Raw genomic sequence first — 181,878 nt, forward strand, 5'->3', positions numbered from 1 at the left:
GGCTCTTTGTCAACTGTAGCGGGTTGAAGAAAAGCTAAGTTCGGGAAAGGACAAAATTCGTCCTTTCTTTTTTGATGTTCAGAGCGATAAAAATCCGTTTTTTGAAGTTTTCAAAGTTCCGAAAACCAAAAGCATTGCGCTTGATAAGTTTGATGAGATTATTAGTGGCTTCTAATTTGGTGTTAGAATAGGATAGTTGAAGAGCGTTGACAATTTTCTCTTTGTTCTTTAGAAAGGTTTTAAAGACAGTCTGAAAAAGAGGATGAATCTGCTTTAGATTGTCCTCAATGAGTTCGAAAAACTTGTCAGGCTCCTTATTCTGAAAGTGAAAAAGTAAGAGCTGATAGAGCTTATAGTGATATTTCAAATCTTCTGAATAGCTCAACAGCTTGTCTAGGATTTCTTTATTGATTAAGTGCATACGAAAAGTAGGGCGATAAAATCTCTTATCGCTCAGCAGTTTACGGCTATCCTGTTGAATGAGCTTCTAGTAATGCTTGATAGCCTTGTATTCATGAGATTTTCGCTCAAACTGATTCATGATTTGGACATGCAAACGACTCATAGCACGACTTAAGTGTTGGAGTAAAACAGTCCAGTGGACTGTTTTAGCCTGAGTTCAGAAATATAATAACGAAGGGTGAAAACGATCCAGAATGATTTTAGCGTTTGGAAAAAGTTGTCTAGCTAAGTCATAATAAGGACTAAACATATCCATAGTAATGATTTTCACCTGACAACGAACGGATCTATCGTAGCGCAGAAAGTGATTTCGAATGATAGCTTGTGTTCTTCCTTCAAGAACAGTGATGATATTGAGCTTATCAAAATCTTTCGCAATGAAACTCATCTTCATCTCCCGATTGAAACAGTCGCTCCCCTGACTGTTTCAACGTCCCAAGACATAATCTTTGGTAGACGAGAAAAATCATGCTCAAAGTGAAAGTCATTGAGCTTGCGAATGACAGTTGAAGTTGAGATGGAAAGTTGATGGGTAATGTCGGTCATAGAAGTCTTTTCAATCAACTTTTGAGCAATCTTTTGATTGATGATACGAGGGATTTGGTGATTCTTCTTGACGAGAGAAGTTTCAGCGACCATCATTTTTGAACACTGATAGCACTTGAAACGACGCTTTTTCAGGAGAATTCTAGTCGTTTCAAGGTAAGGAGCCTTAGAAGTTTTTTGAAAGTCATATTTCTTCATTTGCTTTCTGCAATCAGGACAAGATGGGGCGTCGTAGTCCAGTTTAGCGATGATTTCCTTGTGAGTATCCTTATTGATGATATCTAGAATCTGGATATTAGGGTCTTTAATATCGAGTAGTTTTGTGATAAAATGTAATGGTTCCATATGATTCTTTCTAATAAGTTATTTAGTCGTTTTTCATTATAGGTCATATGGGACTTTTTTTCTACAATAAATAGGCTCCATGATATCCATAGGGGATTTGCCCACTACAAATATTATAGAGCCATAAGTTATCCCCCTCTTAGTTTACAAGAGGGGGATTTTATTATTACCAGCTCGTTAGGGATATTTCTCCGCTATTCAGCCAGATAGTATGTTTATCTTTAAGTTCGACTTTAAGTTGACCGGCGTTTGAGATTTCTTTTGCAAGGCCTTTTTTCTCTTTTCCATCTAGCTGGAAGGTGACTTCTTTTCCAAGAACTAAAGATCTCTCTTTATAGATATAAAGTAGCTCATCTGGATCAGTCTTGTAGAAACAAGTCCATATTTCGCTAATCAACTCATTGCGACTAATTGGGGTAGGTAGTGTGAATAAACTTCCTGCTTTTTCGTTTAAATCGTCTGGGAAATTTGTAATAGAAAAATTTATTCCAAGTCCGATAATGACATCTGTCACTAAACCTGTTTCAACGGACGTCATAGCTTCGGTAAGGATACCTGCTATTTTTTTATGTTTAAAGTAGATGTCATTTACCCATTTGATATCTACTTCAATCAAGGTCAGATTTTTAATCGCTTTGTAAACTGCACCAGCTACAAGGAGAGTATAGGAAGGAAGTTTTTCATAGGGAAGATTTGGTTGAATATGCAAGGACATATAAATTCCCCCTTGAGAAGGTGAGTAGTAAGGACGCTGAAAGCGTCCACGCCCTGCTGTCTGACATGTGGAAAGATAGAGGGTGTTTCCCTTGTTTCCATCCTCAATACCTTTTTTTGCATCTGTTTGTGTTGATTTGGTTTCAGGTTTGTAGAGAATGGTTAAGTTGGTTTTTTCTTGAATCAAATCAGGCAATATCAAATCACCTTGAATAAGCTTGTATCCTCTATTTTTGATACTGTCAATTTCTAAGCCTTCTAATTGAAGGCGTTGGATTGCTTTCCATATGGATGTCCGACTTAGATTCAGTTCTTCGCCAATTTTTTCCCCACTGACATAGTCGTTTTCTCTGGCTAGTATTTGGTAGACTAGTTGGTGTGATTTCATACTTTCTTTCCTTTTTACTGTCGTTCAATAGTAGATATTTTCGCCTTTCTTATATTCTACCATAGCTTTTCCTTTTTTAGAAAGTTTACTTCTTTTTCTCTAACAATTATTGGACTGGAATATCTCCGAATATAGTAGAGTATACTTTCATTCTCCCCTAAAAGTTTTTTATTTTGGTAGCGTGTTCATTGTTCCCAAATGACGGAAAAAATGGTAGAATATAAAGATAGTTTAGCATTTATCTTCTGGAGAAATCCAGAACAGAAAGGATCCGTTTTGAAATCAATTGGATTACTGGATAAGATAAGAGGGCTTTCGAAAAAAGATTTCTTTTTGTATTTGATGATCATAAGTATCTTTTTACCTTTTTATTTGTTCTTAGCCCTCTTTGCTTTATATTTGATAGGTTTACTTGTTACTGGGGAGATGAAGGGAATTATCAAAGGATTAGCCAAACATCCTGTACTTCTCTTTTTTATTGCCTACAGTAGTATCATCTCTATCGTCGCTAAGAACTGGCTTGGATTGGTTGCATCTTTACTGATGTTTCTCTTCCTCATTTTCTTTAGTTTCTACCAGAAACGTCTGACACATGCTTTCTTTCGACTGATACTGCAGACAATCTTGTTTGGTAGTGTGCTCTCTGCGGCTTTTGCTACTTTGGAGCATTTCCAAATTGTAAAGAAATTTAACTATGCCTTTCTTTCGCCCAATATGCAGGTATGGCATCAGAATCGGGCAGAAGTGACCTTTTTTAATCCTAATTACTATGGAATTATTTGTTGTTTCTGTATCATGATTGCCTTCTATCTCTTTACAACGACCAAGTTGAATTGGTTGAAGGTATTCTGTGTGATTGCAGGCTTTGTTAATCTCTTTGGATTGAACTTTACTCAAAATCGAACTGCCTTTCCTGCTATTATCGCTGGAGCCATCATTTATCTCTTTACAACCATTAAAAACTGGAAGGCCTTTTGGCTTAGTATCGGGGTCTTTGCGATTGGCTTGAGTTTCCTTTTTTCTAGTGATTTGGGAGTTCGGATGGGGACTTTAGATTCCTCTATGGAAGAACGCATTTCTATCTGGGATGCTGGGATGGCCTTGTTTAAGCAAAATCCTTTTTGGGGGGAGGGGCCATTGACCTATATGCACTCTTATCCTCGGATAAATGCTCCTTATCATGAACATGCTCACAGCCTTTATATTGATACGATTCTGAGTTACGGAATTGTGGGAACCATTTTATTAGCTTTGTCTTCTGTTGCTCCTGTTCGTTTGATGATGGATATGAGTCAGGAGTCGGGGAAACGTCCAATTATCGGTCTTTATCTATCTTTCCTTACAGTGGTTGCTGTGCATGGAATCTTTGACTTGGCCCTTTTCTGGATTCAGTCAGGTTTCATTTTCTTGTTAGTTATGTGCAGTATTCCATTGGAGCGTCGAACCTTGGTATCAGACATGACGGATTAAGTTTATAAGATTGAAATCTTCTACCTTGAGTAGGAGATTTTTTACTGAGAAAAATTAGTTCTAAATCGAAATAGTTGACAATTGGAATAATAAGTATTATAATGTTTTTTATTCGTATCGATATAGAAATAAATTGGAGGTTTCATGAAATATTGTCATTTGGTAGCCCATCATATTCGTTTGTTGAATGGGCGGCTTTTTCAAAAGTTACTGAGACAAGACCCTGACTCTCTTTATCGGAGTGAGCAGGGAAAGATTTTAGCGGTTTTATGGAATAGTAAGACGGGCTGTGCAACTGCGACAGATATTGCGCTTGCGACTGGGCTTGCTAATAATACGTTGACGACTATGATAAAAAAGTTAGAGGAGCAAAATCTTATAACTGTCAGTCCGTGTGGAGAAGATAAGCGTAAGAAGTATTTAGTTTTAACAGAGTTGGGCAAGTCCCAGAAAGAAGTTGGGCAACGTGTCAGTCAGAGATTGGATACTATCTGTTACAAAGGATTTTCAGAGGAAGAAATTCGTCAGTTTGAAGGTTTTCAAGAAAGAATTTTGGCTAATCTGAAAGAGCAGGAAAATGAGGTTTAGAATGGGGTAAATTAGTTATTAAAAGTTTGGTAACTTGACAAACCGAGGAAAATTTTAAATTGAGGACAAAGAATGATTGAATACAAAAATGTAGCGCTACGCTACACAGAAAAAGATGTTTTGAGAGATGTCAATTTACGCATTGAGAATGGCGAGTTTATGGTTTTAGTTGGGCCTTCTGGGTCAGGTAAGACAACCATGATTAAGATGATTAACCGCCTTTTAGAGCCAACTGATGGAAATATTTACATGGATGGCAAGCGCATCAAAGACTATGACGAGCGGGAACTTCGTCTTTCTACTGGTTATGTTTTACAGGCCATTGCTCTGTTTCCCAATCTAACAGTGGCAGAAAATATTGCTCTCATTCCTGAGATGAAAGGCTGGACTAAGGAAGAAATAGCGACGAAAACAGAAGAGCTTTTGGCTAAGGTTGGTTTACCGGTAGCTGAGTATGGGCACCGTTTACCTAATGAATTATCTGGTGGAGAACAGCAACGGGTTGGTATTGTTCGTGCCATGATTGGTCAGCCTAAGATTCTCCTCATGGATGAGCCTTTTTCAGCCTTGGATGCTATTTCGAGAAAACAGCTACAGGTTCTGACGAAAGAATTGCATAAAGAATTTGGGATGACAACGATTTTTGTGACCCATGATACGGATGAAGCTTTGAAATTGGCAGACCGTATTGCTGTTTTGCAGGATGGAGAGATTCGTCAGGTGGCGAATCCTGAGACGATTTTAAAGGCTCCTGCAACAGACTTTGTAGCAGACTTGTTTGGAGGTAGTGTTCATGACTAATTTGATATCAACTTTTCAGAATCGTTTTGGTGATTGGGTAACAGCTCTATCTCAACATTTGCAGTTGTCACTTTTGACCTTATTACTAGCTATTTTGCTTGCTATTCCCTTGGCTGTTTATCTTCGCTATCATGAGAAGTTGGCGGACTGGGTCTTGCAGATTGCAGGAATTTTCCAGACCATACCGTCACTGGCCTTGTTGGGGCTCTTTATTCCTTTGATGGGAATTGGAACCTTGCCTGCTTTGACTGCTCTGGTGATTTATGCAATTTTTCCGATTTTGCAAAATACCATCACTGGGCTAAAGGGAATTGATCCAAGTCTACAAGAGGCTGGGATTGCCTTTGGGATGACCAGGTGGGAGCGTCTCAAGAAGTTTGAAATTCCACTTGCCATGCCTGTCATGATGTCTGGGATTCGGACGGCAGCGGTCTTGATTATCGGTACGGCGACCTTGGCAGCCTTGATTGGGGCTGGTGGACTGGGTTCCTTTATCCTTTTGGGAATTGACCGCAATAATACCAGTCTGATTTTGATTGGGGCCCTTTCTTCTGCAGTGCTTGCCATTGCCTTTAACTTCCTACTAAAAGTGATGGAAAAAGCAAAATTGCGGACGATTTTCTCTGGTTTTGCCTTGGTGACCATATTGCTCGGTCTGTCTTATAGTCCAGCTCTCTTAGCTCAAAAAGAGAAAGAAAACTTGGTGATTGCTGGAAAATTGGGACCGGAACCCGAAATTTTGGCCAATATGTATAAGTTGCTGATTGAAGAAAATACCAGTATGACTGCGACTGTTAAACCGAATTTTGGGAAAACAAGCTTCCTCTATGAAGCTCTGAAAAAAGGGGATATTGACATCTATCCTGAATTTACCGGTACGGTGACTGAAAGTTTGCTTCAGCCATCACCGAAAGTGAGTCATGAGCCAGATCAGGTTTATCAAGTGGCGCGTGATGGCATTGCCAAACAGGATCATCTGGCCTATCTCAAACCTATGTCTTATCAAAATACCTACGCTGTAGCTGTTCCGAAAAAGATTGCTCAAGAATATGGCTTGAAGACCATTTCGGACTTGAAAAAAGTGGAAGGGCAGTTGAAGGCCGGCTTTACTCTCGAATTTAATGACCGTGAAGATGGAAATAAGGGCTTGCAATCAATGTATGGTCTCAATCTCAATGTAGCGACCATGGAACCAGCTCTTCGCTATCAGGCAATTCAGTCAGGCGATATTCAAATTACGGATGCCTATTCGACGGATGCAGAGTTGGCGCGCTATGATTTACAGGTCTTGGAAGATGACAAGCAACTCTTCCCCCCTTATCAAGGGGCACCACTGATGAAAGAAGATCTTCTCAAGAAACATCCAGAGTTGGAAACAGTTCTTAATAAATTGGCTGGTAAGATTACAGAAAGCCAGATGAGCCAGCTCAACTACCAAGTCGGTGTTGAAGGCAAGCCAGCAGAACAAGTAGCCAAGGAATTTCTGCAAGAACAAGGTTTGTTGAAGAAATAACTTGAAAATGCTGAACTCAACTTCTTAAACGACTATATAGAAGAATGCTCAGATAATTTTATCTGGGCTTTTTTGATGTTAGAGTTATTAAATGTCATTAAAAATGGAAAGGAAGAGAAAATTTTCAGGATTTTCTAAAATTTTACTGTAAATACACTTGACTATTCAGAGAATAGGTGTATAATGTGTTGTGAACTACTTAACAAATAAAGATTTCCAGCTCATGTCGACTAAGGATGGAAATCTTATGTATAGACAGTTCAGTAGATATATAATAGAGCGTTGCGTCCGAAAGTCTATCCAGACACGGCTCTTTAAAAACAAAAGGAGAAAATATGACGACTTATTTGCAAAAGAAAATTGAGAATATCAAAACAACCCTTGGTGAAATGTCAGGTGGTTACCGTCGTATGGTTGCGACTATGGCTGATTTGGGGTTTTCAGGAACTATGAAGGCTATCTGGGATGATCTCTTTGCCCATCGTAGTTTTGCCCAGTGGCTTTACCTGCTGGTTTTAGGAAGTTTTCCAATCTGGTTGGAGTTGATTTACGAACACCGCATTGTTGACTGGATTGGGATGATTTGTAGCTTGACTGGGATTATCTGTGTCATCTTTGTATCGGAAGGTCGAGCAAGTAATTATCTTTTTGGCTTGATTAACTCGGTTATTTACCTTATTTTGGCCCTACAAAAAGGCTTTTATGGTGAGGTGCTAACGACACTCTACTTCACGATCATGCAGCCAATTGGACTTCTAGTGTGGATCTACCAAGCACAGTTCAAGAAAGAAAAGCAGGAGTTTGTCGCGCGTAAACTAGACGGCAAGGGTTGGACAAAGTATCTTTCCATTAGTGTTCTTTGGTGGTTGGTATTTGGGTTCATTTATCAGTCTATCGGAGCCAATCGTCCTTATCGCGATTCCATTACCGATGCGACCAATGGGGTAGGGCAAATCCTCATGACAGCTGTTTACCGTGAACAATGGATATTCTGGGCAGCTACCAATGTCTTTTCTATCTATCTCTGGTGGGGAGAAAGCCTGCAAATCCAAGGGAAATACCTAATTTATCTCATCAATAGTCTAGTTGGTTGGTATCAGTGGAGCAAGGCCGCAAAGAGTGCTTAAAAAGTAAAAAAGGATCAGATGATCCTTTTTTGTGTTAGAGCAAAATGAATAATACCGTAATGACAATAGCACTCGTTATACGAACGATGTGGTGAGATATATGTTGACTTTCTTTCTGCTGGCCGTTCCAGTAGGCACCATAGCAGATGATACTCGAGCCCACAATCCATAGAAGAATGGTTGCCAGTGGGACGAAGTAAAAGATAGCTAGAGCCAGAGAGGTGAGGCAACTGCCGACCAAGATGCACGTGTTTCCCAGACTGTAGTTCTTTTGTTTCATGGCTGAAAAAGCAGCAGCAAGGTGAAGCAATGAGAAGGCGAGAGCTAGTACGATTGTTAGTATTCCTAGAATCATCGAAGTTAACATAGTCGGTTCCTTTCTGAGTTACAGGCTTAGTTATCAAGTGGAGTTGTAGAGGTCATCTCTATTACATCAAGGTAAAATCTCACTACTTGCTCTTCGGTATAAGATTTTCCTTGTTTTAGCCACCAAGTTAGGGTCTCGATAAAGTTCGTCACAACAAAATGCTGAAGGTAAGAGGCCGGAATGTTTGGATAGGCCGCTTGCAAGTCATCCGCCACCATGGGATAGACGTGGTGTTCAAGTTCCTTGTGTAGTTGGCGGAGAAAGTAGTCATTTTTTGAAAAAAGAAGACTGGTGACATGGTCCTGGTTTTTTTGAAAATGTAAAAAGATATGTGCGAGGTAGTCTTCTGTAGTTAAGTGTTCTTCCCTTTCAAAGAGATGGTGAAAGAGGTAGCGACAGAGCTCATCTAAAAGCAGTTCCTTGCTCTCGTAGTGACAGTAAAAGGTCGAGCGGCCAACATCTGCCAAGTCAATGATATCTTGGACAGTAGTAGCATCATAGCCTTTGACGTTCAAAACTTGTAAAAAAGCTTGATAGATGGCTTTTTTTGTCTTGTTGACTCGACGGTCTCTTTTTAGCATACAGACACTTGAGACAGACTGTTCAGAACTGAATAAGACTGACAGTTTGCTTCTATCCTTTCTTTGGATTTTATTAGATAATACAAATGAAAGAAGTATGTATATACCCATTATACCAAAGGAGGGAGAGAAATGAGCTCTAAAACATCAATCTGGTTAGCTTTTTTCTTAAATTTAAGCTATGCTATTGTTGAGTTTATCGCAGGAGGGATCTTTGGTTCGAGTGCTGTTCTTGCTGATTCTGTTCATGACTTGGGAGATGCTATAGCCATTGGCATATCAGCCCTTTTAGAAACAATCTCAAACCGAGAAGAAGACGGGCAGTACACCTTGGGTTACAAGCGTTTTAGTCTTTTAGGGGCCATCCTAACGGCTGTGATTCTTATGATAGGGTCTGTCCTAGTGATATTGGAAAATATCACAAAGATAGTTCACCCTCAACCTGTCAATGAGGAAGGCGTCCTCTGGCTAGGAATCATTGCAGTAAATATCAATGTGCTAGCTAGTCTAGTAGTTCGTAAGGGAAAGACAAAGAACGAGTCAATTCTGAGTCTGCATTTTTTGGAAGATACTCTTGGTTGGTTGGCTGTCATTCTAATGGCGATTATCCTCCGATTTACAGATTGGTATATCCTTGATCCGCTCTTATCTCTTGTCATTTCCATCTTCATTCTAACAAAAGTCATACCCCGCTTTTGGAGCGCACTCAAGATTTTCTTGGATGCTGTGCCAGAAGGGGTAGATATCAAACAAGTGAAGAATGACTTGGAGCAATTGGACCATGTGGTCAGTGTTAATCAGCTCAATCTCTGGACTATGGATGGTTTGGAAAAAAATGCCATTGTTCATGTTTGCCTAGAAGAGATTGAACATATAGAGTATTGTAAAGAATCCATTCGTAATTTACTCAAAGATTATGAGTTTCAAAATGTCACCATTGAAGTTGATGCAAACCTAGCAAGTCACCAAACCCATAAGCGAAAAATTGAGGAGCTGGAAGCCAGTCAAAGTCATGAACATCATCATTCATAAGAAGTCGATTTTCCATTTGTTGATTATTTCTGATGAATTGTAAATGTAACATCTTTACTCCATTATGAAATTGTGATAGACTACCTATATCACTGAAAGGAGATAGGCGATGTTACAGCTACAACACATTTCAAAAATCTATCATACGGGCGATCAAGAGTTCCACGCGCTAAAGGATATTTCGATTTGCTTCCGTGAGAATGAGTTTGTCTCCATTCTCGGGCAATCGGGTTCTGGGAAAACCACCCTATTAAATATCATCGGGGGACTCGACCAATACACATCTGGTGATTTACTCATCCAAGGAAAATCAACAAAGCAATTTAAATACCGCGATTGGGATAGCTACAGAAACCACACCATCGGTTTCGTCTTTCAGTCTTATAATCTCATCGGGCACCAAACTGCACTCTCTAACGTAGAAATTGCAATGACTCTTTCGGGTGTTTCAAAAGCAGAACGTAAGAAACGTGCTATCGAAGTGCTCGAACGCGTAGGCCTAAAAGACCATTTATATAAGAAACCAAGTCAAATGTCTGGGGGACAAATGCAACGAATCGCGATTGCGCGTGCTCTTGTTAATGATCCCAAAGTCGTTTTAGCTGACGAACCGACAGGAGCGCTCGATTCTGAGACTTCTGTTCAAATCATGGATTTATTAAAAGACATCGCCAAGGAACGTTTGGTTATCATGGTGACGCATAACCCAGAGCTGGCACAGAAGTACTCCACACGTATCGTACAAGTATTAGATGGAAACATCTTGAGCGACTCAAACCCATGCGAACCAACAGAGGAGACAAAGCAAGTCAACATCCAGTTCACGAAGACGAAGATGAGCTTTATAACCGCCCTTGTACTTTCCTTTAATAACCTATTGACGAAGAAAGGTCGTACCTTACTAACAGCTTTTGCGGGTTCTATTGGGATTATCGGAATTGCTCTTATCTTAGCCCTTTCCAATGGTGTGAGTGATTACGTTAAAAAGGTGCAGGAAGATACTCTCGTCTCTCTTCCACTGACGATTAGCGAGCAGAACCAGAGCAACTTGTTGGCGACCTCTCCAGATTTGAGCGAGAAGCCTTACAAGGATAATCATGAGCTCGGTATCAATACGATTTTAACGAATTTATTGAAAAAACAAATCGGAAAGAACGACCTAGCTTCCTTCAAGACTTACTTGGAGGAACATGCTTCGAAGGTCGAATCTCTCACAAAAGACATTCGTTACCGATACAATTTACAACCGTTTATCTATGCAAGTGATACTTCCAACGGACCCAAAAGTATTCTGCCTTCAACCTTAGCTGATGAAGTAGAAACAGCGAATCAAACGATGAAGGGATACTTACAAAACCTCAACTACTGGAGTGAACTTTCTAGTGATTCTTCAATGCTAGAAAGCAAGTACGACGTGTTGGAAGGACGCTTCCCACAAGATAAGTCCGAGATCGTCCTTATCGTAGATGAAAACAATCAAATTAGCGACTTGTTGCTCTATAGTTTGCGTATCAAAGATCCCAGTGAATTGAACGATACGAAGAAGCTCGACGAACTCTCTTCTCAAACGTATCAATATAGTGACTTTATCGGAAAAACTTTCAAAGCAGTTGTCAATACAAACCGTTTTGTGAAAGAAAATAACTTATGGGTCAATAAGATTGCAGATGCTTCTTATATGAAAACTCAAATCGAGAATGGGCTCGAACTTAAAATTGTGGGTGTCCTTCGCCAAAAAGACGGCACAAGTTCAAGCGTGAATGCTCCTTCAGGAGGAATCGCCTACACAAGCACCCTTATTGATTACACTTCCGAACACATTCAAAATAGTGATATCGTTAAGGAACAGGAAGCCAATCAAAATCTAAATGTATTTACGGGTAAAGACTTTGCCAAAGATCCTAAACCATTCAGTTCGGAGAATTTAACCGAAGAAGAAAAAATCCAGTTGGCCAAAATGACGCCTGAAGAACAATCTCAGTATGTCCAACAATATAACGACAACTCGGCTTCAACTTACGAGGAAAACCTCGCAAAAATGGGTGTCATCAACAAATCCAAACCAGCTGCCATTGAGCTCTACACCTCTTCGTTCCAACAAAAACAAGACTTAAAAGAATTCATAAACGCCTATAACACGGCGAAAAAAGAAGCTGGAGAAGACGATAAGGTACTCGCTTATTCCGATGATATCCAAACTATCATGTCTTCAATTACGACATTGGTTGGCGTAGTGACAACTGTGCTCGTTGGCTTTGTGGCCATCTCACTCATTGTATCTTCTATAATGATTTCGATTATCACGTACATTTCAGTTCTCGAACGTACAAAAGAAATCGGAATCCTACGTGCAATGGGGGCTTCGAAGAAAGATATTCGTCGTATTTTCACTGCTGAAACAGCCATCGAAGGATTCATCTCTGGGGTGTTCGGTATCGCGGTTACTCTCCTTGCGACATTTCCAATCAATGCGATTGTTGCTAAAATGACAAATGTGGGAAATGTAGCGCAATTACCAATAGAAGTAGCTCTAATCCTTATCGGTATTTCGATTGTCCTCACCATGTTAGCCGGTCTAATCCCTTCACGCATCGCCGCCAAGAAAGACCCAGTCGAATCGCTTCGTAGCGAATAACAACTAAACCCCAAAAAGGTGGATAAAGGCCTACTTATTTATCCACCTTTTTCTATTGGCTGGAAGCTATTAAAAATGTAATCGAAAAATCTCTCCTTATAAAACTTAAATTTCGAGAAGAAAAGACTATATTGGACTAAACCAGTGCCTTATCGCCGTTAATAATGATTGATACGATCGAAAGCTTGACAAAAAGTGTATAATAAAAGTGAGAAACTAATAGAAAAGGAGTGATTCTATGAAGAAAACAGTTTATACAAAAGCTGGTCAGGTTGGTCTTGTTGAAGTGGAGCATCCGCAAATCATTGAGGCAGACGATGCCATTATTCGGATCGTTCGGACTTGTGTCTGTGGCTCTGATCTGTGGAGTTATCGCAATCCGGATATTGAAGCAGGGCATCAGAATAGCGGGCACGAAGCGATTGGTATCGTTGAGGCAATTGGTGATGCAGTGACGACCGTTAAACCTGGCGATTTTGTCATTGCCCCTTTCACACATGGTTGTGGTCAGTGTGATGCCTGTCGTGCTGGTTTTGATGGTTCGTGTGATAATCATCCTGGTAACAACTGGTCAGGTGGTGTCCAGGCTGAGTATATCCGTTTCCACTATGCCAACTGGGCACTGGTTAAAATCCCTGGACAACCTTCTGACTATACAGAAGGCATGCTAAAGTCCCTCTTGACTCTTGCAGATGTTATGCCGACGGGCTATCATGCGGCGCGTGTTGCAAATGTTCAAAAAGGGGATAAGGTTGTGGTCATTGGTGATGGGGCTGTTGGTCAATGTGCTGTTATCGCAGCTAAAATGCGTGGAGCATCGCAAATTATCCTTATGAGTCGTCATGAAGATCGTCAAAAGATGGCTCTGGAGTCGGGTGCGATAGCTGTTGTATCTGAGCGAGGTCAAGAAGGTATTGCTAAGGTGCGTGAAATCCTCGGTGGTGGAGCAGATGCAGCACTTGAATGTGTTGGAACAGAAGCAGCGGTTGATCAAGCGCTTGGTGTTCTCCATAATGGAGGGCGCATGGGATTTGTTGGTGTACCGCACTATGAAAATCGAGCCATTGGCTCAACCTTTGGTCAAAATACAATAATCGGTGGTGGCCCAGCTTCTGTCACAACATACGATAAGCAATTCTTACTAAAAGCCGTCCTTGATGGCGACATTAATCCAGGTCGCGTCTTTACCTCAAGTTATAAATTGGAAGACATTGACCAAGCCTATAAAGATATGGATGAACGTAAGACGATTAAGGCAATGATTGTGATTGATTAAAAAGAAAATCCTAATGGAGATTTGAGAATCTCTATTAGGATTTTTGACTTTATTATATTAGTTGAGTTATGGCAGAGTACTTTCTCTCAGAGTCAGTCTAGTTCCCAGCATAGTTAGGCTAGGAATTTTCCGACCATGAAGAACTTCCTTGTTAAGAATATCCATACCTGCTCGGCCCATCTCCTCAGTATAGACTGTGATGCTAGATAGGGGAGGATAGACCTGCTTGGTCAGGCTAGTATCGTTAAAGGAAATGAGACTGACACGGTCTGGCAGGCTGATTCCAGCTTCTTGGAGGGCACGGAGGGCACCGATGGCTAAACTATCGCTGGCTGCGAAAAATGCTGGGGGGAGTTGATCACCCAACTTGTGAATAGCCTCCTTCATCAAGTCATAGCCAGACTGGGCAGTAAAGCTACCTTGAAAGACCAGTTTATCATGGTAGATGCCTTTTGATAGAGAGTAGTTTTTAAAATGTTCTAGGCGTTTATCCTGGATGATTTCTTCTTGGTCGGTTGTTTCTTCAAGGCCGGTGAGAACTCCGATACGATCTAGCCCTTGACTGAGGAAGTGGTCTACAACTTGTTTTACAGCAGTATAAAAGTCAGTAATAATACAGGTATGACCTAGTGAGAGGGTATCGCTGTCTATAAAGACTAGGGGTTTTTGGTATTCTTCAAAGGCAGAAATCTGTGCTCGACTGAACTTTCCAATACAGAGAATCCCAATCACTTCCTCGCTCAGAGTAAAAGGATGGTCGTTAAAATAGCGCAAGATATCATAGTCCAACTCTTGGGCTCTTTTTTCAATACCGAGACGAATTTGGTAGTAGTAGAGGTCGTCCAGTTCCCCCTGCTCGCTGACCCATTGGATAATGGCAATCTTTTGCTTGGGTTTGTGGGATTCGCCTGTCTTGAGGTGCTTGGTATAGCCTAGCTCTTCAGCGACAGTTAAAATACGGTGTCTGGTTTCTTCTGTAACAGATAGACTCTGGTCGCGATTGAGGACACGAGATACGGTCGCGATAGAGACAGAGGCTAGCTGTGCAATGTCTTTTAAGGTAGCCATAAATCCTCCTCCTTTTAGGTTAGTATATCATATTTTTCTTCTTTTTACCGATTGTTTAGTAAAACTTTAGTAAAAAGGATTGACCTTGGGAAATCCCTTGGATACAATAGAAGAAAACGATTACACGTTAAGATGAGTTAACGGACAGTCAAAGGAGAATTCATATGACACAACATCTTACTGCTGAAGCCCTTCGTAAAGATTTTCTTGCTGTTTTTGGTCAAGAAGCAGACCAAACTTTCTTTTCACCAGGCCGTATCAATTTGATTGGTGAACACACGGACTATAATGGCGGTCACGTTTTTCCTGCTGCAATTTCCTTGGGAACTTATGGGGCGGCTCGCAAACGTGACGACCAAGTCTTGCGTTTCTATTCAGCCAACTTTGAAGATAAGGGCATTATCGAAGTGCCTCTTGCGGACCTCAAGTTTGAAAAAGAGCACAACTGGACCAACTATCCAAAAGGGGTTCTCCATTTCTTGCAAGAAGCTGGGCACGTGATTGACAAAGGTTTTGATTTTTATGTTTATGGGAATATCCCAAATGGAGCTGGCCTGTCTTCATCAGCATCCTTGGAACTCTTGACAGGGGTCGTGGCTGAGCATCTCTTTGACCTAAAACTAGACCGTTTGGATTTGGTTAAAATCGGAAAACAAACAGAAAACAACTTTATCGGAGTCAACTCTGGTATCATGGATCAGTTTGCTATCGGTATGGGTGCAGACCAACGTGCTATTTACCTAGATACCAACACTCTAGAATACGACTTGGTGCCACTTGATTTAAAAGACAATGTCGTTGTTATTATGAATACCAATAAACGCCGTGAACTGGCGGACTCTAAATACAATGAACGCCGTGCTGAGTGTGAAAAAGCAGTGGAAGAATTGCAAGTTGCCTTGGATATTCAGACCTTGGGTGAACTAGACGAGTGGGCCTTTGATCAATACAGCTACCTTATCAAAGACGAAAATCGTTTGAAACGGGCTCGTCATGCTGTGCTTGAAAACCAACGCACCCTTAAAGCTCAAGCAGCCCTTCAAGCAGGTGATTTGGAAACATTTGGTCGTTTGATGAATGCTTCTCACGTTTCTCTGGAGCATGACTACGAAGTAACTGGTTTGGAATTGGATACCCTTGTTCACACAGCTTGGACTCAAGAAGGTGTTCTCGGTGCTCGTATGACAGGGGCAGGTTTTGGTGGCTGTGCCATTGCCTTGGTACAAAAAGACACTGTTGAGGCCTTTAAAGAAGCTGTAGGCAAACATTACGAAGAAGTAGTTGGATACGCTCCAAGCTTCTATATCGCTGAAGTTGCAGGTGGCACTCGCGTCCTTGACTAGTCAAAAGGAGGCTCTATAGTGACCTTAGTAGATAAATTTGTAACACATATTATTTCTGAAAGTTCATTTGAAGAAATGGATCGCATCTACCTGACCAATCGTGTCTTGGCACGAGTGGGTGACGGTGTTTTGGAAGTTGAGACCAATCTGGATAAAGTGATTGACCTCAAGGACCAGCTGGTTGAGGAAGCCGTTCGATTAGAGACGATTGAGGATAGTCAGACTGCGCGTGAGATTATCGGTGCTGAACTGATGGACTTAGTAACCCCTTGTCCGAGTCAGGTCAATCGTGACTTTTGGACAACCTATACCCATTCACCAGAGCAGGCGATTGCGGACTTCTATCAACTCAGTCAGAAAAATGACTACATCAAACTCAAGGCCATTGCTAAAAATATTGCTTATCGTGTACCGTCTGATTACGGAGAACTTGAGATCACAATTAATCTCTCTAAGCCTGAAAAGGATCCTAAGGAGATTGCGGCAGCCAAGTTGGTGCAAGCTAGCAATTATCCTCAGTGTCAGCTTTGTTTAGAGAATGAAGGCTACCATGGTCGGGTCAACCACCCAGCTCGCAGCAACCACCGCATTATCCGTTTTGAAATGGCGGGTCAAGAATGGGGCTTCCAGTATTCGCCCTATGCTTACTTTAATGAGCACTGTATTTTCTTAGACGGCCAGCATCGTCCTATGGCGATTAGTCGGCAGAGCTTTGAGCGTTTGTTGGCTATTGTAGACCAGTTTCCAGGCTATTTTGCAGGCTCAAATGCCGACCTACCGATTGTGGGGGGTTCTATTCTAACCCATGACCACTATCAGGGAGGACGTCATGTCTTTCCTATGGAATTGGCTCCTCTGCAAAAGACCTTCCGATTTGCTGGTTTTGAACAGGTCAAGGCTGGGATTGTCAAGTGGCCTATGTCAGTGTTGCGTTTGACTTCGGATTCTAAAGAGGATTTGATCAACTTGGCTGACAAGATTTTGCAGGAATGGCGTCAGTATTCAGATCCTGCAGTGCAGATTTTAGCAGAGACAGACGGGACACCACATCACACTATCACACCGATTGCGCGTACGCGTGATGGACAGTTTGAGTTGGACTTGGTCTTGCGGGACAATCAAACATCGCTAGAACATCCTGATGGCATCTATCATCCCCACAAGGATGTCCAACATATCAAGAAGGAAAATATCGGCTTGATTGAGGTCATGGGCTTGGCTATCCTGCCACCACGTCTAAAAGAAGAAGTGGAGGAAGTCGCTAACTACCTAGTGGGAGAAGATGTCTCAGTTGCCGCTTATCATCAGGAATGGGCAGACCAACTCAAAGTCCAGCATCCAGATCTAACGGATAAAGAAAAAGCCCTTGAAATCGTTAAGGACTCTGTGGGTGCTATCTTTGCTCGTGTACTTGAGGATGCAGGAGTCTACAAGCAAACGGAACAGGGACAAGCAGCCTTTATGCGCTTTGTAGAGCAGGTCGGAATTTTGCCAGACTAGGAGCTTTCTCCTTGCACAGTCCTATAAAAAGTAGTATCATAGTGTCGTTTGAAATATCAGGAGGAAACGATGAAAGATTTTCATTTTGACGCTATATCTGCCTTTGAAAATTACGAAATAGAAAAAATGAGAGATGGTCACGTTGTGGTGACGACTAAAGTAGTGAACTCGTCGCTCAACTACTATGGTAATGCCCATGGTGGCTATCTCTTTACCCTTTGTGACCAGATCAGTGGTTTGGTGGTTATCTCGCTAGGACTTGATGGAGTGACACTACAATCTTCTATCAACTACCTCAAAGCAGGAAAACTCGACGATGTGCTAACCATTAAAGGAGAATGTGTCCATCAAGGTCGCACAACATGTGTAGTAGATGTCGATATCACCAATCAAGATGGTAGAAATGTCTGTAAGGCAACCTTTACCATGTTTGTCACAGGCCAACGGTCAAATGAGAGACAGGTAAGGATATAGAGATAAATGAGTAGGACAAATATAGCCTACTCATTTTAGTTTATGAGATATGTTAGAAGGAAATATAAAAGAGAGTGATGAAATACAAAGGTAATAGGTACCTATATGTGGTATACTAGTTATGGTAGATTTTAATTACTTATATTGAGTGGATTCTCATATTAGTGAGGAATTTTTAAATGGAATTACAATTTAATTTAGAATTAGTAGAAACTTATAAAAGTAATAGCCAAAAGGCACGTATCTTAACGGAGGATTGGGTTTATCGTCAGTCTTATTGCCCTAATTGTGGGAACAGTTCCTTAAATCATTTTAAAAATAATCGGCCTGTAGCAGATTTTTACTGTAATCATTGTAGTGAGGAGTTTGAACTAAAGAGCAAAAAAGGAAATTTTTCAACAACAATCAATGATGGTGCTTATGCAACAATGATGGAGCGTGTGCAGGCAGATAATAATCCTAATTTCTTTTTTTTAACTTACACAAAAAATTTTGAGGTAAATAATTTTCTTGTCCTTCCGAAGCAATTTGTTACACCGAAATCTATTATTCAAAGAAAACCACTTGCACCAACTGCCAGACGCGCTGGTTGGATTGGTTGTAACATAGATTTATCGCAAGTACCTTCTAAAGGAAGAATATTTCTTGTGCAAAATGGACAAGTTAGAGATCCAGAAAAAGTTACAAAAGAATTTAAGCAAAGTTTATTTTTAAGGAAAAACTCTTTTTCAGCAAGAGGTTGGACAATAGAAATTCTAAATTGTATAGATAAGATAGAGGGTTCAGAATTTACTCTTGAAGATATGTATCGTTTTGAAAGTGACCTAAAAAATATTTTTGTTAAGAACAATCATATCAAAGAAAAAATTAGGCAACAGCTTCAAATATTAAGAGACAAAGAAATAATAGAATTTAAAGGTAGAGGAAAGTATCGGAAATTATGAAAAAGAAACAACTTATTGCACCAGAAGAGGTGTATGATTTCTTAAAAGTCATCTGGTTTGATTATGAAACAGAGAGTAATTATGAAAACTTAAGTTTAATGGTCTACACTTTATCAGACCCTGATTGTGTGAGGTGGTTATCTGAAAATATGGAGTTTGGTAATGAGGAACAACTTTCTTTATTGAATAAAAAATATAGATGGGAAGATGGGGATGAATTACCAGAGTGGCTAGAAAGCCCAAAACATAGATTATTGCTAATAAGTGAGTTATTGGAGAGAAACTTAAGATGAAAAAGTATACTATAGAAATTATTGAAACTCTAACCCGTTTAGTGAGTATAGAAGCTGAAGATGAGTATGAAGCGGAACGTATTGTAAGAGAAAAGTATAAGAATGGTGAAATAGTTCTTGATGCAGATGATTTTCAGGACTATGACACTAGTATATATGAGTAGATGTTTTTATTTTGTCACACAAAAAAGAGGCTCACACCTCTTTTTCTTATTTCTTCTTCCTGTTTAGTACTGCATTGAGGACAATGGCCAGTAGGCTGGCTACGACAATTCCGTTTGAGAAGAACATTTGGAATGCTGTCGGCATGCTGACAAAGAGATTACTATTGTTGAGTCCGACACCTGCAGCAATGGATACAGCTGCGATAAGGAAGTTGTGTTCATTGTTAGCAAAGTCAACGCGAGCGAGGATTTGCATCCCTTGAAGGGAAACAAAACCAAACATCACCAGCATGGCACCTCCAAGGACAGGGCTTGGAATGATTTGGGCGAGGGCTCCAAACTTAGGAAGGAGTCCAAGGAGGACGAGGAAACTAGCCGCGTAGTAGATTGGCAGACGAGTCTTGATACCTGATAATTTAACCAAACCAACGTTTTGTGAAAATCCTGTGTAAGGGAAGGTGTTAAAGATTCCTCCGAGAAGTACGGCCAGACCTTCTGCACGATAACCGTTGCGTAGGCGCGTGCTGTCGATTGGGTCATTGGTAATATCAGACAAGGCCAGGTAAACACCAGTGGACTCAACCATAGACACCGTTGCAATGATACACATCATGACAATAGAGGAGATTTCAAAGGTTGGCACCCCAAAGTAGAGGGGAGTTGGGACATGGACTAGTGGTGCTGCCGCAACAGGGGAGAAATCAACCAAGCCCATGGTAGCAGCAATGGCAGTCCCAACGACCAACCCAATCAAAATGGAGATGGACTTGATAAATCCTTTAGTAAAGATGTTAATCAAGAGGATAATTAGAACAGTGATAGCTGCAAGTAAGAGACTTTGACCAGTTGGCTCTGGAACATTATTTCCCATATTTCCAATAGCGACAGGAATCAGGGTCAATCCAATCGTGGTAATGACAGAGCCTGTTACGATAGATGGGAAGAGATTGGCAACTTTTGAGAAAATGCCTGAAATCAGAACCACATAAATCCCTGATGCGATAAGGGCACCAAACATAGCACCGCTACCGTGACTCTGCCCAATCATAATCAAAGGAGCGACGGATTGGAAGGCAACTCCGAGAACGACTGGTAGTCCAATCCCAAAGTATTTGTTGAGTTGGAGTTGGAGGAAGGTGGCCACCCCACACATGAAGATATCTGTGGAGATTAGGTAGGTCAACTGCTCAGCTGAATAGCCAAGAGCTGTCGCAATCATGATAGGAACTAGGATAGAACCTGAGTACATGGCTAATAAGTGTTGCAAGCCAAGAACGGCTGCTTGCGAGTGTTTTTCTTGTTTTTGCATTAGAGATCTGCCTCCTTAAATACGACCTGACCGTTTTCAAAACGTTCCAAACGAGCGAGTGATAGAACTGGATAGCCAGCTTTTTCAAGCAAATCACGACCATCCTGGAAAGATTTTTCAATCACGATACCAATCGCTTCAACTTTTGCTCCGGCTTGTTCGATGATTTGGATCAAGCCTTTGGCAGCTTGTCCATTTGCTAGGAAATCATCGATAATCAAGACCTTGTCCTCTGGTGAGAGGAATTTTCCAGCGATGGAAACGGTGCTGGTCACCTGCTTGGTAAAGGAGTAGACTTGGGCAGTTAAGATACCTTCGTTCATGGTGATGTTTTTAGCTTTCTTGGCGAAAATCATAGGGACATCTAAGGCTTCGGCAGTAAAAATGGCCGGGGCAATACCTGAAGCTTCAATGGTTACGACCTTGGTAATGCCAGCAGAAGCGAATTTGTCCGCAAATACCTTACCAATCTCTCGCATCAAGCTAAAGTCAACTTGGTGGGTTAAAAAGGAATCCACCTTGAGGATGTTGTCCCCCAAGATATGCCCATCCTCGAAGATGCGCTCTTCTAATAATTTCATAAGACCTCCTAAAGTCTAAAAGATGCTTCATTTGCTTGTTTAGAGTTTCTAGCAAGAAATAGAAAAAGGACCTACTTAATCCCCTAAGTAAGTCCCCAAAATAGGTATGGCCAAAACCATACCTTCAGCTGACATACTCATTGTTAGGTGTTCCGGCACCTTGTAGAAACGTCGTGCCAATTCACGACATAAACAAGTAAAATGATATTCAATTTTAAATAGGCTGCTGCCAATGTTTTTATTTTACACCAATTAGCTTTATAAATCAAATATTTTGTTAGCAAATAGACCATAAAAGCGAACGAATAAAAGGCTGCAATGCTAGATAGTATTGTAGCCTTTTATTTTTCTATTCGCTAAATCTTAAAAAATAGCCATCTGGATCCAAGACTGCAAATTCGTGAGGATAGATGTAGTGATCCCCAACACGAAATGTTCTCTTAGTCAAAGGACGATAAATAGGATAGTTGGCCTCTATTACTTTTTGATAAAGTTGTGGGACATCCTTTATACCAAAGGATAGGTTGATACCACGCCCGAAAGGATAGGTTAGTTGGGCTAATTCTTCTGTGCTGCCTTCTTCTAGCATAAGTTGGCAGTCTTCAAGCGAGAGGAAGAGAAATTTCTCCTCTGGACGCTCGTATTCGACAGAAAATCCCAGCAAATCGCAGTAGAAGTGGCGTGACTTTTCGAGGTCAGATACTACAAATTCAGGAATGACAGCTTGATAGTCCATTAGCTTTCTCCTTAGAGTTCAATTTCCAATACAATCGGCGTATGGTCTTGACGCGCACCCGAGTCAATCATGTCGGACTTGGTCACCTTGTCAGCCACGCGGTTGCTAGTCAGCCAGTAGTCGATTCTCCAGCCTGTATTGTTGATTTTAGAAGTCTTACTGCGTTGTGCCCACCAAGTGTAACGTTCAGGCACATCACCGTGAATGTGGCGGAAGGTGTCTGTAAATCCAGTTGCCAAGAGGTTGGTAAAGCCAGCACGTTCCTCGTCTGTAAATCCAGGTGAACGGCGGTTGCTGGCAGGGTTTGCAAGGTCGATTTCCTTGTGGGCTACATTGTAGTCACCCGTTGCAAGGACTGGTTTTTGTTCATCCAGTGATGCCAAGTATTCGGCGTATTTGACATCCCAGACTTGGCGTTCTTCCAAGCGTTTCAAACCATCGCCAGCGTTTGGAGTGTAAACTTGCGTTACGAAAAATGCATCAAATTCCAAGGTGATGATACGACCTTCCAAGTCCATGGTAGACGGGGCACCAATCTCTGGGAAGCTGATAGTCGGTGTGAGTTCTTTTTTATAGAGGAACATAGTTCCGGCATATCCTTTGCGGGCAGGTTCCTGGGAAGAACGCCATGTGTTTTCGTAGCCTGGGAAGAGCTCTTCTAAAATTTCCAGATGTTTTTTTGTAGGACCCTTGGCAGAAAGTTTGGTTTCTTGGATAGCGATAATATCGGCATTTTCAGCTACCAAAGTTTGGAGAACTTCCTGTGACAGTTTGGCGCGAGCAGAATCGCTCGTTAGGGCTGCATTGAGGGAATCAATATTCCATGAGATAAGTTTCATAAAGTTACCTTTTTCATTGAGATTATAGACTATATTATACCAAAAAAAGCTCTATTTCCCCAACGTATGGTTTGAAAAATCACCTTATTTCGTTTATAATGAAGGGTGATTTTATGAAAAGGAGTGAAAATAAATGAAGTTTTATTCTTATGACTATGTTCTAAGCCAAATCAGTCAGCAAAATGGCATTATGATTGGTTTTGGAATTGTCTTATTAGCTGTTACGGGATTTTTTGCTTTTAAAGCCTATCGAGATAAAAAGGGGACTAAGTTTCGGGAATTGGTCATGATTTTGGCCTTGACCTTGGTGGCCATGCTTTTGGTGACAATCTCAAAATACCAGACCAATCAAGCCTCTAACAACCAATTTCAAACTTCCCTTCATTTCATAGAGGTTGTTTCCAAAGACTTGGGGGTGGATAAATCAGAAGTTTATGTCAATACTTCTGCAGCCACTGATGGAGCACTTATCAAGGTAGGTTCAAATTTCTATCGTGCCATGAACGGGAGCCAACCAGACAAGTATCTTTTAGAGAAATTAGAATTGCATCAAACAGACGCTATTGAATTGGTGGAGGTAAACAAATGACACTCAATTATATGGAAATTTTAATCAAACTGGCCCTGGGTCTTTTCTCTCTTGTTTTTGTTATTAATGTGACAGGAAAGGGGAATCTAGCACCTAACTCTGCTATAGACCAAATTCAGAACTATGTTCTTGGTGGTATCATCGGTGGGGTGATTTACAATAGTTCAATCAGTATTCTGCAGTACGCAGTGATTTTGATGATGTGGACGATTTTGGTCTTGACCCTCAAGTGGCTCAATAACAATGTTCGTTTTGTCAAACGCTTGATTGATGGAAAACCAACTCTCCTTATCAAAAATGGGCAGATTGACCCAGAAGCCTGTCGTTCAGTTGGTTTGTCTGCAGCAGAAGTTGCTCTCAAACTTCGTAGCCAAGGGATTTTCCAGATGAAACAGGTCAAATGCGCTGTGCAGGAGCAAAATGGCCAACTCATCGTGGTCCAAATAGGAGATGAAAATCCTAAGTATCCAGTTGTGACTGACGGTGTGATCCAAGTCGATGTCTTGGAGTCGATTGGTCGTAACGAAGAATGGCTGCTTGATAATCTCAGCAAACAAGGACATGACAATGTAGCCAATATCTTTATCGCTGAGTATGACAAGGGTGTCGTCTCAGTCGTAACTTATGAATAAGAAAAACCTGGGGTCTTGTACTCTTCAAAAATCAAATTCAAACTGCATCAACGTCGCCTTGCCGTATGTAGGTTACTGACTTCGTCAGTTCTATCTACAACCTCAAAGCAGTGCTTTGAGCAGCCTGCGGCTAGTTTCCTAGTTTGCTCTTTGATTTTCATTGAGTCTTGGCCTCAGGTTTCCATTTGCAATCAGAAAGGGATTTTATGTCCATTATTCAAAAACTCTGGTGGTTTTTCAAGTTAGAAAAACGCCGTTATCTAGTCGGGATTGTGGCTTTGGTCTTGGTTTCCGTCCTCAATCTCATTCCCCCCATGGTCATGGGACGGGTAATTGACGCCATAACGTCGGGGCAATTAACCCAGCAGGATCTCCTTCTAAATCTATTTTATCTACTGCTGGCAGCCTTTGGGATGTACTATCTGCGCTATGTTTGGCGCATGTATATCCTCGGGACATCCTATCGTCTGGGGCAGATTATGCGGTCTCGATTGTTTGAGCATTTTACTAAAATGTCGCCAGCCTTTTATCAAACCTATCGGACAGGGGACCTGATGGCACACGCCACCAATGATATCAATGCCCTAACTCGTCTCGCAGGTGGCGGAGTCATGTCAGCAGTGGATGCTTCCATCACGGCTCTGGTGACTTTGCTGACCATGCTCTTTAGCATCTCATGGCAAATGACCTTGGTTGCCATTCTTCCCTTGCCTTTCATGGCTTATGCGACCAGTCGTCTAGGGAGAAAGACCCACAAGGCCTTTGGCGAATCTCAAGCTGCCTTTTCTGAACTCAATAACAAGGTACAGGAGTCGGTATCAGGTATCAAGGTGACCAAGTCTTTCGGTTATCAGGCGGATGAGTTGAAGTCCTTTCAAGCGGTCAATGAATTGACCTTCCAAAAGAATCTCCAAACCATGAAATACGATAGTCTCTTTGACCCCATGGTTCTCTTGTTTGTTGGTTCGTCCTATGTTTTAACTCTCTTGGTCGGCTCTTTGATGGTTCAGAAAGGGCAAATCACGGTTGGGAATCTGGTCACCTTTATCAGCTACTTGGATATGCTAGTTTGGCCTCTTATGGCCATTGGTTTCCTCTTTAATATCACTCAGCGAGGCAAGGTTTCTTACCAACGGATTGAGGAACTTTTATCTCAGGAATCACCTGTAAAAGACCCTGAGTTTCCTCTGGACGGTATTGAAAATGGACGTTTGGAGTACGCTATTGACAGCTTTGCCTTTGAAAATGAGGAGACACTGACGGATATTCACTTCAGTTTGGAAAAAGGGCAAACCCTGGGCTTGGTCGGACAGACAGGTTCTGGGAAGACGTCCTTGATCAAACTGCTCCTACGTGAGTACGATGTGGACAAGGGAACCATTTACCTAAACGGACACGATATTCGCGACTACCGTCTGACAGACCTTCGCAGTCTCATGGGCTATGTCCCTCAGGACCAGTTCCTCTTTGCAACCTCTATCTTAGACAATATCCGCTTTGGCAATCCTAACTTGCCCCTTTCAATGGTTGAGGAAGCGACTAAGCTAGCCCAAGTTTATCAAGATATTGTAGCCATGCCTCAGGGATTTGATACCCTGATCGGTGAAAAGGGGGTCAGTCTTTCTGGTGGTCAAAAGCAGCGTCTGGCTATGAGTCGGGCAATGATTTTAGACCCTGATATCTTGATTTTAGATGATTCCTTGTCCGCCGTAGATGCCAAGACAGAGTATGCTATTATCGACAATCTTAAGGAAACGCGTAAGGACAAGACAACCATCATCACAGCCCATCGCCTCAGCGCAGTTGTCCATGCAGATCTGATCTTGGTTCTGCAAAATGGCCAAATTATCGAACGGGGCAGACACGAAGACTTGTTAGCCCTGGATGGCTGGTATGCCCAAACCTACCAGTCTCAGCAGTTGGAAATGAAAGGAGAAGAAGATGCAGAATAAGCGTGAACAGTGGGCTGTGCTGAAACGCTTGCTGTCCTATCTCAAACCATATGGTCTTTTAACCTTTTTAGCCCTGACCTTTCTCCTAGCAACTACGGTCATTAAAAGTGTGATTCCTTTGGTTGCTTCCCACTTTATCGACCAGTATCTCAGTAATCTCAATCAACTCGCTGTGACCGTTTTGCTGGTCTACTATGGTCTCTACATCCTACAAACTGTAGTTCAGTATGTTGGCAATCTTCTCTTTGCGCGCGTGTCTTACAGTATTGTTAGGGATATTCGTCGCGATGCCTTTGCCAATATGGAAAAGTTGGGTATGTCTTATTTTGACAAGACGCCAGCAGGCTCCATCGTCTCTCGTTTGACCAATGATACTGAGACCATCAGCGATATGTTTTCAGGGATTTTATCTAGCTTTATCTCAGCAGTTTTCATCTTTCTGACAACTCTTTATACAATGTTGGTATTGGATTTTCGTTTGACAGCATTAGTATTGCTCTTTCTCCCCTTGATTTTCCTTTTGGTCAATCTTTATCGGAAAAAATCAGTGAAAATCATTGAGAAAACCAGAAGTCTCTTGTCAGATATTAATAGCAAGTTGGCCGAAAACATCGAAGGAATCAGAATAATCCAGGCCTTTAATCAAGAGAAGCGCCTACAGGCAGAATTTGATGAAATCAACCAAGAACACTTGGTCTATGCCAACCGTTCTGTAGCCTTGGATGCTCTCTTTTTGCGCCCTGCCATGAGTTTACTGAAACTCATAGGCTACGCCGTTTTGATGGCTTACTTTGGCTATCGTGGACTTTATCTGGGAATAACGGCAGGAACCATGTATGCCTTTATTCAGTACATCAACCGCCTCTTTGATCCCCTGATTGAGGTGACGCAAAACTTTTCAACCCTGCAAACTTCTATGGTTTCTGCAGGTCGTGTCTTTGCCCTAATAGACGAGAGGACCTATGAGCCTCTTCAAGAAAATGGACAGACCGAGATCAAAGAAGGCAATATCCGTTTTGAACATGTATGTTTCTCTTATGATGGCAAACATTCGATTCTGGATGACATTTCCTTCTCCGTTAATAAGGGTGAAACCATTGCATTTGTAGGCCATACAGGTTCAGGGAAATCTTCGATTATTAATGTCCTCATGCGCTTTTATGAATTTCAATCAGGGCGAGTTCTCTTGGACGGTGTAGATATCAGGAACTATAGCCAGGAAGAGCTAAGAAAAAATATCGGTCTGGTCTTGCAAGATCCCTTCCTCTATCATGGGACTATTAAGTCCAATATCGCCATGTACCAAGACATTAGTGATGAGCAGGTCCAGGCTGCTGCAGCCTTCGTGGATGCAGATTCCTTTATTCAAGAACTTCCTCAGGGATATGACGCCCCTGTTTCTGAGCGTGGCTCCAGTTTTTCAACAGGTCAGCGTCAGCTTCTTGCCTTTGCCAGAACAGTCGCCAGTCAGCCTAAAATTCTGATTTTGGATGAAGCGACAGCCAATATTGACTCTGAAACAGAAAGTTTGGTTCAAGCTTCTCTGGCTAAGATGAGACAGGGACGGACAACCATTGCTATCGCTCACCGCCTTTCGACCATCCAAGACGCCAACTGTATCTATGTTTTGGACAAGGGGCACATCATCGAGAGCGGAACCCATGAGGAACTCTTGGCTCTGGGAGGAACCTATCACAAGATGTATAGTTTGCAGGCGGGTGCTATGTCTTAATATTCTTTGAAAATCTATTCAAGCCATGTCAGCTTTATCTGCAATCTCAAAGCTGTACTTTGATTTTCATTGAGTGTAAGAAGGAAATCCTTCAAATTACAGATTTCTTTCACCGCCTTTTCCATTTTGTGGTATAATGAAAAATGTTGACAAATAGTATAATAAAAACAAAGGAGAAACAGCATGCTGAAATGGGAAGACTTGCCCGTGGAAATGAAATCAAGCGAGGTTGAGTCTTACTACCAGCTTGTCTCTAAAAGGAAGGGTTCGCTGATTTTCAAGCGTTGTTTGGACTGGGTTCTAGCCGTAGTTTTGCTGATTCTGACCTCTCCCATCTTTCTCATCTTGAGCATTTGGATCAAGTTGGACAGCAAGGGACCAGTGATTTACAAGCAAGAGCGCGTGACCCAGTACAATCGACCTTTCAAGATTTGGAAGTTCCGTACCATGGTGACGGATGCGGATAAAAAAGGAAGTCTGGTGACTTCTGCTAACGATAGCCGCATCACCAAGGTTGGCAATTTTATCCGCCGTGTCCGTTTGGACGAACTGCCTCAGCTGGTCAATGTCCTTAAAGGCGAAATGTCCTTTGTCGGTACACGACCTGAAGTGCCACGCTACACAGAGCAGTATAGCCCTGAAATGATGGCGACCTTGCTCTTACCCGCAGGGATTACCTCTCCAGCCAGCATCAACTACAAGGATGAGGACACTATCATCAGTCAAATGACCGAAAAAGGCCTGTCAGTTGACCAAGCCTATGTCGAACACGTCCTCCCTGAAAAGATGCGCTATAACCTCGCCTATCTCCGAGAGTTTAGTTTCCTTGGAGACATCAAAATCATGTTTCAAACCGTGTTTGAAGTGCTAAAATAAAGTAGTCATGAGAAAATGAGTACAGATAAAAGGAGCAAATCAATGCCAAATTACAATATTCCATTTTCACCTCCCGATATTACCGAAGCTGAAATTGCTGAAGTAGCGGATACCCTTCGTTCTGGTTGGATCACAACAGGTCCTAAGACAAAAGAACTGGAGCGTCGCTTGTCCCAATACACACAGACACCTAAGACAGTCTGCCTCAACTCTGCGACAGCCGCTCTTGAGTTGATTTTGCGTGTGTTGGAAGTGGGACCTGGGGATGAAGTCATCGTTCCAGCCATGACTTATACAGCTTCATGTAGTGTGATCACTCACGTAGGAGCGACCCCTGTCATGGTGGATATCCAAGCAGATACTTTTGAAATGGACTATGACTTGCTTGAGCAAGCCATCACTGAAAAGACTAAGGTGATTATTCCGGTTGAGCTTGCAGGGATTGTTTGCGACTATGACCGTTTGTTCCAAGTCGTGGAGAAAAAACGTGATCTCTTTACAGCTGCTAGCAAGTGGCAAAAAGCCTTTAACCGTATCGTGATTGTCTCTGATAGTGCCCATGCTTTAGGATCTACTTACAAAGGGCAGCCAGCTGGTTCTATCGCTGACTTTACTTCCTTCTCATTCCACGCCGTTAAAAACTTTACAACTGCTGAGGGAGGAAGTGCCACTTGGAAGGCCAGTCCAGCTATTGACGACGAAGAGATGTATAAGGAATTCCAAATTCTTTCCCTTCATGGTCAAACAAAGGATGCCCTTGCTAAGATGCAACTGGGTTCATGGGAATACGATATCGTTACACCGGCCTACAAGTGCAATATGACGGATATCATGGCTTCGATTGGTTTGGTACAATTGGACCGTTACCCAGCTTTGCTACAACGTCGTAAGGACATCGTGGACCGCTATGATCGTGGTTTTGCGGGTACTCGTATTCACCCACTGGCACACAAGACTGATACTGTCGAATCTTCACGCCACCTCTACATCACCCATGTAGAAGGTGCAAGTCTCGAACAACGCAACCTCATCATCCAAGAATTAGCCAAAGCAGGAATTGCAAGTAATGTACACTATAAACCGCTTCCGCTCTTGACAGCCTATAAGAATCTTGGTTTTGATATGGCAGATTATCCAAGAGCCTATGCCTTCTTTGAAAATGAAATTACGCTTCCTCTTCATACAAAATTAAGCGATGAAGAAGTTGATTACATCGTTCAGACTTTGGTGAGAATTTCCGAAGAAATCCTCGGTTCTGGAAAAAAATCATAAAAAAATCTTGACAAAAAGCGGACAATAGCATATAATATTCTCAACAAATCAGAAAAGTAACTATGTTTGATCTTCAGGGAGCCTGTGGTGATTGTGAACAGGTGGTTGAAAGTAGTGAAAGTGGGCTGATTTTAAAAATGAATTTGAAACAATGAAAATTCGGTGCGCACACCTTACAGTGCAACTTGTTGTTAGACAAGGCAGAGATGTAAAGGGGAATAGTCCCTTTATAATTGAGGTGGCACCGCGTTACCAACGCCCTCACATGGAATAATTTTCTGTGTGTGGGCTTTTTCTTTCGGTCATTTTGTTTATCTTTTATTAGGGCGTTAAGTCGCTTTGATGAACTTGAGTTCTATCTGCAGCTCCTTGCCTACTACTAAAAGCGAACAAAAAGCCGAATTAATATGGAAAGAGGAAAAATTTTATGACAACTAAAGGTTATTTTGGACAATTTGGTGGTAGTTTTGTACCGGAGCCGATTCAGGCTTTGTTGGATGAGTTGGAAGTGACATTTGATAAATACAAGGATGATTCAGAATTTTTGGCAGAATTTCGCCATTACTTGAAGGATTATTCTGGTCGCGAAACACCGCTTTATTTTGCGGAAAGTTTGACAGACCACCTAGGTGGAGCTAAGATTTATCTCAAGCGCGAAGACCTTAATCACCTTGGTTCTCACAAGCTCAACAACGTTTTAGGACAAATCCTTCTTGCCAAACGTATGGGCAAAAAACGAGTGATCGCAGAAACAGGAGCTGGTCAGCACGGTGTTGCGACTGCAGCTGCTGCAGCCAAGTTTGGTATGGCCTGTGATGTCTATATGGGGGCAGAGGATGTTGAGCGTCAACGTCTCAATGTTTTCCGTATGGAGATGATGGGAGCAACTGTTCACGCAGTTGAAACGGGAACGCGAACTCTCAAGGATGCGGTTGATGCAGCCTTTGGAGCATGGATGAATGACCTTGAAGCATTCTACGTTTTGGGATCTGCTGTAGGACCTCATCCTTATCCTACAATTGTTCATGAATTCCAAAAGGTCATCAGTGAGGAATCTCGTCGTCAAATCTTAGAAAAAGAAGGCCGTTTACCAGATTACGTCATTGCCTGTGTAGGTGGTGGTTCCAATGCTATCGGTGCTTTTTCACAGTATGTGGCTGATGAAGAAGTCAAATTGGTTGGGGTCGAAGCTGCTGGTCATGGACTTGACACAGACAAGCATGCAGCCACTATGACAAAAGGCAGTGTCGGAATTGTCGACGGTATGAAGACCTATGCAGTCTTTAAGGAAGATGGAGAGCTGGCCCCAGTTTACTCTATCTCAGCTGGTTTGGACTATCCAGGGGTTGGCCCAGAACACGCCTACTTTAAAGATTCAGGTCGCGTGGAATACGTAGCAGCGACAGACGAAGAAGCTGTTCAAGCCTTGCTTTTACTAAGCAAGACTGAAGGGATTATCCCAGCGATTGAAAGTTCGCACGCCATCGCAGAAGCGGTTAAACGTGCACCGAAACTAAGTAAGGATGAGATTATCATCATCAATGTCTCTGGTCGTGGAGACAAGGACGTAGCTGCTATTGCAGACTACCTAGAAGCTAAAAAATAAAAGATGGAAAAATTACAGTCTTTTCTCTCACAGAGAGCTTGTGGTTGCTGGAAACAAGTAGAGAAAGCTGTAAGGTTGGGTCCATCTGAAACGAGAGAAGAAAACATAATTCTCAAGGGAGTGCCCTTTATCGCACAGCCTGTTATAGGAAAGTTCTGAGACAGGAATGAGAGATAGGAGAAATCCTATAATTGAGGTGGCACCGCGAATTTCGTCCTCACGCAAGTTATTTTGCGTGGGGATTTTTCATACAGTCGCCACGGACTAGAAGTAGAACTGAAAGGGAAATTACAATGGAACGAATCATTCATGGAGATGTCTTATCACCAATCTTGGCTTATATGCGCTTAAAAGGGCAACACAAGGTGATCTTAGAAAGTATTCCGAGAGACAAGGAAACAGCTCGTTTTTCTATCCTAGCTTATAATCCTGTTTTTGAGATTCAGTTTGAAAATGGAGTCCTTTATCAAAATGGTCAAGTGATTGATCGGGATCCTTTGGATTTCCTTTATGAAGTGACTCATAAGAGCCAGCACCATTCAGACCTACCTTTTGGTGGGGGAGCCATTGGTTTTGTTGGTTACGATATGATTTCGCTCTATGAGGAAATCGGTCAAATCCCTGAAGATACCATTGGGACACCAGATATGCATTTCTTTGTCTATGAGAGTTATATGGTCTTTGACCATAAGAAGGAAAAAATCCATGTCATAGAGGATGCTCTCTATAGCGATCGCAGTCAAGAAGACTTGGAAAAAGCCTTGAACCAAGTACTTGAGGAATTACGCATCCCTGCTCCAAATGAATTTGAAGACTTGGATTTATCTCCGCTGAACTTCAAACCGCATATCGCTCCTCAGAAGTTTGAGGAAATGGTGGAAACAGCTCGCGACTTGATTCGTAATGGTGATATGTTCCAATGCGTGCTCAGTCAGCGTTTCTCAGCAGAAGTTACTGGAAATCCATTTGACTTTTACAGAAATCTTCGCGTGACCAATCCATCTAATTACCTTTATTTCTACGATTTTGGAGATTATCAAATTATCGGTGCCAGTCCTGAAAGTTTGGTTTCTGTCAAAAATGGCATCGTAACTACCAATCCGATTGCAGGTACGCGACCAAGAGGGGCTACGGATGAAGAGGACAAAGCTTTGGCAACTGATCTGCTTTCTGATGAGAAGGAAACAGCAGAACATCGGATGTTGGTAGACTTGGGGCGTAACGATATTGGCCGCATCTCTGAAACGGCAAGTGTCCAAGTCACTAAGTATATGGAAGTGGAGCTTTTCCGCTATGTCATGCATTTGACCAGTGTGGTGAAAGGGCGTTTGCTTCCCGAACTCACTGCCATGGATGCCTTGAAAGCTACACTTCCAGCTGGAACAGTTTCAGGAGCACCAAAAATTCGAGCTATGAGACGCATCTATGAACTGGAAACAGAAAAACGTGGCGTATACGCAGGAGCAATCGGCTACTTGTCTGCGACGGGTGATATGGATTTCGCCATTGCCATCAGAACTATGATTCTCAAAAATCAAACAGCCTATGTGCAGGCTGGGGCAGGGATTGTCTATGACTCCATCGCCCAAAACGAATACCAAGAAACCATTAACAAGGCTAAATCTATGACTAGAATTGGAGAACTAAGACCATGATTTTATTGATTGACAACTATGATTCTTTTACCTATAACTTGGCGCAATACATTGGGAATTTTGCAGAAGTGCAGGTCTTGAGAAATGATGATCCCAAGCTGTATGAAGAAGCTGAAAAAGCAGATGGTCTGGTCTTTTCTCCTGGTCCTGGTTGGCCAGTTGATGCTGGAAAGATGGAAGACATGATTCGTGATTTTGCTGGGAAGAAGCCGATTCTAGGGATTTGTTTGGGTCACCAAGCCATCGCAGAAGTCTTTGGTGGGAAGTTAGGTTTGGCTCCAAAGGTCATGCATGGGAAACAGAGCCATATCAGCTTTGAAGCGCCATCTGTTCTCTATCAAGGCATTGAGGATGGTCGTCCAGTCATGCGTTATCACAGCATTTTGATTGAAGAAATGCCAGAAGGCTTTGAAGTGACAGCTCGTTCGACTGATGACCAAGCTATTATGGGAATTCAACACAAAAGCTTGCCGATTTATGGCTTCCAGTACCATCCAGAGAGTATCGGAACGCCAGATGGCTTGTCTTCTATTCGGAATTTTATCGAGAAGGTTGTAAAGTGAGGAAACTAGGATGAAAGAGATTATTGAAAAATTAGCAAAATTTGAAAATTTATCAGGTGTGGAAATGACGGATGTCATTGAGCGTATCGTAACTGGGCGTGTAACCGAAGCGCAGATTGCTTCTCTCCTCTTGGCCCTTAAGATGAAGGGGGAAACACCGGAAGAACGCACAGCCATTGCACAAGTTATGAGAGGGCATGCCCAACATATTCCAACTGAAATCCATGATGCTATGGACAACTGCGGTACAGGTGGGGACAAGTCCTTCAGTTTTAACATCTCAACAACTGCAGCCTTTGTCTTGGCTGGTGGCGGTATTCATATGGCCAAGCACGGTAACCGCTCGATTTCTTCTAAATCTGGTTCTGCAGATGTCCTCGAAGCATTGGGTATCAATCTTGACCTCAAACCAGCTGAACTAGGTAAGGTTTTCGATAAAACTGGAATCGTCTTTCTCTTTGCTAAAAATATGCACCCAGCTATGAAGTACATCATGCCCGCTCGTTTGGAACTAGGAATTCCAACGATCATGAACTTGACTGGTCCACTGATTCACCCAATGGCTTTGGAAACACAGCTTCTTGGTATTAGTCGTCCAGAACTGCTAGAAAGTACAGCTCAGGTATTGAAAAATATGGGTCGCAAACGTGCAGTTGTGGTTGCTGGACCAGAAGGTCTTGATGAAGCTGGCTTGAACGGAACAACCAAGATTGCTCTTCTTGAAAATGGCGAAATCACCTTGTCAAGCTTCACTCCAGAGGATTTGGGGATGGAACGCTACGCTATCGAAGATATCCGTGGTGGCAATGCTCAGGAAAATGCAGAAATTTTGCTCAGCGTTCTTCAAAACCAACCAAGTCCATTCTTGGAAACGACAGTCTTGAATGCTGGTCTTGGTTTCTATGCCAATGGTAAGGTAGCTAGTATCAAGGAAGGAGTTGCCTTGGCTCGTCAAGTCATTGCTAGTGGCAAGGCCCTTGAAAAACTCAGACTGTTACAGGAGTACCAAAAATGAGTCAGGAATTTTTAGCACGAATCTTGGAGCAGAAGGCGCGTGAGGTCAAGCAGATGGAACTGGAGGAAATCCAGCCCCTACGCCAGACCTATCGCCTAGCTGAATTTTTGAAGAATCACCAAGATCGTTTACAGGTAATCGCTGAAGTCAAGAAGGCTAGCCCTAGTCTGGGAGATATCAATCTCGATGTGGATATTGTGCAACAGGCCCAGACTTATGAAGCGAACGGAGCAGTGATGATTTCGGTTTTGACAGATGAGATTTTCTTTAAAGGGCATTTGGATTATCTACGGGAGATTTCCAGTCAAGTAGAGATTCCGACGCTCAACAAGGACTTTATCATCGATGAAAAACAAATCATCCGCGCTCGCAATGCCGGCGCGACAGTTATCTTGCTCATCGTGGCTGCCTTGTCAGAAGAACGCCTCAAGGAACTGTATGACTACGCGACAGAGCTTGGTCTGGAAGTCTTGGTGGAAACTCACAATCTAGCTGAACTAGAGGTAGCCCACAGACTTGGTGCTGAGATTATTGGGGTTAATAACCGCAACTTGACCACCTTTGAAGTCGACTTGCAGACCAGTGTAGACTTGGCCCAGTACTTTAAGGAAGGTCGCTATTACATTTCTGAATCTGCTATTTTCACAGGGCAGGATGCAAAACGAGTAGCACCATACTTTAACGGAATTTTGGTGGGAACAGCTCTCATGCAGGCAGAAGATGTAGCCCAGAGAATCAAGGAGTTGCAGATTGACAAAGGTTAAGATTTGTGGATTGTCGAACAAAGAAGCGGTAGAGACAGCCGTATCAGCAGGGGCAGACTACATCGGTTTTGTCTTCGCACCCAGTAAAAGACAGGTGACCTTGGAAGAGGCTGCTGAGCTGGCAAAGCTTATTCCTGCAGATATAAAAAAGGTTGGTGTATTTGTTTCACCAAGTCGAGCAGAATTGCTAGAAGCGATTGAAAAGGTTGGCTTGGACCTAGTTCAAGTTCACAGTCAGGTGGCGGATGAGTTGTTTGAGGATTTACCTTGTGCCAGCATTCAGGCTGTGCAGGTGGATGGAAATGGTCATGTGCCTAATTCTCAGGCGGATTATCTCCTCTTTGATGCCCCTGTGGCTGGGAGTGGTAAGACCTTTGACTGGGGTCAACTGGATACGTCTGGACTAGCCCAGCCATTTTTCATCGCAGGTGGGCTTAATGAAGACAATGTAGAAGAAGCAATTCAACACTTTACTCCCTATGCAGTAGATGTATCGAGTGGAGTGGAGACAGATGGACAGAAAGATCAGGAAAAGATTAGAAGATTTATAGAGAGGGTAAAGCATGGCATATCAAGAACCAAATAAAGATGGATTTTACGGAAAATTCGGCGGACGTTTCGTCCCAGAAACATTGATGACAGCAGTTTTGGAGTTGGAAAAAGCTTATCGTGAAAGTCAGGCAGACCCAAGCTTCCAAGAGGAATTGAACCAACTTTTGCGCCAGTACGTAGGACGTGAAACTCCCCTTTACTACGCAAAAAACTTGACCCAGCATATCGGCGGAGCCAAGATTTATCTCAAACGGGAAGACCTTAACCATACAGGTGCTCACAAGATTAACAATGCCTTGGGACAAGTTCTTCTGGCTAAACGAATGGGCAAAAAGAAAATTATCGCTGAAACAGGTGCTGGTCAGCACGGTGTGGCAACTGCAACAGCTGCGGCCCTCTTTAACATGGAATGTACCATCTACATGGGTGAGGAAGATGTTAAACGCCAAGCACTTAATGTGTTCCGTATGGAGCTTTTAGGAGCTAAGGTTGAGGCTGTGACAGATGGTTCGCGCGTGCTTAAGGATGCGGTCAATGCAGCCCTTCGTTCTTGGGTAGCGAATATCGATGATACCCACTATATCCTTGGTTCTGCCTTGGGACCTCATCCTTTCCCAGAAATCGTTCGTGACTTCCAAAGTGTCATTGGTCGAGAGGCTAAACAACAGTACCGTGACTTGACAAGTCAAGATTTGCCAGATGCCCTAGTAGCCTGTGTTGGTGGTGGTTCGAATGCCATCGGCCTTTTCCATCCATTTGTGGAAGACGAGTCAGTGGCTATGTATGGAGCTGAAGCAGCAGGACTAGGTGTGGATACGGAGCACCACGCAGCTACCTTGACCAAGGGTCGTCCAGGTGTCCTTCACGGTTCTCTCATGGATGTGCTCCAAGACGCTCATGGTCAAATTCTTGAAGCCTTCTCTATCTCAGCAGGTTTGGACTATCCTGGTATCGGTCCAGAACATTCACACTACCACGATATCAAACGTGCCAGCTATGTTCCTGTGACGGACGAGGAAGCCTTGGAAGGATTCAAACTCTTGTCTCGCGTGGAAGGGATTATCCCAGCCTTGGAATCTAGCCATGCTATCGCCTTTGCGGTGAAATTGGCCAAAGAACTTGGTCCAGACAAGTCTATGATTGTCTGCCTATCCGGTCGTGGGGACAAGGATGTAGTTCAAGTCAAAGACCGCTTGGAAGCAGATGTAGTAAAGAAGGGAGAAGCCCATGCCTAAGACACTAACAGAAAAATTGAACGCTATCAAAGCAACTGGAAAAGGAATTTTTGTTCCTTATATCATGGCTGGAGACCATGAGAAAGGTTTGGATGGTCTCGCTGAAACAATCCACTTTTTAGAAGATTTGGGTGTTTCAGCTATTGAAGTGGGCATTCCCTTTTCAGACCCTGTTGCAGATGGACCTGTGATCGAAGAAGCAGGCTTGCGCAGTCTAGCTCATGGGACTTCTACCCAGGCTTTGGTTGAAACCTTGAAAACTATTCAGACTGAGGTGCCACTGGTCATCATGACCTACTTCAACCCCCTTTTTCAGTACGGTGTGGACAAATTTGTCAAAGATCTGGCAGATACAGCAGTTAAGGGCTTGATCATTCCAGACCTTCCTCATGAGCATGCCAATTTTGTGGAGCCTTATTTGGCAGATACAGACATCGCTTTGATTCCCCTAGTTAGTTTGACGACAGGACTCGAGCGCCAGAAAGAGTTGATCAAGGGAGCAGAAGGCTTTGTCTATGCTGTTGCCATCAATGGGGTGACAGGGAAGTCAGGAAATTACCGTGCAGACTTGGACAAGCACTTGGCACAATTGCATCAAGTAGCCGACATCCCAGTCTTGACAGGTTTTGGTGTGTCTAGCCAGGCCGATGTAGAACGTTTCAATGCGGTGTCAGATGGTGTTATCGTTGGTTCGAAAATTGTAAAAGCTCTCCACCAAGGAGAGCCGATTCAGGACTTTATCAAACAAGCAGTAGCTTACCAAAAATAATCAAACAAGCAGCAAGTAAGAGGAAAGGCACGAAAGGCAGTCTTTCCTTTTTCTTTTGCAGTAGAAAGGCCAGAATGCCCGTCGCAGAAAGCTACGAGAGTACTTTGACAAGTTATTGAAATCAGTTTAGAAGATTTAACATATGTAAAAAAGCCCTCCTAGAGGGCAGAAACTTGTTAATTTTATTTGATAAGTATGAAAGTAATAAAAAGGGTATAAGTTTTTTTTATTGTATTTCATCCATATCAATGATTAAATCATTTCCAAGATTAATTCCGTTAGATGTAAAAATACTTAGCGCATGATTTGCAATGACTTGTGTTGAAACACTATCAACTCCAGCCCCAATGAGGGCTCCTGCAACAGGAATCATTTTCCCTAAATTTACTACTCCTTTTTCTCCGAATTTCGTAACTAATCTGAATCCAACTGCACGATTAATTTTAGTGAGAACTTCTCTAGGTAGTTTTTTTAACATACCATGTATTAATTTCTCAGCAACTACAATTCCAGCTTTCTTGGCAATATCTGCTACAGTAGTTCCTGTAAGTGCCGCATATACAAAGGTCTGAACCTGATCACTTTTTAGGTCATACCCACGCATATAGGCAATGGTTGCGATCATCCTCATTTGAACGAGAATGACAGATGTAATATTTGCAGGAATAGTTACTGGTAGTGTTCAAAAACCTCCGAAACCAGTGACAAAGCCAGAGAGAGCGGCCTTACTGGTTTGAAAAGTAATCATTTTAGAAATGGCAGTATCAATATCATCATATTTAAGATAATCATCTGCTAATTCTTGAATAGTTTTCTGTCCAGGAATTCCATTAATAGTTGTATCGTATGCCCAATCTAGGACTTGCATCATAGAATTTTCATCAATTTTTGGGACATCTAGTTTTGGTAATTCAAAATTGATGTTTGGTAACTCGAATTTCATAATAATTCTCCTTGTTCTGAATATAATTAGTATACACTATTGTGTTTTGATTTACAATATTAATTTACACCAAATAATCAAACAAGCAGCAAGTAAGAGGAAAGGCACGAAAGGAAGTCTTTCCTTTTTCTTTTGCAGGAGAAAGGTCAGGATGCCCGTCGCAGAAGCGAACTGAATCAAGATGAGTAATTCTGTCGCGCTAAAGACGAGAGCACAAGAGGCCAGAAAGAGAAAATCCCCTGCGCCCATGCGGATATCGAAAAAATGAGCCAAGATTCCGAGGGCAAGGAAGAAGACCATGACCAGATTCCAACCAGAGCAGGCCATGAGGATTAGGTGGAAAGTCATCCAGACCAGTAAGGGATATTCCTGATGGCGAAAGTCATAGATGCCCAAGGTCAAGCCAGTAGTGATTAGAATGACTTGCCCCGAGGAAAGAAAGCCCCAATACCAAGACAGAAAGAGGAATCCCAAGCCCAATTCAAATAGGGCATACCAGACAGGATAGCGAACCTTGCAGTAGCGACAGCGAAAGCGATTAACCACCTGCGAAAGGATGGGAATCAAATCTAGCGGACGCAAGCGAGTCTGACAAGAATCGCAGTGACTAGCTGGTCTGATAATGGATTGCTCAGGAAAACGGTCAATGACCAAACCTAGAAAAGAAGCGAGAATGCTCCCGACAAGAAAAAAATAAAGATCAATCATACTTATCTATTCGTAAAAAATAGGAGAAGTAGTATAATAGAGAAACACAGATAAGATGGTGAGGAAAATATGACAATTCGTTTTGAAGAAAATGTGAGCGTAGAAAATGCTCAGCTCGTATGCAAATGGTCCAACTCCCTTGGCAAATCCTTTCAAGAACAATGGATGGGAACAATGATTCCTTTTCACTTAACAATTCAAATCTTGCAAGATTTGGAAGGAATCTTTTCAATCTTTGATGGACAAGAGTTTGTGGGGCTTATCCAGAAAATCAGGCTAGAAGACAGAAATCTTCATATCGGGAGATTTTTTATCAACCCCCAGAAACAGGGGCAAGGCTTAGGTAGCCAGGCTTTAAGGAAATTTGTTAGTTTGGCCTTTGAAAATGAAGACATAGATACTATTTCTCTAAATATCTACGAGGCAAATCAAAGAGCCAAGCACCTCTATCAAAAAGAAGGATTTGAAATCGTTCAGATGGTTGAAGAACCTATACGAAAATACGTTATGAAAAAGGGGAGATAGAAGACGAAGAAGATAGGGAAAGCAGCTTTAAAATCATAAAAAACGCATAATATCAGGTGTTAAAAAACTTGATACTATGCGTTTTATTATAGAGGGATTTACTGGATTTTCTCTACAACTTGAGTTTATATCCAACTTCTCTTTCTACTAACGATTTTTCCAAGCTTGGTAACGGGTGTCGATTAAGAGTTGGGTTAGGCGTCCCATGGTTTCTCTTTCTTCGGGAGTGAGGGATTGAGCTTGGACAAAGAGATGGTGAATGTGTTCAATGACCTTGAAGGAAGAAAGATCGTTGATGGAGGAGATGCATGCATCAAGAATGATTCCGAAAAAGAGGTCGAAGTAGAGTTGCAGTTCCGTATCAGGAACTGTCTCAACCCATTCCTTGAAAGTAGTATCGACTTGCTGGCTGTCACTATTGGTCTCATCCAGTTGGACAAAGTGTTTGTCTGCAACCTGCCAACTAAAGGTGTCGTGCTGGGCAATACCACCTAGGGCAGTGCTTCGAACGACGATTTTTTTATCAGGAATTTCTAGCATCATCCCGATGATAGAACCTTGTGGGACAAATACTTTTGTTCTTTCCATCATGTTTTGATAGCCTGGTGTTTCGGTCAGTTCCTTGTGAAGTCCAGGCGCATCAAAAGTATAGACGCCGACAATGCTTTTTTGTAAGAGTGGGTCGAGTTGACTGGCAGCGTAGACGGCTAGATTGCCCCCTTTTGAATGCCCTGCCAGAATAACCTTTTGGTTAGGATGTTGAGCCAAAAAGTCCTGTAAATACTGAAGGGCATGTTTTTGAGCTGGAATTTCCTTCATATAGGTCATATGGAAATCTTCTTTCCAACCGATGATACTATCATCCGTACCGCGAAAAACAAGCAAGTAGGTATCGAGACTGATACGATAAGTCATAGCTGCAAACTGTTTTTGCAATTCAGGATCAATATCATTGATAAAGTTTGAGAGTTTACAATTTTTAAATCGTTTGTGTTGAGAGAGTTGATCCAACAACTGGAGGCGGTTCTTATTGGTCAGCATAGTCGTTTCTCTAGGGATTTGAGGTGCTAGATCTATGAGACGCTTTGGTTCTTGAGCGGCTACATCATCAAAAGGAAGATAGGTTAATTCAGTCAAAGCAAGGACATCTAACTCGTTCACGGGAAGGTCATAAAAGGAATCGTATGCTACATCATTCAAGTAGTCAAAAATATTGGCCATAAAAGCTCCTTTCTCTATGTTTATCCTACCACATTTACAGAGAATTAGCTAGTAGACTTGTTTAGCCGCTCTACATAATGACCTAGTAGTTAGGGATTGGTTCAGATATACAGAAGACAGATTGCTTTTATTTCAAACCTCTAAAGGAACTTACTTGGATATTTTTGTTATCAATGCCATTTTCCTTTAAAAAATTCTTCATCTCATTTACATCATCAGGCTGACCTGTGACGAGATAGCTGGCTTGATTGCCGTATTCATCAATAGCACGTTTTAAAAATGCTTGACTTTGAGAAAATTCATCGTTAGTTTTATAAGTAAAATTCGATGTTTTTTGAGCCAGTTCCTTCATCTCATTATCGAAAATAGTAACTCCTTTGTCCAAATGGTTGAGAATAATTGGAGCTTTTCCAGCCCATTCTTTGATAAGGGGACGTAAAGCAGAAATTCCAACATCAGATGCAAAGCAAACTAGTGGCTGATTCATATCTTTAACGGTCAAAGAGGAATCCAGCCAACTCATCTCAATCTCACTTCCGGCAGGTAAATGTGTCAAGGTTTCCTTAAAGTGGCTACCACTATTATGCGTTAAAATGAGGATTTCATCTTCATCAGGTGTGGAGGCAATAGTTAGCCATCGACTGGTCTGCTCACCCTTAGCTTCGTTTTTCCTAGAAGCGGACGACGTATCAGGGAGTGTAAACTTAGCATAAGCCCCCGCTTTCCAGGTTTGATGACTCGGCTTTGTGATATGAATTAAATACAAATCTCCGGTAGGGTTTTCGATGGATTTTATCGATAATGTCTGACTTCGTCCAAGATAGGCGATGGTACCCCAAGTTATAAGGGCTAGTAATCCAAGTGTTGAAAGAATGATAATAAACATTTTTTTACCTCTTTTCATTTTTTTATGACTCCTATTCTTAATCATTGAATGAACTATAATTAAATTCATTCATAAATTTCCAAAAAATAAAGAAAACCATTTTCTTTATTTTAGAACTCCTTTTATGAAGTTGGTTGCAAGTATTTCGACAGTTTTGCCTATATCTGGAAAATCTTTTTCCGTGATATGCATATCCATGTAGTAAAATAGGTTATAAACTTGTAAAATCTCTTGAATCTTTTCTGGAGAATACCCTTCAGCCTGCATACGATTTGTAAAAGTTTTAACTAGAAATTGATGAAATGGATTTGCGACTTTGCCTTCTTCTGAGGAATAGTAGCTATGCAACTCATCTGCTATGGCAGGATTGTACCATTCTGCAAGGATTTTATTGGAAGAAACGAGTGCTCTGGACTGAGCAAAGAGTTGACTAATAAGATCAATCATATCAATTTCCCAATCCAGTTCTTCGATCATAGCTTGGCGAACACGGTTGTTTTCATCTATATAGATGTCTAGAAAAATGGCTTCTTTACTCTCGTAATAGTTATAAAAAGAACCGACTGCTACACCAGCTTGCCTAGCAATTTCTGAAATTCCTGTCGCCTTGTAACCTTTTTTCGAAAAAACTTCATAGGCCGCTGTCTTTAAAGCTTGTTTTTTGTCCAATCTGATTTAACCTCCTTTAAGTATGAATGAATAGTTTATTTTGTTCATTCATATTCTAACAAATCCTAGCTGGCTTGTCAATAAGAAGGATAAATGAATTAGTTTAAAGCAATTACATTTATAAACAGAAGAGTTACATGAGCTTACAAGGCATTTACTTTGATGAGATTGCTTATTTTAAATCTATTCCTTAAGTAAAAGAAACACTGACTAAACGAGTACAAAAAGGGAAAATATAGGATAAGGCTGGAACTATAGTTAAAAATAAGGTATGATATCAATGGGATTATTCTCTATTTAGCTTTCGCTTCCTAATCTGGATTTGAACAATAGATAGCCGAATAGTTGAGATACTAATCCATAAATTTTTTTATTAAGGCATTTGATATTTTGAACAAGAGTAAAGGAGGAGCGCATGCACAAGATTTTACTGGTAGAAGATGACCAAGTCATTCGGCAACAAGTTGGGAAATTGCTCTCTGAGTGGGGCTTTGAGGTCGTTTTGGTAGAAGACTTTATGGAAGTATTGAGCTTATTTGTCCAGTCGGAACCTCATTTGGTCCTCATGGATATTGGTCTGCCTCTTTTTAATGGCTATCACTGGTGCCAGGAGATTCGCAAGATTTCCAAGGTACCTATCATGTTTCTGTCTTCGAGAGATCAGGCTATGGATATTGTCATGGCGATCAATATGGGAGCGGATGACTTTGTAACTAAGCCATTTGATCAGCAGGTCCTCCTTGCCAAGGTTCAGGGCTTATTGCGTCGTTCCTATGAGTTTGGGCGGGATAAGAGTTTGCTGGAGTATGCAGGTGTCATTCTCAATACCAAGTCTATGGACCTGCACTATCAGGGTGAAGTCCTGAGCTTAACCAAGAATGAATTTCAAATTTTGCGGGTTTTGTTTGAACATGCGGGTAATATCGTGGCGCGTGATGACCTGATGCGGGAACTCTGGAATAGCGACTTTTTCATCGATGACAATACCCTGTCTGTTAATGTGGCTCGTTTGCGCAAAAAGTTGGAGGAGCAAGGCTTGGCAGGCTTTATCGAAACCAAGAAAGGGATAGGATACGGACTGAAACATGCTTGATTGGAAACCATTTTTTCTAGCCTATCTGCGCTCTCGTAGTCGCATCTTTGTCTATATTTTTTCGTTGGGTTTTCTTGTTCTTCTCTTTCAGTTTCTGTTTGCTAGTCTAGGATCTTATTTTCTTTACTTTTTCCTGCTCAGTAGTTTTTTGACCTTTTTATTTTTGGCTTGGGATATGTTTGCAGAAGCTCGGACTTACCGACAGGAAGTTCTCTATGCTGAGAGAGATCCCAAGTCTCCTCTGGAATGTGCGCTGGCAGAAAAACTCGAAGAGCGAGAGTCTGAATTGTATCAAAAGAAGTCGGAAGCCCAAAGCAAACTGACGGATTTGCTTGATTACTATACCTTGTGGGTTCACCAGATTAAGACCCCCATTGCGGCGAGTCGTCTCTTGGTAGCAGAAGTCTCTGATCGGGAGGTCAAACAGCAGCTGGAACAGGAAATTTTCAAGATTGACTCCTATACCAACCTGGTCTTACAGTACTTGCGTTTAGAGAGTTTTCATGATGACTTGGTCTTTGAACAGGTCAAAGTGGAGGACTTGGTCAAGGAAATGGTTCGTAAGTACGCACTTTTCTTTATCCAGAAGGGGTTGACGGTCAATCTACATGATCTCGACAAAACCATCGTGACCGATAAGAAATGGTTGTTGGTCGTCATTGAACAAATTCTTTCAAACAGCCTCAAGTACACCAAGGAAGGTGGGCTCGAGATTTATATGGAGGGCCAGGAGCTCTGTATCAAGGATACGGGAATCGGGATTAAAAACAGCGATGTCCTCCGAGTCTTTGAACGTGGCTTTTCAGGCTACAATGGCCGTCTGACCCAGCAGTCGTCTGGTCTCGGCCTCTACCTATCCAAGAAAATTTCTGAAGAACTTGGCCATCAAATTCGTATCGAGTCTGAGGTTGGAAAAGGAACGACAGTCAGAATTAAGTTTGCCGATATGAATCTGAGAATTGAGTGAGCACAATAGATAAGAGCCCAGGATAAAACAACTGGGCTTTTTTATCTTTAACTGTGTATCCTAGTACACTATTTGCTTGGGCGTTTCCGGTTAAAAAATAAAAATCAACCAGACTTTGTGAAAGGTCATCTACAAAATCAAGCTATTCTTTTAACATCAGACTATAATTATCTAGTCGCATCCAATCTTCAATCCTTCCTAAGAACTGGGTTCAACATCAAAATGCAGAAATTACTAGTGAACTCGCTGGTGGGATGGATGGACTGTATGCGAAGAGGGACAGTTGAAACTAGCTGATGATTATCCAGACTGTCTTAATAAATCGATATTGCGTTTTGAAGTTTAGGCTAGTCTTGTTTACGGCTCTATTCGAGCAAGTACCAGTGAGCAAATCAATGAGATTTTTGGTGCGTTCTTCTTTATCGGTATCTTTCTATTTATTATTTTTATGGTTGGTGCAGTATTAATTATCCACTATAAACAAATCTCTGAGGGATATGAAGACCACGAACGCTTTATCATCTTGAAAAAGGTAGGTCCTGATCAAAAGCAGATCAAGCAAACCATTAACAAGCAAATCTTGACCGTTTTCTTTCTTCCTGTAATTTTTGCCTTCCTCCATTTGGCCTTTTCTTATCATATGCTTAGTTTGATTCTCAAGGTCATTGAAGTAGTAGATGCGACCATGATGTTAACAATAATCTTATCTACCTGTTAAATTGATAGATTTCTTCAGAGAAAGACTGTAAAATTTTTGATATAATGTTAAGGATAGACTGACGGATGCTTAAAAGATAATTTTCAAAAGAATAACAGGTGAGAATTAAAAATATGTAAGATTGGACAGAAGTCTCTCTATCATCATCCATGCAGAAACAAGATTATATGAAATAAAAGGAGTAACCAATGACCGGAAATTATTCAACGCGTGAATTCCGCGAGAAACTATATGATGACCTTCATGTTCGATTAAGAGATACAGTGATTTTGATGTGTGCGATTTTTATTGCCTCTATAGGTCTAAATATGAATTCAACTGCTGTCATTATTGGAGCCATGCTGATTTCCCCTCTTATGACATCGATTGTTGGACTCGGATTTGGTTTAGCTATTTTTGATACGCGTTTAATCAAGCAATCTTTAGAGGTTTTATTTACTCAAGTATTGGTCAGCTTGCTTGTTTCGACTCTGTATTTCTGGATTTCTCCCTTATCTTATGCAAGTAGCGAATTGATTGCACGAACCTCTCCAACCATTTGGGATGTTCTCATTGCTATTGCTGGTGGGATAGCAGGTGTAATTGGGTCAAGGAAAAAAGAAGCAAACAATATCGTGCCAGGAGTAGCCATTGCAACAGCTCTGATGCCACCTATCTGTACTGCAGGATATGGTTTAGCTAACGGAAATGTACGATTTTTATTTGGGGCTCTCTATCTTTTCTTGATCAACTGTGCCTTTATCATGCTAGCCAACATTATTGGAACAAGAATTTTGATGAGAAAATCTCCCTTAAGTTCATTTAAAGAGCTAAACATTAAAATGAAAATTGGCTTGATATCCTTGATTGTATTATTGGTTCTTCCAGCCAGCTATTCAGCAGTCACTCTGACGATGGATCAAGCACGAAAAGAAGGGATCAAACAGTTTGTAGGAAAAGAGTTCGCCAATCATACGGTCATTAATCAAGTCTATAAGTCAAGGGACAATGAATTAGTCTTGACGGTTGTTGGAGATCCGATTTCAGAAGAAGAATTAGAAAGGATCCACCAAAAACAAGCCTCTTACGGTATTCAATCTGTTCAATTAAAAGTCAATCAAGTCCATAATTCGATAAAATTAGATAGTGAGATGACCAAGGAATTTTATGAAAACATTAACAAGTATATCGATCAAAAACTCTCTGAAAAAGATTCACAAAACGATCTCGTAAAAGAAAATGAAGCAGACAAGGATTGAGGACAATGAACTGAATCGGTTTTTACGCCGTGTTTTTCTTGTATCTTCCTCTTTCTTACTTATAGCAGGTTGTTTTTGCTTGAATAAGAAATAAATTAGAAGTTCTATCATCTAAGAAAAATGATGAAAAAAATCATTTAACTAATGGTGTGAACGTTTAGTGTTTATCAGCTCCATTCTCTGTAATTTTGGGGGTAAAATCCACACCATTTAGATAAAATTAGTTGAATTTGATTGGAAAAACGCTTTTATAAAAGCGGAGAAAAGTCTTGATATTACGCTGTTTTTAGTCCAACTGAAATTCATACTTTCCAAACCAGGCTTGAAAAAAGCTCGTAAAGCATCACAATTTAGTAAACGTTAAAACTTATTTAAACTTATTGAAAGCATTTCGTATCAAAAATACGGGATGCTTTTTCTGTTCACCCCAAATTTTTGTAACTAGGTGATACTTGAAATTAATACAAATTTGGTTGTTTTTGATAAATCTAAGCAACACTAAATGATGAAGTGAAAGGGGATGAATCTTTGATAGTAGTCATTTATTGTGAAATATGATATATTTATTAATTAGATGGATGAATACTTCTAGAGTTAAATATAGCATAATAGGGACAGACTTTTTGGTTTATTTTTGTTTGTAGTCGGATTATGAAAGAATATCCAATATTATGCGATAAGATAGAATGTTACAAAAAAGAAAGGGGATGCAATCCGATGAAGAAAGACAGATTAATTGTATTGACAGATGCTGTTCTAGCAATTATTATGACCATCTTGATTTTAGAGTTAGAAAAACCAACAACACCAAGTCTTGAAGCTTTTTGGGATTTACGGCAAAATTTCTTTGCTTGTTTTCTTTCCTTTTTCTGGTTGGGATCGTTATGGATGGCACTAAACACATTATGGGAAAAGGTTGAGAAAATTTCCTCAGAAATTATTTGGTGGAATTTGTTTCTACTCTTGGAGCGGCAGGAGTTCTCTTTGGAGAATTTCATGCCATCCAAGATACCAGTCTGAATGATGTGGTGGACCGGATCTATATAAATGTCAAGGATTTACCGTTTCAGTCCTTGGGAGCTTTAGCTAATATCCTGTCTGATGTTAAGAAGGGACTGATTCAAGACAGTCATATCTGGTCTTTCTTCCAGTCATTTTTCAAACAATATCAGTTGATAATCAGCTTAAATCAGATCTATCAGTTTGTCTATCTTTCTCTGATGGAGATCATGTCCTATCTTCACTTTGATTATTGGAAAAAACGGCTCGGTCAGGAGCTAGTATGAATAAGGAGAACAAATGAGACGTTTAAAAATGTTATGGCATATTATACAGGTTACGGGTTTTACTCGGTTTGCTCTGAGTTTTGTGACCTTTGTTTTTGGGTCAGGAGGCGTGCTTTTCCTAGTTGAACCTGCTATCACAAATTACGGAGACGGTCTTTGGTATGCTTTTGTGACTTCGACGACTGTCGGCTACGGGGATCTCCTAGCTGTGACCTTGATTGGAAGGATTACCAGTGTCTTCTTGACGATTTATGGGCTCATATTTTTTGGCTGTTTATCAGCTGTTATTATTAATTATTATACCGATTTAAATAAGGAAAGAGGAGAGGACAAATGACTGCCAATTATTCAACACGGGAATACCGTGAGAAATTATACGATGACCTTCATGTTCGATTGAGAGATACAGCGATTTTGATGTGTGCAATTTTTATTGCCTCTATCGGTCTAAATATGAATTCAACAGCTGTTATTATTGGAGCCATGCTGATTTCCCCTCTTATGACATCGATTGTTGGACTCGGATTTGGTTTAGCTATTTTTGATACGCGTTTAATCAAGCAATCTTTAGAGGTTTTATTTACTCAAGTATTGGTCAGCTTGCTTGTTTCGACTCTGTATTTCTGGATTTCTCCCTTGTCTTATGCAAGTAGCGAGTTGATCGCACGAACCTCTCCAACCATTTGGGATGTTCTCATTGCTATTGCTGGTGGGATTGCTGGTGTGATCGGTTCAAGGAAAAAAGAAGCAAACAATATCGTGCCAGGAGTAGCCATTGCTACAGCTTTGATGCCGCCTATCTGTACTGCTGGCTATGGTTTAGCTAATGGGAATGTACGATTTTTATTGGGGGCTCTCTATCTTTTCTTGATCAACTGTGTCTTTATCATGCTAGCCAACATTGTTGGAACAAGAATTTTGATGAGAAAATCTCCTTTAACTTCATTTAAAGAGCTGAGCATTAAAATGAGAATTGGCTTGATTTCTTTGATTGTATTGTTGATTCTTCCAGCTAGCTATTCGGCAGTTACTCTGACAATAGAACAAGCGCGCAAAGAAGGGATCAAACAGTTTGTAGGAAAAGAGTTCGCCAATTATACGGTTATTAATCAAGTCTACAAGTCAAGTAACAATGAATTGGTCTTGACGGTTGTTGGAGATCCGATTTCAGAAGAAGAATTAGAAACACTCCACCAAAAACAAGCCTCTTACGGTATTCAATCTGTTCAATTGAAAGTGAATCAAGTTCAGAACTCGCCAACATTAGATAGTGAAGCGACCAAGGAATTTTATGAAAACATTGACAAGTATATTGATCAAAAACTCTCTGAAAAAGATTCACAAAACGATCTCGTAAAAGAAAATGAAGCAGACAAGGATTGAGGATATTGAACTTATCTAACTCATGGAAGCAAATGTTGGGAGGATATCCTATATCCAACAGTTAGTGGATAGAAAGGATTGTTGATGAGGATACCATTTGTGGTGGTTTGACCAATCACGACTAGCTCAGGTTAAATAAAATATAAAAAAGCAACAACTATTTCAGTTGTTGCTTTTTCTTACTGAAAAATGTTTCTCAGACAGTGATCGTTTTATTTCTCAACGCGTGATTTGTTGGCAATATCAGTAAGGATAGCTTGAACAAAGTCATCAACTGAGACAGTTTGTGTTTCTTTTTGGCCGTAGCGACGAACATTGACTGTTCCGTCTTCCATTTCCTTGTCCCCAACGATCAATTGGTAAGGAATCTTGCTGGTTTGAGAAGCACGGATCTTGAACTGCATTTTTTCATTGCGCTCATCTACATCTGCACGGACACCACGGTCACGGAGCTTCTTAGCTACTTCCCAAGCGTAGTCCACATGTTTCTCGTTAGAAACTGGGATGAGAGTTACTTGGTGTGGGGCAAGCCATGTTGGGAAGGCACCCTTGTAGTTCTCAATCAAGATAGCTGTGAAGCGTTCCATGGTTGAAATAACTCCACGGTGGATCATAACTGGACGGTGTTCTTCCCCGTCAGCTCCGATGTATTTGAGGTCGAAGCGTTCTGGAAGCAAGAAGTCAAGCTGGATAGTAGAAAGGGTTTCTTCTTTTCCAAGGGCTGTCTTAACTTGGATATCCAATTTTGGTCCGTAGAAGGCTGCTTCACCTTCAGCTTCAAAGTAGTCCACGCCCATTTCATCAAGTGCTGCACGAAGCATGGTTTGGGCATTTTCCCACATCTCATCGTTGTCAAAGTACTTGTGAGTATCTTGAGGGTCACGAAGAGAGAGACGGAAGCGGTATTCAGTCAAGTTGAAGTCTTCATAAACATCGATAATCAACTGAAGGGCACGTTGGAATTCTTCTTGGATTTGTTCTGGAGTAACAAAGAGGTGACCGTCGTTGAGTGACATCTCACGCACACGTTGAAGACCTGTGAGGGCACCAGATTTCTCGTAGCGGTGCATCATACCGATTTCAGCGATACGGATTGGCAATTCGCGGTATGAGTGAACATGGTGTTTGAAGACTTGGATGTGGTGTGGGCAGTTCATTGGACGAAGGACAAATTCTTCTCCGTCCCCCATGTCCATGGTTGGGAACATGTCTTCTTGGTAATGATCCCAGTGACCAGAAGTCTTGTAGAGTTCAACAGACGCAAGTGGTGGAGTGTAAACGTGTTGGTAGCCAGAAGCCAACTCTTTGTCGACGATGTAGCGTTCCAATTCACGACGTATAGTCGCACCATTTGGCAACCAGAATGGAAGTCCTTGTCCGACTTCTTGAGAAATCATGAAGAGGTCAAGCTCTTTACCAAGTTTACGGTGGTCACGTTCTTTGGCTTCTTCACGCATTTGAAGATAGTTCTTCAAGTCTTTCTTGTCAAACCAAGCTGTACCGTAGATACGTTGCATCATCGCGTTGTCGCTATTTCCACGCCAGTAAGCACCTGCTACATGAAGAAGGTGGAAGATTTGGATACGGCCTGTTGATGGGACGTGAGGTCCACGGCAAAGGTCCACGTATTCCCCCTGACGGTAGATAGTCAAACCGCCTTCGTCCTCAGAGTGTTCTTCGATCAATTCCAACTTGTAAGGGTCGTTTTTGAAGATTTCGCGTGCCTCGTCTTTCGTCACTTCTTCACGGATTGATGGGAAGTTTTCTTTAACGATTTTTTTCATTTCTTCTTCGATACGAGGAAGGTCTTCGTTGGAGATTTGACCAGCAGTATTGTCTGTATCGTAGTAGAAGCCATCTTCGATAGCTGGACCAACACCCAAGTGAATATCTGGGAAAAGGCGACGAGCTGCTTGGGCAAACAAGTGAGCAGCTGAGTGACGCAAGATTGGAAGGGCATCTTCGTGATCAGGTGTCACGATTTCGATGCTTCCATCTTCAGTGATAGCACGAGTCGTATCGATGAGTTTGCCGTTGAATTTACCAGCCAAGGCTTTTTTAGCTAGGGAATTGCTGATAGATTGGGCAATTTCAAAAGTAGTAACGCCAGATTCGAATTCACGAACAGCGCCATCTGGGAAAGTAATCTTAATCATGGTTTTCTCCTTAAATATTTATTCTATTTTTGTTGGACAATTTTAAGAGCCGAGCAACTTCTTCCGCAGTCTGATTTTCTGATTGACTACCATCTGTTACGAGGCTAGGATAGCCTAATTTCGTCGCTTCCTTACGAACTATTTGGGCAAAAAGAATGTCTCGTTGCATCCAGTTTTCAAAAGCTTGTTCAGGATTGGTTGTACCCTCTACGACATAAGGAACCCATTCTCTCTGTCTATAATGCTTTTTTTGAAAATCAGCTGTCGGAGTCAAACATAGATAGGAAGACACTGGACATTCAAGCTCCTTTACCAAGTGAGGCAAAAGTCCTGCCCCCTCCACCAAGAGAGGTCTATCTTGATTTTTTATCAAGTAAGATTTCACATAAGGAAAAATCTCTTCATAAAAGCGCCATTCTTCATCTGCCATCTCTTCTGGATTTCTCATCCAGATTTGTTCTGGACTTCTATCCTGTCTAAGAAGGCAAATTGGCTGTGAGTCTGCACTTGCTTGACTCATCATCTCATCTACCAAATCATCCAGTTTGATATGAATCAGCTGATACTGTCTAGCAAGAAGTGAAGAAATTGTTGACTTTCCACTACAAGGCGATCCGCCAATCATATAAAGCATCATTCTTCCTCCTTCTGACAAAATAAAAACGACATCCTCTAAAGGACGTCGCAACGTGGTTCCACCTTCATTTATGTTCCTCAAAAAAGAGGGACACCTCTGATTGGCTCTAACGTGGCCACCGTTTTATGTTTTCATAAAAGTCAGTAGAGTAGTATCAGTTTAGGCTCTCTATGCGTTTCCAGCAACCACGCACTCTCTAGTAGAAAGGGACTAAGTGACTTGTCTCTATGCATTATTATAGCATGATTGCGAGAATTTTCAAGGATTTTGTGAAAGTTTTTTGCTTTTTCCTTGCTGGAGCATGTATTTAATACCCGAACCTGAAGCCATACCAAGTAGGGCAAAGAGTTCATAAGCTAGGAAATAAACGAGAATGAATTCATTGAAAGTGATGATGGTAAAGCAATAGAGAAGAGCAATACCGAGCAACCACCACAGTGAGAATTGGAAACGGTAGCTATAAAGAAGGGACACGATGAAGGTTGCCAAAGGTGAAAAGAGGATGATGTTATAAATGTAAAGCCCTTTCAGCGTATAAGAATCAGATATCAGCAGCAAAAGCAACTCATAGAGGGGCCAGTAAAAGAAGAATATGACAAGGCAGTATGGGATATACTTAAGATATTTCCGCATGGCAATAGTCCTCCAATCTGCAAAAATAGAGAGATGTTGAAGACCACATGATCCTAAATGAAGGGGAACTCTCTACCTATATTATAGCACGATTTGCAAACCCTTACAAGGTGCTATGGTAGGCAGAAATAATAAGCTTTATGAATTTTTTTGTTATAATACTAGCATAAGAAGTAAGAAAATTGAGGGGAAAGAATGACGAAAATAGCAGTTCTTTCAGACATACATGGGAACACGACTGCCTTGGAAACTGTACTGGCTGATGCTAAAGTGGCAAAGGTGGATGAGTACTGGCTTTTGGGAGATGTTCTTATGCCGGGAACAGGACGTAGAAGGATTTTGAACCTCTTGGCTGATTTGCCCATCACAGTAAGAGTTCTGGGTAATTGGGAGAATAGTCTCTGGCGTGGTTTGCATCGCAAGCTAGATCTAACAAAAGCTAGTCATCGCTATCTCCTACGCCAATGCCAGTATATCTTAGAAGAGATTAGCCCTGAAGAAATCGAAGACCTCCACAATCAACCTATGCAAGTTCATCGTCAGTTTGGTGATTTGACGGTGGGAATCACTCACCATCTCCCTGATAAAAACTGGGGTAGAGAGTTGATTCATACGGGAAAACAAGAAGATTTTGATAGATTGGTGACGGAACCGTATGCCTCTATCGCAGTATATGGGCATATCCACCAACAGTTGCTTCGTTATGGAAGTGACGGACAGTTGATCCTCAATCCAGGATCGATTGGGCAACCCTTCTTTTTAGATGCGAGGTTGCGTAAGGACCTACGTGCCCAGTATATGATCTTAGAGTTTGATGAGACAGGTTTGGCTGATGTTGATTTTCGTCGAGTGGATTATGATGTAGAGGCTGAGTTGCAGCTGGCTAAGGATTTAAAGCTTCCTTATTTTCAGGTCTATTATGAAAGTTTGGTAAATGGGATTCACCACACCCATAATCAGGAACTTCTGTATGAAATTGCCCAAGAACAAGGGCATGATGCCGAGTTGGATGCATGGTTGGATAGTGGTAATGATTGACATTACAACGTAAAAGGGTATAATGAGTATCAGATAGGATGTGAAAGGAGAAGAAGATGCAAATTTCAAGTCGATTTACGATTGCAACGCATATGTTGATTATCATCGCTCTAGAAGGGAAGAAAACAAAAGTTACCAGTGATTTTTTGGCTGCTAGTGTTGGGGTCAATCCAGTTATTATCCGTAAAACCTTGTCCCAACTCAAAAATGCAGAGCTGATATCGGTTGCGCGTGGAACGGGCGGTACCGAGATTATCAAAGATCTAAATGAGATCACGCTTTTAGACGTCTATCAAGCGGTAGAATGCCTTGGAAAAACTGGTCAATTGTTTAGTTTCCATGAAAATCCGAACCCAAGTTGTCCAATTGGATCGAATATCCATGCGGTCTTAGATCAAAAACTACTAGATATCCAAGAGGCAATGGAAAACCAACTTGGTCAGACGAGTCTGGCTCAGGTTGTGGCAGATGCAGAAGCAAGAATAGTAAAATAAGAGGGCTAGGCTCCTCTTTTTCTATTGCCACAATTATGGTACAATGTAGTCATCAAAGGAGAAGATTATGTACTTTATTACAGGTTTTTTTGTCCTACTTTTTCTGATTTCATTTTTTAGGGACAATCGCAGTCTCTGGAATCCGGCTCTTTTACTTTTGTCTCTGCTTTTTTCTTACCTGTCTATTGCCAATTTTTTTTACGAGGCTGGGCAAGAAGAATTGCACATGATTTTCTTTGCAGTGATTTTTCTCTTGCTTCCATTTTTAGTTTTTCTAAGTGGCTTTTTCCTTATTCATAACGGATTTGTGTTGTTGAAGAAAGAGGGGAAATCCAAGGCAAATTATTTGTCTCTGGGACTAGGGTGTGTGATTCTGTTCTTTTTTGTAATCATGGTGATTCGAGTGAGCGATACCAAGAGCTTGTTCTACACCAATCATCTAGTGAATATCATCTTTTTCTTTTTGATTTATTCGTATTTGATTTTTGGTTTTGCCTTTGCAGGATTTCTACTATATTCTATCTTGTATCTCTTCATTCCTAAGAAAAAACATTATGATTTTATCATCATTCATGGGGCTGGTTTGTTGGATGGAGAAAGGGTGAGTCCTTTGCTCAAGCGTAGGATTGACAAGGCTGTTGAGGCTTACCACAATTCAAATAATCCAGATGTCAAATTGATCGCTAGTGGTGGCCAAGGTGGGGATGAGAAGATTTCCGAAGCTCAGGCAATTTGTAATTATTTGCTGGAAGAGACGGATGTTCCGAGAGAAGCGATTCTCCTAGAGGAAGACTCAACGACAACCTATGAGAATCTTCTCTTCTCAAAAGAAATGGGAGAGAGGCTGGTGACCAGTCCACGTTTTCTCTTTGTGACCAATGATTACCATGTTTTTCGTACCAGTACCTATGCTCGCCGTATTGGGATGAAGGGAGATGGTCTTGGTTGCCGTACAGCCGCCTACTATATCCCATCGGCCTTTATCAGAGAATATATTGCTCTATGTGTGAAGATGAGATGGCTTTTTATCGCCTTCTACGTTTTATTGATTTTAGCTCTGATTTTCTCTTATAGAGGTATTTTGTGGTAATATGTGAACTCATCGGTGGATGATTTTTGCAAAATTCATATTGTAATAATTGTTAGATTCTCTAAAAAAATTACAGTAGCTTGAGAAAAAATAGAAGTTCCATTAGTAGCAACAATAGTAGAACGGGTCAGGAGATTGTAGGTGAGATTTTGGAATAGCTTGGTGGTTACTCGTCAATCAAGTGGACAATTTCTAACCTAGTTACAGATTTTCAGAGAGGGTCAAAAATAAGCAACTGCATATGAGTAGACTAGATTTTTACAGTCAACGACAAAAAATGTGAACCAGCAACAGAGGTTCACATTTTCTTTTGGGTCTATGGCAAAATGGTTTTTAGTTGGTTCAGAATGGTTTGTAAGGTTACGACCGCTTGTTCTTCTTGTTGCGGTTGATAGAGTAGTTGGAAATAGTCGCGAATAGTTTCTTCAAATTGCTTAGGGAGGAGAGTACAATGGGCCTTTGCGTACTCTAGCATTCGTTTTTCACCAGGATGGGTTTGCTCATTGAGCGCAAACAACAAGTCAAAGTAGGAAGCAAAAAATTCACTCGTACGATGATTCATACTGAGAAGATCATGGCGTTTGATAGCTTTTTTAATTTGGTGAGAGAAGGCGGGCATGGCCTGATCCAGCAAAAGGAGCTGTTTTTCGATGATATGTTTTTTGAGTTCTTGAGGGTAGGGAATCTGGTAGGCTCTTTGAAGAGAGGTATAGCGCCCATTTGGGTCGTATAGAATCTTGCTGTGGAGTAGATTGTGCCACATGCAAGTTGTATAAGCATTTTGAGCTTTGTGTTGAAAAACAGTTGTGTTCAATTCTTGTTCAAAAGAATCCAGCGAACGATAAATCAACTCGATTTCGATTCCGTTGTTTAGTATACAGTCATCCTCTAACTCCCAAAACTGGTTTCCAATTTCCATATAGGAGCAGTACTTACTCAAAATATTTTGTCGAATTGCCTCATCGATGGGAGAGTTGAGATAGATGTAGACATCATAATCAGAATTTTGATCATAGGCTTGTCCTGCACGTGAACCACCTAGAGCGATGGCTTCAACTTGTTTCAGTTGAGAGAATTCTTTGTAAAGTTCTTGGATCATGACTCTTCTCCTAGCTTTATGGTTTTAAAGTCATTTTACCAAAAAGTAAAACGTTTGCATAGTATTGAGTTACTCTTTTTCATTTGTAGCAAAAAATGTGAACCCTTTTTTGAGTTCACACTTCTTTTTATTCTGCTGCTTGTTGCCAACGTTTGGCAAGCATGCGGGATAGACTTGAAATTGCTAGGTTAAAGCTGAAGTAGATGAGAGCAATCAGGATATAAAGACTGAAGACCTGCTCTGGTTCGAAATAACGGCCCATGAGAATTTGACTAGCGCCAAAGAGTTCTTGTAGGGCGATAACAGAGTAGAGAAGACTGGTATCCTTGATCACTGTCACAAACTGAGAAATGATGGCTGGCAACATTTTACGGATTGCTTGTGGGAGAATGATGTAGTAGAGGATTTGGGCTGAAGTGAATCCTTGTGACATTCCTGCTTCGTACTGCCCCTTGTCCACAGCATTAAGACCACCTCGGATAATCTCAGCTAGGGCTGCTGAGGTAAAAAGGGTAAAGGCAGTGATTCCTGCTGGTGTGGACTTCATCTTAAACACCAAAAAGATGGTGAAAATCCAGAGAAGGTTGGGAACGTTACGTACAAACTCAATATAAATGCTAGAGATGATCCGCAAGACAGGATTTTTCCCATTTCTCATGACGGCTAGAACTGTACCGATGATGGTAGAGAGGACAATGGCAATCAGAGAAATATAGAGGGTCAAGCCAAATCCTTTAAAGATAAAGGCTAGGTTATCTGGGGTCAAAACTTCTAAAATAGATTCCATAGTAACCTCCTAAAGTGAATAGGCTTTTTTATTGGCTTGCTCCATCTTGCGACCAAACTGGGCAACAGGGAAGCATAGGGCAAAGTAGAGAAGAGCAGCACCTAAAAAGGCTGGGATATAATTTCCGTTGAGAGCTGACCAAGACTTGGTCACAAACATCAAGTCTACTCCAGAGATGATCGCAACCGTTGAAGTATTCTTGATAAGGTTAACGATTTGGTTGGTCAATGGAGGGAGAATGATACGGAAGGCCTGAGGCAAGATAATTAAGCGCATGGCACTGATATAGGTGAAACCTTGCGATAAGGCGGCCTCCATCTGACCACTAGGAATAGACTGAATCCCTGAACGAATAACCTCAGCGATATAAGCGCCGTGATAGAGTCCCACGCAGAGAACAGCTGTCCAATAAATCGGAATCATGATGGTGTGGTCACTGATAAGAGGCAAACCATAGAAAACGATGACAAACTGCACCAAGAGGGGAGTGTTTTGGTAAAATTCGACAAAGATACGAGCCAAAATTCTTAAAATTTGATGTTTGCTAGTTGATAGGACTCCAAAGATGATTCCTAAGACCATAGCTAGGATAAAGGATCCAATTGCTAGGGCAAGAGTGAAGAGGAAACCGTTGAAAAATTGTCCAAAATCCTGAAAATAGGCTGTCCAAGATGATAAATCTGTCATGGGGTATCCTCCTTAATCTGCAGTATGGCTAGAGGGTTTGAGCTTGTAACGGTCATAAAGTTTTTGCAAACTGCCATCTTTGCTCCATTTTGTAACCAAGCTATCAAGATAGTCGTTGAGCTCAGTATTTGATTTCTTGGTGACGATACCGTAGTCAGATGGCTTGAAACTATCATCTAGCAGCTCTGTTCGTTTACTGGTGTAGCCAGACAGGATAGAGCGGTCCACGGAAAAGGCATCAATACGGTGAGCGTGAAGGGAAGTAATCAATTCTGGATAGGAACCCAGTTCTACAAACTTAAATTTCAGACCTTTCTTTTTACCTAGTTCGGTAATCAAACGTTGGGTAATGGAACCTTGGGCAACTCCGATCGTTTTACCATTTAGGTCCTCAATGCTTTTGATGTTGGCAGACTTATTGACCAAAAAACCAGAAGCATCCGTGTAGTAGGGACTGGTGAAGTTGTAGAGTTTTTTACGTTCGTCTGTGATGGTGAAGGTAGCGATATCCATGTCGACCTGCCCATTGTCTAGAAGGGGACCACGGGTTTGGGCGGTGACAGGCACATAGCGAATCTTGACCTTGAGTTCGTCCGCAATCATCTTGGCAAGGTCAGTTTCGATACCAGAATAAGTCCCAGTCCTGGGATCCTTGTAGCCAAAATTGGGAACGTCTTGTTTCACACCGACAACCAGCTCGCCTCTTTTTTGAATGTCTGCCACACTAGTATCAGCCTGAACTGGTTTGGCAGTAGAAAGGCTGAAAAGGCTAATCAATAACGCTGATAAAAAGAATTTCTTTTTCATAGGCGCCTCCTTATTTGACTTTGTCACTTTCATGGTTGATGATTTTGCTGAGGAATTGTTGGGCACGAGGTTCGCTTGGATTGTCGAAAAAGTCGTCGACATCTGTCGTATCTACTAAAACTTCTCCGTCAGCCATAAAGATGATGCGGTCAGCAACCTCTCGGGCAAAGCCCATTTCGTGGGTAACGATGATCATGTTCATCCCGTCTTGAGCCAATTTTTGCATAACTGCCAGAACATCTCCAATGGTTTCAGGGTCGAGGGCAGATGTTGGCTCATCAAAGAGGAGGAGCTCTGGATGCATGGCGAGTCCGCGCGCGATGGCAATCCGTTGTTTTTGTCCACCAGATAGCATGGCTGGGTAAGAATCTTTTTTGTCCCACATATTTACAAATTCTAGATATTTTTTGGCTGTTTTTTCAGCTTCTTTTTTATCAATTCCTAGAACTTTTATGGGCGCTAGTGTCACATTTTCTAACACTGTTTTGTGTGGATAGAGGTTGAAATGTTGGAAAACCATGCCAACTTCCTTACGAAGAGGAACTAAATCCTTCTGACTTGCACCTGCTACTTGGTGTCCATTGACTAGGAGACTTCCTTTGTCAACAGCTTCTAAACCATTGATCGTACGGATAAGGGTTGATTTTCCAGAACCTGAAGGTCCAAGCAGGACAACGACTTGCCCTTTTTCAAAACGGAGATTGATGTCGCGGAGTGCGTGGTAGTCTCCGTAATATTTTTCGACGTTTTTAAATTCTACTAAAGCCATGAGAGATCTCCTTTGTGTTAGATTTTATAACATGATTTTACACCAAAAAAATTGTCTTGTCAAATCATATCTGAAAAAATTCACTAAAATGTTATAAAAAAGCAATCTGAATAGAGAAAATGCCTAAATCATGTTATAATGAAACGATAGAATTCTTAGAAAGAGTGGATGTTTTTTTGATAACTCCTACTTATGAATGGCAGTTTGCCCCGCAGGTTGAAGATGCGGATTTTACAAAGATAGCCAAGAAGGCTGGACTGGGTCCTGAGGTGGCTCGATTATTATTTGAAAGAGGGATTCAAGATGAAGAAAGTCTAAAGAAGTTTTTAGAACCTTCTTTAGAGGACTTACATGACCCCTATCTGCTCCATGATATGGACAAGGCAGTGGAACGGATTCGTCAGGCCATTGAAGAAGGGGAGAATATCCTCGTTTACGGTGACTATGATGCGGATGGCATGACTTCAGCTTCGATTGTGAAGGAAAGTTTGGAACAACTTGGCGCCGAGTGCCGTGTTTACCTGCCAAATCGTTTTACCGATGGCTATGGTCCCAATGCCAGTGTCTATAAATACTTTATCGAGCAAGAGGGAATTTCCTTGATTGTGACAGTGGATAATGGGGTTGCAGGTCACGAGGCCATTGAACTGGCCCAGTCTATGGGAGTGGATGTCATTGTGACCGACCACCATTCTATGCCGGAAACCCTTCCCGATGCCTATGCGATTGTTCACCCTGAGCATCCAGATGCGGATTATCCCTTCAAACAGTTAGCTGGTTGTGGAGTGGCTTTCAAGCTAGCTTGCGCTCTTTTAGAAGAAGTGCAAGTAGAATTGCTTGATTTGGTCGCTATCGGAACCATTGCCGATATGGTGAGCTTGACAGATGAAAACCGTATCATGGTTCAATATGGTCTGGAAATGCTGGGGCATACTCAGCGTATTGGTCTACAAGAAATGCTAGATATGGCTGGGATTGCTACGAACGAAGTGACAGAAGAGACGGTTGGATTTCAGATTGCCCCTCGTTTAAATGCTTTAGGCCGCTTGGACGATCCCAATCCTGCCATTGATTTGCTGACTGGGTTTGACGATGAGGAAGCACATGAGATTGCCCTCATGATTCATCAGAAAAACGAAGAGCGTAAGGAAATTGTACAATCTATCTATGAAGAAGCTAAGACCATGGTGGATCCTGAGAAGAAGGTCCAGGTTTTGGCCAAGGAAGGCTGGAATCCTGGCGTTCTGGGTATCGTTGCTGGTCGTTTGTTGGAAGAACTAGGGCAGACAGTTATCGTTCTTAATATAGAAGATGGTCGTGCCAAGGGTAGCGCTCGTAGTGTGGAAGCAGTCGATATTTTTGAAGCTCTGGATCCCCATCGAGATCTCTTCATCGCATTCGGTGGCCATGCTGGTGCAGCAGGAATGACGCTAGAAGTTGAGAAACTCTCAGATTTATCTCAGGTTTTGGAAGACTATGTCCGTGAAAAAGGTGCAGATGCTAGTGGTAAGAATAAGTTAAATCTAGATGAAGAGTTGGATTTGGAGACTCTTAGTTTAGAAACGGTTAAAAGTTTTGAACGCTTGGCACCTTTTGGAATGGACAATCAGAAACCTGTCTTTTATATCAAGGATTTTCATGTCGAAAGTGCCCGTACTATGGGAGCAGGCAATGCCCACCTCAAACTAAAAATTTCCAAGGGTGAGGCGAGTTTTGAAGTGGTGGCCTTTGGACAAGGTAGATGGGCGACAGAATTTTCTCAAACCAAAAACTTAGAATTAGCAGTCACCTTGTCTGTCAATCAATGGAATGGCCAAACTGCCCTCCAGTTGATGATGGTGGATGCGCGTGTGGAAGGTGTTCAACTCTTTAACATTCGTGGGAAGAATGCAGTCTTGCCAGAGGGAATTCCAGTCTTGGATTTCTCTGGAGAGGTGCCAGATTTAGCGACTAGTGAAGCGGTTGTTGTGAAAACCATTCCCGAGGATATTACTCTGCTGAAGGCCATTTTTCAGAAACAACATTTCTCTGCTGTCTATTTCAAAAATGACATTGACAAGGCCTACTATCTAACAGGTTATGGGACCAGAGAGCAGTTTGCAAAATTGTACAAGACTATTTACCAGTTCCCAGAGTTTGATATTCGCTACAAGCTTAAGGATTTGGCGACTTATCTCAATATCCAACAAATCTTACTTGTCAAGATGATCCAAGTATTTGAAGAGCTAGGTTTTGTGACGATCAAAGATGGTGTCATGACAGTCAATAAAGAAGCGCCGAAAAGGGAAATTGCTGAAAGTCAGATTTACCAAAATCTCAAACAAACTGTAAAAATTCAAGAAATCATGGCGCTGGGTACCGTGCAAGAAATTTATGACTTTTTAATGGCAGAAAACTAGAAGATAGGAAAGAGTTGGGCAACCAGCTCTTTTTTGAAAACAAATCTTCGTTTTGAAAATAATCAAAAAAATGGTATAATGGTAGGAAAAGATTCGGCTGAAAGTTTTAGAACTTTTAGAATTAAGAGGGTAAATCTACCCTATAATCAAGATAAATGAAGTTTCGGAGGAAAAATGAGTAATATCAGTTTAACAACACTAGGTGGTGTACGTGAAAATGGGAAAAATATGTACATCGCTGAAATCGATGGATCTATTTTTGTTTTGGATGCAGGGCTTAAATACCCTGAAAATGAACAACTAGGGGTTGACGTCGTCATTCCAAATATGGACTATCTTTTTGAAAATAGCGACCGTATCGCTGGGGTCTTCTTGACCCACGGGCATGCGGATGCCATTGGTGCTCTGCCTTACCTTTTGGCAGAGGCCAAGGTGCCTGTGTTTGGCTCTGAGTTGACCATTGAGTTGGCGAAACTCTTTGTTAAAGGAAATGATGCGGTTAAGAAATTCAATGACTTCCATATCATTGATGAGGATACGGAGATTGATTTTGGAGGGACTGTGGTTTCCTTCTTCCGTACGACTCACTCTATCCCAGAAAGTTTGGGAGTTGTCTTGAAAACAAGTGAAGGTAGCATCGTTTATACAGGTGACTTCAAGTTTGACCAGACGGCTAGCGAATCCTATGCGACGGATTTTGCTCGTTTGGCAGAGATTGGTCGTGATGGTGTCTTGGCGCTCCTCAGTGATTCTGCGAATGCAGATAGCAATATCCAGGTGGCAAGCGAGAGTGAAGTTGGAGATGAAATTACCCAGACCATTGCAGACTGGGAAGGTCGTATTATCGTTGCAGCAGTTGCCAGCAACCTTTCTCGTATCCAGCAGGTTTTTGATGCTGCTGCGGATACAGGTCGCCGAGTTGTTTTGACTGGATTTGATATTGAAAATATCGTCCGCACAGCGATTCGTCTTAAAAAATTGTCTCTAGCCAACGAAAGTCTCTTGATCAAACCCAAAGAAATGTCTCGCTTTGAAGACCATGAGTTGATCATTCTTGAGACTGGTCGTATGGGTGAGCCTATCAATGGACTTCGTAAGATGTCGATCGGCCGCCACCGTTATGTGGAAATCAAGGATGGTGACCTAGTTTATATCGTAACGACTCCATCTATCGCCAAAGAAGCTGTCATGGCGCGTGTGGAAAATATGATATACCAAGCTGGTGGTGTGGTAAAACTCATTACCCAAAGCTTGCGAGTATCAGGACACGGGAATGCGCGTGATTTGCAGTTAATGATTAATCTCTTGCAACCCAAGTATCTCTTCCCAATCCAAGGGGAGTACCGTGAATTGGATGCACATGCCAAGGCTGCCATGGCGGTTGGAATGTTGCCAGAGCGCATTTTTATCCCTAAAAAGGGAACCACTATGTCCTACGAACACGGGGACTTTGTCCCTGCTGGCGGAGTTTCCGCAGGTGATGTTTTGATTGACGGAAATGCCATCGGAGATGTTGGAAATGTTGTTCTTCGTGACCGTAAGGTTTTGTCAGAGGATGGGATTTTTATCGTGGCTATCACTGTCAACCGTCGTGAGAAGAAAATTGTGGCTAAGGCTCGCGTTCATACGCGTGGATTTGTTTATCTCAAGAAGAGCCGTGATATTCTCCGTGAAAGTTCTGAATTGATTAACCAAACGGTAGAAGAATATCTTCAAGGTGATGATTTTGACTGGGCAGATCTCAAAGGCAAGGTTCGTGATAATTTGACCAAGTACCTCTTTGATCAAACCAAGCGTCGCCCAGCAATCTTGCCTGTCGTGATGGAAGCTAAATAATAAGCAGTATACCTACAGAAAAAGTCGAAATTCGGCTTTTTCTTATAGAATAGTATAAAGGAGACAACCATGGCAGTTATGAATATCGAGTATTACTCTGAAGTTTTGGATATGGAGTGGGGCGTTACTGTGCTCTATCCAGATGCTAGTCGGGTAACTGAACCAGATTGTAAAGATATTCCTGTCCTTTATCTTTTGCACGGAATGTCCGGAAATCAGAATAGCTGGCTCAAGCGGACCAATGTCGAGCGCTTGTTGCGGGGAACCAATCTCATTGTTATCATGCCCAATACAAATAATGGCTGGTACACAGATACTCAGTATGGCTATAACTACTATACAGCTCTAGCAGAAGAGTTGCCTCAGGTTATGAAACGCTTCTTCCCCAATATGACTAGCAAGCGTGAAAAGACCTTCATTGCAGGTCTCTCTATGGGTGGCTATGGTTCCTTCAAGCTAGCTCTCGCAACCGATCGTTTTTCACATGCTGCTAGTTTTTCTGGTGCACTCAGTTTCCAAGAATTTTCTCCTGAAAGTCAGGATTTGGGCTCTCTTGCATACTGGCGAGGAGTGTTTGGAGAAATCAAAGACTGGACAGCTAGCCCTCATTCGCTTGAAAGTATCGCTGCGAAATCGGATAAAAAGACCAAACTATGGGCTTGGTGTGGGGAGCAAGACTATCTATACTCTGCCAATAATCTCGCAGTGAAAAACCTCAAAAAACTTGGTTTTGAAGTGACCTATAGTCACAGTCCAGGCAAGCACGAGTGGTACTACTGGGAAAAACAATTGGAGCGTTTTTTGGCTACTCTACCAATTGACTTTGTCTTGGAAGAACGTTTATCTTAGTTTTAGGTTTCTTTCAGCTTTCTTCAGTAAAATAGAGAATCTATCTTGAACAAGGAGAATGTGATTTCAAGATAGGTTCTTATTTTTATGAAAGGTGGAGCGTCATGTTCTGGATTATTCGATTATTCTTCCGATTTCTTTTGGGAATTTGGCGTCTCTTCTGGCGTCTAGTTTGGACTGTTGTTATTCTACTTCTCATTGCTTTTGGAGTGGTTTGGTATCTGTCTGGTGATTTTTATTCTGCGGTCAATCAGGTTGAAAAAATGAGTAAGATTGGTCAAGGTGGCTGGAATCAGTGGAAGGAGACGGGAACGCTGGAGGTCTTGTCTCAGACAGACAGTCACCAACATGCAGAAGGCAAGTGGGCTCAGGCCTCAGCTCGCATCTATATTGAGCCTCAAATGGATGAGACCTTCCAAGGTGCCTATGCAGAAGCCATAAAAAACTGGAATCAAACGGGCGCCTTTACCTTTGAGGTGGTCGCGGATTCTAGCCAAGCAGATATTGTGGCAAGTGAAATGAACGATGGATCGACAGCTGTAGCTGGTCAAGCCGAGAGTCAAACCAATCTGTTGACCAATCAATTTATATCTGTAACGGTTCGTCTGAATCATTATTATCTATCCAATCCAAGTTATGGTTATTCTTATGAACGGATTGTGCACACAGCGGAGCACGAGTTGGGACATGCTATCGGATTGGATCATACCAACGAGACTTCTGTTATGCAGCCGGCAGGCTCCTACTATGGGATTCAGCCCCAGGATGTGAAGGCGGTTCAAGAACTCTACACCAGTAGCGACTAGATGAAGTCGGTGCAATCCGAAAAGAAATCAAAGCTCCTCTATCAAGCGGTTGGTGGGGCTTTTTGTTCGTCCTGTTACGGCCTTTTTGCTATAATGGAACTATGAACAACTTGATCAAATCAAAACTAGAGCTCTTGCCGACCAGCCCTGGTTGCTACATTCATAAAGATAAAAACGGCACCATTATCTATGTAGGAAAGGCTAAAAATCTGCGCAACCGTGTGCGCTCCTATTTCCGTGGCAGTCATGATACCAAGACAGAGGCTCTGGTGTCTGAGATTGTGGATTTTGAATTTATCGTTACTGAGTCCAATATTGAGGCACTTCTCCTAGAAATCAACCTCATCAAGGAAAACAAGCCTAAATACAATATCATGCTCAAGGATGATAAGTCTTATCCATTTATAAAAATCACCAATGAGCGCTATCCACGGCTTATCATCACTCGTCAGGTCAAAAAGGATGGCGGACTTTACTTTGGTCCTTATCCAGATGTCGGTGCGGCCAATGAAATCAAGCGACTACTGGATCGGATTTTCCCTTTTCGTAAGTGTACCAATCCGCCGTCTAAGGTCTGTTTTTATTACCACATCGGTCAATGTATGGCCCACACTATCTGTAAGAAGGATGAGGCCTATTTCAAGTCCATGGCTCAGGAGGTTTCTGACTTTTTAAAAGGACAGGATGACAAAATCATCGATGACCTCAAGAGTAAAATGGCAGTGGCAGCACAAAATATGGAGTTTGAACGCGCGGCGGAATACCGTGACCTGATTCAGGCCATTGGAACACTTCGGACCAAGCAACGGGTTATGGCCAAGGACCTCCAAAACCGTGATGTCTTTGGCTACTATGTGGACAAGGGCTGGATGTGTGTGCAGGTTTTCTTTGTCCGTCAGGGCAAACTCATCGAGCGAGACGTCAATCTCTTCCCCTACTACAATGATCCGGACGAAGACTTCTTGACCTATGTGGGACAATTCTATCAAGAAAGATCCCATCTAGTCCCCAATGAAGTATTGATTCCGCAGGATATTGACCAAGAAGCTGTCAAGGTCTTGGTGGATACCAAGATTGTCAAACCCCAGCGTGGAGAGAAAAAACAGCTGGTCAATCTAGCCATCAAAAATGCCCGTGTTAGTCTGGAGCAGAAGTTCAATCTGCTAGAAAAATCTGTCGAAAAAACACAAGGAGCTATTGAAAATCTAGGGCGCTTGCTTCAAATACCAATTCCGGTTCGCATTGAGTCCTTCGATAACTCCAATATCATGGGAACCAGTCCTGTTTCGGCCATGGTGGTCTTTGTCAATGGTAAACCGAGTAAGAAGGATTACCGTAAGTACAAGATAAAAACGGTTGTGGGTCCAGATGACTACGCCAGCATGCGAGAGGTCATTCGCAGGCGTTATGGTCGAGTTCAACGTGATGGTTTAACCCCGCCAGATTTGATTGTGATTGATGGAGGACAAGGTCAAGTCAATATTGCCAAGCAAGTCATCCAAGAGGAGCTGGGCTTGGATATTCCCATTGCAGGTCTGCAAAAGAATGACAAGCACCAAACCCATGAATTGCTCTTTGGAGATCCGCTGGAGGTGGTGGAGCTGTCACGGAATTCTCAGGAATTTTTCCTCCTCCAACGCATTCAAGATGAGGTGCACCGCTTTGCCATCACTTTCCACCGTCAACTGCGCTCCAAAAACTCCTTTTCTTCGCAATTGGATGGGATTGACGGTCTAGGACCTAAACGCAAGCAGAATCTCATGAAACATTTCAAGTCTTTGACTAAAATCAAGGAAGCCAGTGTGGATGAGATTGTCGAAGTTGGGGTGCCAAGAGCTGTCGCAGATGCTGTGCAGAGGAAGTTGAACCCGCAGGAAGAAGTGGAGTTGGCTCAAGTGGCAGAACCAGTAAAAAAATTAGAATAAGTAGCTAGATAGAAAGTAGAAGATATGATTAGGATTGAGATTGACAGAGATATACTCCTTTTTTTACGATATGCTTACTTTGGGAATTCAAAAGATTTATTTTTAGCTGCAACTACTCGAGCCTATCTGGATTTTAATCGAACCTTGCGCTTTCATGGCATGCCAGATGAACAGCGCTTGGAGATGAGAAAGCAGGCTTCAAAGTGTATCAAAGAAGCAATTTTAAATCTATTGGACCGGGACAAATTGTGTCAAACTGATTTTGATAGTTGGCATCATAGGACTTGTGATACTGTTATAGACTGCTATCGCTCAAATGGGATTCAATTCACTTATGGTCATGCTCAAAAGTGGATTAATATGACTTTCAAGTATCTCTATATGCTTGAGGTTGTACCCCTAGACTCCGTTTTTCCTTTTTTACACGTACCGATAGATAACATCGTGTTAGAGAGGGCTAAAAAACAGTTAAAAATCTCAATACCTTCTCAATCATGGAGTAGTTGGGGAGATTACGCCTTTTATCTTCAATATCAAGAACATTTGAGGCAAAGAATAGGCAAGGAAGCTCCTCTTCGTTGGGAGTTTCACAATTGGCTAGATGAAATAGAAAAAGGAAAACCATCATGAACCATAAAATCGCAATTTTATCAGATATTCATGGCAATGCAACGGCACTAGAAGCAGTGATTGCAGATGCTAAAACTCAAGGAGCCAGTGAATATTGGCTTCTGGGAGATATTTTTCTACCTGGTCCAGGTGCAAATGACTTGGTCGCTCTGTTAAAGGAACTTCCTATCACTGCAAGTGTTCGAGGCAATTGGGATGATTGTGTCCTTGAGGCTTTAGATGGGCAATATGGCTTGGAAGACCCACAGGAAGTCCAGCTCATGCGATTGACCCAGTTTTTGATGGAGCGAATGGATCCTGAAACGATTGACTGGCTACGAAGCTTACCTTTGCTAGAAAAGAAAGAAGTTGAGGGGCTGCGCTTTTCTCTTTCTCATAATTTGCCTGAAAAAAACTATGGTGGGGATCTGTCTGTTGGGAATGATACAGAGAAATTTGACCAACTCCTAGATGAGGAAACGGACGTGGCAATCTATGGTCATGTCCACAAGCAGTTGCTTCGTTATGGAAGTCAAGGGCAACAAATCATCAATCCAGGTACGATTGGCATGCCCTATTTTGATTGGGAAAAGTTAAAAAATCACCGTGCCCAGTATGCTGTGATAGAAGTGGAAAATGGGGAATTGGTAAATATTCTATTCCGAAAAGTTTCCTATGATTATGAAGCAGAGTTAGAATTGGCCAAGTCCAAGGGGCTTCCTTTTATCGAAATGTATGAAGAACTACGTCGAGATGACAACTATCGGGGGCACAATCTGGAACTCTTAGCTAGTTTAATTGAAAAGCATGGGTATGTGGAGGATGTGAAGAAATTTTTGGAGACTATAAAGTCAGAATATAAGGTAGACTAGTTTCTTTAAATCCCTGAAAATTAGTTGGAACTGGATGAGGGGTTCCCTGATTTAAAAGATGGACTTCGTTTGGTTACTCATCCTTGTTCCAATTTCTTTCTATGAAAAATCTCTGTAAGCTCTTTCAAAATATGGTAGAATGGATGCAGTAGAATTAGAAAAGGAAATCGTAAGTGAACTATGCTAAACTTGAATTCAATGCACAAGACCATAGTGGCTATTGGTCCTATATTATAAGGTAATTAAGACCAAGTTGCTTTATAGAATGATATAAGGAGGTGTGTTAATGAATAAGCGTAAAAAATGGGGTATTATTGCTTTAGTAATCTGTATTATAGGAGGAGTTATAATGTTTAGTTTGAATCATCCAAAAGAAAAAACATTGGAAGAGAAAATGAGAATCGAACAGGATAGGGTAGCAAAGTTTTTAGTTAGTAACTATGATTTAGCTGATGGACAAAAGATTGAGAGAGTGAAGTTTGTTGAATTTCAAAAAAATGAAAGCACCGGGAGTTGGAGGATTACTGCTAAAGTAAATAATCAATATGATATATCTGTCAAAATAGATTCTTTAAATGAGAATGGGAAAATAAGAAGTTCTAATTATTCACCAACAGAATTCATAAAGAGAGAACACAAAGAAGAAGCTGGGTATGATATAGCAGTAAAAATTATCTACTTAGAGGAGAGATAACTATATGGTTACAGAAGAAGATTATAGATATATAGTAGATGATGTTTACGATGTTGACACTGGTAAGGTGAGTAATCCTATTCAGGAGGGACGATTAGTTGCAAACGATCGGTTTAAAGTAATCTCTAAACCCATAGATAACACCTCCAACGGTATGCAGGCGATGGCAGTTGCTCCTGTGGATAAAAATGGGAATGTGGATTATAGCCATGTAGTGATTGCCTATGCAGGGACGAATAAAGATGACATAAAGGATCTTGGTACGGATGTACAGTCTTTATGGCTTGGGAGGGAAAAACTACAGTCTCGTTCAGGACTAAATTCTGCGAAGTAGTAGATTCTCAGTTTGTGACGGTGCTGGATTACGCTAATGTTAATTAAAATAGCTGTTTATGTTATACTATAAGGTAACTGGGGCTAGTTGCTTTATAGAATGATATAAGGAGGTGTGTTAATGAATAAGCGTAAAAAATGGGGTATTATTGCTTTAGTAATTTGTGTAATAGGAGGAATCGTGATGTTTAGTTTAAATCATCAAAAAGAAAAAACATTGGAAGAAAAAATGAGAATCGAACAGGATAGGATGGTATTGTATTTAGTTAATCATTATGAGGGAATCAATGAAATAGAATTTAATGATATAGAAAATAATGCTACAACAGGTTCAAGAACTGCGTTATTAACTCTAAATAAAGAACTTGAAATGGAAATTACTTTCTTTAAATTTAACGATAAAACTGACAATTATGTAATTAGTTGGAATAAAAGATTAAATTTACAAGAAAAAAATGAAATCACTAATCAACAAACAATAGATAATATTAAAGTGAAATATTGGAGCAAGTGATGAAAATAACAGATAAAAATTATAATGATATTGTTGATGGAGTTTATAATGTTGATGCAGGAAAAGTAAAACGACCTTGGAGAGACGATAAGATTTTTAAATCAAATGGACAAACTTTTCGAGTTCTTAGTGCAAAAGACAACACCTCCAACGGTATGCAGGCGATGGCGGTTGCTCCTGTGGATAAAAATGGGAATGTGGATTATAGCCATGTAGTGATTGCCTATGCTGGGACGAATAAAGATGATCGACTTGACATCCAAACAGATATCCAATCAATAGGATTTGGTGATAGACAGGTGTTGTCGGATTTGAAAACAAAGACATTTAGAAAATCTCAATTTCAAACGGCTCTGAGTTTTGCGGAAGAAATCGAAAAAACTTATCCCTCTGCTAAAATTACAACTGCGGGGCATTCGCTTGGAGAGTCACTGGCTATGTATGTCGCTTTAAAGCGAGGTTATGCCAATGTTGGGTATAACGGGCCAGATATTCATAACTTGATTTCGAAAGAAGAAATCAAGTACATGCAAGAACATCCAGAACAATTTCGCAATTTCCGTCATAAGTATGATGTTATTGGCAATATTACGGGAAATACGACTCAAACAGCTATATTTCCCTACATCTACCCTGCAAAAGATAACTGGGGTGACAAGTTAGAATATCATAACTTGTCCCAGTGGCGATTTGATGAGAATGGCCAGCTAGTTGATTTGGATGGAAAACGTGTCACAAATCTCAAAGTAACGGCATTAGCAGAAGCAACAGCGGGTATGTACCGCTACCAAAAAATTAAAAGCTACCTCTCGGCAGATGGTTTGTCAAGTAGGGAAGAGATATACTTGGATAGCTTGCAGGGAATGGCTCTAGGGGAAGGAATGGCTAATGCGGCTCGAGCTGGTGCAGACGACGTCAAGCACCTTCAAGAAGAGGTGGTGTCAAAAGCACAAGAACTATGGAATCAGCTTGACTTTAGTAGTTTCCGATACCTGAGTTATGATGAAGTTCTATCGACTTTTGCGTCTGCGGGTGTGACTCAGGATACGATTGTCGGTTCAGTTAAGCAAGATTTTGAGCAAATGAATCAAAAGGCTGAAAAACTAGCCACAGAGTTTGATACCCTTAACCAACAGATTATCCAAGTCATTGAGAGTAAACTGGCCACAGATAAGGAATTGGCAGGAGAATTTAGAAAATGGAACAGTCGGATTTAGTCTTCCAAAAGTTAAAAGCAAAAGAAAAAGAGCATTATGATTTGGAAGATGAGTATCTAAAGCGGAAAGCAACTTTTACGAATCAATATAACGAACTCTATGAACGTCGAGACCGCCTTGCCCGAATCATTGAAGACGAAGCTAGCAAAATGGATGTCTTTCTTCAAAAGGGACAACACAGTTACCAAGATGGAGAACAGTTTTATAGGAGTTTGCAACAATTGATGGAGGATTCTCAGTTTGCGTGTAGGCGTAGAGAAGATGAATTGCAGTACCATGAAGAGATGTTAGATAGAGATTATCGTAAAAAGCAAGATGAGTTAGAACAGACAATCGGAGATTTAAGGAGGTCATATGCTCGCACCATTAAATGAATATTACACAGATGAAGAATATGAATTTGCTTTACGTCAGATGTATCGCATGATGGAGAGGAATAGAATCTATACAATGGCGACAGTAATCTTAAAGGAAAAAAATTCTTTGCAAACCAACTATAAAGAAAAAGTGAGAGAAAGTGCGGAGGAGACAAAAGTCGCTATTGGGAAAATAAAATCACAGATGGATACGGCCATAAAAGGTCAGGTAAAGAAAAAGTTGGAAGAAGTGACAACGGAGAAGCTATCTCAGTATGATTCCATTTGCTAATTTTATGGTGAGTGATATAGAATAATTATTACAAACTGCACAGAGCAGTTTGTTTTGCTCTTGCTTTTCCTATGAAAAATCTCTGCAAGCTCTTTCAAAATATGGTAGAATGGATGCAGTAGAATTAGAAAAGGAAATCGATTATGAAATTTCTTGAATTAAATAAAAAACGTCATGCGACTAAGCATTTTACTGATAAACCGGTAGATCCCAAAGATGTGCGTACGGCTATCGAAATCGCAACCTTGGCCCCAAGTGCCCACAACAGCCAGCCATGGAAGTTTGTGGTTGTTCGTGAGAAAAATGCTGAATTGGCAAAATTGGCTTATGGTTCGAACTTTGAACAGGTATCATCAGCGCCTGTAACCATTGCCTTGTTTACAGACACAGATTTGGCTAAACGTGCTCGTAAGATTGCCCGAGTTGGCGGCGCTAATAACTTTTCTGAAGAGCAACTTCAATATTTTATGAAGAATCTGCCTGCTGAATTTGCACGTTACAGTGAACAGCAAGTTAGTGACTACTTGGCCCTTAATGTGGGACTAGTAGCCATGAACTTAGTTCTTGCTTTGACTGACCAGGGAATCGGTTCTAACATTATTCTTGGATTTGACAAATCAAAAGCCAACGAAGTTTTGGACATTGAAGACCGATTCCGCCCAGAACTCTTGATTACAGTGGGTTACACAGACGAAAAATTGGAACCAAGCTACCGCTTGCCAGTGGATGAAATCATCGAGAAAAGATAGAAGGAAGAAAAAATGACAGCAATTGATTTTACAGCAGAAGTAGAAAAACGCAAAGAAGAGCTCTTGGCTGACTTGTTTAGCCTTTTGGAAATCAACTCAGAACGTGATGACAGCAAAGTAGATGCGCAGCATCCATTTGGACCTGGTCCAGTAAAAGCCTTGGAAAAATTCCTTGAAATCGCAGACCGCGATGGCTATCCAACTAAAAATGTTGATAACTACGCAGGACATTTTGAGTTTGGTGAAGGAGAAGAAGTTTTCGGAATCTTTGCCCATATGGACGTGGTGCCAGCTGGTAGCGGTTGGGAAACGGACCCTTATACACCAACTATCAAAGACGGTCGCCTTTATGCGCGTGGAGCTTCAGACGACAAGGGACCTACAACAGCTTGTTACTATGGCTTGAAAATCATCAAAGAATTGGGACTTCCAACTTCTAAGAAAGTTCGTTTCATCGTCGGAACAGACGAAGAATCAGGTTGGGCAGACATGGACTACTACTTTGAACATGTAGGACTTGCGAAACCAGACTTCGGTTTCTCTCCAGACGCTGAATTCCCTATCATCAATGGTGAAAAAGGGAACATCACGGAATATCTTCACTTTGCAGGTGAAAATACAGGTGCAGCCCGTCTTCACAGCTTCAGAGGTGGATTGCGTGAAAACATGGTACCTGAATCAGCAACAGCAGTCGTTTCAGGCGACCTGGCTGACTTGCAAGCTAAACTAGATACCTTTGTTGCAGAATACAAACTCAGAGGAGAAATTCAAGAAGATGCTGGCAAATACAAGGTCACCATCATTGGTAAATCAGCCCATGGTGCTATGCCTGCATCAGGTGTCAATGGTGCGACCTATCTTGCCCTTTTCCTCAGCCAGTTTGACTTTGCAGGACCTGCAAAAGACTACCTTAACATCGCTGGTAAGATTCTCTTGAACGACCATGAGGGTACAAATCTCAAGGTTGCTCATGTAGATGAAAAGATGGGTGCCCTTTCTATGAATGCCGGTGTCTTCCGCTTTGATGAAACAAGTGCTGACAATACCATTGCCCTCAACTTCCGTTATCCAAAAGGAACAAGTCCAGAGCAAATCCAGTCAGTTCTTGAAAACTTACCAGTTGCTTCTGTTAGCCTTTCTGAACACGGTCATACCCCTCACTATGTACCAATGGAAGATCCACTCGTTCAAACCTTGTTGAATGTTTATGAAAAACAAACTGGTCTCCAAGGTCACGAGCAAGTCATCGGTGGTGGTACCTTTGGTCGCTTGCTGGAACGTGGAGTTGCCTACGGTGCCATGTTCCCAGACTCTATTGACACCATGCACCAAGCTAATGAATTTATCGCCTTGGACGATCTCTTCCGAGCAGCAGCAATCTATGCAGAAGCTATTTATGAATTGATCAAATAAAACGATAGAAGTCTGAGATTGTATGCTTGGACTTCTTTTTGGAGGGAAAACAGATGTCTCAAATCGAAAGAATCAAGCAAGCCATTATGGCGGATCCGCAAAATACCAGCTATACAGAACGTGGAATCGAACCTCTCTTTGCGGCGCCAAAAACTGCCCGCATCAATATTGTCGGTCAGGCTCCTGGGCTTAAAACGCAAGAAGCTGGGATTTATTGGAAGGATAAGAGTGGCGATCGCTTGCGTGAGTGGCTAGGTGTGGATGAAGACACCTTTTACAATTCGGGCTTGTTTGCAGTTATTCCCATAGACTTTTATTTCCCAGGACATGGAAAATCGGGCGACCTTCCCCCCCGTAAAGGCTTTGCCGAAAAATGGCACCCACAACTCCTCAAGGAATGTCCAAATATTGAATTGACCCTTTTGATTGGACAATATGCCCAGGCCTATTATCTTCATGAGAAGGTTAGTGGCAAGGTAACAGAGCGGGTAAAACGCTACAAAGACTATCTACCAGAATTTTTCCCTCTGGTGCACCCCTCACCACGAAATCAAATCTGGATGGCTAAGAATCCTTGGTTTGAGTCAGAAGTGGTGCCAGATTTGAAAAAAAGAATTCAAAAGATTCTTGGAGAAACAAAATGAAAGAAATTACTTTTAACGATTTTTACCAGCTTTATCAAAATGAGCAACTTTCTCTAGTGGACGTGAGAGAAGTAGAAGAGTTCGAGACGCTTCATTTAGAAGGTGCTCAGAACCTACCACTTAGTCAATTGACTGATATCTATGAAAAGTTGGACAAGGACCAGTTGCATTATGCCATTTGTAAATCTGGGATGAGATCAGCTCGTGCTTGTCAATTTCTAGAGGAACAGGGATACAAGATCATTAATGTGCAAGGTGGAATGACAGCATTTGAAGAACTTTAAACCTATATGGTGATAGATCCTGACCTTCCCTTGCTCGGTTCCATCTGAGTGAGGGATTTTGTTTTTAGATAATTCTTATTTTTTAAAATATTGAAAACATTCAATGATTAATTTTGGATACTTTTTTCAAAGTTTTAATCATGGTATACTAGGTCAGTATTTTATAAATATGAAGGAGATTTTTATGGCTAAAAAAGGTGCCCTAACAGGCTTGCTCCTGTTTGGAATATTTTTTGGTGCGGGGAACTTGATTTTTCCACCTTCTCTAGGTGCCCTATCTGGAGAACAGTTTCTTCCTGCCATTGCAGGTTTTGTATTTTCGGGTGTCGGGATCGCTGTCCTAACGCTCATCATCGGTACGCTCAATCCCAAAGGATACATTCATGAGATTTCTAAGAAAATCTCACCTTGGTTTGCGACGCTTTATCTTGCAGTCCTCTATCTATCGATTGGCCCATTCTTTGCTATCCCACGTACAGCAACAACAGCTTATGAGGTCGGCATCAGCCCCCTCTTGTCTGAAGCAAATAAAGGTCTAGGATTGATTATCTTTACTGTGTTGTATTTTGCAGCAGCCTATCTGATTTCACTCAATCCATCAAAAATTTTGGATCGTATCGGACGTATCTTGACACCAGTTTTTGCTTTGTTGATCGTTATCTTAGTTGTACTAGGTGCCTTTAAATATGGTGGAACAAGCCCTCAAGTGGCTTCAGAAGCCTATCAAACCTCTGCTTTTGGAACAGGTTTCCTAGAAGGCTATAACACCTTGGATGCCCTTGCCTCAGTGGCCTTCAGTGTGATTGCCGTTCAAACCTTGAAACAACTTGGATTCTCAAGTAAGAAAGAATACATTTCAACTATTTGGGTTGTTGGTATTGTGGTAGCTCTTGCATTTAGCGCTCTCTATATTGGTCTAGGATTCCTTGGAAATCACTTCCCAGTACCAGCAGAAGCGATGAAGGGTGGAACACCAGGCGTTTATATCTTGTCGCAAGCAACTCAGGAAATCTTTGGTTCAACAGCTCAACTCTTCCTTGCTGTTATGGTAACTGTCACCTGCTTCACAACGACAGTTGGCTTAATTGTTTCAACAGCTGAGTTCTTTAATGGACGTTTCCCACAAATCAGCTACAAGGTCTATGCAACTGCCTTTACCTTGATTGGTTTTGCTATTGCAAATCTTGGTCTGGATGCAATCATCAAGTACTCAGTTCCGGTACTGGTAATCTTGTACCCAATCACCATCGCCATTGTGATGATCGTGATTGTTAACAAGTTTGTCGCCCTATCAAAACCGGGCATGCAGCTAACCATTGGGCTTGTTACAGCGATTGCTCTTGCAAGCGTCCTTGGAAGTTCCTTTAAGATTGAATTTCTAGAAAATCTGGTTAATGCCCTTCCGTTGGCGTCAGCCTCTCTTCCATGGCTAGTGCCAGCTATTATCGGAATCTTGCTTTCACTGGTTCTACCAAACAAACAAGAGAGTGATGTTTTTGAGATGGAATAAAAAAATTCTTGGTCAACGACCAAGAATTTTTTGTATGAGAACGGGGCATTAATTGGTTTGTTCGGTATAACCAGCCTCTTTAAGCATTTTTTTCGAAGCAGCAAAGCTAACACGGTTTCCAATACCAGAATATTCGTTTGGCATTGCTTTTTTCAGCTCGTCCAGACTTGCGACAGTCATGTCAACTTCGATGTTTTGGATAACTTTTTCGTCTTGGATTACGACTTTTTGTGTTACCCCTTTGATTCCTTCATAACCTTTATAAGTGTCGTCAACAATTTCCTTAATACCTTCTGCGGTATTATTTAGTTTTTCAGGGTCAAATACATTATGAACAGTTTGTTTTACAACGTCATCCCCCTTTACAGTATAAGTCAAGGTAGAAGTGATTCCAGGTTTGCTATTGTGGACAAATGTGTGGGTAGTTGTCTCATCTTTCTTTTTAGATGATTGTTGGCTACTTTGTTTGGTCTCGCTTGATTGAGTTGTTGTGTCTTCTTTGGTACTGCTGTTAGCAGGTGTTGATGCTTGTTTGGAACATCCGAGTAGGAGAACAAGAGAAGCCACTAGGACTAGTGAAGTTTTAACATAAGTTTTCATAGAATTTCCTTTCATAATCAAATTATTTTGTATTATAACATGATTCTACTACAAAATCAACTAGACCTCCCCTCTCATCTGACCTGACATGACAATGAACAGAAACTAGTCTGGCGATTAGAGTTTTGTATCTATTTATGGGATTGAGAGGGAGCTTTTGGATTCATCGGTTAGGGATATAGTAAAATACCCCAAGAGTTAGAGCTGTGTCTAACTTTTGGGGTGGTCCTACACTAGTCTATATGAAATTTTAGGGGATTAGTTCGTCTTTTCAGTGAATCCCATTTTCTCTAGTGCTTTTTTAGAGTTTGAGAAACTGACACGATTGCCGATACCAGAATATTCTTCAGGAAGTGCTTTTCTAAGTTCGCTAATGCTTGCAACTGAGAAATCAACTTCTAGATCTTGAACAACTTTTCCATCTTTGATTTCAATGGTTTGTTTAACACCTTTGAGTCCATTATAACCTTTGTACTTTTCTTCAATAAAACTCTTGACATCTTCTGGAGTTGCACCAAGGATTTCAGGATCTGCAACATTCTGAGCGGTTTGCTTGGTAACATTGTCGCCTTCTACAGTATAAACCAAGGTAGAAGTGATTCCAGGATTGCTTTTGTTGACAAAAGTATGTGTCTTGGCTGTTTCTTTCTTCTCAGAAGATTGTTCAGTGCTTTGCTTAGTCTCGCTTGACTGAGCAGTTTTATCTTCCTTGGCACTGTTACTAGTAGGTGCTGATACTTGTTTAGAGCATCCGAGCAGGAGGACAAGTGAAGCCACAAGGGCTAGTGATACTTTAAAGTATGATTTCATATTTTTTACTTTCCTTTCATAATCAAAGTATTCGTATTATAACATGGATCGATAGTGAAAGCAACTAAACACAGTTTTTCTCCTTTTGATAAGGAGTCTGACTAGAAAAATGTTATAATGGTAGGAAAGAGGTGAAGAAATGAATCAGACTATAAACTATATCAAAGAACTAACCGCTATTGCATCCCCAACGGGTTTTACTCGTGAGATTTCAGACTACCTAGTCCATACTTTAGAAGAGCTTGGTTACAAGCCTGTTCGCACAGCTAAGGGTGGTGTCAATGTAACAATCAAAGGTCAAAATGACGAACAACATCGCTATGTAACTGCCCATGTAGACACACTTGGAGCCATTGTGCGTGCAGTCAAGCTAGATGGTCGTCTCAAATTGGACCGTATCGGTGGTTTTCCTTGGAACATGATTGAAGGTGAGAATTGTACCGTTCATGTGGCTAGTACAGGTAAAACGGTATCTGGAACGATCCTCATCCACCAGACATCTTGCCATGTCTACAAAGATGCAGGAACTGCAGAACGTACGCAGGACAATATGGAAGTTCGTTTGGATGAAAAAGTGACCAATGAAAAAGAAACCCGCGCCTTGGGCATTGAAGTTGGTGACTTCATCAGCTTTGATCCGCGAACAGTTGTGACGGAAACTGGTTTTATCAAGTCTCGCCACTTGGATGACAAGGTCAGCGCAGCAATTTTGCTCAATCTCCTTCGAGTTTATAAAGAAGAAGGAATTGACTTGCCAGTAACAACCCATTTTGCTTTTTCAGTCTTTGAAGAAGTGGGACACGGTGCTAACTCCAATATTCCTGCTCAAGTAGTGGAGTATCTAGCTGTAGATATGGGTGCAATGGGGGATGACCAGCAGACGGATGAGTACACAGTGTCTATCTGTGTCAAGGACGCTTCAGGTCCTTATCACTTTGAATTCCGTCAACATTTGGTAGCCTTGGCTAAAGAGCAAGATATTCCATTTAAGCTGGATATCTATCCATTTTACGGTTCGGATGCTTCAGCAGCTATGTCAGCAGGTGCAGAGGTCAAGCACGCCCTCCTTGGAGCTGGTATCGAGTCCAGTCATTCTTATGAGCGCACCCATATCGATTCAGTAGTAGCGACTGAGCGTATGGTTGATGCCTATCTCAAGAGCGCATTGGTAGACTAATATGTGCTTGATTTGTCAAAGAATTGAATGGATCAAGGCAGGGAAAAATCCCTACTTTGTCAAAGAACTAGAAACAGGCTATGTGGTTATTGGAGACCACCAATACTTTAAGGGCTATACCTTATTTTTAGCAAAAGAGCATATCACAGAACTCCATCATATGGAGAATCCTGTAAAACTTCACTTTTTAGAGGAAATGAGTTTGGTCCAAGAAGCAGTCGCCAAAGCATTTAAGGCTGAAAAGATGAATATTGAACTTCTAGGAAATGGCGATGCCCACGCTCACTGGCACCTATTTCCAAGGCGGTCAGGTGATATGAAAGGTCACGGACTTAATGGCCGTGGCCCAGTCTGGTGGGTGCCCTGGGAAGAAATGGCAGCAGAAGATTGCCAAGTACAATCCCCAGAGCTGGAAGAGATGATTAAAGCCTTATCCCAAGAATTGGAGAAGCATTTAGCCTAAGAGAAAGGAAGAAAGAAGTGAAAAAAAGATATGTCATTTTATCGGGTTTACTAGCATTGACCCTTGCAGCTTGTTCTCAAGAAAAACCTAAAAATGAAGAAAATACTCAAAAAACAGAACAAACTAGTCAACCTGAAGGAACTGTAGGGAGCAAATCTCAATCTTCTAGTCAGAAAAAGGCACAAGTTGTTAATAAGGGAGACTACTATAGTATTCAAGGGAAATACGATGAAATCGTCGTAGCTAATAAGCACTATCCTTTGTCAAAAGACTATAATCCAGGAGAAAATCCAACAGCAAAAGCGGAGTTACTCAAGCTAATCGCAGCCATGCAGGCCGAGGGCTACCCAATCAGTGACCACTACAGTGGTTTTAGAAGTTATGAAACTCAAACCAAACTTTATCAAGACTATGTCAATCAAGACGGTAAGGAAGCAGCAGATCGCTACTCAGCTCGACCAGGTTATAGTGAACACCAAACGGGTCTTGCTTTTGATTTGATTGGGACTAACGGAGAATTAGTAACAGAGGAGAAGGCGGCTCAGTGGCTCTTGGATCATGCGGCTGACTATGGCTTTGTCGTTCGCTATCTCAAAGGCAAGGAAAAAGAGACTGGCTACATGGCAGAAGAATGGCATCTCCGCTACGTTGGAAAAGAAGCCAAAGAAATTGCTGCAAGTGGTCTCAGTTTGGAAGAGTACTATGGCTTTGAAGGCGGAGATTACGTCGATTAAAAACGAAAGTTTTCTCTTGCATTTTTAGATAAATAGTGTATAATGGAAAGGTATGTGTAAAGCATACTTGTGGGAGGTAAAAATCTCTAATTACCGCCAAAACCACAAAGGAGGATTTAAAAATGGCTAAAAAAGTCGAAAAACTTGTAAAATTGCAAATCCCTGCTGGTAAAGCTACACCAGCTCCACCAGTTGGACCTGCTCTTGGTCAAGCTGGTATCAACATCATGGGATTCACAAAAGAGTTCAACGCTCGTACAGCTGACCAAGCTGGTATGATCATTCCAGTTGTTATCTCAGTATACGAAGACAAATCATTTACTTTCGTTACAAAAACACCACCAGCTGCTGTTCTTTTGAAAAAAGCTGCGGGTGTTGAAAAAGGATCAGGTACACCTAACAAAACTAAAGTTGCTACAGTTACTCGTGCACAAGTACAAGAAATTGCAGAAACTAAGATGCCAGATTTGAACGCAGCAAACATTGAGTCTGCAATGCGTATGATCGAAGGTACTGCTCGTTCTATGGGATTCACTGTTGTTGACTAATCAATAACACCCCCAATATAACCCGCAAGACTTCATCATTTCGAGAAGTGACGTGGGAGATGAAAATCGATTGAACCACTTACAAGGAGAATAGAAAATGGCTAAAAAAAGCAAACAACTTCGTGCTGCACTTGAGAAAATCGACAGCACAAAAGCGTACAGCGTAGAAGAAGCTGTAGCACTTGCAAAAGAAACTAACTTTGCAAAATTTGACGCAACTGTAGAAGTTGCTTACAACTTGAACATCGACGTTAAAAAAGCTGACCAACAAATCCGTGGCGCAATGGTATTGCCAAACGGTACTGGTAAAACTTCACGCGTTCTTGTTTTCGCACGTGGTGCAAAAGCTGAAGAAGCAAAAGCTGCTGGTGCAGACTTCGTTGGTGAAGATGACCTTGTTGCGAAAATCAACGACGGTTGGTTGGACTTCGACGTAGTTATCGCTACACCTGACATGATGGCTCTTGTTGGACGTCTTGGACGTGTCCTTGGACCACGTAACTTGATGCCAAACCCTAAAACTGGTACTGTAACAATGGATGTTGCTAAAGCAGTTGAAGAGTCTAAAGGTGGTAAAATTACTTACCGTGCTGACCGTGCAGGTAACGTTCAAGCAATCATCGGTAAAGTATCATTTGAAGCTGAAAAATTGGTTGAAAACTTTAAAGCATTCAACGAAACAATCCAAAAAGCAAAACCAGCTACAGCTAAAGGAACTTACGTAACAAACTTGACAATCACAACTACTCAAGGTGTTGGTATCAAGGTTGACGTAAACTCACTTTAATTAACAGATTTTTAAAAACGAGTACCAATGTGCTCGTTTTTTTGATGATAAGTTCACTCCAGGGGAAATAAGTCCATTAGTAGCCTGATGGAGCAAGAGAATAGTGCTTTTCCTCTTCTTCTTTCACAGAAAATATGGTATAATAGAGAGTAAAAAACTTTGAAAGAAAGAAAAAGATGAATTTAAAAGATTATATCGCAACGATTGAAAATTATCCCAAGGAAGGCATCACCTTCCGTGATATCAGCCCTTTGATGGCAGATGGAAATGCTTATAGCTATGCTGTTCGTGAAATCGTTCAGTATGCAACGGACAAGAAAATCGACATGATTGTGGGGCCAGAGGCTCGCGGATTTATTGTTGGCTGTCCGGTTGCTTTTGAGTTGGGAATTGGCTTTGCACCTGTTCGTAAACCAGGGAAATTGCCACGTGAAGTCATTTCTGCTGACTATGAAAAAGAGTACGGTATTGATACCTTGACCATGCACGCGGATGCCATTAAACCAGGTCAACGCGTTCTCATTGTAGACGACCTCTTGGCGACAGGTGGAACCGTCAAGGCAACCATTGAAATGATTGAAAGACTTGGTGGAGTTGTAGCAGGTTGTGCTTTCTTGATTGAACTTGATGAGCTTAAAGGCCGTGAAAAAATCGGTAACTACGATTACAAGGTACTTATGCATTATTAATGAAAAACAGTCCTTGGGGCTGTTTTCTCTTCATCTGCTATATAAACAAACTATAGCTAGTTAGAGAAAAACTATAATTGAAAACTATATCTTCTTGCAGTATAATAAAAGGACTAAGTGTTTGAGATTTGACTTCAAACACATTCAATTATTTCTAAAAGAGTACAGTTAGGAGAAGGTTATGCCGATTAGAATTGATAAAAAATTGCCAGCTGTTGAGATTTTACGGACAGAGAATATCTTTGTCATGGATGATCAACGTGCGGCCCACCAAGATATCCGTCCCTTGAAAATTTTGATTTTAAACCTCATGCCTCAAAAGATGGTAACAGAAACGCAACTCTTACGGCATTTGGCTAATACCCCTTTGCAATTGGATATTGATTTCTTATATATGGAAACACATCGTTCCAAGACGACTCGTGCAGAGCATATGGAGACTTTTTATAAAACTTTTCCTGAAGTCAAGGACGAGTATTTTGATGGGATGATTATCACAGGGGCTCCGATTGAGCATTTACCATTTGAGGAAGTGGACTATTGGGAGGAATTCAGTCAGGTGCTTGAGTGGTCCAAGACCCATGTCTATTCGACCCTTCATATCTGCTGGGGTGCCCAAGCAGGTCTTTATGCTCGCTATGGAGTTGATAAACACCAGATGGAGCAGAAATTGTCAGGCATTTACCCGCAGGATACCTTGAAAGAGGGCCATCTTCTCTTTCGTGGTTTTGATGATAGCTATGTAGCTCCCCATTCTCGTTATACAGAAATCTATAAGGAAGAGATATTAGGAAAAACCAATCTGGAAATCCTCTCTGAGGGAGAACAAGTCGGCGTTTCTATTTTAGCCAGTCGGGATCTTCGTGAGATTTATAGTTTTGGTCATTTAGAATATGACCGTGATACTCTAGCAAAAGAGTATTTTCGTGATTGTGAGGCAGGACTTAATCCTCACATTCCAGAAAATTACTTCAAAAATGATGATGTGAATGAGAAACCGTGTCTTTGTTGGTCTTCATCAGCTGCCCTCTTTTTCAGTAATTGGGTTAACTATGCTGTTTATCAGGAAACCCCCTTTGACTGGAAAAAGGTAGAGGATGACGCAGCTTCATTTGGATATTTATAAGAGGAATTATGACATATTTTGACGCTTTTAAATCAGGGAACTTGGTTTTACCAAGTGCCCTGCTCTTGCATTTTAAGGAACTCTTTCCTTCTAGTGATGATTTTCTCGTCTGGCAATTTTTTTATCTGCAAAATACATCTGCTTTGGATGAGCTATCGCCAAGCCAAATTGCAGAAACTATTGGAAAAGAACTTGCAGATGTCAACCAATCCATTTCAAACTTGACTGAAAATGGGCTACTACAATATCGAACGATTGAACTAAATGGGGAAATCGAGCTTATTTTTGATGCTAGTTTGGCCTTTGAACGCTTGGATAACTTGTTGGACAGCCAGACTCCAGCTGCAACTACCCCAAATCCACAAAATCAATTGAAGGATCTGGTTGAGACGTTTCAGCAGGAATTAGGACGCTTGCTAACGCCGTTTGAAATCGAAGATCTTTCCAAGACTGTCAAAGAAGACGGGATCAAGGCAGATTTGATTAAAGAAGCACTTCGAGAAGCCGTTCTAAATGGCAAACCAAATTGGAAGTACATTCAGGCGATTCTCCGGAATTGGCGCCATGAAGGTATCCAATCTGTAGCACAGGTGGAGGCTAAACGAGCTGAGAGAGAAGCGAACAATCCTAAACAAGTTCAAGCTTCGGCTGATTTTCTCGAGGCCATGAATTTGTGGCAAGATTAGTCGCTTGAAAAGTCTTGAAAATTAGAGTAAGGTTTGCAAGCTCCTTATAAATATGATAAAATAATAGAAAATAAAATGAAAAAAGAGGTATGTGAAATGTCACGTAAACCATTTATCGCTGGTAACTGGAAAATGAACAAAAATCCAGAAGAAGCAAAAGCATTCGTTGAAGCCGTTGCCTCAAAACTTCCTTCATCAGACCTTGTTGAAGCAGGTATCGCAGCTCCAGCTCTTGATTTGACAACTGTGCTTGCTGCTGCAAAAGGTTCAAACCTTAAAGTTGCTGCTCAAAACTGCTACTTTGAAAATGCAGGTGCTTTCACTGGTGAAACAAGCCCACAAGTTTTGAAAGAAATCGGTACAGACTACGTTGTTATCGGTCATTCAGAACGCCGTGACTACTTCCATGAAACTGACGAAGACATCAACAAAAAAGCAAAAGCAATCTTTGCAAATGGTATGCTTCCAATCATCTGTTGTGGTGAGTCACTTGAAACTTACGAAGCTGGTAAAGCGGCTGAATTCGTAGGTGCTCAAGTATCTGCTGCTCTTGCAGGATTAACTGCTGAGCAAGTTGCTGCATCAGTTATCGCTTATGAGCCAATCTGGGCTATCGGTACTGGTAAATCAGCTTCACAAGACGACGCACAAAAAATGTGTAAAGTTGTACGTGACGTTGTAGCGGCTGACTTTGGTCAAGAAGTTGCGGACAAAGTTCGTGTTCAATACGGTGGTTCAGTTAAACCTGAAAACGTTGCTTCATACATGGCTTGCCCAGACGTTGACGGTGCCCTTGTTGGTGGTGCGTCACTTGAAGCTGAAAGCTTCTTGGCCTTGCTTGACTTTGTAAAATAATCTAGGTTTTTCCAGACAGACAGTCAAAAGTACTAGGTGACTTTGACTGCCTGTCTTATTTTTACTTGGAGCATTCTTATGAAAAGGAATTTTTTCAGATTAGGAAAGTTCCTTAGGGAAGGAAAGGCGTGCAGAAGCGCGCTCTTTTCTGTATTAAAAAGTTATGAAAGGAGGAGTTATGCTCTATATTTGGTCTTATTTGAAAAAATATCCCAAGTGGTTATTCTTGGATTTCTTTGGCGCTATTTTCTTTGTTATCGTCAATCTTGGACTGCCAACAGTTCTGGCTCGGATGATTGATGAAGGTGTGAATAAAGGGAATGAATATCAATTGTATGTTTGGGCCGCTATTATGCTGGTGATTATCCTATGTGGAACCTTAGGGCGTATAGTCTTGGCCTACGCAGCTAGTAAGCTGACGACCAATATGGTCAAGGATATGAGGGATGATCTCTATGCCAAATTACAAGAGTATTCTCATCATGAATATGAAAAGATAGGAGTATCTTCACTGGTTACTCGTATCACCAGTGATGCCTTTGTTCTCATGCAGTTTGCAGAACAGACCTTAAAACTGGGTGTCATTACTCCCATGATGATGTTGTCTAGTATTTTAATGATCTTTTTGACCAGCCCGTCATTAGCTTGGATAGTAGCTTTTGCAGTACCTTTCTTGGCTGTGGTGGTTATTTATGTGGCTGTCAAGACTCGCCCTTTGTCAGAGAAACAGCAGGCTACCTTAGACAAGATCAATCAATACGCTAGAGAAAATCTGATGGGGCTCCGTGTCATTCGTGCCTTTGCCCGTGAGGAGTTTCAAGAGGAACGCTTTGCAGGGCAAAATGCGGTCTATGCAGCTAATTCCAATCGTCTGTTTAAACTAACTGGCTTGACAGAACCCTTGTTTGTTCAGATTATTATTGCCATGATTGTGGCTATTGTCTGGTTTGCTCTGGATCCTATCAAACAAGGTTCTCTTCAAATTGGGGATCTGGTGGCCTTTATCGAATATAGTTTCCACGCCCTCTTGTCCTTCCTTTTTTTATCTAGCCTCTTTACCATGTACCCTCGTACAGCGGTTTCGAGTGAGCGCTTGAAAGAAGTCATGGAGATGCCGATTTCTATTGATCCAAATGAAGGAGGTATCAGAGAAACTGAAACTCACGGCTATTTGGAATTTGAAAATGTCACCTTTGCTTATCCAGGGGAGACGGAAAGTCCTGTTTTGCACAATATTTCGTTCTGTGCCAAACCGGGTGAAACCATTGCCTTTATCGGTTCGACCGGATCTGGTAAGTCCTCTCTTGTGCAATTGATTCCCCGTTTTTACGATGTTACCCTTGGGAAAATCAAAGTTGATGGTGTCGATGTGAGGGATTATCGACTTAAGTCTCTTCGTCAAAAGATTGGTTTTATTCCACAGAAGGCTTTACTCTTTACAGGAACCATCGCTGAGAATATTCGCTATGGGAAAGAAGACGCTAGTTCTGCAGACTTAAATCAGGCGGCAGATGTGGCGCAAGCTAGAGATTTTATTGAAAGTCGAGAAGAAGGATTTGCGACTCATCTAGCTGAAGGCGGAAGCAACCTTTCTGGGGGACAGAAACAGCGCCTTTCAATTGCCAGAGCGGTTATAAAGAATCCTGATATCTATATTTTTGATGATTCTTTCTCAGCCTTGGATTATCGCACAGATGCCATTCTACGCCGTCGTCTCAAGGAAGTCACTCAAAATGCAACAGTCTTAATCGTTGCTCAACGTGTCGGGACCATTATGGACGCGGACCAGATTATCGTTCTTGATAAGGGAGAAATCGTAGGTCGCGGTCGACATGAGGAATTGATGAAGACAAATGACATCTATCGTGAAATTGCTGAGTCGCAGTTGAAAAATGCATCTCTAACAGAAGAATAGGAGGAAACATGAAAACACAATCTAGTTTGGCTCGTTTGTGGAGCTATTTAAAAGCCTACCGTTTTTCTGTCTTTTTTGCAGTCTTTCTAAAAGTTTTAAGTGTGGTCATGAGTGTCTTGGAGCCTTTTGTCTTGGGGCTGGCCATTACGGAGTTGACAAAAAACATTTTAGATATGGCTAAGGGCCTTTCAGGTGCTGGTATCAATACTGGCTACATCGGAACTGTTTTAATCATTTATCTCTTTAGAGGTCTCTTGTATGAACTTGGTTCTTATTATTCCAACTATTTCATGACCAATGCGGTACAGTCCATGACCCAAGATCTGCGAAATGAAATGACTGAAAAGATCAATCGTATCCCTGTGTCTTTCTTTGACAAACACCAGTTTGGTGATTTATTGGGACGCTTTACCAGTGATGTTGAGACAGTTTCCAATGCCCTTCAGCAGTCTTTTCTTCAAATTGTAAATGCCCTTTTGACGATTGTCCTCGTCATGGGAATGGTATTATACTTAAACTTTCAGCTGGCTATAGTGGTGATTCTATCCATTCCAGTGACCTATTTTGGTGCAAGAAGTATCCTGAAACGTTCTCAGCCTTATTTTAAAGAGCAGGCGGCTATTTTAGGACGGATGAATGGCTACGTGCAGGAAAATCTCACAGGTTTTAATGTCTTGAAACTCTACGGTCGTGAGGAATCTTCTCATAAAGAATTTTCTGAGATTACGGACGACCTCCAACGTGTTGGCTTTAAAGCCAGCTTTATCTCTGGACTCATGATGCCAGTTCTCCATGCCGTATCAGACTTGACCTATCTGATCGTTGCAGTTCTTGGTGGTTTGCAGGTTATTGCGGGCCGTTTGACAGTGGGGAATATGCAGGCCTTTGTTCAGTATGTTTGGCAGGTCAGCCAGCCTATCCAAAACATCACTCAACTTGCGGGTCAAATGCAAAGTGCCAAGTCTTCGCTCGATCGTATCTTCGATATCTTGGATGAGACAGAGGAAGTCGAGGGAGAAGAACTCGAAATCCTTGAACCCTTAACAGGTCAGGTAACTTTTAAGCAGGTTGATTTTCAGTATGTCGAAAATAAGCCATTGATTCGAAACTTTAATCTAGAAGTTCAACCAGGAGAGATGGTAGCGATTGTAGGTCCGACTGGAGCTGGTAAAACAACCCTGATTAATCTACTCATGCGTTTTTACGATGTTACAGCAGGTGCAATCTTGGTTGACGGCCAGGATATTCGTCAGTTGTCACGACAAGACTACCGCCGGCAGTTTGGGATGGTCTTGCAGGATGCTTGGCTTTATGAAGGGACTATCAAAGAAAATCTACGTTTTGGAAATCTTGACGCCAGTGATGAGGAAATAATAGAAGCTGCCAAAGCAGCAAATGTAGACCACTTTATTCGAACTCTTCCTGGTGGTTACAATATGGAGATGAACCAAGAGTCCAGCAATATTTCCCTCGGGCAAAAGCAACTCTTGACCATCGCGCGTGCTCTCCTAGCCAATCCTAAAATTCTCATTCTGGATGAAGCAACTTCCTCTGTTGACACCCGTTTGGAACTCTTGATTCAAAAAGCCATGAAACGGTTGATGAAGGGGAGAACCAGCTTTGTCATCGCCCATCGTCTCTCGACCATTCAAGAAGCGGATAAGATTCTCGTTCTTAAAGATGGACAGATTATTGAGCAGGGAAATCATGAAAGCTTGCTCCAAGAAAAAGGCTTCTATTACGACCTTTATCAAAGTCAATTTTCGAGTAAATCCGATCAAGTCAGCTAATAAAATAAGGCTAGATTTTTCTTAAATTATCAGTCTATTGCAACTTTTCTCAGATAGTACACTTTCCTTGCTATCGTTTTATGATAGTAGTATACTTATACTATAACCACTAATAAGAAGGTTATAAAAAATGAAAAGAGGTAAGAAATATGGTTGAATTGAAAAAAGAAGCAGTAAAAGACGTAACAACATTATCTAAAGCAGCGCCAGTAGCATTGGCTAAAACAAAGGAAGTATTGAACCAAGCAGTAGCGGACTTGTATGTGGCTCACATCGCCCTTCACCAAGTTCACTGGTATATGCGTGGCCGTGGCTTCCTCGTTTGGCATCCAAAAATGGATGAATACATGGACAGTCTTGATGGCTATCTTGACGAAATTAGCGAACGTTTGATTACCCTTGGTGGCAAACCTTACTCAACTTTGACAGAGTTCCTTCAACACAGTGAAATCGAAGAAGAAGAAGGAGAATTCCGTAACGTTGAAGAAAGCTTGGAACGTGTTCTAGCTATTTATCGCTACCTCATCACTCTTTTCCAAAAAGCTTTGGATGTAACTGACGAAGAAGGCGATGATGTTACAAACGATATCTTTGTTGGGGCTAAGGCTGAACTTGAGAAAACAGTTTGGATGCTTACAGCAGAACTTGGACAAGCTCCTGGTTTGTAAGATATAGTTGCTACCCCTTTTATCATGAGGTGCTTGATAAGTGCCCATGACCAATCATCTTTTAAAAGTCATGTAACTGTAAAAAGGTGCATGACTTTTTTTGTCTGCTGGACTTCGGACACATTGTCAAAAGTAGGATTTTACGGTATAATAGTTGCTGTTCAATAATATATGAATTTCAAAGATAATTGATAGTTTAAGGAGGACCTATGAACAACTTACCAAATTGCCCAAAATGTAATTCAGAATATGTCTACGAAGACGGAAGTCTTTTGGTCTGCCCAGAGTGTGCCTATGAATGGAACCCTGCAGAAGTTGCAGAAGTAGAAGAAGGTGTTGTTGCTATCGATGCCAATGGAAATAAATTGGCTGACGGCGATACTGTAACCCTTATCAAGGACTTGAAAGTAAAAGGGGCGCCAAAGGACTTGAAACAAGGAACTCGTGTCAAAAATATCCGTATCGTAGAAGGTGACCACAACATCGATTGTAAGATTGATGGTTTTGGAGCTATGAAACTTAAGTCAGAATTTGTTAAGAAAATCTAGCCATGAAACTGAATTATAAATTTATCTTTTATAGTCGTGTGCTCTTGTTCTTAGCGGCATTTACAGGAGTTTATTTGGAGATTACCAAGCACGGTGGCTTTGGTATGCTCCTGTACTACACAGTATTGTCCAATCTTTTGGTAACGATTTTCACTGGCTATCTACTCCGTGTGATGAGCCGTTCAGGTGAAAATTGGCAAAGTCCAACCCTACTTCGTCTCAAGGGTGGCGTTACCATGAGTATCATGATTACTTGTGTGATTTATCATTTTATGCTTGCTCCGATAGCGACAGACTTTTATCGTGTGGAGAATTTCCTTTGCCACTATATCGTTCCACTCTGGTTTTTAGCCGATACCCTCTTCTTTGATAAGCAAGGTCAATACAAGATCTGGGATCCAGTCTTGTGGACCATCTTGCCCTTGGTTTACATGCTTTTTGCCCTTTTTAATGGCTTAGTATTGAAACTACCGGTACCAAATTCCAAGGTTAGTCCTTTCCCTTATTTCTTTTTAGATGTGGCAAAAGGTTGGGACGTGGTTATTAAATGGTGTTTAATTATCTTTGTGGCCTATATGGTTGCAGGATTTATCTTCTACCTAATCAAGCAAATCAAGCGGAAATAGTCTTCCTGTAAAGGAAACTAGGACGGAGTCCCTATGTTAGTTGGGCTCCTTCTTTTCTTGCCATATCCTATAAAAAAAGATATGATAGTGAGAGAAAAAAACAGAAAGAGAATCCATGAAACAATATTTAGAACGGGCTAGCATTCTAGCCCTCTCCCTCGTTTTGATTACTTCCTTTTCCATCTCGAGTGCTCTACCAGCTATGTTTGACTACTATCAGGGCTATCCCAAAGAACAAATTGAGCTTCTCGTTAGCCTTCCTTCTTTTGGAATTATGATCATGCTGGTCTTAAATGGGGTTTTGGAGCGTTTGTTGCCTGAACGCCTTCAGATTAGTCTAGGGCTTCTCATCCTCTCTATCGGTGGAACAGCTCCCTTCTGGTATCAGGATTACAACTTTGTCTTTGCGATGCGGATTTTATTTGGCTTGGGCGTTGGAATGATCAATGCCAAGGCCATTTCCATCATCAGTGAACGCTATCATGGAAAGACACGGATTCAGATGCTGGGGCTCCGCGGATCAGCAGAAGTTGTCGGGGCGTCGATTTTGACTCTAGTGGTTGGTCAACTCTTATCCTTGGGATGGACAGTGACTTTCTTGGCTTATAGCGCTGGATTTTTAGTTTTGATCCTTTATTTGCTCTTTGTCCCTTATGGGAAAGAAAAAAAAGAAGTCAAGAAAAGAGAGGCCGAAACGACTCGTTTGACAGGACAGATGAAAGGCTTAATTTTTCTATTGGCTGTCGAAGCAGCTGTTGTTGTCTGCACTAATACAGCTATCACCATTCGTATTCCAAGCTTGATGGTGGAAAGAGGGTTAGGGGATGCCCAGTTATCGAGTTTGGTTTTAAGTATCATGCAGTTGATTGGTATCTTGGCTGGTGTGAGTTTTTCTTTCTTTATCTCTCTTTTTAAAGAAAGGTTGCTCCTGTGGTCAGGTATTGCCTTTGGATTGGGGCAGATTGTAATTGCCTTGTCTCCGTCATTAGGTGTGATGATTGTTGGAAGTATTGTGGCAGGCTTTTCTTACAGTGTGGCCTTGACTACTGTCTTTCAGCTTCTTTCTGAAAGAATCCCAGCCAAACTCCTTAATCAGGCAACATCTTTTGCGGTGCTAGGATGTAGCTTTGGGGCCTTTACCACACCTTTCATTCTTGGAGCGATTGGTTTAGTCACTCAAAACGGTATGTTGGTCTTCACCATTCTAGGATGTTGGTTGATTGTAACCTCTATCTTTGTTATGTATGCACTTCAAAAGAGAGCTTAGGATGGTTTCCTAAGTTTTTCTTTTTAGGGATTGTACCCAGACAATACTTGTTTTAGGACCTTGTTTACAGACTACTTTCTTGATAAAATAGAAGCTATGACAAGATATAAAGCAATCATTTCCTATGATGGTTATGCCTTTGCTGGTTTTCAGCGCCAGCCTCATGCGCGTAGTGTTCAGGAAGAAATCGAAAAAACCTTAACGAGACTCAATAAAGGACAGGCAATCACTGTTCACGGTGCGGGTAGGACAGATAGTGGGGTTCATGCTCTGGGACAGGTCATTCATTTTGACCTGCCCTATCAGATGGATGAGGAAAAACTCCGTTTTGCTCTGGATACCCAATCTCCGGAAGATATCGACGTAATCTCGATGGAGCTTGTGGCGGATGATTTTCACTGTCGTTACGCCAAGCATAGCAAGACCTATGAGTTTATCGTGGATAGAGGACGTCCCAAAAATCCTATGCGCCGTCACTATGCCACTCACTTTCCTTATCCGCTCGATGTGGAACGGATGCAGACGGCAATCAAAAGGCTAGAAGGAACCCATGATTTCACTGGTTTTACAGCCTCTGGGACTAGTGTGGAGGATAAGGTTCGCACCATCACAGAAGCGAGTCTTAGGGTGGATGATACAGGCCAGTTTTTGACCTTTACCTTTTCTGGAAATGGTTTTCTTTACAAACAGATTCGCAATATGGTGGGGACTCTTCTCAAAATCGGCAACAACCGCATGCCAGTTGAGCAGATTGACCTCATCTTGGAGAAAAAGGACAGGCAACTTGCTGGTCCCACTGCAGCACCGAATGGCTTGTATTTGAAGGAGATTCGTTATGAAGAATAATCGTATTTTAGCACTTTCTGGAAATGATATTTTTAGTGGTGGTGGTTTGTCAGCTGATTTGGCGACCTATACCTTGAATGGTTTGCATGGTTTTGTAGCGGTGACTTGCTTGACAGCCTTGACAGAAAAGGGATTTGAAGTCTTTCCGACGGACGATACTATTTTTCAACATGAGTTGGATAGTTTGCGTGACGTGGACTTTGCAGGGATTAAGATTGGTCTTCTCCCTACTGTCAGTGTGGCTGAGAAGACACTGGACTTTATCAAGCAACGTCCGAGAGTGCCTGTGGTATTGGACCCCGTTTTGGTCTGCAAGGAGACGCATGATGTGGCAGTCAGCCAACTCTGTCAAGAGTTGATTCGCTTTTTCCCTCATGTCAGTGTGATCACGCCTAATCTCCCAGAAGCAGAATTGCTAGCAGATCAAGAGATTAAAACCTTGGAAGATATGAAGACAGCAGCGCAGAAATTGCATGACTTGGGAGCGCCAGCAGTCATTATCAAGGGAGGCAATCGTCTCAGTCAGGATAAGGCAGTAGATGTCTTTTATGATGGACAAAATTTTACGATCCTAGAAAATTCCGTTGTCCAGGAGCAAAATGCTGGTGCAGGTTGTACCTTTGCCTCAAGCATTGCCAGTCACTTGGTAAAAGGGGATGAACTATTAGCAGCAGTGGAAAGTTCTAAAGCTTTCGTTTACCGTGCTATTGCACAAGCAGATCAATATGGAGTAAGACAATATGAAGCAAACAAAAACAACTAAAATCGCCCTAGTATCTATCTTAACAGCCCTATCCGTAGCTTTAGGTTATGTGGTGAAAATCCCAACAGCTACTGGAATCCTCACTTTTTTGGATGCTGGAATTTTCTTTACCGCCTTTTATTTTGGGCGCCGTGAAGGAGCCATCGTTGGAGGTCTAGGAGGTTTTATCATTGACCTTATTTCAGGTTATCCTCACTGGATGATCTTCAGCTTGATTTTCCATGGTTCACAGGGCTATTTTGCAGGTTTTAAAGGCAAATGGCAATGGTTAGGCCTTGTCTTGGCTACTATCGTCATGGTAGCTGGTTATGCCTTCGCTACTGCTTGGATGAAGGGATGGGGTATAGCTCTGGCAGATGTTCCTCACAATTTATTGCAGAATTTTGTTGGAATGTTTGCAGGATTTCTTCTCTATCAAAGTATTAAAAAGATAAAATAAAAAAGTCAGCTCAAATAGCTGACTTTTTGATTGTCTATAAGTTTAATAAAAATAAAGCAAATCTTTGCTGGTGCTGGTAAAGAGGTCAAATCCATCTTTAGTGACAACACCGCAGTCTTCGATACGAACACCGACTTTACCAGGGATATAAATACCTGGTTCAACAGAGAAGCACATGCCTTCTTCGATGACCATGTCGTTCCCTTCCATGATAGAAGGGAATTCGTGAACATCCATACCGATACCGTGCCCGAGACGGTGGTTGAAGTACTCACCGTAGCCAGCTTTTTCGATGACTTCACGGGCGGCGCGGTCCACTTCGTGAGCAGTTACACCTGGCTTGATAAAGTCAAGAGCCGCTTGTTGGGCTTCAAGGGTCAAGTTGTAAATATCTTTCTTGAATTGGTCTGGTTTACCGACAGCGACTGTACGAGTCATGTCAGAAGCGTAGCCATTAACCATAACACCGAGGTCAAAGAGGAGAAGGGCATCCTTTTCGACTTTGTTTGCTCCAGGGATACCGTGTGGATTTGCAGCGTTATCACCAGTCAAGACCATGGTATCAAAGCTCATTTCATAGCCTTCACGCTTCATGGCAAAGTCGATTTGTGCGATGATATCTGTCTCAGTCTTATCAAGAGAAATATTGTCAAAACCAACATTAACAGCCTTGTCCGCATAGAGGCCTGCAACCATCATTTTTTGCACTTCATCAGCTGATTTGATGAGGCGCATGCGTTGGATGCGAGGAGTGAGGTTTTCAAACTCAGCGGCTTCAAAGACCGTTTTCAAACCATGGTATTTAGTCAAGATGAGATTGTCAAACTCAACTGCTACACGTTTGAAATCAAGTTGTGGAAGAGCATTCTGGATTTTCTTCCATGGATTTTCAGAGTCCACATAGCCTACAACCGGGAAGGAAACAGTGCTGCTTGCACGCTCAACCTCAAGGGCTGGAACGAAGAGGAGAGGTTCCTGGTCTGCTAGGACAAAAAGGAACATTTGGCGTTCATGGGGATCACTGTAAAAGCCAGTGAGGTAATTGATAGTGACGGGGTCAGATACGACAGCGACGTCTAGTTTTTCTGATTCAAGATATGTTAGGATTTGTTGTAATTTAGACATATGCTACCTTCTTTCTACCCCTCTATTTTGGCAAAAAATGAGAGAAAATGCAAGGGAGAAGGGTAAAAGAAAAGACAAAAAGAACTCCGACGAGATAGGGGAGTTCTTTGGTCTAGTTTTCTTTAGTTTAAGAAAAGTCAGCCTTGCTTTTGACGTCACTGTATTCTTCGGCAATTTCTTGGCTGAGAATGTCCTCATAGGCAGGGAGTTGAATATCCTGACCGTATTTTTTCTTGAGAGCAGTAGTGACTAGGCGATAAGCCAGATTGGCATTGCGAGAGAGGATAGGTCCGTGGAAATAAGAGCCGAAGACATTCTTGTAATGAACCCCTTCACCGACTTTTTCTTCGTTGTTTCCATTTCCATAGACAACCAGTCCCAGTGGTTTTTGGTCATCTGAGAGGAAGGTACGGCCCTGGTGATTCTCAAATCCATAGTAGGTTTCATCGAATTCGTCATTATGAATCTTAATATCACCGATAAAGCGGTTATTGGTCTGGTTGAGCGTGTAGTGGCCCATGACACCTAGACCTTCGATGCGCTTGCCTGAAGCTTCAACATAATATTGTCCCAATAGTTGAAAACCACCGCAGATGGCTAGAACAACACCATCGTTTTGGATGTAGTTGTCAATGCTCTCTTTTTTAGCAGGAAGATCGCCAGCGATAATACTTTGTTCAAAGTCTTGACCCCCACCGAAAAAGGCGATATCGTAGTGGTTTTCATCAAAGTCATCATGGAGAGAAACGATGTCAACTGTTACATGAGCTCCGAGTTTCTCAGCCACATACTTGAGCATAAGGATGTTTCCATTGTCTCCATAGGTATTCATGAGGTTTCCATAGAGGTGGGCGATGTTAAGCTGATAAGGGTAGTTGCCAGCTTTTGAGGAAAGTGAAGTATAAACCATTAGTTCATCTCCTTTCTAACAATCTGACGACTAGCCAGCAGTTCGCGGAATTCCAGCATAGCCGTATAGGTAGCTAGGATATAGGCATGCTTGCAGTCTTGGTTTTCAATGGTTTTGAGAACTTGCTCCAGATTGCTTGTCTCAGTGATTTTATCAGCTGGGTAGCCGGTCACCCGAAGACGACGTGCGATTTCAGAATGACGAACACCTCCCGCGTTGATTTCAGGAATATCCATGTCGGTGATTTGTTCAAAGTCCGCATCCCAGATCCAGCTAGTGTCAATTCCATCTGCATAGTTGGCATTGAGGAGGACAGATAGGCTAAATGGATAAGGGGCTAGTTTGATCATTTCGATAGCTTGGGTCGCACCGACTGGATTCTTAATCAAGACGAGAGTACATTCCTTATCACCGATATGGAAGGTTTCCTGGCGTCCAAAGACAGCACGGCTCTTATAAAATCCTTGCTTGATGAGTTGTGAATCAGCCCCGAGGAAACGGGCGATGGCAACCGCAGCTAGCGCATTGTAGATGTTGTAAAGTCCACCGATTTGGATGCCGTATTCTTGTCCGTCAATGACAAAGCGAGAGCGATTGTTGGTCAACTCAACCAAGTCTGTCAGACGGTAGTCCAATTCAGGACGTTTGCAACCACAATTTTCACAGATATAGGCACCCAAATTGGCATAGGTATTGTGCTCATATTTGAGGATACCTTGGCAGTCAGGACAGAGGATTCCTTCGGTATTGTAGTGAGCCAGTTGAGCTGGTCCTTTTTCCAAGTCAAAACCAAAATACTGGACAGGATTTGGAATGGCTGGCTTGTAGAAAAGCGGACTGTCCCCGTTAAGAAGTACAGTTGCAGTAGGTACCTTGCGGATGGCATCCAAAATCATGTTATAAGTTGTGTAAATCTCACCGTAGCGGTCCATCTGGTCACGGAAAATATTAGTGATGACAAAAAGGCTAGGATGGATGTAGTCACAGATACGAGAAAGACTGGCCTCATCAATTTCTAGAACAGCGATGTTCTTTCCAGTTTTAGAGGATTTGGCAGTCAAGAAGGTTGTCGTAATCCCTGTGATCATGTTGGCGCCACTAGGATTGGTCAGAACCTGACCATAGATCTCTTTTAAAATACCAACAGTGAGGGCAGTTGTCAGGGTTTTACCATTGGTTCCAGTGACCACGACAATCTCGTAGTTCTTAGCTAGATTTTGTAAAATATCTTTATCAAATTGAAGGGCCAGTTTTCCAGGGAGCGTACTTCCACGACCAAGACGGCTCAAGATGAAGTGAGATGAACGCCCAGCTAGGAGGCCCAAAGTAGTTTTTAATTTCATGTTTCTATTATATCATAAAAGAGGGAAAAGACAGATTTGAGATTTCGCAGAAACAAAAACAGCCCGATGAGGGCTGTTGGTTAACAAATCAGTCTCAACTTAGATAGCAAACAAGTCATTCAAGTTCTCAGCCAAGGTTGGGTGAGTGAAGATCTGTTTTGTGAAGTAAGTGTAAGGAATCTTGTTGTCCATAGCAACAGTGATGATGTTGATAATTTCTTGAGAACCTTCTGAGAAGATAGTTGCACCAAGAATTTCTTTGGTTTCAGTATTAACAACAGCTTTGAAAGCTCCGCGAAGGTCGCCATTTACATGACCACGAGGCATCGCAGCAACAGGGATTTCCTTCACAGCGTATGGAAGTTTCAAATCAGCTGCTTGACTTTCCGTCAAGCCAACTTGAGAAAGAGCTGGTGTGATGAACATGGTGTTTGGTACATTGAGCCGGTCTTCGAGTGTGTAGCTGCCATCTCCAGCAAGGTAACTATAGACAACACGGAAGTCATCAAGTGAGATGTAGGTAAATTGAGGTCCACCGTTGACATCCCCAACTGCAAAGACACCAGGAACGTTTGTTTGACAATGTTTGTCGACCTTGATAGCACCACGCTCTGTTAGTTCAATATCTGTGTTTTCAAGTTGAAGTGGTTCTACGTTTGGCTTACGTCCAGTTGCGTAGAGAAGGGCGTCGAAACGGTAGGTTTCGTTTTCGGTTACGACAAGGACTTGGTCACCGTCGTTTTTGATTTCAGTAGTATGGATATTTTGAAGTAATTCAATGCCGTCTTCTTCCATGTATTGTTTAGCAAGAGCTGCGATGGAAGGTTCTGCACGAGGTAGGAAAGTATCCAAGGCATCTAGGACGGTGACTTTGCTGCCGAGTTTGTTGTATAGGCCTGCAAATTCAAGACCGATATTTCCGCCACCAAGGACACCAAGTTTTTCAGGCAATTTGTCCAAGTTTTGGATACCTGTTGAGTCAAAGACGTTTTTGCTTGTAGCAAGTCCAGGGATTGGCAAAACATTTGAAACTGCCCCAGTGTTGATAACGATAGTTTCTGCAGTCAGTTCTTTCTTTTCATCACCAGCTTGGATTTCGATGACTTTATTTGAAAGGAAGTGAGCTTCCGCATCAAAGATATCCACGCCTGTACCAGCAACAGTCGCATAGTTTTTACCGTTGAGGCGACTAGTGATGGTATTTTTGGTAGCAATGACTTCTTCAAAAGACAAGTCTTTCTCAGCAGCAACCAGCAAAGTCTTAGTTGGGATACATCCGATGTTGATACAAGTTCCACCGTACATAGCTTTGCTACGTTCAACCAGGGCAACTTTTTTGCCAGCTGAAGCCAATTTACCAGCTAGTGTCTTCCCAGCTTTACCAAATCCAATAACGATTAAATCATATGTTAACATTTATAGTCCTCCTATTCGATTTTCATTCTAGCATAAGAAAACACTTTTTGCACAAATCTGCTACGGGAAAGACAGAAAAAGATAAAAACGCTTTCCAGACAAAAAACTAGTAATTTTTTGACAAGCTTGATAAACTAAAATCCTATCTATTTTTATATAAAATAGAATAAATGTTCGAAAATAGGAGGTTTTATGAAATCGAATCGTTATATTATTGCCTTTGCTGGGGTCATTTTACACTTAATGCTGGGTTCGACTTATGCTTGGAGTGTTTATCGCAACCCTATTATTGAAAAAACGGGATGGGATCAGGCTTCTGTTGCCTTTGCCTTTAGTCTAGCAATCTTTTGTTTGGGATTATCGGCTGCATTTATGGGGCGTTTGGTAGAAAAATTTGGTCCGAGAGTCATGGGGAGTATATCTGCTTTTCTATACGCAGGTGGAAATATCTTAACAGGATTTGCAATAGACCGTCAGGAGCTGTGGTTGTTGTATCTCGCTTATGGCATTTTAGGTGGGCTTGGTTTGGGAGCAGGCTATATTACCCCTGTGTCAACGATTATAAAATGGTTTCCTGATAAACGTGGTCTCGCAACAGGTTTAGCGATTATGGGATTTGGTTTTGCTTCTTTATTGACTAGTCCCATAGCGCAACATCTCATCGCAGGGGTAGGGCTTGTAGAAACTTTTTATATTTTAGGAGCAAGTTACTTTATTATCATGCTCCTAGCTTCACAATTCATTAGGCGTCCAAAGGAGCAAGAACTTGCAATCCTATCTGCTTCAGGGAAAGAAAAAACAGCCTCTCTGACGCAAGGAATGACTGCAAATCAGGCTTTAAAAAGCAATCGGTTTTATATACTTTGGATTATTTTCTTTATCAACATAGCTTGTGGATTAGGTTTAATTTCAGCGGCATCGCCAATGGCACAGGAGATGGCTGGCTTGTCTACAAGTCATGCAGCAGTAATGGTGGGCGTTTTAGGGATTTTCAATGGGTTTGGTCGTTTGCTCTGGGCGAGTTTATCTGACTATATCGGGCGTCCTCTAACCTTTAGTATATTACTGCTTGTCAATCTTTTCTTTTCTCTCTCACTTTGGCTCTTTACAGATTCCGTTTTATTTGTAGTCGCTATGTCTATTTTGATGACTTGCTATGGAGCTGGTTTTTCATTGATTCCGGCTTATCTCAGTGATATTTTTGGAACCAAGGAATTGGCTGCTCTGCATGGTTATATTTTAACAGCTTGGGCAATGGCAGGTTTAGCAGGACCTATTTTATTAGCAGAGACCTATAAAATGGCTCATTCTTACACACAAACCTTGTTCGTTTTTCTCATTTTATATAGTATAGCCTTGGCTTTGTCTTATTATTTAGGTCGTTCAATCAAAAAGGAAAGTCAAAAAGCGTTTACATGATTTTCTAGAGAAATTGGGCTATCTTTTGCCCTGGTCTTGTGTTATACTAGATAAGTTGCAAAGAAACTCGTACTTTTCTTTCGTGGAAAAGAAGCAACACGGTATCTCGTTTTTTAAGAAGATACGTCATGAAAAGAAAAGTATATACTAAGCCCTATAGGATGGCTTCGCACCATCTTTAGAAAGAAGAAAAACGTGAAATTTAATGAATTTAACTTGTCTGCTGATTTGCTAGCAGAGATTGAAAAAGCTGGATTTGTAGAAGCAAGTCCTATCCAAGAGCAAACTATTCCTTTGGCTCTTGAGGGAAAAGACGTTATCGGTCAAGCTCAGACTGGTACAGGGAAAACTGCAGCCTTTGGCTTGCCAACCCTTGAAAAAATCCGTACAGAAGAAGCGACCATCCAAGCCTTGGTCATCGCTCCAACTCGTGAACTCGCTGTTCAAAGTCAAGAAGAACTCTTCCGCTTTGGTCGTAGCAAGGGAGTGAAAGTTCGCTCAGTTTACGGTGGTTCAAGCATCGAGAAACAAATCAAGGCCCTTAAATCTGGTGCCCATATCGTGGTAGGAACACCAGGCCGTCTCTTAGACTTGATCAAACGCAAGGCTTTGAAATTGCACGATATTGAAACCCTCATCCTTGATGAAGCAGACGAAATGCTCAACATGGGCTTCCTTGAAGATATCGAAGCTATTATCTCGCGTGTCCCTGAAAGTCGTCAAACCTTGCTCTTTTCAGCAACCATGCCAGATGCTATCAAACGTATCGGTGTTCAGTTTATGAAAGAGCCTGAGCATGTGAAGATTGCTGCTAAGGAATTGACAACAGAACTGGTGGACCAGTACTATATCCGTGTCAAGGAACAAGAAAAATTTGATACGATGACCCGTCTCATGGATGTGGAACAACCAGAACTCGCTATCGTGTTTGGTCGTACCAAACGCCGTGTGGATGAATTGACTCGTGGACTTAAAATCCGTGGCTTCCGTGCCGAAGGTATTCATGGTGATTTGGACCAAAACAAACGTCTTCGTGTCCTCCGTGATTTTAAAAATGGAAATCTTGATGTTCTAGTTGCGACAGACGTAGCGGCGCGTGGTTTGGATATCTCAGGTGTGACCCATGTCTACAACTACGATATTCCACAAGATCCTGAAAGTTATGTTCACCGTATCGGTCGTACAGGTCGTGCTGGTAAGTCAGGTCAGTCCATTACCTTTGTTTCTCCAAATGAAATGGGTTATCTCCAAATCATCGAAAACTTGACCAAGAAACGTATGAAAGGCTTGAAACCAGCGACAGCAGAAGAAGCCTTCCAAGCTAAAAAGCAAGTGGCGCTCAAGAAAATTGAACGAGACTTCGCAGACGAAGCAATCCGTGGGAACTTTGAGAAGTTTGCTAAAGATGCTCGTAAGTTGGCTGCTGAATTTAGTCCTGAAGAATTGGCTATGTATATCTTGAGTCTGACTGTCCAAGATCCTGACAGTCTTCCGGAAGTTGAGATTGCACGTGAAAAACCACTACCATTTAAACCATCAGGTAATGGCTTCGGTGGAAAAGCTAAGGGAGGTCGTGGAGGCCGTCGTGGGGAGGATCGTCGAGACCGTGATCGCCGTGGCAATGGTCGTCGTGATGAGTTCAAGAAAGGTAGTCGTGGGAACGATCGTTTTGATAAAGACAGACGTTACCGAAATAAAGACAATAAAAAACCTCGCAACACTTCAAGCGAAAAGAAAACAGGCTTTGTTATTCGTAACAAGGGAGATAAATAGGAAAAAGCGATTCACAATGTGAATCGCTTTTATATATAAGGAGACCAAGGGGAAAAGAAGATGGATAATAGTAAAGGAAAGGTGAGATGGGAAGGGATCCTTAATTCATCTTCTTATAATGTTATAATATCAAAAAAATGAAGTCTTGTCAATGAAAAATAATGATTTTTTCTAAAATATTTTTGCTTTTAAAAATTGCAATTCAATAAGCAATTTTCAGATAATTATTGAAATTTTAGGTTCTTTATGTTATAATGGTAGCGATTAAATGCGAGGTGAAAAATGGCACATTTATTAGAAAAGACAAGAAAAATTACATCAATTTTAAAACGCTCTGAAGAGCAAATGCAGGATGAACTTCCATACAATGCCATTACACGTCAACTAGCAGACATTATTGATTGCAATGCCTGTATTGTCAATAGCAAGGGACGACTTTTGGGCTATTTTATGCGCTATAAAACCAATACCGATCGCGTAGAGCAGTTTTTCCAAACCAAGACGTTTCCAGATGACTATGTACAAGGGGCAAACATGATCTACGACACGGAAGCCAATCTTCCTGTTGAACATGATTTGACCATTTTCCCTGTTGAGAGCCGTGCGGACTTTCCAGATGGTTTGACAACCATTGCTCCCATTCATGTATCAGGGATTCGCCTAGGTTCCTTGATTATTTGGCGTAATGATAAGAAATTTGAAGATGAGGATTTGATTCTCGTTGAGATTGCGAGCACGGTGGTAGGGATTCAACTTCTGAACTTCCAACGTGAAGAAGATGAGAAAAATATTCGTCGTCGTACGGCTGTTACCATGGCGGTCAATACCCTCTCCTATTCAGAACTTCGTGCCGTATCAGCTATTTTAGCTGAGTTGGATGGAAATGAAGGACAATTGACTGCATCTGTCATTGCTGACCGCATCGGAATCACGCGCTCAGTAATCGTCAATGCTCTCCGTAAGCTAGAGTCAGCAGGAATTATTGAGAGCCGCTCGCTCGGAATGAAGGGGACTTATCTCAAAGTTCTAATTGGTGATATTTTTGAGGAAGTGAAAAAGAGGGACTACTAATGGCAAAGGCTTTAATCTCGATTGACTATACAGAGGATTTCGTAGCAGACAACGGAAAGCTAACTGCTGGAGCACCTGCTCAAGCAATATCAGAGGCAATCAATCAGGTGACCAGACTGGCTTTTGATCGTGGAGACTATGTTTTCTTCACCATTGATGCTCATGAGGAAGGGGATGATTTTCATCCTGAGAGTAAACTCTTTCCACCGCACAACATCATTGGGACTAGTGGCCGTAACCTCTATGGCCCCCTAGCTGATTTCTATGCGGAAAATAAGGACGATAGTCGCGTCTTTTGGATGGACAAGCGTCACTATTCAGCATTTTCAGGAACGGACCTCGATATTCGCTTGCGAGAACGTCGGGTCGATACCGTCATCTTAACTGGTGTTTTGACGGATATTTGCGTTCTTCATACTGCTATTGATGCCTATAATCTAGGTTATAAAATCGAGGTTGTCAAGCCTGCGGTTGCTTCTATCTGGCCAGAAAATCATCAGTTTGCTCTTGGGCATTTTAAGAACACTCTGGGAGCCAAATTATTGGATGAAAATCTTGATGAAATTAAAGAATGATTCCCTTGGAAAAATGAAAAAAATCTGAAAAAAGTGTTGACAAAGATTTTGAAAGTTGATATACTAGTAAAGTAATCGACGCGGGGATGGCGGAATTGGCAGACGCGCAGGACTAAGGATCCTGTGACCGCTTTAGGTCGTGAGGGTTCAAGTCCCTCTCTCCGCATAGGGTAAGAGTTAGCTTTGGCTAGCTCTTTTTGTTTTTCTAAAGAAGACTAGAGAAGGCATTTTGGATATCGAAAGCTATCGGCATCAAGAACTATCAATTATAGAATGGAGTCGATTTTTGATTGGTAAAACGTGTTCTAATATGAGGAAAGTTAGCTCTTGCTAGCTTTCTTCATTTTTTCAACAGATAAATCAAAAATTTTTTTCGATTTCATAAACATTTCATATTTGGATTTTATAATAGTCTTACAAATATGGAGGTGACAAATGAATCCAATCCAAAGAGCTTGGGCTTATGTCAGCAGAAAACGACTGAGAAGTTTTATTTTATTTCTGATTTTATTGGTCCTATTGGCCGGAATTTCAGCCTGTTTGACTCTGATGAAGTCCAACAAAACAGTAGAAACGAATCTTTACAAATCTCTCAATACCTCTTTTTCTATTAAGAAGATAGAGAACGGTCAGACCTTCAAGTTATCGGACCTAGCATCCGTTAGCAAGATTAAGGGACTGGAAAATGTCTCTCCTGAACTCGAGACGGTCGTAAAATTAAAAGACAAGGAAGCGGTGAGTGGTGAGCAGAGTGTAGAACGCGATGATTTGTCAGCTGAGGACAAGAATTTAGTGAGCTTAACAGCTCTTGAGGATTCATCTAGGGATGTTACCTTCACCAGCTCGGCTTTCAATCTGAAAGAAGGACGACACCTTCAAAAAGGGGATGCAAAGAAAATCCTCATCCACGAAGAGTTGGCTAAGAAGAACGGTCTTTCGCTTCATGACAAGATTGGCTTGGATGCTGGACAGTCCGAAGCTGGAAAAGGGCAAACAGTAGAGTTTGAGATTGTCGGTATCTTTTCTGGTAAAAAACAAGAGAAGTTCACAGGCTTGTCTTCTGACTTCAGTGAAAACCAAGTTTTTACAGACTATGAAAGTAGCCAAACCCTTTTGGGAAATAGTGAACCTCAAGTCAGTGCAGCGCGCTTCTATGTAGAAAATCCTAAGGAAATGGACGGACTCATGAAGCAGGTGGAAAACTTGGCCTTGGAAAGTCAAGGCTACCAAGTTGAGAAGGAAAACAAGGCCTTTGAACAAATCAAAGACTCAGTTGCCACCTTCCAAACCTTCCTAACCATCTTCCTTTATGGGATGTTGATAGCTGGAGCTGGAGCCTTAATTTTGGTCTTGTCTCTCTGGTTGAGAGAAAGGGTCTACGAAGTGGGGATTTTACTGGCACTTGGAAAAGGCAAGAGCTCGATCTTTCTACAGTTCTGTTTAGAGGTAATGTTGGTATCTCTTGGAGCTTTGCTTCCATCCTTTATCGCTGGAAATGCCATTACATCCTATCTACTCCAAACTGTACTAGCCAGTGGAGATCAGGCAAGCTTACAGGACACGCTGGCCAAAGCAAGCGGTCTATCAACCAGTCTCCTATCCTTTGCAGAATCCTATGTTTTTCTGCTCCTGATTGGTTGCTTATCAGTAGCCCTTTGTTTCGTATTCTTATTTAGAAAATCGCCTAAGGAAATTTTATCATCTATTAGTTAAGAAGGAGAAATTATGACTTTATTACAATTACAAGATGTTACCTACCGTTATAAGAACACTGCTGAAGCAGTTTTATATCAGATCAAGTATAATTTTGAACCCGGAAAATTTTATAGTATCATTGGTGAGTCAGGAGCAGGAAAATCCACTCTCTTGTCTCTCTTAGCTGGTCTAGATAGTCCTGTCGAAGGTTCGATTCTTTTCCAAGGAGAGGACATTCGGAATAAGGGATATTCTTATCATCGCATGCACCATATTTCTCTGGTCTTTCAAAATTATAACTTGATAGATTATCTTTCTCCACTGGAAAATATCCGCTTGGTCAACAAAAAGGCCAGCAAGGATACACTTCTTGAGCTTGGTTTGGATGAAAGTCAGATCAAGCGGAATGTTCTCCAGTTATCAGGTGGTCAACAACAGCGTGTTGCCATCGCTCGCAGTTTGGTCTCAGAAGCTCCAGTTATTCTAGCTGATGAGCCAACAGGAAATCTGGATCCTAAGACTGCTGGAGATATTATCGAACTGCTCAAATCACTTGCCGAGAAAACAGGTAAATGTGTAATCGTCGTTACGCACAGCAAAGAAGTGGCACAAGCGTCAGATATTACACTTGAGTTGAAGGACAAGAAACTGACTGAAACTCGCAATACTAGTAAATAATATAAGCTTGTTTTGATAGAATTATAAAATCAAATCTAGAAAGGGAACCTATGTTACACAACGCATTTGCCTATGTTACAAGGAAGTTTTTCAAATCGATTGTTATCTTCCTGATTATTCTCCTCATGGCGAGCTTGAGCTTGGTCGGCTTGTCGATCAAGGGAGCTACTGCCAAGGCTTCTCAGGAGACATTTAAAAATATCACCAACAGCTTCTCTATGCAAATCAATCGTCGCGTCAACCAAGGAACGCCTCGTGGTGCTGGAAATATCAAGGGTGAAGACATCAAAAAAATCACCGAAAACAAGGCCATCGAGTCTTATGTTAAACGCATCAACGCCATTGGAGATTTGACTGGATATGAACTCATCGAAACGCCAGAAACCAAGAAAAACCTCACTGCTGATCGTGCCAAACGTTTTGGAAGTAGTTTGATGATTACAGGCGTCAATGACTCCTCAAAAGAAGATAAGTTTGTCTCTGGTTCTTATAAACTGGTCGAAGGAGAGCACTTAACCAACGACGACAAGGATAAGATCCTCATGCACAAGGACTTGGCAGCCAAGCACGGCTGGAAGGTAGGGGACAAGGTTAAACTGGACTCCAACATCTACGATGCAGATAATGAAAAAGGTGCCAAGGAAACAGTCGAAGTGACAATCAAGGGTCTCTTTGATGGTCACAATAAGTCGGCAGTTACCTACTCACAAGAGCTTTACGAAAACACAGCTATCACAGACATCCATACTGCTGCAAAACTTTATGGATACACAGAAGACACAGCCATTTATGGGGACGCAACCTTCTTTGTAACAGCAGACAAGAACTTGGATGATGTTATGAAAGAGTTGAATGGAATCAGTGGTATCAACTGGAAGAGCTACACACTTGTGAAGAGCTCCTCTAACTACCCAGCTCTAGAGCAATCCATCTCTGGTATGTACAAGATGGCCAACCTCCTCTTCTGGGGTAGCTTGAGCTTCTCAGTTCTTCTCCTTACCCTCTTGCTCAGTCTTTGGATTAATGCCCGTCGCAAGGAAGTGGGAATTCTCCTCTCTATCGGCCTCAAGCAGGCAAGTATCTTGGGTCAATTTATCACAGAATCCATCTTAATTGCCATCCCTGCTCTCATTTCTGCTTACTTCCTAGCTAACTATACAGCTCGTGCAATCGGAAACACCGTCCTTGCCAATGTCACTTCAGGTGTTGCCAAGCAAGCCAGCAAGGCGGCTCAAGCCTCTAACCTTGGTGGTGGTGCAGAAGTAGATGGCTTTAGCAAGACCTTGTCGAGCCTAGACATTTCCATTCAGACATCAGACTTTATCATCGTCTTTGTTCTTGCTTTAGTTCTAGTGGTTCTCGTTATGGCGCTTGCTTCAAGCAATCTCCTTAGAAAACAACCAAAAGAGCTCTTGCTGGATAGCGAATAAAAAACTTGCTACCTATTCTCCCCTAAATGGGGTATAATATAGGTAGCATTTTTATCTGTTTTGTCTTGATAAGGCCTCTTCCTTTCAGGATGAAACTGAGATAATTTACAAGAAATTTAAAGGAATGTGAAAGATTTTTCTATGAAAATTTTAATAGTCGAAGATGAAGAGATGATCCGTGAGGGGATCAGTGACTATTTGACAGATTGTGGTTATGAAACCATTCAGGCTGCGGACGGCGAGGAAGCCCTAGAACAATTTTCCAACTATGAAGTAGCCTTAGTTTTACTGGATATCCAGATGCCCAAGCTCAATGGTTTAGAAGTCCTAGCTGAGATTCGCAAAACCAGCCAAGTCCCTGTCTTGATGCTGACTGCCTTTCAGGATGAGGAATACAAGATGAGTGCCTTTGCTTCGCTAGCTGATGGCTATCTGGAAAAACCCTTCTCCCTCTCCCTTTTAAAAGTAAGGGTGGACGCGATTTTCAAGCGCTACTACGATACAGGACGAATCTTCTCCTATAAGGATACCAAGGTGGACTTTGAGAGCTATAGTGCAAGCCTCGCAGGCCAAGAAGTGGCCATCAATGCCAAAGAGTTGGAAATTCTGGACTATCTGGTGAAAAATGAGGGACGGGCCCTGACTCGTTCTCAGATAATCGATGCTGTCTGGAAGGTGACAGATGAGGTGCCTTTTGACCGTGTCATTGATGTTTATATCAAGGAATTGCGGAAAAAGCTAGACTTGGATTGTATCCTCACTGTGCGCAATGTTGGTTATAAATTGGAGCGAAAATGAAACGAACAGGTTTATTTACAAAGATATTTATCTATACCTTCTCGATTTTTAGTGTTCTGGTTATTTGTCTTCATTTAGCTATTTATTTTCTCTTTCCCTCTACTTATCTGAGCCATCGTCAGGAAACCATTGGTCAGAAAGCGACAGCCATTGCTCAGTCCCTAGAGGGAAAGGATAAGCAGAGTATCGAGCAAGTGTTAGACTTGTATTCTCAGACTAGTGATATCAAAGGGGCCGTCAAGGGAGAGATGACCGAGGACAAGTTAGAAGTCAAGAACAACCTTCCTCTGGACACAGACCGCCAGACCACCTCTCTCTTTATCGAGGAGCGTGAGGTGAAAACGCAAGATGGTAGCACCATGACTCTTCAATTTCTAGCTTCCATGGACTTGCAAAAGGAAGCAGAGCAAATCAGCCTCCAGTTTCTTCCCTATACCTTGCTGGCATCCTTTCTGATTTCCCTCTTGGTAGCTTATATCTACGCTCGAACTATTGTTGCCCCGATTTTGGAAATCAAGCGGGTGACCCGTCGAATGATGGAACTAGATGCTCAAGTGCGTTTGCGCGTGGATTCTAAGGATGAGATTGGTGATCTAAAGGAACAAATCAATAGTCTCTACCAGCATCTTTTGACTGTTATTGCGGACTTGCATGAGAAGAATGAAGCCATTCTCCAGCTTGAGAAGATGAAGGTTGAGTTCTTACGAGGTGCCTCTCATGAATTGAAAACCCCTCTGGCTAGTCTCAAAATCCTAATCGAAAATATGAAGGAAAATATTGGTCGTTACAAGGATAGAGACCACTATCTGGGAGTAGCCTTGGGGATTGTGGACGACCTCAGTCACCACGTTCTTCAGATACTTTCTCTCTCTTCTGTTCAGGAATTGAGAGAGGAGAAGGAAGAAATTGACCTACTCCAGATGACACAAGACTTGGTTGACGATTATACTCTACTTGCTAAGGAAAGAGAGCTTCGGATAGAGAATAGCTTGACCCATCAGCAGGCTTACATAAATCCATCTGTGATGAAACTGATCCTATCTAATCTCATCAGTAATGCTATCAAGCACTCCATTTCAGGTGGCTTGGTTCGTATCGGAGAGAGAGAAGGGGAACTCTTTATCGAGAATAGCTGTAGTCCTGAAGAACAAGAAAAACTGGCCCAGTCTTTTTCTGGCAATGCTAGTCGCAAGGCTAAGGGTTCAGGAATGGGGCTCTTTGTGGTCAAAAGTTTATTAGAACATGAGAAATTACCTTATCATTTTGAGATGAAAGATGATCGTTTGACCTTCTTCATGTCTTATCCTAAAGTCACACAAGACTAAGGGAAAGAAAGGGTTTACATTGATTAAGTTGGAAGAAATTCAATCTAAAGTATGGGAAAAACTAGCTTTTTTTATCAAAAAGTGATAAAATGAACAATGTAAATGGGATGTCCCAAAAAATATATAGGAGGCCTGACAAATGGCAATCGTTTCAGCAGAAAAATTTGTCCAAGCAGCTCGTGACAACGGTTATGCAGTTGGTGGATTTAACACAAACAACCTTGAGTGGACTCAAGCTATCTTGCGTGCAGCAGAAGCTAAAAAAGCTCCAGTTTTGATCCAAACTTCAATGGGTGCTGCTAAATACATGGGTGGTTACAAAGTTGCTCGCAACTTGATCGCTAACCTTGTTGAGTCAATGGGTATCACTGTACCAGTAGCTATCCATCTTGACCACGGTCACTACGAAGATGCACTTGAGTGTATCGAAGTTGGTTACACTTCAATCATGTTTGACGGTTCACACCTTCCAGTTGAAGAAAACCTTAAATTGGCTAAAGACGTTGTTGAAAAAGCACACGCTAAAGGTATCTCAGTAGAAGCTGAAGTTGGTACTATCGGTGGTGAAGAAGACGGTATCATCGGTAAAGGTGAATTGGCTCCAATCGAAGACGCTAAAGCAATGGTTGCAACTGGTATTGACTTCTTGGCAGCTGGTATCGGTAACATCCACGGTCCTTACCCAGCAAACTGGGAAGGTCTTGACCTTGACCACTTGAAGAAATTGACAGAAGCTCTTCCAGGCTTCCCAATCGTATTGCACGGTGGTTCAGGTATTCCTGATGACCAAATCCAAGCAGCTATCAAACTTGGTGTTGCGAAAGTTAACGTTAACACTGAATGCCAAATCGCATTCGCTAACGCAACTCGTAAATTTGCTCGTGACTACGAAGCAAACGAAGCAGAATACGACAAGAAAAAACTCTTCGACCCACGTAAATTCTTGGCTGACGGTGTAAAAGCTATCCAAGCATCAGTTGAAGAACGTATCGACGTATTCGGTTCAGAAGGTAAAGCATAATCTAGCTGAACAATACAGATGAAACCTGCCCATTGGGTGGGTTTTTTGTGTTTTCTTTTATAGAGAATATACTTAAGACCACTATATCCAAAGTTGCTAAATTAATGTAATTATTCTAAGACTACCCTTGGCGAACGAATATAATAACTTTACGCCTGTTTTCAAAGGAAATCACTGTCTTTCCCAAAGTAAATTGGAACATCTAATTTTTTAGGAATGCTGAGTAGCTAAATGAATGATAGAACTTTCAAAAAAATTAATAGTTTAAAGCACTTAGCACCTGTTTATATTGATGAAACGGGAGTCGATACTTATTTTTATCGAGAATACGATCGCTCATTAAAAGATCAGTTAATAGGAGGTGAAGTGTATGGAAGAAGGTATCAGAGGATTTCTTTGGTTGTAGGTCTAACAAATAGTGAGTTAATCGCTCCAATGACTTACGATGAGACGATGACGAGCGACTTTTTGAAGCTTGGTTTCAGAAGTTTCTCCTACCAATATTAAATACACCATTAGTTATTATTATGGATAATGCAAGATTCCATAGAATGGTTAAGCTAGAGCTCTTATGTGAAGAGTTTGGGCATAAAATTTTACCTCTTCCTCCCTACTCACCTGAGTACAATCCTATTGAGAAAACATGGGCTTATATCGCAAAGCACCTCAAAAAGGTATTACCAAGTTGTAATACCTTTTTTCGAGGCTCTTTTGTCTTGTTCTTGTTTCAATTGACTATAGTATTCACCATCTAAAGAATTACTTGATTGGTTAGAACAGGCAATTAATAAAATTGGAGATAGAGACACTAAAAATAATGTGGCAAATTCTTACATTTGCTTACTTCATTTCTATTATATCAAAGCAATTTTACAAGTTTAAGACAGGTAGTGCTGACAATCATTTTACTTTTTCAGGGAATATCCCTTTCTATGAAATAAAAGCCTAATCTGTTCTTGGAAAATTCACAGACCTATTGCTTTACTATGCTATCTTTAATTACACGAGACTCATTATACCTATTTATTCTTTCTCCATTAATTAATTCTAATTTTTTACTCTTTTGAATTGCTGATAACAATTTTTCCTATGGTTCGACCGGTTTCTAGAAGCCTGTGAGCCTCTTTAATGTTTATTGAATTCATTGGAGATAATCTTTTTGTAACCGTCGTTTTTAGCTCTCCATTATCAATCATATCTGCAATTTGATTAAGAATATAATGTTGACTAATCAAATCTTCTGTTTGCCACATTGATTTTGCAAACATAAATTCCCATGAAAAACTAACTGCTTTAGACTGTAGTGCAGACAAATTGACTTTTTCTTTAGTTTCGTCAATAGAACAGATTTTTCCTTGAGGTTTAATAGCTTTTACCATAAAATCCCAATGCTTTTCAGTATTATTTAAACAGAAAATGTAATCAACTGTTGAGAATCCAATTTCATTAAGCTCTTTATCCATATCTTCAAAATGATTAATTACAAATTCAGCTCCATGCTCCAAAACCCACTTTTTACTTTCATCTCTGGAAGCAGTTCCAATAACAGTTAACCCTACATTATGAGCTAACTGACAAGCTATTGATCCTACTCCACCACTTGCTCCGATGGTTAATATACTCTTAGCATAATTTTTGCTTTTATCAAATGGGATTTTTAATTTTTCAAATAAACCCTCATATGCTGTTAAGGAAGTTAAGGGTAAGGCCGCAGAATCTTCAAAAGATAAAGTATTTGGTTTTTTCCCAACAATACGCTCATCTACAAGTTGATATTCAGCATAGGACCCCGATTTTGTTAAATCTCCCGCATAGAATACCTCATCGCCAACAGAAAACAACTCGCAATCTTCCCCTACCTCTGAGACAATTCCGGAAGCATCCCATCCTAAGATTCTCGGGGATTCTTCGACTTTACTTTTTGGAGATCTAACTTTATAATCTACTGGATTTACTGAAATCGCTTTAACCTCAACAAGTAAGTTCTTTCCTTTAGCAAAAGGTTTATCTAACTCAACGTCTTCAAAACTTCTCTTATCATCAATAGGTAAATATCTGTATAATCCGACCCCTTTCATAGTTGCCATAGTTCAATTTCCTTTCCTTATTTTATTTGGTATAATGTTAATTATAGACAAATACTGCAAAATAACAATATTGAAGTTTTTGTAACTAGTGATATTTTAGTAACTTAAGATAGAAAGATGGGTAGATTATGGTAAGAAAAATTTATGATTGTGCTAATGGATGTCCAGTAGAAACCACTCTCCAAGTAATTTCTGGCAAATGGAAATGCGTAATATTATTTCACTTATTAAATAATGAAATTTGTCGATTTGGCGAATTAGAAAAATTAATGCCCGGTTGTTCTAGAAGGATGTTAGCGTTGCAACTTAAAGAATTGGAGTTGGACAAAATTATTCGTAAAGATATTTACTCTATCATGCCTCCGATAACAGAGTATACACTAACTGAACTTGGAAGAACTTTAGAACCAATAGTAGTTGAAATGAATAGATGGGGAAATAAATATAATCAAATTTTATTTAAAAATGGTAACGAGCTTCCTGTTGATAAATAATCATATTAAATTATAAATAATTAAGTATGATATATCTTTTATCTATCCATAGATAAAGTATTATTAGATATCAAGCCAATAAACTTGTCAAAAGGAGTCTGAGTTAGTAAGAAAAAATAAGCACATCCTTCTGCAATTTTATGGTATTAGAGTGTTACTATATCCCATTTTAGAGAGGTCGAATTATGGCAATTGCTCCTTTTAAAAATTACGATTATGAATTAGTTTTATCTGATTTAATTGCAGATATATATTATTCAACTATCAGTATGGGAAGTAGGATAATATTACTCAGAAAATTGACAGAGTTATTAGCTCGCAAATTTTTGGATTTGGGAGCAGGAGAACCCATGAATCTGGGAGATATAACTACTCATGAAAAAAATGAAAAGTTTAAAGTAACAGAAAGGTATAAAAAGGTAGATAAACGACTAGTCAAGGATTTTGAAAAAACTATAGATAGGTTAAGAAAATTAGGCAATAAATACACTCATACAGCAAATATATCGGATGCTAATGTAGATGAATTGAGTATAGCCGAAGACTCCATTTGGGATTTATTTTCTTATTTATTTGTACAATATTTTTTGAAATATGGTCTGAATTTAAAAACAGACAAAAATATCTTGACATTGTTCTCTGTTTTACCTCCTGAAATTAGATATCGAACTTTGAAAAAAATAATTGATATCATAGGGTATGATAATATTCAACTTCTAGACAAGTTTCTTTTGTCTATCGTTAAGGCTAGAGGGATTGATGAAGCTAGATTTTGGCTATATAATAATAGTAAATTTCTTCAAAATGTAATTTATCCTTCAGAATCTGAAATTATCGAATATGAGGAGAATTTTTCTCAGAATGTTTTACCTCTTAAGCTAAGAAATCATTCTAATTGTTATAGTCTATTAGTATCTGTTCTGAATAACACTGATGTCCAATTGTCATCACATGGTTTTTATAGAGATTTCGAAGAAGCTGTAGTCGAATATAGAAAGCATGATTTAGATCTTTATTTATCTAGCACTGAAGAACAAAAGGTATTTAAAGATCTTATAAAATTCTGTTTTATAGGAAGAGTTCCAGTTTGTTAGTAGGATTCATATTCACTGCAGAAAAAGCTTATTCAATATTCTCCAAATTTCTGCTGTCTATACTAGGATTTATGGCAAATTCAACCTAAGATTTTGTCCCCCATTTTGCCACACTTTTTAAGAACTAAAGGGAAGGATGAAGTATCTTTCCTATATGGTGTGGGTGGATAAATGTCTAAATATAGCACTTCTCAGTGTAATATGAACCATGGTAACTAAATAGTTTATGTTCAGAAGGTAAAGCTTAATCTAGCTTAACCAAACAAAACAGAAACCTGCCCATTGGGTGGGTTTTTGTGTGTTTTAGGGAAACGATTAAACCAGATTTTTTGATTAAAAGTATTAATTTAAGAGAGAAATCTCTAATTTCATAATCGATAGGCAAACGCTTGCATTCTAGTTTTTATTGGACTATAATAGGTTGGTATAAAGTCTTCTGTAGTAATAATATGGAGAAGGTGTAGAAAGTAAGGATTTAGAATATTTGTAGTCAAAAATACAATGTTGCTATTCTTTGCGATAGGGAGAGATTTATGGCAATGATAGAAGTGGAACATCTTCAGAAAAATTTTGTGAAGACAGTGAAGGAACCTGGTTTGAAGGGGGCTTTGCGCTCCTTTATTCATCCCGAAAAGCAGACCTTTGAAGCGGTCAAGGATTTGACCTTTGAGGTACCAAAGGGACAGATTCTAGGCTTTATAGGGGCCAATGGTGCTGGGAAGTCGACAACCATCAAAATGCTGACAGGAATTTTGAAACCGACATCTGGTTTTTGTCGGATTAATGGCAAGATTCCGCAGGATAATCGCCAAGATTATGTCAAGGATATTGGAGTCGTTTTCGGACAACGTACCCAGCTATGGTGGGATTTGGCACTGCAAGAGACCTACACGGTTTTGAAGGAGATTTACGATGTGCCAGACTCGCTTTTCCATAAGCGTATGGACTTTTTGAATGAAGTTTTGGATTTGAAGGAATTTATCAAGGATCCTGTGCGGACTCTTTCATTGGGTCAACGGATGCGGGCGGATATTGCGGCTTCCTTGCTTCACAATCCCAAAGTTCTCTTTTTAGATGAGCCGACTATTGGTTTGGATGTGTCGGTCAAGGACAACATTCGTCGGGCCATTACCCAGATTAATCAGGAGGAAGAGACAACTATTCTCTTGACCACTCACGACTTGAGCGATATTGAGCAACTCTGTGATCGGATTTTTATGATTGACAAGGGGCAGGAGATTTTTGACGGGACGGTGAGCCAGCTCAAGGAGACCTTTGGCAAGATGAAGACTCTCTCCTTCGATCTGACGCCAGGTCAAAGTCATCTCGTCTCTCATTATGAAGGCTTACCTGATATATCCATTGATAGACAAGGAAATACTCTCAATATTGAATTCGATAGTTCCCGCTACCAGTCGGCCGATATTATCAAGCAAACCTTATCTGATTTTGAGGTCCGTGATTTGAAGATGGTAGATACGGATATTGAAGATATTATCCGTCGCTTCTATCGAAAGGAGCTCTAAGATGGTCAAATTGTGGAGACGTTATAAACCCTTTATCAATGCAGGGATTCAGGAGTTGATTAGCTATCGAGTCAACTTTATTCTTTATCGGATTGGCGATGTCATGGGTGCTTTTGTGGCTTTTTATCTATGGAAGGCTGTCTTTGATTCCTCCCAGGAGCCTTTGATTCAGGGCTTCAGTATGGCAGATATCACCCTCTACATCATCATGAGTTTTGTGACTAATCTTCTGACTAGGTCGGATTCTTCCTTTATGATTGGTGATGAGGTCAAGGATGGTTCCATTATCATGCGCTTGTTGCGACCAGTGCATTTTGCGGCTTCGTACCTCTTTACGGAGCTTGGTTCCAAGTGGTTGATTTTTATCTCTGTTGGACTGCCATTTTTAAGTGTCATTGTTTTGATGAAAATCTTATCTGGGCAAGGGATTGTAGAAGTACTGGGATTAACGATTCTATATCTTTTTAGCTTAACTCTGGCTTATCTGATTAACTTTTTCTTTAATATCTGCTTTGGATTTTCAGCCTTTGTATTTAAAAATCTTTGGGGTTCCAACCTACTTAAGACTTCCATAGTGGCCTTTATGTCTGGGAGTTTGATTCCTTTGGCTTTTTTTCCAAAGGTCATTTCAGATATTCTGTCCTTCTTACCTTTCTCGTCTTTGATTTACACTCCGGTCATGATTATCGTTGGGAAATACGATGCCAGCCAGATTCTTCAGGCGCTTTTGCTCCAGTTTTTCTGGCTCTTAGTGATGGTGGGCTTGTCTCAGTTGATTTGGAAACGAGTCCAGTCATTTATCACCATTCAGGGAGGTTAGTATGAAAAAATATCAACGCATGCATCTGATTTTTATCAGACAGTACATCAAGCAAATCATGGAATACAAGGTAGATTTTGTGGTTGGTGTGTTGGGAGTCTTTCTGACTCAAGGCCTGAACCTCTTGTTTCTCAATGTCATCTTTCAACACATCCCCTCGCTAGAAGGTTGGACCTTTCAAGAGATTGCCTTTATCTATGGATTTTCTTTAATTCCAAAGGGATTAGATCATCTCTTTTTTGACAATCTCTGGGCTTTAGGTCAACGACTAGTTCGAAAAGGGGAGTTTGACAAGTATCTGACTCGTCCTATCAATCCTCTCTTTCACATCCTCGTTGAGACCTTTCAGATTGATGCCTTGGGTGAACTTTTGGTCGGTGGAATTTTACTAGCGACAACGGCGACTAGCATTGCTTGGACTCTTCCAAAATTCCTGATTTTTCTAGTTTGTATTCCTTTTGCGACCTTGATTTACACTTCTTTAAAAATCGCGACAGCCAGCATCGCTTTTTGGACCAAGCAGTCAGGTGCCATGATTTACATTTTCTATATGTTTAATGACTTTGCTAAGTACCCGATTTCCATTTACAATTCCCTTCTTCGTTGGTTGATTAGCTTTATCGTACCTTTCGCCTTTACAGCCTACTATCCTGCCAGCTATTTCTTGCAGGACAAAGACGGGCTCTTTAACATTGGTGGTTTGATTCTGATTTCCCTTGCCTTCTTTGTCATTTCTTTGAAACTCTGGGATAGGGGATTAGATGCATACGAAAGTGCAGGTTCGTAAGAGCTAAAATAGAATGAGAGTTAAAAATTAAATATGTTAAAAACAACCGTTGAAAATTATAGCGGTTGTTTTTGCATGTTAATTGATGCATGAATTATATCCATTCCCCTTTTTGCGATTTTGGTAGTTATTCAAGTTGATTGATAATATTTTTGATGGCACGAATGAGTTTATACTGTACCCAGTTAACTATAAAATCTATTGACTAGATTTTTTGTTAACATGGATTAAAAAAAAAATTAACCAGTGTTAATTTTTCTTGACTTAAAATTTTTTAATTGATATACTATTTTTCAGAGAGCTAACAATTATATATAAATGTACTACTCTATCCCACTAGATAATACGTCATAAAACTTTTTATAACAAAGGCTAGCAAGGTTAAAGTATTCTATCTATTGGGTTTAAAATAAAAAATGAAGGAATTATAATGAAAAAAAGTACGGTATTGTCATTAACTACTGCTGCAGTTATTTTAGCAGCATATGCTCCCAATGAGGTAATTTTAGCAGATACACCTAGTTCTGAAGATGCTTTAAGAATTTCTGATAAAGAAAAAGTAGTAGCAGATAAAGAAACAAAAAACAATGAACAATCTGAAGATATTCATAATGTTATAGAAACTTCAAAGGATACTGAGGAGAAGAAGACAACAGTTATTGAGGAAAAAGAAGTTGTTAGTAGAAAGTCTGAGATAGACAAAAAAACTAGTAACGAAGGAGCAAGTATCAAAGAAGACTCCAATCAATCCAAAGGAAATGATACGGACTCATTTGTAAATAAAGATACAGAAAATCCGAAAAAAGAAGATAATAAAGTTGTCTATATTGCTGAATTTAAAGATAAGGAATCTGGAGAAAAAGTAATTAAGGAACTATCCAATCTGAAGGATACAAAAGTTTTATATACCTATAATACGATTTTTAATGGCACCGCCATTGAAACAACTCCAGATAATTTGGACAAAATTAAACAAATAGAAGGTGTTTCGTCGGTTGAAAGGTCACAAAAAGTCCAACCAATGATGAATCATGCCAGAAAGGAAATTGGAGTTGAGGAAGCTATTGATTACCTAAAGTCTATCAATGCTCCATTTGGGAAAAATTTTGATGGTAGAGGTATGGTTATTTCAAATATCGATACTGGAACAGATTATAGGCATAAGGCTATGAGAATCGATGATGATGCCAAAGACTCAATGAAATTTAAAAAAGATGACTTAAAAGGCACTGATAAAAATTATTGGTTGAGTGATAAAATCCCTCATGCGTTCAATTATTATAATGGTGGTAAAATCACTGTAGAAAAATATGATGATGGAAGGGATTATTTTGACCCACATGGGATGCATATTGCAGGTATTCTTGCTGGAAATGATACTGAAAAAGACATCAAGAACTTTAATGGCATAGATGGAATTGCGCCTAATGCACAAATTTTCTCTTATAAAATGTACTCTGACGCAGGATCTGGGTTTGCGGGTGATGAAACAATGTTTCATGCTATTGAAGATTCGATTAAGCACAATGTTGATGTTGTTTCGGTATCATCTGGCTTTACGGGAACAGGTCTTGTAGGCGAGAAATATTGGGAGGCTATTAGAGCATTAAGAAAAGCTGGAATCCCAATGGTTGTTGCTACAGGTAACTTTGCGACTTCTGCTTCAAGTTCTTCTTGGGATTTAGTAGCAAATAATAATCTGAAAATGACAGATACTGGAAATGTAACACGAACTGCCGCACATGAAGATGCAATAGCCGTTGCTTCTGCTAAAAATCAAACCATTGAGTTTGATAAGGTTAACATTGGAGGACAAAGTTTTAAATACAGAAATATAGGGGCTTTTTTCGATAAAAATAAAATCCTAACAAATGAGAATGGCTCAAAAACTCCAAATAAATTAAAATTTGTATATATAGGCAAAGGTCAAGATCAGGATTTGATAGGCTTGGATCTTAAGGGCAAAATTGCAGTAATGGATAGAATTTATACCAAGGATTTAAAAGATGCTTTTAAAAGAGCAACGGATAAAGGCGCACGTGCCATTATGGTTGTAAATACTGTAAATTACTACAATAGAGATAATTGGACAGACCTTCCAGCTATGGGATATGAAGCGGATGAAGGAACTACTAGTCAAGTATTTTCAATTTCAGGAGATGATGGTGTAAAATTATGGAACATGATTAACCCTGATAAAAAAACTGAAGTCAAAAGAAATAATAAGGAAGATTTTAAAGATAACTTAGAACAATACTATCCAATTGATATGGAAAGCTATAATTCTAATAAACCGAATGTAGGTGATGAAAAAGAAATTGACTTTAAATTTGCACCTGACACAGACAAAGAACTTTATAAAGAAGATATCATCGTTCCAGCAGGGTCTACATCTTGGGGGCCAAGAACAGATTTGCTTTTAAAACCGGATGTTTCAGCACCTGGTAAAAATATTAAATCCACTCTAAATGTTATTAATGGTAAATCCACTTATGGTTATATGTCAGGAACTAGCATGGCAACTCCAATCGTAGCAGCATCTACTGTTTTGATTAGGCCAAAATTAAAGGAATTGCTTGAAAGACCTGTCTTGAAAAATCTTAAGGGAGATGACAAAATAGACCTTACAAGTCTTACAAAAATAGCCCTACAAAATACTGCAAGACCGATGATGGATGCAACCTCTTGGAAAGAAAAGAGTCAATACTTTGCATCACCTAGACAGCAGGGAGCGGGGCTAATTAATGTTGCCAACGCTTTGAGAAATGAAGTTGTAGCAACTTTCAAAAATACAGATTCTAAAGGTTTGGTAAATTCATATGGTTCCATTTCTCTTAAAGAAATAAAAGGTGATAAAAAATACTTTACAATCAAGCTTCACAATACCTCAAATAGACCTTTAACATTTAAAGTTTCTGCATCAACTGTAACTACAGATGCTCTAACTGATAGGCTAAAACTCGATGAAACATATAAAGATGAAAAATCTCCGGACGGGAAGCAAATTGTTCCAGAAATTCACCCAGAAAAAGTCAAAGGAGCAAATATCACATTTGAGCATGACACTTTTACTATAGGTCCAAATTCCAGCTTTGATTTAAATGCAGTTATAAATGTTGGGGAAGCAAAAAATAAAAATAAATTTGTAGAATCATTTATTCATTTTGAATCAGTGGAAGAAATGGAAGCTCTAAACTCCAACGGGAAGAAAATAAACTTCCAACCTTCTTTATCGATGCCTCTAATGGGATTTGCTGGGAATTGGAACCACGAACCAATCCTTGATAAATGGGCTTGGGAAGAAGGATCAAAATCAAAAGCAATGGAAGCTTATGATGATGACGGTAAACCAAAAATTCCAGGTACCTTAAATAAGGGAATTGGTGGAGAACATGGCATCGATAAGTTTAATCCAGCTGGAGTTATACAAAATAGAAAAGATAAAAATACAACATCCCTAGATCAAAATCCAGAATTATTTGCTTTCAATAACGAAGGGATAAATGCACCATCAACGAGTGGATCAAAAATTGCGAAAGTCTATCCTTTAGATTCAAATGGGAATCCTCAAGATGCTCAACTTGAGAGAGGATTAACGCCTTCTCCACTTGTATTAAGAAGTGCAGAAGAAGGGGTGATTTCAATAGTAAATACGAATAAAGAGGGAGAAAATCAAAAAGACTTAAAAGTCATTTCGAGAGAACACTTTATTAAAGGAATTTTAAACTCTAAAAGAAATGATGCAAAGGGCATTAAATCATCTAAACTAAAAGTTTGGGGTGACTTGAAATGGGATGGACTCATTTATAACCCGAGAGGTAGAGAAGAAAATGCCCCAGAAAGTAATGACAAAAAAGATCCTGCTACTAAGATACGAGGACAATTTGAACCGATTGCGGAAGGCCAATATTTCTATAAATTTAAATATAGATTAACCAAGGATTACCCTTGGCAGGTTTCCTATATTCCTGTAAAAATTGATAACACCTCTCCACAGATTGTTTCAATTGATTTTTCAACCCCTGAAAAAATTAAGTTAATTACAAAGGATACTTATCACAAGGTCAAAGAGCAATATAAGAATGAAACGCTATTTGCGAGAGATCAAAAAGAACATCCTGAAAAATTTGACGAGATTGCCAATGAAGTTTGGTATGCTGGCGCCGCTCTTGTTAATGAAGATGGAGAGGTTGAGAAAAATCTTGAAGTAACTTATGCAGGTGAGGGTCAAGGAAGAAATAGGAAACTTGACAAAGACGGAAATACCATTTATGAAATTAAAGGTGCAGGAGATTTAAGAGGCAAAATCATTGAAGTGATTGCATTAGACGGTTCTAGCAATTTCACAAAGATTCATAGAATTAAATTTGCTGATCATGCAGATCAAAATGGAATGATTTCGTATTATTTAATAGATCCTGATCAAGATTCATCTAAATACCAAAAGCTTGGAGAAATTCCTGAATCTAAATTTAAGAATTTAAAAAACGTTAAAGATGATAGTCTTAAAAAAGATACAACCGAGGTAGAACATCATCATCAAGAAAATGAAGAGGCTACCGAAGAAAAATCCAGCTTGACTATTCATAAAACTATTTCAACAATTAGAGATTTTGAAAGTAAAGACTTAAAGAAACTCATTAAAAAGAAATATAGAGAAGTTGATGACTTTACAAGTGAAACTGGTAAGAGAATAGAGGAATACGATTATAAATACGATGATAAGGGAAATATCATTGCTTATGATGATGGTAGTGCCTTAGAATATGAAACTGAAAAACTTGATGAAATCAAATCAAAAATTTATGGCATTCTAAACCCATCTAAAGATGGACACTTTGAAATTCTTGGAAAGATAAGTAATGTTTCTAAAAATGCCAAGGTATATTATGGAAATAACTATAAATCGATAGAAATCAAAACGACCAAGTATGATTCCCACTCAAAAACGATGACATTTGATTTATACGCAAATATTAATGATATTGTGGATGGATTAGCTTTTGCAGGAGATATGAGATTCTTTGTTAAAGATGATGGTCGGATAAAAGCTGAAACTAAAATTAGAATGCCTGAAAAAATTAAAGAAACTAAATCAGAATATCCGTATGCATCAAGTTATGGGAATGTAATAGAATTAGGAGAAGGAGATCTTTCAAAAAACAAACCAAACAATTTAACGGACATAGAATCTGGTAAAATCTATTCTGATTCAGAAAAACAACAATATCTGTTAAAGGATAACATCATTCTAAGAAAAGGCTTTGCACTAAAAGTGACTACCTATAATCCTGGAAAAACGGATATGTTAGAAGGGAATGGAGTCTATAACAAGGAAGATATAGCAAAAATCAAAAAGGCCAATCCTAATCTAAGAGTCTTATCAGAAAAAATAATTTATGCTGATAGTAGAAATGTTGAAGATGGAAGAAGTACTCAATCAGTATTAATGTCGGCTTTGGACGGCTTTAACATTGTAAGATATCAAGTGTTTACATTTAAAATGAACGATAAAGGAGAAGCAATCGATAACGATGGCAATCTTGTAACAGATCCTTCTAAACTGGTATTATTTGGTAAGGATGGTAAAGAGTACACAGGAGAGGATAAGTCCAATGTAGAAGCTATAAAAGAAGATGGCTCTACGTTATTTATTGATGCAAAACCAGTAAATCTTTCAATGGACAAGAACTACTTTAATCCATCTAAAACTAATAAAATTTATGTACGAAATCCAGAATTCTATTTAAGGGGTAAGATTTCTGATAAGGGTGGTTTTAACTGGGAGTTGAGAGTTAATGAATCGGTTGTAGATAATTATTTAATCTACGGAGATTTACACATTGATAACACTAGAGATTTTAGCATTAAGCTTAATGTTAAAGACGGCGACATCATGGACTGGGGAATGAAAGACTATAAAGCAAACGGATTTCCAGATAAGGTAACAGATATGGATGGAAATGTTTATCTTCAAACTGGCTATAGCGATTTGAATGCTAAAGCGGTTGGAGTACACTATCAATTTTTATATGATAATGTTAAACCAGAAGTAAACATTGATCCTAAGGGAAATACTAGTATTGAATATGCTGATGGAAAATCTGTAGTCTTTAACATCAATGATAAAAGAAATAATGGATTCGATGGTGAGATTCAAAACAAACATATTTATGTAAATGGAAAAGAATACAAATCATTTGATGATATTAAACAACTAACAGATAAGACACTAAACATTAAGATTGTTGTAAAAGATTTTGCAAGAAATACAACTGTAAAAGAATTCATTTTAAACAAAGATACGGGAGAGGTGAGCGAACTAAAACCTCAGATGGTAACTGTGACCATTAAAAATGGAAAAGAAATGAGTTCTAAGATAGTATCGGAAGAAGATTTCATTTTACCTGTCTATAAGGGGGAATTAGAAAAAGGCTATCAATTTGATGGCTGGGAAATTTCTGGTGTCGAAGGGAAAAAAGACGTTGGCTATGTTCTTAATCTATCAAAAGATACCCTTATAAAACCTGTATTCAAGAAAATAGAGGAGAAAAAGGAGGAGGAAAATAAACCTACTTTTGATGTATCGAAAAAGAAAGAAAAAACACAATCTGATTCAACTAATGATGTCAACAGTATTGTTTCTGATGAAAATGATAAAAACTTTGAAATTAACAAGAAAGTTTATCTAAATGAAAAAGGGAACTTAACTAATAAAAATACCAACATCAATAGTAAATCAACTATTAACAATCCTAATGAGTTGCCAAAAACCGGAACAGCAAGCGGAGCCCAGACACTATTAGCTGCCGGAATAATGTTTATAGTAGGAGCTTTTCTTGGATTGAAGAAAAAAAATAAAGATTAAGACAAAAGCTATAGAAAAAATGGTTTATGTACTGAGATTAGATAGTGAGGTGATGACATAGTTTTGTGAAAATATTGATTTATAAATATATTATTTAGATTTCTATGAAAATGGGAGATTTTAAAGAGATATATATAAAAGCCTTGTCTCCGGACAGGCTTTTTCTAATAGTGATGAAAATCTCTTGACATCTATTTTCAGAGTGCTATACTAAAAGAGTAATCGCCGATTTAGCTCAGTTGGTAGAGCAACGCACTCGTAACGCGTAGGTCACAGGTTCGATCCCTGCAATCGGCAGAATGAAGAAGCCCTAATGGGTTTCTTTTTTGTAAACACAGAAAAGGTAAAATATTTGAGATGGCTTCTGTTTAAAAAACATATCCTCGGCTTATTTAAAATATAAATACAAACTGTGATTTATATTTTGTGGTATAATGTATTGTAATAAATACTTGTTTTGATACTAATCTAGAGATGTTTTTATAGTTAATTATTCTAGAAATTTTTGTTTAGATTTTCTAAAAATTATAAAAAATCATGGATAGTAACGAATGAAGTCTCGTAAGCTTGCCTGAATATAAATCAAAAAGGAGAAAATTATGAATAAGAAAGAACGGGAAAAACAATTTGAAGAGGTCAATGGACCTGAGCGGTCTGAATCAAAGTCGGCTCCAAATATAAAAATCTATATTGGCATAGCACTTGCTGCTTCAGTCACTCTCATTTTGATATGTATTTTTTCATATTCTCTGATCGGAAAGAAAGAGTCAAATCAAGCATCGTCTTCAGTTTCAACTACAGAGACAACAAGTCAAGCGTCTACAAGCCAAGGAAAAACGGATGAGACTGATAAGGATAAACAAGAGGAAATTCAAAAACTCAAGAATCAACTGGCTGATTTGGACACCAAGATTACTGAAGCAGAAGCACTTGTTAGCAAGCTAAAGAAAGAAACTGCCGTTCCAAAACTAGATATTGAAGCAATCAAAAACAATGATTTGTCTAGTTTAGAAGGCACTTGGCGTAGTCAATCTGGCAATGAATACATTATTACGAATTCTGGAGAAGTAGATGCGACTTGGTTTACAAATGATCAAAAGTACGAATCTGTAGTTGGATTAAAGGTATCAAAAGGTCAAGATAGTCGTAACCCTGAGACAGCGTCTATCAGTGCATGGGTAAAAGATTCTGTTGCTGGAGGATTTGTAGTAGTTGCTGTTCCAAGTGGAGTTGTTATGCAACCTGGTGATGATGGAAAGATTACGGATAAAAGTAATCATGCTGAGGAAAGACTTTTTTCTGGACAACAATATGAAGCGATGTTAATGAAACCAGAAGATGTTTACTATCGTGTGAAACCAGATACCAGTAAACTTGAGGAAGAAGAAAAGAATTTAGCTCAACTGCAAGCTGATCGTGAAGCAATCAAATCTTCTCTAGAATCTAAGAAAAAGAAAAACTAGTTTAGAATCAAACTTTAGATTCACTTAGTTCAGAAATGTTCTTGTACTTGGTAAAATCAAGAAGCTCAAATGAGCTTCTTTTCTTTTATCATCACTATTCAACCACTTAGACCGAGATATAGACCAGATAGGCAAAAGAGCTTGTTCTTGAAAAATTCCTCTGCTATAATGATTCATGTAAGGGATGTGAGGGGTCAGTATCAGACAACTCAAGTCAATAAAAAAAGAAAATGGAGACAAAAAATGAAAAAATTATTGGGACTTGTATTTTTAGTAGCAGCAGCGCTAGTATTGTATTTCGGATCTGTTGGATGGCCAAGTTTGGATGTCAACCTCTGGTCACTGATTCCAGTGGGATTGTTCCTCTATTTCACTCTAGAAAATCTGTTGAAAAAAGACTATAAGGCTAGTCTGATGTGCCTTATCATTGCCTTTATCATTGCAAATGCTATTTTGGATCTTTTGCCAATCTCAAGTGGTTTGGTAATTGGTGCCGGTGTGCTAGCTTGTGTAGGACTTGGCTACCTCTTTCCTGATAAAGATAAAAAAGAAAACAAATAGAAAAGTCTCGAGGTTTCTCGAGACTTTATTGTTATTTACCAGCGTAATATTTTTGGATACCTTTTACAATGCCTGCCACCAGTTTATCTTGGTAGTGGCTATCTCTGATTTGTTGGCTTTCGGTGAAATTATCCATATATCCAAGTTCCAGTAGGACGGCTGGTTTAGCTGTTTCGCGTAGTACGGCATAGCTACTCTCCAACAGGCCAGCATCCTTAGCTCCTGTTTCTGCTAGAAGAGAGGAGTGGATGGCCGCAGCGAGGCGTTTGCTTTCACTCATACGATCTGGGTGATTGTGCCAGTATTTATTAATCTTACTTGGATAATCAGGTTCATCGCTATAGGAGTAGGTTTGTATACCGCTCGCTTTTGAGTAGGTATTACCAGTAGCGTTGAAGTGAATACTGATAAAAATATCAGAGTTGGTCTTATTAACCATACGAGAACGCTCGGTAACAAAATCAACGTCAATATCACTATCACGAGAAGTGAGGACCTTGTAGCCTAGTTCTTCTAACTTAGTACGAAGTTTACGGTAAATCTGCATGTTGAGATCTTTTTCAGCTACATTGTAGTAGAAAGCTCCAGAATCTCTGCCACCATGTCCAGGATCTAGGAAGATGGTTTTGGTATATTGGCCTTTTACAAATCCACCTTCAGCTGAAACTTCAGAAATCCATTGACCGTATTTTTGGAACAAGTGTTCCTTGCCGTCTATCCTATAAGTTCCTGAAACATAATGTCCACTATCGTCCAGATAGTAACGAGCCTTGTAATAGTCGTCGTAAATCCACTCATTCTTGGCCATGTAACCACCAGACTTGAGATAGTAGGCACCGATCCATTCACGAGCCGCATAGGTTCCATCCGCTTTTAGATAGAACCAACTGTTGTAGGCCTTATCAAAGATCCACTCTTTTTCAGCCATGGCTCCACTAGATTTGAGGTAGTAGCTTCCTTTCCATTTATTGGAAAGCATGACACCATTTTGTTCAAAGGCGTACCAAGTTCCTTTTATTTTCTCCCATTTGTCTTGGCTGTATTTCCCATATTCATTAGCGTAATACCAATTTTCATTGATTCTCACCCAAGAGTTTTCCGCCATGGCCCCGCTACTGCCGAGCAGGTAAGCACCAACGGTCGTTTTGCTGAGCATCACGCCGTTTTTGTCAAAATAATACCATGAACCATTAATTTTCTCCCATTTGTCTTGCGAGATTCTGCCAGATGGTGTGACATAATACCAATTTTGGTCAATCTTTACCCAGCCATTCTCCGCCATAGCCCCGCTTTTAGTAAGGAGATAACCATCAACGATTGTCTGACTGAGCATGACACCATCTTTGTCAAAGTAGTACCAAATTCCTCCGATTTTTTTCCATGTTTGTTGGATGATTTTTCCAGACTCACTGGCGTAGTACCATTTACCCTCAAGAGCTACCCAGCCATTTTCTACCATGACTCCGTCTTTATTGAGAACATAGCCATCAAAGATGGTATCACTGAGTTGATTTCTCTCTTGGTCAAAATAGTACCACTTATCTTGAATTTTTTTCCATTTGAGGACAGGTTGATTGTTTTCATAGAAACGCCAGTGTTTGTTTTCCTCCTGCCATCCTTCTTTTTTAGGGGCTTCTTCTTTTGCCTTGTCTTTTGGAAGTGTTGTAGTCTCCTCTTCATTTTTAATTGAAAGATCTTTCTTATCTTCCTTATAGTTGCTTTGCTCGGTGGTAGCAGGAGGATTAGCATTGTTTTCTTCCGCATAGATAGGTGCCTGTGCCAATCCTGCCATTGAAAGGACAACAGCACTTGCCAATATAAACTTTTTCAACGATATTCTCCAATCATTATTTTCTAAGAAATATTATAAAATATGTCTGGCAGTTTATCAATTATCAAACTGAACTTCTTCTAGTAAGTATTCGATAAAGCGTTCGCCCATCTTAGACAGGCTGGTTTTTTCATGCTGGATGTAGACTAGCTCGATAGGATCGTCTATGTCCAGTGGAATGGAAACGATATTGTCTCCGTTGAGGTTGCTGTTCAAAATCCCTGTTGCAATCGTGTATCCGTCCAAACCAATTAAGAGATTAAAGAGGGTGGCACGGTCGCTGACCACGATAGATTTTTTGTGGTATTCCTGCGAGAGAATCTCTTCAGAGAAGTAGAAGGAGTTGTGAGTCCCTTGGTCATAGCTGAGGTAAGGGAAGTTCTCCAAGTCTTCTAGTTTAACCTTATCTTTCTTTGCTAGAGGGTTGGTTTTGCTGACGAAGATATGGGGCTGGGCTGTAAAGAGATGGTGGGCCAAGAGGTGGTTGTCATCCAGCATTTTTGTTAAAACATCACGGTTGTAGCTGTTTAAGAAGAGGACACCGACTTCACTACGGAAGTTCTTGACATCGTCGATAATCTCCCAAGTCCGAGTTTCACGAAGAAAAAGCTCGTATTTTTCCATATCACTTTTCTTGAGCAGGGATACAAAGGCATTGACTACAAAGGCATAGTGCTGAGAGGAAACACTAAAGAGTTCGCGGTGGGCGACAGGATTTTTATAGCGTTCCTCCAGAAGCTGGGTTTGCTCGACAACTTGACGGGCATAGGAAAGAAACTCCATCCCATCACGGGTTAAGGTAATGCCCTTGGGATTGCGGATAAAGATTTCAATGCCCATTTCATTTTCCAAGTCTCGAACGGCATTTGAAAGACTGGGTTGGGTGATAAAGAGTTGCTTGGCTGCTTCATTCATAGAGCCAGTTTCGACGATTTTGATAATATAGTGTAGTTGTTGAATTCTCATGTTTTTATTGTACCACACTTGCGGAAGAATGGACAATGAAGACGAAGAAAATAGGGGGGAAAGAGCCGGTCCAGTATTGAAAAAAAGTCTAAAATCTGTTAGAATGGGAGCTATGAAAACATTCTATGATGTGCAACAATTTCTCAAACAGTTTGGCATTATTGTTTACATGGGGAAGCGCTTGTATGATATTGAACTGATGAAGCTTGAACTCTCTCGAATCTATGATGCCGGTCTGATGGACAAGCTAGATTACCTAGAAGCGGAAGCTGTTCTCCGCAGGGAGCACAAGATAGAATTAGACTACATAGAGAAAAATGGAGATAAGAACTTATGACAATTTGGATTGTTTGGGGAATCGTATTGGCAATGGTGGCATGGATGGGTTATAACTACCTTCGTATTCGTCGTGCGGCTAAGATTGTGGATAATGCAGAATTTGAAGCCTTGATTCGGAAAGGGCAATTGATTGATGTCCGTGAACCAGCAGAATTTCACAGAAAACATATCCTCGGAGCTCGCAATATTCCTTCAAATCAGTTGAAGTCAAGCCTTGCAGCCCTTCGCAAGGATAAACCTGTCCTTCTCTACGAAAACCAACGTGGACAACGAGTGACCAATGCAGCACTTTATCTGAAAAAACAAGGTTTCTCTGAGATTTATATCCTTTCTTATGGATTGGATTCTTGGAACGGGAAGGTCAAGACTAGCTAAGATTCTTTAAAAAACTGTCGAATGATAGATAAAGCTAGTATCTTAAGGTATCATCATTTATAATAAATTTAAGGAGATTTTATAATATGAATTCACAACAAAAGAAAAAACCTTCACTTGTTTTAGGTATCTTATCTATCGTCCTTGGTTTGCTATTTCCAATAGTAGGTCTGATTTTGGGGATCATAGGATTGGTCTTGGCTTTTTCATACCAAAAAGAATCTGGACTAGACTATAAAACAGAAAAAATTCTCAATATCGTAGGACTTGTGGTTTCTGTACTTAACTGGATTGTAACTGTCGCAGTATTTTTTAGAATTGTAGCTGTCGCAGTATTTTTTAGATAAGCAATAAACAAAAAAGCTTTAAATTTAAAGCTTTTTTTCTTTTATCCACTTTTTTCTAAGTATTTTTTAATCATCTCTAATTCTTCTTGGTTTAAGAATCGGTATTGCCCTTCTGCAAGTTCTGAATCTAACGTAAAATCACCGAACTGAACTCGTTTGAGAGAGACCACCTTGACACCGACTGAGAGGAACATCTTTTTGACCTGATGAAATTTTCCTTCTGAGATGGTGATGGAGGCATGGCTCTCTGTTGGGCCTGCGGATAGAATATCTAGTTTTGCAGGTTTACAAGTGGTTCCGTCTAAAAAGACAATCCCCTCTTTGAATGACTGGATATGGTCTGGTGTGAGCAGACCGTTGACCACCACTTGATAGGATTTATCAACATGGTGCTGGGGATGGAGGAGTTGGAATCCTAAAGGTCCATTGTCTGTCAAAAAGAGCAGCCCCGTCGTATCGCGGTCTAATCTGCCGACAGCATAGAGCTGGTCAGACTGGATGTCAGGTGGCAGGAGCTCCATGACGGTTGGTAGGTCCTTATCCTTGCTAGCTGTAACGACTCCGTTTGGCTTATGAAGCATGAGGTAGGTGTGCTCGTATCCTTGAATCTGCCGTCCTTGAAAAACTAGTTTCTGCAATCCAGTGTCGACATTTTGAGCCAGGGAGCTGGCTGGACAATCGTCCACTATGATTTCTTTTTTCAAAAGTGCCTGTTTCATAGCCTTGCGACTGACCTTTTCTTGGGCTAATAATCTATCTAAACGCATACCAGCTTATCTTATCATAAGTCTCTGACTTTGAAAAGAGTTGCCTTGACTAGAAAAGCGAAGTGAAAACATTTACACTTAGCTGAACTGTGATTTTTGAATGAGACTGTGGTATAATTGTTCAGTTAGAAATAAAAATTTAAATATTATAGAGGAAATCATGACAAAATTAAGAGAAGATATCCGTAACGTAGCCATTATTGCCCACGTTGACCACGGGAAAACAACCCTCGTTGATGAATTATTGAAACAATCAGAAACGCTTGATGCACGTACTGAATTGGCAGAGCGCGCTATGGACTCAAACGATATTGAAAAAGAGCGTGGAATTACCATCCTTGCTAAAAATACAGCCGTTGCCTACAACGGAACTCGTATCAATATCATGGACACACCAGGACACGCGGACTTCGGTGGAGAAGTTGAGCGTATCATGAAAATGGTTGACGGTGTTGTCTTGGTCGTAGATGCCTACGAAGGAACCATGCCACAGACTCGTTTCGTATTGAAAAAAGCCTTGGAACAAGACCTTGTCCCAATCGTGGTTGTCAACAAAATCGATAAACCATCAGCTCGCCCAGCAGAAGTAGTGGACGAAGTCTTGGAACTCTTCATCGAGCTTGGCGCAGATGATGACCAGCTTGATTTCCCAGTTGTTTATGCTTCAGCTATCAACGGAACATCCTCCTTGTCAGATGATCCAGCTGATCAAGAAAAAACAATGGCGCCAATCTTTGACACCATCATTGACCATATCCCGGCTCCAGTGGATAACTCAGATGAGCCTTTGCAGTTCCAAGTGTCACTTTTGGACTACAATGACTTCGTAGGTCGTATCGGTATCGGTCGTGTTTTCCGTGGTAGTGTGAAAGTTGGGGACCAAGTTACCCTTTCTAAGCTAGATGGTACAACGAAGAACTTCCGTGTAACAAAACTCTTCGGTTTCTTTGGTTTGGAACGTCGTGAAATCCAAGAAGCCAAAGCAGGTGACTTGATTGCCGTATCCGGTATGGAAGATATCTTTGTTGGTGAAACTATTACTCCGACGGATGCCATTGAACCTCTTCCAATCCTACATATCGATGAACCAACCCTTCAAATGACTTTCTTGGTAAATAATTCACCATTTGCAGGTCGTGAAGGGAAATGGGTGACTTCTCGTAAGGTAGAAGAACGCTTGCAAGCAGAATTGCAAACAGACGTTTCCCTTCGTGTTGACCCAACGGATTCACCAGATAAATGGACGGTTTCAGGGCGTGGAGAATTGCACTTGTCAATCCTGATCGAAACCATGCGACGTGAGGGTTATGAACTTCAAGTATCTCGTCCAGAGGTTATCGTAAAAGAAATTGACGGTGTTAAATGTGAACCATTTGAACGTGTTCAAATCGATACTCCAGAAGAATACCAAGGATCTGTTATCCAAAGCCTTTCTGAACGTAAGGGTGAAATGTTGGATATGATTTCAACTGGTAATGGTCAAACTCGTTTGGTCTTCCTAGTTCCAGCGCGTGGTTTGATCGGATACTCAACTGAGTTCTTATCTATGACTCGTGGTTACGGTATCATGAACCATACCTTTGACCAATACTTGCCACTCATCCCAGGTGAAATTGGTGGACGTCACCGTGGTGCCCTTGTTTCTATCGATGCTGGTAAGGCTACAACTTACTCAATCATGTCTATCGAAGAACGTGGAACCATCTTTGTTAACCCAGGTACTGAGGTTTATGAAGGAATGATCATCGGTGAAAACTCTCGTGAAAACGACTTGACAGTTAACATCACTAAGGCCAAACAAATGACCAACGTTCGTTCAGCTACTAAGGACCAAACAGCGGTTATCAAGACACCTCGTATCTTGACCCTTGAAGAGTCTCTTGAGTTCTTGAATGACGATGAGTACATGGAAGTAACGCCTGAGTCTATCCGTTTGCGTAAGCAAATCCTCAACAAGGCAGAGCGTGAGAAAGCCAACAAAAAGAAAAAATCAGCTGAATAAGAGCTAGAAAGAGATAAAGATGGTCTATTTAATCATAGGGATACTCTTATTACTACTCTATGTTTTTGCGACACCTCAAAGTATCAAAGGAACAGTCAACATCGTTATCTTGGTTTTTGTAGTTGTTGCACTCTTGATTTTGCTGATGTTGTCCATCTTGCAAATCTTCCAATTACCGACAGAATTCTTTGTCACAATCGCTATGCTCTTCCTAGCCTACTTTAGCTTGAGAGACATTACGCTCATGCCTGTAAAAAAGAGCAGAAGAAGATAAATAGAAAGAGAGCTATGGCTCTCTTTTTCTATGCTAGAATGAGAACTAGAGCATTTTCGTTTAGTATTATTTCCATAAAAATGGTAAAATAGTAGGAGTAGAAATGGAGTTTGAGACATGAAAGTAATCGATCAATTTAAAAATAAGAAAGTACTTGTTTTAGGTTTGGCTAAGTCTGGTGAGTCTGCAGCCCGTTTGTTGGACAAGCTGGGTGCCATTGTGACAGTAAATGACGGCAAGCCTTTCGAGGAAAATCCTGCTGCGCAAAGTTTGCTAGAAGAGGGGATCAAGGTTGTTACTGGTGGCCATCCTTTGGAGCTCTTGGATGAAGATTTTGCTCTGATGGTGAAAAATCCAGGGATTCCTTACAGCAATCCTATGATTGAAAAGGCTTTGGCAAAGGGGATTCCGGTTTTGACCGAGGTGGAGTTGGCTTACTTGATCTCAGAAGCACCGATTATCGGCATCACTGGTTCAAATGGGAAAACAACCACAACGACGATGATTGGGGAAGTTTTAACTGCTGCCGGACAACATGGTCTATTGTCAGGGAACATCGGCTATCCTGCTAGTCAAGTGGCTCAAACTGCGACAGCCAAGGACACGCTTGTCATGGAACTTTCTTCTTTCCAACTGATGGGCGTTCAAGAATTCCATCCTGAGATTGCAGTCATTACCAACCTCATGCCAACTCATATCGACTACCATGGTTCTTTTGAGGAATATGTAGCGGCCAAGTGGAATATCCAGAACAAGATGACAGCAGATGATTTTCTTGTTTTGAACTTTAACCAAGACTTGGCAAAAGAATTGGCTACTAAAACACAAGCCACTGTTGTTCCATTTTCAACACTTGAAGAGGTTGATGGAGCTTATTTGGAAGATGGTCAACTCTATTTCCGTGGCGAAGTGGTCATGGCAGCTGATGAAATCGGAGTTCCAGGTAGCCACAATGTGGAGAATGCCCTTGCGACCATTTCTGTTGCCAAGCTTCGTGGTGTAGACAACCAAACCATCAAGGAAACTCTTTCAACCTTTGGTGGTGTCAAACACCGTCTCCAATTTGTGGATGAAATTAAGGGTGTCAAATTCTATAACGATAGCAAATCAACCAATATCTTGGCTACTCAAAAAGCCTTGTCAGGATTTGACAACAGTAAGGTTATCTTAATTGCAGGTGGTTTGGACCGCGGCAATGAGTTTGACGAATTGGTGCCAGATATTACTGGGCTCAAGAAGATGGTCATCCTCGGTCAGTCTGCAGAACGTGTCAAACGGGCAGCGGATAAGGCTGGTGTGGCTTATGTAGATGCGACAGATATTGCTGATGCGACCCGCAAGGCTTATGAGCTAGCGACTCAAGGAGATGTGGTTCTTCTCAGTCCTGCCAATGCTAGCTGGGATATGTATGCTAACTTTGAAGTACGTGGCGACCTCTTTATCGACACAGTAGCGGAGTTAAAGGAATAATATGAAAAAAATTGTCTTTACAGGTGGGGGGACGGTTGGACACGTCACCCTCAACCTTTTGTTAATGCCCAAGTTCATCGAAGACGGCTGGGAAGTTCACTATATTGGTGATAAACACGGAATCGAACACCAAGAAATTCTCAAGTCAGGCTTGAATGTGACCTTCCACTCCATTGCGACTGGGAAATTACGTCGCTATTTCTCTTGGCAAAATATGCTGGATGTCTTCAAAGTTGGTTGGGGAATTGTTCAATCGCTCTTTATCATGTTACGACTGCGTCCACAGGCTCTTTTTTCAAAGGGGGGATTTGTCTCTGTGCCGCCAGTTATCGCTGCGCGTGTGTCTGGAGTACCTGTCTTTATCCACGAATCTGACCTATCCATGGGCTTGGCCAATAAAATTGCCTACAAATTTGCAACCAAGATGTACTCAACTTTTGAGCAGGCTGCTGGTCTTTCAAAAGTCGAGCATGTAGGAGCAGTGACCAAGGTTTCAGACCAAAAAACTTCAGAGCCAGATGAATTGGTGGATATCCAAACCCACTTTAATCCAAAATTGCCAACTGTATTGTTTGTTGGTGGTTCTGCAGGAGCTCGTGTCTTTAACCAATTGGTGACAGACCATAAAAAAGAGCTGACAGAGCGCTACAATATCATTAATCTCACTGGAGACTCTAGCCTCAATGAATTGAGCCAAAATCTCTTTCGTATTGACTATGTGACGGACCTCTATCAACCCTTGATGGAGATGGCAGATGTGGTGGTGACGCGTGGTGGTGCCAACACGATTTTTGAGCTCTTGGCTATGGCTAAACTCCATCTCATTGTACCATTGGGTCGTGAAGCAAGTCGAGGAGACCAGATTGAAAATGCAGCCTACTTTGTTAAGAAAGGTTATGCAGAAGAACTTCAAGAAAGTGACTTGACCTTGGAAAGCTTGGAAGAGAAAATCAGTCACCTGCTTAGTCACAAGGATCAATACCAAGCTAGTATGAGGGCTTCAACTGAGTTGAAATCTCTTGATGATTTTTATGCCCTACTAAGAAAAGACTTATCATAAGGAAAATCAATGTCAAAGGATAAGAAAAAAGAATCAAACCCCAAGAAAGAATTGTCTGAATGGCAGAAACGAAACCAAGAATACCTGAAGAAAAAGGCTGAGGAAGAAGTTGCCCTAGCTGCGGAGAAGGAAAAGGAAAAACAAGCTCGAAAGGAAGCCAACTCGAAGCTATTGGAGGAGGCCAAGAAATCCTCGAGTCAGTCGGACGAGGAAGCTACAAGTCCAAGTAAGGAACCATCAGAAAAAGAAGAAAAACCTCAAAAGGATGACCATAAAGTCAACGAGGAAAAAGAGAAGAAGAAAAAAGAAAAACCAGCCAAGCCTAAAATCGCTCCAGTTCACATTTGGCGAGCTGTGAGTATCTTGGTACCGAGTGTCCTGATTCTCCTTCTCTCAGTCTACCTGTTGACTCCGCTCTCGACCATCAAAAATATCGAAGTTAAGGGAAATAGTAACACCCAGGCGGACGACATTAAACAGGCTTCTGGGATTCAAGACAGCGACTATACCTTAGCCCTGTTGTTGGATAAGGAAAAATATGCTGAGCGAATCAAATCCAACCATTGGATAGAGTCAGCAAAGATTGATTATCAATTTCCAACTAACTTTACGATTGAGGTTAAGGAATTTGATATTGCTGGTTACTATGTGACAGGTGAAGACCACTATCCAATCCTGTCTAGTGGAACAATTGACTCAAGCCCTGTCAACCTTTTGAACCTGCCTGAGACTTATCTGACAGTTACCTTTAACGACGAGCAGCAGGTGAAAGAGCTGATCACGGGATTGTCTACTATCAGTGAGGATATCAAGAGCCAAATCCAGAAAATCGAATTAGCGCCAAGCAAGGCAACAGCAGACCTTTTAAAAATTACCATGCTGGACACAGATGAAATATTGGTTCCCTTGTCAGAGTTAAGTAAAAAATTGCCTTATTATAGCAAAATTAAGCCACAACTAGCAGAACCGAGCTTTATTGATATGGAAGCTGGAATCTATAGTACTAGCCTAGCGGATAAACTTTTGCAAGAAGCTGAGGAAAAAGCTAAAAAAGAGGCACAGGAAGCTGAGAAGAAAAAACAGGAAGAAAAAGAAGCAGAAGAAAAGAAACAACAGCAACAACAATAAAGCCCAGTTTTTACTTGACAAGTTCCTATATAAATAATAGAATAGTAAAAAACCTTTAAAGCAGTCCAGAGAGGCAGCTAAGGTTAGACGGTGAAAGGGAGGAGACTACCCATTTTTCGTGGAACCTTGCTGCTAGCAGGTTCCTTTTTCATAGTCATTTTAAGGAGTTTGGTGGACTGTAAGAAGAATCAAAAGGAGAAATATATGCGTGAGAGTCGTCCAGTCATTGCCCTAGATTTTCCAAGTTTTGAAGAAGCGAAGGAATTCTTAGCCCTTTTTCCAGCAGAAGAAAACCTTTATCTAAAGGTAGGGATGGAGCTCTATTATGCAACGGGTCCTGAGATCGTGTCTTACTTGAAAGGTCTGGGTCATAGTGTCTTTCTGGATCTCAAGCTTCATGACATTCCCAATACAGTCAAGTCAGCTATGAAGGTCTTGTCTCAGCTTGGTGTGGATATGACCAATGTTCATGCTGCTGGTGGTGTGGAGATGATGAAGGCTGCGCGTGAAGGTCTGGGGACACAAGCCAAATTGATCGCTGTGACCCAGCTTACCTCAACGTCGGAAAGTCAGATGCAGGATTTTCAAAATATCCAAACCACTCTGCAAGAGTCTGTGATTCACTATGCCAAGAAGACAGCTGAAGCGGGCTTGGATGGTGTCGTTTGCTCGGCTCAGGAAGTGCAACTCATCAAGCAGGCCACCAATTCAGATTTTATCTGTTTGACACCGGGAATTCGTCCAGCTGGAGCTGCGGTTGGAGACCAAAAACGCGTCATGACGCCAGCGGATGCTTATCAAATCGGTAGTGACTATATCGTAGTGGGACGTCCTATTACCCAAGCTGAGAATCCTGTTGCAGCTTATCATGCTATCAAGGATGAATGGAACCAAGACAGAAATTAAAGAAATAGATTATAAAAATAAAAGGAGAATACTATGACACTTGCTAAAGATATTGCTAGCCACCTCTTGAAAATTCAGGCAGTTTACCTTAAACCAGAAGAGCCTTTTACTTGGGCATCTGGTATCAAATCGCCGATTTATACTGACAACCGTGTGACGCTAGCCTATCCAGAAACTCGTACCTTAATTGAAAATGGCTTTGTGGATGCTATCAAAGAAGCCTTTCCAGAAGTTAAGGTGATTGCAGGAACAGCAACAGCGGGGATTCCTCACGGAGCTATCATTGCTGACAAGATGAACTTGCCTTTTGCCTACATTCGTAGCAAACCAAAAGACCACGGTGCAGGCAACCAAATCGAAGGGCGGGTAGCTCAAGGTCAAAAAATGGTGGTGGTTGAAGACCTTATTTCAACTGGCGGTTCTGTTCTTGAAGCTGTAGCAGCCGCTAAACGAGAAGGAGCAGATGTGCTTGGAGTTGTAGCGATTTTCAGCTACCAATTGCCAAAAGCAGATAAGAACTTTGCGGATGCTGGTGTCAAATTGGTGACACTATCTAACTACAGCGAACTGATCCACCTAGCCCAAGAAGAAGGTTATATCACACCAGAAGGACTCGCTCTCCTAAAACGCTTTAAAGAAGACCAAGAAAATTGGCAAGGATAATTTATAAAAAAGACCAGACAAGTTTGAGCGAGCTTATCTGCCCAACTTTTAAAATGAAGGTCAGACTAAAGAAAAGGTCTCGATTAGTGAATTGATTTCCTCTTTTCTTCATAGTCAATTACAGTAAAACTCCTAGAACGATTGGAATATCCATCTTTCTAGGAGTTTTTTATTATGTATTTAATTGAGGTTTATTTGGAATGATTTTCATTCAAATCAGCTTTTCTTTTTAATTGATAGCCGCAAGAAGGTCGTCAGCTTGTTTGGCAAGTGATGAGGCAGTTGCTTCTTCTAACACTAATTTTCCATCTGCCCAAGCAGAGTCATTGACACGAGCAGCAGTAAAGTCGCCAACGACTTGTGTACGGATAAATGGCAAGAGGTCTTTGTAGATAGCGAAGAGTTGATCGTGACCACCATTAGCAACTGATGATACGGTTACAATCTTATCTTGAAGAGCTGATGGTCCTGAAGGATCTGATAGGTCAAGGGCACGGCTCAGCCAGTCAAGCAAGTTCTTCACTGTTCCAGGGATAGAGAAGTTGTAGACTGGAGAGAAAATCCAAATGGCATCGGCATCAAGGACAGCTTCACGAATAGCGGTTACAGCTGGATGAGTTGGAACTTCAAGATCTTGGTTGAAGAGAGGTACAGCTGAGTAATCAAGATAGCCAACTTCCGCTTTCCCAGCAAGTGCTTTTTCAGCTTCAAGGGCCATTTGGTGGTTAAAAGAATCTTGGCGTAGTGATCCGACGATAAATAGTACTTTTTTAGACATGATGTGTCTCCTGTAGTTAAAATTTAAAGAGCGAACTCCTTTGTTACCATCTATGTTACAACAAATAATACTAATTAGCAATAATTTTGCTCACAAATCTTTAAATTTTTTTAAAATCCGAATCAAGTCTTCCTTTTCTCCATCTTCCAAGATACTAAAAGCATCTACAATAGAGTTAATATGGTCAGGAAGAACCTCTTCAATTTTTCTGCGTCCTGCAGGTGTTAATTTCAGGAAAAATGATCGGCGATCCTTGGGATCACAGGTTCTAGAAATCCACCCATCTCGAACCATATTTCGAATAACAACAGTCATGTTTCCAGAAGTGGCCAGCATTTTTTCAATCAAATCCTGAATGCGCAGTTCCCCTTTGCTATAGAGGGTTTCCAAAACTGAAAATTGAGTGGGTGTTAATCCGTGTTCTTTAGCAGCCTTGGCTTCATAGGGTTTAAAAGTTCGTATGGCCTTATTGAGGACGATAGCTGTTTTTAAGTCTAATTGATTATCGGAAATTTGCTCTTTTAAATATTGTTTCATAAGGATATTTTATCAATAATGAGAGAGAAAAATAAGAACTTATATTTTATAGGATAAGATTCTTAGAATGTTCCTGTCTTCACTTGTAATAAAGGAGGAGAGATGGTAAAATAGACGAGTGAAACTAAGACAGAAAAAAGCAAAAAACAAGCTACTTTTACAGTATGGAATCGGTATTTCTCTGGTATTGCTAGTCATGACCACCTCCTTTCTTTATCTGATATCTCTCAGCATGAAACCCTATCAAGATGCTAGAGTTGAGGGAGAAAAACTAGCCAAGCAGTATGCAGAATTGGAAAAGGCAGATCAGGTTGATTTTTTTAATGGTTCGGAAGCTTATTACAGCGTTCTGGGGCATAATAAAAAGCAAGAGGCCATTGCCGTATTGATTGAAAAGAATGACCACAAGATTTATGTTTATCAGCTAGATAAGGGGATTTCTCAAGACAAGGCAGCGACGATTTCGAGGGAAAAAGGAGTTAGCGACATTGACAAAATCACCTTTGGTCGATATCAAGACAAGCCAATTTGGGAAGTTAAGTCAGGAAATCACTACTATCTAGTCGATTTTGAAACAGGAGCAGTGATCCAATAAGGAGGGCATATGAAACTATCCAAGCGTGTACTAGAAATGGAAGAGAGTGTCACTCTAGCCAGTGATGCAAGAGCTAAAGCATTAAAAGCTCAAGGAAAGGATGTTCTTTTCTTAACCTTGGGACAGCCAGACTTTCATACTCCTGAAAATATTCAGGATGCGGCGGTGGAAGCGATTCGTGATGGTCGAGCTTCCTTCTACACAGTTGCTTCAGGTCTACCAGAGTTAAAAGCGGCGGTTAATACTTACTTTGAACGCTACTATGGCTATTCTGTGGCAGCTAACGAGGTCACATTTGCTACAGGTGCCAAGTTCTCTCTCTATACCTTTTTTATGGCCGTGGTCAATCCAGGTGACGAGGTCATTATCCCTACACCATACTGGGTCAGTTATGGAGACCAAGTCAAGATGGCAGAAGGTGTGCCGGTCTTTGTCCAAGCCAAGGAAGACAATCACTTTAAAGTAACAGTCAAGCAGCTAGAAGCAGCTCGAACAGATAAGACCAAGGTCTTGGTTCTCAATTCGCCATCGAATCCGACTGGTATGATCTACACTCGTGAGGAATTGCTGGCTATCGGAAATTGGGCTGTAGAACACGATGTTCTCATCTTAGCAGATGATATCTATGGTCGCCTAGTTTATAACGGAAATGAATTTGTTCCAATCTCTAGTCTGTCAGAAGCTATTCGCAAGCAAACCATCGTGATAAACGGTGTATCTAAGGCTTATGCCATGACTGGTTGGCGGGTAGGTTATGCGGTGGGAAATCCTGAGATTATCGCTGCTATGAGCAAACTAACAGGTCAAACAACCTCAAACCTGACTGCTGTATCACAATATGCTACCATTGAAGCCCTAACTGGACCACAAGACTCTGTCGAAACCATGCGCCAAGCATTTGAGGAACGATTGAATACCATTTATCCTCTCTTGTGCCAAGTGCCAGGATTTGAAGTTGTCAAGCCCCAAGGAGCTTTCTATCTTTTCCCAAATGTAAAAAAAGCCATGGAGATGAAGGGCTATACCGATGTGACGGACTTTACAACAGCTATTCTTGAGGAAGTCGGTCTTGCCTTGATTACAGGAGCAGGATTTGGGGCGCCAGAAAATGTCCGTCTCAGTTATGCAACAGACTTAGATACATTAAAAGAAGCTATTCGCCGTTTGCATCAATTTATGGAAAAATAAAACTTAGAATCTTCGCCTTTTTAGCGGAGATTTTTTGTATTGAAAATCTCGCGATTTTTCTCTAGTAGAACCTAGCTATCGCAGTCTATTTATGGTAAAATAGTGGGTAATGATGTCTTCGGACAAGTTAAACGAAAAAAGGAAGATAGATTATGACAAAACGTGTAACAATTATCGAAGTAAAAGACTACGTTGGTCAAGAAGTGACCATCGGGGCCTGGGTTGCCAACAAATCAGGAAAAGGAAAAATTGCCTTCTTGCAATTGCGTGATGGAACAGCTTTTTTCCAAGGAGTTGCCTTCAAACCAAACTTTATTGAAAAATTCGGCGAAGAAGTTGGTCTTGAAAAATTTGAAACGATTAAACGTCTGAGCCAAGAGACATCTGTTTATGTGACAGGGATTGTCAAAGAAGATGAGCGTTCTAAGTTTGGCTATGAACTCGATATCACAGACATCGAAGTCATCGGTGAATCTCAAGACTACCCAATCACACCAAAAGAACACGGAACAGACTTCTTGATGGACAACCGTCACTTATGGCTCCGCTCTCGTAAGCAAGTGGCTGTGATGCAAATCCGTAACGCTATCATTTATGCAACTTATGAGTTCTTTGATAAGAACGGCTTCATGAAGTTTGATAGCCCAATTCTTTCAGGAAATGCGGCAGAAGATTCAACAGAGCTCTTTGAAACTGACTACTTTGGGACGCCAGCCTACTTGAGTCAATCAGGTCAGCTTTACCTAGAGGCAGGTGCTATGGCTCTTGGTCGTGTCTTTGACTTTGGTCCAGTATTCCGTGCTGAAAAATCAAAAACGCGCCGTCACTTGACTGAGTTCTGGATGATGGATGCTGAGTACTCCTACTTGACACACGACGAGTCACTTGACTTGCAAGAAGCTTATGTAAAAGCTCTTCTTCAAGGTGTTCTAGATCGTGCGCCTCAAGCTTTGGAAACCTTGGAACGTGATACAGAACTCTTGAAACGCTACATTGCAGAGCCTTTCAAACGCATTACCTACGATCAAGCCATTGACCTCTTGCAAGAGCATGAAAACGATGAAGATGCTGACTACGAGCATTTGGAACATGGAGATGACTTTGGTTCACCACATGAAACATGGATTTCAAACCACTTTGGTGTACCAACCTTCGTTATCAACTACCCAGCAGCTATCAAAGCCTTCTACATGAAACCAGTCCCTGGAAATCCAGAGCGCGTGCTTTGTGCAGACTTGCTGGCACCAGAAGGGTATGGAGAAATCATCGGTGGTTCTATGCGTGAGGAAGACTATGATGCCCTTGTTTCTAAGATGGAAGAACTGAGTATGGATTGTACAGAATACGAATTCTATCTTGACCTTCGTAAATACGGTACTGTACCACACGGTGGATTTGGGATTGGTATCGAGCGTATGGTAACTTTCGCAGCAGGAACTAAACATATCCGCGAAGCTATTCCATTCCCACGTATGTTACATCGTATCAAACCATAAACTAGAAAAAAGAAGATGATTTCATCTTCTTTTTTCACTTTTATCTTGCTATCTATCGGTTTTTCTAGTATAATAGTTAATTGTGAGCAAACCTCACTTACCCCTTGCAAAGTCTTGGGGTCATTAGACCAAAAGGAGGAACATATCAATGGCTAAATACGAAATTCTTTATATCATTCGTCCAAACATTGAAGAAGAAGCGAAAAACGCTTTGGTAGCACGTTTTGACTCTATCTTGACTGACAACGGTGCAACTGTTGTTGAATCAAAAACTTGGGAAAAACGTCGTCTTGCATACGAAATCCAAGATTTCCGTGAAGGACTTTACCACATCGTTAACGTTGAAGCAAACGACGACGCAGCTCTTAAAGAGTTTGACCGTCTTTCAAAAATCAACGCTGACATTCTTCGTCACATGATCGTCAAACTTGACGCGTAAGAAGGTAAATTATGATTAACAATGTTGTACTTGTAGGGCGTATGACACGTGACGCTGAGTTGCGTTATACCCCATCAAATGTAGCAGTTGCGACTTTTACTCTTGCAGTAAACCGTACATTCAAGAGTCAAAATGGCGAACGTGAGGCTGATTTCATCAATGTCGTCATGTGGCGCCAACAGGCTGAAAATCTTGCTAACTGGGCTAAAAAAGGCTCTCTTATCGGGATAACCGGTCGTATCCAAACTCGTAGTTACGATAACCAGCAAGGACAACGTGTCTACGTAACAGAAGTCGTGGCTGATAATTTCCAAATGTTGGAAAGCCGTAGTGTGCGTGAAGGACATACAGGTGGAGCTTATTCTGCACCAACTACTAGTTATACAGCACCTACACAATCAGTACCAGACTTTTCACGTGATGAAAATCCATTTGGAGCAACCAATCCTTTGGATATTTCAGATGATGATTTACCATTCTAATGGACAATTAATACTATAAAGGAGAAAAAACATGGCTCAACAACGTCGTGGCGGATTCAAACGCCGTAAAAAAGTTGATTACATCGCAGCAAACAAAATTGAATATGTTGATTACAAAGATACTGAGCTTCTTAGCCGTTTCGTTTCAGAACGTGGGAAAATTCTTCCTCGTCGTGTAACAGGAACTTCAGCTAAAAACCAACGTAAAGTAACAACAGCTATCAAACGCGCTCGCGTAATGGCTTTGATGCCTTTCGTAAACGAAGATTAAAGAAAAAAAAGACCCCAACGGGTCTTTTTTTCACGAGCTTTGAAATGAGAAGGCGAGTCAGGTCCGAGGGACCTCTTTTTCTGATCCACCCGGGTCTTTTTTCAGATTCGATTGAACCTCTTTTTCAGACTTTTACGGGGTTCTGTTGGACAGAGCTACTTTTGACCTAGTAAGATGCTTTTTTCTTACTAGGTTATTTCTTTTTATTTTTATTATCGTGCTATAATGGTGGGAGAAAGTTTTAAAGGAGCAGCTTATGAAGACGACGTGTTCAATTAGAAAAATGCAAGAATCTGACATTAAAGATCTCTCTCGAGGATTTACTAGCCAAGGTTGGCCAAGTAGAGAGGAGATTTTAACTCGATACTTTAAGGAGCAGGAAAGTGGAGAGAGGGAAGTGTTAATTGCTGACCTTACCAGTGCTGTAGTGGGCTACATTACTATTTTACCTGATGCTAAGCAGGGACCCTTTGCTGGAATGGCTCCAGAACTGTCAGATTTCAATGTCTTTGAAGCCTTTCAAAACCAAGGTATTGGCAATCTCTTGATAGAAGAAGCAGAAAAACGAGTAAAGCTTTTTTCGGACAAAGTGACGTTAGGTGTAGGTTTGCACTCAGGCTATGGAGCTGCCCAGAGATTGTACATCAAGAAAGGCTATATTCCAGATGGTTCAGGCGTTTGGTATCGAAACCAACCTTTGGAAATGAATGCCACTATTCAAAATAATGATGATTTAGTTCTGTATCTATCCAAGAAATTCGAATAAGAGATAGTGAACTTCTTTGAAGATAGGGGATTTCTCTACTTTATGGTATAATGGAAAGAGTGATAAAAAAGAGGTAGAGAGATGGATGCAAAATTAAAATACAAGGCAAAGAAGATTAAAATCGTCTTTTTTGATATTGATGATACCTTGCGTACGTCAAAGACAGGTTTTATTCCAGATACAATTCCCACTGTCTTTAAACAGTTGCGTGAAAAAGGAATTTTAACAGGAATTGCCTCTGGTCGTGGTATTTTCGGTGTTGTTCCAGAGATTCGTGAGCTCAAACCGGACTTTTTTGTAACCCTAAATGGGGCCTATATAGAAGATAAAAAAGGTAAGGTCATTTATCAACATCAGATTGACAAGTCAGATGTTGAGGAGTATATCTCTTGGACTAAGCGAGAGGGAATTGAGTATGGCTTGGTTGGCAGTCATGACGCCAAACTCTCCACGCGAACAGAACTGATCAGTGAGGCGATTGATCCGATTTATCCGAACTTGGGTGTGGATCCTGACTTTCATGAAAAAGCAGATATTTACCAGATGTGGACCTTTGAGGATAAAGGGGCTGATTTGCACCTACCAGATAGTCTCTCAGGTAAACTTCGAATGGTGCGTTGGCATGAACATTCATCAGATATCGTGCCTATTTCAGGTTCAAAAGCAAGTGGTGTAGCCAAGGTGGTGGAACATCTAGGCTTGAAACCAGAGAATGTCATGGTCTTTGGAGATGGGCTCAATGACTTGGAGCTCTTTGATTATGCTGGAATCAGTATTGCCATGGGAGTTTCCCATGATAAAATCAAAGAAAAAGCAGATTATATTACAAAAACAGTAGAAGAAGATGGTGTTTTTGATGCCTTAACTAAGTTTGGTTTAGTAGAAAAAGAATTGCATTTTCCACAAGTAGACATTGAAACAGTAGAAGGTCCGCTAGCGACCATTAAGACAAATCACGGGGACTTACGTATCAAGCTCTTCCCTGAGCAAGCTCCCAAAACAGTAGCTAACTTTATCGCTCTTTCAAAAGATGGTTACTATGATGGCGTCATTTTCCACCGCATCATCAAGGACTTTATGATCCAAGGTGGAGACCCAACTGGTACTGGTATGGGAGGAGAATCTATCTATGGAGATGCTTTTGAAGATGAATTCTCTGAAGAACTTTATAATGTTCGTGGGGCTCTGTCTATGGCCAATGCTGGGCCAAATACCAATGGCAGTCAGTTCTTTATCGTGCAAAACCAACACTTGCCATACTCTAAGAAAGAGATTGCGCGTGGTGGTTGGCCAGAATCAATCGCTGAGATTTATGCAGAGCAAGGCGGAACTCCTCACCTTGACCGTCGTCACACTGTTTTTGGGCAATTGGTCGATGCAGAATCTTTTGCAGTCTTGGATGCCATTGCAGCTGTTGAAACTGGTGCTATGGACAAGCCAGTTGAAGATGTAGTAATTGAAACGATTGAAATTGAGGACTAATATGAAAATTGGTGATAAGCTAAAGGGGCGTATTACAGGAATTCAGCCTTATGGTGCCTTTGTCGAATTAGAGACAGGGGTGATTGGGCTGATCCATATTTCAGAGATTCGGACAGGATTTATCGAAAATATCTATGAAGTTTTGAAAATTGGTGAAGAAGTGCAAGTTCAGGTTGTTGATTTGGACGAATTTTCAGGTAAAGCCAGTCTGTCTATTCGCACGCTGGAGGAAGAAAAACACCAACTGCCAAGACGAAGACGTTTTTCAAATGACCGTATCAAGCACGGTTTTGCTCCACTTAGCAGAATGATGCCTGTCTGGACAAGGGAAGCCCTCAACAATCTGAAAGAGAAAAACTAGTCTATTAGATTTCGTATTTTAAAATCAATATATGGAAGAACAATTATTAAAATCAGGAGAGCGCATCAACCAGCTCTTTTCGACAGATATCAAGATCATTCAAAATAGAGAAGTATTTAGCTATTCGGTGGATAGTGTTCTCTTGTCACGCTTTCCTCGCTTTCCTAAAAATGGCTTAATTGTGGACTTTTGTGCTGGAAATGGTGCAGTTGGACTTTTTGCAAGTAGTCGTACCAAGGCCAAAATTCTCTCTGTGGAGATTCAGGAGCGCTTGGCGGATATGGCTGAGCGTTCAGTTCAATTGAATGGTTTGGAAGAGCAGATGCAGGTTATCTGCGATGATTTGAAAAATATGCCTGCACACATTAAGGGAAGTAAGGTGGATATGATCTTGTGCAATCCGCCTTATTTCAAGGTGGACCCGCATTCCAATCTGAACGAGAGTGAACACTACCTCTTAGCTAGACATGAAATTACAACTAATCTAGAGGAAATCTGTCGAAGTGCTCAGAGTATTCTCAAGTCTAATGGCCGTTTGGCTATGGTTCATCGTCCAGATCGACTTTTGGATATTCTAGACATGCTTCAACGTCACAATTTGGCACCTAAGCGCCTGCAATTTGTCTATCCAAAACGTGAGAAGGAGGCCAATATGCTCTTAATCGAAGCTATCAAGGATGGCTCGACGAGTGGCTTTAAGGTCTTGCCACCTCTCATCGTTCACAATGATGATGGTTCCTATACACCAGAAATTCAAGAGATTTACTATGGATCATAAAGCCTATATGTATGTGGTGGAGTGTCGCGACGGTTCTTACTATACGGGCTATACAACAGATGTGAAGAGGCGCCTTGCCGTTCATAATAGTGGTAAGGGAGCCAAGTATACCCGAGCTCGCTTGCCAGTCAAGCTTATCTATGTAGAGGGTTTTGCCAGTAAGGAAGAAGCCATGTCTGCAGAGGCTCTCCTAAAACGAAAGAAACGTCCACAGAAAGAACGATTTTTATCTGAAAATCAAGAGAAAAATCTAGTTAACGATATTGATGTCTAACGAGGAGTCCTTTGACTCCTCTTACTTTTGTCAAAAGAGGAAAAAAGTGCTAAAATAAGATGAATAAATTTAAAGAGGTATTATCATGTCTAAGATTCTAGTATTTGGTCACCAAAATCCAGACTCAGATGCCATCGGGTCATCTGTAGCCTTTGCCTATCTTGCAAAAGAGGCTTATGGATTGGATACAGAAGCAGTAGCTCTCGGTACTCCAAATGAAGAAACAGCCTTTGTTTTGAACTATTTTGGTGTAGAAGCACCACGCGTCATCACATCTGCTAAAGCAGAAGGTGCAGAACAAGTCATCTTGACTGACCACAATGAATTCCAACAATCAGTGTCAGATATCGCTGAAGTAGAAGTTTACGGAGTTGTGGACCACCACCGTGTGGCTAATTTTGAAACTGCAAGCCCACTTTACATGCGCTTGGAACCAGTTGGATCAGCTTCATCTATCGTTTACCGTATGTTCAAAGAACATGGTGTAGCAGTTCCTAAAGAAATCGCAGGTTTGATGCTTTCAGGTTTGATTTCAGATACCCTTCTTTTGAAATCACCAACAACACACCCATCTGACAAAGTCATTGCTCCTGAATTGGCTGAATTGGCTGGTGTGAACTTGGAAGAGTACGGTCTTGCTATGCTCAAAGCTGGTACTAACTTGGCTAGCAAATCTGCTGAAGAATTGATTGACATTGATGCTAAGACTTTTGAACTCAACGGAAATAAGGTTCGTGTTGCCCAAGTCAATACTGTTGATATTGCTGAAGTCTTGGAACGCCAAGCAGAAATCGAAGCAGCAATGCAAGCGGCTAATACAGCAAACGGCTACTCTGACTTTGTCTTGATGATTACAGACATCGTCAATTCAAACTCAGAAATCCTTGCTCTTGGATCAAACATGGACAAGGTGGAAGCAGCTTTCAACTTCAAACTTGAAAACAACCACGCTTTCCTTCCAGGTGCTGTTTCACGTAAGAAACAAGTGGTGCCTCAGTTGACTGAAAGCTTTAATGGCTAATAACCTGAGTGATAATCGAAACGTGGAAACACTTGTTTTCCATATAGCTAAAGGGGTTTCGGCTCCTTTTTTTCTAGGAGAGAAAGATGTTAGAAAATGGTGATTTGATTTTTGTGAAGGATCTTTCAGATATGGGGCAGGCTATCCAGGCTTCTACTGGGAACTATAGTCATGTAGCCATCTTTTTGGACGGTTTCATCTACCATGCTAGTGGGAAAGCTGGTGTCATTTGTCAAGAACCGGCTGAATTTTTTGAACCAACTCATCTTTACGATCTTTATGTCTATCCAGAGCTGGAAGCTGACTTGGTAAAGGAGAGAGCTAGCAAACATTTGGGTGCACCCTATAATGCCTCTTTTTATCCAGATGGTTCTGGCTTTTATTGCTCCCAGTATATCGCTGAAATCCTCCCGATTTTTAAAACTATTCCCATGAAATTTGGGGACGGGGAGCAGGAGATCAGTGATTTTTGGAGGGAATACTACAGGAAACTCGAACTTCCAGTGCCTCTGAATCAACCAGGGACCAATCCTAGTCAACTAGCAGCATCCCCCCTTTTAGAATGTAAAGAAAGGAATCTTCATGATTCAGATTTTTAATCCATCTCGTTTGACTCGGCAGCCATTTTTTATAGATTTGGTGGACTATCTGGACCAGCATGACGATGTGATTCTACGAGAAATCAAGGCCCAGTTTCCAGATGTGGCAGTTGATAAACTCATGGAAGAGTATATAAAGGCAGGATTGATCCGAAGGGAAAATAAACGCTATTCCCTCAATCTCCCTTTTCTAGAATCAATAGATAGTCTGGTCCTTGACCAAGAAATTTTTGTCAGAGAGGATAGTCCAGTTTATCAAGCCTTGCTGGAGAAAACTTTTGAGACGGAATTGTGCAATCAAACCAATGCTGCCATTTTAGTCGAATCTACAGATTTTGCTAGAGAAAAGATGACCCTGTCTAACTATTTCTACAAGGTCAAGAATCAATATCCTTTGACAGAAAAACAGCAGGAACTCTATGCTATTTTAGGAGATGTTAATCCTGAGTACGCCCTCAAGTATATGACGACTTTTTTACTGAAATTTCTCAAAAAGGACCAGCTCATGCAGAAACGCCGTGATATCTTTGTGGAAAGTTTAGTCGTTTTAGGCTATGTTGTGCAAAACGAAGAAGGGAAGTATGAGTTGATTGTTGATTTCGACAAGGAACGGTTGACTTTCTATTTTCCTTAATTGCTACATTTTGAGCAGATTGTTTGACTTTGCTAAAGAATAAGCATAAACTGAATGTAAGCGATAACGTTTATCGTATTAAAAGCAAAGGAGACAGAGCTATGTCACTTGAAAATAAATTGGATCAAGCAACTGGTGCTATCAAAGAAGGATTTGGTAAAGTTACTGGCGATAGCAAGACAGAAGCAGAAGGCGCTGTAGAAAAAACAGTTGCGAAAGCAAAAGAAGTAGTTGAAGATGCTAAAGGTGCTGTAGAAGGTGCCGTTGAAGGTCTTAAAAATTCATTTAAGAAAGAAGACTAAAAAAATCAAGGGAATGCTTCCCTTGATTTTTTTATAGATAACGTTCTGCGATAGCCGCATCTCCAGGATAATCTTCTTTCTTTCCTTGGACGATCTGGTAGCAATCAGCTCCCTTACCAGCAATAATCACGGCATCGAGTTCTTGATTTGTGATGGCCATAGCTGCCTTGATGGCTTGTTCACGATCGGCAATCTTTTCAACAGGATGACTGATATAGCTACTGATTTCTTCAGCAATGGTCATTGGATCTTCATAGTTGGGGTCATCCGCAGTTAGAAAGACTTGAATTTCAGGATGTTGATCGAGAAGGAGTCCAAAGTCTTTGCGACGACTTTCACCCTTGTTTCCAGTCGAACCGAGAACCAGAGCGATCTTTCCAGTTTGATGGGTTTCAACAACAGAAATCAGTTTTTTCAGACTGTCACCATTGTGAGCATAGTCTATGAAGACCTTGGCTCCATTTTTCTGAGTGAGAACTTCCATACGTCCAGGGACGCGGGTTGCAGCGATCCCTTTTTTGATATCTTCAAGACTGGCACCTAGACGAAGACAGGCAAGTCCTGCAGCAACGGCATTTTCTTGATTGAAGTGACCGATGAGTTGGATATCATAATCACCAGCGAGTTTACCTGTAGCGGAAAAGCTAAAGGCTTTGGAGTTCTCGATTTGGTTACTTGACTGGCTACCATAGAAGTCATGTTCTTGATCTTCCACTTGTTCTTTCAATACAGAAAAGTGGTCCATGTCGCTGTTAATGACAACTGCTCGGCTATTTTTCATCAAGAGACGTTTGTGGTAGAAGTAATCTTCAAAGCTAGGATGCTCAATCGGACCGATATGGTCAGGAGTGATGTTAAGAAAGACACCTACATCAAAGGTCAGACCATAGACTCGATGAACAAGATAGGCTTGGCTAGAGACTTCCATTACAAGATGGGTTCTTCCATTCTTAACAGCCTGAGCCATCATGTCAAAAAGATCGATATTTTCAGGCGTTGAGAAGGAAGATTTAAAGAAGGTCTCGCCATCCAGAGTTGTGTTCATAGTTGACAAGAGGGCTGTTGGGTAGCGTTGAGATAGGATGTGGTAAGCAAAGTAAGCTGCTGTTGTCTTTCCTTTGGTCCCTGTGAAAGCGAGAATTTTGAGTTTTTTTTGTGGATTGCCATAGAATTCCATCGCAATTAAACTCATGGCTTTTTTGATATCGTTCACAACGATGACGGGGATACCGACTTCGTAGTCCTTTTCTGCGACATACCAAGCTAAGCCCTGACTTATAGCGGATAGGAGGTATTCTTTTTTAAAGGCAGCACCTTTTGCAAAAAAAAGAGTGCCTTCTTTTACTTTTCTGCTGTCGTAACTGATGCTATCAAAAACAACCTCACTGTAGTTGTAGTGGTAATGTCCTTGATCAATAATCTCGCGAAAAAGGCCATCTTTCTTGAAAATATCTAATACGGTTTCAATCTTAATCATACTTTCTATTATAAACTTCAAGCCCGAATTTTACAAGTAACAAGGAAAAGTTTATAATGGAAGATAAGGAACTTTTCCTAGTTATCAAAATTGAATGAGGAAGCTATGTCTAACGAAAACAATCACCAGCAAGCCCAGATGTTGCGAGGGACTGCTTGGCTAACAGCTAGTAACTTTATTAGTCGCCTCCTTGGTGCTATCTACATTATTCCCTGGTATATCTGGATGGGGACCTATGCAGCTAAGGCAAACGGACTCTTTACCATGGGGTATAACATTTACGCCTGGTTCTTGCTGATTTCGACAGCGGGTATCCCCGTTGCGGTCGCCAAACAAGTGGCTAAGTACAATACCATGCGAGAAGAAGAGCATAGCTTTGCCTTGATTCGGAGTTTCTTAAGCTTTATGACGGGCTTGGGCTTAGTCTTTGCCTTGGTCTTGTATCTCTTTTCTCCCTGGTTAGCAGATTTGTCAGGTGTGGGGAAAGACCTGATTCCCATCATGCAGAGCTTGGCTTGGGCGGTCTTGATTTTCCCATCTATGAGTGTCATCCGGGGCTTCTTCCAAGGGATGAACAACCTGAAACCTTATGCCATGAGTCAAATCGCTGAGCAGGTGATCCGTGTTATCTGGATGTTGATGGCAACCTTCTTCATTATGAAGATGGGTTCTGGTGACTACTTATCAGCCGTTACCCAATCGACCTTTGCGGCCTTTGTGGGGATGGTGGCAAGTTTTGCAGTTTTGATCTACTTCCTTGCCCAAGAAGGTTTGCTTAAAAGAGTCTTTGAAACACGGGATAAAATCAATAGTAAGCGACTCTTAGTCGATACCATAAAGGAAGCCATTCCCTTTATCCTGACAGGATCAGCCATCCAGCTCTTCCAGATTTTAGACCAGATGACCTTTATCAATAGTATGAAGTGGTTTACCAACTACAGCAATGAAGACTTGGTTGTTATGTTTTCTTATTTCTCTGCCAATCCTAATAAAATTACCATGATTTTAATCTCTGTGGGGGTTTCCATTGGGAGTGTCGGTTTGCCGCTGTTGACGGAAAACTATGTAAAAGGCGACTTACCGGCAGCGGCTCGCCTAGTCCAAGATAGTCTCACCATGCTCTTCTTATTTTTACTGCCGGCAACGGTTGGAGTGGTCATGGTAGGGGAGCCTCTTTACACGGTCTTTTACGGTAAGCCAGATAGTTTGGCCATGGGTTTATTTGTCTTTGCAGTTTTGCAGTCTACTATCCTAGGCTTGTATATGGTCTTGTCTCCTATGCTTCAGGCCATGTTCCGAAACCGCAAGGCAGTTCTTTACTTCATCTATGGTTCCATTGCTAAGATCGTCTTGCAATTGCCAACCATTGCTATTTTCCATAGTTACGGTCCCTTGATTTCAACGACTATCGGTTTGATTATTCCGAATGTCCTGATGTACCGAGACATTTGCCAGGTAACGGGTGCTCGTCGAAAGATAATCTTGAAGCGAACCATTTTGATTACCATCTTGACCCTTGTCATGTTTATCCTAGTTGGCTTCTTGCAGTGGCTACTCGGTTTTGTCTTCCAACCAAGTGGACGTTTCTGGAGTTTCCTTTATGTGGCTCTCATCGGAGGGCTTGGAGGAGGTCTTTATGGTTTGATGAGCCTACGGACACGACTCTTGGACAAGATAATCGGCAAAGCTCAAGCAGACCGACTACGTACACGATTGAAAATATCGTAAAAAGATTTATAAATAAAAGTAATAAATTTAACCTTTCTTTAACAGAAAGGTTTTTATACTACATTTTTCTTAAAAAAAGAGAACTTTTTCTAAAATTAAGAGCAAAAAATATGCTTTTTTAAGTTTTTCTTCAGAAATCACTTGACTAAATAAAACCAAAGCTGTATAATAAGACAAAACTTTTAAACAGGAGGTTCTGGAAATGAAAAAGTCTAAGGCCAAGTATCTGACACTTGCAAGTGTCGTGTTAAGCGCAGGTATCTTACTGAGCGCATGTGGAAATTCAAGTAGCGCTACTAAAACATATAACTATGTTTATTCGAGCGATCCATCTAGTTTGAACTATCTTGCAGAAAACCGTGCAACAACCAATGACATCGTAACCAATTTGGTGGATGGGTTGATGGAAAATGACCAATACGGTAACTATGTTCCATCATTGGCAGAGGATTGGACTGTTTCTCAGGACGGTTTGACCTATACTTACAAATTGCGTAAGGATGCAAAATGGTATACTTATGAGGGTGAAGAATACGCCCCTGTAACGGCCCAAGACTTTGTCACAGGTTTGAAATATGCTGCTGATAAAAAATCTGAAGCCTTGTACCTTGTTCAAGACTCTGTAGCAGGTTTGGATGACTATATCAACGGGAAAACAACAGACTTTTCAACTGTCGGTGTTAAGGCGATTGACGACCAAACAGTTCAGTATACTTTGACACGTCCAGAACCTTATTGGAATTCTAAAACAACTTCAACCATTCTCTTCCCTGTCAATGCAGATTTCTTAAAATCAAAAGGGGATGACTTTGGTAAGGTAGACCCTTCTAGTATTTTGTACAGTGGACCTTTCTTGATGAAATCCTTTGTTTCAAAATCTGTTATCGAATACAAGAAAAATCCGAATTACTGGGATGCTAAAAATGTCTTTGTGGACGATGTGAAATTGACCTACTATGATGGAAGTGACCAAGATGCCCTAGCACGTAACTTTACAGAAGGAGTATACAGCTACGCACGTCTCTATCCAAATAGCTCAAGTTTTGAAGGGATTAAAGAGAAGAATAAAGACAATATCATCTACAGCATGCAAGATGCCACTTCTTTCTACTTGAACTTTAACCTGGATAGAAAATCTTATAATTTCACTTCTAAAACGACTGACATCGAAAAGAAATCTACCCAAGAAGCAGTTCTGAATAAAAACTTCCGCCAAGCTATCAATTTTGCCTATAACCGTACGGCCTATGGGGCACAATCTCAAGGGGAAGACGGAGCAACGAAGATTATTCGTAACCTGGTTGTACCTCCTACATTTGTAAGCATCAACGGAAAAGACTTTGGTGATGTTGTTTCAGAAAAGATGGTTAACTATGGCCAAGAATGGCAAGGAATCAACTTTGCGGATGCGCAAGACCCATACTACAATCCTGACAAGGCTAAAGCTAAGTTTGCGGAAGCTAAGAAAGAACTAGAAGCCAAAGGTGTTCAGTTCCCGATTCACTTGGATAAGACTGTAGAAATGACCAATAAGACAGAAATTCAAGAAATTAGCTCAATGAAGCAATCCATCGAATCTGTTCTTGGAACTGAGAACGTGGTTATCGATATCCAACAGTTGGCAACAGAGGATTATGATAGCTCTGGTTATTTAGCTCAGACAGCAGCCCAGAAGGATTTTGACCTTTACAATGGTGGTTGGAGTGCGGACTACTTGGATCCATCAAGCTATCTTGATATCTTAAATGTCAATAACGGTGGTATGTTGCAAAACCTTGGTCTAGAACCAGGTGAAGTCAATGACAAGGCCAAGGCAGTTGGACTTGATACCTACACTCAAATGTTGGAAGAAGCGAACAAGGAGCAAGATCCAGCAAAACGTTATGAAAAATATGCTGAAGTTCAAGCTTGGCTCGTTGATAGCGCCCTTGCAATTCCAAACGTTTCTAAGGGTGGAACACCTAGCTTGAGAAAGATAGTTCCATTCTCAGCACCATTCTCACAAGCCGGAAATAAGGGTGTCGAATCATACAAGTACCTCAAGTTGCAAGATAAGACTGTAACGACTGATGAGTATGAAAAAGCTAAAGAAAAATGGCTGAAAGAAAAAGAAGAATCCAATAAAAAAGTTCAAGAAGAACTGGCAAAACACGTTAAATAACCGGTCTATTCAACAGGAAAAGCGATAGTTTCTCAAGAAACTATCGCTTTTATATAGTTTGAAACTATAACTAGCTCTTGAAAAGAAGAAAATGAGTTAGTGAAAATAAGTGGTACAATAGTTACTATAGATTTGGAGGTATTGTATGAGTAAAGAACTATACATCAACACAATTTTGGCCCAGGCGGGAATCAAGTCAGATAAGGCAACAGGTGCCTTGGTAACTCCGCTTCATTTTTCAACAACTTATCAGCATCCAGAGTTTGGCCAGTCTACTGGATTTGACTATACCCGTACTAAAAACCCAACTCGGAGTAAGGCGGAGGAAGTCTTGGCTGCGATCGAATCGGCAGACTATGCCCTAGCGACGAGTTCAGGTATGGCTGCGATTGTACTGGCCTTTAGTGTCTTTCCAGTAGGAAGCAAGGTCCTAGCAGTGCGTGACCTTTATGGTGGTTCTTTCCGTTGGTTCAACCAAGTTGAGCAGGAAGGTCGGTTCCATTTTACCTATGCCAATACTGAAGCAGAGTTGATTGCTCAGCTGGAAAATGATGTGGATGTTCTCTATATCGAAACGCCAACCAATCCCTTGATGTTAGAATTTGATATTGCAAAACTTGTAAAAATAGCTCATGCCAAGGGTGCCAAGGTAGTGGTGGACAATACCTTCTACAGCCCAATTTATCAACGACCGATCGAAGATGGTGCAGATATTGTCCTTCATTCGGCTACCAAGTATCTAGCAGGGCATAATGATGTCTTGGCTGGGGTAGTTGTGACTAATAGTTTAGAACTATATGAACAACTGTTCTATAATTTGAATACGACAGGTGCTGTATTGTCGCCGTTTGATAGTTATCAGTTGATTCGTGGTCTTAAGACCTTGTCACTGCGCATGGAGCGTTCGACAGCTAACGCGCGAGAAATAGTAGCTTTTCTAGAAACTTCGCCCGCAGTCAAGAAAGTTCTCTATACTGGACGTGGGGGTATGATTTCCTTTAAAGTAGTGGATGAAACACGCATTCCTCATATTTTAAACAGCCTCAAGGTCTTCTCTTTTGCTGAGAGTTTGGGTGGGGTAGAGAGTCTGATCACCTATCCGACGACGCAGACCCATGCGGATATTCCAGCAGAAGTGCGCCATTCTTATGGATTGACAGATGATCTTTTGCGTTTGTCTATTGGGATTGAGGATGCCAGAGATTTGATTGCGGACTTGCGCCAAGCCTTGGAAGGATAAGACAGATATGGGAAAATATGATTTTACAAGCCTGCCCAATCGTTTTGGGCATCATACCTATAAATGGAAAGAGGCGGAAGCTGATCGAGAAGTTCTACCAGCCTGGATAGCGGATATGGACTTTGTGGTCTTACCTGAGATTCGACAAGCCGTACAAACCTACGCGGATCAGTTGGTCTATGGTTATACTTATGCAAGCGACGCTTTGATTCAGTCGGTTCGGGACTGGGAAGCCAGTCAACACGAGTATCACTTTGACAAGGATGCTCTTGTCTTTATCGAGGGAGTAGTGCCAGCTATTTCAACGGCTATTCAAGCCTTTACAAAAGAAGGTGAGGCTGTTCTGATTAACACACCGGTCTATCCACCTTTTGCTCGCAGTGTCAAACTCAACAATCGCCGATTGATTAGCAACTCTTTGGTGGAAAAGGATGGGCTGTTTGAGATTGACTTTGACCAGCTGGAGAAGGAATTGGTGGAGGAAGATGTGAAACTTTATATCCTCTGCAATCCTCATAATCCTGGTGGTCGTGTTTGGGAAAAGGAAGTGTTAGAAAAGATAGGCCATCTCTGCCAAAAACATGATGTATTGCTGGTTTCGGATGAGATTCACCAAGATTTGGCTCTCTTTGGTCACAAACACCAGTCTTTCAATACCATTGATACAGACTTTAAAGACTTTGCCCTTATCTTGAGCAGTGCGACTAAGACCTTTAATATCGCTGGGACAAAAAATTCCTATGCTGTCATTGAAAATCCTAAACTTCGAGTGGCTTTTCAGAAACGCCAGTTGGCCAATAACCAGCATGAAATCTCAGGCTTGGGTTATTTGGCGACAGAAGCTGCCTACCGTTATGGTAAGGACTGGTTAGGAGAGTTAAAGGAAGTCATCGAGGATCACATTAACTATATAGTGGATGTTTTGGGCAACGAAACCAAGATTAAGGTCATGAAACCGCAAGGTACCTACTTGATCTGGCTTGATTTTTCAGCCTATGACCTAACGGATGACCGCTTGCAAGAGCTTTTGAAGAATGAAGCCAAGGTTATCTTGAACCGAGGTTTGGACTTTGGAGAGGAGGGAACTCTTCATGCCCGCCTCAATGTTGCTATGCCTAAAACACTTTTGGAAGAAGTTTGCCAACGCATCGTGACCACTTTTGATACACTTTAAAATCGAGCCTTCTAGGAGAAAAGTCTTCCTAGAAGGCTATTTTCATAGGGGAAAATGTGGTATAATGAAAAGATAAGATAAAGGGGTAACTATGGCTAAATTGATTCCAGGAAAGTTGCGCATGGAGGGTGTTACTCTCTATGAGACAGGCAACATTGAGATTATCAAGGAAAAAGGAAATCGCCTCTATACTCGTGTGGCGGGAGAAGACTTGCGCTACAGTTTAGAGGATGATCTTGTTTTTTGTGCTTGTGATTTTTTCCAAAAAAGAGGTTACTGTCTTCACCTCGCAGCGCTTGAGCATTATCTGAAGAACGATGAAGAAGGCCAGGTGATTTTACAAGCCTTAGAAAAAGGACATGAAGAGCAAGAAGAGGTCGAAACCAAGGTTAGTTTTGGTGGTAGTTTTTTGGAGCGTATTCAACCTCAGAAGAGAGAGAAAATCTACACTTTGTCGGCTCAAGGCCAGGTAGAAGCTGGAACCAATCGTCTCCTTTGGACTCTCCGAATCGGTTTAGTTGATAGTCAAAAATATTATGTCATTCGTGACATCCCTCTCTTTTTGAAGGTCTTAGTCCTTCGAAAATCATATATGATTGGGAAACACTATGAAAATGACTTGTCTTGGGATGCTTTTGATACAGCTAGTCAAGAAGTTCTTACTTTTTTATGTGGCTTGATTGAGGAGGGACTGAGTCAAGACCTCTTTTTCCCCAATCAAGGTCGTCACCTCTTTTTCCCTCTGACCTTTTTTGAACAGGGAGTGGAGTTGCTGATGAATTTGGAGGATTTTCATTTCGAACATCAGATTACTAGTTATGAAAATCTTCTCTTTCATGATTTAGATCCAGATGCAGAACTGTTCTCTTTTTCCGTGCAGGAGTATCCTGATTATTTTGAGATGGAGATTTCTGAAAGTGAGCGAGTCAACGTATTTTATGGGGGAGCGGTTCTCTTTCATAAGGGGAATCTTTATCTATTAAACCCTAAACAAATCAGCCTACTAAAGGAACTCAAGGAGCTCCCTCAGGAGGAAAGAGGGAGGAAATGCCTCCAATTTGATAACAGTGATCGTGACCGCTTGGCAGCCTGTTTGCCTTTGTTTGGACAGCTGGGCACAGTTTCTGCTCCTGAGCGCTTGCAAATCAGATCCTTTTCACCAATCTTTTACTTTGATAGGGAGGATGACGGTCGCATTCGTTTGGATATCGAGTTTGATTATGGAGATCTTAAGGTGACTAGTCAGCAACAGCTGGAACAATTACCATTTTCAAGCGATGCCGTCTTGGAAAACCAGCTATTTCAAGTCTGTTTAGGAGCTGGTTTTGAGGCTGATTTTCAGTCTTGGAGACAGGCTTTGAAGCCAGAGGCAGTTTATTCTTTCTTTCACCATACGATTCCAGCTTTTGAGAAATTGGGTCAGGTTTTCTTGTCTGATGAAATGAATCAGCTATACAGTGTCCAAGCTCCTCAGGTTCAGATTGAGTCCAAGGGAGGACTGTTGGAGATTCAGTTTGATTTCCAAGGGATTGCCCAAGAAGAGATTGATCAAGCTCTTAAAGCCCTGACCAGCAATCAGGATTTCTATATCAGTTGTTCTGACCAAGTGTACTTTTTTGATGAGGAAACCAAGCAGATTCGTCAAAATTTGCAGGAACTGGGAGTTGAGCTAAAAGATGGTTCTTTTCAAGCTCGAAAATCTCTAGCTTATAGCCTTTCTCAGCTTTTTGAAGGTCGAGACAGGATTTCCTTCTCAGAGGAATTTCAGCACTTAGCTCATGATTTGACTCATCCAGAGGATTTTCCTTTGGGAGATATACAGGTTCAGGCGAGTTTGAGAGACTATCAGGAAAAGGGTGTCCGTTGGCTCCAGATGCTTCATCACTATGGCTTTGGTGGCATCCTAGCCGATGATATGGGACTGGGAAAAACACTGCAAACTATTGCTTTTTTGACCAGTCAGGTGACCGAAGAAAGTCGGGTCTTGATTTTAGCGCCGTCAGGTTTAATCTACAACTGGGCAGATGAATTTAGAAAATTTGCCCCACAGTTGGATTTGGCTGTAGTTCATGGTTTGAAAGCGAATCGAGAAGTGATTCTTTCCGAAAATCATCAAATCTATGTGACCAGCTATGCTAGCTTTCGTCAAGACAGCGAGTTCTATCAAGAGATGTCCTTTGATTTTCTCTTTTTAGATGAGGCCCAGGTCATGAAAAATGCTCAAACAAAGATTGCCCAGACTTTGCGTCAGTTTGTGGTACCAGCAGTCTTTGCCTTGTCAGGTACGCCCATAGAAAACCACCTAGGAGAGTTGTGGTCTATCTTTCAAATTGTACTACCAGGGCTCTTGCCGAATAAGAAAGAGTTTATGAAATTACCAGCTGAACGGGTGGCACAGTTTATCAAGCCCTTCGTCATGAGGCGTAAAAAAGAAGAAGTCCTTACCGAACTGCCTGATTTGATTGAAGTCGTCTATAAAAACGAACTGGAAGACCAGCAGAAGGCCATCTATCTGGCCCAGTTGCAACAGATGCGAGACCGACTAGCCCAAGTGACCGATCAAGAATTCCAGAAAAGTCGCGTAGAAATCTTATCTGGTCTCATGCGATTGCGCCAGATCTGCGATACGCCAGCTCTCTTCATGGACGATTACCAAGGATCCAGTGGTAAATTGGATAGTCTCCGAGATTTATTGCTACAAGTGGCTGCTGGTGGGCATAGGGTCTTGATTTTCTCCCAGTTCAAAGGAATGTTGGAAAAAATCGAGCAAGAACTCCCAGACTTGGGCTTGACTTCTTTCAAAATCACAGGCTCAACTCCTGCTCAAGCCAGACAAGAGATGACTAAGGCCTTTAATCAAGGAGAAAGAGATGCCTTTCTTATCTCTCTGAAAGCAGGTGGTGTCGGTCTTAATCTAACGGGAGCTGATACCGTCATCCTAGTGGATCTCTGGTGGAATCCTGCGGTTGAAGCTCAGGCTATCGGACGTGCCCATCGTATGGGGCAGGAGCAGAAGGTCGAGGTCTATCGCTTGATTACGAAAGGAACCATTGAAGAAAAAATTCAAGAACTTCAAGAACAGAAAAAACATTTGGTTTCCCAAGTTTTAGATGGTACAGAGTCGCGTGCGAGCCTCAGTCTGGCAGAAATTCGTGAAATTTTGGGAATTTCTGAAGCCAGCACTTGAAAAATCAAGACAATACGCTATAATGAAGTGTTGAAAGGAAATACAAAATGAAACAAGATCGATTTCCATTGGTGTCAGATGACGAGATCATGCTGACCGAAATGCCAGTCATGGACTTGTACGATGAGTCAGACTTTATTAGCAATATCAAGGGCGACTACCGCGATAAGAACTATTTGGAATGGTCTCCTATCAATGAGGAAGAAACCGTAGTTTCTCCAGTTGTTAGCACAGAGTCAAAGCCAAGCCCAAAACCTAAAAAAGTTGAAAAAACGTATGCTGAGTTGGCTCGAGAAGAGGCGCGTGCGGATCTAAAAAAGAAACGCTCAGCCAAGTATTTGACTCAGGATGTTAGTCATACCAGACGACACAATGGTTCAACCCTTGTTCGTCAGGGAAATCAACCAACAGCACCATTTCAAAAGGAAAATCCAGGTGAGTTTGCCAAATTTAGCAAAAACTTGAGCCAGTCCCACTATATTTTAGCTGAAGAAGTTGGCCAAGTAACGAATCCAACTCCGAAAACCCAAACGGGAAAAGCTAAAAAGAACAACTATGATTTTCTAAAGAAGAGTCAAATCTATAATAAAAAGAACAAGAAAACAGATCAGGAACGTCAGGTTGCCCAAGAGTTGAATCTGACAAGAATCACTGAATAAGGGAGAAAAGCATGTCAAAGACATATCATTTTATTGGAATTAAAGGATCAGGGATGAGTGCCTTGGCCTTGATGTTGCACCAAATGGGGCATAAGGTTCAAGGGTCAGATGTTGAAAAGTACTACTTTACACAACGTGGTTTAGAGCAGGCAGGGATTGCGATTCTTCCTTTCGATGAAAAGAACCTTCAAGGTGATGTAGAGATTATCGCTGGAAATGCCTTCCGTCCAGATAACAACGTTGAAATCGCCTATGCGGACCAAAATGGTATTAGCTACAAACGTTACCATGAATTCCTAGGTAGCTTTATGCGTGACTTTGTCAGCATGGGGGTGGCAGGAGCACATGGGAAAACTTCAACAACAGGTATGTTGTCACACGTCTTGTCTCACATTACAGACACGAGCTTTTTGATTGGGGATGGAACAGGCCGTGGTTCAGAAAATGCTAAATATTTTGTCTTTGAATCTGACGAATATGAGCGTCATTTCATGCCTTACCACCCAGAATACTCTATCATCACTAACATTGACTTTGACCATCCAGACTACTTTACTAGTCTAGAGGATGTTTTCAACGCCTTTAATGACTATGCTAAACAAATTACCAAAGGTTTATTCGTCTACGGTGAAGATGCTGAGCTGCGTAAGATTACAGCCAATGCTCCGATTTATTATTATGGATTTGAAGCAGAAGGCAATGACTTTGTAGCTAGTGATCTCCTTCGTTCAACAACTGGTTCGACCTTTACAGTTCACTTCCGTGGACAAGAATTGGGTCAATTCCACATTCCAACCTTTGGTCGCCACAATATCATGAATGCGACAGCCGTTATTGGCCTTCTTTACACGGCAGGTTTTGATTTGAACTTGGTGCGTGAACACCTGAAAACATTTGCCGGTGTTAAGCGTCGTTTCACTGAGAAAATCGTTAATGATACGGTAATCATCGATGACTTTGCCCACCATCCAACAGAAATTATCGCGACCTTGGATGCAGCTCGTCAGAAATACCCAAGCAAGGAAATTGTAGCAATCTTCCAACCTCATACCTTTACTAGAACGATTGCTTTGTTGGACGAATTTGCCCATGCTTTGAACCAAGCGGATGCTGTTTACCTAGCGCAAATCTATGGATCAGCTCGTGAAGTGGACCATGGCGATGTTAAGGTAGAAGACCTAGCTAATAAAATCAACAAGAAACACCAGGTTATCACAGTTGAGAATGTATCGCCACTCCTTGACCATGACAATGCTGTTTACGTCTTCATGGGAGCGGGAGACATCCAAACCTATGAGTACTCATTTGAACGTCTCTTGTCTAACTTGACAAGCAACGTCCAATAGGAAAATCAAATGGAAATTCCAATCACTATAAGGCAAGTGACCCTATCAGATTTAGATGAGATTTTGGATATTGAAAAAGCCAAACCTTCATCAGAAGAGGCATTTAGCCGTCAATCCTTAGAAGAGTGTATCCGCAAGTTTGCGGGTACCTTTCTTGTAGCTGGGGATGAAAACCAGCTCGTTGGCTATATTTTAGGAGAGGCTCAGTCTCTTCATCCCAAATGGATAGCAATAAAATCATTGACAATTCATCCTGACCATTGTGGACAAGGGCTAGGAACTCTTCTTATTGCAGCCTTGAAGCAGGTGACAGTCGAACTAGATTACCAAGGTATTTTTTTGCAAAGTCCTGATGAGCTACTATCTTATTTTGGAATGAATGGCTTTGTTGAAGAAGTGACAGAGAGTCATTATGGCAGTGGTTCTGAACGACATCTGATTTGGGCAAATCCTTTTTATCAGGAGGAAATATGAAAATCAGACAAGCAAGATTTTCAGATTTGGACCGAATTTTAGAGATAGAGCTAGAGAACTTCTCCCTTGAAGAAGCCATCCCTCGTTCTGTCTTTGAGGCGCATTTACAAGAAATTCAAACCAGCTTTCTCGTAGCTGAAAAAGAGGGACGTATACTTGGTTACATAGAAGGCCCAGTCGTCCCACACCGCCATCTACAAGATCAGTCCTTTACTGAAGAAGTAGAAGACCATAGTCATCGGTCTGGCGGTTATATCTCCGTTACCTGTCTATCTATTGCCAAGGAAGCGCAAGCTTTGGGTGTGGGTAAGAGATTGCTGACTGCCCTAAAAGAAGTTGCTGTAGAGCAGGAAAGAGAAGGTATCAATTTGACATGCCATGACTATCTGATTCCCTATTATGAGAAACACGGCTTTGTTAATGAAGGGATATCTCAGTCAAATTTTGCAGGTGAGACCTGGTACGATATGGTTTGGGAAAATAAGAAATAAGCATAAGAAAGCCATCTATGGTTGCTTTTCTTTACTTTTTAAGATATAATATTATGGATTATCAACAAGGAGGTTGAACCTTTGAGCGAAAATTCGAGAGAAGAAGAAAAATTAAGTTTTAAAGAACAGATTCTACGTGATTTAGAAAGGGCACGGGAAAGAGAACGGTTAGCTGGAGAAGGAGATGCTACGCCTTTCATTCCCCCTATCGAGAATGATACTCTTTCTACTTTTTCTGATTTGGAAATAGAGGATTCTGCTGAAAATGCGGATGGTGATTCTTTAGCTTCTATAGAGGATGTTCTAAAAAAAGCTCCAACTGTATTGCCACGTAAAGATTCTGAACCAAGTGAAATAGTGGAACCGAAACAGGAAGATTCAGAGCCGGAAGAAGTTGCTCCGACTAGGGTTGAAGCTGTAGAACCTAAAAAAGACGAAAGAGCTTTTAACGAAGTAACGACAAGAATAGCCGTTTCGTATAAGACTGCGGATAAGGTGGAAGCAGTTTCTTCTCTTACGGGAAATGAAGAAACATTCTCATCTGAAGCTACTGATCGACAAACTGATCTTCCAAGCCGTAGTCGTCGTGAAGGAGTAAAGCCAGCTAAGAAAAAGAAGAAATCAAAAGCTAAAGGTTGCTTGCTAACTTTCCTAGTTTTCCTAGTTCTTGTAGCTGTTGGAGGCTACTTTGGTTATGGTTATGTTCAAGAATCCTTGAAACCAGTTGATGCAAGTTCTAAGGACTATGTAACGGTTCAAATCCCAGAAGGTTCAAATGTTCAAGAAATTGGGAGCACTTTGGAAAAATCTGGTTTGGTAAAACATGGACTCATCTTTAGTTTGTACGCCAAGTATAAGAACTATTCTGATTTGAAATCAGGTTATTACAACTTGAAGAAGAGTATGAGTACGGATGAGTTGATTCAAGAATTGCAAAAAGGTGGAACACCTGAACCACAAGAGCCTGTCCTTGCAAGTTTGACTATTCCAGAAGGATATACTTTGGAGCAAATCGCTCAAACAGTAGGGCAACTTCAAGGTGAATTTAAAGAGCCACTTACATCGGAAGCTTTCTTGGCTAAGGTACAAGATGAGACCTTTATCTCACAATTAGTAGCCAAGTATCCTAACTTACTTGGAAGTCTTCCAACAAAAGATAGTGGTGTTCGCTATCGCTTAGAAGGTTACCTTTTCCCAGCAACTTATACCATTAAAAACAGCACAACAGTTGAAAGTTTGATTGATGAAATGGTTGCAGCTATGGATAAGGCGCTATCGCCACATTATACGACTATAAAAGATAAAGGCCTCACAGTAAACGAATTGCTCAGCATTGCTTCTCTTGTAGAAAAAGAGGGGGCTAAAACGGAAGATCGCAAGACCATTGCAGGTGTCTTCTATAACCGATTGAATCTCGGTATGCCACTTCAAAGCAATATTGCTATCCTGTATGCTGAAGGCAAGCTTGGGCAAAAAATTAGCCTAGCTGATGACGCTGCAATTGATACAAATATCGATTCACCATACAATGTCTATACGCACCTTGGCCTCATGCCTGGACCAGTTGATAGTCCAAGTTTGGATGCTATTGAAGCAAGTGTAAACCAGACAAAGAGTGACTACTTGTACTTTGTAGCCAACGTAGAAGATGGTAAAGTATACTTTGCAGCGACCAAAGAAGAACATGATCAAAACGTTGCAGAACACATCAATAGCAAATTAACACAATCAAGTAGTTCAAACTAAAATTATGTGGTTTTCCACATAATTTTGTTTTAAAAACAAATTAAGAAAAGAAAGTTGAGAAAAATGGCAGAAAAAACTTACCCAATGACCCTTGAAGAAAAGGAAAAACTTGAAAAAGAATTAGAAGAATTGAAACTCGTTCGTCGTCCCGAAGTAGTAGAACGTATTAAAATCGCTCGTTCATACGGAGACCTTTCAGAAAATAGTGAGTACGAAGCAGCGAAAGATGAACAAGCTTTTGTTGAAGGACAAATTTCTAGTCTGGAAACAAAGATCCGCTATGCCGAAATCGTCAATAGCGATGCAGTAGCACTGGACGAAGTTGCGATTGGTAAGACTGTAACTATCCAAGAAATCGGGGAAGATGACGAAGAAGTTTACATCATCGTTGGTTCTGCGGGTGCGGATGCTTTCGCTGGTAAGGTTTCAAATGAGAGCCCGATTGGACAAGCCTTGATCGGTAAAAAGACTGGTGATACAGCGACCATTGAGACACCAGTTGGTAGCTATGATGTAAAAATCTTGAAGGTTGAAAAAACAGCTTAATGAGAATAAAAAGGAGTAGGGGAGGCTTTTCACCTCGTTCAACTCCTTTTTGGTTTTTTAGATGAAATGGGGGACTATATGAGTGAATACAAGAAGAAAAATAAGATGGAACGAGGTCTGACCAATCGGCATGTTCAGGTGATGGCCATTGCGGGTACAATCGGTACAGGACTTTTCCTAGGTGCCGGTCGCTCTATCAGCCTTACTGGGCCTTCTATCATCCTGATTTATATGATTACAGGAATCTTTATGTTTTTGATGATGAGGGCTGTTGGAGAGATGCTCTATCAGGATCCAGAACAACATACCTTTATCAACTTTATCACCCGTCATTTGGGGAAAGGCTGGGGTTATTTCTCAGTTTGGTCTTATTGGTTGTCTGTCGTCTTTATCGGTATGGCAGAAATCACTGCGATTTCGCATTATGTTCAGTTTTGGTTTCCTAGCTGGCCTAGTTGGTTGATTCAGATTGTCTTTTTAACGATTTTGGCCTTGGTCAATCTGATTGCGGTTAAGCTCTTTGGAGAAGTCGAGTTTTGGTTTGCAATGGTTAAGATTGTGGCTATTTTGGCTATGATTGCAACGGGAGCCTTTATGGTTTTAACTGGATTTGAGACGCCGCATGGGGCTGCAAGTTTGGCAAATATCAGCGATCAGTTCTCTCTTTTTCCAAACGGAGTCATGAACTTTGTCATGGCCTTTCAAATGGTATTTTTTGCCTATCTGATGATTGAATTTATCGGTGTGACAACTTCTGAAACGAAAAACCCTCGGGAGGTTCTTCCCAAGGCAGTTAAGGAGATTCCTCTCCGAATTGTCTTCTTCTATGGTGGAGCTCTATTAGCCATTATGTCTATCATTCCCTGGAGAGAACTTGCTTCTTCAGATTCTCCATTTGTAACGGTCTTTGAACTGGCAGGTATCAAGTGGGCAGCGGCTCTGATTAACTTTGTCGTTTTGACGTCGGCAGCGTCTGCCCTTAACTCAACTCTCTACTCAACAGGGAGACACTTGTATCAGATAGCCCATGATTCGCCCAATCGCTTCTTAAAGGCCATTAAGGCAGATACTCTTTCTCGTCACAATGTTCCGCAAAATGCCATCATCGCCTCAGCAATTTTAATTGCTCTGGCTGCCTTTATCAATGTGTTGCCGGGTGTTTCGGATGCTTTTGCTTTAATTACGGCATCTTCATCAGGTGTCTATATTGCAATTTATATCTTGATTATGGTGGCTCACCTCAAATACCGCAAGTCACAAGACTTCATGGCTGATGGCTATCTCATGCCTCAGTATCGTTTGTTCAATCCCCTAACGATTCTCTTTTTTGTCTTTGTTTTTGTGACTCTCTTTTTGCAAGAGTCTACTTTCATGGGGGCAGTTGGTTCAGCCATCTGGATTCTTGTTTTTGGGATTTATAGCCAGTGGAAATTTAGGAAATAAAGGTTTTTTATCAACTGAAGTCGGTTAACGAAAGGTCAGATTCAGGAGAGAACCATGGTGGTTCTCTCCTTTTTATATTCAAGGAAATAAGGATTCTAGTAGTTTGTAAGGTTGAAGGTATAGGTTCGTATTTCTTAATAATGTTACAGGGATTTTTCCCAGCAGGATAAATACTAACGACCTGTTATTTGAAGTTACCAGTATGATGATAATGTAATTTTCTAGGGACAGCATTCTCCTCTTACCTTACTATGACCTAGCATAGATATAAGCTACTTTTAGCATAGTCTGCATAGATGTTAGCTTTTTTTGAGGATATGAAAACTCCCCTATCGTTTCTAGTGAGTCGTAGCCTCTTCACTATCCGCTATAAGGGGAGTATATCACTTGGTTTTTCTACGGAAGACATGGGATTCGAACCCACGCACGCTGTTACACGCCTACCGCGTTTCCAACACGGCCTCTTAAGCCTCTTGAGTAATCTTCCAATACTTACTCAAATAGTCTACCATAAAGAATCTTATCTTGCAATAAAAATATTGGAATTGGTAAAAATGATAGTTTTTGAAAGAAAATGATAAAAAATGCTTGACTTTGGTAGAAATTGTGCTAGAATGAATAGTGTAAACGATAACAGGAGGTGATTTGGTGTTAAAAGCAGAGAGAAAACAACTGATTTTAGAGGAGCTAAATCAACATCATGTAGTTTCTCTTGAAAAATTGGTTAGTCTATTAGAAACATCAGAATCAACGGTACGAAGAGATTTGGATGAGTTGGAAGCAGAGAACAAGCTTCGCCGTGTGCATGGTGGAGCAGAATTACCTCACTCCTTGCAGGAAGAAGAAACTATTCAAGAAAAATCTGTCAAAAACCTTCAAGAGAAGAAGCTACTGGCTCAGAAAGCAGCCTCTCTTATTAAGGAACAAGATGTTATCTTTATTGATGCTGGAACGACAACTGCTTTTTTAATCAAGGAATTGGTTAATAAGAATATCACTGTTGTGACCAACTCCATTCACCATGCGGTTCAGCTAGTTGAAAAACAGATTCCAACTGTCATGGTTGGAGGTAGTGTCAAGATGGCGACAGATGCATGTATCGGTGGTGTTGCTCTTAACCAGATTAACCAATTGCACTTTGACCGTGCCTTTATTGGGATGAATGGTGTGGACGATGGTTATTATACGACTCCTGATATGGAGGAGGGAGCCGTTAAGCGTGCTATTTTAGAGAATGCCAAACAAACCTATGTCTTGGTCGATTCGTCAAAAATTGGGCAAACCTGCTTTACCAAGGTAGCACCACTTAAACGCGCTATTGTCCTCACAAGTCAAGGGCATGAGCTCTTGCAGGCTATTAAGAAGAAAACGGAGGTAATAGAAGTATGATTTATACAGTCACACTCAATCCTTCCATTGACTACATCGTTCGTTTAGATAAAGTAGAGATCGGTAGTGTCAATCGAATGGACAGTGATGATAAGTTTGCTGGTGGGAAAGGAATCAATGTCAGTCGTGTTTTGAAGCGCTTGGATATTCCTAATACTGCGACTGGATTTATCGGAGGCTTTACTGGTAAATTTATCACAGATACCCTGGCAAAAGAAGAGATCGAGACACGCTTTGTCCAAGTAGCAGAAGATACGCGCATCAATGTCAAGATTAAAGCAGACCAAGAAACGGAAATCAACGGAACAGGTCCAAATGTCGAACCAGCTCAGTTAGAAGAATTGAAAGCTATCTTATCTAGTCTGACTGCAGATGATACGGTCGTGTTTGCGGGTTCAAGTGCTAAGAATCTAGGCAATGTTATCTATAAGGATTTGATTGCTTTGACACGCCAGACTGGTGCGCAAGTTGTTTGTGACTTTGAAGGTCAGACCTTGATTGATAGTTTGGACTATCAGCCACTTTTGGTTAAACCAAATAATCACGAACTTGGAGCTATCTTTGGAGTGAAACTCGAAAGTTTAGATGAAATCGAGAACTATGCTCGTCAGTTACTGGCCAAGGGAGCTCAAAACGTCATTATCTCCATGGCTGGGGACGGTGCACTTCTTGTCACATCTGAGGGAGCTTACTTCGCTAAACCTATCAAGGGAACAGTCAAAAATTCAGTGGGAGCTGGCGACTCAATGGTTGCTGGATTTACAGGTGAATTTGTCAAATCTAAAGATGCAGTAGAAGCCTTCAAATGGGGAGTAGCTTGTGGAACAGCAACGACCTTCTCGGATGACTTGGCAACAGCGGAATTTATTAAAGAAACATATGAAAAAGTTGAGGTAGAAAAACGATGAAAATTCAAGACTTATTGAGAAAAGATGTCATGTTACTGGATTTGCAGGCAACTGAAAAACCAGCGGCTATCGAAGAAATGATTCATAGCTTGGTAAATCACGGTTATGTGACAGATTTTGAAACCTTTAAAGAAGGAATTTTAGCGCGTGAAGCTCTCACTTCCACTGGTTTGGGTGACGGAATTGCTATGCCTCACAGCAAGAACTCTGCTGTCAAAGAAGCGACCGTTCTTTTTGCTAAGTCAAACAAGGGTGTTGACTATGAGAGTTTGGATGGGCAACCTACCGACCTCTTCTTCATGATTGCGGCTCCAGAAGGTGCCAATGACACCCATTTGGCTGCCTTGGCAGAATTGTCTCAATACTTGATGAGAGACGGTTTTGCTGACAAACTTCGTCAAGCAACGTCAGCTGACCAAGTTATTGAACTTTTTGACCAAGCTTCAGAAAAAACTGAAGAGTCTGTTCAAGCGCCTGCCAATGAAACTGGTGACTTTATCGTAGCTGTTACAGCTTGTACAACAGGTATCGCCCACACTTACATGGCCCAAGAAGCTCTTCAAAAAGTGGCTGCTGAAATGGGTGTTGGGATTAAGGTTGAAACCAACGGTGCTAGCGGTGTTGGGAACCAATTGACAGCAGAAAATATCCGCAAGGCTAAAGCTGTTATCATCGCAGCAGACAAGGCCGTTGAAATGGATCGTTTCGATGGCAAACCATTGATCAATCGTCCAGTTGCTGACGGTATCCGTAAGACAGAAGAATTGATCAACTTGGCTCTTTCAGGAGATGCTGAAGTTTACCGTGCTGCAGACGGAGCGAAAACTGCAACAGCAAGCAATGAAAAACAAAGCCTTGGTGGTGCCTTCTACAAACACTTAATGAGTGGTGTATCTCAAATGTTGCCATTCGTTATCGGTGGTGGTATCATGATTGCCCTTGCCTTCTTGATTGACGGTGCTTTGGGTGTGCCAAATGAAAACCTTGGAAATCTTGGTTCTTACCATGAGCTAGCTTCTATGTTCATGAAAATTGGTGGAGCAGCCTTTGGCTTGATGCTCCCAGTCTTTGCAGGTTATGTTGCCTACTCTATTGCTGAAAAACCAGGTTTGGTTGCAGGTTTCGTGGCTGGTGCTATTGCCAAAGAAGGTTTTGCCTTTGGTAAGATCCCTTATGCCGCAGGTGGTGAAGCAACGTCAACTCTTGCAGGTGTCTCATCTGGTTTCCTAGGTGCCCTTGTTGGTGGATTTATCGCAGGTGCCTTGGTCCTTGCCATCAAGAAATACGTTAAAGTTCCTCGTTCACTTGAAGGTGCTAAATCAATCCTTCTCTTGCCACTTCTTGGAACAATATTGACTGGATTTGTCATGCTAGCTGTTAACATCCCAATGGCAGCAATCAACACTGCTATGAATGATTTCCTTGGCGGTCTTGGAGGCGGGTTCAGCTGTCCTTCTCGGTATCGTCCTTGGTGGAATGATGGCTGTCGACATGGGTGGACCAGTCAATAAAGCGGCTTATGTCTTTGGTACAGGTACGCTTGCAGCGACTGTTTCTTCAGGTGGTTCTGTAGCCATGGCAGCAGTTATGGCTGGAGGAATGGTACCACCGCTTGCAATCTTTGTCGCAACTCTTCTTTTCAAAGATAAATTTACCAAAGAAGAACGCAACTCTGGTTTGACAAACATCATCATGGGCTTGTCATTTATCACTGAGGGAGCAATTCCATTTGGTGCAGCAGATCCAGCTCGTGCGATCCCAAGCTTCATCCTTGGATCAGCAGTAGCAGGCGGACTCGTTGGTCTTGCTGGAATCAAGCTCATGGCGCCACACGGAGGAATCTTCGTCATCGCCCTTACTTCAAATGCTCTTCTTTACCTCGTTTCTGTCTTGGTAGGAGCAATTGTAAGTGGTGTGGTCTATGGTTACCTACGCAAACCACAAGCATAAAACTTAGATAGAAAATGAAAAGATTGGACCGTTTGGTGCAGTCTTTTTCTCTTTCCGAAATGCCTGTGAAATATGGTATAATAGAAGAATGGCAAACAAGAATACAAGTAAAACAAGACGGAGACCGTCTAAAGCAGAACTCGAAAGAAAACAGGCTATTCAGAGGATGTTGATTTCCTTAGGGATTGCCTTATTGTTGATCATTGCAGCCCTCAAGCTCGGTGCGGCGGGTATCACCCTTTATAATCTCATTCGACTGGTGGTCGGAAGTTTGGCCTATGTGGCCATTGGTGCCCTCCTCATTTATCTCTTTCTATTTAAATGGATACGTAAGCAAGAAGGACTTCTGTCAGGATTTCTTTGTATCTTCGCTGGCTTACTCTTAATTTTTGAGGCTTATCTTGTCTGGAAATTTGGCTTGGAGCAGACAGTTCTAAAGGGGACCTTGTCTCAAGTTATGACGGATCTTACTGGTATGCGGGTGACTAGCTTCGCTGGTGGAGGTCTGCTTGGTGTCGGAATTTATATCCCCATAGCCTTTCTTTTTTCAAATATCGGCTCTTACTTTATTGGAGTTCTCTTGATTCTAGTTGGGATTCTCCTAGTTAGTCCTTGGTCTATTTATGATGTTGCAGCCTTTATTGGAGCGCAGTTCAGATCCTTCATGGAAAAACAGGAACAGAGAAAACAGGAACGCTTCATCAAGAGAGAAGAAGAGAAGGCTCGCCAAGAAGCTGAAGAAGCAGCAAGAATTCAGAGAGAACTAGAAGAGCAGGATGCGCTGTCGCTTCCTCCTGTAGATCCTGAAACGGGAGAAATCTTATCAGAGGTGCCAGACTACGATCTTCCACTAATTCCTGAAAAAGAATGGAGTGAACCGGAGATTATCCTCCCTCAAACTGATTTTGACGTTCCAGATGTGGAAGAAGACTTTGAGGATGAAGAGGTGCAGGTTGATTTTTCTGCTAAGGAAGCCCTCGAATACAAGCTACCAAGCTTGCAACTCTTTGCGCCAGATAAACCCAAAGACCAATCCAAGGAAAAGAAGATTGTTCGAGAAAATATCAAAGTCCTAGAAGAAACCTTTGCTAGCTTCGGTATCAAGGTAACGGTTGAACGAGCTGAAATTGGACCATCAGTTACCAAGTATGAAGTCAAGCCAGCAGTCGGTGTACGGGTCAACCGCATTTCCAATCTGGCAGACGACTTAGCGCTGGCTCTGGCGGCCAAGGACGTTCGGATTGAAGCTCCGATCCCTGGAAAATCCCTAGTTGGAATTGAAGTGCCCAACTCTGAGATTGCGACCGTTTCCTTCCGTGAACTCTGGGAACAGTCTCAAACAAAACCAGAAAATCTCCTTGAAATACCTCTAGGTAAGGCTGTCAATGGAACTGCTCGCACCTTTGACCTTTCCAAAATGCCCCACTTACTTGTTGCAGGTTCAACGGGATCAGGGAAGTCAGTCGCAGTTAACGGGATTATCGCTAGCATTCTGATGAAAGCAAGACCAGACCAGGTCAAGTTTATGATGGTGGATCCAAAGATGGTTGAGCTATCGGTTTACAACGACATTCCTCACCTCTTGATCCCAGTTGTGACCAATCCACGCAAGGCTAGCAAGGCTTTGCAAAAGGTTGTAGATGAGATGGAAAATCGTTACGAACTCTTCGCTAAGGTTGGTGTGCGAAATATCGCTGGTTACAATGCCAAGGTCGAAGAATTCAATGCTCAGTCTGAGTACAAACAAGTACCCCTGCCTTTGATTGTCGTCATTGTGGACGAGTTGGCTGATCTTATGATGGTGGCCAGCAAGGAAGTGGAAGATGCCATCATCCGTCTCGGACAGAAGGCACGTGCTGCAGGGATTCACATGATTCTCGCAACGCAGCGCCCATCGGTTGATGTCATCTCTGGTCTTATCAAGGCCAATGTCCCTTCTCGAGTAGCTTTTGCAGTTTCATCGGGAACAGATTCACGAACCATCTTGGATGAAAATGGGGCTGAAAAACTGCTTGGTCGAGGGGACATGCTCTTTAAACCAATCGATGAAAATCACCCAGTCCGTCTGCAAGGGTCCTTTATCTCGGATGATGATGTTGAACGTATCGTAAACTTCATCAAGGCTCAGGCAGATGCGGACTACGATGATAGCTTTGACCCAGGAGAAGTCTCTGAAAATGAAGGAGAATTTTCTGACGGCGAAACTGATGGCGATCCGCTTTTTGAAGAAGCCAAGGCTCTGGTTATCGAAACGCAGAAAGCCAGTGCTTCTATGATTCAGCGTCGTTTGTCGGTTGGATTTAACCGCGCGACTCGTCTCATGGAGGAACTAGAGATGGCAGGTGTCATCGGTCCAGCTGAAGGAACCAAACCACGAAAAGTATTGCAACAATAGAATAAACATGTGTGAAACTTTCTCTTAAAAAGGAACTATTCTAGCTCCATTTTTGAGAGTTAGTTTCATTTTTTATTGCTTTCCCAAACTCTTATTCAGCAGGGGTTGAAACTGGATTTAGAGTTGTCTAATATTTTGATTATACTTTTACTAATTTTACCTATTAAGCTATTGATTTTTTAAGCTGTTTTTGATATATTGAATTGGAATAGAAAATATTTGTTTAGAAAGTAGTGTTTAAAAATGGAGGAGGTTATTTTTTTAGAGAAATATGCAAACGCTTACTTTTTAAACTAGGAGGAACAAAAATTTATGAATAAAGGATCATTTGAAAAACGTTGTAAATATAGTATTCGGAAATTTTCATTAGGTGTTGCTTCTGTTATGATTGGGGCTGCATTCTTTGGGACAAGTACAGTTCTTGCAGATAGCGTGCAGTCTGGCTCTACGGCGAATTTACCAGCGGATTTAGCTACTGCTCTTGCAACAGCAAAAGAGAATGACGGGCGTGATTTTGAAGCGCCTAAGGTGGGAGAAGACCAAGGGTCTCCAGAAGTTACGGATGGACCTAAGACAGAAGAAGAACTATTAGCACTTGAAAAAGAAAAATCAGCTAGTTCAGATAAGTTACCAGAAGGCTTAGAGGGCAAATTAGATAAGGCTGAAGATAAAGGGAAAGAAGTTGACAAGGATCAATTAGCTAAAGATACTGAGAATCTCGTTCCAGAGGATGTAGCTAAAACCAAGAATGGTGAATTAAACTACGGAGCAACTGTCAAAATCAAGACACCATCAGGTGAAGGTAGTGGGATTGTCATTGGCGAAAATCTGGTTTTAACTGTTTCACATAACTTTATAAAAGATGTTCCAGATGGCAATAATCGTAAGGTCGTTGACAATGATAAGGGGGATGGGGATATATATAGCATTTCCTATCCAGGACTACCAGATGTTAAATTTAGTAAAAAAGACATTATTCACTGGGATCGTGAAGGTTTCCTAAAAGGCTACAAGAATGATTTGGCTCTTGTTCGATTGCGAACAGTTCTGGAAAATGCTCCAGCAGAAGTGACTGAAAAACCTGCAGTGAAAAAGGTTGGAGATAAATTGCATGTCTTTGGTTATCCAACTGGAAAATTATCACCAGTGCTCAATACAACTGTTGAATTAGTTGAATCCTACGGTGAGGGCGTAAAAGGGATCGGTTATCAAGGTAGTCATCCAGGCGCTAGTGGTGGTGGTATCTTTGATACAGAAGGCAAACTAGTCGGTGTTCACCAAAATGGTGTAGTTGGAAAACGGAGCGGAGGCATTCTCTTCTCACCAGCTCAACTAAAATGGATCCAAGACCACATACAGGGAATTTCAAGTGTGAAACCAGCCGACTTGGAAGAGAAAGAGAAACCGGCTGAAGAAAAACCAAAAGAGGATAAACCTGCAGCTGCTAAACCTGAAACACCTAAGACAGTGACTCCTGAATGGCAAACGGTAGCGAATAAAGAGCAACAAGGAACAGTCACTATTCGTGAAGAAAAGGGTGTTCGCTACAATCAATTGTCTTCAACGGCCCAAAATGACAATGATGGCAAACCAGCCTTGTTTGAAAAACAAGGATTGACAGTTGACGCTAATGGAAATGCGACGGTTGATTTAACCTTCAAAGATGATTCTGAAAAGGGCAAATCACGCTTTGGTGTCTTCTTGAAATTTAAAGATACCAAGAACAATGTTTTTGTTGGATATGACCAAGGTGGCTGGTTCTGGGAATACAAAACTCCAGGTAATAGCACATGGTATAAAGGCAACCGTGTAGCAGCACCAGAACCGGGTTCTGTAAACCGCCTTTCTATCACTCTCAAGTCAGATGGACAACTCAATGCCAGCAACAATGATGTAAATCTCTTTGACACAGTGACACTACCTGGGGCGGTCAATGAGAATCTTAAAAATGAGAAGAAAATCCTTCTCAAGGCAGGAACTTATAGCAATGACCGAACGGTTGTTAGCGTTAAAACAGACAATCAAGAAGGTGTAAAAGCGGATGATACTCCTGCCCAGAAAGAAACAGGTCCTGCCGTTGACGATAGCAAGGTGACTTATGATACGATCCAGTCTAAGGTTCTCAAGGCAGTGATTGACCAAGCCTTTCCTCGTGTCAAAGAATACACTTTGAATGGCCATACTTTACCAGGACAGGTGCAACAGTTCAACCAAGTCTTTATCAATAACCATCGAATCACCCCTGAAGTCACTTATAAGAAAATCAATGAAACAACAGCAGAGTACGTGATGAAGCTTCGTGATGATGCTCACTTAATCAATGCGGAAATGACAGTACGCTTGCAAGTTGTGGATAATCAATTGCACTTTGATGTGACCAAGATTGTCAACCACAATCAAGTCACTCCAGGTCAAAAGATTGATGACGAAAGAAAATTGCTTTCAACTATTAGTTTCCTTGGTAATGCTTTGGTCTCTGTTTCGAGTGATCAAGCTGGTGCTAAGTTTGATGGGGCAACCATGTCAAACAATACCCATGTCAGCGGGGATGATCATATCGATGTAACCAATCCAATGAAAGATTTGGCTAAGGGTTACATGTATGGATTTGTTTCTACAGATAAGCTTGCTGCAGGTGTTTGGAGTAACTCTCAAAACAGCTACGGTGGTGGTTCGAATGACTGGACTCGTTTGACAGCCTATAAAGAAACAGTTGGAAATGCCAACTATGTCGGAATTCATAGCTCTGAATGGCAATGGGAAAAAGCTTATAAGGGCATTGTCTTCCCAGAATACACCAAGGAACTTCCAAGTGCCAAGGTTGTTATCACCGAAGATGCCAATGCTGACAACAAAGTCGACTGGCAAGATGGTGCCATTGCTTATCGTAGCATCATGAACAACCCTCAAGGTTGGGAAAAAGTTAAGGATATCACAGCTTATCGTATCGCGATGAACTTTGGTTCACAAGCACAAAACCCATTCCTTATGACCTTGGATGGTATCAAGAAAATCAATCTCCATACAGATGGTCTTGGGCAAGGTGTTCTCCTTAAAGGATATGGTAGTGAAGGTCACGACTCTGGTCACTTGAACTATGCTGATATTGGTAAACGTATTGGTGGTGTCGAAGACTTCAAGACCTTGATCGAAAAAGCGAAGAAATATGGAGCTCATCTTGGTATCCACGTTAACGCTTCTGAGACTTATCCTGAGTCTAAATACTTTAATGAAAATATTCTTCGTAAGAATCCAGATGGAAGCTACAGCTACGGATGGAACTGGCTAGACCAAGGTATCAACATTGATGCTGCTTATGACTTGGCGCATGGACGTTTGGCTCGCTGGGAAGACTTGAAGAAAAAACTTGGTGAAGGTCTCGACTTTATCTATGTGGACGTATGGGGCAATGGTCAATCAGGTGATAACGGTGCCTGGGCTACCCACGTTCTTGCTAAAGAAATCAACAAACAAGGCTGGCGTTTTGCGATTGAGTGGGGCCATGGTGGTGAATACGACTCTACCTTCCAACACTGGGCAGCTGACTTGACCTATGGTGGCTACACTAATAAAGGTATCAACAGTGCTATCACCCGCTTTATCCGCAACCACCAAAAAGATTCTTGGGTTGGGGACTACAGAAGTTACGGTGGTGCAGCCAACTACCCACTTCTAGGTGGCTACAGCATGAAAGACTTTGAAGGCTGGCAAGGAAGAAGCGACTACAATGGCTATGTAACCAACTTGTTTGCCCATGATGTCATGACCAAGTACTTCCAACACTTCACTGTAAGTAAATGGGAAAATGGTACACCAGTTACCATGACTGATAACGGTAGTACCTATAAATGGACTCCAGAAATGAAGGTTGAGCTAGTCGATGCAGCAGGTAACAAGGTTGTTGTGACTCGTAAGTCAAACGATGTCAATAGCCCGCAATACCGCGAACGTACAGTAACGCTCAACGGACGTGTCATCCAAGATGGCTCAGCTTACTTGACTCCTTGGAACTGGGATGCAAATGGTAAGAAACTTCCTACTGATAAGGAAAAAATGTACTACTTCAATACGCAGGCCGGTGCAACAACTTGGACCCTTCCAAGCGATTGGGCAAATAGCAAGGTTTACCTTTACAAGCTAACTGACCAAGGTAAGACAGAAGAGCAAGAACTAACCGTAAAAGATGGCAAGATTACCCTAGACCTTCTAGCAAATCAACCATACGTTCTCTACCGTTCAAAACAAACCAATCCTGAAATGTCATGGAGCGAAGGCATGCACATCTACGACCAAGGATTTAACAGTGGAACCTTGAAACACTGGACCATTTCTGGTGATGCTTCTAAGGCAAAAATTGTCAAATCACAAGGCGCAAATGAAATGCTTCGTATCCAAGGTAATAAGAGCAAGGTCAGTCTTACTCAGAAACTGACTGGCTTGAAACCAAATACCAAGTATGCGGTTTATGTTGGTGTCGATAACCGTAGTAATGCTAAGGCAAGTATCACAGTGAATACTGGCGAGAAAGAAGTGACTACTTATACCAATAAGTCACTCGCTCTCAACTATATCAAAGCTTATGCTCATAACAATCGTCGTGAAAATGCTACAGTTGACGATACAAGTTACTTCCAAAATATGTACGCCTTCTTTACAACTGGATCTGATGTATCAAATGTCACTCTGACATTGAGTCGTGAAGCTGGTGATGAAGCAACTTACTTTGATGAAATTCGTACCTTTGAAAACAATTCAAGCATGTACGGAGACAAGCATGATACAGGTAAAGGCACCTTCAAACAAGACTTTGAAAATGTTGCTCAAGGTATCTTCCCATTCGTAGTGGGCGGTGTCGAAGGTGTTGAAGACAACCGCACTCACTTGTCTGAAAAGCATGATCCATATACACAACGTGGTTGGAACGGTAAGAAAGTTGATGATGTTATTGATGGAAATTGGTCACTCAAGACCAATGGACTGGTTAGCCGTCGTAACTTGGTTTACCAAACCATCCCACAAAACTTCCGCTTTGAAGCTGGTAAGACCTACCGTGTAACCTTTGAATACGAAGCAGGTTCTGACAATACCTACGCCTTTGTAGTTGGTAAGGGAGAATTCCAATCTGGTAACCGTGGTACGAAAGCAAGCAACTTGGAAATGCATGAGTTGCCAAATACTTGGACAGATTCTAAGAAAGCCAAGAAGGCAACCTTCCTCGTGACTGGTGCAGAAACAGGCGATACTTGGGTAGGTATCTACTCAACTGGAAATGCAAGCAATACTCGTGGTGATTCTGGTGGAAATGCCAACTTCCGTGGTTATAACGACTTCATGATGGATAATCTTCAAATCGAAGAAATTACCCTAACAGGTAAGATGTTAACAGAAAATGCTCTGAAGAACTACTTGCCAACTGTAGCCATGACCAACTACACCAAAGAGTCTATGGATGCTTTGAAGGAGGCGGTCTTTAACCTTAGTCAGGCCGATGATGATATCAGTGTTGAAGAAGCGCGTGCAGAGATTGCCAAGATTGAAGCCTTGAAGAATGCTTTGGTTCAAAAGAAAACAACCTTGGTAGCAGAAGACTTTGAAAGTCTCAATGCCCCTGCACAAGCTGGTGAAGGCTTAGAAAATGCCTTTGATGGAAATCTATCAAGCTTATGGCATACATCTTGGAGCGGTGGGGATGTTGGAAAACCTGCCACCATGGTCTTGAAAGAACCTACTGAAATCACAGGACTTCGCTATGTTCCACGTGGTTCAGGATCGAATGGTAACTTGCGTGATGTAAAACTGGTTGTCACAGATGAGTCTGGCAAGGAGCATACTTTCACCGTTACGGACTGGCCTGATAACAATAAGCCAAAAGATATTAACTTTGGTAAGACAATCAAGGCTAAGAAAATTGTCCTTACAGGTACCAAGACTTACGGAGATGGTGGCGATAAATACCAATCTGCAGCGGAACTCATCTTTACCCGTCCACAAGTAGCAGAAACACCGCTTGACATGTCTGAATATGAAGCAGCTTTGGCTAAGGCGCAGAAATTAACAGACAAAGACAATCAAGAGGAAGTAGCTAGCGTTAAGGCAAGCATGAAATATGCGATGGATAACCATCTCTTGACGGAAAGAATGGTGAAATACTTTGCAGATTATCTCAATCAATTGAAAGATTCCGCTCCGAAACCAGACGATCCTACAAGTAGCAAGGGTGAAGAGCAACCACCAGTTCTTGAAGTACCTGAATATACAGGCCCACTAGGCACGGCAGGAACAGAAGCACCACCTACAGTGGAACTTCCAGAGTACACAGGTCCACTAGGCACGGCAGGAACAGAAGCGGCTCCTACAGTGGAACTTCCAGAGT

The 181,878-nt window shown here is 41.1% G+C and carries 166 protein-coding genes, 3 tRNA genes, 6 pseudogenes, 1 riboswitch and 2 other annotated features; of the genes and pseudogenes, 138 read left to right on the forward strand and 37 right to left on the reverse strand.

Annotated features, from left to right (window positions below; translation table 11 throughout):
* Positions 1 to 34: 34 nt before the first annotated feature.
* Together B7709_RS02560 and birA are read right to left on the reverse strand one after the other, a co-directional pair.
* Positions 35 to 1,353 (reverse strand): annotated as a pseudogene (locus B7709_RS02560) (ISL3 family transposase).
* Positions 1,354 to 1,519: 166 nt separating this feature from the next.
* Positions 1,520 to 2,455, reverse strand: coding sequence for a bifunctional biotin--[acetyl-CoA-carboxylase] ligase/biotin operon repressor BirA (gene birA / locus B7709_RS02565; RefSeq protein WP_084971425.1), 936 nt, complete (start codon positions 2,453 to 2,455; stop codon positions 1,520 to 1,522).
* Between the two features lie 276 nt (positions 2,456 to 2,731).
* Between birA and B7709_RS02570 the strand changes: the two genes are divergently transcribed.
* The 5 genes from B7709_RS02570 to pnuC all read left to right on the forward strand — a co-directional run bounded on the left by B7709_RS02570 (position 2,732) and on the right by pnuC (position 7,954).
* Positions 2,732 to 3,925, forward strand: a complete 1,194-nt coding sequence (locus tag B7709_RS02570; protein WP_008289123.1) for an O-antigen ligase family protein — start codon at positions 2,732 to 2,734, stop codon at positions 3,923 to 3,925.
* Between the two features lie 144 nt (positions 3,926 to 4,069).
* Entirely contained in the window at positions 4,070 to 4,513 is a 444-nt protein-coding gene (locus B7709_RS02575; RefSeq protein ID WP_000872571.1) for a MarR family winged helix-turn-helix transcriptional regulator, read from the forward strand.
* Positions 4,514 to 4,585: 72 nt separating this feature from the next.
* On the forward strand, positions 4,586 to 5,314 hold the full coding sequence (locus B7709_RS02580; RefSeq protein WP_084971427.1) for an ATP-binding cassette domain-containing protein: 729 nt from the start codon (positions 4,586 to 4,588) through the stop codon (positions 5,312 to 5,314).
* Positions 5,307 to 6,827 carry an ABC transporter permease/substrate-binding protein gene (locus tag B7709_RS02585; RefSeq protein WP_084971429.1) on the forward strand — a complete coding sequence of 507 codons (1,521 nt, stop codon included), beginning with the start codon at positions 5,307 to 5,309 and terminating at the stop codon, positions 6,825 to 6,827. Before B7709_RS02580 ends, B7709_RS02585 begins: the two co-directional genes overlap by 8 nt.
* Before the next feature lie 335 nt (positions 6,828 to 7,162).
* Positions 7,163 to 7,954 carry a nicotinamide riboside transporter PnuC gene (gene pnuC, locus B7709_RS02590; RefSeq protein ID WP_084971431.1) on the forward strand — a complete coding sequence of 264 codons (792 nt, stop codon included), beginning with the start codon at positions 7,163 to 7,165 and terminating at the stop codon, positions 7,952 to 7,954.
* 34 nt (positions 7,955 to 7,988) lie between these two features.
* Here pnuC and B7709_RS02595 read toward each other — a convergent pair whose 3' ends face one another.
* Together B7709_RS02595 and B7709_RS02600 are read right to left on the reverse strand one after the other, a co-directional pair.
* Positions 7,989 to 8,321, reverse strand: coding sequence for a glucuronide permease (locus B7709_RS02595; RefSeq protein ID WP_084971433.1), 333 nt, complete (start codon positions 8,319 to 8,321; stop codon positions 7,989 to 7,991).
* 26 nt (positions 8,322 to 8,347) lie between these two features.
* A complete protein-coding gene (locus tag B7709_RS02600; protein ID WP_084971435.1) occupies positions 8,348 to 8,902 on the reverse strand; it encodes a TetR/AcrR family transcriptional regulator in 555 nt (184 codons plus the stop codon).
* 132 nt (positions 8,903 to 9,034) lie between these two features.
* Here B7709_RS02600 and B7709_RS02605 point away from each other — a divergent pair, with 132 nt between their 5' ends.
* The 3 genes from B7709_RS02605 to B7709_RS02615 all read left to right on the forward strand — a co-directional run bounded on the left by B7709_RS02605 (position 9,035) and on the right by B7709_RS02615 (position 13,845).
* The gene (locus B7709_RS02605) at positions 9,035 to 9,934 is read left to right on the forward strand and encodes a cation diffusion facilitator family transporter (protein WP_084971437.1); all 900 of its coding nucleotides are present in this window, start codon (positions 9,035 to 9,037) and stop codon (positions 9,932 to 9,934) included.
* Between the two features lie 109 nt (positions 9,935 to 10,043).
* Positions 10,044 to 12,569, forward strand: a complete 2,526-nt coding sequence (locus B7709_RS02610; RefSeq protein WP_084971439.1) for an ABC transporter ATP-binding protein/permease — start codon at positions 10,044 to 10,046, stop codon at positions 12,567 to 12,569.
* 238 nt (positions 12,570 to 12,807) lie between these two features.
* Entirely contained in the window at positions 12,808 to 13,845 is a 1,038-nt protein-coding gene (locus B7709_RS02615; RefSeq protein WP_084971441.1) for a zinc-binding dehydrogenase, read from the forward strand.
* 66 nt (positions 13,846 to 13,911) lie between these two features.
* Here the strand turns inward: B7709_RS02615 and galR are convergent, their stop codons facing one another.
* Positions 13,912 to 14,913, reverse strand: a complete 1,002-nt coding sequence (gene galR, locus B7709_RS02620) for a DNA-binding transcriptional regulator GalR (protein ID WP_084971443.1) — start codon at positions 14,911 to 14,913, stop codon at positions 13,912 to 13,914.
* Positions 14,914 to 15,077: 164 nt separating this feature from the next.
* Here galR and B7709_RS02625 point away from each other — a divergent pair, with 164 nt between their 5' ends.
* The 5 genes and pseudogenes from B7709_RS02625 (at position 15,078) to B7709_RS10245 (ending at position 19,631) form a co-directional block, all read left to right on the forward strand.
* The gene (locus tag B7709_RS02625) at positions 15,078 to 16,256 is read left to right on the forward strand and encodes a galactokinase (RefSeq protein WP_084971445.1); all 1,179 of its coding nucleotides are present in this window, start codon (positions 15,078 to 15,080) and stop codon (positions 16,254 to 16,256) included.
* Between the two features lie 18 nt (positions 16,257 to 16,274).
* Positions 16,275 to 17,756 carry a UDP-glucose--hexose-1-phosphate uridylyltransferase gene (locus B7709_RS02630; protein ID WP_084971447.1) on the forward strand — a complete coding sequence of 494 codons (1,482 nt, stop codon included), beginning with the start codon at positions 16,275 to 16,277 and terminating at the stop codon, positions 17,754 to 17,756.
* Between the two features lie 69 nt (positions 17,757 to 17,825).
* On the forward strand, positions 17,826 to 18,230 hold the full coding sequence (locus B7709_RS02635) for a PaaI family thioesterase (RefSeq protein WP_084971449.1): 405 nt from the start codon (positions 17,826 to 17,828) through the stop codon (positions 18,228 to 18,230).
* Positions 18,231 to 18,409: 179 nt separating this feature from the next.
* Positions 18,410 to 19,174, forward strand: coding sequence for a DpnI domain-containing protein (locus B7709_RS02640; protein ID WP_084971451.1), 765 nt, complete (start codon positions 18,410 to 18,412; stop codon positions 19,172 to 19,174).
* A pseudogene (locus tag B7709_RS10245) lies at positions 19,171 to 19,631 on the forward strand (DpnD/PcfM family protein). Before B7709_RS02640 ends, B7709_RS10245 begins: the two are co-directional and overlap by 4 nt.
* 46 nt (positions 19,632 to 19,677) lie before the next feature.
* Here B7709_RS10245 and B7709_RS02655 read toward each other — a convergent pair.
* The 4 genes from B7709_RS02655 to B7709_RS02670 form a co-directional block, all read right to left on the reverse strand.
* Positions 19,678 to 20,940 carry a nucleobase:cation symporter-2 family protein gene (locus B7709_RS02655; protein ID WP_084971457.1) on the reverse strand — a complete coding sequence of 421 codons (1,263 nt, stop codon included), beginning with the start codon at positions 20,938 to 20,940 and terminating at the stop codon, positions 19,678 to 19,680.
* Complete coding sequence (locus B7709_RS02660) at positions 20,940 to 21,521, reverse strand: xanthine phosphoribosyltransferase (protein WP_084971459.1); 582 nt, start codon at positions 21,519 to 21,521, stop codon at positions 20,940 to 20,942. Before B7709_RS02660 ends, B7709_RS02655 begins: the two co-directional genes overlap by 1 nt.
* Before the next feature lie 120 nt (positions 21,522 to 21,641).
* Positions 21,642 to 21,737, reverse strand: a riboswitch (purine riboswitch).
* A gap of 133 nt (positions 21,738 to 21,870) precedes the next feature.
* The gene (locus tag B7709_RS02665; RefSeq protein WP_084971461.1) at positions 21,871 to 22,257 is read right to left on the reverse strand and encodes a bleomycin resistance protein; all 387 of its coding nucleotides are present in this window, start codon (positions 22,255 to 22,257) and stop codon (positions 21,871 to 21,873) included.
* 11 nt (positions 22,258 to 22,268) lie between these two features.
* Positions 22,269 to 23,096 carry an exodeoxyribonuclease III gene (locus B7709_RS02670; protein ID WP_084971463.1) on the reverse strand — a complete coding sequence of 276 codons (828 nt, stop codon included), beginning with the start codon at positions 23,094 to 23,096 and terminating at the stop codon, positions 22,269 to 22,271.
* A gap of 133 nt (positions 23,097 to 23,229) precedes the next feature.
* On the opposite strand from B7709_RS02670, the gene B7709_RS02675 reads away from it, so the two are divergent.
* The 14 genes from B7709_RS02675 (at position 23,230) to trpA (ending at position 38,308) form a co-directional block, all read left to right on the forward strand.
* On the forward strand, positions 23,230 to 23,685 hold the full coding sequence (locus tag B7709_RS02675; protein ID WP_084971465.1) for a DUF3290 family protein: 456 nt from the start codon (positions 23,230 to 23,232) through the stop codon (positions 23,683 to 23,685).
* Positions 23,682 to 24,317 carry a DUF421 domain-containing protein gene (locus tag B7709_RS02680; RefSeq protein ID WP_084971467.1) on the forward strand — a complete coding sequence of 212 codons (636 nt, stop codon included), beginning with the start codon at positions 23,682 to 23,684 and terminating at the stop codon, positions 24,315 to 24,317. The genes B7709_RS02675 and B7709_RS02680 overlap by 4 nt, the downstream gene beginning before the upstream one ends.
* A 206-nt stretch (positions 24,318 to 24,523) precedes the next feature.
* A complete protein-coding gene (locus B7709_RS02685; protein WP_084971469.1) occupies positions 24,524 to 26,269 on the forward strand; it encodes an ABC transporter ATP-binding protein in 1,746 nt (581 codons plus the stop codon).
* Positions 26,259 to 28,001, forward strand: coding sequence for an ABC transporter ATP-binding protein (locus tag B7709_RS02690; protein WP_084971471.1), 1,743 nt, complete (start codon positions 26,259 to 26,261; stop codon positions 27,999 to 28,001). The genes B7709_RS02685 and B7709_RS02690 overlap by 11 nt, the downstream gene beginning before the upstream one ends.
* A gap of 183 nt (positions 28,002 to 28,184) precedes the next feature.
* A complete protein-coding gene (locus tag B7709_RS02695) occupies positions 28,185 to 28,877 on the forward strand; it encodes a sugar transferase (protein ID WP_023943889.1) in 693 nt (230 codons plus the stop codon).
* A 42-nt stretch (positions 28,878 to 28,919) separates the two neighbouring features.
* On the forward strand, positions 28,920 to 30,149 hold the full coding sequence (locus tag B7709_RS02700) for a DegT/DnrJ/EryC1/StrS family aminotransferase (RefSeq protein ID WP_162279146.1): 1,230 nt from the start codon (positions 28,920 to 28,922) through the stop codon (positions 30,147 to 30,149).
* Positions 30,150 to 30,189: 40 nt separating this feature from the next.
* Positions 30,190 to 30,415: a binding site (T-box leader), on the forward strand.
* A 161-nt stretch (positions 30,416 to 30,576) separates the two neighbouring features.
* Positions 30,577 to 31,755, forward strand: a complete 1,179-nt coding sequence (gene trpB / locus B7709_RS02705; RefSeq protein WP_000208452.1) for a tryptophan synthase subunit beta — start codon at positions 30,577 to 30,579, stop codon at positions 31,753 to 31,755.
* Positions 31,752 to 31,977, forward strand: a binding site (T-box leader). (Overlaps the previous gene by 4 nt.)
* 71 nt (positions 31,978 to 32,048) lie before the next feature.
* The gene (gene trpE / locus B7709_RS02710) at positions 32,049 to 33,410 is read left to right on the forward strand and encodes an anthranilate synthase component I (RefSeq protein WP_084971475.1); all 1,362 of its coding nucleotides are present in this window, start codon (positions 32,049 to 32,051) and stop codon (positions 33,408 to 33,410) included.
* Positions 33,407 to 33,973 carry an aminodeoxychorismate/anthranilate synthase component II gene (locus B7709_RS02715; protein ID WP_000601900.1) on the forward strand — a complete coding sequence of 189 codons (567 nt, stop codon included), beginning with the start codon at positions 33,407 to 33,409 and terminating at the stop codon, positions 33,971 to 33,973. The genes trpE and B7709_RS02715 overlap by 4 nt, the downstream gene beginning before the upstream one ends.
* Before the next feature lie 10 nt (positions 33,974 to 33,983).
* The gene (gene trpD, locus B7709_RS02720; RefSeq protein WP_084971477.1) at positions 33,984 to 34,988 is read left to right on the forward strand and encodes an anthranilate phosphoribosyltransferase; all 1,005 of its coding nucleotides are present in this window, start codon (positions 33,984 to 33,986) and stop codon (positions 34,986 to 34,988) included.
* Positions 34,985 to 35,752, forward strand: a complete 768-nt coding sequence (gene trpC, locus B7709_RS02725) for an indole-3-glycerol phosphate synthase TrpC (protein ID WP_084971479.1) — start codon at positions 34,985 to 34,987, stop codon at positions 35,750 to 35,752. Before trpD ends, trpC begins: the two co-directional genes overlap by 4 nt.
* Complete coding sequence (locus B7709_RS02730; protein ID WP_084971481.1) at positions 35,739 to 36,338, forward strand: phosphoribosylanthranilate isomerase; 600 nt, start codon at positions 35,739 to 35,741, stop codon at positions 36,336 to 36,338. Before trpC ends, B7709_RS02730 begins: the two co-directional genes overlap by 14 nt.
* Positions 36,316 to 37,539, forward strand: coding sequence for a tryptophan synthase subunit beta (trpB, locus tag B7709_RS02735; protein WP_084971483.1), 1,224 nt, complete (start codon positions 36,316 to 36,318; stop codon positions 37,537 to 37,539). Before B7709_RS02730 ends, trpB (B7709_RS02735) begins: the two co-directional genes overlap by 23 nt.
* Positions 37,532 to 38,308, forward strand: coding sequence for a tryptophan synthase subunit alpha (gene trpA, locus B7709_RS02740; protein WP_084971485.1), 777 nt, complete (start codon positions 37,532 to 37,534; stop codon positions 38,306 to 38,308). Before trpB (B7709_RS02735) ends, trpA begins: the two co-directional genes overlap by 8 nt.
* Here the strand turns inward: trpA and B7709_RS02745 are convergent.
* The 3 genes and pseudogenes from B7709_RS02745 to B7709_RS02755 all read right to left on the reverse strand — a co-directional run.
* Positions 38,280 to 38,396: pseudogene (locus B7709_RS02745) on the reverse strand (prepilin peptidase); the annotation flags it as partial. The gene trpA and the pseudogene B7709_RS02745 sit on opposite strands and share 29 nt — an antisense overlap.
* Positions 38,397 to 38,534: 138 nt before the next feature.
* Positions 38,535 to 39,251: pseudogene (locus B7709_RS02750) on the reverse strand (EcsC family protein).
* Between the two features lie 51 nt (positions 39,252 to 39,302).
* Positions 39,303 to 39,959, reverse strand: coding sequence for a prepilin peptidase (locus B7709_RS02755; RefSeq protein ID WP_084971487.1), 657 nt, complete (start codon positions 39,957 to 39,959; stop codon positions 39,303 to 39,305).
* 69 nt (positions 39,960 to 40,028) lie between these two features.
* Here B7709_RS02755 and B7709_RS02760 point away from each other — a divergent pair, with 69 nt between their 5' ends.
* On the forward strand, positions 40,029 to 40,484 hold the full coding sequence (locus tag B7709_RS02760) for a GNAT family N-acetyltransferase (protein WP_084971489.1): 456 nt from the start codon (positions 40,029 to 40,031) through the stop codon (positions 40,482 to 40,484).
* 147 nt (positions 40,485 to 40,631) lie between these two features.
* Here B7709_RS02760 and B7709_RS02765 read toward each other — a convergent pair whose 3' ends face one another.
* The 3 genes from B7709_RS02765 to B7709_RS02775 form a co-directional block, all read right to left on the reverse strand.
* The gene (locus tag B7709_RS02765; protein ID WP_084971490.1) at positions 40,632 to 41,705 is read right to left on the reverse strand and encodes a DUF2974 domain-containing protein; all 1,074 of its coding nucleotides are present in this window, start codon (positions 41,703 to 41,705) and stop codon (positions 40,632 to 40,634) included.
* A 127-nt stretch (positions 41,706 to 41,832) separates the two neighbouring features.
* Positions 41,833 to 42,609, reverse strand: a complete 777-nt coding sequence (locus B7709_RS02770) for a ferredoxin reductase domain-containing protein (RefSeq protein WP_084971751.1) — start codon at positions 42,607 to 42,609, stop codon at positions 41,833 to 41,835.
* Between the two features lie 87 nt (positions 42,610 to 42,696).
* A complete protein-coding gene (locus B7709_RS02775; RefSeq protein ID WP_142358128.1) occupies positions 42,697 to 43,266 on the reverse strand; it encodes a TetR/AcrR family transcriptional regulator in 570 nt (189 codons plus the stop codon).
* A gap of 409 nt (positions 43,267 to 43,675) precedes the next feature.
* Here B7709_RS02775 and B7709_RS02780 point away from each other — a divergent pair, with 409 nt between their 5' ends.
* From B7709_RS02780 to B7709_RS02820, 8 genes are all read left to right on the forward strand, one after another.
* Positions 43,676 to 44,353: a response regulator transcription factor gene (locus B7709_RS02780; RefSeq protein ID WP_084971494.1), complete on the forward strand. Its 678-nt coding sequence runs from the start codon at positions 43,676 to 43,678 to the stop codon at positions 44,351 to 44,353.
* Positions 44,346 to 45,320 (forward strand): HAMP domain-containing histidine kinase, encoded by a 975-nt coding sequence (locus B7709_RS02785; RefSeq protein WP_084971497.1) that lies wholly within the window; start codon positions 44,346 to 44,348, stop codon positions 45,318 to 45,320. The genes B7709_RS02780 and B7709_RS02785 overlap by 8 nt, the downstream gene beginning before the upstream one ends.
* A 448-nt stretch (positions 45,321 to 45,768) precedes the next feature.
* A complete protein-coding gene (locus B7709_RS02790; protein WP_239822493.1) occupies positions 45,769 to 46,038 on the forward strand; it encodes an FtsX-like permease family protein in 270 nt (89 codons plus the stop codon).
* A 188-nt stretch (positions 46,039 to 46,226) separates the two neighbouring features.
* Entirely contained in the window at positions 46,227 to 47,276 is a 1,050-nt protein-coding gene (locus tag B7709_RS02795; RefSeq protein ID WP_084971499.1) for a DUF389 domain-containing protein, read from the forward strand.
* A gap of 717 nt (positions 47,277 to 47,993) precedes the next feature.
* Positions 47,994 to 48,296, forward strand: coding sequence for a TMEM175 family protein (locus tag B7709_RS02805; protein WP_004240734.1), 303 nt, complete (start codon positions 47,994 to 47,996; stop codon positions 48,294 to 48,296).
* The gene (locus B7709_RS02810; protein ID WP_000397556.1) at positions 48,221 to 48,562 is read left to right on the forward strand and encodes a hypothetical protein; all 342 of its coding nucleotides are present in this window, start codon (positions 48,221 to 48,223) and stop codon (positions 48,560 to 48,562) included. The genes B7709_RS02805 and B7709_RS02810 overlap by 76 nt, the downstream gene beginning before the upstream one ends.
* Before the next feature lie 13 nt (positions 48,563 to 48,575).
* A complete protein-coding gene (locus tag B7709_RS02815) occupies positions 48,576 to 48,899 on the forward strand; it encodes a potassium channel family protein (protein WP_001253404.1) in 324 nt (107 codons plus the stop codon).
* Entirely contained in the window at positions 48,896 to 49,945 is a 1,050-nt protein-coding gene (locus B7709_RS02820; RefSeq protein WP_084971501.1) for a DUF389 domain-containing protein, read from the forward strand. The genes B7709_RS02815 and B7709_RS02820 overlap by 4 nt, the downstream gene beginning before the upstream one ends.
* A 212-nt stretch (positions 49,946 to 50,157) precedes the next feature.
* Here B7709_RS02820 and thrS read toward each other — a convergent pair whose 3' ends face one another.
* The 3 genes from thrS to B7709_RS02835 form a co-directional block, all read right to left on the reverse strand.
* Positions 50,158 to 52,101, reverse strand: a complete 1,944-nt coding sequence (thrS, locus tag B7709_RS02825; protein WP_084971503.1) for a threonine--tRNA ligase — start codon at positions 52,099 to 52,101, stop codon at positions 50,158 to 50,160.
* A 10-nt stretch (positions 52,102 to 52,111) separates the two neighbouring features.
* On the reverse strand, positions 52,112 to 52,738 hold the full coding sequence (locus tag B7709_RS02830; protein WP_084971505.1) for an adenylate kinase family protein: 627 nt from the start codon (positions 52,736 to 52,738) through the stop codon (positions 52,112 to 52,114).
* A gap of 258 nt (positions 52,739 to 52,996) precedes the next feature.
* Entirely contained in the window at positions 52,997 to 53,371 is a 375-nt protein-coding gene (locus B7709_RS02835; RefSeq protein WP_084971507.1) for a hypothetical protein, read from the reverse strand.
* A 195-nt stretch (positions 53,372 to 53,566) separates the two neighbouring features.
* Between B7709_RS02835 and B7709_RS02840 the strand changes: the two genes are divergently transcribed.
* From B7709_RS02840 to B7709_RS02850, 3 genes are all read left to right on the forward strand, one after another.
* Positions 53,567 to 54,409: a metallophosphoesterase family protein gene (locus B7709_RS02840; protein ID WP_084971509.1), complete on the forward strand. Its 843-nt coding sequence runs from the start codon at positions 53,567 to 53,569 to the stop codon at positions 54,407 to 54,409.
* A gap of 56 nt (positions 54,410 to 54,465) precedes the next feature.
* The gene (locus tag B7709_RS02845) at positions 54,466 to 54,903 is read left to right on the forward strand and encodes an Rrf2 family transcriptional regulator (protein ID WP_084971511.1); all 438 of its coding nucleotides are present in this window, start codon (positions 54,466 to 54,468) and stop codon (positions 54,901 to 54,903) included.
* 67 nt (positions 54,904 to 54,970) lie between these two features.
* Positions 54,971 to 55,993 (forward strand): YdcF family protein, encoded by a 1,023-nt coding sequence (locus tag B7709_RS02850; protein WP_084971513.1) that lies wholly within the window; start codon positions 54,971 to 54,973, stop codon positions 55,991 to 55,993.
* A gap of 316 nt (positions 55,994 to 56,309) precedes the next feature.
* Here B7709_RS02850 and B7709_RS02855 read toward each other — a convergent pair whose 3' ends face one another.
* The 5 genes from B7709_RS02855 to B7709_RS02875 form a co-directional block, all read right to left on the reverse strand.
* Positions 56,310 to 57,092 (reverse strand): DUF4037 domain-containing protein, encoded by a 783-nt coding sequence (locus tag B7709_RS02855; protein WP_084971515.1) that lies wholly within the window; start codon positions 57,090 to 57,092, stop codon positions 56,310 to 56,312.
* 127 nt (positions 57,093 to 57,219) lie between these two features.
* The gene (locus B7709_RS02860; RefSeq protein ID WP_084971517.1) at positions 57,220 to 57,879 is read right to left on the reverse strand and encodes an amino acid ABC transporter permease; all 660 of its coding nucleotides are present in this window, start codon (positions 57,877 to 57,879) and stop codon (positions 57,220 to 57,222) included.
* Between the two features lie 9 nt (positions 57,880 to 57,888).
* The gene (locus B7709_RS02865; protein WP_000131150.1) at positions 57,889 to 58,566 is read right to left on the reverse strand and encodes an amino acid ABC transporter permease; all 678 of its coding nucleotides are present in this window, start codon (positions 58,564 to 58,566) and stop codon (positions 57,889 to 57,891) included.
* A 12-nt stretch (positions 58,567 to 58,578) separates the two neighbouring features.
* Positions 58,579 to 59,373 (reverse strand): transporter substrate-binding domain-containing protein, encoded by a 795-nt coding sequence (locus B7709_RS02870; protein WP_084971519.1) that lies wholly within the window; start codon positions 59,371 to 59,373, stop codon positions 58,579 to 58,581.
* 10 nt (positions 59,374 to 59,383) lie between these two features.
* Positions 59,384 to 60,142 carry an amino acid ABC transporter ATP-binding protein gene (locus tag B7709_RS02875; protein ID WP_084971522.1) on the reverse strand — a complete coding sequence of 253 codons (759 nt, stop codon included), beginning with the start codon at positions 60,140 to 60,142 and terminating at the stop codon, positions 59,384 to 59,386.
* A gap of 176 nt (positions 60,143 to 60,318) precedes the next feature.
* Here B7709_RS02875 and recJ point away from each other — a divergent pair, with 176 nt between their 5' ends.
* The 18 genes from recJ (at position 60,319) to brnQ (ending at position 77,444) form a co-directional block, all read left to right on the forward strand.
* Positions 60,319 to 62,541, forward strand: a complete 2,223-nt coding sequence (gene recJ / locus B7709_RS02880; protein ID WP_162279150.1) for a single-stranded-DNA-specific exonuclease RecJ — start codon at positions 60,319 to 60,321, stop codon at positions 62,539 to 62,541.
* A 174-nt stretch (positions 62,542 to 62,715) separates the two neighbouring features.
* On the forward strand, positions 62,716 to 64,377 hold the full coding sequence (locus B7709_RS02885; protein WP_084971524.1) for a ribonuclease J: 1,662 nt from the start codon (positions 62,716 to 62,718) through the stop codon (positions 64,375 to 64,377).
* Positions 64,378 to 64,446: 69 nt separating this feature from the next.
* Positions 64,447 to 65,226: an alpha/beta hydrolase gene (locus B7709_RS02890; RefSeq protein WP_084971526.1), complete on the forward strand. Its 780-nt coding sequence runs from the start codon at positions 64,447 to 64,449 to the stop codon at positions 65,224 to 65,226.
* 104 nt (positions 65,227 to 65,330) lie between these two features.
* Positions 65,331 to 66,032, forward strand: a complete 702-nt coding sequence (locus B7709_RS02895; protein WP_084971528.1) for a M57 family metalloprotease — start codon at positions 65,331 to 65,333, stop codon at positions 66,030 to 66,032.
* A gap of 101 nt (positions 66,033 to 66,133) precedes the next feature.
* Complete coding sequence (gene uvrC, locus B7709_RS02900; RefSeq protein WP_084971530.1) at positions 66,134 to 67,957, forward strand: excinuclease ABC subunit UvrC; 1,824 nt, start codon at positions 66,134 to 66,136, stop codon at positions 67,955 to 67,957.
* Positions 67,958 to 67,981: 24 nt separating this feature from the next.
* A complete protein-coding gene (locus B7709_RS02905) occupies positions 67,982 to 68,587 on the forward strand; it encodes a hypothetical protein (RefSeq protein WP_084971532.1) in 606 nt (201 codons plus the stop codon).
* Positions 68,584 to 69,438, forward strand: a complete 855-nt coding sequence (locus B7709_RS02910) for a metallophosphoesterase family protein (RefSeq protein ID WP_084971534.1) — start codon at positions 68,584 to 68,586, stop codon at positions 69,436 to 69,438. Before B7709_RS02905 ends, B7709_RS02910 begins: the two co-directional genes overlap by 4 nt.
* 286 nt (positions 69,439 to 69,724) lie before the next feature.
* Positions 69,725 to 70,132 (forward strand): hypothetical protein, encoded by a 408-nt coding sequence (locus B7709_RS02915; protein ID WP_049479165.1) that lies wholly within the window; start codon positions 69,725 to 69,727, stop codon positions 70,130 to 70,132.
* Between the two features lie 4 nt (positions 70,133 to 70,136).
* Positions 70,137 to 70,466 carry a hypothetical protein gene (locus B7709_RS02920; protein WP_053091096.1) on the forward strand — a complete coding sequence of 110 codons (330 nt, stop codon included), beginning with the start codon at positions 70,137 to 70,139 and terminating at the stop codon, positions 70,464 to 70,466.
* Positions 70,467 to 70,586: 120 nt separating this feature from the next.
* Positions 70,587 to 70,979 (forward strand): hypothetical protein, encoded by a 393-nt coding sequence (locus B7709_RS02925; protein WP_001042358.1) that lies wholly within the window; start codon positions 70,587 to 70,589, stop codon positions 70,977 to 70,979.
* On the forward strand, positions 70,979 to 72,196 hold the full coding sequence (locus B7709_RS02930; protein ID WP_000704552.1) for a hypothetical protein: 1,218 nt from the start codon (positions 70,979 to 70,981) through the stop codon (positions 72,194 to 72,196). The genes B7709_RS02925 and B7709_RS02930 overlap by 1 nt, the downstream gene beginning before the upstream one ends.
* Positions 72,178 to 72,570 carry a hypothetical protein gene (locus tag B7709_RS02935; protein ID WP_000438034.1) on the forward strand — a complete coding sequence of 131 codons (393 nt, stop codon included), beginning with the start codon at positions 72,178 to 72,180 and terminating at the stop codon, positions 72,568 to 72,570. Before B7709_RS02930 ends, B7709_RS02935 begins: the two co-directional genes overlap by 19 nt.
* A complete protein-coding gene (locus B7709_RS02940; protein WP_000880830.1) occupies positions 72,551 to 72,844 on the forward strand; it encodes a hypothetical protein in 294 nt (97 codons plus the stop codon). The genes B7709_RS02935 and B7709_RS02940 overlap by 20 nt, the downstream gene beginning before the upstream one ends.
* 143 nt (positions 72,845 to 72,987) lie before the next feature.
* Entirely contained in the window at positions 72,988 to 73,593 is a 606-nt protein-coding gene (locus B7709_RS02945) for a nitroreductase family protein (protein ID WP_049549962.1), read from the forward strand.
* 12 nt (positions 73,594 to 73,605) lie between these two features.
* Positions 73,606 to 75,006, forward strand: coding sequence for a dipeptidase PepV (gene pepV, locus B7709_RS02950; RefSeq protein WP_049549961.1), 1,401 nt, complete (start codon positions 73,606 to 73,608; stop codon positions 75,004 to 75,006).
* Positions 75,007 to 75,059: 53 nt separating this feature from the next.
* Positions 75,060 to 75,650, forward strand: a complete 591-nt coding sequence (locus tag B7709_RS02955; protein WP_049549960.1) for a uracil-DNA glycosylase family protein — start codon at positions 75,060 to 75,062, stop codon at positions 75,648 to 75,650.
* Positions 75,647 to 75,934 (forward strand): rhodanese-like domain-containing protein, encoded by a 288-nt coding sequence (locus B7709_RS02960; protein ID WP_084971536.1) that lies wholly within the window; start codon positions 75,647 to 75,649, stop codon positions 75,932 to 75,934. Before B7709_RS02955 ends, B7709_RS02960 begins: the two co-directional genes overlap by 4 nt.
* A 184-nt stretch (positions 75,935 to 76,118) precedes the next feature.
* The gene (gene brnQ / locus B7709_RS02965; protein ID WP_162279147.1) at positions 76,119 to 77,444 is read left to right on the forward strand and encodes a branched-chain amino acid transport system II carrier protein; all 1,326 of its coding nucleotides are present in this window, start codon (positions 76,119 to 76,121) and stop codon (positions 77,442 to 77,444) included.
* Between the two features lie 48 nt (positions 77,445 to 77,492).
* On the opposite strand, the gene B7709_RS02970 is transcribed toward brnQ, so the two are convergent.
* Both B7709_RS02970 and B7709_RS02975 read right to left on the reverse strand, forming a co-directional pair.
* Positions 77,493 to 78,044: a DUF1307 domain-containing protein gene (locus B7709_RS02970; protein WP_084971538.1), complete on the reverse strand. Its 552-nt coding sequence runs from the start codon at positions 78,042 to 78,044 to the stop codon at positions 77,493 to 77,495.
* 258 nt (positions 78,045 to 78,302) lie between these two features.
* Positions 78,303 to 78,854, reverse strand: a complete 552-nt coding sequence (locus tag B7709_RS02975; RefSeq protein ID WP_084971539.1) for a DUF1307 domain-containing protein — start codon at positions 78,852 to 78,854, stop codon at positions 78,303 to 78,305.
* Between the two features lie 139 nt (positions 78,855 to 78,993).
* Between B7709_RS02975 and B7709_RS02980 the strand changes: the two genes are divergently transcribed.
* The 18 genes from B7709_RS02980 (at position 78,994) to B7709_RS03065 (ending at position 94,781) form a co-directional block, all read left to right on the forward strand.
* Entirely contained in the window at positions 78,994 to 80,031 is a 1,038-nt protein-coding gene (locus B7709_RS02980) for a M42 family metallopeptidase (protein ID WP_084971541.1), read from the forward strand.
* Between the two features lies 1 nt (position 80,032).
* Positions 80,033 to 80,494: an HIT family protein gene (locus B7709_RS02985; RefSeq protein WP_084971543.1), complete on the forward strand. Its 462-nt coding sequence runs from the start codon at positions 80,033 to 80,035 to the stop codon at positions 80,492 to 80,494.
* 17 nt (positions 80,495 to 80,511) lie between these two features.
* Entirely contained in the window at positions 80,512 to 81,228 is a 717-nt protein-coding gene (gene ldcB / locus B7709_RS02990) for an LD-carboxypeptidase LdcB/DacB (protein WP_084971545.1), read from the forward strand.
* Between the two features lie 122 nt (positions 81,229 to 81,350).
* Positions 81,351 to 81,776 (forward strand): 50S ribosomal protein L11, encoded by a 426-nt coding sequence (gene rplK, locus B7709_RS02995; RefSeq protein WP_001085808.1) that lies wholly within the window; start codon positions 81,351 to 81,353, stop codon positions 81,774 to 81,776.
* A gap of 97 nt (positions 81,777 to 81,873) precedes the next feature.
* On the forward strand, positions 81,874 to 82,563 hold the full coding sequence (gene rplA, locus B7709_RS03000; RefSeq protein ID WP_001085675.1) for a 50S ribosomal protein L1: 690 nt from the start codon (positions 81,874 to 81,876) through the stop codon (positions 82,561 to 82,563).
* A gap of 176 nt (positions 82,564 to 82,739) precedes the next feature.
* Positions 82,740 to 83,252 (forward strand): adenine phosphoribosyltransferase, encoded by a 513-nt coding sequence (locus B7709_RS03005; RefSeq protein ID WP_061587700.1) that lies wholly within the window; start codon positions 82,740 to 82,742, stop codon positions 83,250 to 83,252.
* A gap of 181 nt (positions 83,253 to 83,433) precedes the next feature.
* A complete protein-coding gene (metA, locus tag B7709_RS03010) occupies positions 83,434 to 84,378 on the forward strand; it encodes a homoserine O-acetyltransferase MetA (protein ID WP_084971547.1) in 945 nt (314 codons plus the stop codon).
* An 8-nt stretch (positions 84,379 to 84,386) separates the two neighbouring features.
* Complete coding sequence (locus B7709_RS03015; protein ID WP_084971549.1) at positions 84,387 to 85,064, forward strand: DnaD domain-containing protein; 678 nt, start codon at positions 84,387 to 84,389, stop codon at positions 85,062 to 85,064.
* Positions 85,065 to 85,160: 96 nt separating this feature from the next.
* Positions 85,161 to 85,919: a triose-phosphate isomerase gene (tpiA, locus tag B7709_RS03020; protein ID WP_000087893.1), complete on the forward strand. Its 759-nt coding sequence runs from the start codon at positions 85,161 to 85,163 to the stop codon at positions 85,917 to 85,919.
* A 178-nt stretch (positions 85,920 to 86,097) separates the two neighbouring features.
* A complete protein-coding gene (locus B7709_RS03025) occupies positions 86,098 to 87,834 on the forward strand; it encodes an ABC transporter ATP-binding protein (RefSeq protein ID WP_084971551.1) in 1,737 nt (578 codons plus the stop codon).
* A gap of 8 nt (positions 87,835 to 87,842) precedes the next feature.
* Positions 87,843 to 89,624 carry an ABC transporter ATP-binding protein gene (locus B7709_RS03030; protein ID WP_084971553.1) on the forward strand — a complete coding sequence of 594 codons (1,782 nt, stop codon included), beginning with the start codon at positions 87,843 to 87,845 and terminating at the stop codon, positions 89,622 to 89,624.
* Between the two features lie 149 nt (positions 89,625 to 89,773).
* Positions 89,774 to 90,292, forward strand: a complete 519-nt coding sequence (locus tag B7709_RS03035) for a Dps family protein (protein ID WP_084971555.1) — start codon at positions 89,774 to 89,776, stop codon at positions 90,290 to 90,292.
* Between the two features lie 209 nt (positions 90,293 to 90,501).
* Positions 90,502 to 90,840, forward strand: coding sequence for a zinc ribbon domain-containing protein YjdM (locus tag B7709_RS03040; RefSeq protein ID WP_001061600.1), 339 nt, complete (start codon positions 90,502 to 90,504; stop codon positions 90,838 to 90,840).
* A gap of 2 nt (positions 90,841 to 90,842) precedes the next feature.
* Complete coding sequence (locus B7709_RS03045) at positions 90,843 to 91,466, forward strand: Pr6Pr family membrane protein (RefSeq protein ID WP_084971557.1); 624 nt, start codon at positions 90,843 to 90,845, stop codon at positions 91,464 to 91,466.
* A gap of 115 nt (positions 91,467 to 91,581) precedes the next feature.
* Positions 91,582 to 92,733, forward strand: coding sequence for an MFS transporter (locus B7709_RS03050; protein WP_084971559.1), 1,152 nt, complete (start codon positions 91,582 to 91,584; stop codon positions 92,731 to 92,733).
* Between the two features lie 96 nt (positions 92,734 to 92,829).
* Entirely contained in the window at positions 92,830 to 93,579 is a 750-nt protein-coding gene (truA, locus tag B7709_RS03055; RefSeq protein ID WP_084971561.1) for a tRNA pseudouridine(38-40) synthase TruA, read from the forward strand.
* A complete protein-coding gene (locus tag B7709_RS03060) occupies positions 93,569 to 94,342 on the forward strand; it encodes a bifunctional hydroxymethylpyrimidine kinase/phosphomethylpyrimidine kinase (protein ID WP_084971563.1) in 774 nt (257 codons plus the stop codon). The genes truA and B7709_RS03060 overlap by 11 nt, the downstream gene beginning before the upstream one ends.
* Entirely contained in the window at positions 94,320 to 94,781 is a 462-nt protein-coding gene (locus tag B7709_RS03065) for an ECF transporter S component (RefSeq protein ID WP_084971565.1), read from the forward strand. Before B7709_RS03060 ends, B7709_RS03065 begins: the two co-directional genes overlap by 23 nt.
* Before the next feature lie 42 nt (positions 94,782 to 94,823).
* On the opposite strand, the gene B7709_RS03070 is transcribed toward B7709_RS03065, so the two are convergent.
* From B7709_RS03070 to B7709_RS03085, 4 genes are all read right to left on the reverse strand, one after another.
* Positions 94,824 to 95,906: a M24 family metallopeptidase gene (locus tag B7709_RS03070; protein WP_084971566.1), complete on the reverse strand. Its 1,083-nt coding sequence runs from the start codon at positions 95,904 to 95,906 to the stop codon at positions 94,824 to 94,826.
* 127 nt (positions 95,907 to 96,033) lie between these two features.
* Positions 96,034 to 96,816, reverse strand: a complete 783-nt coding sequence (gatD, locus tag B7709_RS03075; RefSeq protein ID WP_084971568.1) for a lipid II isoglutaminyl synthase subunit GatD — start codon at positions 96,814 to 96,816, stop codon at positions 96,034 to 96,036.
* Complete coding sequence (murT, locus tag B7709_RS03080; protein ID WP_084971570.1) at positions 96,816 to 98,159, reverse strand: lipid II isoglutaminyl synthase subunit MurT; 1,344 nt, start codon at positions 98,157 to 98,159, stop codon at positions 96,816 to 96,818. Before murT ends, gatD begins: the two co-directional genes overlap by 1 nt.
* Positions 98,160 to 98,258: 99 nt before the next feature.
* Entirely contained in the window at positions 98,259 to 99,575 is a 1,317-nt protein-coding gene (locus B7709_RS03085) for an FAD-containing oxidoreductase (RefSeq protein WP_084971572.1), read from the reverse strand.
* Between the two features lie 192 nt (positions 99,576 to 99,767).
* Between B7709_RS03085 and B7709_RS03090 the strand changes: the two genes are divergently transcribed.
* The 12 genes and pseudogenes from B7709_RS03090 to B7709_RS03145 form a co-directional block, all read left to right on the forward strand.
* The gene (locus B7709_RS03090) at positions 99,768 to 100,994 is read left to right on the forward strand and encodes an L-lactate MFS transporter (RefSeq protein ID WP_084971574.1); all 1,227 of its coding nucleotides are present in this window, start codon (positions 99,768 to 99,770) and stop codon (positions 100,992 to 100,994) included.
* Between the two features lie 195 nt (positions 100,995 to 101,189).
* Positions 101,190 to 102,767: a DEAD/DEAH box helicase gene (locus B7709_RS03095; protein WP_084971576.1), complete on the forward strand. Its 1,578-nt coding sequence runs from the start codon at positions 101,190 to 101,192 to the stop codon at positions 102,765 to 102,767.
* A 282-nt stretch (positions 102,768 to 103,049) separates the two neighbouring features.
* Positions 103,050 to 103,838 (forward strand): GTP-sensing pleiotropic transcriptional regulator CodY, encoded by a 789-nt coding sequence (gene codY, locus B7709_RS03100; RefSeq protein ID WP_061453377.1) that lies wholly within the window; start codon positions 103,050 to 103,052, stop codon positions 103,836 to 103,838.
* Positions 103,838 to 104,413, forward strand: coding sequence for a cysteine hydrolase family protein (locus tag B7709_RS03105; RefSeq protein WP_084971578.1), 576 nt, complete (start codon positions 103,838 to 103,840; stop codon positions 104,411 to 104,413). The genes codY and B7709_RS03105 overlap by 1 nt, the downstream gene beginning before the upstream one ends.
* Positions 104,414 to 104,493: 80 nt before the next feature.
* Positions 104,494 to 104,579: transfer RNA gene (locus B7709_RS03110), tRNA-Leu, on the forward strand.
* Positions 104,580 to 104,848: 269 nt separating this feature from the next.
* On the forward strand, positions 104,849 to 106,126 hold the full coding sequence (locus B7709_RS03115) for an ABC transporter permease (RefSeq protein WP_084971580.1): 1,278 nt from the start codon (positions 104,849 to 104,851) through the stop codon (positions 106,124 to 106,126).
* Positions 106,127 to 106,138: 12 nt separating this feature from the next.
* A complete protein-coding gene (gene vex2 / locus B7709_RS03120) occupies positions 106,139 to 106,786 on the forward strand; it encodes an ABC transporter ATP-binding subunit Vex2 (RefSeq protein WP_084971582.1) in 648 nt (215 codons plus the stop codon).
* Positions 106,787 to 106,836: 50 nt separating this feature from the next.
* Positions 106,837 to 108,216, forward strand: a complete 1,380-nt coding sequence (vex3, locus tag B7709_RS03125; RefSeq protein ID WP_084971584.1) for an ABC transporter permease subunit Vex3 — start codon at positions 106,837 to 106,839, stop codon at positions 108,214 to 108,216.
* A gap of 141 nt (positions 108,217 to 108,357) precedes the next feature.
* On the forward strand, positions 108,358 to 109,014 hold the full coding sequence (gene vncR / locus B7709_RS03130; RefSeq protein WP_084971586.1) for a response regulator transcription factor VncR: 657 nt from the start codon (positions 108,358 to 108,360) through the stop codon (positions 109,012 to 109,014).
* On the forward strand, positions 109,011 to 110,339 hold the full coding sequence (gene vncS, locus B7709_RS03135; RefSeq protein ID WP_084971588.1) for a sensor histidine kinase VncS: 1,329 nt from the start codon (positions 109,011 to 109,013) through the stop codon (positions 110,337 to 110,339). Before vncR ends, vncS begins: the two co-directional genes overlap by 4 nt.
* Positions 110,340 to 110,478: 139 nt before the next feature.
* Positions 110,479 to 111,360, forward strand: coding sequence for a class II fructose-bisphosphate aldolase (locus tag B7709_RS03140; RefSeq protein ID WP_001018995.1), 882 nt, complete (start codon positions 110,479 to 110,481; stop codon positions 111,358 to 111,360).
* 249 nt (positions 111,361 to 111,609) lie between these two features.
* Positions 111,610 to 112,095, forward strand: a pseudogene (locus B7709_RS03145) (IS630 family transposase); the annotation flags it as partial.
* A 320-nt stretch (positions 112,096 to 112,415) separates the two neighbouring features.
* Here the strand turns inward: B7709_RS03145 and B7709_RS03150 are convergent.
* Positions 112,416 to 113,447, reverse strand: a complete 1,032-nt coding sequence (locus B7709_RS03150) for a zinc-binding alcohol dehydrogenase family protein (RefSeq protein ID WP_084971590.1) — start codon at positions 113,445 to 113,447, stop codon at positions 112,416 to 112,418.
* 128 nt (positions 113,448 to 113,575) lie between these two features.
* On the opposite strand from B7709_RS03150, the gene B7709_RS03155 reads away from it, so the two are divergent.
* The 9 genes from B7709_RS03155 (at position 113,576) to B7709_RS03200 (ending at position 127,060) form a co-directional block, all read left to right on the forward strand.
* Entirely contained in the window at positions 113,576 to 113,941 is a 366-nt protein-coding gene (locus B7709_RS03155) for a winged helix-turn-helix transcriptional regulator (RefSeq protein WP_084971592.1), read from the forward strand.
* 185 nt (positions 113,942 to 114,126) lie between these two features.
* On the forward strand, positions 114,127 to 115,035 hold the full coding sequence (locus B7709_RS03160; protein WP_084971594.1) for a hypothetical protein: 909 nt from the start codon (positions 114,127 to 114,129) through the stop codon (positions 115,033 to 115,035).
* Positions 115,036 to 115,568: 533 nt separating this feature from the next.
* On the forward strand, positions 115,569 to 116,561 hold the full coding sequence (locus tag B7709_RS03170) for an ABC transporter ATP-binding protein (RefSeq protein ID WP_048788771.1): 993 nt from the start codon (positions 115,569 to 115,571) through the stop codon (positions 116,559 to 116,561).
* Position 116,562: 1 nt separating this feature from the next.
* Complete coding sequence (locus tag B7709_RS03175; RefSeq protein WP_084971598.1) at positions 116,563 to 117,381, forward strand: ABC transporter permease; 819 nt, start codon at positions 116,563 to 116,565, stop codon at positions 117,379 to 117,381.
* Between the two features lies 1 nt (position 117,382).
* A complete protein-coding gene (locus B7709_RS03180) occupies positions 117,383 to 118,168 on the forward strand; it encodes an ABC transporter permease (RefSeq protein ID WP_084971601.1) in 786 nt (261 codons plus the stop codon).
* A gap of 430 nt (positions 118,169 to 118,598) precedes the next feature.
* A complete protein-coding gene (locus B7709_RS03185) occupies positions 118,599 to 125,036 on the forward strand; it encodes a S8 family peptidase (RefSeq protein ID WP_084971603.1) in 6,438 nt (2,145 codons plus the stop codon).
* A 224-nt stretch (positions 125,037 to 125,260) separates the two neighbouring features.
* Positions 125,261 to 125,333, forward strand: a tRNA-Thr gene (locus tag B7709_RS03190).
* Positions 125,334 to 125,635: 302 nt separating this feature from the next.
* The gene (locus B7709_RS03195) at positions 125,636 to 126,499 is read left to right on the forward strand and encodes a DUF6287 domain-containing protein (protein ID WP_084971605.1); all 864 of its coding nucleotides are present in this window, start codon (positions 125,636 to 125,638) and stop codon (positions 126,497 to 126,499) included.
* A gap of 243 nt (positions 126,500 to 126,742) precedes the next feature.
* Entirely contained in the window at positions 126,743 to 127,060 is a 318-nt protein-coding gene (locus B7709_RS03200) for a hypothetical protein (protein WP_084971607.1), read from the forward strand.
* A 31-nt stretch (positions 127,061 to 127,091) separates the two neighbouring features.
* Here B7709_RS03200 and B7709_RS03205 read toward each other — a convergent pair whose 3' ends face one another.
* Complete coding sequence (locus B7709_RS03205) at positions 127,092 to 128,891, reverse strand: N-acetylmuramoyl-L-alanine amidase (protein WP_084971609.1); 1,800 nt, start codon at positions 128,889 to 128,891, stop codon at positions 127,092 to 127,094.
* Positions 128,892 to 128,948: 57 nt separating this feature from the next.
* Positions 128,949 to 129,857 carry a LysR family transcriptional regulator gene (locus B7709_RS03210; protein ID WP_001222590.1) on the reverse strand — a complete coding sequence of 303 codons (909 nt, stop codon included), beginning with the start codon at positions 129,855 to 129,857 and terminating at the stop codon, positions 128,949 to 128,951.
* A gap of 103 nt (positions 129,858 to 129,960) precedes the next feature.
* Here B7709_RS03210 and B7709_RS03215 point away from each other — a divergent pair, with 103 nt between their 5' ends.
* The 3 genes from B7709_RS03215 to B7709_RS03225 all read left to right on the forward strand — a co-directional run bounded on the left by B7709_RS03215 (position 129,961) and on the right by B7709_RS03225 (position 130,918).
* Positions 129,961 to 130,194, forward strand: coding sequence for a YqgQ family protein (locus B7709_RS03215; RefSeq protein ID WP_162279152.1), 234 nt, complete (start codon positions 129,961 to 129,963; stop codon positions 130,192 to 130,194).
* Positions 130,191 to 130,571 carry a rhodanese-like domain-containing protein gene (locus B7709_RS03220; protein ID WP_000158123.1) on the forward strand — a complete coding sequence of 127 codons (381 nt, stop codon included), beginning with the start codon at positions 130,191 to 130,193 and terminating at the stop codon, positions 130,569 to 130,571. The genes B7709_RS03215 and B7709_RS03220 overlap by 4 nt, the downstream gene beginning before the upstream one ends.
* Before the next feature lie 86 nt (positions 130,572 to 130,657).
* Entirely contained in the window at positions 130,658 to 130,918 is a 261-nt protein-coding gene (locus B7709_RS03225; protein WP_084971611.1) for a hypothetical protein, read from the forward strand.
* A gap of 41 nt (positions 130,919 to 130,959) precedes the next feature.
* Here B7709_RS03225 and B7709_RS03230 read toward each other — a convergent pair whose 3' ends face one another.
* Positions 130,960 to 131,685 carry a 16S rRNA pseudouridine(516) synthase gene (locus tag B7709_RS03230; protein ID WP_084971613.1) on the reverse strand — a complete coding sequence of 242 codons (726 nt, stop codon included), beginning with the start codon at positions 131,683 to 131,685 and terminating at the stop codon, positions 130,960 to 130,962.
* Between the two features lie 160 nt (positions 131,686 to 131,845).
* On the opposite strand from B7709_RS03230, the gene typA reads away from it, so the two are divergent.
* From typA to pyrE, 7 genes are all read left to right on the forward strand, one after another.
* Positions 131,846 to 133,687: a translational GTPase TypA gene (gene typA / locus B7709_RS03235; protein ID WP_000164126.1), complete on the forward strand. Its 1,842-nt coding sequence runs from the start codon at positions 131,846 to 131,848 to the stop codon at positions 133,685 to 133,687.
* A 19-nt stretch (positions 133,688 to 133,706) separates the two neighbouring features.
* Entirely contained in the window at positions 133,707 to 133,961 is a 255-nt protein-coding gene (locus B7709_RS03240) for a DUF3165 family protein (RefSeq protein WP_084971614.1), read from the forward strand.
* Positions 133,962 to 134,078: 117 nt separating this feature from the next.
* On the forward strand, positions 134,079 to 135,431 hold the full coding sequence (murD, locus tag B7709_RS03245; protein ID WP_084971616.1) for a UDP-N-acetylmuramoyl-L-alanine--D-glutamate ligase: 1,353 nt from the start codon (positions 134,079 to 134,081) through the stop codon (positions 135,429 to 135,431).
* 1 nt (position 135,432) lies between these two features.
* On the forward strand, positions 135,433 to 136,491 hold the full coding sequence (locus B7709_RS03250) for a UDP-N-acetylglucosamine--N-acetylmuramyl-(pentapeptide) pyrophosphoryl-undecaprenol N-acetylglucosamine transferase (protein ID WP_084971618.1): 1,059 nt from the start codon (positions 135,433 to 135,435) through the stop codon (positions 136,489 to 136,491).
* Positions 136,492 to 136,500: 9 nt separating this feature from the next.
* A complete protein-coding gene (locus B7709_RS03255) occupies positions 136,501 to 137,619 on the forward strand; it encodes a cell division protein FtsQ/DivIB (protein ID WP_084971620.1) in 1,119 nt (372 codons plus the stop codon).
* 204 nt (positions 137,620 to 137,823) lie between these two features.
* The gene (gene pyrF / locus B7709_RS03260) at positions 137,824 to 138,525 is read left to right on the forward strand and encodes an orotidine-5'-phosphate decarboxylase (RefSeq protein WP_084971622.1); all 702 of its coding nucleotides are present in this window, start codon (positions 137,824 to 137,826) and stop codon (positions 138,523 to 138,525) included.
* Positions 138,526 to 138,558: 33 nt separating this feature from the next.
* The gene (pyrE, locus tag B7709_RS03265; protein WP_084971625.1) at positions 138,559 to 139,188 is read left to right on the forward strand and encodes an orotate phosphoribosyltransferase; all 630 of its coding nucleotides are present in this window, start codon (positions 138,559 to 138,561) and stop codon (positions 139,186 to 139,188) included.
* A gap of 229 nt (positions 139,189 to 139,417) precedes the next feature.
* Here pyrE and B7709_RS03270 read toward each other — a convergent pair whose 3' ends face one another.
* Both B7709_RS03270 and B7709_RS03275 read right to left on the reverse strand, forming a co-directional pair.
* Entirely contained in the window at positions 139,418 to 139,966 is a 549-nt protein-coding gene (locus B7709_RS03270; RefSeq protein ID WP_084971626.1) for an NADPH-dependent FMN reductase, read from the reverse strand.
* Between the two features lie 90 nt (positions 139,967 to 140,056).
* Positions 140,057 to 140,503 carry a MarR family winged helix-turn-helix transcriptional regulator gene (locus B7709_RS03275; RefSeq protein ID WP_084971628.1) on the reverse strand — a complete coding sequence of 149 codons (447 nt, stop codon included), beginning with the start codon at positions 140,501 to 140,503 and terminating at the stop codon, positions 140,057 to 140,059.
* A gap of 118 nt (positions 140,504 to 140,621) precedes the next feature.
* Between B7709_RS03275 and B7709_RS03280 the strand changes: the two genes are divergently transcribed.
* From B7709_RS03280 to B7709_RS03350, 15 genes are all read left to right on the forward strand, one after another.
* A complete protein-coding gene (locus B7709_RS03280; protein ID WP_084971630.1) occupies positions 140,622 to 141,098 on the forward strand; it encodes a cell wall elongation regulator TseB-like domain-containing protein in 477 nt (158 codons plus the stop codon).
* A 9-nt stretch (positions 141,099 to 141,107) separates the two neighbouring features.
* Positions 141,108 to 142,286: a pyridoxal phosphate-dependent aminotransferase gene (locus tag B7709_RS03285; RefSeq protein WP_084971632.1), complete on the forward strand. Its 1,179-nt coding sequence runs from the start codon at positions 141,108 to 141,110 to the stop codon at positions 142,284 to 142,286.
* A gap of 152 nt (positions 142,287 to 142,438) precedes the next feature.
* On the forward strand, positions 142,439 to 143,782 hold the full coding sequence (gene asnS, locus B7709_RS03290) for an asparagine--tRNA ligase (RefSeq protein WP_084971633.1): 1,344 nt from the start codon (positions 142,439 to 142,441) through the stop codon (positions 143,780 to 143,782).
* Positions 143,783 to 143,930: 148 nt separating this feature from the next.
* Positions 143,931 to 144,221, forward strand: a complete 291-nt coding sequence (gene rpsF / locus B7709_RS03295; RefSeq protein ID WP_049530661.1) for a 30S ribosomal protein S6 — start codon at positions 143,931 to 143,933, stop codon at positions 144,219 to 144,221.
* An 11-nt stretch (positions 144,222 to 144,232) separates the two neighbouring features.
* Complete coding sequence (ssbA, locus tag B7709_RS03300; RefSeq protein ID WP_061453394.1) at positions 144,233 to 144,703, forward strand: single-stranded DNA-binding protein SsbA; 471 nt, start codon at positions 144,233 to 144,235, stop codon at positions 144,701 to 144,703.
* Positions 144,704 to 144,734: 31 nt separating this feature from the next.
* Positions 144,735 to 144,974, forward strand: a complete 240-nt coding sequence (rpsR, locus tag B7709_RS03305; RefSeq protein ID WP_000068664.1) for a 30S ribosomal protein S18 — start codon at positions 144,735 to 144,737, stop codon at positions 144,972 to 144,974.
* A 256-nt stretch (positions 144,975 to 145,230) separates the two neighbouring features.
* Positions 145,231 to 145,740, forward strand: coding sequence for a GNAT family N-acetyltransferase (locus tag B7709_RS03310; protein ID WP_084971635.1), 510 nt, complete (start codon positions 145,231 to 145,233; stop codon positions 145,738 to 145,740).
* 81 nt (positions 145,741 to 145,821) lie between these two features.
* Positions 145,822 to 147,222, forward strand: a complete 1,401-nt coding sequence (locus tag B7709_RS03315; protein ID WP_084971637.1) for a bifunctional Cof-type HAD-IIB family hydrolase/peptidylprolyl isomerase — start codon at positions 145,822 to 145,824, stop codon at positions 147,220 to 147,222.
* A 1-nt stretch (position 147,223) separates the two neighbouring features.
* Entirely contained in the window at positions 147,224 to 147,583 is a 360-nt protein-coding gene (locus B7709_RS03320; protein WP_084971639.1) for a S1 RNA-binding domain-containing protein, read from the forward strand.
* Positions 147,584 to 147,614: 31 nt separating this feature from the next.
* Positions 147,615 to 148,361 carry a tRNA1(Val) (adenine(37)-N6)-methyltransferase gene (locus B7709_RS03325; RefSeq protein WP_084971641.1) on the forward strand — a complete coding sequence of 249 codons (747 nt, stop codon included), beginning with the start codon at positions 147,615 to 147,617 and terminating at the stop codon, positions 148,359 to 148,361.
* A complete protein-coding gene (locus B7709_RS03330; protein WP_000349629.1) occupies positions 148,351 to 148,635 on the forward strand; it encodes a GIY-YIG nuclease family protein in 285 nt (94 codons plus the stop codon). Before B7709_RS03325 ends, B7709_RS03330 begins: the two co-directional genes overlap by 11 nt.
* 85 nt (positions 148,636 to 148,720) lie before the next feature.
* Complete coding sequence (locus tag B7709_RS03335; protein WP_049519060.1) at positions 148,721 to 149,656, forward strand: manganese-dependent inorganic pyrophosphatase; 936 nt, start codon at positions 148,721 to 148,723, stop codon at positions 149,654 to 149,656.
* Positions 149,657 to 149,742: 86 nt separating this feature from the next.
* Complete coding sequence (locus B7709_RS03340; protein WP_049477472.1) at positions 149,743 to 150,255, forward strand: YiiX/YebB-like N1pC/P60 family cysteine hydrolase; 513 nt, start codon at positions 149,743 to 149,745, stop codon at positions 150,253 to 150,255.
* Complete coding sequence (locus tag B7709_RS03345) at positions 150,239 to 150,889, forward strand: DUF1803 domain-containing protein (RefSeq protein ID WP_049477473.1); 651 nt, start codon at positions 150,239 to 150,241, stop codon at positions 150,887 to 150,889. The genes B7709_RS03340 and B7709_RS03345 overlap by 17 nt, the downstream gene beginning before the upstream one ends.
* A 101-nt stretch (positions 150,890 to 150,990) precedes the next feature.
* Positions 150,991 to 151,191 (forward strand): CsbD family protein, encoded by a 201-nt coding sequence (locus B7709_RS03350; RefSeq protein ID WP_000051178.1) that lies wholly within the window; start codon positions 150,991 to 150,993, stop codon positions 151,189 to 151,191.
* Between the two features lie 31 nt (positions 151,192 to 151,222).
* Here B7709_RS03350 and B7709_RS03355 read toward each other — a convergent pair whose 3' ends face one another.
* The gene (locus B7709_RS03355; protein ID WP_084971643.1) at positions 151,223 to 152,668 is read right to left on the reverse strand and encodes a UDP-N-acetylmuramoyl-L-alanyl-D-glutamate--L-lysine ligase; all 1,446 of its coding nucleotides are present in this window, start codon (positions 152,666 to 152,668) and stop codon (positions 151,223 to 151,225) included.
* Between the two features lie 105 nt (positions 152,669 to 152,773).
* Here B7709_RS03355 and B7709_RS03360 point away from each other — a divergent pair, with 105 nt between their 5' ends.
* From B7709_RS03360 to B7709_RS03415, 12 genes are all read left to right on the forward strand, one after another.
* Positions 152,774 to 154,396 (forward strand): putative polysaccharide biosynthesis protein, encoded by a 1,623-nt coding sequence (locus B7709_RS03360; protein ID WP_000064204.1) that lies wholly within the window; start codon positions 152,774 to 152,776, stop codon positions 154,394 to 154,396.
* Positions 154,397 to 154,598: 202 nt separating this feature from the next.
* Entirely contained in the window at positions 154,599 to 156,557 is a 1,959-nt protein-coding gene (locus tag B7709_RS03365) for a peptide ABC transporter substrate-binding protein (RefSeq protein WP_084971645.1), read from the forward strand.
* 145 nt (positions 156,558 to 156,702) lie between these two features.
* A complete protein-coding gene (locus B7709_RS03370; RefSeq protein WP_084971647.1) occupies positions 156,703 to 157,797 on the forward strand; it encodes a cystathionine gamma-synthase in 1,095 nt (364 codons plus the stop codon).
* 7 nt (positions 157,798 to 157,804) lie between these two features.
* Positions 157,805 to 158,971, forward strand: coding sequence for a MalY/PatB family protein (locus tag B7709_RS03375; protein WP_084971649.1), 1,167 nt, complete (start codon positions 157,805 to 157,807; stop codon positions 158,969 to 158,971).
* A 91-nt stretch (positions 158,972 to 159,062) separates the two neighbouring features.
* Entirely contained in the window at positions 159,063 to 162,158 is a 3,096-nt protein-coding gene (locus B7709_RS03380) for a DEAD/DEAH box helicase (RefSeq protein ID WP_084971651.1), read from the forward strand.
* Between the two features lie 47 nt (positions 162,159 to 162,205).
* Positions 162,206 to 162,817 (forward strand): cystathionine gamma-synthase, encoded by a 612-nt coding sequence (locus B7709_RS03385; protein WP_084971653.1) that lies wholly within the window; start codon positions 162,206 to 162,208, stop codon positions 162,815 to 162,817.
* Positions 162,818 to 162,828: 11 nt separating this feature from the next.
* On the forward strand, positions 162,829 to 164,163 hold the full coding sequence (gene murC, locus B7709_RS03390) for a UDP-N-acetylmuramate--L-alanine ligase (RefSeq protein WP_084971655.1): 1,335 nt from the start codon (positions 162,829 to 162,831) through the stop codon (positions 164,161 to 164,163).
* A gap of 9 nt (positions 164,164 to 164,172) precedes the next feature.
* Complete coding sequence (locus B7709_RS03395; RefSeq protein WP_084971657.1) at positions 164,173 to 164,637, forward strand: GNAT family N-acetyltransferase; 465 nt, start codon at positions 164,173 to 164,175, stop codon at positions 164,635 to 164,637.
* Positions 164,634 to 165,128, forward strand: a complete 495-nt coding sequence (locus B7709_RS03400) for a GNAT family N-acetyltransferase (protein ID WP_084971659.1) — start codon at positions 164,634 to 164,636, stop codon at positions 165,126 to 165,128. Before B7709_RS03395 ends, B7709_RS03400 begins: the two co-directional genes overlap by 4 nt.
* An 81-nt stretch (positions 165,129 to 165,209) precedes the next feature.
* A complete protein-coding gene (gene mltG / locus B7709_RS03405) occupies positions 165,210 to 166,874 on the forward strand; it encodes an endolytic transglycosylase MltG (RefSeq protein WP_084971661.1) in 1,665 nt (554 codons plus the stop codon).
* 63 nt (positions 166,875 to 166,937) lie between these two features.
* The gene (gene greA, locus B7709_RS03410; protein ID WP_084971663.1) at positions 166,938 to 167,420 is read left to right on the forward strand and encodes a transcription elongation factor GreA; all 483 of its coding nucleotides are present in this window, start codon (positions 166,938 to 166,940) and stop codon (positions 167,418 to 167,420) included.
* 78 nt (positions 167,421 to 167,498) lie between these two features.
* Complete coding sequence (locus tag B7709_RS03415; RefSeq protein ID WP_162279148.1) at positions 167,499 to 168,863, forward strand: amino acid permease; 1,365 nt, start codon at positions 167,499 to 167,501, stop codon at positions 168,861 to 168,863.
* A gap of 399 nt (positions 168,864 to 169,262) precedes the next feature.
* On the opposite strand, the gene B7709_RS03420 is transcribed toward B7709_RS03415, so the two are convergent.
* A tRNA-Ser gene (locus B7709_RS03420) sits at positions 169,263 to 169,350 on the reverse strand.
* Between the two features lie 161 nt (positions 169,351 to 169,511).
* Between B7709_RS03420 and B7709_RS03425 the strand changes: the two genes are divergently transcribed.
* From B7709_RS03425 to B7709_RS03445, 5 genes and pseudogenes are all read left to right on the forward strand, one after another.
* On the forward strand, positions 169,512 to 170,252 hold the full coding sequence (locus tag B7709_RS03425; protein ID WP_084971665.1) for a DeoR/GlpR family DNA-binding transcription regulator: 741 nt from the start codon (positions 169,512 to 169,514) through the stop codon (positions 170,250 to 170,252).
* Positions 170,249 to 171,160 (forward strand): 1-phosphofructokinase, encoded by a 912-nt coding sequence (gene pfkB, locus B7709_RS03430; protein WP_084971667.1) that lies wholly within the window; start codon positions 170,249 to 170,251, stop codon positions 171,158 to 171,160. Before B7709_RS03425 ends, pfkB begins: the two co-directional genes overlap by 4 nt.
* Positions 171,157 to 173,110, forward strand: a pseudogene (locus B7709_RS03435) (PTS fructose transporter subunit IIABC). Before pfkB ends, B7709_RS03435 begins: the two are co-directional and overlap by 4 nt.
* Before the next feature lie 88 nt (positions 173,111 to 173,198).
* Positions 173,199 to 175,505: a DNA translocase FtsK gene (locus B7709_RS03440; protein WP_084971669.1), complete on the forward strand. Its 2,307-nt coding sequence runs from the start codon at positions 173,199 to 173,201 to the stop codon at positions 175,503 to 175,505.
* A gap of 312 nt (positions 175,506 to 175,817) precedes the next feature.
* On the forward strand, positions 175,818 to 181,878 hold a 6,061-nt coding region (locus tag B7709_RS03445; RefSeq protein WP_239822495.1), incomplete at its 3' end, for a SpGH101 family endo-alpha-N-acetylgalactosaminidase.

It is taken from the genome of Streptococcus oralis subsp. dentisani (assembly GCF_002096335.1).
Classification (GTDB): Bacteria; Bacillota; Bacilli; order Lactobacillales; family Streptococcaceae; genus Streptococcus; species Streptococcus oralis_Z.

Bases quoted from the DNA above. Each gene is read 5' to 3' on its own strand.
- birA (WP_084971425.1), bottom strand. From the start codon at position 2,455: ATGAAATCACACCAACTAGTCTACCAAATACTAGCCAGAGAAAACGAC.
- B7709_RS02575 (WP_000872571.1), top strand. From the start codon at position 4,070: ATGAAATATTGTCATTTGGTAGCCCATCATATTCGTTTGTTGAATGGG.
- B7709_RS02580 (WP_084971427.1), top strand. From the start codon at position 4,586: ATGATTGAATACAAAAATGTAGCGCTACGCTACACAGAAAAAGATGTT.
- B7709_RS02585 (WP_084971429.1), top strand. From the start codon at position 5,307: ATGACTAATTTGATATCAACTTTTCAGAATCGTTTTGGTGATTGGGTA.
- pnuC (WP_084971431.1), top strand. From the start codon at position 7,163: ATGACGACTTATTTGCAAAAGAAAATTGAGAATATCAAAACAACCCTT.
- B7709_RS02595 (WP_084971433.1), bottom strand. From the start codon at position 8,321: ATGTTAACTTCGATGATTCTAGGAATACTAACAATCGTACTAGCTCTC.
- B7709_RS02600 (WP_084971435.1), bottom strand. From the start codon at position 8,902: ATGCTAAAAAGAGACCGTCGAGTCAACAAGACAAAAAAAGCCATCTAT.
- B7709_RS02605 (WP_084971437.1), top strand. From the start codon at position 9,035: ATGAGCTCTAAAACATCAATCTGGTTAGCTTTTTTCTTAAATTTAAGC.
- B7709_RS02610 (WP_084971439.1), top strand. From the start codon at position 10,044: ATGTTACAGCTACAACACATTTCAAAAATCTATCATACGGGCGATCAA.
- B7709_RS02615 (WP_084971441.1), top strand. From the start codon at position 12,808: ATGAAGAAAACAGTTTATACAAAAGCTGGTCAGGTTGGTCTTGTTGAA.
- galR (WP_084971443.1), bottom strand. From the start codon at position 14,913: ATGGCTACCTTAAAAGACATTGCACAGCTAGCCTCTGTCTCTATCGCG.
- B7709_RS02625 (WP_084971445.1), top strand. From the start codon at position 15,078: ATGACACAACATCTTACTGCTGAAGCCCTTCGTAAAGATTTTCTTGCT.
- B7709_RS02635 (WP_084971449.1), top strand. From the start codon at position 17,826: ATGAAAGATTTTCATTTTGACGCTATATCTGCCTTTGAAAATTACGAA.
- B7709_RS02640 (WP_084971451.1), top strand. From the start codon at position 18,410: ATGGAATTACAATTTAATTTAGAATTAGTAGAAACTTATAAAAGTAAT.
- B7709_RS02655 (WP_084971457.1), bottom strand. From the start codon at position 20,940: ATGCAAAAACAAGAAAAACACTCGCAAGCAGCCGTTCTTGGCTTGCAA.
- B7709_RS02660 (WP_084971459.1), bottom strand. From the start codon at position 21,521: ATGAAATTATTAGAAGAGCGCATCTTCGAGGATGGGCATATCTTGGGG.
- B7709_RS02665 (WP_084971461.1), bottom strand. From the start codon at position 22,257: ATGGACTATCAAGCTGTCATTCCTGAATTTGTAGTATCTGACCTCGAA.
- B7709_RS02670 (WP_084971463.1), bottom strand. From the start codon at position 23,096: ATGAAACTTATCTCATGGAATATTGATTCCCTCAATGCAGCCCTAACG.
- B7709_RS02675 (WP_084971465.1), top strand. From the start codon at position 23,230: ATGAAGTTTTATTCTTATGACTATGTTCTAAGCCAAATCAGTCAGCAA.
- B7709_RS02680 (WP_084971467.1), top strand. From the start codon at position 23,682: ATGACACTCAATTATATGGAAATTTTAATCAAACTGGCCCTGGGTCTT.
- B7709_RS02685 (WP_084971469.1), top strand. From the start codon at position 24,524: ATGTCCATTATTCAAAAACTCTGGTGGTTTTTCAAGTTAGAAAAACGC.
- B7709_RS02690 (WP_084971471.1), top strand. From the start codon at position 26,259: ATGCAGAATAAGCGTGAACAGTGGGCTGTGCTGAAACGCTTGCTGTCC.
- B7709_RS02695 (WP_023943889.1), top strand. From the start codon at position 28,185: ATGCTGAAATGGGAAGACTTGCCCGTGGAAATGAAATCAAGCGAGGTT.
- B7709_RS02700 (WP_162279146.1), top strand. From the start codon at position 28,920: ATGCCAAATTACAATATTCCATTTTCACCTCCCGATATTACCGAAGCT.
- trpB (WP_000208452.1), top strand. From the start codon at position 30,577: ATGACAACTAAAGGTTATTTTGGACAATTTGGTGGTAGTTTTGTACCG.
- trpE (WP_084971475.1), top strand. From the start codon at position 32,049: ATGGAACGAATCATTCATGGAGATGTCTTATCACCAATCTTGGCTTAT.
- B7709_RS02715 (WP_000601900.1), top strand. From the start codon at position 33,407: ATGATTTTATTGATTGACAACTATGATTCTTTTACCTATAACTTGGCG.
- trpD (WP_084971477.1), top strand. From the start codon at position 33,984: ATGAAAGAGATTATTGAAAAATTAGCAAAATTTGAAAATTTATCAGGT.
- trpC (WP_084971479.1), top strand. From the start codon at position 34,985: ATGAGTCAGGAATTTTTAGCACGAATCTTGGAGCAGAAGGCGCGTGAG.
- trpB (WP_084971483.1), top strand. From the start codon at position 36,316: ATGGCATATCAAGAACCAAATAAAGATGGATTTTACGGAAAATTCGGC.
- trpA (WP_084971485.1), top strand. From the start codon at position 37,532: ATGCCTAAGACACTAACAGAAAAATTGAACGCTATCAAAGCAACTGGA.
- B7709_RS02755 (WP_084971487.1), bottom strand. From the start codon at position 39,959: ATGATTGATCTTTATTTTTTTCTTGTCGGGAGCATTCTCGCTTCTTTT.
- B7709_RS02760 (WP_084971489.1), top strand. From the start codon at position 40,029: ATGACAATTCGTTTTGAAGAAAATGTGAGCGTAGAAAATGCTCAGCTC.
- B7709_RS02765 (WP_084971490.1), bottom strand. From the start codon at position 41,705: ATGGCCAATATTTTTGACTACTTGAATGATGTAGCATACGATTCCTTT.
- B7709_RS02770 (WP_084971751.1), bottom strand. From the start codon at position 42,609: ATGAAAAGAGGTAAAAAAATGTTTATTATCATTCTTTCAACACTTGGA.
- B7709_RS02780 (WP_084971494.1), top strand. From the start codon at position 43,676: ATGCACAAGATTTTACTGGTAGAAGATGACCAAGTCATTCGGCAACAA.
- B7709_RS02785 (WP_084971497.1), top strand. From the start codon at position 44,346: ATGCTTGATTGGAAACCATTTTTTCTAGCCTATCTGCGCTCTCGTAGT.
- B7709_RS02790 (WP_239822493.1), top strand. From the start codon at position 45,769: ATGGTTGGTGCAGTATTAATTATCCACTATAAACAAATCTCTGAGGGA.
- B7709_RS02795 (WP_084971499.1), top strand. From the start codon at position 46,227: ATGACCGGAAATTATTCAACGCGTGAATTCCGCGAGAAACTATATGAT.
- B7709_RS02805 (WP_004240734.1), top strand. From the start codon at position 47,994: ATGAAGAAAGACAGATTAATTGTATTGACAGATGCTGTTCTAGCAATT.
- B7709_RS02815 (WP_001253404.1), top strand. From the start codon at position 48,576: ATGAGACGTTTAAAAATGTTATGGCATATTATACAGGTTACGGGTTTT.
- B7709_RS02820 (WP_084971501.1), top strand. From the start codon at position 48,896: ATGACTGCCAATTATTCAACACGGGAATACCGTGAGAAATTATACGAT.
- thrS (WP_084971503.1), bottom strand. From the start codon at position 52,101: ATGATTAAGATTACTTTCCCAGATGGCGCTGTTCGTGAATTCGAATCT.
- B7709_RS02830 (WP_084971505.1), bottom strand. From the start codon at position 52,738: ATGATGCTTTATATGATTGGCGGATCGCCTTGTAGTGGAAAGTCAACA.
- B7709_RS02835 (WP_084971507.1), bottom strand. From the start codon at position 53,371: ATGCGGAAATATCTTAAGTATATCCCATACTGCCTTGTCATATTCTTC.
- B7709_RS02840 (WP_084971509.1), top strand. From the start codon at position 53,567: ATGACGAAAATAGCAGTTCTTTCAGACATACATGGGAACACGACTGCC.
- B7709_RS02845 (WP_084971511.1), top strand. From the start codon at position 54,466: ATGCAAATTTCAAGTCGATTTACGATTGCAACGCATATGTTGATTATC.
- B7709_RS02850 (WP_084971513.1), top strand. From the start codon at position 54,971: ATGTACTTTATTACAGGTTTTTTTGTCCTACTTTTTCTGATTTCATTT.
- B7709_RS02855 (WP_084971515.1), bottom strand. From the start codon at position 57,092: ATGATCCAAGAACTTTACAAAGAATTCTCTCAACTGAAACAAGTTGAA.
- B7709_RS02860 (WP_084971517.1), bottom strand. From the start codon at position 57,879: ATGGAATCTATTTTAGAAGTTTTGACCCCAGATAACCTAGCCTTTATC.
- B7709_RS02865 (WP_000131150.1), bottom strand. From the start codon at position 58,566: ATGACAGATTTATCATCTTGGACAGCCTATTTTCAGGATTTTGGACAA.
- B7709_RS02870 (WP_084971519.1), bottom strand. From the start codon at position 59,373: ATGAAAAAGAAATTCTTTTTATCAGCGTTATTGATTAGCCTTTTCAGC.
- B7709_RS02875 (WP_084971522.1), bottom strand. From the start codon at position 60,142: ATGGCTTTAGTAGAATTTAAAAACGTCGAAAAATATTACGGAGACTAC.
- B7709_RS02885 (WP_084971524.1), top strand. From the start codon at position 62,716: ATGAGTAATATCAGTTTAACAACACTAGGTGGTGTACGTGAAAATGGG.
- B7709_RS02890 (WP_084971526.1), top strand. From the start codon at position 64,447: ATGGCAGTTATGAATATCGAGTATTACTCTGAAGTTTTGGATATGGAG.
- B7709_RS02895 (WP_084971528.1), top strand. From the start codon at position 65,331: ATGTTCTGGATTATTCGATTATTCTTCCGATTTCTTTTGGGAATTTGG.
- uvrC (WP_084971530.1), top strand. From the start codon at position 66,134: ATGAACAACTTGATCAAATCAAAACTAGAGCTCTTGCCGACCAGCCCT.
- B7709_RS02905 (WP_084971532.1), top strand. From the start codon at position 67,982: ATGATTAGGATTGAGATTGACAGAGATATACTCCTTTTTTTACGATAT.
- B7709_RS02910 (WP_084971534.1), top strand. From the start codon at position 68,584: ATGAACCATAAAATCGCAATTTTATCAGATATTCATGGCAATGCAACG.
- B7709_RS02915 (WP_049479165.1), top strand. From the start codon at position 69,725: ATGAATAAGCGTAAAAAATGGGGTATTATTGCTTTAGTAATCTGTATT.
- B7709_RS02920 (WP_053091096.1), top strand. From the start codon at position 70,137: ATGGTTACAGAAGAAGATTATAGATATATAGTAGATGATGTTTACGAT.
- B7709_RS02925 (WP_001042358.1), top strand. From the start codon at position 70,587: ATGAATAAGCGTAAAAAATGGGGTATTATTGCTTTAGTAATTTGTGTA.
- B7709_RS02930 (WP_000704552.1), top strand. From the start codon at position 70,979: ATGAAAATAACAGATAAAAATTATAATGATATTGTTGATGGAGTTTAT.
- B7709_RS02935 (WP_000438034.1), top strand. From the start codon at position 72,178: ATGGAACAGTCGGATTTAGTCTTCCAAAAGTTAAAAGCAAAAGAAAAA.
- B7709_RS02940 (WP_000880830.1), top strand. From the start codon at position 72,551: ATGCTCGCACCATTAAATGAATATTACACAGATGAAGAATATGAATTT.
- B7709_RS02945 (WP_049549962.1), top strand. From the start codon at position 72,988: ATGAAATTTCTTGAATTAAATAAAAAACGTCATGCGACTAAGCATTTT.
- pepV (WP_049549961.1), top strand. From the start codon at position 73,606: ATGACAGCAATTGATTTTACAGCAGAAGTAGAAAAACGCAAAGAAGAG.
- B7709_RS02955 (WP_049549960.1), top strand. From the start codon at position 75,060: ATGTCTCAAATCGAAAGAATCAAGCAAGCCATTATGGCGGATCCGCAA.
- B7709_RS02960 (WP_084971536.1), top strand. From the start codon at position 75,647: ATGAAAGAAATTACTTTTAACGATTTTTACCAGCTTTATCAAAATGAG.
- brnQ (WP_162279147.1), top strand. From the start codon at position 76,119: ATGGCTAAAAAAGGTGCCCTAACAGGCTTGCTCCTGTTTGGAATATTT.
- B7709_RS02970 (WP_084971538.1), bottom strand. From the start codon at position 78,044: ATGAAAACTTATGTTAAAACTTCACTAGTCCTAGTGGCTTCTCTTGTT.
- B7709_RS02975 (WP_084971539.1), bottom strand. From the start codon at position 78,854: ATGAAATCATACTTTAAAGTATCACTAGCCCTTGTGGCTTCACTTGTC.
- B7709_RS02980 (WP_084971541.1), top strand. From the start codon at position 78,994: ATGAATCAGACTATAAACTATATCAAAGAACTAACCGCTATTGCATCC.
- B7709_RS02985 (WP_084971543.1), top strand. From the start codon at position 80,033: ATGTGCTTGATTTGTCAAAGAATTGAATGGATCAAGGCAGGGAAAAAT.
- rplK (WP_001085808.1), top strand. From the start codon at position 81,351: ATGGCTAAAAAAGTCGAAAAACTTGTAAAATTGCAAATCCCTGCTGGT.
- rplA (WP_001085675.1), top strand. From the start codon at position 81,874: ATGGCTAAAAAAAGCAAACAACTTCGTGCTGCACTTGAGAAAATCGAC.
- B7709_RS03005 (WP_061587700.1), top strand. From the start codon at position 82,740: ATGAATTTAAAAGATTATATCGCAACGATTGAAAATTATCCCAAGGAA.
- metA (WP_084971547.1), top strand. From the start codon at position 83,434: ATGCCGATTAGAATTGATAAAAAATTGCCAGCTGTTGAGATTTTACGG.
- B7709_RS03015 (WP_084971549.1), top strand. From the start codon at position 84,387: ATGACATATTTTGACGCTTTTAAATCAGGGAACTTGGTTTTACCAAGT.
- tpiA (WP_000087893.1), top strand. From the start codon at position 85,161: ATGTCACGTAAACCATTTATCGCTGGTAACTGGAAAATGAACAAAAAT.
- B7709_RS03025 (WP_084971551.1), top strand. From the start codon at position 86,098: ATGCTCTATATTTGGTCTTATTTGAAAAAATATCCCAAGTGGTTATTC.
- B7709_RS03030 (WP_084971553.1), top strand. From the start codon at position 87,843: ATGAAAACACAATCTAGTTTGGCTCGTTTGTGGAGCTATTTAAAAGCC.
- B7709_RS03035 (WP_084971555.1), top strand. From the start codon at position 89,774: ATGGTTGAATTGAAAAAAGAAGCAGTAAAAGACGTAACAACATTATCT.
- B7709_RS03040 (WP_001061600.1), top strand. From the start codon at position 90,502: ATGAACAACTTACCAAATTGCCCAAAATGTAATTCAGAATATGTCTAC.
- B7709_RS03045 (WP_084971557.1), top strand. From the start codon at position 90,843: ATGAAACTGAATTATAAATTTATCTTTTATAGTCGTGTGCTCTTGTTC.
- B7709_RS03050 (WP_084971559.1), top strand. From the start codon at position 91,582: ATGAAACAATATTTAGAACGGGCTAGCATTCTAGCCCTCTCCCTCGTT.
- truA (WP_084971561.1), top strand. From the start codon at position 92,830: ATGACAAGATATAAAGCAATCATTTCCTATGATGGTTATGCCTTTGCT.
- B7709_RS03060 (WP_084971563.1), top strand. From the start codon at position 93,569: ATGAAGAATAATCGTATTTTAGCACTTTCTGGAAATGATATTTTTAGT.
- B7709_RS03065 (WP_084971565.1), top strand. From the start codon at position 94,320: ATGAAGCAAACAAAAACAACTAAAATCGCCCTAGTATCTATCTTAACA.
- B7709_RS03070 (WP_084971566.1), bottom strand. From the start codon at position 95,906: ATGTCTAAATTACAACAAATCCTAACATATCTTGAATCAGAAAAACTA.
- gatD (WP_084971568.1), bottom strand. From the start codon at position 96,816: ATGGTTTATACTTCACTTTCCTCAAAAGCTGGCAACTACCCTTATCAG.
- murT (WP_084971570.1), bottom strand. From the start codon at position 98,159: ATGAAATTAAAAACTACTTTGGGCCTCCTAGCTGGGCGTTCATCTCAC.
- B7709_RS03085 (WP_084971572.1), bottom strand. From the start codon at position 99,575: ATGTTAACATATGATTTAATCGTTATTGGATTTGGTAAAGCTGGGAAG.
- B7709_RS03090 (WP_084971574.1), top strand. From the start codon at position 99,768: ATGAAATCGAATCGTTATATTATTGCCTTTGCTGGGGTCATTTTACAC.
- codY (WP_061453377.1), top strand. From the start codon at position 103,050: ATGGCACATTTATTAGAAAAGACAAGAAAAATTACATCAATTTTAAAA.
- B7709_RS03105 (WP_084971578.1), top strand. From the start codon at position 103,838: ATGGCAAAGGCTTTAATCTCGATTGACTATACAGAGGATTTCGTAGCA.
- B7709_RS03115 (WP_084971580.1), top strand. From the start codon at position 104,849: ATGAATCCAATCCAAAGAGCTTGGGCTTATGTCAGCAGAAAACGACTG.
- vex2 (WP_084971582.1), top strand. From the start codon at position 106,139: ATGACTTTATTACAATTACAAGATGTTACCTACCGTTATAAGAACACT.
- vex3 (WP_084971584.1), top strand. From the start codon at position 106,837: ATGTTACACAACGCATTTGCCTATGTTACAAGGAAGTTTTTCAAATCG.
- vncR (WP_084971586.1), top strand. From the start codon at position 108,358: ATGAAAATTTTAATAGTCGAAGATGAAGAGATGATCCGTGAGGGGATC.
- vncS (WP_084971588.1), top strand. From the start codon at position 109,011: ATGAAACGAACAGGTTTATTTACAAAGATATTTATCTATACCTTCTCG.
- B7709_RS03140 (WP_001018995.1), top strand. From the start codon at position 110,479: ATGGCAATCGTTTCAGCAGAAAAATTTGTCCAAGCAGCTCGTGACAAC.
- B7709_RS03150 (WP_084971590.1), bottom strand. From the start codon at position 113,447: ATGGCAACTATGAAAGGGGTCGGATTATACAGATATTTACCTATTGAT.
- B7709_RS03155 (WP_084971592.1), top strand. From the start codon at position 113,576: ATGGTAAGAAAAATTTATGATTGTGCTAATGGATGTCCAGTAGAAACC.
- B7709_RS03160 (WP_084971594.1), top strand. From the start codon at position 114,127: ATGGCAATTGCTCCTTTTAAAAATTACGATTATGAATTAGTTTTATCT.
- B7709_RS03170 (WP_048788771.1), top strand. From the start codon at position 115,569: ATGGCAATGATAGAAGTGGAACATCTTCAGAAAAATTTTGTGAAGACA.
- B7709_RS03175 (WP_084971598.1), top strand. From the start codon at position 116,563: ATGGTCAAATTGTGGAGACGTTATAAACCCTTTATCAATGCAGGGATT.
- B7709_RS03180 (WP_084971601.1), top strand. From the start codon at position 117,383: ATGAAAAAATATCAACGCATGCATCTGATTTTTATCAGACAGTACATC.
- B7709_RS03185 (WP_084971603.1), top strand. From the start codon at position 118,599: ATGAAAAAAAGTACGGTATTGTCATTAACTACTGCTGCAGTTATTTTA.
- B7709_RS03195 (WP_084971605.1), top strand. From the start codon at position 125,636: ATGAATAAGAAAGAACGGGAAAAACAATTTGAAGAGGTCAATGGACCT.
- B7709_RS03200 (WP_084971607.1), top strand. From the start codon at position 126,743: ATGAAAAAATTATTGGGACTTGTATTTTTAGTAGCAGCAGCGCTAGTA.
- B7709_RS03210 (WP_001222590.1), bottom strand. From the start codon at position 129,857: ATGAGAATTCAACAACTACACTATATTATCAAAATCGTCGAAACTGGC.
- B7709_RS03215 (WP_162279152.1), top strand. From the start codon at position 129,961: ATGGGAGCTATGAAAACATTCTATGATGTGCAACAATTTCTCAAACAG.
- B7709_RS03220 (WP_000158123.1), top strand. From the start codon at position 130,191: ATGACAATTTGGATTGTTTGGGGAATCGTATTGGCAATGGTGGCATGG.
- B7709_RS03225 (WP_084971611.1), top strand. From the start codon at position 130,658: ATGAATTCACAACAAAAGAAAAAACCTTCACTTGTTTTAGGTATCTTA.
- B7709_RS03230 (WP_084971613.1), bottom strand. From the start codon at position 131,685: ATGCGTTTAGATAGATTATTAGCCCAAGAAAAGGTCAGTCGCAAGGCT.
- typA (WP_000164126.1), top strand. From the start codon at position 131,846: ATGACAAAATTAAGAGAAGATATCCGTAACGTAGCCATTATTGCCCAC.
- B7709_RS03240 (WP_084971614.1), top strand. From the start codon at position 133,707: ATGGTCTATTTAATCATAGGGATACTCTTATTACTACTCTATGTTTTT.
- murD (WP_084971616.1), top strand. From the start codon at position 134,079: ATGAAAGTAATCGATCAATTTAAAAATAAGAAAGTACTTGTTTTAGGT.
- B7709_RS03250 (WP_084971618.1), top strand. From the start codon at position 135,433: ATGAAAAAAATTGTCTTTACAGGTGGGGGGACGGTTGGACACGTCACC.
- B7709_RS03255 (WP_084971620.1), top strand. From the start codon at position 136,501: ATGTCAAAGGATAAGAAAAAAGAATCAAACCCCAAGAAAGAATTGTCT.
- pyrF (WP_084971622.1), top strand. From the start codon at position 137,824: ATGCGTGAGAGTCGTCCAGTCATTGCCCTAGATTTTCCAAGTTTTGAA.
- pyrE (WP_084971625.1), top strand. From the start codon at position 138,559: ATGACACTTGCTAAAGATATTGCTAGCCACCTCTTGAAAATTCAGGCA.
- B7709_RS03270 (WP_084971626.1), bottom strand. From the start codon at position 139,966: ATGTCTAAAAAAGTACTATTTATCGTCGGATCACTACGCCAAGATTCT.
- B7709_RS03275 (WP_084971628.1), bottom strand. From the start codon at position 140,503: ATGAAACAATATTTAAAAGAGCAAATTTCCGATAATCAATTAGACTTA.
- B7709_RS03285 (WP_084971632.1), top strand. From the start codon at position 141,108: ATGAAACTATCCAAGCGTGTACTAGAAATGGAAGAGAGTGTCACTCTA.
- asnS (WP_084971633.1), top strand. From the start codon at position 142,439: ATGACAAAACGTGTAACAATTATCGAAGTAAAAGACTACGTTGGTCAA.
- rpsF (WP_049530661.1), top strand. From the start codon at position 143,931: ATGGCTAAATACGAAATTCTTTATATCATTCGTCCAAACATTGAAGAA.
- ssbA (WP_061453394.1), top strand. From the start codon at position 144,233: ATGATTAACAATGTTGTACTTGTAGGGCGTATGACACGTGACGCTGAG.
- rpsR (WP_000068664.1), top strand. From the start codon at position 144,735: ATGGCTCAACAACGTCGTGGCGGATTCAAACGCCGTAAAAAAGTTGAT.
- B7709_RS03310 (WP_084971635.1), top strand. From the start codon at position 145,231: ATGAAGACGACGTGTTCAATTAGAAAAATGCAAGAATCTGACATTAAA.
- B7709_RS03315 (WP_084971637.1), top strand. From the start codon at position 145,822: ATGGATGCAAAATTAAAATACAAGGCAAAGAAGATTAAAATCGTCTTT.
- B7709_RS03320 (WP_084971639.1), top strand. From the start codon at position 147,224: ATGAAAATTGGTGATAAGCTAAAGGGGCGTATTACAGGAATTCAGCCT.
- B7709_RS03325 (WP_084971641.1), top strand. From the start codon at position 147,615: ATGGAAGAACAATTATTAAAATCAGGAGAGCGCATCAACCAGCTCTTT.
- B7709_RS03330 (WP_000349629.1), top strand. From the start codon at position 148,351: ATGGATCATAAAGCCTATATGTATGTGGTGGAGTGTCGCGACGGTTCT.
- B7709_RS03335 (WP_049519060.1), top strand. From the start codon at position 148,721: ATGTCTAAGATTCTAGTATTTGGTCACCAAAATCCAGACTCAGATGCC.
- B7709_RS03340 (WP_049477472.1), top strand. From the start codon at position 149,743: ATGTTAGAAAATGGTGATTTGATTTTTGTGAAGGATCTTTCAGATATG.
- B7709_RS03345 (WP_049477473.1), top strand. From the start codon at position 150,239: ATGATTCAGATTTTTAATCCATCTCGTTTGACTCGGCAGCCATTTTTT.
- B7709_RS03350 (WP_000051178.1), top strand. From the start codon at position 150,991: ATGTCACTTGAAAATAAATTGGATCAAGCAACTGGTGCTATCAAAGAA.
- B7709_RS03355 (WP_084971643.1), bottom strand. From the start codon at position 152,668: ATGATTAAGATTGAAACCGTATTAGATATTTTCAAGAAAGATGGCCTT.
- B7709_RS03360 (WP_000064204.1), top strand. From the start codon at position 152,774: ATGTCTAACGAAAACAATCACCAGCAAGCCCAGATGTTGCGAGGGACT.
- B7709_RS03365 (WP_084971645.1), top strand. From the start codon at position 154,599: ATGAAAAAGTCTAAGGCCAAGTATCTGACACTTGCAAGTGTCGTGTTA.
- B7709_RS03370 (WP_084971647.1), top strand. From the start codon at position 156,703: ATGAGTAAAGAACTATACATCAACACAATTTTGGCCCAGGCGGGAATC.
- B7709_RS03375 (WP_084971649.1), top strand. From the start codon at position 157,805: ATGGGAAAATATGATTTTACAAGCCTGCCCAATCGTTTTGGGCATCAT.
- B7709_RS03380 (WP_084971651.1), top strand. From the start codon at position 159,063: ATGGCTAAATTGATTCCAGGAAAGTTGCGCATGGAGGGTGTTACTCTC.
- B7709_RS03385 (WP_084971653.1), top strand. From the start codon at position 162,206: ATGAAACAAGATCGATTTCCATTGGTGTCAGATGACGAGATCATGCTG.
- murC (WP_084971655.1), top strand. From the start codon at position 162,829: ATGTCAAAGACATATCATTTTATTGGAATTAAAGGATCAGGGATGAGT.
- B7709_RS03395 (WP_084971657.1), top strand. From the start codon at position 164,173: ATGGAAATTCCAATCACTATAAGGCAAGTGACCCTATCAGATTTAGAT.
- B7709_RS03400 (WP_084971659.1), top strand. From the start codon at position 164,634: ATGAAAATCAGACAAGCAAGATTTTCAGATTTGGACCGAATTTTAGAG.
- greA (WP_084971663.1), top strand. From the start codon at position 166,938: ATGGCAGAAAAAACTTACCCAATGACCCTTGAAGAAAAGGAAAAACTT.
- B7709_RS03415 (WP_162279148.1), top strand. From the start codon at position 167,499: ATGAGTGAATACAAGAAGAAAAATAAGATGGAACGAGGTCTGACCAAT.
- pfkB (WP_084971667.1), top strand. From the start codon at position 170,249: ATGATTTATACAGTCACACTCAATCCTTCCATTGACTACATCGTTCGT.
- B7709_RS03440 (WP_084971669.1), top strand. From the start codon at position 173,199: ATGGCAAACAAGAATACAAGTAAAACAAGACGGAGACCGTCTAAAGCA.